204 protein-coding genes, 2 tRNA genes and 1 CRISPR repeat array (2 of these 207 only partly in view) are annotated in these 230,686 nt (G+C 33.6%); of the genes, 86 read left to right on the forward strand and 120 right to left on the reverse strand.

Annotation, left to right across the window (positions count from 1 at the left end):
• The 5 genes from DXU93_RS06315 to DXU93_RS06335 all read right to left on the reverse strand — a co-directional run.
• On the reverse strand, nt 1–773 hold the 5' portion of the coding sequence (locus tag DXU93_RS06315) for a S41 family peptidase (protein ID WP_116880433.1). Its footprint begins 223 nt before the window's first position; 773 of the gene's 996 nt are visible here — the first part of the coding sequence; it begins with the start codon at nt 771–773; its stop codon lies off the left edge, out of view.
• 5 nt (nt 774–778) lie between these two features.
• A complete protein-coding gene (locus DXU93_RS06320; RefSeq protein WP_116880434.1) occupies nt 779–1,675 on the reverse strand; it encodes a hypothetical protein in 897 nt (298 codons plus the stop codon).
• Between the two features lie 127 nt (nt 1,676–1,802).
• On the reverse strand, nt 1,803–2,333 hold the full coding sequence (locus DXU93_RS06325) for a c-type cytochrome (protein WP_123776064.1): 531 nt from the start codon (nt 2,331–2,333) through the stop codon (nt 1,803–1,805).
• Between the two features lie 51 nt (nt 2,334–2,384).
• Complete coding sequence (locus DXU93_RS06330) at nt 2,385–3,149, reverse strand: hypothetical protein (RefSeq protein WP_116880436.1); 765 nt, start codon at nt 3,147–3,149, stop codon at nt 2,385–2,387.
• 534 nt (nt 3,150–3,683) lie between these two features.
• Nucleotides 3,684–3,914, reverse strand: a complete 231-nt coding sequence (locus tag DXU93_RS06335) for a FeoA family protein (RefSeq protein WP_116880437.1) — start codon at nt 3,912–3,914, stop codon at nt 3,684–3,686.
• A gap of 146 nt (nt 3,915–4,060) precedes the next feature.
• Between DXU93_RS06335 and DXU93_RS06340 the strand changes: the two genes are divergently transcribed.
• The 7 genes from DXU93_RS06340 (at nt 4,061) to DXU93_RS06370 (ending at nt 9,863) form a co-directional block, all read left to right on the forward strand.
• Nucleotides 4,061–4,411, forward strand: coding sequence for a hypothetical protein (locus tag DXU93_RS06340; protein ID WP_116880438.1), 351 nt, complete (start codon nt 4,061–4,063; stop codon nt 4,409–4,411).
• Nucleotides 4,412–4,609: 198 nt separating this feature from the next.
• Complete coding sequence (locus DXU93_RS06345) at nt 4,610–5,089, forward strand: hypothetical protein (protein WP_116880439.1); 480 nt, start codon at nt 4,610–4,612, stop codon at nt 5,087–5,089.
• 120 nt (nt 5,090–5,209) lie between these two features.
• Complete coding sequence (locus DXU93_RS06350) at nt 5,210–5,566, forward strand: hypothetical protein (RefSeq protein WP_116880440.1); 357 nt, start codon at nt 5,210–5,212, stop codon at nt 5,564–5,566.
• Between the two features lie 117 nt (nt 5,567–5,683).
• The gene (locus DXU93_RS06355; protein ID WP_205679237.1) at nt 5,684–6,307 is read left to right on the forward strand and encodes a 7-carboxy-7-deazaguanine synthase QueE; all 624 of its coding nucleotides are present in this window, start codon (nt 5,684–5,686) and stop codon (nt 6,305–6,307) included.
• Nucleotides 6,308–6,310: 3 nt separating this feature from the next.
• A complete protein-coding gene (locus tag DXU93_RS06360; RefSeq protein WP_116880441.1) occupies nt 6,311–8,332 on the forward strand; it encodes an OmpA family protein in 2,022 nt (673 codons plus the stop codon).
• Nucleotides 8,329–9,285: a geranylgeranylglycerol-phosphate geranylgeranyltransferase gene (locus DXU93_RS06365; RefSeq protein WP_116880442.1), complete on the forward strand. Its 957-nt coding sequence runs from the start codon at nt 8,329–8,331 to the stop codon at nt 9,283–9,285. Before DXU93_RS06360 ends, DXU93_RS06365 begins: the two co-directional genes overlap by 4 nt.
• 8 nt (nt 9,286–9,293) lie before the next feature.
• Nucleotides 9,294–9,863: a Maf family nucleotide pyrophosphatase gene (locus DXU93_RS06370; protein ID WP_116880443.1), complete on the forward strand. Its 570-nt coding sequence runs from the start codon at nt 9,294–9,296 to the stop codon at nt 9,861–9,863.
• Nucleotides 9,864–9,871: 8 nt separating this feature from the next.
• On the opposite strand, the gene DXU93_RS06375 is transcribed toward DXU93_RS06370, so the two are convergent.
• Together DXU93_RS06375 and DXU93_RS06380 are read right to left on the reverse strand one after the other, a co-directional pair.
• A complete protein-coding gene (locus tag DXU93_RS06375; protein ID WP_116880444.1) occupies nt 9,872–10,804 on the reverse strand; it encodes a J domain-containing protein in 933 nt (310 codons plus the stop codon).
• Nucleotides 10,801–11,793 (reverse strand): AMP-binding protein, encoded by a 993-nt coding sequence (locus tag DXU93_RS06380; protein ID WP_116880445.1) that lies wholly within the window; start codon nt 11,791–11,793, stop codon nt 10,801–10,803. The genes DXU93_RS06375 and DXU93_RS06380 overlap by 4 nt, the downstream gene beginning before the upstream one ends.
• 120 nt (nt 11,794–11,913) lie before the next feature.
• Here DXU93_RS06380 and DXU93_RS06385 point away from each other — a divergent pair, with 120 nt between their 5' ends.
• Entirely contained in the window at nt 11,914–12,342 is a 429-nt protein-coding gene (locus tag DXU93_RS06385; RefSeq protein ID WP_116880446.1) for a thioredoxin family protein, read from the forward strand.
• Nucleotides 12,343–12,393: 51 nt separating this feature from the next.
• Here the strand turns inward: DXU93_RS06385 and DXU93_RS06390 are convergent, their stop codons facing one another.
• Nucleotides 12,394–14,679, reverse strand: a complete 2,286-nt coding sequence (locus tag DXU93_RS06390) for a CotH kinase family protein (RefSeq protein WP_116880447.1) — start codon at nt 14,677–14,679, stop codon at nt 12,394–12,396.
• A gap of 143 nt (nt 14,680–14,822) precedes the next feature.
• Between DXU93_RS06390 and DXU93_RS06395 the strand changes: the two genes are divergently transcribed.
• Nucleotides 14,823–15,620, forward strand: coding sequence for a hypothetical protein (locus tag DXU93_RS06395; protein ID WP_116880448.1), 798 nt, complete (start codon nt 14,823–14,825; stop codon nt 15,618–15,620).
• Nucleotides 15,621–15,628: 8 nt separating this feature from the next.
• Here the strand turns inward: DXU93_RS06395 and DXU93_RS06400 are convergent, their stop codons facing one another.
• The 3 genes from DXU93_RS06400 to DXU93_RS06410 all read right to left on the reverse strand — a co-directional run bounded on the left by DXU93_RS06400 (nt 15,629) and on the right by DXU93_RS06410 (nt 20,424).
• Nucleotides 15,629–16,714 (reverse strand): CaiB/BaiF CoA transferase family protein, encoded by a 1,086-nt coding sequence (locus DXU93_RS06400; RefSeq protein ID WP_240623431.1) that lies wholly within the window; start codon nt 16,712–16,714, stop codon nt 15,629–15,631.
• Nucleotides 16,715–16,881: 167 nt separating this feature from the next.
• On the reverse strand, nt 16,882–18,963 hold the full coding sequence (locus DXU93_RS06405; RefSeq protein ID WP_116880449.1) for a TonB-dependent receptor: 2,082 nt from the start codon (nt 18,961–18,963) through the stop codon (nt 16,882–16,884).
• Nucleotides 18,964–19,170: 207 nt separating this feature from the next.
• Nucleotides 19,171–20,424 carry a PQQ-dependent sugar dehydrogenase gene (locus tag DXU93_RS06410; protein ID WP_116880450.1) on the reverse strand — a complete coding sequence of 418 codons (1,254 nt, stop codon included), beginning with the start codon at nt 20,422–20,424 and terminating at the stop codon, nt 19,171–19,173.
• Between the two features lie 173 nt (nt 20,425–20,597).
• Here DXU93_RS06410 and DXU93_RS06415 point away from each other — a divergent pair, with 173 nt between their 5' ends.
• From DXU93_RS06415 to DXU93_RS06435, 5 genes are all read left to right on the forward strand, one after another.
• Complete coding sequence (locus DXU93_RS06415) at nt 20,598–21,056, forward strand: hypothetical protein (RefSeq protein ID WP_116880451.1); 459 nt, start codon at nt 20,598–20,600, stop codon at nt 21,054–21,056.
• A 91-nt stretch (nt 21,057–21,147) separates the two neighbouring features.
• Nucleotides 21,148–21,645: a TrmH family RNA methyltransferase gene (locus tag DXU93_RS06420; RefSeq protein WP_116880452.1), complete on the forward strand. Its 498-nt coding sequence runs from the start codon at nt 21,148–21,150 to the stop codon at nt 21,643–21,645.
• A gap of 159 nt (nt 21,646–21,804) precedes the next feature.
• On the forward strand, nt 21,805–23,916 hold the full coding sequence (locus tag DXU93_RS06425) for a Tex family protein (RefSeq protein WP_116880453.1): 2,112 nt from the start codon (nt 21,805–21,807) through the stop codon (nt 23,914–23,916).
• 106 nt (nt 23,917–24,022) lie between these two features.
• The gene (locus DXU93_RS06430) at nt 24,023–24,547 is read left to right on the forward strand and encodes a methyltransferase family protein (RefSeq protein WP_116880454.1); all 525 of its coding nucleotides are present in this window, start codon (nt 24,023–24,025) and stop codon (nt 24,545–24,547) included.
• Between the two features lie 85 nt (nt 24,548–24,632).
• Nucleotides 24,633–25,037: an MFS transporter gene (locus tag DXU93_RS06435; RefSeq protein WP_116880455.1), complete on the forward strand. Its 405-nt coding sequence runs from the start codon at nt 24,633–24,635 to the stop codon at nt 25,035–25,037.
• A gap of 61 nt (nt 25,038–25,098) precedes the next feature.
• Here the strand turns inward: DXU93_RS06435 and DXU93_RS06440 are convergent, their stop codons facing one another.
• Nucleotides 25,099–26,277, reverse strand: coding sequence for a proline dehydrogenase family protein (locus tag DXU93_RS06440; RefSeq protein ID WP_116880456.1), 1,179 nt, complete (start codon nt 26,275–26,277; stop codon nt 25,099–25,101).
• A gap of 131 nt (nt 26,278–26,408) precedes the next feature.
• On the opposite strand from DXU93_RS06440, the gene aroB reads away from it, so the two are divergent.
• The 5 genes from aroB (at nt 26,409) to DXU93_RS15015 (ending at nt 30,792) form a co-directional block, all read left to right on the forward strand.
• On the forward strand, nt 26,409–27,473 hold the full coding sequence (gene aroB, locus DXU93_RS06445) for a 3-dehydroquinate synthase (protein ID WP_165851349.1): 1,065 nt from the start codon (nt 26,409–26,411) through the stop codon (nt 27,471–27,473).
• A 10-nt stretch (nt 27,474–27,483) separates the two neighbouring features.
• On the forward strand, nt 27,484–28,464 hold the full coding sequence (locus DXU93_RS06450; RefSeq protein ID WP_116880458.1) for an acyl-CoA dehydrogenase family protein: 981 nt from the start codon (nt 27,484–27,486) through the stop codon (nt 28,462–28,464).
• A 133-nt stretch (nt 28,465–28,597) separates the two neighbouring features.
• Complete coding sequence (locus tag DXU93_RS06455; RefSeq protein ID WP_116880459.1) at nt 28,598–29,986, forward strand: MATE family efflux transporter; 1,389 nt, start codon at nt 28,598–28,600, stop codon at nt 29,984–29,986.
• Nucleotides 29,987–30,027: 41 nt separating this feature from the next.
• Nucleotides 30,028–30,615: a hypothetical protein gene (locus tag DXU93_RS06460; RefSeq protein ID WP_123776065.1), complete on the forward strand. Its 588-nt coding sequence runs from the start codon at nt 30,028–30,030 to the stop codon at nt 30,613–30,615.
• A 9-nt stretch (nt 30,616–30,624) separates the two neighbouring features.
• On the forward strand, nt 30,625–30,792 hold the full coding sequence (locus DXU93_RS15015) for a DUF5522 domain-containing protein (RefSeq protein ID WP_165851350.1): 168 nt from the start codon (nt 30,625–30,627) through the stop codon (nt 30,790–30,792).
• 5 nt (nt 30,793–30,797) lie between these two features.
• Here DXU93_RS15015 and DXU93_RS06465 read toward each other — a convergent pair whose 3' ends face one another.
• Both DXU93_RS06465 and DXU93_RS06470 read right to left on the reverse strand, forming a co-directional pair.
• On the reverse strand, nt 30,798–31,334 hold the full coding sequence (locus DXU93_RS06465) for a DUF1697 domain-containing protein (protein WP_116880461.1): 537 nt from the start codon (nt 31,332–31,334) through the stop codon (nt 30,798–30,800).
• A gap of 498 nt (nt 31,335–31,832) precedes the next feature.
• A complete protein-coding gene (locus tag DXU93_RS06470) occupies nt 31,833–32,276 on the reverse strand; it encodes a hypothetical protein (protein ID WP_116880462.1) in 444 nt (147 codons plus the stop codon).
• A gap of 345 nt (nt 32,277–32,621) precedes the next feature.
• Here DXU93_RS06470 and DXU93_RS06475 point away from each other — a divergent pair, with 345 nt between their 5' ends.
• Nucleotides 32,622–33,770, forward strand: a complete 1,149-nt coding sequence (locus DXU93_RS06475) for an MFS transporter (RefSeq protein ID WP_116880463.1) — start codon at nt 32,622–32,624, stop codon at nt 33,768–33,770.
• Nucleotides 33,771–33,812: 42 nt separating this feature from the next.
• Here DXU93_RS06475 and DXU93_RS06480 read toward each other — a convergent pair whose 3' ends face one another.
• The 12 genes from DXU93_RS06480 to cas12a all read right to left on the reverse strand — a co-directional run bounded on the left by DXU93_RS06480 (nt 33,813) and on the right by cas12a (nt 50,092).
• Nucleotides 33,813–34,421 (reverse strand): hypothetical protein, encoded by a 609-nt coding sequence (locus tag DXU93_RS06480; protein ID WP_123776066.1) that lies wholly within the window; start codon nt 34,419–34,421, stop codon nt 33,813–33,815.
• Nucleotides 34,422–35,418: 997 nt separating this feature from the next.
• The gene (locus tag DXU93_RS06485) at nt 35,419–36,030 is read right to left on the reverse strand and encodes a hypothetical protein (protein WP_116880465.1); all 612 of its coding nucleotides are present in this window, start codon (nt 36,028–36,030) and stop codon (nt 35,419–35,421) included.
• A 543-nt stretch (nt 36,031–36,573) separates the two neighbouring features.
• Entirely contained in the window at nt 36,574–37,098 is a 525-nt protein-coding gene (locus tag DXU93_RS06490) for a hypothetical protein (protein ID WP_116880466.1), read from the reverse strand.
• On the reverse strand, nt 37,095–38,591 hold the full coding sequence (gene hutH / locus DXU93_RS06495) for a histidine ammonia-lyase (RefSeq protein WP_116880467.1): 1,497 nt from the start codon (nt 38,589–38,591) through the stop codon (nt 37,095–37,097). Before hutH ends, DXU93_RS06490 begins: the two co-directional genes overlap by 4 nt.
• Nucleotides 38,592–39,962, reverse strand: coding sequence for a histidine--tRNA ligase (hisS, locus tag DXU93_RS06500; protein WP_116880468.1), 1,371 nt, complete (start codon nt 39,960–39,962; stop codon nt 38,592–38,594).
• Between the two features lie 416 nt (nt 39,963–40,378).
• Complete coding sequence (locus tag DXU93_RS06510) at nt 40,379–40,807, reverse strand: hypothetical protein (RefSeq protein ID WP_116880470.1); 429 nt, start codon at nt 40,805–40,807, stop codon at nt 40,379–40,381.
• A complete protein-coding gene (locus DXU93_RS06515; protein WP_116880471.1) occupies nt 40,804–41,301 on the reverse strand; it encodes a helix-turn-helix domain-containing protein in 498 nt (165 codons plus the stop codon). Before DXU93_RS06515 ends, DXU93_RS06510 begins: the two co-directional genes overlap by 4 nt.
• On the reverse strand, nt 41,288–41,869 hold the full coding sequence (locus DXU93_RS06520) for a hypothetical protein (RefSeq protein WP_123776067.1): 582 nt from the start codon (nt 41,867–41,869) through the stop codon (nt 41,288–41,290). The genes DXU93_RS06515 and DXU93_RS06520 overlap by 14 nt, the downstream gene beginning before the upstream one ends.
• Nucleotides 41,870–42,734: 865 nt before the next feature.
• Nucleotides 42,735–44,098: a CRISPR direct-repeat array (repeat unit 36 nt; unit sequence ATCTACAATAGTAGAAATTTAAAAACGTCATTAGAC).
• 185 nt (nt 44,099–44,283) lie between these two features.
• The gene (gene cas2, locus DXU93_RS06525; protein WP_116880473.1) at nt 44,284–44,562 is read right to left on the reverse strand and encodes a CRISPR-associated endonuclease Cas2; all 279 of its coding nucleotides are present in this window, start codon (nt 44,560–44,562) and stop codon (nt 44,284–44,286) included.
• Nucleotides 44,555–45,526, reverse strand: a complete 972-nt coding sequence (cas1, locus tag DXU93_RS06530) for a type V CRISPR-associated endonuclease Cas1 (protein WP_116880676.1) — start codon at nt 45,524–45,526, stop codon at nt 44,555–44,557. The genes cas2 and cas1 overlap by 8 nt, the downstream gene beginning before the upstream one ends.
• Nucleotides 45,513–46,079 (reverse strand): type V CRISPR-associated protein Cas4, encoded by a 567-nt coding sequence (gene cas4 / locus DXU93_RS06535; protein ID WP_116880474.1) that lies wholly within the window; start codon nt 46,077–46,079, stop codon nt 45,513–45,515. Before cas4 ends, cas1 begins: the two co-directional genes overlap by 14 nt.
• A gap of 122 nt (nt 46,080–46,201) precedes the next feature.
• Nucleotides 46,202–50,092 carry a type V CRISPR-associated protein Cas12a/Cpf1 gene (cas12a, locus tag DXU93_RS06540; protein ID WP_116880475.1) on the reverse strand — a complete coding sequence of 1,297 codons (3,891 nt, stop codon included), beginning with the start codon at nt 50,090–50,092 and terminating at the stop codon, nt 46,202–46,204.
• A 216-nt stretch (nt 50,093–50,308) separates the two neighbouring features.
• Between cas12a and DXU93_RS06545 the strand changes: the two genes are divergently transcribed.
• The 7 genes from DXU93_RS06545 to rfaD all read left to right on the forward strand — a co-directional run bounded on the left by DXU93_RS06545 (nt 50,309) and on the right by rfaD (nt 58,720).
• Nucleotides 50,309–51,367: a Fe(3+) ABC transporter substrate-binding protein gene (locus DXU93_RS06545; protein ID WP_116880476.1), complete on the forward strand. Its 1,059-nt coding sequence runs from the start codon at nt 50,309–50,311 to the stop codon at nt 51,365–51,367.
• Complete coding sequence (locus DXU93_RS06550) at nt 51,348–53,009, forward strand: ABC transporter permease (RefSeq protein ID WP_116880477.1); 1,662 nt, start codon at nt 51,348–51,350, stop codon at nt 53,007–53,009. The genes DXU93_RS06545 and DXU93_RS06550 overlap by 20 nt, the downstream gene beginning before the upstream one ends.
• Nucleotides 53,010–53,943: 934 nt before the next feature.
• Nucleotides 53,944–54,942 (forward strand): ABC transporter ATP-binding protein, encoded by a 999-nt coding sequence (locus tag DXU93_RS06555; RefSeq protein WP_116880478.1) that lies wholly within the window; start codon nt 53,944–53,946, stop codon nt 54,940–54,942.
• A gap of 469 nt (nt 54,943–55,411) precedes the next feature.
• Nucleotides 55,412–55,493 (forward strand) — tRNA-Leu (locus DXU93_RS06560).
• 92 nt (nt 55,494–55,585) lie between these two features.
• The gene (gene tig / locus DXU93_RS06565) at nt 55,586–56,947 is read left to right on the forward strand and encodes a trigger factor (RefSeq protein WP_116880479.1); all 1,362 of its coding nucleotides are present in this window, start codon (nt 55,586–55,588) and stop codon (nt 56,945–56,947) included.
• A 196-nt stretch (nt 56,948–57,143) separates the two neighbouring features.
• Nucleotides 57,144–57,563, forward strand: coding sequence for a hypothetical protein (locus DXU93_RS06570; protein WP_116880480.1), 420 nt, complete (start codon nt 57,144–57,146; stop codon nt 57,561–57,563).
• 191 nt (nt 57,564–57,754) lie between these two features.
• Complete coding sequence (gene rfaD / locus DXU93_RS06575) at nt 57,755–58,720, forward strand: ADP-glyceromanno-heptose 6-epimerase (RefSeq protein ID WP_116880481.1); 966 nt, start codon at nt 57,755–57,757, stop codon at nt 58,718–58,720.
• Between the two features lie 63 nt (nt 58,721–58,783).
• Here rfaD and DXU93_RS06580 read toward each other — a convergent pair whose 3' ends face one another.
• The 3 genes from DXU93_RS06580 to DXU93_RS06590 form a co-directional block, all read right to left on the reverse strand.
• Entirely contained in the window at nt 58,784–60,160 is a 1,377-nt protein-coding gene (locus DXU93_RS06580; protein ID WP_123776068.1) for an O-antigen ligase family protein, read from the reverse strand.
• Between the two features lie 75 nt (nt 60,161–60,235).
• On the reverse strand, nt 60,236–61,225 hold the full coding sequence (locus DXU93_RS06585) for a Wzz/FepE/Etk N-terminal domain-containing protein (protein ID WP_116880483.1): 990 nt from the start codon (nt 61,223–61,225) through the stop codon (nt 60,236–60,238).
• Between the two features lie 47 nt (nt 61,226–61,272).
• Entirely contained in the window at nt 61,273–63,396 is a 2,124-nt protein-coding gene (locus DXU93_RS06590; protein ID WP_165851351.1) for a S46 family peptidase, read from the reverse strand.
• Between the two features lie 94 nt (nt 63,397–63,490).
• Between DXU93_RS06590 and DXU93_RS06595 the strand changes: the two genes are divergently transcribed.
• Nucleotides 63,491–64,165 (forward strand): hypothetical protein, encoded by a 675-nt coding sequence (locus tag DXU93_RS06595; RefSeq protein ID WP_123776069.1) that lies wholly within the window; start codon nt 63,491–63,493, stop codon nt 64,163–64,165.
• A gap of 3 nt (nt 64,166–64,168) precedes the next feature.
• Here DXU93_RS06595 and coaE read toward each other — a convergent pair whose 3' ends face one another.
• The 3 genes from coaE to DXU93_RS06610 are packed head-to-tail and all read right to left on the reverse strand — an operon-like array spanning nt 64,169 to nt 65,699.
• Nucleotides 64,169–64,750 carry a dephospho-CoA kinase gene (gene coaE, locus DXU93_RS06600; protein WP_116880486.1) on the reverse strand — a complete coding sequence of 194 codons (582 nt, stop codon included), beginning with the start codon at nt 64,748–64,750 and terminating at the stop codon, nt 64,169–64,171.
• Entirely contained in the window at nt 64,750–65,133 is a 384-nt protein-coding gene (locus DXU93_RS06605; RefSeq protein WP_116880487.1) for a DUF1987 domain-containing protein, read from the reverse strand. The genes coaE and DXU93_RS06605 overlap by 1 nt, the downstream gene beginning before the upstream one ends.
• A 2-nt stretch (nt 65,134–65,135) precedes the next feature.
• The gene (locus DXU93_RS06610; protein WP_116880488.1) at nt 65,136–65,699 is read right to left on the reverse strand and encodes a SiaB family protein kinase; all 564 of its coding nucleotides are present in this window, start codon (nt 65,697–65,699) and stop codon (nt 65,136–65,138) included.
• A gap of 158 nt (nt 65,700–65,857) precedes the next feature.
• On the opposite strand from DXU93_RS06610, the gene DXU93_RS06615 reads away from it, so the two are divergent.
• Complete coding sequence (locus DXU93_RS06615) at nt 65,858–66,598, forward strand: SAM-dependent methyltransferase (protein WP_116880677.1); 741 nt, start codon at nt 65,858–65,860, stop codon at nt 66,596–66,598.
• A complete protein-coding gene (locus DXU93_RS06620) occupies nt 66,595–67,374 on the forward strand; it encodes a ZIP family metal transporter (protein WP_116880489.1) in 780 nt (259 codons plus the stop codon). Before DXU93_RS06615 ends, DXU93_RS06620 begins: the two co-directional genes overlap by 4 nt.
• 17 nt (nt 67,375–67,391) lie before the next feature.
• On the opposite strand, the gene DXU93_RS06625 is transcribed toward DXU93_RS06620, so the two are convergent.
• Both DXU93_RS06625 and DXU93_RS06630 read right to left on the reverse strand, forming a co-directional pair.
• The gene (locus DXU93_RS06625; RefSeq protein ID WP_116880490.1) at nt 67,392–68,498 is read right to left on the reverse strand and encodes a glycoside hydrolase family 3 N-terminal domain-containing protein; all 1,107 of its coding nucleotides are present in this window, start codon (nt 68,496–68,498) and stop codon (nt 67,392–67,394) included.
• Nucleotides 68,499–68,510: 12 nt separating this feature from the next.
• A complete protein-coding gene (locus tag DXU93_RS06630) occupies nt 68,511–68,915 on the reverse strand; it encodes an OsmC family protein (RefSeq protein ID WP_116880491.1) in 405 nt (134 codons plus the stop codon).
• A 124-nt stretch (nt 68,916–69,039) separates the two neighbouring features.
• Between DXU93_RS06630 and lipA the strand changes: the two genes are divergently transcribed.
• Both lipA and DXU93_RS06640 read left to right on the forward strand, forming a co-directional pair.
• Nucleotides 69,040–69,921: a lipoyl synthase gene (gene lipA, locus DXU93_RS06635; protein ID WP_116880492.1), complete on the forward strand. Its 882-nt coding sequence runs from the start codon at nt 69,040–69,042 to the stop codon at nt 69,919–69,921.
• 180 nt (nt 69,922–70,101) lie between these two features.
• Entirely contained in the window at nt 70,102–73,203 is a 3,102-nt protein-coding gene (locus tag DXU93_RS06640; RefSeq protein WP_205679238.1) for a T9SS type A sorting domain-containing protein, read from the forward strand.
• Between the two features lie 374 nt (nt 73,204–73,577).
• Here DXU93_RS06640 and frr read toward each other — a convergent pair whose 3' ends face one another.
• From frr to rplM, 6 genes are all read right to left on the reverse strand, one after another.
• Complete coding sequence (gene frr / locus DXU93_RS06645) at nt 73,578–74,141, reverse strand: ribosome recycling factor (protein WP_116880494.1); 564 nt, start codon at nt 74,139–74,141, stop codon at nt 73,578–73,580.
• A gap of 54 nt (nt 74,142–74,195) precedes the next feature.
• The gene (gene pyrH, locus DXU93_RS06650) at nt 74,196–74,900 is read right to left on the reverse strand and encodes a UMP kinase (RefSeq protein ID WP_116880495.1); all 705 of its coding nucleotides are present in this window, start codon (nt 74,898–74,900) and stop codon (nt 74,196–74,198) included.
• 95 nt (nt 74,901–74,995) lie between these two features.
• On the reverse strand, nt 74,996–75,820 hold the full coding sequence (gene tsf, locus DXU93_RS06655) for a translation elongation factor Ts (protein WP_116880496.1): 825 nt from the start codon (nt 75,818–75,820) through the stop codon (nt 74,996–74,998).
• 23 nt (nt 75,821–75,843) lie between these two features.
• On the reverse strand, nt 75,844–76,674 hold the full coding sequence (gene rpsB, locus DXU93_RS06660) for a 30S ribosomal protein S2 (RefSeq protein ID WP_116880497.1): 831 nt from the start codon (nt 76,672–76,674) through the stop codon (nt 75,844–75,846).
• Nucleotides 76,675–76,788: 114 nt separating this feature from the next.
• A complete protein-coding gene (gene rpsI, locus DXU93_RS06665) occupies nt 76,789–77,175 on the reverse strand; it encodes a 30S ribosomal protein S9 (RefSeq protein WP_116880498.1) in 387 nt (128 codons plus the stop codon).
• Between the two features lie 5 nt (nt 77,176–77,180).
• Nucleotides 77,181–77,636 carry a 50S ribosomal protein L13 gene (gene rplM / locus DXU93_RS06670; RefSeq protein WP_116880499.1) on the reverse strand — a complete coding sequence of 152 codons (456 nt, stop codon included), beginning with the start codon at nt 77,634–77,636 and terminating at the stop codon, nt 77,181–77,183.
• A 241-nt stretch (nt 77,637–77,877) separates the two neighbouring features.
• Here rplM and DXU93_RS06675 point away from each other — a divergent pair, with 241 nt between their 5' ends.
• Nucleotides 77,878–79,995, forward strand: coding sequence for a S9 family peptidase (locus tag DXU93_RS06675; RefSeq protein ID WP_116880500.1), 2,118 nt, complete (start codon nt 77,878–77,880; stop codon nt 79,993–79,995).
• Between the two features lie 78 nt (nt 79,996–80,073).
• Here DXU93_RS06675 and DXU93_RS06680 read toward each other — a convergent pair whose 3' ends face one another.
• Together DXU93_RS06680 and DXU93_RS06685 are read right to left on the reverse strand one after the other, a co-directional pair.
• Nucleotides 80,074–80,595 carry an NUDIX domain-containing protein gene (locus tag DXU93_RS06680; protein ID WP_116880501.1) on the reverse strand — a complete coding sequence of 174 codons (522 nt, stop codon included), beginning with the start codon at nt 80,593–80,595 and terminating at the stop codon, nt 80,074–80,076.
• Nucleotides 80,596–80,608: 13 nt separating this feature from the next.
• Nucleotides 80,609–81,808, reverse strand: coding sequence for a pyridoxal phosphate-dependent aminotransferase (locus DXU93_RS06685; RefSeq protein WP_116880502.1), 1,200 nt, complete (start codon nt 81,806–81,808; stop codon nt 80,609–80,611).
• A 403-nt stretch (nt 81,809–82,211) separates the two neighbouring features.
• On the opposite strand from DXU93_RS06685, the gene DXU93_RS06690 reads away from it, so the two are divergent.
• Entirely contained in the window at nt 82,212–82,814 is a 603-nt protein-coding gene (locus DXU93_RS06690; protein WP_116880503.1) for an RNA polymerase sigma factor, read from the forward strand.
• 65 nt (nt 82,815–82,879) lie between these two features.
• Here the strand turns inward: DXU93_RS06690 and DXU93_RS06695 are convergent, their stop codons facing one another.
• A complete protein-coding gene (locus tag DXU93_RS06695) occupies nt 82,880–83,926 on the reverse strand; it encodes an efflux RND transporter periplasmic adaptor subunit (protein ID WP_116880504.1) in 1,047 nt (348 codons plus the stop codon).
• A gap of 236 nt (nt 83,927–84,162) precedes the next feature.
• Between DXU93_RS06695 and DXU93_RS06700 the strand changes: the two genes are divergently transcribed.
• Nucleotides 84,163–84,705 carry a hypothetical protein gene (locus tag DXU93_RS06700; protein ID WP_116880505.1) on the forward strand — a complete coding sequence of 181 codons (543 nt, stop codon included), beginning with the start codon at nt 84,163–84,165 and terminating at the stop codon, nt 84,703–84,705.
• 418 nt (nt 84,706–85,123) lie between these two features.
• On the opposite strand, the gene DXU93_RS06705 is transcribed toward DXU93_RS06700, so the two are convergent.
• Nucleotides 85,124–85,759 (reverse strand): carboxypeptidase-like regulatory domain-containing protein, encoded by a 636-nt coding sequence (locus tag DXU93_RS06705; RefSeq protein ID WP_116880506.1) that lies wholly within the window; start codon nt 85,757–85,759, stop codon nt 85,124–85,126.
• A 55-nt stretch (nt 85,760–85,814) separates the two neighbouring features.
• Nucleotides 85,815–86,336, reverse strand: coding sequence for a DUF7935 family protein (locus DXU93_RS06710; protein WP_116880507.1), 522 nt, complete (start codon nt 86,334–86,336; stop codon nt 85,815–85,817).
• A 211-nt stretch (nt 86,337–86,547) separates the two neighbouring features.
• Here DXU93_RS06710 and DXU93_RS06715 point away from each other — a divergent pair, with 211 nt between their 5' ends.
• From DXU93_RS06715 to DXU93_RS06725, 3 genes are read left to right on the forward strand one after another with little or no spacing between them, the layout of a single operon-like run.
• A complete protein-coding gene (locus DXU93_RS06715) occupies nt 86,548–88,116 on the forward strand; it encodes a hypothetical protein (RefSeq protein ID WP_116880508.1) in 1,569 nt (522 codons plus the stop codon).
• Entirely contained in the window at nt 88,113–89,339 is a 1,227-nt protein-coding gene (locus DXU93_RS06720) for a hypothetical protein (RefSeq protein ID WP_116880509.1), read from the forward strand. Before DXU93_RS06715 ends, DXU93_RS06720 begins: the two co-directional genes overlap by 4 nt.
• Complete coding sequence (locus tag DXU93_RS06725; RefSeq protein ID WP_165851352.1) at nt 89,336–90,778, forward strand: T9SS type A sorting domain-containing protein; 1,443 nt, start codon at nt 89,336–89,338, stop codon at nt 90,776–90,778. Before DXU93_RS06720 ends, DXU93_RS06725 begins: the two co-directional genes overlap by 4 nt.
• 4 nt (nt 90,779–90,782) lie before the next feature.
• On the opposite strand, the gene DXU93_RS06730 is transcribed toward DXU93_RS06725, so the two are convergent.
• Together DXU93_RS06730 and DXU93_RS06735 are read right to left on the reverse strand one after the other, a co-directional pair.
• Nucleotides 90,783–91,298, reverse strand: a complete 516-nt coding sequence (locus DXU93_RS06730; protein WP_116880511.1) for a KdsC family phosphatase — start codon at nt 91,296–91,298, stop codon at nt 90,783–90,785.
• Nucleotides 91,299–91,307: 9 nt separating this feature from the next.
• On the reverse strand, nt 91,308–92,069 hold the full coding sequence (locus DXU93_RS06735) for a Rossmann-like and DUF2520 domain-containing protein (protein WP_116880512.1): 762 nt from the start codon (nt 92,067–92,069) through the stop codon (nt 91,308–91,310).
• A 101-nt stretch (nt 92,070–92,170) separates the two neighbouring features.
• On the opposite strand from DXU93_RS06735, the gene ccsA reads away from it, so the two are divergent.
• The 5 genes from ccsA (at nt 92,171) to DXU93_RS15020 (ending at nt 99,686) form a co-directional block, all read left to right on the forward strand.
• On the forward strand, nt 92,171–95,455 hold the full coding sequence (ccsA, locus tag DXU93_RS06740; RefSeq protein WP_116880513.1) for a cytochrome c biogenesis protein: 3,285 nt from the start codon (nt 92,171–92,173) through the stop codon (nt 95,453–95,455).
• Between the two features lie 12 nt (nt 95,456–95,467).
• Nucleotides 95,468–95,944, forward strand: a complete 477-nt coding sequence (locus tag DXU93_RS06745) for a glutathione peroxidase (RefSeq protein ID WP_116880514.1) — start codon at nt 95,468–95,470, stop codon at nt 95,942–95,944.
• The gene (bshB1, locus tag DXU93_RS06750; protein ID WP_116880515.1) at nt 95,937–96,662 is read left to right on the forward strand and encodes a bacillithiol biosynthesis deacetylase BshB1; all 726 of its coding nucleotides are present in this window, start codon (nt 95,937–95,939) and stop codon (nt 96,660–96,662) included. Before DXU93_RS06745 ends, bshB1 begins: the two co-directional genes overlap by 8 nt.
• A 56-nt stretch (nt 96,663–96,718) precedes the next feature.
• Nucleotides 96,719–97,870, forward strand: a complete 1,152-nt coding sequence (locus DXU93_RS06755; RefSeq protein ID WP_116880516.1) for a glycosyltransferase — start codon at nt 96,719–96,721, stop codon at nt 97,868–97,870.
• Nucleotides 97,871–97,946: 76 nt separating this feature from the next.
• The gene (locus DXU93_RS15020) at nt 97,947–99,686 is read left to right on the forward strand and encodes a T9SS type A sorting domain-containing protein (protein ID WP_165851353.1); all 1,740 of its coding nucleotides are present in this window, start codon (nt 97,947–97,949) and stop codon (nt 99,684–99,686) included.
• 77 nt (nt 99,687–99,763) lie between these two features.
• Here DXU93_RS15020 and DXU93_RS06765 read toward each other — a convergent pair whose 3' ends face one another.
• Complete coding sequence (locus DXU93_RS06765; protein ID WP_116880517.1) at nt 99,764–100,678, reverse strand: polymorphic toxin type 23 domain-containing protein; 915 nt, start codon at nt 100,676–100,678, stop codon at nt 99,764–99,766.
• Nucleotides 100,679–100,680: 2 nt separating this feature from the next.
• On the reverse strand, nt 100,681–102,075 hold the full coding sequence (locus tag DXU93_RS06770) for a hypothetical protein (RefSeq protein ID WP_123776070.1): 1,395 nt from the start codon (nt 102,073–102,075) through the stop codon (nt 100,681–100,683).
• Between the two features lie 314 nt (nt 102,076–102,389).
• On the opposite strand from DXU93_RS06770, the gene DXU93_RS06775 reads away from it, so the two are divergent.
• The 3 genes from DXU93_RS06775 to DXU93_RS06785 all read left to right on the forward strand — a co-directional run bounded on the left by DXU93_RS06775 (nt 102,390) and on the right by DXU93_RS06785 (nt 103,522).
• On the forward strand, nt 102,390–102,647 hold the full coding sequence (locus DXU93_RS06775) for a type B 50S ribosomal protein L31 (RefSeq protein ID WP_116880519.1): 258 nt from the start codon (nt 102,390–102,392) through the stop codon (nt 102,645–102,647).
• Between the two features lie 129 nt (nt 102,648–102,776).
• Nucleotides 102,777–103,121 carry a cupin domain-containing protein gene (locus tag DXU93_RS06780; RefSeq protein WP_116880520.1) on the forward strand — a complete coding sequence of 115 codons (345 nt, stop codon included), beginning with the start codon at nt 102,777–102,779 and terminating at the stop codon, nt 103,119–103,121.
• Nucleotides 103,122–103,123: 2 nt separating this feature from the next.
• A complete protein-coding gene (locus tag DXU93_RS06785; protein WP_116880521.1) occupies nt 103,124–103,522 on the forward strand; it encodes a group III truncated hemoglobin in 399 nt (132 codons plus the stop codon).
• A gap of 75 nt (nt 103,523–103,597) precedes the next feature.
• Here DXU93_RS06785 and DXU93_RS06790 read toward each other — a convergent pair whose 3' ends face one another.
• Nucleotides 103,598–105,673, reverse strand: coding sequence for an OmpA family protein (locus DXU93_RS06790; RefSeq protein ID WP_165851354.1), 2,076 nt, complete (start codon nt 105,671–105,673; stop codon nt 103,598–103,600).
• Nucleotides 105,674–105,684: 11 nt separating this feature from the next.
• On the reverse strand, nt 105,685–106,782 hold the full coding sequence (locus DXU93_RS06795; protein ID WP_116880523.1) for a tetratricopeptide repeat protein: 1,098 nt from the start codon (nt 106,780–106,782) through the stop codon (nt 105,685–105,687).
• 163 nt (nt 106,783–106,945) lie between these two features.
• On the opposite strand from DXU93_RS06795, the gene DXU93_RS06800 reads away from it, so the two are divergent.
• Nucleotides 106,946–108,157, forward strand: a complete 1,212-nt coding sequence (locus DXU93_RS06800; RefSeq protein ID WP_116880678.1) for an acetyl-CoA C-acyltransferase — start codon at nt 106,946–106,948, stop codon at nt 108,155–108,157.
• 66 nt (nt 108,158–108,223) lie between these two features.
• On the opposite strand, the gene DXU93_RS06805 is transcribed toward DXU93_RS06800, so the two are convergent.
• The 3 genes from DXU93_RS06805 to murB all read right to left on the reverse strand — a co-directional run bounded on the left by DXU93_RS06805 (nt 108,224) and on the right by murB (nt 111,289).
• The gene (locus tag DXU93_RS06805; protein ID WP_116880679.1) at nt 108,224–108,733 is read right to left on the reverse strand and encodes a GNAT family N-acetyltransferase; all 510 of its coding nucleotides are present in this window, start codon (nt 108,731–108,733) and stop codon (nt 108,224–108,226) included.
• 111 nt (nt 108,734–108,844) lie between these two features.
• Complete coding sequence (locus DXU93_RS06810) at nt 108,845–110,110, reverse strand: aminotransferase class I/II-fold pyridoxal phosphate-dependent enzyme (protein WP_116880524.1); 1,266 nt, start codon at nt 110,108–110,110, stop codon at nt 108,845–108,847.
• Nucleotides 110,111–110,278: 168 nt separating this feature from the next.
• Nucleotides 110,279–111,289: a UDP-N-acetylmuramate dehydrogenase gene (gene murB / locus DXU93_RS06815; RefSeq protein ID WP_116880525.1), complete on the reverse strand. Its 1,011-nt coding sequence runs from the start codon at nt 111,287–111,289 to the stop codon at nt 110,279–110,281.
• A 105-nt stretch (nt 111,290–111,394) separates the two neighbouring features.
• Between murB and DXU93_RS06820 the strand changes: the two genes are divergently transcribed.
• Together DXU93_RS06820 and DXU93_RS06825 are read left to right on the forward strand one after the other, a co-directional pair.
• Entirely contained in the window at nt 111,395–111,820 is a 426-nt protein-coding gene (locus DXU93_RS06820) for a PaaI family thioesterase (RefSeq protein ID WP_116880526.1), read from the forward strand.
• Nucleotides 111,821–112,798 (forward strand): chorismate-binding protein, encoded by a 978-nt coding sequence (locus DXU93_RS06825; protein ID WP_116880527.1) that lies wholly within the window; start codon nt 111,821–111,823, stop codon nt 112,796–112,798. It begins immediately after the preceding gene.
• Here DXU93_RS06825 and DXU93_RS06830 read toward each other — a convergent pair.
• The 5 genes from DXU93_RS06830 to DXU93_RS06855 all read right to left on the reverse strand — a co-directional run bounded on the left by DXU93_RS06830 (nt 112,785) and on the right by DXU93_RS06855 (nt 116,912).
• Nucleotides 112,785–113,510: a glycoside hydrolase family 25 protein gene (locus DXU93_RS06830; protein ID WP_116880528.1), complete on the reverse strand. Its 726-nt coding sequence runs from the start codon at nt 113,508–113,510 to the stop codon at nt 112,785–112,787. The two genes, DXU93_RS06825 and DXU93_RS06830, sit on opposite strands and share 14 nt — an antisense overlap.
• 74 nt (nt 113,511–113,584) lie before the next feature.
• Nucleotides 113,585–113,935 (reverse strand): 50S ribosomal protein L19, encoded by a 351-nt coding sequence (rplS, locus tag DXU93_RS06835; RefSeq protein ID WP_116880529.1) that lies wholly within the window; start codon nt 113,933–113,935, stop codon nt 113,585–113,587.
• Between the two features lie 173 nt (nt 113,936–114,108).
• Nucleotides 114,109–114,555, reverse strand: coding sequence for a hypothetical protein (locus DXU93_RS06840; RefSeq protein ID WP_123776071.1), 447 nt, complete (start codon nt 114,553–114,555; stop codon nt 114,109–114,111).
• A gap of 173 nt (nt 114,556–114,728) precedes the next feature.
• Nucleotides 114,729–115,844: a DNA polymerase III subunit gamma/tau gene (locus DXU93_RS06850; RefSeq protein WP_116880532.1), complete on the reverse strand. Its 1,116-nt coding sequence runs from the start codon at nt 115,842–115,844 to the stop codon at nt 114,729–114,731.
• Between the two features lie 198 nt (nt 115,845–116,042).
• Entirely contained in the window at nt 116,043–116,912 is an 870-nt protein-coding gene (locus DXU93_RS06855) for a sigma-70 family RNA polymerase sigma factor (protein ID WP_116880533.1), read from the reverse strand.
• Between the two features lie 242 nt (nt 116,913–117,154).
• Between DXU93_RS06855 and DXU93_RS06860 the strand changes: the two genes are divergently transcribed.
• Genes DXU93_RS06860 through DXU93_RS06870 form a run of 3 tightly spaced genes read left to right on the forward strand, consistent with a single transcriptional unit; the run spans nt 117,155 to nt 119,785 of the window.
• Nucleotides 117,155–117,961, forward strand: coding sequence for a 2,3,4,5-tetrahydropyridine-2,6-dicarboxylate N-succinyltransferase (locus DXU93_RS06860; protein ID WP_116880534.1), 807 nt, complete (start codon nt 117,155–117,157; stop codon nt 117,959–117,961).
• 14 nt (nt 117,962–117,975) lie between these two features.
• Complete coding sequence (gene meaB, locus DXU93_RS06865; protein WP_116880535.1) at nt 117,976–119,007, forward strand: methylmalonyl Co-A mutase-associated GTPase MeaB; 1,032 nt, start codon at nt 117,976–117,978, stop codon at nt 119,005–119,007.
• A complete protein-coding gene (locus DXU93_RS06870) occupies nt 119,000–119,785 on the forward strand; it encodes a DUF6503 family protein (protein ID WP_116880536.1) in 786 nt (261 codons plus the stop codon). Before meaB ends, DXU93_RS06870 begins: the two co-directional genes overlap by 8 nt.
• A 6-nt stretch (nt 119,786–119,791) precedes the next feature.
• On the opposite strand, the gene DXU93_RS06875 is transcribed toward DXU93_RS06870, so the two are convergent.
• Both DXU93_RS06875 and ffh read right to left on the reverse strand, forming a co-directional pair.
• Nucleotides 119,792–121,090 (reverse strand): hypothetical protein, encoded by a 1,299-nt coding sequence (locus DXU93_RS06875; RefSeq protein ID WP_116880537.1) that lies wholly within the window; start codon nt 121,088–121,090, stop codon nt 119,792–119,794.
• A 283-nt stretch (nt 121,091–121,373) separates the two neighbouring features.
• The gene (gene ffh / locus DXU93_RS06880) at nt 121,374–122,714 is read right to left on the reverse strand and encodes a signal recognition particle protein (protein WP_116880538.1); all 1,341 of its coding nucleotides are present in this window, start codon (nt 122,712–122,714) and stop codon (nt 121,374–121,376) included.
• Nucleotides 122,715–122,923: 209 nt separating this feature from the next.
• On the opposite strand from ffh, the gene DXU93_RS06885 reads away from it, so the two are divergent.
• The 8 genes from DXU93_RS06885 to DXU93_RS06920 all read left to right on the forward strand — a co-directional run bounded on the left by DXU93_RS06885 (nt 122,924) and on the right by DXU93_RS06920 (nt 131,288).
• The gene (locus tag DXU93_RS06885; RefSeq protein ID WP_116880539.1) at nt 122,924–124,057 is read left to right on the forward strand and encodes a DegT/DnrJ/EryC1/StrS family aminotransferase; all 1,134 of its coding nucleotides are present in this window, start codon (nt 122,924–122,926) and stop codon (nt 124,055–124,057) included.
• A complete protein-coding gene (locus tag DXU93_RS06890; protein WP_116880540.1) occupies nt 124,054–125,373 on the forward strand; it encodes a UDP-glucose dehydrogenase family protein in 1,320 nt (439 codons plus the stop codon). Before DXU93_RS06885 ends, DXU93_RS06890 begins: the two co-directional genes overlap by 4 nt.
• A gap of 4 nt (nt 125,374–125,377) precedes the next feature.
• A complete protein-coding gene (locus tag DXU93_RS06895) occupies nt 125,378–126,364 on the forward strand; it encodes a UDP-glucuronic acid decarboxylase family protein (RefSeq protein WP_116880541.1) in 987 nt (328 codons plus the stop codon).
• Nucleotide 126,365: 1 nt separating this feature from the next.
• Nucleotides 126,366–126,935 carry an acyltransferase gene (locus DXU93_RS06900; protein WP_116880542.1) on the forward strand — a complete coding sequence of 190 codons (570 nt, stop codon included), beginning with the start codon at nt 126,366–126,368 and terminating at the stop codon, nt 126,933–126,935.
• Between the two features lie 4 nt (nt 126,936–126,939).
• Nucleotides 126,940–127,986 (forward strand): Gfo/Idh/MocA family protein, encoded by a 1,047-nt coding sequence (locus DXU93_RS06905; protein ID WP_116880543.1) that lies wholly within the window; start codon nt 126,940–126,942, stop codon nt 127,984–127,986.
• The gene (locus tag DXU93_RS06910; RefSeq protein WP_205679239.1) at nt 127,952–129,256 is read left to right on the forward strand and encodes a nucleotide sugar dehydrogenase; all 1,305 of its coding nucleotides are present in this window, start codon (nt 127,952–127,954) and stop codon (nt 129,254–129,256) included. The genes DXU93_RS06905 and DXU93_RS06910 overlap by 35 nt, the downstream gene beginning before the upstream one ends.
• A 210-nt stretch (nt 129,257–129,466) precedes the next feature.
• Nucleotides 129,467–130,528 carry a dTDP-glucose 4,6-dehydratase gene (gene rfbB, locus DXU93_RS06915; protein ID WP_116880544.1) on the forward strand — a complete coding sequence of 354 codons (1,062 nt, stop codon included), beginning with the start codon at nt 129,467–129,469 and terminating at the stop codon, nt 130,526–130,528.
• 10 nt (nt 130,529–130,538) lie between these two features.
• Entirely contained in the window at nt 130,539–131,288 is a 750-nt protein-coding gene (locus DXU93_RS06920; protein ID WP_116880545.1) for a tyrosine-protein phosphatase, read from the forward strand.
• Between the two features lie 69 nt (nt 131,289–131,357).
• Here the strand turns inward: DXU93_RS06920 and fabD are convergent, their stop codons facing one another.
• From fabD to DXU93_RS06965, 9 genes are all read right to left on the reverse strand, one after another.
• Nucleotides 131,358–132,245 carry an ACP S-malonyltransferase gene (gene fabD / locus DXU93_RS06925; protein ID WP_116880546.1) on the reverse strand — a complete coding sequence of 296 codons (888 nt, stop codon included), beginning with the start codon at nt 132,243–132,245 and terminating at the stop codon, nt 131,358–131,360.
• 207 nt (nt 132,246–132,452) lie between these two features.
• The gene (locus DXU93_RS06930; protein WP_116880547.1) at nt 132,453–133,241 is read right to left on the reverse strand and encodes a hypothetical protein; all 789 of its coding nucleotides are present in this window, start codon (nt 133,239–133,241) and stop codon (nt 132,453–132,455) included.
• Entirely contained in the window at nt 133,234–134,154 is a 921-nt protein-coding gene (locus DXU93_RS06935) for an ABC transporter permease (RefSeq protein WP_123776072.1), read from the reverse strand. The genes DXU93_RS06930 and DXU93_RS06935 overlap by 8 nt, the downstream gene beginning before the upstream one ends.
• 225 nt (nt 134,155–134,379) lie before the next feature.
• Nucleotides 134,380–135,813 carry a toxin-antitoxin system YwqK family antitoxin gene (locus DXU93_RS06940; RefSeq protein ID WP_116880549.1) on the reverse strand — a complete coding sequence of 478 codons (1,434 nt, stop codon included), beginning with the start codon at nt 135,811–135,813 and terminating at the stop codon, nt 134,380–134,382.
• Between the two features lie 316 nt (nt 135,814–136,129).
• Nucleotides 136,130–136,768 (reverse strand): hypothetical protein, encoded by a 639-nt coding sequence (locus DXU93_RS06945; RefSeq protein ID WP_116880550.1) that lies wholly within the window; start codon nt 136,766–136,768, stop codon nt 136,130–136,132.
• A 290-nt stretch (nt 136,769–137,058) separates the two neighbouring features.
• On the reverse strand, nt 137,059–137,928 hold the full coding sequence (locus DXU93_RS06950) for a cation diffusion facilitator family transporter (RefSeq protein WP_116880551.1): 870 nt from the start codon (nt 137,926–137,928) through the stop codon (nt 137,059–137,061).
• A gap of 619 nt (nt 137,929–138,547) precedes the next feature.
• The gene (locus DXU93_RS06955) at nt 138,548–141,928 is read right to left on the reverse strand and encodes an SMEK domain-containing protein (protein WP_116880552.1); all 3,381 of its coding nucleotides are present in this window, start codon (nt 141,926–141,928) and stop codon (nt 138,548–138,550) included.
• 97 nt (nt 141,929–142,025) lie between these two features.
• Complete coding sequence (locus tag DXU93_RS06960) at nt 142,026–142,787, reverse strand: hypothetical protein (RefSeq protein ID WP_123776073.1); 762 nt, start codon at nt 142,785–142,787, stop codon at nt 142,026–142,028.
• Nucleotides 142,788–142,842: 55 nt separating this feature from the next.
• Entirely contained in the window at nt 142,843–143,037 is a 195-nt protein-coding gene (locus DXU93_RS06965; RefSeq protein ID WP_116880681.1) for a tyrosine-type recombinase/integrase, read from the reverse strand.
• A gap of 521 nt (nt 143,038–143,558) precedes the next feature.
• On the opposite strand from DXU93_RS06965, the gene DXU93_RS06975 reads away from it, so the two are divergent.
• From DXU93_RS06975 to DXU93_RS06990, 4 genes are all read left to right on the forward strand, one after another.
• Nucleotides 143,559–144,476, forward strand: coding sequence for a metal ABC transporter solute-binding protein, Zn/Mn family (locus DXU93_RS06975; RefSeq protein ID WP_116880555.1), 918 nt, complete (start codon nt 143,559–143,561; stop codon nt 144,474–144,476).
• The gene (locus DXU93_RS06980; RefSeq protein WP_116880556.1) at nt 144,476–145,210 is read left to right on the forward strand and encodes a metal ABC transporter ATP-binding protein; all 735 of its coding nucleotides are present in this window, start codon (nt 144,476–144,478) and stop codon (nt 145,208–145,210) included. Before DXU93_RS06975 ends, DXU93_RS06980 begins: the two co-directional genes overlap by 1 nt.
• Before the next feature lie 447 nt (nt 145,211–145,657).
• Nucleotides 145,658–146,782: a metal ABC transporter permease gene (locus tag DXU93_RS06985; RefSeq protein ID WP_116880557.1), complete on the forward strand. Its 1,125-nt coding sequence runs from the start codon at nt 145,658–145,660 to the stop codon at nt 146,780–146,782.
• Complete coding sequence (locus tag DXU93_RS06990; protein WP_116880558.1) at nt 146,775–147,935, forward strand: metal ABC transporter permease; 1,161 nt, start codon at nt 146,775–146,777, stop codon at nt 147,933–147,935. The genes DXU93_RS06985 and DXU93_RS06990 overlap by 8 nt, the downstream gene beginning before the upstream one ends.
• Before the next feature lie 585 nt (nt 147,936–148,520).
• On the opposite strand, the gene DXU93_RS06995 is transcribed toward DXU93_RS06990, so the two are convergent.
• The 7 genes from DXU93_RS06995 to DXU93_RS07025 form a co-directional block, all read right to left on the reverse strand.
• On the reverse strand, nt 148,521–153,656 hold the full coding sequence (locus DXU93_RS06995; protein WP_116880559.1) for a T9SS type A sorting domain-containing protein: 5,136 nt from the start codon (nt 153,654–153,656) through the stop codon (nt 148,521–148,523).
• A 219-nt stretch (nt 153,657–153,875) separates the two neighbouring features.
• Complete coding sequence (gene rlmF, locus DXU93_RS07000) at nt 153,876–154,775, reverse strand: 23S rRNA (adenine(1618)-N(6))-methyltransferase RlmF (protein WP_240623433.1); 900 nt, start codon at nt 154,773–154,775, stop codon at nt 153,876–153,878.
• 30 nt (nt 154,776–154,805) lie between these two features.
• Nucleotides 154,806–155,975 (reverse strand): hypothetical protein, encoded by a 1,170-nt coding sequence (locus DXU93_RS07005; protein WP_123776074.1) that lies wholly within the window; start codon nt 155,973–155,975, stop codon nt 154,806–154,808.
• A 169-nt stretch (nt 155,976–156,144) separates the two neighbouring features.
• Nucleotides 156,145–158,613, reverse strand: coding sequence for a T9SS type A sorting domain-containing protein (locus DXU93_RS07010; RefSeq protein ID WP_116880562.1), 2,469 nt, complete (start codon nt 158,611–158,613; stop codon nt 156,145–156,147).
• A 125-nt stretch (nt 158,614–158,738) separates the two neighbouring features.
• Nucleotides 158,739–159,437 (reverse strand): LytR/AlgR family response regulator transcription factor, encoded by a 699-nt coding sequence (locus DXU93_RS07015; RefSeq protein ID WP_116880563.1) that lies wholly within the window; start codon nt 159,435–159,437, stop codon nt 158,739–158,741.
• On the reverse strand, nt 159,427–160,659 hold the full coding sequence (locus tag DXU93_RS07020) for a sensor histidine kinase (RefSeq protein ID WP_116880564.1): 1,233 nt from the start codon (nt 160,657–160,659) through the stop codon (nt 159,427–159,429). Before DXU93_RS07020 ends, DXU93_RS07015 begins: the two co-directional genes overlap by 11 nt.
• Nucleotides 160,660–160,734: 75 nt before the next feature.
• Nucleotides 160,735–161,334, reverse strand: a complete 600-nt coding sequence (locus DXU93_RS07025) for a hypothetical protein (RefSeq protein WP_116880565.1) — start codon at nt 161,332–161,334, stop codon at nt 160,735–160,737.
• 36 nt (nt 161,335–161,370) lie between these two features.
• Here DXU93_RS07025 and DXU93_RS07030 point away from each other — a divergent pair, with 36 nt between their 5' ends.
• The 3 genes from DXU93_RS07030 to DXU93_RS07040 all read left to right on the forward strand — a co-directional run bounded on the left by DXU93_RS07030 (nt 161,371) and on the right by DXU93_RS07040 (nt 165,704).
• Nucleotides 161,371–163,488, forward strand: a complete 2,118-nt coding sequence (locus tag DXU93_RS07030; RefSeq protein ID WP_116880682.1) for an endonuclease MutS2 — start codon at nt 161,371–161,373, stop codon at nt 163,486–163,488.
• 400 nt (nt 163,489–163,888) lie between these two features.
• The gene (gene cmk, locus DXU93_RS07035; RefSeq protein ID WP_116880566.1) at nt 163,889–164,572 is read left to right on the forward strand and encodes a (d)CMP kinase; all 684 of its coding nucleotides are present in this window, start codon (nt 163,889–163,891) and stop codon (nt 164,570–164,572) included.
• A 178-nt stretch (nt 164,573–164,750) separates the two neighbouring features.
• Nucleotides 164,751–165,704 carry a transglycosylase SLT domain-containing protein gene (locus DXU93_RS07040; RefSeq protein WP_116880567.1) on the forward strand — a complete coding sequence of 318 codons (954 nt, stop codon included), beginning with the start codon at nt 164,751–164,753 and terminating at the stop codon, nt 165,702–165,704.
• 123 nt (nt 165,705–165,827) lie between these two features.
• Here DXU93_RS07040 and DXU93_RS07045 read toward each other — a convergent pair whose 3' ends face one another.
• From DXU93_RS07045 to DXU93_RS07075, 8 genes are all read right to left on the reverse strand, one after another.
• Complete coding sequence (locus DXU93_RS07045; protein WP_116880568.1) at nt 165,828–166,544, reverse strand: EI24 domain-containing protein; 717 nt, start codon at nt 166,542–166,544, stop codon at nt 165,828–165,830.
• Nucleotides 166,545–166,550: 6 nt separating this feature from the next.
• Entirely contained in the window at nt 166,551–166,712 is a 162-nt protein-coding gene (locus DXU93_RS15025; RefSeq protein WP_165851355.1) for a hypothetical protein, read from the reverse strand.
• 78 nt (nt 166,713–166,790) lie between these two features.
• Nucleotides 166,791–167,600: an alpha/beta hydrolase gene (locus DXU93_RS07050; RefSeq protein WP_116880683.1), complete on the reverse strand. Its 810-nt coding sequence runs from the start codon at nt 167,598–167,600 to the stop codon at nt 166,791–166,793.
• Between the two features lie 46 nt (nt 167,601–167,646).
• Complete coding sequence (locus DXU93_RS07055; RefSeq protein WP_116880569.1) at nt 167,647–168,324, reverse strand: hypothetical protein; 678 nt, start codon at nt 168,322–168,324, stop codon at nt 167,647–167,649.
• A 68-nt stretch (nt 168,325–168,392) separates the two neighbouring features.
• Nucleotides 168,393–170,264 carry a T9SS type A sorting domain-containing protein gene (locus DXU93_RS07060; RefSeq protein WP_116880570.1) on the reverse strand — a complete coding sequence of 624 codons (1,872 nt, stop codon included), beginning with the start codon at nt 170,262–170,264 and terminating at the stop codon, nt 168,393–168,395.
• A gap of 128 nt (nt 170,265–170,392) precedes the next feature.
• A complete protein-coding gene (locus tag DXU93_RS07065) occupies nt 170,393–170,812 on the reverse strand; it encodes a DoxX family protein (RefSeq protein WP_116880571.1) in 420 nt (139 codons plus the stop codon).
• Between the two features lie 192 nt (nt 170,813–171,004).
• A complete protein-coding gene (locus tag DXU93_RS07070) occupies nt 171,005–171,724 on the reverse strand; it encodes a 3-ketoacyl-ACP reductase (protein WP_116880572.1) in 720 nt (239 codons plus the stop codon).
• Between the two features lie 262 nt (nt 171,725–171,986).
• Nucleotides 171,987–172,898, reverse strand: coding sequence for a helix-turn-helix domain-containing protein (locus tag DXU93_RS07075; RefSeq protein WP_116880573.1), 912 nt, complete (start codon nt 172,896–172,898; stop codon nt 171,987–171,989).
• Nucleotides 172,899–173,065: 167 nt separating this feature from the next.
• Between DXU93_RS07075 and DXU93_RS07080 the strand changes: the two genes are divergently transcribed.
• Entirely contained in the window at nt 173,066–173,704 is a 639-nt protein-coding gene (locus DXU93_RS07080; protein ID WP_116880574.1) for a cysteine hydrolase, read from the forward strand.
• Between the two features lie 104 nt (nt 173,705–173,808).
• Complete coding sequence (locus DXU93_RS07085; RefSeq protein WP_116880575.1) at nt 173,809–176,754, forward strand: FAD-binding and (Fe-S)-binding domain-containing protein; 2,946 nt, start codon at nt 173,809–173,811, stop codon at nt 176,752–176,754.
• A gap of 44 nt (nt 176,755–176,798) precedes the next feature.
• Here DXU93_RS07085 and DXU93_RS07090 read toward each other — a convergent pair whose 3' ends face one another.
• From DXU93_RS07090 to DXU93_RS07105, 4 genes are read right to left on the reverse strand one after another with little or no spacing between them, the layout of a single operon-like run.
• Nucleotides 176,799–177,677: a T9SS type A sorting domain-containing protein gene (locus tag DXU93_RS07090; RefSeq protein WP_116880576.1), complete on the reverse strand. Its 879-nt coding sequence runs from the start codon at nt 177,675–177,677 to the stop codon at nt 176,799–176,801.
• A gap of 40 nt (nt 177,678–177,717) precedes the next feature.
• Nucleotides 177,718–178,053: a n-acetylglutamate synthase gene (locus tag DXU93_RS07095; protein ID WP_116880577.1), complete on the reverse strand. Its 336-nt coding sequence runs from the start codon at nt 178,051–178,053 to the stop codon at nt 177,718–177,720.
• 16 nt (nt 178,054–178,069) lie between these two features.
• On the reverse strand, nt 178,070–178,462 hold the full coding sequence (locus tag DXU93_RS07100) for a hypothetical protein (RefSeq protein ID WP_123776075.1): 393 nt from the start codon (nt 178,460–178,462) through the stop codon (nt 178,070–178,072).
• A gap of 28 nt (nt 178,463–178,490) precedes the next feature.
• Nucleotides 178,491–178,913, reverse strand: coding sequence for a hypothetical protein (locus DXU93_RS07105; protein ID WP_116880579.1), 423 nt, complete (start codon nt 178,911–178,913; stop codon nt 178,491–178,493).
• A gap of 271 nt (nt 178,914–179,184) precedes the next feature.
• On the opposite strand from DXU93_RS07105, the gene DXU93_RS07110 reads away from it, so the two are divergent.
• Both DXU93_RS07110 and DXU93_RS07115 read left to right on the forward strand, forming a co-directional pair.
• Entirely contained in the window at nt 179,185–179,757 is a 573-nt protein-coding gene (locus DXU93_RS07110; protein WP_116880580.1) for a DUF4293 family protein, read from the forward strand.
• Nucleotides 179,757–181,661, forward strand: a complete 1,905-nt coding sequence (locus DXU93_RS07115; RefSeq protein ID WP_116880581.1) for an ABC-F family ATP-binding cassette domain-containing protein — start codon at nt 179,757–179,759, stop codon at nt 181,659–181,661. The genes DXU93_RS07110 and DXU93_RS07115 overlap by 1 nt, the downstream gene beginning before the upstream one ends.
• Before the next feature lie 346 nt (nt 181,662–182,007).
• Here the strand turns inward: DXU93_RS07115 and DXU93_RS07120 are convergent, their stop codons facing one another.
• The gene (locus tag DXU93_RS07120; protein ID WP_116880582.1) at nt 182,008–182,379 is read right to left on the reverse strand and encodes a four helix bundle protein; all 372 of its coding nucleotides are present in this window, start codon (nt 182,377–182,379) and stop codon (nt 182,008–182,010) included.
• 333 nt (nt 182,380–182,712) lie between these two features.
• Here DXU93_RS07120 and DXU93_RS07125 point away from each other — a divergent pair, with 333 nt between their 5' ends.
• The 3 genes from DXU93_RS07125 to DXU93_RS07135 all read left to right on the forward strand — a co-directional run bounded on the left by DXU93_RS07125 (nt 182,713) and on the right by DXU93_RS07135 (nt 184,612).
• The gene (locus tag DXU93_RS07125) at nt 182,713–183,258 is read left to right on the forward strand and encodes a 30S ribosomal protein S16 (RefSeq protein WP_116880583.1); all 546 of its coding nucleotides are present in this window, start codon (nt 182,713–182,715) and stop codon (nt 183,256–183,258) included.
• Nucleotides 183,259–183,279: 21 nt separating this feature from the next.
• Nucleotides 183,280–183,816 carry a ribosome maturation factor RimM gene (gene rimM / locus DXU93_RS07130; RefSeq protein WP_116880584.1) on the forward strand — a complete coding sequence of 179 codons (537 nt, stop codon included), beginning with the start codon at nt 183,280–183,282 and terminating at the stop codon, nt 183,814–183,816.
• Nucleotides 183,817–183,904: 88 nt separating this feature from the next.
• Complete coding sequence (locus DXU93_RS07135; RefSeq protein ID WP_116880585.1) at nt 183,905–184,612, forward strand: tRNA1(Val) (adenine(37)-N6)-methyltransferase; 708 nt, start codon at nt 183,905–183,907, stop codon at nt 184,610–184,612.
• A gap of 38 nt (nt 184,613–184,650) precedes the next feature.
• Here DXU93_RS07135 and DXU93_RS07140 read toward each other — a convergent pair whose 3' ends face one another.
• From DXU93_RS07140 to DXU93_RS07160, 5 genes are all read right to left on the reverse strand, one after another.
• Nucleotides 184,651–185,478: a DUF2797 domain-containing protein gene (locus DXU93_RS07140; RefSeq protein ID WP_116880586.1), complete on the reverse strand. Its 828-nt coding sequence runs from the start codon at nt 185,476–185,478 to the stop codon at nt 184,651–184,653.
• Nucleotides 185,479–185,597: 119 nt separating this feature from the next.
• Nucleotides 185,598–187,229, reverse strand: a complete 1,632-nt coding sequence (locus tag DXU93_RS07145) for a NupC/NupG family nucleoside CNT transporter (RefSeq protein WP_116880587.1) — start codon at nt 187,227–187,229, stop codon at nt 185,598–185,600.
• Nucleotides 187,204–187,806 (reverse strand): bifunctional nuclease family protein, encoded by a 603-nt coding sequence (locus DXU93_RS07150; protein ID WP_116880588.1) that lies wholly within the window; start codon nt 187,804–187,806, stop codon nt 187,204–187,206. Before DXU93_RS07150 ends, DXU93_RS07145 begins: the two co-directional genes overlap by 26 nt.
• A 149-nt stretch (nt 187,807–187,955) precedes the next feature.
• Nucleotides 187,956–188,897 carry an electron transfer flavoprotein subunit alpha/FixB family protein gene (locus tag DXU93_RS07155; protein ID WP_116880589.1) on the reverse strand — a complete coding sequence of 314 codons (942 nt, stop codon included), beginning with the start codon at nt 188,895–188,897 and terminating at the stop codon, nt 187,956–187,958.
• A gap of 26 nt (nt 188,898–188,923) precedes the next feature.
• A complete protein-coding gene (locus DXU93_RS07160) occupies nt 188,924–189,664 on the reverse strand; it encodes an electron transfer flavoprotein subunit beta/FixA family protein (protein WP_116880590.1) in 741 nt (246 codons plus the stop codon).
• Nucleotides 189,665–189,972: 308 nt separating this feature from the next.
• Here DXU93_RS07160 and DXU93_RS07165 point away from each other — a divergent pair, with 308 nt between their 5' ends.
• Both DXU93_RS07165 and DXU93_RS07170 read left to right on the forward strand, forming a co-directional pair.
• The gene (locus DXU93_RS07165) at nt 189,973–190,368 is read left to right on the forward strand and encodes a Sec-independent protein translocase subunit TatA/TatB (protein ID WP_116880591.1); all 396 of its coding nucleotides are present in this window, start codon (nt 189,973–189,975) and stop codon (nt 190,366–190,368) included.
• On the forward strand, nt 190,368–191,312 hold the full coding sequence (locus tag DXU93_RS07170; RefSeq protein ID WP_116880592.1) for a calcium/sodium antiporter: 945 nt from the start codon (nt 190,368–190,370) through the stop codon (nt 191,310–191,312). Before DXU93_RS07165 ends, DXU93_RS07170 begins: the two co-directional genes overlap by 1 nt.
• A gap of 21 nt (nt 191,313–191,333) precedes the next feature.
• Here DXU93_RS07170 and DXU93_RS07175 read toward each other — a convergent pair whose 3' ends face one another.
• Genes DXU93_RS07175 through DXU93_RS07195 form a run of 5 tightly spaced genes read right to left on the reverse strand, consistent with a single transcriptional unit; the run spans nt 191,334 to nt 196,314 of the window.
• Nucleotides 191,334–192,434, reverse strand: coding sequence for an endonuclease/exonuclease/phosphatase family protein (locus DXU93_RS07175; RefSeq protein ID WP_116880593.1), 1,101 nt, complete (start codon nt 192,432–192,434; stop codon nt 191,334–191,336).
• A 15-nt stretch (nt 192,435–192,449) separates the two neighbouring features.
• Nucleotides 192,450–193,367: a rhomboid family protein gene (locus DXU93_RS07180; RefSeq protein WP_116880594.1), complete on the reverse strand. Its 918-nt coding sequence runs from the start codon at nt 193,365–193,367 to the stop codon at nt 192,450–192,452.
• Between the two features lie 3 nt (nt 193,368–193,370).
• Entirely contained in the window at nt 193,371–194,129 is a 759-nt protein-coding gene (locus DXU93_RS07185; protein WP_116880595.1) for a rhomboid family intramembrane serine protease, read from the reverse strand.
• Nucleotides 194,126–196,000 (reverse strand): DNA mismatch repair endonuclease MutL, encoded by a 1,875-nt coding sequence (mutL, locus tag DXU93_RS07190; protein WP_116880596.1) that lies wholly within the window; start codon nt 195,998–196,000, stop codon nt 194,126–194,128. Before mutL ends, DXU93_RS07185 begins: the two co-directional genes overlap by 4 nt.
• Nucleotides 196,001–196,014: 14 nt before the next feature.
• Entirely contained in the window at nt 196,015–196,314 is a 300-nt protein-coding gene (locus tag DXU93_RS07195) for a hypothetical protein (protein WP_123776076.1), read from the reverse strand.
• A 256-nt stretch (nt 196,315–196,570) separates the two neighbouring features.
• On the opposite strand from DXU93_RS07195, the gene DXU93_RS07200 reads away from it, so the two are divergent.
• Both DXU93_RS07200 and bshA read left to right on the forward strand, forming a co-directional pair.
• On the forward strand, nt 196,571–199,489 hold the full coding sequence (locus DXU93_RS07200) for a glycoside hydrolase family 3 N-terminal domain-containing protein (RefSeq protein ID WP_116880598.1): 2,919 nt from the start codon (nt 196,571–196,573) through the stop codon (nt 199,487–199,489).
• Nucleotides 199,490–199,589: 100 nt separating this feature from the next.
• Nucleotides 199,590–200,735, forward strand: a complete 1,146-nt coding sequence (bshA, locus tag DXU93_RS07205; protein WP_116880684.1) for an N-acetyl-alpha-D-glucosaminyl L-malate synthase BshA — start codon at nt 199,590–199,592, stop codon at nt 200,733–200,735.
• Here the strand turns inward: bshA and DXU93_RS07210 are convergent.
• Nucleotides 200,716–202,413: an adenylate/guanylate cyclase domain-containing protein gene (locus tag DXU93_RS07210; RefSeq protein WP_116880599.1), complete on the reverse strand. Its 1,698-nt coding sequence runs from the start codon at nt 202,411–202,413 to the stop codon at nt 200,716–200,718. The two genes, bshA and DXU93_RS07210, sit on opposite strands and share 20 nt — an antisense overlap.
• A gap of 202 nt (nt 202,414–202,615) precedes the next feature.
• Complete coding sequence (locus DXU93_RS07215) at nt 202,616–202,963, reverse strand: 4Fe-4S dicluster domain-containing protein (RefSeq protein WP_116880600.1); 348 nt, start codon at nt 202,961–202,963, stop codon at nt 202,616–202,618.
• Between the two features lie 99 nt (nt 202,964–203,062).
• On the opposite strand from DXU93_RS07215, the gene DXU93_RS07220 reads away from it, so the two are divergent.
• The 5 genes from DXU93_RS07220 to DXU93_RS07235 all read left to right on the forward strand — a co-directional run bounded on the left by DXU93_RS07220 (nt 203,063) and on the right by DXU93_RS07235 (nt 208,017).
• Nucleotides 203,063–204,103 carry an acyl-CoA reductase gene (locus DXU93_RS07220; protein WP_116880601.1) on the forward strand — a complete coding sequence of 347 codons (1,041 nt, stop codon included), beginning with the start codon at nt 203,063–203,065 and terminating at the stop codon, nt 204,101–204,103.
• Between the two features lie 145 nt (nt 204,104–204,248).
• Nucleotides 204,249–204,995, forward strand: coding sequence for a 3-oxoacyl-[acyl-carrier-protein] reductase (fabG, locus tag DXU93_RS07225; protein ID WP_116880602.1), 747 nt, complete (start codon nt 204,249–204,251; stop codon nt 204,993–204,995).
• A gap of 160 nt (nt 204,996–205,155) precedes the next feature.
• Nucleotides 205,156–205,305, forward strand: a complete 150-nt coding sequence (locus DXU93_RS15030; RefSeq protein WP_165851357.1) for a hypothetical protein — start codon at nt 205,156–205,158, stop codon at nt 205,303–205,305.
• Nucleotides 205,306–205,420: 115 nt separating this feature from the next.
• Nucleotides 205,421–206,842, forward strand: coding sequence for an MBOAT family O-acyltransferase (locus DXU93_RS07230; RefSeq protein ID WP_116880603.1), 1,422 nt, complete (start codon nt 205,421–205,423; stop codon nt 206,840–206,842).
• A gap of 11 nt (nt 206,843–206,853) precedes the next feature.
• Complete coding sequence (locus DXU93_RS07235; RefSeq protein WP_165851358.1) at nt 206,854–208,017, forward strand: alginate O-acetyltransferase AlgX-related protein; 1,164 nt, start codon at nt 206,854–206,856, stop codon at nt 208,015–208,017.
• A gap of 306 nt (nt 208,018–208,323) precedes the next feature.
• Here the strand turns inward: DXU93_RS07235 and DXU93_RS07240 are convergent.
• Both DXU93_RS07240 and DXU93_RS07245 read right to left on the reverse strand, forming a co-directional pair.
• A tRNA-Met gene (locus DXU93_RS07240) sits at nt 208,324–208,397 on the reverse strand.
• 116 nt (nt 208,398–208,513) lie between these two features.
• Complete coding sequence (locus DXU93_RS07245; RefSeq protein ID WP_116880605.1) at nt 208,514–209,263, reverse strand: methyltransferase family protein; 750 nt, start codon at nt 209,261–209,263, stop codon at nt 208,514–208,516.
• Between the two features lie 70 nt (nt 209,264–209,333).
• Between DXU93_RS07245 and DXU93_RS07250 the strand changes: the two genes are divergently transcribed.
• Nucleotides 209,334–209,723, forward strand: a complete 390-nt coding sequence (locus tag DXU93_RS07250) for an START-like domain-containing protein (protein ID WP_116880606.1) — start codon at nt 209,334–209,336, stop codon at nt 209,721–209,723.
• Nucleotides 209,724–209,816: 93 nt separating this feature from the next.
• Nucleotides 209,817–211,295 carry a sodium:solute symporter gene (locus tag DXU93_RS07255; RefSeq protein ID WP_116880607.1) on the forward strand — a complete coding sequence of 493 codons (1,479 nt, stop codon included), beginning with the start codon at nt 209,817–209,819 and terminating at the stop codon, nt 211,293–211,295.
• A 230-nt stretch (nt 211,296–211,525) separates the two neighbouring features.
• Here DXU93_RS07255 and DXU93_RS07260 read toward each other — a convergent pair whose 3' ends face one another.
• From DXU93_RS07260 to DXU93_RS07270, 3 genes are all read right to left on the reverse strand, one after another.
• Nucleotides 211,526–212,455, reverse strand: a complete 930-nt coding sequence (locus DXU93_RS07260) for a glycosyltransferase family 2 protein (protein ID WP_116880608.1) — start codon at nt 212,453–212,455, stop codon at nt 211,526–211,528.
• A gap of 33 nt (nt 212,456–212,488) precedes the next feature.
• Nucleotides 212,489–213,145, reverse strand: a complete 657-nt coding sequence (gene fsa, locus DXU93_RS07265) for a fructose-6-phosphate aldolase (RefSeq protein WP_116880609.1) — start codon at nt 213,143–213,145, stop codon at nt 212,489–212,491.
• 296 nt (nt 213,146–213,441) lie between these two features.
• Nucleotides 213,442–215,142, reverse strand: a complete 1,701-nt coding sequence (locus DXU93_RS07270) for an ABC transporter permease (protein WP_123776077.1) — start codon at nt 215,140–215,142, stop codon at nt 213,442–213,444.
• 21 nt (nt 215,143–215,163) lie between these two features.
• Between DXU93_RS07270 and DXU93_RS07275 the strand changes: the two genes are divergently transcribed.
• On the forward strand, nt 215,164–216,414 hold the full coding sequence (locus DXU93_RS07275; RefSeq protein WP_116880611.1) for an exo-beta-N-acetylmuramidase NamZ family protein: 1,251 nt from the start codon (nt 215,164–215,166) through the stop codon (nt 216,412–216,414).
• Nucleotides 216,415–216,899: 485 nt separating this feature from the next.
• Here DXU93_RS07275 and DXU93_RS07280 read toward each other — a convergent pair whose 3' ends face one another.
• The 13 genes from DXU93_RS07280 to DXU93_RS07340 all read right to left on the reverse strand — a co-directional run.
• On the reverse strand, nt 216,900–217,571 hold the full coding sequence (locus DXU93_RS07280) for a sugar transferase (protein ID WP_116880612.1): 672 nt from the start codon (nt 217,569–217,571) through the stop codon (nt 216,900–216,902).
• A gap of 134 nt (nt 217,572–217,705) precedes the next feature.
• Complete coding sequence (locus tag DXU93_RS07285; RefSeq protein ID WP_116880613.1) at nt 217,706–218,131, reverse strand: four helix bundle protein; 426 nt, start codon at nt 218,129–218,131, stop codon at nt 217,706–217,708.
• A gap of 168 nt (nt 218,132–218,299) precedes the next feature.
• Nucleotides 218,300–219,511, reverse strand: coding sequence for a polysaccharide biosynthesis protein (locus DXU93_RS07290; RefSeq protein ID WP_116880614.1), 1,212 nt, complete (start codon nt 219,509–219,511; stop codon nt 218,300–218,302).
• A gap of 795 nt (nt 219,512–220,306) precedes the next feature.
• Entirely contained in the window at nt 220,307–221,464 is a 1,158-nt protein-coding gene (locus DXU93_RS07295; RefSeq protein ID WP_116880615.1) for a LegC family aminotransferase, read from the reverse strand.
• Nucleotides 221,465–221,631: 167 nt separating this feature from the next.
• The gene (locus DXU93_RS07300) at nt 221,632–222,261 is read right to left on the reverse strand and encodes an acetyltransferase (protein ID WP_262510723.1); all 630 of its coding nucleotides are present in this window, start codon (nt 222,259–222,261) and stop codon (nt 221,632–221,634) included.
• Nucleotides 222,258–223,415: a glycosyltransferase family 4 protein gene (locus DXU93_RS07305; RefSeq protein ID WP_116880616.1), complete on the reverse strand. Its 1,158-nt coding sequence runs from the start codon at nt 223,413–223,415 to the stop codon at nt 222,258–222,260. The genes DXU93_RS07300 and DXU93_RS07305 overlap by 4 nt, the downstream gene beginning before the upstream one ends.
• Before the next feature lie 3 nt (nt 223,416–223,418).
• On the reverse strand, nt 223,419–224,471 hold the full coding sequence (locus tag DXU93_RS07310; RefSeq protein ID WP_116880617.1) for a hypothetical protein: 1,053 nt from the start codon (nt 224,469–224,471) through the stop codon (nt 223,419–223,421).
• Nucleotides 224,464–225,684, reverse strand: a complete 1,221-nt coding sequence (locus tag DXU93_RS07315) for a glycosyltransferase (RefSeq protein ID WP_116880618.1) — start codon at nt 225,682–225,684, stop codon at nt 224,464–224,466. Before DXU93_RS07315 ends, DXU93_RS07310 begins: the two co-directional genes overlap by 8 nt.
• 8 nt (nt 225,685–225,692) lie before the next feature.
• Entirely contained in the window at nt 225,693–226,832 is a 1,140-nt protein-coding gene (locus DXU93_RS07320; protein WP_116880619.1) for a glycosyltransferase family 4 protein, read from the reverse strand.
• A complete protein-coding gene (locus DXU93_RS15320) occupies nt 226,829–227,395 on the reverse strand; it encodes a serine O-acetyltransferase (protein WP_116880620.1) in 567 nt (188 codons plus the stop codon). The genes DXU93_RS07320 and DXU93_RS15320 overlap by 4 nt, the downstream gene beginning before the upstream one ends.
• A gap of 48 nt (nt 227,396–227,443) precedes the next feature.
• Entirely contained in the window at nt 227,444–228,610 is a 1,167-nt protein-coding gene (locus DXU93_RS07330) for an O-antigen ligase family protein (RefSeq protein WP_205679240.1), read from the reverse strand.
• A 100-nt stretch (nt 228,611–228,710) separates the two neighbouring features.
• Nucleotides 228,711–230,111: a lipopolysaccharide biosynthesis protein gene (locus DXU93_RS07335; protein WP_165851359.1), complete on the reverse strand. Its 1,401-nt coding sequence runs from the start codon at nt 230,109–230,111 to the stop codon at nt 228,711–228,713.
• A gap of 64 nt (nt 230,112–230,175) precedes the next feature.
• Nucleotides 230,176–230,686, reverse strand: the 3' portion of a protein-coding gene (locus DXU93_RS07340; protein WP_116880623.1) for an SDR family oxidoreductase. Its footprint extends 485 nt past the window's final position; only the last 511 of its 996 coding nucleotides appear in the window; its start codon lies off the right edge, out of view; its stop codon occupies nt 230,176–230,178.

Consider the following 230,686-nt stretch of genomic DNA (forward strand, 5'->3'; position numbering starts at 1 on the left):
TTAGAAAAAGCTTTAGTTGCTACAGCAAAGAAAGTCGTAGCACTATAAGATCCACGGTCTATTAAAACAATAACTGGCTTGGTGTATTTTACCCCAGAAGAAGGTGTTATCGTAAAGGGTTCCTGTTCTCTAAAATCGTTATGCTCAGGTCCGTCACGGGTAATACTGTAGCCAACAGTTTTTTCTGTATTTGTAAATCTACCAAGTAATAGAGGAACATTAAAAACACTACCACCACCATTTTCACGAAGATCTAAAATTATTCCTTTTGTATTTTCATATCGGGATAAAATTAAATCCATTTGAGCTCCGCCAATTCCAGACATAAAACTGCCATACCTGATGTAACCAATTTCGCCATTGTCAATAAAATCGTGTTTAAAAGCTCCCGTTAACCAAGGATCTTCCAAATAAAATTCATCAATTGTTCGAGAACGATAATTTTTTGGACCATTGAGTGCAGCGTCATATCGGGAAATATTAAATGGAGAAATTAAATTGGTATGATCGTCCCTGAGTTCGTTGAGCATATCTGCTAAAACGTCAAATAATTCAATTTCTGATGAATTCTCGTTTAACATTGGTCGGTAAGTGTCTCGCATTTCATCCCAATCAATATTTTTCAATTCAAAATAGCTGTATTTCTTGTCGAGTTCTTCCCACAAATAATCGAAGTTTTCTAAGGCATCACTTGAAGCCATGTCAGGTTTGAATAATGCTTTTTCACAGGAAGCGAAAAATAAAACTGCAAGAATAAGTAATATATTTTTCATGGCTTTTAGTTTTTACGGTTAAAGTAAATGGTGTATCTTAATTGGTGACTCGCCATTTGGAAATCTTCAAACTTTCCTGGTGCATGAGCAGCTTCCCAGACATAAGATATACTTCGTGCATTTCCGTTGGATAAAAATTTGATGAATTCTACTTCAGTGTTGAAACGATAACCATTTAATGACCATTGATAATTCGCAAAAGCCCATTCAACAGCTCCGGTTTCGGTTCCATTTATTTCACTGTCATAGGTATAAGCATAGCCTGGTCGGTAATTAAAATTAAGCACCCCAAAATTAAATGCCAGTCTTAACTGACGATAAGCAGGCTTAAAGTTCAGTTTAAATAATTTTAAATCAATTGTTTTTACTTCTCGACGAACAAAATCTTTTCTCCATTGTACTGCTCCCATTAAATTGGTAAAGTTTTCCATTCCCATGGCGTTGTTTTCTAGACTAGGATTTCCACGGACATTTTGTGTTGATCGAATGGCTCCTCCAATTTTAAAATTACTGCCTTGTTTTGACCATGCTTGTAATTTCCATAAACGTTGATATCTCATGCCGAAATTCGCAAAACCCGCCAATTGATTTGGTTGAATTAAACTACTTTGGGGTGTACTTGCAGTTTGAGCGCTTATGCCCATGCCCATTTCGAAAATACGTTCTTTTTCATCATGATTTCTGAGCCATGCAAGGTTTAAATGAAGTCCTAATCCACTATAGAATAATGGAGAGGTAGCAAAGTCTCGATAAATAGGATTGGTTAATCCAACGGAGTAGTTTGTATAGTGCTTCGGACTCGGTAGTAGTAAGATGGCAATGGTATCTTGTTTGTTCTGCGAATAGCTTTTAAAGCTTATCGTTGCAAAAAGAAAACAGAGGAAAAGGATTGTTTTATTCATATGTTTAGAAATATTCAATAAGCTAATTTAAGACAAAATATTGAAGTTAAAAGCACCAAAAGTAATAGCGCTTGAAAATGTGAATTTAAGAAAGTGAGTCATATTAAAATCGATTATCCTTTCTCTTTTAGTTCCTTACTTTTTTAAATGATTTTAAATACGCGATTAAAGAAATGCCTTCAGATTTTTTAAGGTCAAAATTTTCATCAGCGTTAATTTCAGAAAGAATTTTTGTGGATTGTTCATTTAAAATGGTCCAAGCAGTTTCTAATTCTATTTTTAGGTTGTTGGAGTTGATGATTGCATTAAGTTGGTCTTTTGTTAATTCATTTGAAAATAAATGATCGAAGCTAGGCATTCTCGTTCCTGGATTAACACTTTGTGGATCTTGAATTAATTGAGTGAGGTAAACTGAAGATCTTGCTTCACCAACTCCATCAATGCTTTTTTTAAAGAACTTTTCATCTTCTATATTCAACACGTGACAACGGTCGCATCGTTGAGTTTTGTAAATTTCTTTTCCGTATAAGGCTAAAACATTATCGCTGTTTTTTAAATTATCAAAAGAGGAAATATTTTCTTCAACTTTTAAATTTTGGATGGCATATAAACTAAGCCCCAATAAAAGAATTGATAAGTTGTAAACCGAATTTCTCATTAGTGTTAATTTGAATGCTGTCAAGATAAGAATGAAAAATGATTTCTTCAATTAAAATCCAGTTGTAAATAAATTTCGAGCCCCTTTAATACCACATTTTTGATATTGATTATACGATTGAGCTGCTCTTTCATCAATTTGAATTCCGGTTTCATTATTTACATATCCTTCAAGAGCACCATCTAATATATAAGCTTCAGGAGCCATCAAGTGCGTTGTCCAAAGGAGTGGATTTGCATTTGCATTGCGAACATGTGTTTTAAAATAGGACTTTGAGTAGCAACCTAAAATGATGACATCTTTTTGGGTTGTCGTTTTTGTGAATTTTGGCTGAACATTGAAATCCATTAACCCATTATGACCTATATAAACCAATAAATCTGATTTCCCTCCAACTTGAATTTTCTTATTGCTCACTGTTATAGTTTCTGGTAGTTGCCCATTTACACTGAGTAAAAAACTTTCTGTACAAGACTTGATATCACTACCACGATAAGCATCCGCCAATAAATAAACATCTTTCGTTTTATGTTTAAATAAAACACGGTCAAGTATCATCGGATTTTTCGAAGGAATTTCTTGAACAAGTTTCCAATCTTGAGCTCTTTTATCAAAAAAGCTTCTCATTCCATACATAGCACCCCAATATAAATTTGTTTCAGGTTTAGAACCGTCACCAATAGATTTCGGAACAGGAACGATGCCTTGAGAATCATTGTCACAAAGTGCGACAAAAACATGAATTACTTTTTCTTGAGCACCTAGATTGATAGATGTAAAAAGGAATAATATTGTAATTAATGTGTTGAATTTCATTGTTCTGATTTATAGTTGAGTACAATATAGTTGAAACGAAATTAATATGCAAGAAGTGAGTGTAGATGAATTTTGTACTCCCCAAAACAGTATTGAGCAAGAGTAGTGCGTCTTGAGGTGTTCAACTTCCATAGTTTAACCTTAAAAAAGAATGAAAATCTTCAGTTTCTCGGACGCGCATAAGAAAACCACGTTTGGGACCCACATGGCTTCATCCTTTCTGAAAAAATTATAGTGTTTGAGAACGACGGTTTGTACAAGTAATTACGAATTGTGTACTCCCCTAAATAGAGTTGACCGTTTTGTTTTTAATCCACCACAAAACAGTATTGAGCAAGAGTAGTGCGTCTTGAGGTGTTCAACTTCCATAGTTTAACCTTAAAAAGTAAACCAAAACGTAAGTCCTTAAAAGAAAAGTTTTTGTGATTTCACTTCTCCGTTAGCTGATGGAAATACAGCCAGAGGGAATTAATTTCCATCCCTAGGAAAAGGAGGGGAAGTTGAAACAAATAATTTTAATGAGCGTAAATACCGTTAATTTGAACGAACCATAATATTCATAGCATCAGCAAGTCTGAGGCTAATTGCGAAATCATTTAGTCGAATTGCAATAGGGTCGCCAAACGGTGAAATGGACCGAATTTCAAAAGGTGTACCAGGGGTTAATCCCATTTCAAGTAAACGTTGGGCTACATTACTGTGTTTAATTTCAGTGATGATTCCGCTAGCTCCTTTTTTTAAAGTGGTAATACTTCTTTCTTCCATGATGCAAAAATAGAACCATCCGGTTCAAGGGGCAATACCCTAATCTCGGTATTTTGAAACTGGTGAAAAGACATTCAATGTTAAGATTTTGATAATTAATTCAATTGAATTTGTTTCTCTTTTATTTTTGTAATGTGAAAACATTGATGAAAAATATCTTCTTATTGCTTATTGTGGCGGTGTACAGTTTATCTGTTTCGTCAGCTGTAAATACGCTTCAATTAGAAAATTCTTTTTCACTTCAAGGTACTGAAAAAGTTCATTTTTCAGATTTTTCTAAAATCATATTCCCACAAGTTGTAACTGCAGATGGTCATAATCTATCTGGGGGAAATCAATTTCAGTTTGATGATGATTTAGATCAGTCATTTTTTTCTATTCAATGTTTGAGTCAGCTTTATGGTGAATATAGTTTGAAGGCAATTAAACTATCACGTAATTTTGACTTACAATTTCCTTCAATCGACATCATTTTTCCTTTCCATTATTTTTGGTAAAAGTTTCATTTTATATTGAAGAGTCTTAGGTTATGACTCAAATTATACGCTTCGATTTCCCTTCAAATGCGGTAATCATTTGTGTTTATTATTAGACCAATTGTTTTTTCATTTCAGGAAATATCGTTAAGCAAATCAACAATTATTTTAAATAAAAACTTTTCCGATTTATTCGGAATAATAATAATCTATATAAAAATGGAAACTGGAAATATAATTATAGGAATCGTCTCATTTCTTGCGGTGATTTCACCTTTTATCATCATGTATCAAAAAAGTAAAAAGAAAGAAAAAGAATTATTAAAAAAACTAAAGGAGTATGCTGCAAACCATGATTTTCAAATTGATCAATGGGAAGCAACGGGAAACTTAATGTTAGGGCTGGATGAAGTCAATAAAGTTGGATTTTGTATTGAACTAATCGACGGAAAATTTGAAATTGACCATGTATTACTCAATGAATTGAGTTTTTGTAAGGTAGACAGAGAAAAAAGAACCGTTTCATACCATAATCATCCTGAAAAAGTCACACAAAGCTTGAAACTCTATTTTTATCCTAAACAAAAAAGCGATGAAACGAAATATTTTCGTCTATATGATGAAGAAGCTACTAAACAGTTGAATGGAGAAATAGAACTTTCTGAAGTTTGGGAAAGTAAATTTAGGGCTTTAATCTAGTGCTATATTTTTGTTGTTTCAGAAAATCCCTTTGAACTTTCAAAGGGATTTTTTTTTGCTTAAATGTAGGATAAACCAACCATCTAGGAATTTTAATCGTCTTTTAAGAAAGCAATCGTTATGGAAGCAAAAAATATCAAATCATTAAATTCGGCGGTTTATGTGATGCGTCATTTTGTAGAATTAAGTGCAAGATTGTTACCAATTTATGAAAAAATTACGCGAAATGAACCGCACAGTGTTCATTCAGAGGAAGATAAAAAGAAAATAGATATTGTTTATGAAACTTATAACGTAAATCCTCGCACAAGTGAGTTTCTGCTAGGTTCAAACATCGTAGCATTAATTAAAAAAACCTACGATGTTTTAAAGAATCGATCTCAGCAAAATGAAAAATTAGCCCAAGAACAATTAGAGGCTTTTCAAGAAGAATATGCCAAATTAAAACAAGATTGGTACATTACTTTGATGAACTAAATTAATTACGAATTGTATAATTACAAATTACGAATTCGTGAAAAAATGTACAGAATTCATAATTCCTAATTTAGTTTTCGTAATTAACTTTAAAAGGTTTTCATTACTTTTGATGTAATGGAAGAATCGAATAAATCAAAACGAACATCTTGGCCGGTGATGGAGTCCTTTTATACCATACAAGGAGAAGGTCACTATTCTGGTCGTGCCGCATATTTTATCCGTACAGGAGGCTGTGATGTCGGTTGTGTGTGGTGTGATGTGAAAGAAAGTTGGGAAGCCGAAAATCATCCTGATACCTCTTTAGAAACATTATTGTCAGAAGTTAATACAACTTCGACTGATTTTGTTGTTGTAACAGGAGGTGAGCCAGCAATGTATTCAATTGAAAATTTGGTGATTGCATTGCAAAATGAAGGTAAGGAAGTTGCGATTGAAACTTCAGGATGTTATCCACTAGACGCAAAGGTTGATTGGTATTGCTTTTCTCCAAAGAAATTTAAAAAACCTGTTCCAGAAGCTTACGAAAAAGCACATGAACTGAAAGTTGTTATTTTCAATAAGAGCGATTTTAAATGGGCAGAAGAACATGCTGAAAAAATCAATTCGGAATGTTTTTTGTATCTTCAACCAGAATGGTCAAAAGAGGAACAAATGTTGCCTTTGATTATTGAATATGTGAAGAATAATCCAAAATGGAAGATTTCTTTACAGACCCACAAATACATGAATATACCTTAGGTTATGATCAAAAATATTGCATTAATTTTTACAGTTGCTTTATTGCTTTTTAATAGTTGCGCAACTGCTCAGATGGGTTATGCAACCAAAAGTAAAAAAGCAATAAAACTATATGAGGAAGCAAGACTTGCTCCAGAGAAAAACTTCAACCTTGAGACAGGTCAACCGGATTATAAATCAGGAATAGAATTACTTCAAAAGGCGTTGGATAAAGATGAAAACTTCTTAGAGGCACATCAATTGATTGGTGAGTTTTACCGTGTGACTAATCAACCTAAAGAGTCTGTTTACCATTTCAAGCGTTCCTTAGAAATTAGACCTTCTGCAAATTTAAATGGACAATTGTATATTGATATTAGTGATCAACAATTGATGAATCAAGAATATGAAGATGCAATACGTTATGCTGAATTGGTCTTGCAATCAAATGGTCCATCTGTTCCTCAAAATTTTATCGAAATTGCCCGAAAATTGAGAGCAAATGCAGAGTTTTCAATGGAAGCAGTAAAAAATCCAGCGCGAATTAACCCTTTAAACATTGGTAAAGCAATTAATACAGAACATCCAGAGTATTTTCCGACCATAACAGTGGATGGAAAAACATTACTTTTTACGCGTGAAACTCCAAATAATGATGGTAGACCAAGGGGACAGGAGGATTTCTATTTTTCTACTTTATCAGAAGATAATGTTTGGTCTACAGCTGTTCCAATGCCGCCAAATATCAATACAGAACAAAATGAAGGAGCGCCAACAATTTCTGCCGATGGTAGAACATTGATTTTTGTGGGTTGTCCAGATATCACAGGAAGATATTATGGTAGAAATAGAGAAGGTAAAGGAAGTTGTGATTTGTTCATCACTGAAAGAATAGGAGGAGAATGGTCGAACCCTGAAAATCTTCCAGGTGAAGTCAATACATATAGTTGGGAGACGCAACCGTCATTGTCCGCAGATGGTCAAACGCTTTATTTTATAAGAAGATTCAGTAAACAGCAGCGTTTGAGAAGTGATATTTATCAAAGTCAAAAACAAGAAGATGGTACTTGGGGAAAAGCTGTTCCATTACCAAATAATATCAATACCGAAATGGCCGAGTCTTCTGTAATGATTCATCCTGATGGACAAACTTTGTACTTCGCTTCAAATGGTCATGTTGGAATGGGTGGGACTGATATTTATATGTCCAGAAAAGATCCTTTAGGAAATTGGGGGAATCCGATTAACCTAGGTTCACCGATTAATTCGGTAAACAATGAAAATTCATTATTAGTAGGTCCTGATGGTGAAATTGCTTTTTTTGCTTCTGATCGAGATGGTGGAGAAGGAAGATTAGATATTTACTTTTTTGAATTGCCTGAAAAATACCGTCCAATCAAAACAACATATTTTGAAGGTTTGGTGTATGATGCAACAACAAAAAAGCCATTAGAAGGAAAGTTTGAATTGATTGATTTGTCAACAGGGAAGCAAGTGATTTCTTCCGAAGCTGACGCGGTAACTGGAGAATTTCTTGTGGCATTGCCTACACAAAAAGAATATGCTTTAAATGTTTCTTATCCTGGTTATAACTTCTTTTCAAAAAACTTCGACATGCAATCGACCAAGGACGAAGCATTCCAAATGGAAGTCCCTTTAATTCCTTTGGAAAACGAGCGCCCTGTACTTTTAGCCAATGTGTTCTTTGATCTTGGAAAATCGACTTTAAGAGAAGAATCTTTTGTTGAGTTAAATAAACTGGCAGAACTACTCACTGAAAATGAGGATATCAAGATTGAAATTGGCGGACATACCGATACTAGAGGTGATGCTCAAGACAATCAAGAGCTATCAGAAGATAGAGCAGAATCTGTTTATGATTATTTAATTCATAAAGGAATCGAAGAAAGTCGATTGACTTACAAAGGTTACGGTGAAGCCCAACCGATTAACTCCGATGAAGAAATTGCTAAGTTGACCGATGAAGTAGCGAAAGAAGCGGCACATCAAGAAAATCGTAGAACTGAATATAGAATAGTAAAATGATTCATTTTTTAAGACTTATTCGTCCCGTTAATCTTTTGATTATTGCTGTAACAATGTACAGCTTTGGCGGATACTTGGATTATGTTTACCTCGATGAAAGTCAAGGAGAAATGTTGATTCAGACCTTTAACTTTTTCCTTCTTGTGCTCTCAACTGTGATGATAGCGGCTGCTGGAAATATCATTAACGATTATTTTGATGTTCGCGCTGACCGTATTAATCGACCAGAGCAAACCATCATAATGAAGCATATTAAACGCCGATGGGCAATAGTTTATCATTGGATTTTAAACTTCGTGGCTTTCGGAATTGCAATTCATTTAGGCTTGGCATCTGATACTTTTTGGTATGTGTTTATTCATCTTTTATCTATTAATTTACTTTGGATTTATTCGATGCAATTGAAAAGAACATTGGTGATCGGAAATGTAGTGATTGCACTATTAACAGCTTTAGTTCCAGTCCTTGTTGGAATCTATTATCAAGATATTTTTAGAACCGTAATTTTAGAAGAAGCCTATCCTTTTCATCTTAATAATTATCAATATTTCCCTGTTTATATTGGTTTAGGATTAGGCCTATTTGCTTTTATTTTAAATTGGACAAGAGAAATCATCAAAGACATGGAAGATGTGGAAGGAGACAAGGTGTTGAAAGCCCGTACAATTCCAATTGTGTATGGATTACAAAAAGCACGTAATATTTCTATTTTCTTTATTTTGATTACGATGACATTGACAGTGCCAGTGGTTTGGTTTTGGAAAACAGGATTTGTAGTTGGAATGGCATTGTTGCCTTTAATTTTAAGCGCATTTTCTGCAATTTTTTCAATGCTCATTTTGTTTAAACCATTGTCTCCAAAAAACATTAAAATTGCAGACCTCGGAATAAAACTTACCATAATTTTTGGAATGATTTTACCATTATTCTGGATCTTTCAAATCTTAAATTAATCTCATTTATGTTTTCAAAAAAAATCATTTTAGGCTCTTCTTCACCACGTAGGAAGCAGTTAGTAGAACAATTGGGTGTAAATTGCGAAATCCGTAAAAAGGAAGTTGAAGAAATATTTCCCGAAAATATGCCACATCATGAGGTTCCAGAATACCTTTCAAAGTTAAAGGCTGAACCATTAAAGTCTAGTATCATAGAAAATGAGGTTTTACTGACTTCGGATACCGTTGTCATTCTTAATGGTAAGATATTAGAAAAACCAGCCAATCGGGCGGAAGCTATAGAAATGTTAAGTCAATTGTCAGCAAACATAAATGAAGTTGTGACTGGTGTTTATCTATTTAGTAAGAAGAAAGAACACTCCTTTTCTGTGAGTACCAAAGTATATTTTAAGGAATTGTCTGAGGAAGAAATTATCTATTATGTGGATAGGTTTAAGCCTTTTGACAAAGCTGGAGCCTATGGAATTCAAGAGTGGATTGGAATGATAGGTGTCGAGAAAATCGAAGGTTGTTTTTATAATGTAATGGGCCTACCAATGCATGATTTGTGGAAGACACTAAATCAAAATTTTTAATCTAGCTTTTATAAAATCCCCAAAGTAATTATGTGTGCCCATCTGTCATTGGATAGCATCAGTAATAAAATAATGATTGGCCAAGCATACATTGTGGTGTGATAACATATACTGAAAATCATTGTGCGATCTTTAATAAAATAAGTAAACATTGGGAAGAGTAGGATGATAGGAATCCATGGAAAGGAACCTATTAGACTATAGTCAGGGACATAATAATTCCATTCATTATTTCTCCAATATTTGACATATTTAATGTCCTTCATTAGTAAGCTTCGTTCGAGATACATGAAGTGTCGATCTGCTTTTCCTATAAAATCTAAAGAAACCCATGCTTTTTGTCCGTTTTCGAACATCACAGGTGAAGTTTCAGAACCATTACTTCCTGCATAAGAAATATGAATATTCTTTTTCTGAATATTCGTATGTATTGTTCTTGTAGGAAGATACAATAGGTCAATCGTAATCAAAAAACAAAGTAGTGAACTCACAATGACTACAGACATAAATTGTTTCCACCTTTTACCAGTCGTTATATTTCGGAAATATTTTTCATTCTTTTCAGCTTCCTGACGTTTCATTCGCTCGTAACGTGCTCTTGCCGATTTTACTCTTTCTTCTTTATCGTTATCTTGTGTACCCGATTGACGACGGTAATTGGTGCTTCTTTGTTGGGTTCTTTGTCTCGATCTTGTTGTTCGAGTAGATCTATAACTTGTATTTTGTCTTCGTTGAGTAGATCTTGGATTGTTGGCTTGCTCTAAAGCCAGTAAAATATTATCATAAGCTTCCGTTATTTGAATAAACTTACTTTTCGCTTCAGGAGAAGGATTTCTGTCCGGATGATATTTCATTGCCTTTTTGCGATAGGCACGTTTAATGATCTTCTCATTTTTGGTTGGAGGAATTCCCAATAAATCGAAATAACGTTTGGTACTCATAAAATCTCAGTAGTTGTTTTGTTTCGGTCTATTTTACCTGAAGCCGTTTTGATTAATGAAGGAATGAAAAAGTAAGATTTTGGGCATTCATACCGATCTAAAACATTTTCAACTTTCACTTTCAAGTCATCCTCATTTAATTTCGTTGTGCCGATGAATATTACTTTACTTCCCAGTTTTTGGTCTGGAATCGAACTAATAATGAAATCTGTTGAGTGAATAGTTTTAGCTATTTTTTGCTCTACTTTTTCAGGATGTATTTTCACGCCACCAGAATTAATCACAAAATCTGCTCTTCCCAACCAATGAAATCTTTTTTCATCAATTAACTCTACGATATCAGTGGTTTTTAGATCCTTTATTCCGAGAGATTCATTGTTAATGACCAAACAATCCTCTTCTGTTGAAAGTCGAGTTTTACCAATTGCACAATAAGGTTCGTCTTTATTTTTTAAATTTTTTAGCGCAATATGAGAAACGGTCTCCGTCATGCCAAAAGTAGCATAGGCACTACATTTAAAGTTTTGAATTTTTTCAATTAACTCATCTGATACAGGAGCACCACCAATAATAAGGTGCTTGATTAAATTGAGTTTTTCTGGATTATGTTGTAGCGTTTCTTCCACTTGTAATGGAACCATTGCTACAAAATCTATGTTTTGGTTTATTGATTTTAATGGATTACTGCTTACTTCGGTCACCAATAGCTTTAGATTAAATTCTAATGCGCGAACAATCATCATTTTCCCTCCAATATATTGAGAAGACATGCAAAGTAGAGCGGTAGAACATTTATCTAATTTTAAAAACTCACCCGTCATTTTTGCTGAAGCACTCATTTTCCATTTTGGAATATCAATCTTTTTTGGAGGACCTGTTGATCCTGAGCTGAATTGGGTAATTGAAGTCTCTTCATTTTTCCATTGACTTATAAATTGCTTTACCTCCAAAATTGCATTTGAAGATGGATCTAAATTTTCGATTTGCATTTTATACAATTTTAGGCATGAAGTTTGACCTTGTTTTTAGAAATCTTAAGTTTATTTATAAATTCAAATATGCTGATTTTACATTTAAAAATGTAATTTTAGTTTAACAAAAATAACAATATGAAATATTTCAGTTTAGTAGCCATCATTTTCGCTTTAATCACCTCTTCTTTTATTTGGATGCCAAATGAAGAGAAAACAGAAGGTATTCAGTTTGAATCTCTCACCTTTGAAGAAGCTTTAAAAAAAGCAAAAAAAGAAGATAAATTGATTTTCCTTGATGCTTATGCTGTTTGGTGTGGACCATGTAAAATGTTGGATAGAACTACCTTTAAAAATAAAGAAGTTGGTGATGTATTTAACGAAAACTTTATCAATCTAAAAATTGATATGGAAAAAGGAGAAGGACCAGCAATAGCAAGAAAATATCAAGTTCGTGCTTATCCAACTATGTTTTTAATCAATGCAAATGGAAAAGTAGAAAAACGAATTTTAGGATTTGTAAAAGATGAACAGTTACTTTCTGAAGTAGAAAATTTTATTGATTAAAGGATTGGTAAAAAACGTTTAGTAAGGATAATCAAATTGGTTATCCTTTTTTTATTGAACAATAAATTTGAACTGCTGGACGTAAAACTGTGAATTCAGCATAATGATGTAAGTTCCACTTCTCAAAGAAGATAAATTAAATAACTTTTCGGTTTTGTATTCTATTTCAATATTTGATTCAGAATGAACAATCTGGCCTTGCAGATTTGCAATTTGTATTGTTGCGTTTTCAATATCTTGCCCATGATTGTAAAGTAGGAAATTTCCATTATTTGGGTTAGGTGCCAAACTCACCTGGTCTCCCGTATAAGCGATTCCATTACAATTGAAAGAAAAAGTTTCGAGGTTAAAAAACTCCATTAAGTTACTTTTGACAGAACAAGGTCTTTCTTGCAAAAATTCAAGAACATTTTTATCTGTTTCATCCAACCATACCTGCTTATTTGGAGGGAAATTCCACCTAGAGACATGATCATTAATTTCAGGAGCATACAACGATTTAATTTTTAAGTATTTTGCCTTCGTTTCAAGAGGGTCAAAACTTGTTTTTAACAATTCTACATATCGATTGATGAATTGAGCTTTAAATTTTTTGTTTTTGAGTAATTGACGAAATAAAAAAGTAGGTGATTTCCAATCAGGAGCACTCGAATTGGAATCAACTTTTGTGGCATATTCTAACATGTTGATGTCGCTATATCCAGCGTCAAGGTCATAAAATACCCAACGCCATTTCCCATCTGTTTTAGCTTTCCATAATTTCATGTTATTGGCAGGCCAATCATAGTTTGCAAAGAATAATTCTGCAATTGTATAATCGATATAATTATCCATATCAATTTTTGTTTCTACGTAGTCGTAATGAGTGTTGATGGATAAATCATTTTGGTCTATATAATTTAATAAATCTGTATAATCCGGATGACTAGATTCTTTGAATTCTACATCATCTTTATCAATGCCATGAAGATACTCAATGTATCTCTCATCAATTCGATCTCGCATGGTGTGAATTCCCCAATATTCTCCATTGAGGTAAACAATGACGGGTCTGTAATCTTGATAGTCGATGTTTAAATTTTTCGATATTTCATGAGCTAAAACATCTTTGATAATGGTAGGTGTGTGCCATCCGCCCATTGTTGTTCTTAAAATAAATCGCTTGTATTCACTATGTTCTCTTTGAGGGAATATTTGATAATCGAAATGTTTCTTTCCATATTCTTGTCTAGCGTATAAACGCAAAGATTTTTGTGATGCTTGTCGTGTCTTTCCTCCATGAATTCTTATGCCCGCATCCTGTGAAAAGGCGGTTAGTCCATTTTGATCAAAATACGCAATGTTAACAGACCTTTCCCAGTCATCACCACTATTGAAATAGTTCCCACTCCATTCTGGATTATTTTCATCGTAATATATTCCAGGAACATAAATTCCTGTATCGGAATTGAATAAATTGCCTTCATGAGTAATTAAGGAAACAATAGGCATGGTGTATTTTTGATGAATTTCCTGATCTACAAAAAAGCTTTTACTGTAAATATCACTCGATAGTACACCGTTTTTATAGGAAGCAAATCTAATGATGGTGGCTTTGTTAACTTCTTCTTGAGGTGATTCCCAAGCTTTATAACTTATTTCTTCTTGTAAGGGAGTTGTTGGAAATTCTGTATAATAGTTTGGGTCGCCATCTCGATAATTTAAGAAAATCGAATCATCGAAATAGTAATCGTTGTCAGTTGGAATTGAACCATCTAAAGTGTAAAAAATTGAATCTTGATTTGTTGTTTTCAATTTTAAATAAAATGGTTCAGTGTAAAAGCCTTGTTGGTGTGAAGAAAGAATTGTATTCGCATAATTATTGGAAGTCTTCGGCGAAGGATTGTCAATGATTTGGTGTTGTTGACTTCCATCTGGTACCTTTCCATAACTTTGATCTGTATTCAGTGATATTGGATTGATTTGGTCAATCAGATTATTCATGTTTGAATAAAGGAAAATTCCTTCACCAGCTGAAGATATTTTAAAATTGGTATGTAATTCTGGAAGATTGTGGATGTCCTTATCTGAAGCGAAAATCAATAAGAAGTCATTTGGTGGTATAACCACGTTTGGAAAAATCCACTGTTCTGGTTCGTTATGATCATCTGTTATGGAGTAATTCATTAAGTTGATTGGGACATTCGAATTATTGTATAGCTCTATCCAATCGCTATAATCTCCATCAATATCCTGGATTGTCGAATTATTTGAAGACATTATTTCATTGATTACAATGTCTTGACTATAACAACTTAGTGCAAATAGCAGGGCAATACATGAAAGTTTAAGCTTCATTATTTTGTTGGTAATGTGATGGATGAAAATGTTTTTACAAACTTAATCAATCTTTAATTATTGCTTTTTTCTTTTCACTCTAGATAACGATACATAAAGAAATTTATTTTTTATTCGTTATCTTTCTTGCCTGATTCGTTATTATGAAAACAAAATACTACTTATTTTTAGTTGCATTTTTAGGGACTTTGCTATTCGAAAGTTGCGCAATTGAAAAAAGAAAACATCTTAAAGGATGGCATATTGCCTTGAAATCGACGAAGAATAATCAAAGTCAAATTTCAAAGCATTCGATTGTTTCAGTAAAACCAATGCCTAAACTCAATAAGGATACATCAGATTTAAGAATTGAAAAGCTTCCGGATGTGTACCAAGCTTCTAATGAAGTTCTTCTTACTTCCGAAATAATTGATATTCCAATTGAACAAAAGTCAACACAAGAAAACGAAGTAAACAATTTAAATCGTTTAAAAATCGAGCATAAAAACTCAAATGTTAAAACCGAGATTACAAAGGTTAACAATGACATTCAATCGAACAATTCCAAGGAAAAACAAGAAGATAAAAGTGAGAAGAAAGGAAGATTTTTTGGTTCATTTCTTGGAGCTTTAGCTGGATTAATTGCCCTTCCTTTTTTATTTGTCTTTAGTTGGGTTTTCTTGAGTGGAGACTATGAAGATGATATTGAATGGATAGCAAGTTCAAAAGATTCAGTTTTTAAAAGTGCATTTAAAAGGAGTTTTAATGGTGTTGTAAAAGTTGGTTTTACTGTATTAACAATTGCCTTAATGCTTTTTGTTGCATCCTTGATTATTGCTTTTCTTTATGTAGAAGCTGGAATAATTGGTGTCATTTTAGGAATAGCAGCAATCGTTTTACTACTTGTATTACTCGCTTATTTATTTGATAAATTCCTGTCTTTTATTTTGCCGGGTTATTAAAACCTTACTTATTTTTTCTCGACTTTAAAAGCTATTCCACTCACACGTTTTGTTTCTATTCCATTGATGTTTTCCTTACGAATCATTTCTTGTGCTGCTGGTGTTTTGAAAACCGCTGCTAAATCTTTTACCTCACCACATGGAACATAGTTTTGATGCATATAATGAAGGATTTCATCAGCCTTGTATTGTTTAACCTTTTCATTAAGTATTTCAAAAAGATCTACTCTGTTTTTTACTCTTTCTTGTGTACTTGAAAATCGTTGGTCCTCCGCAATTTCTGAAATACCTAAAAATGTACAAAGTTGCATAAAGTGACGATGACTCCCAATGGCAAAAGTGATGGTTTTGTGATCTGATGTTTGAAATAATTCTCCGTAAGGTGCAATGTTTGGATGCAAAGATCCAATGCGTTGTGGGACGTGATTATTCATTAAATAGTTAGCGGCCTGATTTACCAATGAACTCACTGCTGCATCGTATAATGAAACACTAATACTTTTCCCTTTGTAAGCTGAATTTCCTTTGCGGTCAAACAATTCAATCAATATTCCTTCTTTTAAATGGTGTGCAGCCAAAACATCGATTAAGGCAATTGGCATTTTAACCGGACCACTTTCAGGAGTGCCATTCATCGACATGATTCCCGTTTCTGCTTGCAGTATCAAATCATAAGCTACACGGTCACTTTTTACACCAAACCCGTTAATTTTCCCGATGATTAACCTTGGATTTAATTCATGGAGTTTTGCATCATATATCTGCAACTTTTCTTGATCACCCAACTTAAAATTCATCAAAACCACGTCTGCCAATTTTACTAACTCAAATAATTGACTTCGATCTTCTGAATTTTTTAGATTCAATTGCTGATAGACTTTCTTGTAGTTGATACTCGAAAAATACGCTGAAATAGCACTGTTTTTATCTTCGTTGGGTAGTTTCCAAGAACGCGTAACATCAGGATGTTCGGGATGCTCAATTTTAATGACTTCGGCACCCAGTTCAGCAAAAAACGAACCGACAGATGGACCCGCCAAAACAGTTGAAAGATCTATGATTTTTAGGTTTTTGAAAATAGCAGAATGTGACATTGAGGATTTGATGATGATAAAAAGTAAAGATAATAAAATTTGTTTTTTTGAACGATACAAATTTTTGATGGCGATATGTTTGTATGGACGATTTGTGTTTTTGATGTATGGGCGATTTGCAAATCGCCCATACAACAAAACAAATCGTTCAAAAAAAATCACCTCTATTAAAACCCAACCTTCACACCTCCATAATAATTTCGTGTTGCAGCAGGATTGAAATAACGGTCTCCATAGGCGTTAATATCATTTCCTAAACTGTATTTTTCATTCAGGAAATTATCAATTCCAGCGAAGAATTCCAACTGTAAACTTTTTGATAATTCCCATTTCCACGTGGCTTTAAGTTGAACCAAATTGAATTCATCAGAAAAGACAGAATTCGCATCGTTAAGTGGCATTGCTGACATGTAATAATGTGAAACGTTTATTCCAATTTGGTGTGGAAACTCGAAGCTTAAAGTGTTGGACCAAGTATTGTCGGGCACTGCAGTTATCTTATTGTTTGAATAATCATTTTCGTCGACTTGATAATTCCCGAAACGGTAATGATTGTAAGTAAATGCTGTTTGGAACTTTAATTCACGTATAAATCCTTTGTCTTTAGGTGTAATTAAATAAGTCCAAACTAAAGCTTCAATTCCTTGTTGATTCATTTCTCCTGCATTCACAAAATACTCAGCTCCACCTTCGTCCAATTGTCTTACAATTCCATTATTCATGTCGTAAAAATAGTAGCCAAGGTCGGCAATAAATCGTCTGTTTGAAGACTCCCAACGTAAACCAATTTCATAATTAATTCCTGTTTCTGGATTTAATTCGGTGTTGATTGTTTGGTCAGAAGAACGCACTTCTGCAATGGTTGGTGGTGAATATCCTTTTGAAATGCTTCCACGAAAAGCAAAGTTTTTGGTAATGAGCAATGAAGTAGCCACACGTGGCATTAAAATATTTCCAAAATCAATTGTTCCTTCTGGATTCGCAACGATAGGATAAAGAGAATTATAATTTATTTTCATATGATTTAAGCCAATCGATCCCTCAATTGTCCAGCGATCAAATAAATTTGTCATTGCACGATAAAAGTAACTCCCTTGCGTATTGTCTAATTCATCTTTGGCTTGCGCGTCTCCTTTTACTCCGCCATTATTGTCGAAATTGTCTATGGCTGCCCATCCTTTCTGACCTTCAAAGCCGAGTTGCATTTCCCATCTAATCTTTGTGTTAACAGTATCTTTGTAAGAAAAGAATGTACGTAAACCTAAGTTTTGTTCCTTACGAAATTCGTAGTTGGTAATGAATGGATTTTCAAAATTGGTATGTGAACCAAAAACGCTTATGGTATGTGATAAATTCTTCGTGATTTTTGAATCGTGCGCAATTCCTCCGTAAAATGTTTCATTGTAAATCCCTGCATCTTGCTCTTCTGCAGAAGGATTTGGTCCAGCTGCAGGCCTAGCCATTGTGGGATGTTCTAAAAATTGAAATTCAGTTAGTCCACCTGGTGATTCGTAATGTAAATCGGAGAACAATGCCAAAACACGCAATTCATTTTTATCTGAATATTTCCATTTGTGTGCTGTTTGGAAGGTGAATTTATTCAAAGCTGATTGATCTCTATAGCCATCCGACTGTGTATACGACTGGTCTACAGAAAAAGAATATTGTTCATTAACTTTTCGCTGCACAGAAAGTTGTTCCTGAAATAAGCCGAATGAACCTCCATTCAATAAAAGAGAAGCTTGATTTTCCTTGACATCAAAACCTTTCGGTTGCAAACGAATAACGCCGCCAGAATTAGCTCCATAAAGTGATCCATCAGGTCCTTTGATTACATGAATGGACGACAAAGAGGCTGGATCGATTAAATTCAAATAGGTATTTCCTCCTGCATCAGTTAATGGAAATTCATCCATGTAAATCTTTGTATTTCGAATTCCGAACGGAGAACGAATCAAACTACCTCGCATTGCCAATCGATAACTACCTGGAGAACGTTGTTCCATCCTGATTCCAGAGACAGTATTTATTGCAGGGAGTAAAGTCGTTGTTCCTTGCGTTTCAATCAGCTCTTTGGAAATGTTTTGCGCCGAAGAAGTAAGCCCTAACAATGGTAATTTGTTGAAATAAGCGAGAATGTCTACTGTTTCAAAATTTGTTGCTTTTACCTTGGGAAGTGAGTCTGATTTCTGTCCAAAAAGAATTGAGAAGGAGAATATAGAGACTGTTAATAAATGGAATTTATACATTTAGAAGGGAGTTTTAAAAAATAGAATAACCGCAAAGCTCACAAAGAAGTCGCAAAGATCGAAAAGGTTTTATTCACCGTTGGTGAATATCAAAAAAGTGAAAGAAATCATATTAATATCGTTTTTTTTGTAGCCTCTCACGGCCGTGAGAGGCTACAAAAAAAACAAACGATGTTTTCCTTTTATAAATGTTGGATTGTAACTTTTCTAATTCGTAATTAAATAAAGTTTCCCGCCATCAGTTATCGTATACAACACACCGTTTTCTCCTTGGATAATATCTCTAAAACGTTCGCCCTCTTCGGTTAAAAGTCTTTCTTCACCAACTACCTTATTGTCTTCAATCACTAATCGGGTAATAAAATTGCTACTCAATCCTGCAAGGAATAAATTGTTTTCCCATTCAGGAATGTTGTTTCCTGCATAAAACGTCATTCCACTTGCTGAAATCACAGGATCCCAATAATAAACTGGCTGTTCCATTCCTTCTTTTTGTTGAATTACTGGATCACCTATTTTAGTTCCAATATATTCTATTCCGTATGTGATTACTGGCCATCCATAGTTGTTTCCTGGTTTAATTAAGTTCAATTCATCTCCACCACGCGGACCAAATTCATTACTCCATAATTCTCCAGTTACTGGGTGGAAAGCTAAACCTTGTGGATTTCTGTGACCATAACTGTAAATTTCGGGTAACGCTCCTTCTTGATCAGCAAACGGATTTCCTTCTACAGCTTTTCCATCTGTTGTGATGTGTACAATTTTCCCTAAGGTTGAACCTAGATCTTGCGCGTAATCGCGTGTTTCTTTGTCTGAACGTTCTCCAACACTTACAAATAAATTCCCTTCTTGGTTAAAAAGAATTCTACCACCGTAATGTAGTTTTCCATCATAAGTAGGAGAGGTGCGGAAAATCACTTGCGCATTTTCAATTGTTTTTTCATCATCGGCTAATTTTCCCTTGGCAACAGCAGTGTGATTTCCTTCTTCCATTTCTTCAGTGAAAGTCCAATACACCATTCTATCATTTTCAAAATCTGGTGAAATCGTTATGCCTAAAAGTCCTCCTTGTGCTCTGTCATCTACTTCTGGTAAACCAGTTATTTCCTCACTTAATTCACCTGTTTCTATGTTTACAATTTTTAAAACACCTTCTTTTTCGGTTACCAATAACCTACCATCTGGTAGTTCAACAGCACCCCAAGGTGAGTCTAGATCTTCAGTAATAACCTTGGCTTGGAAAGGAGTTGTTGTTTTTACACCCGAAATTCTTGTTTGCCCTTCAAAAGCAGGTTCGTAATCTGCATTTGCTTTGTTTGTTTCAACAGGAGGGATAGAATCTTTAATTTTTTGGTTTTCCGAAGTTAAATCTGCTGTATTTGTTTGGGATGTTGAGTTTTCTGAATTGCATGCCATTAATGTTGCTGCAAATAGTAAAGAGGTGTAAATGATTTTCATATTGTTTGATTTTCTATAAAATTAGTTCTTTGCTTAAATATAAGAATTAAAAGAAGATTTTAATGACATAAGCCATTCATTCATATTTATTAGTAATTGAGATATTTTTTTCAAAAAGTAAGTTTACTTTTTATTTTAGTGTATTTTTGCAAAAATCTAATAATTAATAAAATATGAAAAAAGTACTATTATTTTTACTTGTTGTTGTAGTAGCAATAAGCTGTAAAAAAGAAAATCGAATAGAAAGAAATCTTTGGAAAAAAGATGGTGAGTGGAATATAAAAAGCTGGACAGAAACATCAACCTCATCACAATATCCTGAAGATAATTATTCAGAGACTTATGTGAACTTTGGAACATTTAAGTTTAATAAAGATGGTTCAGGTTCCATGACATATAATGACGGGAATTCGGCTTATGCTGAACAGATTACTTATGAAAATACTGAAAATTCATTAACTATTTTTGACAGTGATGGTGATGGGACAATTTTTGATATGACATGGGAAAAGAATGAAATGACTTTGAGTTTAAAAGAGTCAGAAACTTATACAAGTTATGATCCTAATACTGGAGAACAGGTGGTTGTAAATTATACTTATGATGTATCAATTGACTGCGAAAAGAAATAAGTCATCAAGAAAATAATTTTAACGGGGGTCATATGGCTTCCGTTTTTTTTTGTTTTTTTAATTAGAATAAATTGAAACTAGGATTAACAAAATGCAACTCACTCATTACAATACTGAATTTAAAAAACGAAAGTTTCCTATTACATTAGTCTGTGATAAAGTCACCAATTCCCCAAATATTGGAAGTTTATTCAGAACAGCAGATGCATTTGGAATAAGTAAGTTGATTTTATGTGGTGAAGTAAATGTTGGACGTAAAGTGACCAAAACTTCTCGATCAACGGAGAAAACCGTTCCATACGAAATTCATGAGTCTGCAGCTACAGTCGTTGAAAATTTAAAACAACAAGGTGTTCAAATTATCGCCATAGAAATTACCAGTCAAAGTAAAGCTTTGCATACTTATACTTTTGACATTGAAAAACCAATTGCCTTTATTGTCGGCGATGAAAATTTTGGTGTGTCAGCAGAAATCCTCCAAATTGCTGATGAAACCTTGCATATTGAAATGTTTGGTGATAATAGCAGTATGAATGTCGCGCAAGCCACCAATATTGCCTTGTACGAAGTGACAAAACAGTTGGTGTAGATTGGAGTGTGGTGGAAAATAGATGACACGGGACATCGACAAACTCAGTCACCGATGTCAACATTGATTTTATACGGATTTTTTCTTCTAGCCTCATAAATTCAATCGCCCATTCACACATTTTACTATTTTTATCTTTTTCAGAATAGAATCAGATATATGCAAGAAGTAAAATACATCATCAACCAAACGCAACTTCAATCGAAGAACATTGAAGCAACTTTAAAACTCCTTGCTGAAGGGGCAACTATTCCATTTATTTCTCGCTATAGAAAAGAAGCTACTGGCGGACTCGATGAGGTAGAAATCGCTAACATTCGTGATGCAAGTTTACAATTCAATAAAATTACCGACCGACAAGCAACAATAAAAAAGGTCATTGAAGAGCAAGACGCATTAACAAAGGAATTAACTCAAAAAATTGATGCTTGTTTTGACTTGATTGAGCTCGAAGATATTTACTTGCCTTATAAAAAGAAGAGAAAAACAAGAGCTGAGTCTGCCCGTCAACTAGGTTTAGAAGGCTTAGCAAAAATAATCATGGCGCAAGGAAGTCAAGTGCCTAAAGATGCTGCAAATCGATTCGTTAAAGGTGAAGTGAAAGATACTGAAGCTGCTTTGGCAGGGGCAAGAGACATTATTGCGGAATGGATTAACGAAAATGGTGCTGTGCGAAGTCGATTGAGAAAATCCTATGCTAATTATAGTCAGCTCAATTCTAAGGTGATAAAATCGAAAAAAGAAGAGGCTGAAAAATACCGCGACTATTTTGATTATTCTTCCTCTTTAAAAAAGTGTCCATCTTACCGTTTTCTTGCAATATACAGAGCCAATAAAGAAGGTTTTTTACGCATGAAAGTTGTCGTAGATGAAGATCAGATTTTTGACTTTTTACACCGTTTTTATGTCAAGAAGCATTCCCCAATGACCGACCAGATTGAAATGGCGTATGAAGATGCATACAAAAGATTATTGCACCCAGCACTTGAAAATGAAGCTTTGTCGGAAAAGAAAGCCGAGGCAGATCGCAATGCGATTAAAGTTTTCTCTGATAATCTGAGACAATTGTTACTCGCTCCGCCTTTAGGAAAACGACGAATTTTAGCTATTGATCCAGGGTTTAGAACGGGATGTAAAGTGGTTTGCTTAGATGAAGCAGGAGAATTGTTGACCAATGTTACGATTTTTCCTCACGCACCACAACGTGAAACAGACAAAGCAAAAAGTAAAATTTGGCAATTGGTGGAAGCGCATAAAATTGATGCTATTGCCATTGGAAATGGAACCGCAAGTCGCGAAACAGAATTCATGGTAAAACGCATTAAATTTAAAACAGATGTGGATGTTTTTGTGGTTTCAGAAGATGGAGCTTCTGTATATAGTGCAAGTGCTATTGCACGTAAAGAATTTCCAGATTACGATGTGACGGTTCGTGGTTCTGTTTCAATTGGGAGAAGATTAATGGATCCGTTGGCTGAATTGGTGAAAATTGACCCAAAATCAATTGGAGTTGGACAGTACCAACACGAAGTAGATCAAAAATTGTTGAAGGAAAGTCTAGACGATGTGATTATTTCTTGTGTAAACGAAGTGGGCGTAAACTTAAATACTGCCTCACCTTATTTATTAAGTTACGTTTCAGGTTTAGGTCCACAATTGGCAGAAAACATCGTTGAATATCGCAGAGAAAACAATGGTTTTACTTCTCGAAAACAATTGAAGAAAGTGAAACGACTTGGAGAAAAAGCCTATGAACAGTGTGCTGGATTTTTGAGGATTTCTGATGCGAAAAATCCCTTGGATAACTCTGCTGTTCACCCGGAAAGTTATGCTTCCATTGAAAAAATGGCCAAACAATTGAAAATGACGGTTGAAGATTTGATTGGAAATTCGGAAGTGTTAGATCAACTTAAAAAGGAAGATTTTCCTTATATCGATGGTTTTACCTTTGAAGATGTGATTAAAGAATTGAAAAAACCAGGACGAGATCCACGTCAAAAGGTGAAGGTTTTAGAATTTGACAGTACAGTAAAATCGATTGATGATTTGTCAATTGGTAAAAAACTCAATGGAATCGTGACCAATGTTACTAATTTTGGTGCTTTTGTAAATATTGGAATCAAAGAAAATGGTTTAATACACAAATCGAACTTAGCCAATACTTTTGTTGAAAATCCTGCAGATTATATCAAACTACATGAACATGTCAGCGTTGAAGTCATTCAATTGGATGTTGATAGGAAAAGAATAGGATTAAAGCGAGCTGAATAAAATCAGATTTAGTTATGTATATTGTCGATTGAACTAATTTTATCGGGAGAGGTACGATTTGGAAGTTGACGTTACGAATGACTTTTTATTTTATTATATAAAGTATATGAATTCATTTAATAAATTATTTAAACCTACGAAGTCCAAAAATAAATTTTGGATTTTACTCAAAACCTATTTACAAACTTCAATTTTTTGGATCATTTTCTTAGGCATCGTGCCCTTTGGATTAATTCAATTTGAAAGTGAATTTTTTGGATTTATATTTTCGCCTCAAAAAATAATTGCTGTTTTTTTATTTATCAGTTTTAGCTCTCTTGCCTTGTATAGTGCATACATTATGAGCAGCAAAGGAGAAGGTACGCCCTTGCCAATGGATTGTGCGGTTAAACTTGTTAGTATTGGTCCTTATCGAATTTGGAGAAATCCGATGGCTGTGTCTGGAATAGGTCAAGGGATAGCAATTGGAGTGTATTATGGTTCCGTATTCGTGATTGTTTATGCTATTTGTGGAGCCCTTCTATGGCATTTTTTTGTGAGACCCGCAGAGGAGAAAGACCTGCTTAATAGGTTTGGAAAATCCTATGAGAGTTACCAAAAGGCAACTAAAAATTGGATTCCTAGGATTTAGAAAAGTTTATTAATTTCGAAACAAATACTATCTGACATCAAGAATGTTAAACAATCAATATTTATTTTCATTTTAAAAGCACCCAATGGATTACAAAAAAACAATAAAAGAAGCGCAAATTATACATTTAGTAATCACCGGTGTTTTGGTGTTAATTTATGTCTTTCTTGGTGATTTAACTGTTGAAATGTTTAAGATTCCAGAAATAACTTCTGATGATTATTTCTTTATTGCAATACCGATTGTTGCTTTCTTTTTAGGAAACTATCTTTATAGGAGGCAAGTACAGTCTACTGATGAAAAACTGTCTATTGAAAAGAAATGTGAGGTTTTTAAAACAGCCACGATCATGCGTTTAGCAATATTAGAAGGGGCTGCTTTGGTGATTTTGTTTTTAGCACCAAATCTGGTTTTCTTCGGAGCCTTAATCGTTCTAAATGTGGTAATGATGCGTCCAACCGAAGGTCAGTTTCAAAAGGATTTTGATTAAGTAAAATGAAGCCACTTAATATAAATGGCTTACTTCAATTTTTTATTTAATGTTGATGATTTTAAAACGCAGAAAAACCTTTTCTACGTTTCCATTCTCGTGAAATCAAATTTAATTCACGTCCTGTTTGTCCTGCAACAGAAGTGTTTTCATCAGCACGACGCAACAAATAGGGCATAACTTCTTTTACTGGACCATAAGGAACATATTTTGCAACTTGATATCCATGAAATGCTAGGTTAAATGAAATGTTGTCTGACATTCCTAGAAGTTGTGCGAAATAGACACGTTTATCGTTTTTCTCTATTCCATGTTCTTCTAAAAGTTTGACCAACAACTGTGAACTATCTTCGTTGTGTGTTCCACAACAAATTGCACAGGTGTCAATGTTCTCAACCATGTGTTTTATTGCGGTGTTAAAGTCAATGTCACACGCATTTTTGTCGGGCTGAATAGGGTCTAAATAGCCCATTTCAGCAGCTCTTTCACGCTCTTTTTCCATGTAGGCACCACGCACAATTTTACCACCAAATTTATAACCTTCTCGTCGTGCTTTTCTAATTCCTTCTTTAACAATATCTAATCTGTCGTGACGATACATTTGAAAGGTGTTGTAAACAATACATTCCTCCTTATTGTATTTGGCCATCATCGATTCTACCATTCGGTCTAAAGTATCTTGAATCCATGATTCTTCTGCATCAATAAAAATTGGAACTTTTGATTCATAGGCGTAACGACAAATTTCATCAACACGCTTCACCACTTTTCCAAATTCTTCTCTTTCCGCAGGTGTGGGTTCTGCGTCAACGTCATTCATTTTTTCTAATAAACCATGACGAGACAACCCCGTAACTTTAAACACAGCAAACGGTATTGCTTTATTACCTTTAGCTTTTGTAATTGTTGCTTTGATTTCATCTTTGGTTTCATCAAAACCATCTTCTTCTGTTTTTCCTTCAACAGAATAATCTAAAATTGTACCTACATTATTGTCATAAAGAATTTGAATTGACTCATCACAATCATCAATTGTTTCTCCACCACAAAACTGCTTAAAGATGGTCGCCTTAATCATACCTTGAATAGGTAGCCTTAGTTTAAAAGCAATCGGAACCATCATTTTACCTATTTGAACCAGCCAGGACTTTCCTACTAGTTTGAACATAGTGTAAGCGCGTTTAAGGTCTTTTGTAGACTTGTATTTAAACGCAATTTCAGTATTATCAAATGATATCATTTGGCAAATTTAATTTCTAAAAATTTATTAGCAAGCTTTTTTATGCTATGTTGTTGAATTTTTAACTAATGCGCTTTCAGAAGTTAAAAAGATTCAGTTGCTTTGTCTTCTATTCAATATTCAAAACAAAGATGGTAAAGAAACTCGCCTCTAAAAATAACAAAATAGAATTAGGATTGTTGGAAAATTCTAGTTTTAAAGCATTGCTTAATTCAAAATATCAATTCAGTAAGAAGATTGTTATCGTTGATGAAAATACACAGGAATTATGTTGGCCATTTTTATTGACCACTTTCGAAGAATTAAAAGAAGCAGAAGTCATTGTCTTGCCTACTGGCGAAGAAAATAAGGTGATGGAAGTGTGCTTTCAAGTGTGGGGAGCTTTTACCAACTATCAAGTACAACGCAATGATTTAATCATTAATCTCGGAGGTGGTGTAGTAACCGATATGGGAGGATTTATCGCTTCTGTCTTTAAGCGTGGCGTTGATTTTATCAATATTCCAACAACATTATTGGCTATGGTTGACGCTTCCGTTGGAGGGAAAACAGGTATAAACCTAGATGTACATAAAAATCAATTAGGTGTTTTTTCGAATCCAGAATTGACCATTTGTGATGCCTCTTTTTTAGCAACATTGCCAGAAAAAGAAATGATTTCAGGAAAGGCGGAAATCATAAAACATGCATTGATAAACTCGCGTTCATTTTTTGATGAATTAACTCAGTATTTGGAGGGGGTTCCCAATGACGAGATTCTCGCAAAAGCCATTCAAATCAAAGCGGATATTGTAGACCAGGATTTTAGAGAACAAGGTGAAAGGAAAAAGTTGAATTTTGGACATACCATCGGTCATAGTATCGAAGGTTTGTTGTTACATAATAAAATAGAAGTTACCCATGGAGAATGTGTAGCGTGGGGAATGTTGGTCGAAGCATACATTTCACATGAAGTTGCTACTTTGCCAAAAAATGAACTACAAGAAATTGAGCAATTGATTCGTGGTCAATATGAAACTTTAGCAATCAACGATACAATTTTTGATTCCTTGATTCAATTGATGAAACACGATAAGAAAAACAATAGTGATAAAATCAATTTTACGCTACTTCAAAAGATAGGCTTGGCGAAAATCAATTATCAATTAGAAGAAGATGTAATTCTTCGTGCATTAAATCATGTTTTTGGTCAATAATACATAATCAATGAAAGATTTTACTATTGAAGAGTACAAACAGTCTTTTCTCAATGAGGATAGATTAGCAACTTGTTACGCAAAGAAATGGTTTAAAATGTTTGTGCCAAAATCGTATGGTGGACTTCAGTTAAGCATGGAAAACGCTTGTCGGGAATTGATACAAATATCAACGCTTCAAGGAGGGTTAGGCTGGACTGTTAACCTGGGGGCTGGTGCAAATTGGTTTGCAGGATTCTTCGAAGATGAAATAGCTAAAAAGTTATTTGCCAACGAGAAAGTTGTCATCGCAGGAAGTGGATTTGCAAATGGTTCATGGCACAATACAGATTGGGGTTTTTCAATTTCAGGTCAATGGAGTAAATGTACTGGGGCAAATCATGCGACCTTGTTTAGTTTAATTGCTAAAAACGAAAACAAAGGTGATAAGGTTTTTGTGGTGCCTTCACATTTAGTTCAATTATCAGAAGAAAAATGGCCCATCATGGGGATGAGAAACTCTTCATCGTATGGCATCGTGCTAGAAGATGTATCAACTCCATTCGGTTATGATTTTGAAATCAATAAGATTAAAAATCATGAGGATTACGGTGTTTTTCATATTCCATTTCAATATTTTGCACGACTATGTATGAGTGCTTCTTACCTTGGTACAGTGCGTTGTTTGATAAATATCTGTCAAACTGAACTGGCTAAACCACAAGTGATTTCAATCATCAATGGAGACCTTTTGTCACGCATTGAAAAAGCCGAACAATTACTTTTTGAATACGCAAGGAAGGTGGAAAAATTAAGTAAGGAGAATATAAAATCTGAACTTGATGATTTGAAAATCAATTCAATTTTAAGTCAAAACAATTTGGCGATTTTTGATGGAGTTCAGCAATTATTTTTAGCGGGCGGACTTCCATTTATTGAAGAAGATAAACTGGTTCATTGGGCCTATCGTGATGTGTTAACAGCTGTACAACATCACATGGTGAAATCGTAAGGGGAACTGAACTTTTTTAGTCTATTATTGTTCGGTTTATTTATAAAAGAATAACCTATAAACTATTGATGGTTTAATATTATTAGCCGAATTTTGTCGGAAATTAAAAATCAATAGTAAATCAAAGCATAAATTGAGAAAAGCCAAAGAAAAAAATCTAACCGAAGGAAGTATATTGAGTTCGCTCATCAACCTTTCTGTACCTATTATTTTAGCCAATGCTTTGCAAAGTATGTATCAGTTAATTGATACTTTTTGGTTAGGTCGAATTGGTGCAAATGCTGTGGCCGCTGTTAGTTTAAGTTTTCCAATTTTGTTTCTAATTCTTTCTTTAGGTGCAGGTTTAACTTTGGCTGGATCTGTAATTGTAGCACAAGCTAAAGGAGCCAAAAATCAGCGAGATGTGAATTATAGTTCTTCGCAAACGGTCTTTGTGATTTTCTTTTTGTCAATTCTACTTTCCTTTATCACTTTTCATGCTTCAGAACCTTTGATGAAGCTGATTGGAGCTGGACCAGAAGTATTGGATGATTCCGTTATTTATTTTAAATATTCATCCTTTGGATTTGTTTTCCTTTTCATGTTTTTTGTATTTCAATCTTTAATGCGAGGAATTGGGAATGTGTGGTTACCAATGTACATCGTACTGGGAACTGTTTTACTGAATTTGGTTTTAGATCCCTTATTTATTTTTGGATATGGTTCATTTGAAGGGATGGGTGTTGCAGGTGCTGCAATTGCAAGTGTTATTACTCAAGGAGTTTCGGCAATTGTAGGAATTGGAATTTTATTTAAAGGAAAGAGAGGAATTAAAATAAAGTGGCCACAGATGAAATGGGACTTTGCATGGACCAAAAAAATGTTTGCTTTAGGGATTCCATCGAGTTTAGAACAATCGGCAAGGGCAGGAGCGATGACGATGTTAGTGGTGTTGGTAACAAGTTTCGGAAGTGAAGTTGTGGCAGCCTACGGAATTGGTGTGAGGGTATTGAGCTTAATTGTAATTCCAGCATTAGGATTTTCTATCGCAACAACAACTTTAGTTGGACAAAATGTTGGAGCAAATCAAATTGGAAGAGCAGAGAAAGTTGGAGATTTAAGTGCGAAGATTGCCTTTTTTGGTCTAACGGGAATTGGTGTACTGTTGTATATTTTTGCTGAGCCCATTACTGCCTTTTTTGTGCCTAATGACCCACAGGTAATTCAAGATAGTGCTTTGTTTATTCAAATTATGGGACCAAGTTTCGGTCTTTTGGGGTTACAGCAAGTTTTAAATGGTGTATTTAACGGTGCTGGATTTACAAAAGTTTCCTTGCTGATCTCCATTTTCTCATTGTGGATGATTCGCTTTCCTGTCGCTTACCTACTGTCAAACAACACATCTTTTGATGAGATCGGATTGTGGTGGTCGTTTCCGATTTCAAACTTTATGGCTGCAATTGTTGGATTTATTTATTACAAATCGGGTCATTGGAAAGGTTTGCTTGAAAAAGGAAAACAACTTAGACGAAATAAATTATGATTGACGTGAAAAACCATTATTTTCGTATAAAATATAGAGATATGATACGTTTTTACTGTGTAATTCTATTTGTTTTATCCTCGTTTGTTGGTCAGGCTCAAACTTTGTCTCATGAAATAGGAGTTGAAATTCAAGCTGCCACCGTTTCAACAAATGGAGGAACAATTGGTGGTGCCGTGAAATGGGCTTTGGTTGAAGATGAAACAGTTGCTTTTGGACCAAGTTTCAGGTACCAATATTTGTTTAGTCAAAATCAATATTTAGGTACAGAAAGTAGAGCACATCTTTATGGTGGTGGAGGATTCTTACATTATCGATTTTTAGATTGGTTTTTCTTAGGAACGGAAATAGAAGTATTGAAAAATCCATATAGAACAGTAAAACCACAAAAAGAATGGAAACTTACTGCTCTTTTAGGTGGTGGAGTTTCTCATGATTTTGGAGCTGTACGTTTAAATCTTGGAATATTATATGATGTTGCGGATGCTGTATCTGATCCATTAACTTCAAATCCTTCTCCCTTGAGTAGTGGTTATTTTATGCAGGTTAAAAACCCTAATAATCCAAATGTAGGAAAGTATATTCCCTTAATATACCGTGTTGCATTTTTCTTCCCATTAAGTAGATAAATAGAATATATGTTCAAAAAGAAAGTGCCACTCGAAGAGGGTGATTATTATAAAACTGAGGAAGGATACATTGTTTTTACAGCTCAATATTTATTGAAAAGAGGATACTGTTGCAAAAATGGATGTAAACACTGTCCTTATGGATATGATCCAAAAACCGATCGTTTAAAAAAGTAATTGTTTTAAGATTTACTTAACTCCAATAACTTTAATGTTGTTTTCCAGTTTCTTGTCGTAGCCCCAACTCCAAGTTTTTTCTCAAAGAAATTATTGGTCAATTTGGATTGATGATATTTCCCTTCAACAAACAAATAAACATTGTCTTCTACAATTGTAAATTGATCTGGTTTGACATCTATTTCTAGAATTGCTTTGATATTGTCTTTAGAAGGGACGTCTTTTAAAAATGTGAGGTGTAGGGTTTTTAAATCTATGGATTCATGGAAATAAGGATTGTTTTGAACTGCTTTTTCAATAGATTTCGCCTCTTTTACGATTACAGGTACATCATAGTCAAATTGTTCTTTGATGGCCTTCTCTATTTGCGTTTCAATGATTTTAGGGGGTAATTCTGAAGAGAAAACAATGTTTCCGCTTTGTATATATGTCAAAATATCCTTAAAACCGAGTTTATTCATCAACTCCTTTAAATCTGCCATGAGTAACTTACGTTTTCCTCCTACATTGATTCCTCTTAAAACGGCTATTTTTTTACTCATGATAGTAAATTAAGTGAATTATAGATTCGAGCAGCAAGTTAGTTATTATTCAGAAAAAACAATCTACAATTGTTCTAAAGAGTTCATCTGAGATTTAAAGTTGGTGTTTTTTCCTAAAGTATTTTACTGATTGTACAATTAGAAAGCTAAAATCTAATGAATATATTCAATTTACAAAAAGAGAAGCAGGAGTATAATCTCCTTTTTTCTCCTTAATAAGTTTAATGATTCCCCGCTATTATACCTGAAACTTTTTATTTGATTTCTACATCTGATTTCTATCGGATTGTAAAATCGAAGATTGTTATCAATTCGATGGAATCCTTTTCTAATGGGGTGAAGAGAAATCTTTATGTACCCACTTAAAATTAAATTCAAAATAGGTGAAAAATAGCAATAATTGCTTAAAAGTAGTTGTCATTATAACCTTAAGAGCAATTTTTGATAAGAAGACAGAGAAACAAATAGATTTACTTTAAAACTTAAAATCTATTATTCTTAATTAGAAATTTGTAAGTTCTCACAATTGTTGGCACTGATATTTAAAATTCCAGATTCAACCGTAAAACCTAAATTGTCTATGACTTTGTAAGTGAAGGTTTTACTTTTCGCGTTTCCTAAATCTTTGGTTACAGTGATTGATCCATTTGCCCCACAATCAGGTGCGCCAGTCCAATATACAGATGCATCAGTCGAACCAATTAAAACTTCATCAACGTAGTATTTTAATGTCGAAGATCCTCCTAATGTCAATGACTGCGACGTAGATTCATCATACCAAATAACGGCCTCTCCTTGGAAACTGCAAGATTCATCATCTTTTTTTGCACTCTCATCATAATTTATTGCTGCTGAATCAGTACACCCTTCTTTTTTACAACTTGTGAGTGATGTTGAAGCAATGAGTACTGAACCAATGGCTAAATATTTAATTATTTTCATACTGATAAGAAATAATGTTTATCCTACTCTTTTGGCTTTTCGGAATCGCCACTTTTTTTAAATGGTTAATGAGTTCCATTTTTTTTTAAACAATGATCTAGCATCAAAACTAATTCTATTTCTTACAATATACATATTCGTATTGAATTCTCATTTTAAATCAATAATTCTATTTTAAAATGTACGTTTTTTTATGTTCTAAATTTTTAGTCAATGTCTTTAAGAATATTGGTCTGTTAATGTTCCCTATATTTTCGTGTGTTTATCCGATTTTTATTGAAATCGAATGTTTACAGCGTAAAATTATGAATACCTTTGCGTCTTTAAAAAACGATTCAATTGACCATGAATAAAGGATTAACGGCGTTGGCATTCGGTGGTTTAGCCATAGGTATGACTGAATTTAGTATGATGGGACTGCTAATGGATATCGCCAAAGATGTAAACATAAGTATTCCTAAAGCAAGCAATTTAATTGGTTTGTATGCGCTTGGGGTTGTTGTTGGTGCTCCAACCTTGGTGATGGCTACGGCGAAAATGTCACCCAAAAAAGTACTCTTTTATTTTATGCTCTTGTTTTTCATTTTTAATGGAATATTTTCATTGGCTCCCAATGAATGGAGTCTATATATTTCTCGCTTTATTTCTGGATTACCTCATGGAGCGTTTTTTGGTGTAGGTTCTGTTGTTGCAGCAAAACTTGCAAAACCTGGTAAGGAAGCAAGTGCGATAGCCATTATGTTTACTGGTATGACCATCGCGAATATTATCGGAATCCCCTTAGGTACTTACATTGGACAAAATTTTTCTTGGCGTATTACCTATGGAATGATCAGCTTTTTGGGATTGGTCACTGCAACGAGTATATACTTTTGGTTACCCGAAATAGAGTCGCCTAAAATTGATGTGCGTAAACAACTGCGTTATTTCTCAAGGAAAGAGGCGTGGTTAATTATTTCTGTCATTTCAATCGGAACTGGAGGGCTATTTGCATGGATCAGTTACATTGGTCCTTTGGTTACCAAAGTTTCACATGTTGCTGAAGAACATGTTCCGATTATTATGCTATTGGTTGGACTGGGTATGTTCGTTGGAAATTTAATTGGAGGAAAGCTTGCAGATACTTTTATTCCTACGCGCGCAGCCATGTTTTCTTTTATGGCGATGTCACTATGTTTAATTGTGGGTTATTTTGTTTCAGAAGTTACTTGGCTGGCTTATCCTATGTCTTTCTTAACCGGAGCTATATCATTTAGTATAGGATCAAGTTTACAAATGATGCTGATCAATAGTGCTGAAGGAGCAGAAACCTTGGCTGCTGCTGCAGGACAAGGAGCTTTTAATATAGGGAATACGCTTGGAGCTTATTTTGGAGCAATTCCTATTGGTTTAGGATTTGCATACAATACACCGATGTTGGTAGGGGCAGGTTTGGCAATGATGGGATGTACCTTGGCTTTTGTTTACTTAATCAAATATAGAGTAGGGAAATAAAAAGTAGTAGTAAATTAGTATCGAAAAGCCTAAATCTATTTATTATTCTGAAAATGTAAGTAGCATTTGATCTCTTGTTTCAACTTCTTTCATTGCCATATTGTATAAAAATATCAATACAACACTTGGGATAATAACAAACAACAATGTTGAAAATAAGATTAAATCTTGTGGAGTGATGATGAATATTGAAGCTACAGATGCTAAGCTATATAGTATATAAGCGTAAAATCCAGCTTTTTGTTTTGAGAACATTAGTAAAATCGATAAAAATCCAAGTAACGATACTACAATCATTAAATTATATGTCAAATCAAATGAGTGATTATTTATATATGCTACATTGTCTTTGATTAATTGAATTGCTTGAATATTGTCCTGACTTAAACCTTGTGCGGTAAGTGTTTCTATAGAACCATATGCTAGTTCCATCTCTTCTTGTAGTTGGATTTCTGTCATCGGTCCCTCAGATAATTTTTGAACAGCAGTTCCTAATGTTGAGAAAACATAAATTGTACTCAAGAACAATAGGATGTTTAACAACTTGGGACGACTCTTTAATTGTAGTAGGTTATAAGTTTTTGAAACTGTAGTGCTTTCGGTATTCATAATTGCTGTATTAAATAATTTTAATGCCTCTAAATCGATCAAAATTTGAGCTTTGCATTGAGGATTTCTTAATCCTTTCTATTGTAAATATACAAACAATTTCACTTTAATTTTCATTAACAAATTGTAATGCGTTGGATTTCTATTCACTAATTTACTACGTTTTTCCTGCCTTTTGGAGCTTTAATAAATTTCTATCGGGACAATTTTGTCTTTTATCTTCTTAAATATGACAATCGTCTAAGCTTAATTTTATGTTAATAAATCTTCATCTTGGCTTAATACTTATGTTTTTTTAACTAAAATTTAACAAAAAAAATACTTTTTTTTGTCAATTTCAGTCAAAAAAATACGCTTTTCAATTTATTTCTGTTAAACAAAAATGTAAAAAACAGTAGTTTTCTGGTTTTATCAATTACGTAATAAAGCTAGAAGCAACATGTACAATATTTTTTATGTATTGCGTAATAAATAAAGCCAATAGTGTTTGTCAGATGACCTAACATGAGGTTGATGAACTGGTAAGTAAATCTTATTGAATATTTGTATTGAATGGTAATGCCAAATATATGCTAGAATAAAGGTTGGAACAAACTGATTTTGGCAACCGCTATTTCAGATGAGCGTTCATTTTTATGCATCGATTTTCTTGTTCTTTGTATGAACCTTCAAGGCCTTCGGCATGCATAGTATTAATTTAGGTAGTTTTCCATTTACAATAAATATTGAAACTCGACTCCTTTAACTCAAAATTCTGAATTATTCATTTTTATTTCGACGAATTTTAAAAATCAATATGAGTTCGCATAATTGGTTCATAAACGCCAAGTTTCGGGAGTGGGAATTTTCTTGATCTTCGGATACTTTGTTTCTTCAATTCCTTGGATGACTTTTAGGAGGAATTCCAATTAGTCTTGGATTTGCTTATTCCTATGCTCGTTGGTGCAGGTTAGGTAACCATAGGAAGCCTATTGGCTTCGGAAGACTTGGTCTGATATCGTGTGTCTCGTAAAGTGCAGTAAGTAGCAAATATGTTGCCTTAATGTGACAGGAGCGATTTCGATTTTTTGTTCAGCAGATTAACTTTTTCAGAGAATGATAAAATCATTTCTCTTTCTTCAACAGCGCTTCTCATTCCAATTTTATATAAGAAAACAAAGATTACACTTGGAACTGTTATTAGTAATACTGATGTAAATAGAATGAGTTCTTTAGGTGTAATGATGAATAATGATGAAAGTGAAGCGATACTGTATACTATGTAGAGATAAAACCCCGCCATTCTTTTGGTAAACATTAATAATATAGATGTAAACCCTATTAATGATATAATAATCATTAAGTTATGTGTTAAATTAAAAGAATGATTATTGATATAAGTAACGTTGTCTTTAATTAATTGAATGGCTTGAATGGTTTCTGGTGTTAATCCTTTTGACTCTAAAATTTCACTAGAACCATACGCCATTTCTATTTCTTGTTGAAGTTGAGTTTCTGTGAGAGGTCCAGCGTTTAATTTTTGAATTGCTGTTCCCATCATTGAGAATATATAAATTGTACTCAGAAACAATAGAATATTCAATAGTCGTGAACGACTTTTTAATTGAAATAAATTGATTCTTTTTGATATAATGAAGTTTCCTTCTGTCATCGCTTTTGTTTTTAAGTTTATTACTTCAAATCGATTAAAATTTGAGCTTTGTAAATCGTTTTTATCTTTCTTAACGGGTGCAAATATATAGACAAATTCAGTTCGAATTTCATTTCATAAACAGTTGTAATGTATTGATAAAGTGGTTTGTATAAGGTTGTGGACTATTGATTTTCGAGTTTTATGGAATCTATCGGGACAATTTTGTCTTTTACCTTTAAAAAAACAACAATCGTCTAATTTTATTTTTTGTTATCAATTCTTTATATAGGATTAACCTTAAAGGTATTTAACATAAAATTAACAAAATTATTTTTTGAATATTTACTTTTTAGCTCCAAAAATGACTTTTTAGTCACTTTTTTAATTTTAAATTAAAATGGTATTTGAATGTATTTTAGGTACTTATATTTTGTTTTATACAAGGCGAAATAAATTCATCAAAAATGTGAAGGGTGTTGAATTTTTATTCACAAAAAAAATGGAATAACTTTTTGAGCTATTCCATTTAAAAATGTGACTTATAAATTGATTAAACAAATACTAATTCAAATGCTTTATATGTCTACCATATAATAAGGAGAATAATGCACCAATCAATAACAAGGAAACAACCGACATCGTAAGTATGAATTCTTGTGGCATAGTTAAATACATCGCTATAACAGGGAATATACTATAAATGATATAGACATGGAATCCAATTCTTTTCAATTGAAACATTAAAACTATAGCGATCGCACCTATAAGCGATTCAATTAACCTCAGTGTGTAGTTCAAGTAAAAAACTTCGTTGTTGGTATAGATAGCACTATTAATCATTGTTTCGGCCATTTCTTTTAGGTCAGAACCAAAACCCTCATCTTCTAACTGCGCCAATCCTCCGTAAATATCCGCAGCTTGTTCTTCAATTTGAACTTCTGTTAATGGGCCACCTAAAAGTTGCTGTAATGCACCAATTAGTGTAAAGGCAATATATATACTACTTAAAATTAATAAAATCCGTAACCCTTTCGGAAATCCAGAATCATTCCCATTATCTTCTTTTAAAGTCTCTAATTCACTCATAGTGTCGATTGGTTATTTTTTTTGATAAATGCTTTACTGTCTCTTAAATAGGTAGACATGTATTCGTCTTCTTTGATAAAAGGAATGGCTGTTCTGAAATTTTTGTGTGCTTCTTGTAATACCACACTCGTTTTATCAACTCCTTTAAACTCTACACCTTGCGTTGCGGCCATCAATTCTATTCCTAATACTTGCCATACGTTTTCAACCACGCGGTGCAATTTCGTAGCGGCATTGGCTCCCATACTCACATGATCTTCTTGTCCATTCGATGAATCAATAGTATCTACTGAAGCTGGGGTACACAACTGTTTGTTCTGACTCACAATCGATGCAGCGGTGTATTGTGCAATCATAAATCCACTATTCAATCCTGGTTTGGCTACCAAAAATGCAGGTAAATCACGCATTCCTCCCATTAACTTGTAAATTCTTCGTTCTGAAATACTCGCTATTTCGGCCAATGCTATCGCCAAGTAATCTAATGTTAACGCCAATGGTTGACCATGGAAATTTCCTGCAGAAACCACCAAGTCTTCATCAGGGAAGATTGTTGGATTGTCTGTAACAGCATTAATTTCTCTTGTAACAATTTGTTCAGCATATTCAATCGTGTCCCAACTTGCTCCATGAACTTGTGGTACACATCTGAAACTGTACGGATCCTGAACATGTACTTTCTCTTGGGTAATGAACTGACTTCCTTCCAAATGTTTTGAAACTATTTCTGCCGTTCGAATTTGACCTTTCTGATTTCTAATCTTATTTACAGAAGCTGTAAATGGATCAATTCTTCCATCATAGGCTTCTATTGACATCGCAACATTGATGTTGGCTTGCTTCATGATTTGCTTTGCCTCATAAACACTGTGTGCCAAATACGAACTCATGAATTGTGTTCCATTCAATAAGGCCAATCCTTCTTTCGATTGCAATTGAATAGGAGAGAGGTCGTGTTGAGCAATTACATCTGCTGTATTTTGTTTTTCTCCATCAACATAAACTTCTCCTTCGCCAATCAAGGCCAAAGCAATATGTGCCAATGGTGATAAATCCCCAGAAGCACCTAAACTCCCTTGTTCGTAAACTACAGGAATAATGTTGTTATTGTAAAAGTAAAGTAAACGCTCTACCGTTTCTACTTGAACTCCGGAATGTCCATAATGTAAACCAATCGCTTTGAACAACATCATCGTTTTGACAATCGATTGTGGAACTTCTGGACCTGTTCCACATGCATGCGAACGCACCAAGTTAACTTGTAATTTGGCCAAATCTTCTGTTGAAATGGATTGATCATACAACGAACCAAATCCTGTATTGATACCATAAATATTTCCTTCCGTATTTTCCATTTTTTGGTCGAGGTAAGCACGACATTTTGCAATTGCTTCACGTCCGTTCTCTCCCAGTTCAACTTTATTTCCAGATTGTATAAAATCAAATAATGAATCAATTTTAAATTCCTGATGATCGAGTATCAATTTTTCCATTTACTTACAATGTTTTGCTATGAATGATTCCAGTGCCATAGTTTCTTGTTCACCAGATTTCATTTCTTTTACAGTAATTTCTTTATTTTCTAATTCGCTTTCTCCAATAATTACAGTGTATTCTGCATTTCTATCGTCAGCGTATTTAAATTGCTTTTTTAATTTGGCATTACTCGGGTAAATCTCCGCTGTTACACCATTGTTTCTTAAATCACGCAAAATAGGTAAAGCATATTCTACTTCCTGCTCTCCAAAATTGATGAATAAAAAACGCAATGTTTGATTGATGTCTGTCGGGAATAACTCTAATTCTGTCAATACATCATAAATACGGTCTGCGCCAAATGAAATTCCAACACCTGAAAGTCCTTTCATTCCAAAAAGTCCTGTCAAGTCATCGTAGCGACCTCCACCACAAATAGAACCCATTTTTACGCCATTGGCTTTTACCTCAAAGATTGCTCCTGTGTAATAATTCAATCCTCTGGCAAGGGTAACGTCAAATTCTAACTTGGCATTTTGTAAGCCCAACAATTCTGTTTTGGCAAATACATATTCCAATTCTTCAATTCCTTTTTTACCCACTTCACTTTCTGCCAAAAACTCTTGCATGAAGGCCAACATTTTTTGTGTGTCTCCATTAAGGTTAAACAAAGGACGAATCATGTCAATGGCCTGCTGACTCACTTCTTTTTCCGTCAATTCTTTAATTACACCCTCTTCACCAATCTTATCTAGCTTGTCAATGGCTACAGTAATGTCAATGATTTTGTCCTCTTCTCCTGTTACCTCCGCAATTCCAGAAAGAATCTTACGGTTGTTAATTTGAATTGTAAAATCTGGGACTTTAAGTGCCGACAATACTTCATCAAAAATCTGAATAAAGTCTACCTCAAATAATAAGGAGTCACTTCCCACCACATCAGCGTCACACTGATAAAATTCTTGGTAGCGTCCTTTTTGCGGACGATCAGCTCTCCAAACCGGTTGAATTTGGTAACGTTTAAAAGGAAAAGTAAGGTCATTCTGATGTTGAACCACAAAACGCGCAAAAGGAACAGTTAAGTCATAACGCAATGCTTTCTCCGAAAGAGAATTCGCAAAACGCGGTAAGTTTCCTTGTTCAAGTGCCGATAAATCAGCCTTTTTTACTTTATCTCCCGAATTGAGTATTCTAAAAATCAATCGGTCACCTTCTTCACCATATTTCCCCATCAAAGTCGAAGAAAGTTCAAACGAAGGTGTTTCAATAGGAGCAAAACCATACTTTTTAAATACAGTTCTAATCGTATCATAAATATAATTTCTTCGGTTCACTTGAAACGGAAGAAAGTCACGTGTTCCCTTTGGAATACTCGGTTTTTGAGCCATTTTTTCAGAATTTAAGGCAAAAATAGGAAATTTCTACGCTTCACACGGTTACAAGTAGTATATCTTTTCTTTGGGCGTGTCGCTCACCAAGTTTTGAAAATGACAGTACATCCTAGAAACAAGCATTTACTTTCAAAACTTTGCGAGCGTCGGGTCATCCACTATATCTTTTTTGTTTTGAAAATTTCTTGTCCTATATATAAGGTATATCCAAAACAAAAAAGGATGCCGTTACTACCCCTCACGCAAAAAAAAACTTTATTTTCATTTCTCACTCTCCTAATAAATAAAAACTATTCAGCTATAGGTGTGCGTTTTTTTGAGGGAATTATGATGAAATGGAAAGAGGCTTCATTTAATTATCAATTCCATTGATATCTTGAATTCAGCATGTTTTGATAACGCTTTTTAGTTTTCTATTTTTCTAAATCGAAAATTTCATCTTTCTTTATCATTTCCAAGACGTTTATTGTAGGTAAGTGAAACTTGTTGTAAAGTGTGTTTTCGGTTTTTGCGTGTAAAACACCTCTAGCTGTTCCAATTGTTATAACTGCTAAATGTTGCAAAAAAGCTTTTTTAAACTTTATTCTATTTTTTGAGGTTACAAAACTTTCCCAAGCACTTTCGTCAATTTCAAACTCACAATTAAGTTTTAAAATGATAAATGGCGATTCGTTTAACTCAAATTGTAAATGAAAATAACATGCAACGAGTTTGTTTTCTTCATTAATGCCAAAACCGTTGTTTATATTGAGTTGTATGTCATTCACATTAACAACTTCAGTATCGATGGTTGCAAATTCTTCAGTATTAATTTTTCTTAAAGCAAAACCTACTTCTTTCATGATTGTAATGCGTAATTTTTAATGAATGCTGAAGTTGTTATTTCATTTTGTAAATGAACTACTTTAGCTTCTTTTTTGCTTGTTCTTTTTTTATACTCAACATGACCTTTACTAGTGTAAAATACGTTTTCAATAAAAGATGTACTCTTTAAAATGTTTGTTTGTAATGTAGATGTTTCTATTAATTTTATAGAGAGTACTGCTTCTAACTTAGAGATTGTTTCTAAAGTGAAATTTTCTTTTCCTTTTACCCATTTACTAACTTGTTGTGCAGAGACATCTAACTGTTGAGCTAATTGAGCTTGATTAGAGGGGATAACTTGTTTTGTTTTATTCTCTCTTAATTTTCTTAATATTTTAAAAGCGATAGCTTGAGATTTTTTTAACCACTCTTGATTGTCAGCTCTATATTTAGCATCTTCTAACCATTGGCTTTTATTCCCTTTAGTTAAAGTATTTAATTTTGCTAAAATTTCTTTTTTATTCTTCTCCATAACTTCCTAATTCTAGATAACCTAAATCATCTTCATCAACGATAAAGTTTTCTTTTAGGTATTGGGTTGTTGTTCTTAACTTTTTTAGTTCTTTCTTAAGATGATCTGGTGTCATAGCTTTAGTTAATTTAATACCTCCACCAGAAACGAAATATACATTCTCTGTTAATCTTATTGCATAAACTCTAAGCCAAGATTTATGTTTTACGCCATAGGCTTTACTTTCTATGTAATTATTATTTAAAATATCTTTGTGTAAAGATTTAAATATCAAATGTTCTAAAGTGTTGTCTTCATCTGGATTGTAAATACTATTTTCTGCAGATTTCCTGATTGTTTGTTCAAACTTAGCTGCTTCTAGAGTTGTTCTTTCAATAGCTTCTTCAATTGAAAAGTGTTTGTAAATGCCATTTTCTAAATCCTTCTTGTTGTTTTCAAAAAAGTCTTCTAAATATTCTATGTCCTGCCATTGATCAAATAAGGTTTTAAACTCATCATATGGCTTTCCATCATATTGTACAGAATATAAACTGTTTTGCACTATTGCAAATATATCAACTATTTTCATAAAATCAACCTGTAGGTTTATGTTTTAACATCTCTATTCACTAATTTAACATTTATATTTCACAAACCTTTATTGTATTGCCTTCTCTTTTAAGCTTTTATTTTCTGTTATTATATTTACCACTTTATAACCAAGACTGATTTATTGAGTAATTGAAATAATTACTAATACGTATTCAAATTGTGTTTTTGTGAGAGGATTTTCAAGTAAGGTATAGCAGAGAAGATGAAGAAGATTGTTGTGAATTGATTTCACTTGAAACGGAAGAAAATCACGTGTTCCCTTTGGAATACTAGGTTTTTGAGCCATTTTTTCAGAATTTAAGGCAAGAATAGGAAATTTCTACGCTCTACGCGTTTACAAGAGGTATATCCTTTCTTTGGGCGTGTCGCTCCCCAAGTTTTGAAAATGACAGTACATCCTAGAAACAAGCATTTACCTTCAAAACTTTGCGAGCGTCGGGTCATCCACTATATCTTTTTTGTTTTGAAAATTTCTTGTCCTATATATAAGGTATATCCAAAACAAAAAAGGATGCCGCTGCTACCCCTCACGCAAAAAAAACTTCATTTACAATTCTCACTCTTATTCTTGAACTTTTACCATCTTATTCTCTCACTAAAATAAGCTTTTTTAACTACTACTTCATTCTATATTCACTTTTGACACCAGTTTCAACTCGAACTAAAAGCAATGAAAGTAGATGTTATTTTGGCGTGTATTTTAGAAAGAAAATCAGGACAAAATAGTCGATACGAAAAGTAGTCAATTAATTAACTATGCTGTTACTAATGTATCTTTTATATACTACTTTTCATAGCCTAATATTGAATCAAAGAGTCTTGCGCTTGTTGTGAATTGATTTATCTACAATAGTAGAAATTTAAAAACGTCATTAGACATTAGAATAATAGAAGCGGCCACAATATCTACAATAGTAGAAATTTAAAAACGTCATTAGACACCACGGAGAATCACATCGATCACTTATCTACAATAGTAGAAATTTAAAAACGTCATTAGACTAATCGTGTTATCTTGGTTTGCCATTGGAATCTACAATAGTAGAAATTTAAAAACGTCATTAGACACCACGGAGAATCACATCGATCACTTATCTACAATAGTAGAAATTTAAAATCGTCATTAGACACCTGTTAAGAAGGTCACTGTGAACGCATCTACAATAGTAGAAATTTAAAAACGTCATTAGACTTGGACATGGCAGAAATGGATATACGCATCTACAATAGTAGAAATTTAAAAACGTCATTAGACATGAATGTTAAAATAGTGGTGGAGTGATCTACAATAGTAGAAATTTAAAAACGTCATTAGACGGAAATAAAACACTTGTATCTCATGATATCTACAATAGTAGAAATTTAAAAACGTCATTAGACCCCTGAAGGTTCACATTAAGCCTATTTTATCTACAATAGTAGAAATTTAAAAACGTCATTAGACGATCATTGAAAGCAATTTATCAATAACTCATCTACAATAGTAGAAATTTAAAAACGTCATTAGACTTTTCTTCATAATAGGTGGCCGTATCAATCTACAATAGTAGAAATTTAAAAACGTCATTAGACTGGAAAACAGTCAACTCATTTGCGCCAATCTACAATAGTAGAAATTTAAAAACGTCATTAGACTTTTCTTCATAATAGGTGGCCGTATCAATCTACAATAGTAGAAATTTAAAAACGTCATTAGACTGGAAAACAGTCAACTCATTTGCGCCAATCTACAATAGTAGAAATTTAAAAACGTCATTAGACTAAGGGGTCATTTGGTTATATGCAGCATCTACAATAGTAGAAATTTAAAAACGTCATTAGACAATTTTAATTGTTAATAAGCCTACTGAAATCTACAATAGTAGAAATTTAAAAACGTCATTAGACTTTTTTGCAGGAGCTGGAGATCTTAACGATCTACAATAGTAGAAATTTAAAAACGTCATTAGACTTTGTAAATCATTGAGTAATTTCATATTAATCTACAATAGTAGAAATTTAAAAACGTCATTAGACGTGTTGAATGCGCCACCAGCTCAAGATATCTACAATAGTAGAAATTTAAAAACGTCATTAGACTTTACAGGAATTAAATAAGTAATCAAATCTACAATAGTAGAAATTTAAAAACGTCATTAGACTTAGTTGTAACCCACTCAATTGTATCTCCATCTACAATAGTAGAAATTTAAAAACGTCATTAGACGCTAATTAAAGGTAAAGTTAATTAATTCCCCCATAAATACAGGGTTGTTTGACTTTTAATTAATTACTTTCTTCCCCCCCTTGTTTTAATAAACTTCATTTATAATAGCGTGTAATACCTATGATTAGTAATGTTTAGGGTTTTTATATAGAATTTATGTTCTTAAATAGGAGTGAGGTTTGTAATTATATGAATATCATGTCGTTGTCTAGAAGGTTTGCGCTTCCATATCTAATGGTATTTTTGTGATTTGCACAAAAGATATAAATACTGTCAGATTTCTCGAATTTTTTACTAAATCTTTCTTCGATACCATTTTTAACTATATCCATGATTCTTTTCGAGTTTTTTATTTCAAAAACTGAAAATTGGACACGAACACCATACTTTTCTAGAAACTTTGAGAATTGTGTTCTTACTTTATTATTAGAAATGTCGTATGTTACAATAATTACATTATTCATAATCGAAAATAGGATAATTTGTTACACTCTTTCTACCCATAAAACAGCGATAGTACTGCTGCGTATATTTGTATATTATTGATTTTCTACTAATAATTGCTTCATAAAATGTTTTGGTATATACCTTACGTTTTTCTGATTTTAAGTAGTAAGCATTTTGATGGAGTTCAAAGTCTGTTGGTTTGAAGGTTCCATATTTCAACGATTTACGTATTTGATGATCAATTATACAACGGAACGGTTCCATTAAATCACAAACAAGACTTTTTCTTCTAAACCATAATTGATGATAAACACCAATATATGGATCGAAGCCAAAAAGCCTTAACATACTTTCTATATAGTTAAAAAGAAATGTGTAACCTATATCCATAGTTGCGTTTAGAGTGTCTTGTTTTACTCTAGGTAATCTGTTTTTCCAGTCAGTAAATTCAAAATATGCCTCAAAAAAATGCTTTGCAATTTTACCTTCTATCCCCATTAATTCACGATAATTTGAAACGTTATCCATTGTTGGTAATAAGGTGTCTATCATTTTTATTGATTGAGTCACTTTATCATTCTTTTCTCTAGTGCGTTTTAATAGATGTCTCTGGTTTTTTGTCTTATTCTTAATTAGTTCAATAGCTATACTTAAGTCTCCCTTGGGATATTCAAATTGTTTTTTTCTTAAAAGAAAATTAGCTTCAGCCATGTCTCCATAATAGAAAACTGGTTTGAAGTTTGGCTTCATGATGACTAATGGGATTCCATTTTTGTTGCATTTTTCAATTAATGCAGATGTTAACGTAGTGTGTCCAATAATAATTAAAGAAAGTATTTTTGGGAAAGGTAATTTTGTAATTGCTTTCTCTTTTTTTGTGTCAAATAGCATTAGTCTACCAGCAGATACTCTCAATGCTTGATGTTTAGTTCCGTTTATAACGAAGATGCTTCTATTCTCTATATCTTTATGCGTAAACATGGTCTTTATTAGTTTTGTCACATAATGATGCATATATACAATGTGTGCATTTTTGTGGGTTAATTTTTATTTCATTTTCAAAGTCAAATCGAGCAATTGTTTTTATATGTGTTCTTAACTCATTTAATTCTTCACTATTAGGCTTTTCTACCTCGACTCTTTCATTCTTTTTAATTGATTGAAAATAAAGACTGTCTACAGGATGTCCCATTTCTTCCAAGGCTAAGTATTGAGCCCAGATTTGATAGTAGTATCCACGAAATATTTTTTTTAGATTGTATTTCCTTTCAACTAATTTTCTCTCTTTAAGATAGTATTGATCGATTTTACCATAAACACCAAGTCTATTTGAAATTACATAAGCTCCTGATAAAATCCTTTTACTATTCTTCAAATGAGGTCTGTCAACTTTTGAATGAACTCGTTTTCCTTGTTCTTGTGGTTTGGCACTATAAGTGTCTGTAAAGTTATTGTCGTAAACTTGATGTAGGTAAATTGAATATGGGCAAAATACGAAATCGTTTAGATAAGAAATAGGTAGAAAAAATTCCATTTGTTAAAGTGTTATTTATTTTACCTTAACGTTTATTTTTGTAAAAGGTTACATTGGAATGTTTTTAAGTTGTTTTAAAACAGTGTTTTAAGGGTCGAGTGTTGTCTCGACCCTTTTTTTAGTTATTGATTTTCTTGAACAAATTTCAACCAACCTTTATTCGTTTTATCTAATTTTAATTTTTTCCATTCGTTACCTTCGAATGACTGAATTTCTTTAATCCACTGTAATCCTTTTTTTGCAATATGATATGCACCATTCGCATCTGCATCTTTTGGAAGATTCTTATCTGCATGTCGACTATCATAAAAGAATCCATTTTCATTTTTTACAGGGGAGATTAAATAATCGATTTCGCTATTTGTTTTACTATTTCTCATCTGTAATGTAAGTCTAAATAGATGGATTAACTCTGAGAAAAAGTCTTTTTCTTCTCTAGAAATCAATTGACTCTTTATGTCGGATCCGTTTCCATATGTAATATTATGTCTACCGAAGAAGTCTTCAAAAGCTGTGGTAATATTGATTTCTTTATTATCCCATTGATTTAGTTTTTCTGGATTTCTAAATGTTTTAATTCTATCACCATATGTGCAAACAGTCCAATTTGTTTTGGTGCCCTCAGCTCTCGTAGTGAATTCATTATAGTCAAAATCAAATTCAAAAATTGCTTCTTTTGGATTGTATTTGATACTATTAAATTTATTAAAGAATTCTTGTGACTTTCTAACACTTTCATATTTTACATGGAATAAATTGACAAATCCAGTCGTTGGATCTATTTTACTAGTGTTCCATGCAGGTACATAAAATAAGAAACCACTTTGTTTTCCTAACTTTTGAAAGCTTTCAAATTTATTTGTTAATTGTAAAGCATTGTATATTCCAGCTGGCTCGTTTGGTTGTCTATCTTTCAATACAAGGTAATTTAGTTTGTCTATCAACATTTTCTCCAATTTCTGATAAACTTGCTTCTCCACCTTGAAACGACCTCGTTTAAAGCCCATGTTTAAGTCTTCCATTACAACTATGGCATTATGTTCAATCATCATTTTGGATATCTTATGGACAACTTGTGAAATGTAACCTTCTTTGAGTTCTTTAATGGTTTCTACTGTTCCCCAGTTTTTTCTTGCTTTGTCTCTTTCAATTTCTTTTGTCTCTAAAAGATTGTGGTAAGAAGTCGTTATGTTATGTTTTTTGTTAACAATTTCATTAAGCGATATCTGTTCTAATATTTTTCCTTTCTGATCGATTAGTGTTAAGTAAATAAGGTGTCGTTCTCCACGATCTAATCCAATGATTTTAACATCAGGATTCTCCTTTAAATAATCTAAAACATCATAATTGATGTAATCTGTACCCTTTGCTTTGAAGTTTAATGTAATTGGAACGTGAAACTGAAATTTGTCAATTGTATATCTTTTGTCTTTTATAATGTTGTACTTAAATATGCTTTCTTTTTTCTCATTATTTGGATTTTTATTAATAATCGGTTGATTTCTTTTGTGAATTATTTGCCTATCGTGTTGAATTGACTTTTTACGATAGAATATTTCAGCCTCTCCATTAAGTTTATATGTTACATCTTTTAAGTTCTGTTCATCAAATAGTGCTTTCCAATATAGTGTGTGAAGGTTAGGTTTGCCATTACTGAATTTTGAAAAGTCTTTGTTGTAAATTTGAAAAAGATAAAGTTTTCCTTCATTAATTTGTTCCTCTATAAATGATGAATCGATATTGGTGTATGTTATAGAGTAAGCTTGTGGTTCTAATTCTCTATAAAATTGATCGATTGATTCATAGATTTGAGTGTCGGAAAACTTGAACTTAAACTTTGACCAATCAGGGTGTTTTTGTATTGAATCCTTAAAAAAATCTATAAGTTTATGACAATCATTTAAATTAAAATCTAACTTATCAAATCCACTTTGTGGTTTTCCTCCTTTAGTGTGTGTTCCATGATTTCGTATACGAAGAATATCTTTACTAGGTTTGTAGTAATCCAGGTTTTTCTTTCCAAAAAACACTTTAGGAAGCATTTTGCTAGCTCCAGGGAGTAATTTGTAATTTACTTTTTTATAAATATCAGTGTTTGTTGATTTTGGTGTGTTTCTGAATATTTTATTGTGGTTTTTATCCATTATTCCCAGATAGTAAAAACCATTCTTTATGAATAAAATAGACGTATTAGCTTCCTCTTTATTGACATCCCATCCGTTTAAAAGTGTACTGTTTTCAAAATTCAGTTTAAATTTCTCCGTACTATATGGTTTTTGAGTAGCATAATTTCTTACTTTGTTGTAGAGTGGAATGATTAACTCTAATTGATTGTATAATTCATCAAAATTGGTGTAGAATTGTTCGTCTTTCTCAAAAGCAAAACTTCCTGATAAAACTAGTGGTTTTGCAAAATGTAAATACTCCATTATACTATCTAAGAAATGTTTAATATTATCAATATTATTTTTCTCTTGATGCAGACGCTTATTATCTGGAAAAGGAGTGTTTAAGACTCCTTTAATGGTGTTGTATCTTGCTTTTATTTTTGAAATGAAATCAAATTCTTTGTTAGAACCTTCCTTGTTTTCGGCTATGAAAAAATCTTTAAAGTAATTAGCAATACAGTTAGGTTTGTAGGTGTTTTTGTATTGATTTCCATTTGAATTTTCGTTTATATAAAGATGAATTGCTTCTTCTATAAAGGAGATTGAAAGGTAGGTTTGTTTTGTGATTTTAGCCTTTTCCTTTTCTAGTTTTTCTCTTTTTTTATCGGTATTTGCATTATTAAAATTATGAGCAAAATTAGGGTCTATTTTATTTTCATAAAAATAATTAAGTGCTTCTCGTATAACACTATAATTTTTGAATATTTTCATTGAAATATTCGTAATACTGGTGTCATTTTTTATATAAACTTTATCTAATTCGAAGTTAATCAATTCAGCAAGTAGCAATTTTAAATTCTCAAGCACATTAATCGTGCTATTTTTATCATTTGGTAAATAGTCAATTAAGTTTTCTAGGTAAAAATTATTTATAGAATCTAATACTTTTTGACTTGCTGAACTTTCTTCATCATCCTCGAATGTATCAGGTAAAAAAGACGTTCTTGTTCTATCACTTAAAATTTGTTTATAAAGTACTTTTAGTTTAGGTACTCTGTTTTTTTTGTCTTGTTTTTGGTTATATAAATTTATATATTCATTTAAACCTTGTATTTTTTGTTTCCCTTCTTCAGCAGTTCTACCTCCAAGAATTAAATTGTAAATGTCTATTCCTTTTTGCGACAATGTTTCATTAAAATACTCTAATTCAAATGCCTCATTTATTGCATTTATCCCTAAATACTCCTCGATTTCTTGATAAAGTTTCTTTAAATTCTCCTCTAAATCAGGTACTTTATTAATTTTTTGAAATATGTTTATGTTATCGATGAATCTGGGTAGATTTTCATGTATTAATCGGTAAGCAATTGCTGTAGATTGTTCTTGATCAGTATACATGTTTTTTCTATTTTGATGAAAGCCTGAAAAGTAAGTTGTGAAATTCTTAAATTCGGGATCAAAATGAATGTCTTCTATTTTGTTTTCAATTATCCATTCTTCTAATAGTTTAGTGATTAGATCTTTTTTGTCGATTTTAGAAAAAATATCTTTTACTTCCTCTCCTTTAAAACCTTTGGCTATTTCTTTCCTTAAAATCTCTTGGATTTTACTTAGTTTGGTTTTGTATTTTTCATCTTTTTTATCAGCGTTTGAGGCATTGTAAATTTCTTCAAAATCTATCAGATTAGTTAGTTTTACATTTGACATTGCTAAATCAATAAAATCACGATGAAAAGCATCAATTGTAGCTTTCATTTTTTTATAACTATCAGCTCTCTTTTCGTCATTTTTAATAAAACCTTTTGAATTGATATGTTCAAGCGTTTTTCCTTGTGGCTTTAATTCGAATCGTAAAGTTTTAGATAATTGGAATTTGTTTGTAAATAAATTGATTTGATTTTTCATAAATAGTTTTTTTAGATAGAATGTATTTAAGGTAATACCTTCTTGATTTTTAGTTTGCTAATTCATTAGATTAATTCTAACTTACTAAGTTAAGAATATTCTAAAATTAATCTTTTGGTTTCTTAATAGAATTTATAGTCATATACATTCCACATCCCTCCTTATCCAAATCCATTCTAAATAACTATATTTGCGTAAATCAAATATTCAGAATCAATGAAGAAAACATTTGTAATAGCAGCAGCATTGTCAATCTTTGCATCGTGTGGAGGAAATGAAGAGCAGTCAACAGCAAAAGAAGAAAAAGCAGTTGAAGAAAAGCAACAAGTAGTGAATGTTTATACACATCGTCACTATGAACCAGATCAAGAGATTTTTCAACTGTTTGAAGACCAAACAGGTATTGAAGTGAAGGTAATTAACGCCAGTGCAGATGAGTTGATTCAAAAAATGAAAATGGAAGGTGCTCAGTCTCCTGCTGATGTTTTAATTACAGTTGATGCAGGGAGATTACATCGAGCAAAAGAACAAGGTTTGTTGCAAAGTATTGAATCTGATGTGTTAGAATCATCAATTCCTGCATACCTTCAAGATGTCGATAATCAATGGTTTGGTTTAACGAAGCGTGCGAGAATAATCGTTTATGCTAAAGATAGAGTGAAACCAGAAGAGCTTTCAACCTACGAACAATTGGTTTCAGAAAAATGGGATGACAAAATTTTGGTGCGTTCTTCTTCAAATATTTACAATCAATCGTTAATGGCTTCAATCATTGCCAATGATGGTGAAGAAACAGCTTTAGATTGGGCAAAAGGTTTAGTAGATAACATGGCAAGATCACCAAAAGGTTCGGATAGAGACCAGGTAAAAGCTGTAGTTGCTGGAGAAGGTGACTTAGCCATTGTAAATTCTTACTACATCGGGAAGTTATTGAATTCAGCAGATGAAGAAGAGGTAAATGTTGCAAAACAAGTAGGAATTTTCTTTCCAAATCAAGAAGGAAGAGGTGCACATATTAACGTGAGTGGAGCAGGAGTTGCAAAACATGCCCCAAACAAAGAGAATGCTATTCGTTTTATAGAGTTTTTAATTGGCGAAGAAGCACAACAAATCTTTACAGTTGCAAATTACGAATATCCTGTTTTGGAAAGCGTAGCGCCATCAGCAGATATTCAAGCTTGGGGAGAATTTAAAGAAGATACTTTGAACCTTACAAAATTAGGCGAAAACAATAAAAAAGCCGTTTTATTATTTGATGAAGCAGGCTGGAAATAAAAATATTTTTTCCTTAAAATCTAATCTCAAAAGGTTTTTAAGAGACAGCAATCAATGGTCAGTGTTTACACTGGCTATTGTTGTTTTAATTGCCTTGCCAATTATTGTCATTGGCGTTGAATTGTTTTTTGGTCCAGGAGAAACATGGAGTCATATAGTGGAGTATTTGTTACCCGATTATGTGTTGAATTCCCTTTTCCTCGTAGTGATGTGTAGCGTTTTGGTGTTGATTTTTGGCGTTTCATCTGCTTGGTTTGTGGCCCGCTTCAATTTCCCAATGCGTAAACAATTGGAATGGTTACTGATACTTCCTTTGGCAATTCCTTCTTACATTGTTGGCTATGCCTACGCTGGGATTTTCGATTATGGTGGAAGTTTAGCCTTAATTCTTCGTGCTTTAAATTTGGAGTTTGTCAGAATTGATGTGATGAACAGCTATGGATTGGCTTTTGTCCTCAGTATTTCCCTTTTTCCTTATGTATATGTAAGTGCGCGTGCATTTTTCTTGTATCAAGCCAATAGTTTGATGGAGGCTTCAAAAATGCTTGGAGTAGGGGAGCGTAAAACATTTTTCAAATTGATGTTGCCCTTGGCACGACCTGCAATTGTTGCTGGATTGGTTTTGGTATTGATGGAAGTGCTAAACGATTACGGTGCTGCAAAATATTACGGTGTCAATACTTTTACTACGGGGATTTTCCGTTCGTGGTTTTCATTAGAAGAACCGGAGACAGCTGTTTATTTATCCGCTTTATTGGTGCTCATAATTTTTGCCTTAATTGGAATAGAAAAATGGCAAATGCGTAAAGTTAAATTTTCATCAGCCAAGACGAATACCAAACAGATGCAAAGAAAGTCACCAAAGAAAAGATTGAAATGGTTGATCTTTGCTGTAGTTGCACTTCCTGTATTGTTGGGATTTGTTTTGCCCATTGCGCAATTGATTTATTGGGCCTTTCTTACCGCTTCTAAAGTTTTCGATGTGGCCTTTTTTAGTGTTGCCTTAGAAAGTTTTGGAATTGCTATCTCTTCAGCGTTAATTACCGTGTTTTTTGCATTAATGTTGATTTACTTCTCAAAATGGAACGCTTTAAGAATGGTGAAAAACGTTGCCAGAATTGGAGTTTTGGGTTATGCTGTTCCGGGAGCAGTAATCGCTATTGGAATTATGATTCCGACCTTGGCATTAGACAAGTGGTTGATCCGTGTTTTAGCAGATTTCGGAATTGAAACCGGCTTTTTGATCAATGGAACACTCATCGCATTGTTTTATGCTTATGCTGTTCGGTTCTTGGCGGTTGCGTATAATCCGATAGAATCCACATCATTAAAAATTGACGAATCGGTCGCGAATTCTTCTAGGGTTTTAGGCGTTGGAAATTTAAAAACCTTTTTTAAGATTGAATTCCCATTGATAAAGACGGGGATTTTTAGTGCGGTGATTTTGGTTTTTATTGATGTCATGAAAGAACTGCCATTAACCTTAATTCTAAAACCTTATGGCGTAGAAACTTTGGCCGTTAAAGCCTACGAATACGCAAGTGACGAAATGGTTATGGAAGCAGCAATTCCATCCCTTTTGATTATCTTAACGGCAACACTACCCGTTATTTTTCTAAATAAACTTTTGATAAAGAAATAAGATGCTTAAAATAAGCTCCTTGGATAATTTATTGTAGTGAATTATATTACAATAATAAGGTAAGATGATGTTAAAACGTGTTCTTTTGAACTTTTCCAGCGAAAGTGAATTTCATGCGGAATTGCGTTTTTTCTAAAAGAAAAAAATGAGCATGAAGCATAAGAAATTTCACGTTACGAAGTGTTCGCCTTAAAAGTTCAATGATTTTTTGTTTCGTTTTTTATCAAGAAAAAATGAAAAGACTAAACTTTTTTATATTTCACCTAATTCTTTTGTGATAATTTTACACACCAATTAAGATAAAGAAATAAGATGCTTAAAATAAACTCCTTGGATAATTTATTGTAGTGAATTATATACAATAATAAGGTAGGATGATTTTAAAACGTGTTCTTTTGAACTTTTCCAGCGAAAGTGAATTTCATGCGGAATTGCGTTTTTTCTAAAAGAAAAAAAAGAGCATGAAGCAATGGAAATTTCACGATACGAAGTATTCGCCTTAAAAGTTCAATGATTTTTTTGTTTCGTTTTTTATCAAGAAAAAATGAAAAGACTAAACTTTTTTATATTTCACCTAATTCTTTTGTGATAATTTTACACACCAATTAAGATAGAGAAATAAGATGCTTAAAATAAACTCCTTGGATAATTTATTGTAGTGAATTATATTACAATAATAAGGTAGGATGATGTTAAAACGTGTTCTTTTGAACTTTTCCAGCGAAAGTGAATTTCTTGCGGAATTGCGTTTTTTCTAAAAGAAAAAAAAGAGCATGAAGCATAAGAAATTTCACGTTACGAAGTATTCGCCTTAAAAGTTCAATGATTTTTTGTTTCGTTTTTTATCAAGAAAAAATGAAAAGACTAAACTTTTTTATATTTCACCTAATTCTTTTGTGATAATTTTACACACCAATTAAGATAGAGAAATAAAATGCTTAAAATAAAATCACTTTCTAAAAGCTTTGATAAAGGAAAAACATTCGCCTTAGACCACGTTTCTTTTGTAATAAAAAAAGGAAGTGTTTGCGCCATCGTTGGAGAGAGTGGAAGTGGTAAAACAACACTTGTTCGCTTGATTTCTGGTTTGGAAAGACCAGATGATGGAGAAATAGTTCTTTCCAATGAAAAAGTGGCTAGCCTCACCACGTTTATACCACCAGAAAGACGTAAAATTGGAATGGTGTTTCAAGAATACGCTTTGTTTCCGCATTTAACCATCATTGAAAATGTAATGTATGGAATTGCTAAACACAAAGATAAAAAGCAGATTGCCAAAGAAATGCTTGATTTGGTTGGACTTGAAGGAATGGAAAAGCGTTATCCTTATCAATTGTCAGGTGGTCAACAACAACGTGTAGCGTTGGCTCGAGCATTAGCGCCAAAACCAAGTTTATTGATTCTAGATGAGCCATTTAGTAATTTGGACACGATGTTGAAAACGCAATTACGGAATGAGATTTTTGAAATCATTAATTCAACAGGTGTTACAGTTCTATTTGTTACCCACGACACCCAAGATGCTTTAACAGTAGCAGATGAAATTCTTATCTTACATAAAGGGAAGTTGGTTCAAAAAGACATTGCATCGAATTTATATACACAACCAACAAATCAATATGTAGCTTCGCTTTTTGGCAAAGTTTTGTCTTTAACTTCAGAAATTCAGCAAGATTTCAATTGTAGTTTTGATAAAGGGAAATCATTTGCCATACGAAACGAACACATCATTGCAAGTGATCATCAACCAAATCGCGATTACTATGTCAAGTCAAAGGTGATTAAATCAATTGTTCTAGGGGATAAAATTCAATTAACCGTTAAACTTCCTTCTGGAGTTCCTTTTACTATAAGTATGAGTGCTCAACCAGTAACAGATGAGGTATATTTAGGTTTTAATAAAGGTGCTGTTTTGGAGTTTGGTAGACTTTAGTTTGAATAATTGTGTTGGTTCGAAGTGTCACCGCTCTGCGGCTTTTTAAAACGCTAAACGTTTTTTATTAACGTATAGCCCACTCTGTGGGCTAGTTATACTGGTATATAAGACAAGAATGGGAAAGATGAATCATAAGTTATGGATCACTACAAATTTATGAGTAAGTTGTTTTATCTCCACCACAGCGTGGTGGAGATGTTAATAAAAAACAATTAAAAAACATTTATAAAGCCTCAGAGTGGCGACCTGTTATGAGTAAACATATTACCATTTTTGTTCGCTTAAATTAGATTTCAAAAAATCAAAACACCCTAAAATAGAGAGGTGAAAATAATTCCAAAAAAATATTTTCAAATAAATTTATTAATTCCATTAATATTAAATAATAATTACTTAAATTTGCACTCGCTTTTGATTATAAAAGTAGATAGATACCAAATAACGTTTTGGTATATTTTTTTAAAATGCGGATGTGATGAAATTGGTAGACATGCTAGACTTAGGATCTAGTGCCGCGAGGCGTGTGGGTTCGACTCCCTCCATCCGCACACAATTAAAAGTGGTATGAGTTTTAACTTATACCATTTTTTGTTTGAGCCTTTTTGGTTTTAGTATTAAGTAAAAGTTTATTTCAATCAATATGAATATTACAAAAGAAAACGTTGATGATCTCAACGCACTATTGAAAGTTAAAGTAGAGAAAAGTGATTATCAAGAAAATGTTGATAAAGCTTTAACAAACTACAGAAAAAATGCAAACATTCCTGGTTTTAGAAAAGGAAAAGTACCAATGGGTATCATCAAGAAACAATACGGTAAAAACGTACTTGGCGATGAATTAAACCGAATTGTTAGCGAAGGACTTTTTAAATATGTTGATGAACAAGAATTTGAAATTCTTGGAAATCCATTACCAAAAAACGACATCGAAGTAAAAGGTGACTTTGATAACCCAGATACATTTGAGTTTACTTACGAAATCGGTATTTCTCCTGAAGTTGATGTGAAACTTTCTGGAAGAAACAAATACGAATACACTAAAGTAAAAGTTGACAAAACATTAGTTGACAAACAAATCGAAGATCTTACACGTCGTTACGGAAAATTAACTTCAGGTGAGAAAGTTGGTGAAAGAGACATGGTACTTGGTCAATTGGTAGAATTGAACGAAGACGGTGAAATCTTAGAAGGTGGAGTTATGAACGATTCTACAATTTCAATGGAGTTCGTTCAGGACGAGGAATTGAAAAAAGAATTGATCGGTAAGAAAGCTGGTGACACTGTAGTTGTAAACCCAATGAATATTTCTAGAGGTGGAAACGATACAGCATCTATGTTGGGAATCGAAGAAAGTCAATTGGATTCAATTTCTGATAAATTTAACTTGACAATCAACGAAGTGAAGGTAATGGAGCCTGCTGAATTGAACCAAGAGTTATTTGATAAATTGTTTGGTGAAGGAGAAGTGACTTCTGAAGAGCAGATGAGAGAGAAAGTTGAGGCAGATATGGCTCAAATGTTCGAAAAAGACAGTGAGAAAATTTTAACTCGTCGTATCTCAAATGACTTAATCAAAAAGACAGATATTCAACTTCCAGAAGCTTTCTTGAAAAGATGGATATTAGCATCTCAAAAAGAGGCTATCACAATGGAAGATGTTGAGAATGACTTCGAAAACTATGCACGTAGTTTGAGATGGCAATTGATTCAAAACAGTATCTTCAAAAACAACGACATGAAAGTTGAAAAAGAAGAAGCTGTAAATTACACAAAAAGTCTATTGGTTAACCAATACGCGCAATATGGAATGCCAGCACCAGAAGATGCTGAATTAACGCAATCTGCAGAGCAAGTATTGTCAAACCAAAAAGAAGCACAACAAATTTATGATATGTTGGCTGAAGAAAAAATGACGAAATACTTCAAAGAGACAGTTAAGTTGGACGTTAAAGAGGTAGATTATGACGAGTACGTTAAAATCGCTCAAGACAGTAACGCTTAAGATTAGTCTCAAATATTAGATAAAAACCTCATGCTTTTGCATGGGGTTTTTTTGTGCATTTTTTTTTAATTAAAATGATCAGTTTTTATAGTCCTCTCCTCCACAGAAATTGTAGTGATATATTATGTTAATTTCTTCAGCTATTCCTTATAATTCTCTTAACTTGGTGATTTAACTACAAAAAACAAACAATAGTATGTTATTACAAACAATTAAAAAAACACCATTATTATTATGTGCAGGAGCCATTCTATCCTTTAGTTCTTGTGGTGGAGATGACACCAATAATGCTGATTCAAAAGAAACAACAGAATCTTATGATAATACTCCAAGAAGTAGATCAAACGATAATACTGTAAAACCTTCAATGGATGCAAATGCAGATAAAAATGATGCTCCACAGAATAACCAGATAAATACAAATTCACAAAATAATAACGGAGTAAAATTGAATCCTCCACATGGTGAACCAGGACACGATTGTGCAATTGCTGTTGGACAACCATTAAATTCAACTTCTAGTACACCAATGAATAATAATGAGGTTAAATTAAATCCTCCACATGGAGAGCCTGGACATGATTGTGCTGTAGCTGTTGGTCAACCATTGCGTTAGACCGTTTTAAGTTTTTAGCCGCAATTGATCTCAATAATATCGATTTGGCTTAAAGAATAAATATACTTATTAGCTTTTTTTTGTCACTAAAGCCTATCTTTTTTCAAAGCTTGATTTTTTATGATGATTAATGTTAATAAAGTTGTCATTTTTGTATCTTTACTATAAATACATTAAAAAAAACAAAGAATATGATAGTTGTAACAGGAGCTGCTGGATTCATCGGTAGTGGTTTGGTCAGCAAACTAAATGATATAGGAATTAGTCGTATTATTATCGTAGATGATTTTTCTAATAATGAAAAAGAACACAATCTTGTAGGTAAGAAGTACTCAGAAAGAATAGATCGAGGTGAATTTCTTCCATGGTTGAAAGAGCATGGTGAAGATGTGAAGTTTATTTTCCATATCGGAGCAAGAACAGATACAACTGAATTTGACAAAACTGTTTTTGATGAATTAAACTTAAACTATTCTAAAGAGCTTTGGCGACATGCCACACAATACAGTATTCCTTTGGTTTATGCAAGTTCGGCGGCAACTTATGGATTGGGTGAATTTGGGTATGATGATGATCACGAACTAGTAGAGAAATTAAAGCCGTTAAATCCTTATGGTGATTCTAAACAAGAATTCGATAAGTGGGTATTGGAACAACCAATTAAACCTCCTTTTTGGGCTGGATTAAAGTTCTTCAATGTTTATGGACCAAATGAATACCATAAAGGAAGAATGGCCTCTGTAGTTTTACACGCTTTCCGTCAAATCATGAAAACAGGTGAGATGAAATTGTTCCGTTCTCATAACGAAAAGTATGAAGATGGAGAACAAAAAAGAGATTTCATTTACGTTAAAGATGTTCTGAATATTTGTGTTTTCTTGATGGAAAAACGCCCAGAAAGCGGATTGTATAATGTAGGTTCAGGAAAAGCAAGAACGTTCAAAACTTTGGCATCGAACACTTTTCATGCGATGAATCGCGATACGGAGATTTCTTATATTGATACTCCAGCGGACATTAGAGATAAATACCAGTATTATACTGAAGCAAAAATTAATAAGCTGATTTCTGCAGGATATACAAAAGGATTCCATACGCTAGAACAAGGAATAAACGATTATGTAGAAAATTACTTGATTGATAAAAAGTATCTATAATTCCTTAAAAGAATTAATTTTCAAATGCAATTACATTATGTGTAGTTGCATTTTTTTTGTGGCTTAGTTTGTCTTTAGTTTTTGCTTTAAACGCAAACTCTGTGCAATGATAATCGCAGAAACTCCGTATACTGGAATAGAGGCCTTGTCAGTATCAAGATAATTGTTCAATAATCCATGGAAGAAATAGGTTGACATTGCTAAGATTAAGCACAATATGATTATATACATTTCCTTATCCTCAGGAGTATAACGTTTCAAATGGATCAGTAACATTATTCCACAGTAGAATAGTGCTGCAACAAAAGCTAAAACTGATAAAGTTCCAATTAAACCCATTTCTGCTAGTGGGCCAAGGTATTCTGAATGAGCATTCCCTTGGTTTCCGAAATTCGTAGAAATAATAGTTAAGTTTTCTGGATCTTGGTAAGGTGCATATTCGAAGGCGTAAGTCGCTGGACCGAAACCAAAAACTGGTCGTTCTAAAAACATATTCCAAGCAGCGCCCCATCTATTAAGTCGTTCCAGATTGGATGCATCAGAGGAAATGTTAGCTGCTGATTGTAATCTTTCATCGAAATTAGTAGTGGTATGTTCATGCTTGTTTTTGGCCAATGCAATCTCTATTTGAGTCCATGAAACCAACACAATTAAAAGTAGACTTATACCTACTCCTAACAAGTATTTAAACTTAATTTTGTATTTGATGAAAGCCCAAACAGCAAGCGCAAACACCACACTCAACCATGCTCCTCTAGTATAACTAAAATAGAGTCCAAGTAACGTAATTATAAAAAGAATAATCAGTAAAACCTGTGCTTGAATGGAGTGTTTTTTATAGAAATATAATCCAATATTAAAAATGAGACTAATTGCGATAGAAGCACCATAAATTGTGTGATCTTTAAAAAATGGAGACATTACCCAGTGTCCTTCTTTTTCTCCAAAACTATATCCCCAGTGACGAATTAAGGTGTAACTAATCACAATTGCCATAGCAATAGTATAGCACCACAGAAATCGAACAATGTTTTTCTTCTCTTCGAATATCTTGAATCCAATCATTAAAATAGGAATGATATACCACAGTTTCATCAATAAGAATTTGAACGAAACCAAAGGATTAGAACTGGTGATAGAAGTCATAAAAACCCACATTAAGTAGAAGCCAATAGAAAGCGTAATTGGATGCATCCAAAATGCTTTTCCTATTGAAGGTTTTTTTAATTCCTTCATGATTACCAGTAACATCAATCCGAAAAGAATAGGTTCTGTAGGGAGGAATAATCCGATTTTTCCATCCGTGAACTCTTCAAGATTAACGGATAAAGGTGTGCAAAAAGCAACCAAGAGAAAAGCAGTACTCGTATGGAAAAATCCAAGATAAGCAATGATTAAAACGAGTGGTAAAGCATTAAAGAAATAATTGTCATTGAACATGAAATAGGTATTTACTCCTAAAAAAAGGAATAAAAAACCTATAAGCAAATTATTGTTTTTAATGAAATCCACTGCTTAAACCGCTTGTTTAACTGTTTTAAATCTGTCTCTTATCAATAAAGCGATAAACATTAAAATCACTGCAGCAAAAGTAAAGACCAAAACGATGATCATTCTTTTTGGCTTGGCTTTTTTATCAGAAGCTACAGCAGATTCAACAACGAATTTATGATTGAAATTTTCTAATGCATCAGACTCCGCTTGTTCGTATGATACCTCGTGGTCTGTTAGTTTTTCAGTTCGGTATTCACGAAGATCAGAAAGGGCATCGTATCTAGAACCATATTTCAAGTTCACTTCGATTTGCTTTTTGAAAAATGCCTTGTCTTCCGTTGTTTTTGATTCGTTTAATGCAGCGAATAATCCAGACCTAGATTCCGAGTCAACAACTCCAAGCTTTGAAAGACTATCCATTTCTTTATTCAACCTTTCTTGTGACGCTTTTAGTTGTTCTAACTTTCTTTTGTTGATCTCAAAAGCTGGAATTGTACGTTCTTTAATCAAATCGTTTTTAACCGTATCTATTAATTGTACAATCTTGTTTGCAATATCTGCGGCCAGTTGTGGAGATTTATCTAAAACTGAAATGTTGATAGAACCATAACGAGTACGCTCAAAGTGGATGTGACTTTCGTATGCTTTTCCTAATTTATGGTGATAACTTTCTTCCTCAGGATCAATTTCGTAAACTTTTGCCAAGTCAAATTTCTCGATGATACGATTTCTTAGAGGCGAGGATTGAAGAATCTGGATAAGTTGTTCTGCTTGCTCTTCCTCACCGAAGTCCATTGAACTCGCTTTGGCGTTACTTTGTGCGTTAAAAGAAACTGTACTTGTCGCTGTTGGAAACACAATTGCATTCGATTCATATAACACCGGAAGCATTAGTGAAATAATGATTGAAATCACCCCTGCAATTAGTCCAGTGAATATTAATATCTTTCGGTTTTTGTAAGAAAACACCAATAATTCATTGGCGCCTTGATCAGATTTCTTTTTTTCCATCCTAAATTATTTTACCTACTAACTTGATTGTTTACAATTTATTGTGATTAACGTACAATTGTCATTTCATCAACGATATGTGGTGCTTCACCATAGATGTCAATCATCCAAAGTACATAGCGTATATCCACAGAAATGTTTCTACATCTTGAGGCGTCAAACATATAGTCACTCATTGTACTTTCCCAACTTCTGTCAAAGTTTACTCCAATTAAATGACCCTCTCCATTAATTACTGGCGAACCAGAGTTTCCTCCTGTGGTATGGTTTGAACCTGTGAAACAAACCCATAATTCACCATCTTGAGCGTAATCACCATAGTTTTTTTCTTCGTATAGCTCCAACATTCTTGGCAATAAATCGAAATCGTCTTTCCCTGTATTGTATTTCTCAATTACTCCGTCCAAAGTTGTGTGTGGAGTATATTTCATTCCGTCTCTAGGAGTAGAACCTTCCAATTTTCCGTATGTTACACGTAAAGTGCTGTTTGCATTTGCCCAATGTTTCGCTTCAGGATACATTTCATACTTTCCTTTTACATAAGGCTTCATCAGTTGATTCTTTGTTCCATAATAAACTCTTAAATCAGCCAATAACTTGTTTCTGAAAATATCATTCAATTCAGTGAAAAGTTGAATTCCTGCATCTTTGTTAATCTTCTTTTTAGCATATTTATCGAAGTTGTTTAATACATTCATGTATTCTTCTTGGTCAACCAAAAATGATTCTTCAAAAATTTCTTCTTGTAAATCTTTTAAATCTTCATTCAAACTTGCAGGAATAAATGCAGTATCAATTGTGTTTTTATAATATTCACTTTGCATTAAGAAGATTTCTTTATCAATATTTACATCATACTTTTCAAAGAAAGATTTCATTGCTTCTTTTTCAGCCTCTACAGCTTTTGCAAGTTCTTCTGTTTTTTCTTCCTTATAAAGTGTTATTAAATCATTAATTGCTCTTGCTCTTTTGAACATTTCTGAACCAACATAAACGTATTCTATGTACATGTTGTATGTGAAATCACTGCTGTTGTATTTTGCCGATAATTCTCTTAAGCTTTTTACGACATCTTGAAATTCTTTGTATTCATCACTTTCTGCTGCTTTTGCAGCATAAGCATCTTCGTAATTTAATTTCTTTGCAACAGCGTTACCTCTTTTTAATCCGTCGATTTGACCAATCCATTTTTTCCATGCATTTGCTATTCTTGCTTGTTTTGGAGCGTACATAATTTGTGTTGCCTCTGATTTTTTCATTGCTGCATTAATAACAGATAATGAAAGGTCTCTCATTTTAATTTGAGCAGGACGCATTTCGTTGATGATGAAATCTAGTTCGTTACTAATGGTGTGCTGATTTGTTGTTCCTGGAAATCCAAAAACCATTGTGAACTCGTCAACTTGTCTGTCTTTTAAAGAAATTGGTAGGTGATGAATAGGAGTGTAAGGCTTGTTGTTCTCACTGTATTCAGCTGGTTTGTTGTTTTCATCAGCATAAATTCTAAATACTGAAAAATCTCCAGTGTGTCTTGGCCAAACCCAGTTGTCAGTGTCTCCACCAAATTTACCTACCGTGTTTGGAGGTGTTCCAACAAGTCTGATGTCCTTAAAAGTTTCCTTCACCAAAAGGAAGTAACTATTTCCGTAATCGAATGGTTTGATATTCGCCTCGTAGTGATTTCCATCTGTGGCTTCAGCTTTTAATAAGGCAATGTTGGCCATGATTTTTTGATTGATTTCAGCTCCGCTTAGCTCTTCAGTTCCTTCAAGAACTTTGGCTGTAACGTCTTCAATTTTTACCATTCTTGAAGCTGTCAATCCTGGGTTTTTCAATTCTTCTGCAAGATTTTTTGCCCAAAATCCATATTTTGCAATGTTGTTCTCTACAGTTGAGTGAGAATAAATTTGAGAAAACCCACAGTGATGATTCGTAAGTAAAAGTCCTTTGTCTGAAATGATTTCAGAAGTACATCCTCCACCAAAGTGAATGATGGCATCTTTAATACTTGCATTATTGGCGTCGTAAATATCCTCCGCACTAATTTTCATTCCCATAGCTTTCATGTCGGATTCAAAAGCACCGAGTAAAGTTGGGATTAACATGCCTTCCTCTGCACGAGCAAAAACATTCAGAAACATAAATAACAATAAGAAATTAACTTTTTTCATCATCTTTAATTTTATTAAGCGGTAAATATAAGAAGTGTAAAGAATTTTTGGTATTCTTATTTGAATAAAGATTTAATTTTTACAACTTTGAACCGTGGAAGTACTGAATTTTATATTTCGAATAGGGGTGATTTTAGCCGTTTACAATTTTTTGTGGTGGCTCATTATGATGCTTGTTAATATTTTACGAGGAGGAAAAGCGAAGCTACTTTTCGAAATTTACTTCATTAAAACCATAAGATATGTGTTCTTGGCAGATGTCGTTTTCCTTTTTAGTGTAAAACAGGCCGGTGGTTTTATTGAACTCAATGATATATTACTTTCTGGACTTATTCTTCTGATTTATTTTACGGGTAAAATTCAATCCAAACAAAAGAAACAGTCCATGTTTTCTGTAAGCGGAAGAGCAAATATTCCTGGATTAGGAGGGATGATGAATAGCTTAAAACCAGTTTTTGATATAAGATTCGAAATAGGTGTAGTTGTTTTGGCTTTACTGGTCTTTAGTGGATTTTATTTTGCACCTCATTTGGCTTCAAATGTGATTTCAAATTGGTTTTTAGATAGTATTTTGAATATTGAAGACACTCCTGTATTTGGATTCATCTTTAAGGTTATAGGATTCTTTTTCTTAATCTCTGTATTGTTGAAAATTACAAACGCAATTCTTTCCATTTTGATTGGAGGGAAGCGAGATGAAGTTATAGAAGATGACTACGACGATAAAAATGACGATGATCATTTTGACGATTACACGGAGGTGAAATAATTCCTACTTTAATTTTGATAACATTTCCAAAACTTGTGGAACAACAAGTGTCTTGTCATCATTGTTGATGATAAAATTGGCCAATTCCTTTTTCTTTTCATCAGACCATTGATTGTTCATACGTTGCTTTATTTCTTCTCTTGTTGAACGATCTCTTTGAAGAACTCTGTTTATTCGTATGGCTTCAGGTGCAGTGACCAATACCGTTGCATCAAAATTCTTATACGCACCTGTTTCGAATAATATAGCCGCCTCGTTAAACGCAAATCCAGAGGTTTGACTTTTACTCCATTCTTCATAGGCCTGTCGAACAGCAGGATGAATAATGTTATTTAATTTTGATTTTAAGCGCTGATCATTAAAAATTTTAGAGGCAAGATATGGTCTGTTTAACTCTCCTTCAATATAAGCCTTATCACCAAAAATATTGATTATTTGACCTTGAATGTGTTTGTTTTGAGACATTAAACACTTCGCTTCGTAATCTGAGTTGAAAACAGGAATATTCATGGTTTGAAGTACCTTACTGATGATTGATTTTCCCGAACCAATACCTCCTGTTAAACCAATTTTCTTTACTGTCATTAAATTTCGTCTACTTCAATCATTTTAAATGGCAATGGGACAATCGCTTGATAATCTTCTCCTGCTTCCTCGATGTCACCGTCGTCCTTTTCAAAATACCAGTGAATGTATACGGAAGTTTTGTCTTTTGGAATAGATTCCAATAACTTAAATAAATCGAGTAAACATTTAGAAGAAGAAGTATTAAAGTACTCTAGCTTTACTTCAAAAATGGTTTTGGGTTGTGGACAGGTGCTATATTCTTTTAGCCATTCATTGAGCGGTCTATAAAACTCAACAGAGTTTTCTGGAATAGATCTCCCTCTCAGTTCGATGGTTCCATTGTCATATTCAAAAGAAACACTAGGTGTTTTTGCTGTCCCTTCAAGATTAATATTTTCCATGGTTAATTGATTTTAACATTTAAACAGTAAAAACTATATTGGTCATTTATAGGTTTAAATTCATATTCTATTTTTTTGTTTGATTTTCGTGCGATATCTATCAATCCTAGTCCCGCCGTTCCTTTATTAGAATATTCACCGTCATTTAAAATGGAGACGTATAAATCGCGTAATCCTTCTTTGTCGAGATTATTGATGTGATTAATTTTCGACTTTAGTTTTTCTACCTTTTGATTTTCAATAAAGTTTCCTGTTTTAATTTCATAAAAATCTGCAGGCTTTGAAATGATTAAAATAGATGCTTTATCAGAAGAAATACTTTGTTTGGCATTTTTAGTAAATGTCCCTTTTCCTTCATTATGATGATACAAGTTTTGTAAACATTCTACCAGCACGTTGTAAACCTTTTTCCGAATCGAAACTGATTCTTCTATAATGGCTAGTTTATCCTCCATTATGTTGAGTACCGAAGTTAATAAGTCTGCCGAAACCACTCCCTTGTAAGAGATGATGGACTGTTCGGTTTCCATGTCCTGATATAATTTGTAAACACTTTTTAATGGCATCTGTCTTTGTTTGATTCAATGCACTCCATTACAAATATATTGTTTTGTTCCAAATGACCAAGTTATCCCTTTACTTTCTTTTATCTTTTGATGCAACAATATTGCAAACATCCTTTAAATTGAATACATTTGTCTTCTTTTTAATTAATATCGTGGAAATGAGTGAACAGAAGGGTGAATGGTTTGAAACATGGTTCGATACGTCGTATTATCATATTTTATATCAAAATAGAGATTTCACAGAAGCTGAAAAGTTCATTAGCAATTTATTGGCTTATTTAAATCTACCAAAAAGTTCCAATTGTCTTGATTTGGCTTGTGGAAAGGGTAGGCACTCTATATTCCTGAATAAACAAGGACTCCAAGTAACTGGGGTAGATCTTTCAGCAAACAGCATCGAAAATGCCAAACCTTTTGAGAATGACACCCTGTCTTTTGATACGCACGATATGCGTGAAGTTTACCTTGAAAATACTTACGATGTGGTTTTCAATCTCTTTACAAGTTTCGGATATTTTGAAGATTATGATGATAACCAAAAGGTGTTGGATTCAGTTCATCAAATGTTGGTTGAAGACGGATTGTTAGTCATTGACTTTATGAATGCTGATTATGCACTTGATAATTTAGTGGAAGAGGAGGTGAAAACTTTGAGTGGAATTGATTTTAATATCACGAAGTCCTATAATGGAAGTCACATTTTTAAAAATATTGATTTTGTAGATAAAGGGAAGCCATTTCATTTCCAAGAAAAAGTACAAGCCATCAAGAAAGAAGAGTTTGAAACATTGTTGGAAAATGCTGGTTTTGATGTTTTAGATGTTTTTGGTGATTTTTCTCTAGCTCCTTTTGACAGAAAAGAATCTGATCGATTAATTATTATAGCGAAGAAAAAATGAGTTTAATTTTAGGAGCGATTCTCCTTGTAATCTCTGTACTTGTCGGAGGTGGATTAGTCGTGTTTTTAGAAAACATGAATCGTGGAAAGTTGATTAAAATTTTACTTTCATTAAGTGGTGGTTTTTTACTCGCTATTGCATTTATCCATTTTATACCTGAAATCTATGCCCACGGTTCAAGTGGAGTAGGGTATTATATTTTACTTGGATTTCTTATTCAATTATTTTTGGAATACTTTTCTGGTGGAATAGAGCATGGACATATTCATGCTAAAGATGTTAAAGGAACCATTCCGTGGTCTTTATTTTTGGCTTTAAGTTTTCATTCTTTCTTTGAAGGAATGCCGTTAGAGGCCCAATTTATGGTTGAGTCTGGAGAGGCTGTGGCAGAAAGTGTGCATCATTTACATCATCACGCACATCACGATCATTCAAAAGGTGATGGAGTGCAAGGGCTGTTGTTGGGAATTATTCTCCATAAAATACCTGTTGCAATTGCTTTAATGACCTTGCTTTTGGCTTCTGGATTTAAAAAATCTAAAGCTTGGATGGTGTTGAGCGCTTTTGCTTTAATGGCGCCACTTGGAATGTTAGTTGGACATTACGGAGCTAAAAATGCTTGGCTAAATCTTGAAATTATCCTAGCTGTGGTTGTCGGTATGTTTTTACATATTTCAACAACCATTATTTTCGAATCAAGCGAAAACCATAAGTTTAACTTAATTAAACTTATTAGTTTACTGCTTGGTGTTGGATTGGCAATGATTGCCATTTAATCTTTTTGTCTTTTTTTCTATTGAGGGAATAATGCTCCTTCAGTACAAAGTTTGGCGCGAATAATTCGTTTGCAAGATTGGTCAACGGTCGCTTTAAAATTTTCATCAGCTCTATATTTTTCTAATATTTCTTGATGAGCTTTGGCAGCATTTAATGGCATCAGTAATATATCTACTCCAGCTTCAATTGCTTTAATATTTGAACCTTCGATTGTAGAAACACCCAACATGTTCATGGCATCAGTTACAATTAGTCCTCTGAAGTTTAAACTGTCACGTAATAAATCTGTAACAATTTCTCGAGAAATAGAAGCCGGCATTCCATTGGTGTTGAATTTCGTGTCGTTCTCAACAGCAATATGGGCTATCATAACACTCATTACTCCATTGGCAATTAATGGTGGATAGTTTTTTATTTCTTTCATTTCACCTTTGATGTAAACCAGTTTTTTATGCGTGTCGCCTTCAACGTATCCGTGTCCAGGGAAATGTTTTGCTGTTGCAATAATATTGTGTTTTTGTGTTTCTTGAATAAATGCATCAGACCATGGAATAACACTGTCTGGTTCATGGCCAAAACTTCTCCATCCCACTGTTTTGTTTGGGGACATGTCTACAACCGGCGCAAAATTATAGTTGATTCCAATTTCCTTTAAATCATTTGAAATAATATTGGCTACTTTTTTTACCTCTGCCTTTGTTTTTAGTGTGTTGGCTTTACTCACAGGGGTTGAGTTTTTAATTTTACGATTAACCAAACTAGCTTCGGCATCGGCACTATATAGAAATGGAAGAGATCCAGATGCTGTATTCCATTCGTTGTATTTTTTGACCCAATTAGTGAATTCAGTTTTTGTTCCATTCAGTAACAATAAGCCACCAATTTTATCAGTTTTTACCAATTGATCAATTGTAGCCTCGGTTTGTCCGTATGGGCCAATTGCCGGCATGATTAATTGAGCTACCTTTTGATGGTCGCTTAAAGCGTCAAAATGTTGATTCACTTTTTCATTAAGTTCAAGGTTGTATTTATAAAAGTCAGTTAAATTATAATTGACTTCTTGAGCATTTAAAGCAAAAGTAATACTGATGAAAAATAAACATGTAATTTGAAGAATGCGCATTGTAATATGGTTTTAATATTTAAATTCAATATTGATTTTGATTTCTGAAGAAACGCTTTTCGCGACTGGACAGTTCTTAGCTGCATTTTCAATTCTTCTTTTTTCTTGATCATTCCAATTGTTCATAGAAAGATCTAATACAAAATTGAGTCCACTAATTCGTCTTGGATTATCTGTCATGATTTTTTCAACATCTCCTTTACAATCTTGAAACTCTATTTCGTTTTTGTCACAATAAATACCAATGATCGTAATCATGCAATTTAAATAAGCTGTTGCAACAAGGTCTGTTGGAGAAAATCTTGTGCCTTTTCCGTTATTATCTACCGGGGCATCTGTTTCAATGATTGTTCCTGATTTTTCATGAAGAGAGGAAATTCTTAAATTCCCTAAATAGGATGAGCTTATTTTTTTCATAGTCCTTTTATATTACGTATTTTTGCCTTTGAAAGTATAAATACAAAAATAGTATTTTCTTGACTTCAAAGGCAGTTTTAAAGAATTCCTTGAATTGAAAAGAAATACTTAATTACAGATTGCTATGACAGTAGTTGAGAAAGCCCGACAAACGAAAATACAAAAACCAAAATGGTTACGTGTAAAGTTGCCTACAGGTGATGCTTATAGAAATGTAAGAAAACTTGTGGATGAACATAAGTTACATACAATTTGCGAAAGTGGGAGTTGTCCTAATATGGGAGAGTGTTGGGGCGAAGGTACTGCAACATTTATGATATTAGGAAACATCTGTACGCGTTCTTGTGGATTTTGTGCTGTTCAAACAGGTAGACCAGAGGAGGTAGATGTTTTTGAACCTGGACGTGTTGCAAACTCTGTAAAACTGATGGAAGTTAAGCATGCTGTTTTAACCTCAGTTGATCGAGATGATTTAAAGGACGGAGGTGCTAATATTTGGGCGCAAACTGTTCGTGCAATAAGAAAACAGTCTCCAGGAACAACATTAGAAACACTTTTACCTGATTTTGCTGGGAAATGGGAAAACTTACAAATTGTACTAGATGTTGCTCCAGAAATTGTTTCTCACAATGTCGAGACAGTAAGAAGGTTAACAAAAGAAGTTCGAATTCAAGCGAAATACGACAGAAGTTTAGAAGCCTTGTTTCGTATTAAAAAAGCAGGAATGAGAACCAAGTCAGGAATTATGCTTGGTTTGGGAGAAACACATGAGGAGGTTTTGGAGACCATGGAAGATTTAAGATCGGTTGGGACGGATATTATAACTTTGGGGCAATACTTACAACCAACACAGAAGCATATACCAGTAGCAGAATTTGTAACTCCAGAAAGATTTGAGGAGTATAAGAGGAAGGGAATTGAAATGGGCTTTAAGTATGTAGAGTCTGGTCCACTTGTTAGATCTTCTTATCATGCTGAACGTCATATTTTTGATATGACAGAATAATTTAATTTTAGATTTGTATATTTTTAGTGGAATCATGTGTTAAGCATGTTTTTAATAAATGTTAATTGATCTAATTTTATAGTTGAATAATTTTGGCGTTAAAAAGTTATAAAATATTTGAATATTTTATTTAAATTGGCGCTTTGGAATAGATGTGAAACCGAAAGTATTATTATGAATATGAAGCGAAATAAATTAATTCTAGGAGGATTAGGAGCAGTGGCAATAGCTACAGCAGCCTTTATCACCCCTAGTGTGATGAACAATGACGTAGGGAGTAGGTACTCTCAAGAAAGAGGAGCTCTGTCGGCTCAAACTGGATCAAATGGCTTTGAAGAATGGGTTAAAACAACAATGATTGATGTTGAGACTGGTGAAGTCATTGAAGATGGTAAATTGAACACTATACTTAAAAAGTATAGATCTTTACCTCAAACGAAAGCCTTAACAGTTGAGTGGAATGAATTAGGTCCTGATAATATTGGTGGACGTACAAGAGCAATTTTAATTGATCATACAGATAACAAGAATATTTGGGCAGGTGGTGTTTCTGGTGGATTATACAGATCAGTGAACCGCGCAAATAACTGGGAGAGAGTTCAAACTTTCCCTGGAGGTCAGTTTATCTCTTCTATGGCACAGGATGCTGATGGAAATATTTACGTTGCGACAGGTTCTATTGATGAGAGTTGGAATGGACAAGGTTTGTTTGTAACAACTGATAATGGAGCGACTTGGGAATTGGTGCCAACAACGGATAATTTTGGGAAAATCAATAGAGTTGCAGCAACACAATATGACTCTAAAATTTACTTTACAACAACTTCAGGTTTGAAATCATATACTTATGGTGGAACTGTTGAAGACGTGACTGCATTCGGAGGGAATGGAGCTAGAACTTTAGCTTACTCATCTGATGGTGAAGTGATCGTTGTTGCTTCAAATAATTCTGAAACTTGGGTCTCTACCAATTGGGGGCAAGATTTTTCTTTAGTTTCAGCATCAGGTTCTAATCCTGCGAATGGTGAGATTTCTCAATCTGGGTTTTCTAGAATCGAATATGCGGTTTCTAAAAAGAAATCAGATGGAACTTATAATATCTATGCAGCAACAACTTCTTCAAATAATCAAGGTCAATGGATTTCTCTAGATAGTGGTAACTCATGGACGAAACACACAGCTGCAACTGGTCCAAATATTAATAATGGTGTAATCGATTATCGTAATCAAGGTACATATAATACAGTTGTAAGTTTTGATCCAACTGATACTGATCGTGTAATTGTTGGTGGTATTGACTTACACGAATGGAAAAAACAAATCAATAACCCACCTGCTGGAGGTTGGAATACTATTTCAGTTTGGTTTGCTAGTCCAACTAGTCCTTTGTATGTACACGCAGATAACCATGAGTTGAAATGGGATTCAGACGATAGGTTATATATCGGAAATGATGGTGGTGTCGGTGTTTCCCTAGACCAAGGTGGAACTTTTTACCCAGCGAATAGAGGGTATAACATTACACAATTTTATGCATTCTCTCACGATAGAAATGGTGCAGTTTTAGGAGGTACTCAAGATAATGGTTCATTATATAATAATCTTAATAACGCAACTTACCAAGAATTTAAAGAAGTAACAGGTGGTGATGGTTTTACAGCTGAAATATCTTTCTTTAATCCAAATGTATTCATAACAAGTCTTTACTATAACTCTTTCCAAAGAACTGGTGATGGAGGTCAAACAATGACTGCATTTACACCTGCTTTGTTAGGTTCTGGTTATGACCCTACAGGAACAGATGGTGGTCAACACCCTTTCCATACACAATTCCATTTAGGTGAATATTATGATGAAAATTCTGAAGATTCAGTAATTTACATTCCAAATCAACAATACGATATCGGTGATACAGTAATGGTTCCTAGTATGGCATCTGGTGATACAATCGAATACATCACACCAATCGTTTTACAATTCGATGATACTTTGTATTATGATCCTGCCTTGACAGAAACTCAATATGAGGTTGTTGATACTTCAGGTGTAAGCTACGATTTAGGTGTTTATTCTTATACTCATTTGCCAGGTTCTTCAGGAAGTACTCCACCAGTTGTTGATGATACAATTGCAGTTGATGTTCCAAACGGACCTGATACAGTAATTGTAACAGAAGTTAATCCTTACAACTTTTATTATGGTTCAAATTCAAATGGTCCAGGTGTTGCTGCATTTGGTAGAGATACTGTAATGCTAAATGTTGCTTGGGATACTTTAACTGTTCAAGACCCTTACCAATCATGGTTTGTATTCGGAATTAACCGAAATGGTGGTGAAATTTGGGGTACACGTGATGCAATGAGACTATCTGCAACTTCTTCAAGCTGGGTTCGATTAATGGAAGGTGTTGGAAATGTTGCTCAATTAGATGTTGCATTTAGTAAAGATCTAAACCATATGTATACATGTGCAGGTTCATCAGTTTATAGATTGTCTGGTTTAGGTTCAGTTTATACTTCAGATGCTGACTTTAGATCAAAATTAAGTTTAGATGATGGAGCAACAGCAACAGAAATGGTAACTGTTGGTAATGGTAATTTCTATGGTATTGGAATTAATCCACATGACGAGAATGATTTAGTTGCTGTTCAAGGATTTAATGGTTCTGTTTACCGTTCTAGTAATGCCGCATCAGCAACTCCTTCATTGACAAGTGTTGGTTCTCAAAATGGAATTGCATTCTATGATGTAGTGATCGATAGAGAAGATAGTGATGTTTTATTTGCGTCAACTTTTACAGGTGTATCACTTTCTGAAGATGGTGGAGCAACTTGGTTAGACGTTTCTGATCCACGTTTCGCTGGTGTACCGACTTATGAAATTCGTCAAGCATGGAGAACATGGGATGAAGGAAATAAAGTACCAGGAAAAGTATTTATTGGTACATTTGGTCGCGGTATTTGGTCAACGGATGCAGTTTTAAATGTTGCTACAAATGATCCAATTGAAAAAGCTGAGGAAGACAGTCCATTCAAACTTGAAGTTTATCCTAATCCATCAAGTTACAACTCAACTCTAGTTGTTGATCTTGCTGAAAGTAAATTAGTCGATATACAATTCTTCAATATTTCAGGAAGAATGGTTAAACAAATCCAAAAAACAAATGCTCATGCAGGACGTAATGAAATTGGTTTCGGTGTTAGTGATTTAACACAAGGTACTTATATCATTAGAGTTCAAAGTGGACATCAAGTTGAAAATATCAAGTTCGTGAAAATGTAATCACAACTTTAATAATACTTTAAAAGCCCTGATACATTTTGTGTCAGGGCTTTTTTGTTGTGTGATAACAAATAGATGTATTTCTATTTATAATTGTTTTAAACCATTATTCTTTTTTATGTTAGATCTCAAGACCAATAGATTTGATTATGAATAAGTGTATTTAGTGAGTAGTTGATTTAGATCAAATCAAGCTGTATTAGGGGGCATATCAAGAGCATATTCTAAGCATTAAATAATTTATGATGGTAGATATAAATTAAGAATTAAATGTGTATGATTTACTCTTATTCTCATTCCTTATTGGAATATTTGAACAAAAAAAAAGCCCTCCAAAAAGGAAAGCTTAAAGTTTTTTAGAAATTATATACTGATTAAACAGTCATAATATCTTTTTCTTTCAATTCAATTATCGAATCAATTTTCTTAACAAACTGATCAGTGACTTCCTGAATAGATCCTTCTGCATTTTTCGCATCATCTTCTGATAACCCTTCGTTTTTTAATTCTTTTACGAAGTCCATTGCATCTTTTCTGTTGTTACGAATGCTCACCTTTGCATGTTCTCCTTCAGACTTAGCAATTTTCGCCAACTCTTTTCTTCGTTCTTCAGTGAGCATAGGAATGTTAATGATTAACATTTCTCCATTATCTTGTGGAGCTAAACCTAAATTTGCATTAATAATTGCTTTAGCACATTCTCCTAGAATGTTTTTCTCCCACGGTTGTACGGTCAAAGTACGTCCATCCAAAGTACCAATATTCGCTACTTTGCTAAGTTCCGTCATACTACCGTAGTATTCGACAAGTACACCATCTAACATGTCAGGAGTAGCTTTCCCAGTTCTAATTTTTCTTAATTCAGAATCTAAAAAAGTCAAACTTTTATTGTTTGATTCCTTAAACTCATTAATAATTTCATTAATTTCTTCAGTCATTTTTTCTAATTGTTATAACCATTGAATATAGTGGTAAATTTAAGAAGGATAAGATTAAGCAACAACAGTTCCTACAGAATCTCCTTCAATAATTTTTTTCAAATTACCTTCCTCATTAATATTAAATACAATTATAGGTAGATCATTTTCTTTACACAAAGTGAAAGCAGTCATATCCATTACATTTAAGCCGTTTGAGTAAACATCATCAAATGAAATTTTATCATATTTTTCTGCTGTTGGATCTTTTTCTGGATCTTTAGTATAAACTCCATCAACTCTAGTTCCTTTGATAATTACGTCTGCATTAATCTCAATAGCACGTAAAGATGCAGCAGAATCTGTTGTGAAATAAGGATTACCAGTACCTGCACCAAAAATAACTACTCTACCTTTTTCTAAATGTCGAACAGCTCTTCTTCTAACGTAAGGTTCAGCAATTTCTTTCATTTCAATAGCAGAAAGTAATCTTGAATCGATGTTTGCACTTTCAAGGGCAGATTGAAGAGCCATTGCATTGATCATAGTGGCCAACATTCCCATATAGTCACCATGAGTTCTATCCATTCCACCTTCTTCAGCTTGTACACCACGGAAAATATTCCCTCCTCCAATTACGATTCCTAGTTCAACACCTAGATCGGTGATCTCTTTAATTTGTTCTGCATATTTGGTTAATCTGGCGTTGTCAATTCCGAATTGTTTATCTCCCATAAGTGACTCTCCACTTAATTTCAACAGAACTCTTTTGTATTTCATGATTAAGAATCGTTATATATTTATAAATTTTCTGCAAAATAAGACAAAAAAAAGAGAGAAACAATGTTCTCTCTTTCTTTTACTTCAAATATTAATTAGCTTAATGAAAAGCGTTTAAAGTCTGTAACAGTCAATCCTGACTCAACTGAGTTTAAGAATTGCTCTACTGACAATTTATTGTCACGAACAAATGCTTGGCTCAACAATGTATTCTCTTTAAAGAATTTGTTTAATCTTCCTTGAGCAATTTTGTCAGCTAAATCTGCTGGCTTACCTTCTTCGATTGCTTGATCTTTACCAACCTGTAATTCGTTGTCAATAACATCCTGAGAAATACCTTCTTTGTTCAATGCAACTGGGTTCATTGCAGCAACCTGCATAGCAACTTGTCTACCAGCATCATTTACTTCTTCACCTTCTTTGTTCAATCCAATTAATGTAGCCAATTGGTTTCCTGGGTGGTTGTAAGCAACTACACATGTAGCAGAAACCTTAGCAAAATCAGATAAATCTAATTTCTCACCAATAACACCAATTTGCTCAACTAACTTTTCTTCAACAGTTAGTTTGTCATTGTACTTTAACTTTTTAAGTTCATCTACAGAATCAACACCATTCTCAATACCTACCGTAAGGATAGATTTTACGAAAGATTGGAAATCTGCATTTTTAGCAACAAAGTCAGTTTCACAGTTCAATTTGATGATGTAACCAACATCTCCTTTAGATTCAGCAAAGATAAGACCTTCGTTCGCTTCGTTGTCTCCACGTTTTGCAGCAACTTTCTGACCTTTTTTACGCAAAAAGTCAATTGCTTTTTCCATATCACCGTCTGCTTCAACTAAAGCTTTCTTGCAGTCCATCATTCCTGCACCTGTCTGCTTTCTTAATTCATTTACTTGACTAGCTGTAATTGCCATAATATCTTAAATTACAAAAATTATTATTCTGATTTATCTGCTGCTTTCGCTTCAGATTTATCCTCTGTCTTTGTTTCTTTTACTTCCTCTTTTTTAGCGGCTTTAGCTTCTTTTTTCTTTGCTTCAGCAGCTTTTTTGTCAGCATCTTGCTTAGATTTAGCAGCTTTACGCTCTTCTAAACCTTCTTGAATAGCTGCAGTAACATAATCCATAATGATTGCAACAGATTTTGAAGCATCATCATTTGCTGGAATTGGGAAGTCAACTAGTTTTGGGTTAGAGTTTGTATCAACCATTGCGAAAGTTGAAATACCTAAACGGTAAGCCTCCTTCAATGCAATGTTCTCTTTCATTACATCAACGATGAAAATAGCCGCTGGTTGACGAGTCATGTCAGCAATTGAACCAAAGTTCTTTTCTAATTTCTCACGTTGTCTAGTGATGAATAATTTCTCACGTTTTGATAATGTATCCCAAGTACCGTCAGATTGCATTTTGTCGATCGTCGCCATTTTACGGACAGACTTTCTAGTTGTTGCAAAGTTTGTTAACATACCACCTGTCCAACGCTCTGTAACGTAAGGCATATTGATTGCTTTAACGCGATCTGCAACAATTTGTTTTGCTTGTTTTTTAGTAGCAACAAATAAAATCTTCTTACCCGATTTTGCAATTTGTTTCATTGCTAAACAAGCTTGCTCTAAATGAGCGATTGTCTTATTTAAATCAATTACGTGAATACCCTTTTGCTCATCAAATATATATGGAGCCATTGCTGGGTTCCACTTTCTTTTGAGGTGTCCAAAGTGTACACCTGCATCTAAAAGTTCTTTAAAATCTGCTTTTTTTGACATTTTAATTTTTTGTTTCGTGTTTACGTTCCTTTAGTAATCAATAACAAAGGGTTCTTGCGAAAAGTACTTTGCCATTTGGATACTAAACAAGCGCCAAATAAAGTTATTGTAAGTCTAACGTTTCGAGAATTGAAACTTCTTACGTGCTTTTGGTTGACCTGGTTTCTTACGCTCAACCATTCTTGGGTCACGTGTCATTAAACCATGCTCTTTTAATAAAGGCTTGTTTTCTTCATTAACTTTTACCAAAGCTCTAGCTATTCCTAAACGAATCGCCTCTGCTTGACCATTAATCCCTCCACCGTTTACATTAACAACTACGTCATACTGACCTAATGTTTCTGTAACAGCAAATGATTGTTGAACTTTAGTTTGTAAAGTTGCAACTGGGAAAAATACTTTAAAGTCACGTTTGTTTACTGTAATGTTACCTGTTCCTGGCTTCATGTAAACACGTGCTACAGAAGTTTTTCTTCTTCCTAATGTGTTGATAATTTCCATACTCACTATTTGATTGATTCAAGATTAATCGTTTCTGGCTTTTGTGCAGCATAATTATGCTCAGATCCAACAACAACTTTTAAGTTCTTGTATAACTGACTACCTAATTTGTTTTTAGGTAACATACGCTTTACAGCCATTTCTACTAAACGCTCTGGACGTTTTTCTCTTAATTGCTCGGCAGTTAATGAACGCTGTCCTCCTGGAAAACCTGTGTGACGAATGTAAGTTTTCGTCGACCACTTGTCACCACTCATTTCAACTTTCTCTGCGTTGATTACAATGACATTGTCACCACAATCTACGTGAGGAGTGAAGTTTGGCTTGTGTTTCCCACGGATCAATTGCGCTACTTTACTCGCCATACGCCCTAGCGTTTCGCCTTCTGCGTCCACCAATAACCACTTCTTTTCAGCGTTTTCTTTATTGATAGAGACAGTCTTGTAACTTAATGTATCCACTTCTTTAATTTTAAAAATAAGACAATAATCCCAAAATTTGGGGATGCAAATATATAACTTAAAGATTTGAATAACAAATACACGTTGAAAAGATTTAGAAAAATGTTTGTTTTCTTTTTCTTTTTAATGCTCAGCGCCTAATTATAACGCTTTGCTTTGCCTGATTAAGCAGTTGGTTAATAATTTCGGTACATATATTGTTTATATTTGGGAATTCACAAATTAAAAATTTTTATTAAAAATGAAAAAATACTTTCTTTTTCTATTGTTCTCTACCTTTTTTGTAGGAATTATAGATGCTCAAAAAGACTTGACACTTAAAGATGCTGTTTCGGGACAATATCGACAGTTTTACCCACAACATGTTTTTGGTTTCGATTGGATAAAAAACACTCAGAAATACTCCTATTTAAAGCAATATCAAACATTAGTTGTTGGTGAAGTAGGTGGTGAGGAAAAAGAAGTGCTACATATTTCTGATGTTAATAGTGCTTTAGGTGTCCAATTTAATTATTTCGCAGGTATTCAATGGAAAGATGAAAATACCATTGTACTTAAATTAGGAAATCAAGTTGTAACTTATAATCTTGAAACTAAAGAAGGAACGAAAATTGAATTGCCAGAAGAAGCAGAGCGTGCTACTTTTGATCACCAATTTGAAAATATCGCCTATACCTTAGATAATAACCTTTATTATACTCCTGTTAGTGAATATCATCACCTTGCAGTGACTTCAAACGAGGATTTAAATATTGTATCAGGACGAGAAATTGCGAGAAGTGAAATGGGAATTACTCAAGGTATTTTCTGGTCTCCTAGTGGTGACAAATTAGCTTTTTATCAAAAGGATGAATCTAATGTTCATGATTATCCTCTTCTTGATATTAACGCTTTGCCTGGAGAGTTATCATCTATAAAATATCCAATGGCGGGGCAAGCAAGTGAACAAGCTAAACTTGGAATATTTTCTTTAGAGTCGGAACAAACCATTTTTATTTCAACGCAACATGGTAAAGAAAATTACATTACTAATGTGTCTTGGACTCCAGATGAGAAATATGTAATGTTAGCTGAAGTAGCGCGTTCACAAAAACACATGTGGCTACAAAAGTATAATGTAGATGGAACTTTAGCTAAAACCTTATTTGAAGAAAAAAGTACAACTTGGGTAGAGCCAGAACGTCCTGCTCATTTTCCAAATAAAAATAGTAACGATTTTGTTTGGGTAAGTGAAAGAGACGGTTTTGATAACCTTTATTATTATTCAGAGGATGGAACTTTGAAATCTCAATTGACCAATAATATATTTGTCCTTAAAGATATTGTTAAAGCCGATGATGGTGAAGTGTTTTTCACAGCTACTGGGGAATATCCTTTAAATACTTTATTATATAAGGTAGATTTAAAAGGAAAACAAAAGTTGTTGACCAAAGAAGAAGGAACGCATAGTTTAAAAATTAATGAGGATGCTTCTTACATTTTTGATCAATATTCAGCGCATAATGTTCCAAATATTGCACTAATTCGCAAATCCAATGGAAAAGAAGTAAAGGAGTTGATCAAAGCAGAAAATACGCTTGAAGGATATAAGGTTTCAGAAGCAGAAATTAAGCCTATCAAATCAAGAGATGGAGTTGATTTGTATACGCGTATGATTAAGCCACATGATTTTGATGCGACCAAAAAGTATCCCGTTTTAATTTATGTTTATGGTGGACCTCATGCTCAATTAATTACCAATAGCTGGTTAGACGGAGCAAGTTTATGGATGCAGTGGATGGCCAATCAAGGGTATATTGTGTTTACACTCGATAATAGAGGTTCTGGAAATAGAGGAGTAGCGTTTGAACATGTTATCCATAGAAATTTAGGAGTAATTGAACATAAAGATCAAATGGATGGAGTGAAGTATTTGAGCGGACTTGATTATATAGATACCAATAGAATTGCTGTACATGGTTGGAGTTTTGGTGGTTATATGACAGGAACAATGATGATGAAGTCTCCAGAGGTGTTTAAAGTTGGTGTAGCTGGAGGTCCGGTTACTGACTGGAAGTTTTATGAAGCGATGTATGGAGAGCGTTACATGGATACACCTGAAGAAAATAAGGAAGGGTATGAGAAAACAAGTTTATTGAATCAAGCGAAAAATTTAAAAGGTGATTTACTGTTGATTCATGGAACTTCAGACCCAGTTGTTGTGATGCAACACAATTTGGCTTTGGTAAAGAAATTTATCGATTTAGGAATTCAAGTTGATTTTTTCCCTTATCCAATGCACGAGCATAATGTAAGAGGTAAAGATCGTGTGCATTTGATGACTAAAGTGTTGGATTATATTATTGAGAACAATCAGTAAACATTAGAATAGAGGTTATAATAAAAACGGGCTAACCAAATTTGGTTAGCCCGTTTTTATTATATGAATTAATTGATTTTACCTCAATTTTACTTTACCAAGGAGTTTAGAAATTAATTTTACATCTTCTAATGTTGGTTCTTCTGCAATACAATCAATATTTAAAGAAGAGATACTTTTTTGCAACTGATTGAAAGCCATTTTTACCATTTCGTTGTGGTCGAAAGCTAATTCTGGGATTTCTTTTAGGTTAACCCATTGTGCAGACTTAGCGTCGTCATTACCTTGTGGTTGCGTGCCTTTTCTTTTCATTAAAATATAGTGAGCGATAGAGATAACCCTGAAACGAGGGTCTCTCTTTACTTCACCAAAAGTATGAAATTGTCGAATTTGCTTAGTTTTTATACCTGTTTCTTCTTTTAGCTCACGAATGGCAGCTTGTTCAGGAGTTTCTTTGTCCTCGATAAATCCACCAGGAACAGCCCAATCTTTTCCTTTTTCTGCTTTTTTACGTTCGATCAAAAGAAGGTAAAGACCTTTTTCGTCATAACTAAAAACAACGGCGTCAGCGGCAATTTTAATGTGTTGTTGTATGCTCAAAACTTTCTAGAAATTAATATGTTGTGTTTGGATACTTTTTAAGTGCTTTTTCTATGCAGGTTAATGCATTTTCAAGTTGTGATTTTTCCAAAACGTAGGCAATTCTGACTTCTTTCTTTCCTAATCCCTTTGTAGCGTAAAATCCACTTAGAGGAGCCATCATTACAGTATTTCCTTCATATTCGAAATCTTCCAATAACCATTGGCAGAAGTGTTCAGTATCTTCTACAGGGAATTCTGCTACGGCATAAAAAGCTCCTTTTGGTTTTGGACAATTAACTCCTTTGATTTTATTTAAACCATCAACCATGATGTCACGACGAGCAACATATTCATTCGTTACGTCATCAAAATATGATTGCGGAGTGTCAAGAGCACCTTCAGCGGCAATTTGTGCATAAGTTGGTGGAGATAATCTTGCTTGAGCAAATTTCATTGCAGAATCCATAAATTCTTTATTGCGTGAAATTAATGCTCCAATACGTGCTCCACACATAGAATATCTTTTAGAAACTGAATCTATCAAGATTACATTTTCGTCTACACCTTGAAGGTTCATAACAGAAAAAGGTTTTGCTCCATCATAACAAAACTCTCTGTAAACTTCGTCAGCGAATAAGAATAAGTCTTTTTCTTTGATCAGCTCACTTAATTTTTCTAACTCCTCTTGTGTATATAAGTATCCTGTCGGGTTGGCAGGATTACAAATTAGAATAGCTTTTGTTTTATCTGTAATTTTCTTTTCGAATTCTTCAATTGCTGGTAATGCAAATCCATCTTCAATTTTTGAAGTAACAGGAACGATATTGATCCCTGTTGTATTGGCAAAACCATTGTAGTTGGCATAAAAAGGCTCTGGTATTATAACTTCATCTCCAGGATTTAACGCAACTGAGAATCCAAAAAGTAAGGCTTCAGAACCACCTGTTGTAACGATAATTTCGTCTTTGCTTACTTTTACATCATTCTTTGCGTAGTAATTAGATAATCCTGAACGGTATGATTCGAACCCTGCAGAATGTGAATATTCTAATACCTCGATTTGTGTATTCTTTATTGCATTTTTCGCTGATTCTGGAGTCTCAATATCAGGTTGTCCAATATTTAAATGAATCACGTTTTTACCTTGTGATTTAGCTGCCTCCGCAAAAGGAACCAATTTTCTAATTGGAGAAGCAGGCATGTTTGTCGCTTTGAATGATAATTTCGGCATATTTCTGTTCTTTTTAGTGGCCAAAAATAACTAAGACCATTTGATTTAAGATTGTTTTCAATAATTATTCTTGATTTTTATTTCTATCATTTATTGTTGATTGTATAATTGGTTAAATATTTTAAAAGAGTTGAGATGAAAATATTCATTAATACACATTTAAATCAATGAATATTACACTTAACATTGTTAGATTAAAAAAAAGTTAAGTTTCGGTCAACCTTTTCTACTTTCGAGACGTCATAGAACCGTAGAATTAAAATCCTTGGATTGATTTTTGCTATTTTAACAAATAAACTTATATTTGGTTTTAATATTTACTCATAAAAATAATTGCTTATAGAAACATTTTTACTCGAAAACAGAATTTTAATTTATTAGTTAATCTCAAAACTGAGTAATTATGAACTTATCTAAACAAGAAGACAAGCAGTTAGTAGCTTTATATATAAACGGAAACGAAAAGGCTTTTGAAGCGCTTTTGAATAGACATAAAAATAAAATATACAACTATATTTTTATGAAAATCCGTGATGAGGCGTTGTCACAAGATATCTTTCAAGAAACTTTTATTAAGGTGATTAAGACCCTTAAAAAAGGAGCATACAACGAAGAAGGTAAGTTTCTTCCTTGGGCAATGAGAATTGCACACAACCTTATGATTGATCATTTTAGGAAATCTAATAAGGTGCGTATGATTTCAGAATCAAGTTCTAGATCAGAAGATTATACCATCTTTGATTTGCTTGAATTGAAAGACAATAATGTTGAGGATGACATTGTACACAACGAATTGGTTACACAGATGATAGGTTTAATCGATTTCTTACCAGAATCTCAAAGAGAAATTTTAAATATGAGAATTTTTAAAGAAATGTCGTTTAAAGATATCGCCGAAAAAGAAGGTGTAAGTATCAATACTGCACTAGGGAGAATGAGATATGCACTAATCAATATTAGAAAATTGATAGAAAAACATGACTTGTTAACTCCGCTTTCGCAATAAGAAATTCAAAGATATTTTTTTAGTAGTGCACAAGAAAACTACAGTCTCCCACGGCTGTAGTTTTTTTATGGATTAACAATTATAAATGATTCTTTTGGCAATCCTTTTACTCTTGAAGAATCCTCTGATTTCGCAATTACATTTATACCTAATTTGAATAACTCGTTGTTTTTAAATATGGTCACTGAGTCATTGTGAATGGAAGAGTTAGGGATGGTAGGGTTTTCTGCATTAATTGTTGCGGTTAAGATTTGACCGTTTAAGTATTGATGATCTCCTTTTATTGCAAAAACAGCCTCTATATAAGTAGAGTCCATTGAAACAAATTCGGAATGTATTAAATCTGCATATACAGTTGAATTACTTTTTTGATGTGTAAATTGAATTGAGTCAATTTTACCCAAGCGTTCAAAATCTCTAATATTTATTTTTGATTTCAAGATATAACTTCCATTTTTAGCTATTCTCAAAATCACTTTGTTGCTACTGATAGTACTTCCTGGATGAATACTTCCTTCATAAACGAATCCCGAAAAAGGAGCAGAGTAGTAATGTTTTTGAAGATTGATCTTCAGGTTTTTTAGTTTATAGAATTGCTTTTCAATATTAAGACCGTCTACGATATTTTTTTCAATAGTAGATTTAGTGCTTGGCAGTGAAGGGATTGTTTGAGCAACATTGATTTGCTTATCGTAAGCATTCCATTTTTGAAATTGATCTGGTACTTTATGCATGATTATATCCAACAATTCTTTTAAGGAGGTTTTAAACTCATTTTGTTGGGCCAACAATTCATATAATTGCTCTACACGATCAAGTTTTATTAAAAGCTCATCTTTTGAAAATTGAGTCCCTTTGGTGATTATTTTGTTTTGACTATCGACTATTCCATTGACATGCATTATTACTTCTTCAATAATTGTTGGTTGAACAATGGCATGAATTTGAAGAGCTCTTTCTTCCTTTACTTCCAAAAGTTGATATTCAATAGCATCAGGTTTTTCAGAAGGAGATTTTATTTTTGAATTTGTTTGTTTAAGCAAGTAGAGTAAGGCGATGATTAAAATAATAATAATCGTAATGAATAATAGGCTGGATTTTTTTTGAGACATTTACTTTTATTAATGCGTTTAATGGTGTAAAAGCGCTAATTTACTAAGTGTTTTGTTTTTAACATAAGAAAAAATGTTTTAATCCTAATTTTAATATTTTAACTAAAACTTATTCCAAAATGAGTGTTTTCGGGCGGTATGTTAATAAAAATGTTGAAAAGCCAATTTTTTAATAGGTTATATTAATTTCATATCTACTTAACTTTGTAATTGGATTCTCAACAAAAATACGCGATATGCTAAATACACTCTTTAGAAAGAAAGTTTCAGATGAACAGCTTGCAAATGTTTTTGTCAATGGCGTTTTAGGTGTTATAGACAAAGGTTTTGAGGAGGTGAAATTTATTATGGAGGAAGATCCTGCATTTCAGAAAAAACCAAATTTGAGTAATGCTTCTGATGGGCACTTCGCAATGATTGTAATTGTTGGAAACTTAAAATCTTTAGGGGATTCCTTCTCTTCAAAGAAATTATCGACGCTTGAACCTTTGATTTATGAAAAGATTGCAGATGCTTTCGAAATGACTGTAAGTGAATTAGAGGAACATGTGAAAGATTATTCTTCATTTATGTCACGCGTGAATCATCCTTCTAAAGTTACTTTATATAGCATGTCAAAATCTATGTTTTATAAGTATAAACTGAATGATAGTCAAGATGATTATTTCAAAAGCATGGATTCTCCAAATCCTCTGTTCTTAAAACGAATGGATGAAATTATGAAGAACTTTTTGTGGAATTGGGAGGCTTTCTTTAAGCGTTATAAGATTCAAATGTAATTTGTTCCTTTTCGTATTCTTACATTAGATTTGCATTGATTTTATTGGCTTAAAGTTTTTAGAATCTATGAAATGGCAGGCCTAAAATATTTTCAGTAATACATTAAGTTTATTTCCTTAATCTTCCTTATCTGTTGATTTAGCGTAGATTTTTTTCTGATATAAAATGGTTGGTGCTATTCAATCAAGAAATCGAATAAAGTAACACGTGTCTAAATAGAACGCATTTCAAGTGTTATAAAACTAGTCAGTACTAATCTAATTATCCTTGAAGTAATAAAATTAATTGCCTTAATCTCTTTTTTAGGATGGCCAAGGAATTACACTATAAAAGAAGTGTAAATGAATTGAAAACCAAGGGAGTTTTAAGTTCGCCTTTTTTTTTAATATCGTTTAAATCATATGAACATCAAAGCGCTTACTCCCTTTGAAGTTCTCCATTCTTCCATGATTCAATGAATTGTCCCCAAGCTGCAGGATTTAATAAGTTGTTGATAGGCGTTTGACCTTGTGTGTAAATTTGCGTTTGTCTTTGTTCGGTTTGCCAGTTATATGAAAGTTTTCCGTCGGTTGGAACACGTGATGCAATAAAAGCTAAGCTTTCTCCAGAAAGTTGTTTTTGAGCTCTTCTTAATGCGTCGTCATAAGGATCCATTTCAACAAATGCTCTTGCGAACTCCTCTCTTGAAGGCCAAGGGTAAACATCAACTTCTGGCAATTGTAAGGTGTCTGGAGTCATAACATGAATGATAGAATATCTCGATTCTTTCAATGAATCTGGAACGATATATGAACTAGTTTTGAATCCAAAAGCGTTAAATAAAATTGTATCTCCAGGCTTTGTCACGAAACTGAAATATCCATAATAGTCAGACATTGTTCCTTTTCCAGTAGATTTATCGATAACTGAAGCGTAAGATACTTGGTTTAAGCTATCACTTGAGACCAAAACTCCAGAGAATTGTATTAATTGCTCTTCCTTTTTACCTTCTTGTGCTGAAGTTGTGAAAGAAAAACAAAGAATTAGTATTGTAATAAAAAATGAAAATCGCATAATTTTGTTTTAATCAATAGTACGAAAAAATAAGCTAAAAGTTGAACTGGAATTGTTAAAATAACCTTTGTAATTCTTCTTTTAAAACCTTAATTGTAATTTCTGTAGGTAGTTCATCTAGTTCACCAACGATTTCAAAAATTTTGTTACATAGTTCTATAGCACTCGCATCTTCTTTTAAAGATTGTGCAGCAACATTAATAATTTTAATGGTTTCTTCTTTACTTTTTTTGACCATTTCCCAACTAGAGGTCGAAATAAATATTTGTTGTGCTACATTATGATCGAATTCACTTCGAATGTTGCTGAGTAGCTCTGTTTGAAGTAGTACTGCAGATTTGTTTGTGTCGTGTAAACGCATAATCAAACTTTGTGGATTGATGCGTTCAAGGAGTAAAACAGCTCTTTGGTATGCTTCCATTCGAGGTTCTAAAAAGAATTTTTGACGTTCCTTCTTAAGGTCCATGTTCAAAGTTGTGACATCTCTTTCGTTTTGTTTTTTTAAAAAGGTAATGACAACAAAAGTTACAGATAATGCAGGGATTAATGCGACAATAATATATGCTAAGTATTCCATTTCTCTAAATATATGATTCCACCAAAATTAACACGCTTTCATAAATAATCATTTAAAAAAATGATTTTCTTTATAAATTATGACCTAACCTAAACAAATAAATGTTTTTCCTTAGTTTTGTTATCGTTTAACAACTTATTAGAAATTAAATTCGTTTTTTGCTTGAACTGCTGAATGAACAATCATTCTTGAATAATTAATTGACTATTTTATGAAATTTAACTTCACTTTTTTGTTGCTTGTTGTATTACTCTCAATAGGGTGTAGGAAGAATGAAACGAGTTGGAAATCTGATTGGGTTGTCCCTCTTATTAAAGATTCATTGGTCATTAAAGATTATGTGAACGATTCAACATTAGCCATTAATAATGATCAGTCAATTCAAATTATAGCAGAAAGAAGTTTAGTTAATCTTGATTTAACCTCACTTGTTGAAATTCCAGACACTTCAATTGAACAAACTTTTACTATTAATTTTCCTTCATTGACTTTAAACCCTGGGACAAGTTTTGTAGATGAAATTAAGGAGCATGAATTTGATCTTGGAGAAACAGCCTTAACAAATGTTAGGGTTGAAAATGGTAAGGCCAACATTCGCATCGAAAATCCTATTGCGAGTACGGGTGTTTTTCATGTGACTTTACCAGGAGTTGTGAAAAATGGGAGTGTATTTACACATACGGAAAATGTTCCTGGAGGAACAATGGCCAATCCAGGTATCGCAAATTTGGAGCTGGATTTAACAGGTTATTCTATTGATATGACAGGAGAAACTGGTCAGTTATATAACTTACTACAATCTAAAATGAGAATATCTACGGACCCAAATGGTTCTGCAATTACAGTAACAAACCAAGATGTTTTTAAAACGATTGTTAGTTTTGAAAATCTCACTTTTGATTATGCGAAAGGGTATTTTGGAAATATCATTTTTTCAGATACAAATACAGTTGATGTAGACTTTTTAAAAAATATTGTCGGTGGCGCAATTAATTTAGAAGATTTAAATTTAGAATTGATTATTCAAAATGGGATAAAGGTTAGAGCAAAGGGCGAAATTAGTCAGTTTGAAAGTGTGAATTATAATGGAACTTCAGTGTCACTAGATCATCCCTATTTTAATCAGGAGTTTATCATTAATCCTGCAACAGGTTCTTGGAGCTCAATTTCTCCATCAGAATTAAACTTTTTATTTGATCAATCAACAGGAAATTTGGAAGCATTTCTAGAAAATATAGGGAGTCAATACAATCTTGGGTATGCTATTGAGTTAAATCCTTTGGGAAATACTTCAAGTGGAAATGATGTGTTGTATCCAGAAAGTCGATTGGGAATTGAGTTAAAAGCAGATTTCCCTTTGAAACTTGGGGCGGATAGTTTGACATTGCGAGATACTTTTGATATTGATTTTAAAAATGATAGTAAATTATTAAGGGTAGAATCTGGTGATTTAATTCTTCAAACCACCAATACTTTCCCTTTTGGTGCAGAAGTAAAACTTGAATTAATAGATGAATATGGTGCTTTTTTGGCGAAGATTAATAGCACCGGAAGTGTTTTACCTGCTCAGACTAATGTGAGTAATGATGCTCACGAGCCTATTGAGAATGAATTGCGTTTTAATGTAGAAGAGTCAATCGTTAATGTTTTACCTGAAACAAAATCAATAGTGGTAACCGCAACTTTTTCAAGTACAACATTTAATAATAATAAAGTTTATGCAAATGCAGCTTTACATTTATTATTAATGAGTGAATTAAAGCTTAAATCTCAATTATGATACTTGATAAAATTAAATTATCATTCCTCTGTTCTCTTTTGACGCTTAATGGATATTTAAGTGCTCAAGAGCTTTTACCGGAATTATATGATTCGACCGTGTTTGAACAGCAGCTTATTATTAACGGTAGTGTTCTCCAACATGCTTCAAATTTACAGAATGAACTATCTCGAAAATTTCTATTTGGTGGTGAAGTTTCAGATGAATTGAGTCAGGAATCATATGATCAACATTTAAATTCGAATCGTGTAGGGGTTGGAGCGAGATTTAGAATTGAATACAGAGGTTCTCGTCAGATTTTTAAATCTAGACCTAATCTGAGTTGGATGGCAGATATTTCAAGTAACTATCATGGTTATGCTGAGTATTCAGATGATATTTTTGGTTTAGCCTTGTTAGGCAATAAATCCTTCTTAAATGAAACTGTAGGATTCAATAATAATGAATTGAAATATGTTCAGTTCTATAGTTTAGGAGGAGGAATTCATAACCGTAAGAATAAGAATTTTGTGTCATTGAATGTGATATTGCCAATGAGCTTTACGCAGCTTGTTGTCGATCGAGGAGCGATTTCATTTTTTAATGATGGAGCTGAAGTAGGGCTAAACCTTAGAGCCGAAATGCTTGAAGGAAACGCAAATTCTGATATAAAAGGAATAGGAGGAGCGGTAAACTTTGATTATCATATACCCTTCGGAAATGAAAATGAGTTTAATGGAGTAATGAAAATTTCAGCAAGGAATCTAGGTTTGTATCATTTGAATGATGCTCAAAAACAAAAGGTTACTAATGAAATAAGTTATAGTGGTTTTCAATTGGACAATTTTTTCGGAGATAGTATTTCAACAACATTAAAGGATACATTAGGGATTACTGAAAGTAAAAGCTCTTCTACTCATTTTTTACCGGGTTTTATTCAGGTAGGAAAAGTGGCTACTCATCATTCTAAAGATAAGTTACAATCAACTTTTGGTGTTCGTTTGTATACCAATCGTGTTTACCGACCAATGGTTTTTGCTGGAGTACATTACCAAGCGATGAAAAAGATTTCTTTCGGTTCTCAATTGACATATGGTGGGTATGGTAATTTTAGATTAGGACTTTATGCAAACTATCAATCAGAATCAATTGTGTTTGGAATAGGAACGGAAGATATTCTTGGTGCATTTTTAAACAGTCAATACGGACATTCAGGATTAATCAGATTAGCATGGAAATTATGAGATATATAATACTTTTTTCTTTGGTTGTATTTTCATTTAATAGTGAAGGTCAGATTTCTTTTTACAATAAATATTCTGGAGGACCCTTTGATCAAGGGAATGGAGTGACACAGTTGCCTGATTCAAGTTATGTTGTGACAGGGACTTCCGCTGGTTTTAATTCTGAGTCAGGGCAAGCGTTTTTAATGTTAACAGATAGTTTAGGAAATCAGCAATGGACAAAGGATTACGGAGGTTACGGAGACGATATCGGAGTTCGTGTAATTCATATACCCAATGATGGTTTTTTTATCGCTGGATATACGGGGTCTACTCCCAATGGTGATTTTGATTTTGTTTTGTATAAAACAGATGAAAATGGTGATTTACTTTGGGAGAAAACATATGGTGGAAGTGATTGGGAGAAGTTAAATGATGCAGCTTTACTTTCTGATGGGGGACTTATTTTGGTTGGTGAAACTGAAGGGCTGGAATCTCAAGGAAGAGATATGTATATGGTTAGAACTGATGCTTTGGGTGATACATTGTGGACAAAAACAGTACAAACACCTGAAGATGATTTCATCAATGTTGTAGATACCTTATCGGCGACTGAATTTTTGATTGGTGGAAATGTTGGAACAGTTGGTGTTTCAATGGGAGTTTTAACCGCTTACAATAATGATGGAACAGAAGTGTGGTCTGAATCTTTAAATCAAGGCGGTGTTTCCACGATTAACGATTTCTCTATTTATGATGATACAATTTACCTTGTTGGTTTTTTACAAAATTCAGTTGAAAATAAAACAGATCTTTGGGTGGCGAAATGTGATTTGACAGGAGACTTTATAAGTCAATATTATGAAGAATTTTATGATTTAAGTACTTACTTTAGTTCGATTTGTGTCAAAAATAGAGATACAATGTACATGGCTATGCATACGAGTACTCCTGAAGTAAATCCTTATCCTGGAGGATTGGATCTTCTTGTTCACAGGTATAAACCTTCAAATTTAACTTTTCAAGCGAGTCACCCTTTAACAGGATATAATGATGATCTTGCCCAAGAAATGATTTTAGCAAGCGATAATGGAGTTGTTGTTGTAGGTACAGTAAGCGATGATCCTTTAAGTTTATCATTAGGAACAGATGTTTTGTTGGCTAAAATTGGACCAAACGATGAAGCTCCGAATAATTCAATCGGAGATTTAGATTTGGTCAACCTTTTTGAAGAAACTACAGAAGTTGTACAGGTGTATCCTAATCCGACAAATGGTTTAATTTACTTGCCAAATGAGTTGATTGGAAATCAATATGAATTATTAAATATTCAAGGGAAGAAAGTCTTTTCTGGACAGCTTGAGGCTCGATTGAATTTAACAGACCTTGATGAAGGAATTTACTTTTTAAGTATTCAAGACCAGCAACAAATTTGGTCTGCTAAAATCATTAAGCGCTAAATTCCTACCATTCGTGAGCAGCATCAGAAAACCATTTTCCTTGAACACGTAAAGTTTGTTCGATTACATCCCTCACGCAATGACGACCACCATCAAATGGAGATTGATAATGTGAAATGTTTTTAATTTCGATCGCAGCATCTTGAGGACAAGCAGCAATACCAACTTGTTGCATTACATTGTAATCTGGGATATCATCGCCCATATACAATACTTCTTGGTCAGTTATGTTATGTTTTTCTTTTAACTCTGCATAAACTACCTGTTTGTTGGATGCTTTCAAAATAACTTCTTTGACTCCAGCGGAAAGTAATCTTTCTTTAACGGCTTCTGAGTTTCCGCCTGTTATAACAAAAATGTTATACCCCATTTTCGTGGCATATTGAAGAGCATAACCGTCTCTCGAATTTAATGATCTAACGACTTCATTGTTGAAAAGGTAGACGTTTCCATCTGTTAAAACACCATCAACATCAAATATAAAGGTGGTGATATTAGAAAGGCTTATTTTGTAACTCATATTTGTTTTTTATTTTTTTTGAATTAACTCACTCATCAAACGATATACTTTTTGCGTATCTTGATCTTGAATGGATTTTAAATGTTGTTCAATTATGTTTTTGTCTCCTCTTTTTGCAGGTCCCGTTTGAGCTTCAGCAGGAGATAATTCATCAAGTTTGTTTACTGTCTCTCTTATTAATGGCAGCAGTAAATCAAAATCTAATTGATGTTCCCTCATTTGTTTTTCTGACAAATAATATAGAAAGTTCGTGAAATTATTAACCATTACGGCAGCAATGTGGATGTTGTATCTTTCGTCTGAGTTCGCTTCAATTACTTTTGAACTTAACGTTTCTGCTAAAGCAATTAATTCATTCTTAAAATGCTCGTTTTCCGATTCTATTAAAAATGGAACATTTGAAATGTCAATATTTCTGTTCTTACTAAATGTTTGAAGTGGATAGAGAACACCGATTTTTTCACGTTGTGGTAAATCATTTAGTTTTACGCTTCCAGAAGTATAAGCAACAGCGGTTTCTATGTTAATTTGAGACAATACAGTAGCAATGGCGACATCAGAAACGCAAATGATGGCCAAATCATCTGACTGAATCTTATTTAAATCGGTTAAGCAGCTAGACTCAAGTTTTTGGGAGAGTTTTTTGGCTTTGGAGATGTCTCTTCCCCAAACTCCTTTTATCTCTTGGTTGCAACGCTTCAAATGAAGTCCAAGGTTGTGTGCAATATTCCCTGTACCAATGATGATTATTTGATTTTGTGCTCTTTCCATTTGATCTTTTTTCTAAAAGATTATTTGGGTCAAAATTAACATTTAAATGGGGCTAAATTACCAAAGCTTTAGTAGTTTTGCTGGTTAAAATTAGAAAGAAAATGTTAAATAAGATTTTAAGTGGTCTGTTCTCAATGAAAATGATGGCTGTCAGTATGGTTATCTTTGCCTTTTCAATTGCTTTAGCTACATTTATTGAATCAGATTACGGAACACCTGCATCTAAAATAGCAATCTATAACGCTGTTTGGTTCGAATTACTTTTACTTCACTTATGTATTACTTTATTGGTGAGTATCGTAAAGTTTAGAATGTTTCAACGCGATCGTCTGGCTACTTTTACTTTCCATTTATCATTTTTACTAATTATTGTTGGTGCTGCACTTACTAGATATGTTGGTTTTGAAGGTCAAATGAGAATTGGTGAAGGAGAAACAACAAATGTAATTTATAGTTCGAGTCCTTATTTAACATTTAGATCTAACGACCTTGTTAATCAATATGAGCGAAATGAACAACGATGGTTGTCAGAAGGTGTAGAAAACCCTTTTTCTTTTGATTTTCAGTTGCCAAATCAGCCGAAAATAAATGTTGATTACGTTTCTTACAAAGAAGGAATGATCGATACACTTATTGAGGATAAAGAGAATGGTAAAAGAGCCATTGAAATGGTGATCAAAGGAGAGACTGTTCATCTTTTTGAAGGAAACGAAAGATCAATCGGAGGATTAAATTTTTCTTTTGAAAATCATGGACATGATCATCCAGGAGTTGAAATTACTGAAGAAGGAGGAATGCTGTACATTCAATCAATTCAGGATTATAAACGTATTGACATGGCTTCTTTATCAAAAGAAGATAGAATGTCCAATAATATTGATCCAAGTGCTGTAACAGAAATTCCTGCAGATACTTTGGTTCCTTTCTTCCCAAGTCAATTGTACATGATTGGTACAGAAAGTGTAGTTTTTAGACGTTTTCATAAAAGTTTAGCCAAACGAAAAATAAAGTCTCCAGAAAAAGATGGCGGATTTAATTATTTAACCTTGAAACTTTCAACAGAAAATGAATCTAAAATTGTTGAAATAGAAGGAAGCGCTACACATATTTTAGAAAACCAATATATTCAATTTGCTGGTTTGAACTTTGAAATTGGATATGGTGCAAAACCGATTGAAATTCCTTTTTCAATTAAATGTAGAGACTTCCAGTTGCATAAATATCCTGGTTCAACAATGGCCAGCTCTTTTGCTTCAGAAGTTACGGTAATCGACTCGACAAGAGATGTTGTTCATGACCAAAGAATTTTCATGAATAGTGTGATGGATTACCAAGGTTATAGATTCTTTCAGTCTAGTTATTTTCCAGATGAATCCGGAACAGTATTAAGCGTTAATTATGACTGGTGGGGAACCAATGTAACTTATATCGCTTATTTGATTATGGCAATTGGAATGGTAATGTCTTTATTTAATCGTGATGGTAGAATGAAAGAACTGAATAATTTGATAAAAAAATCAAGAGCAAATCGTTCTAAAATGCTAAAAACTGTTGCACTTATCATTGGTGTTGGTTTAAGTGGAATGACAATGGCGCATGGTGATGATACAACACACACGCATGATCATGAACATCACGAACATCACGATCACGACCATCATGACCACGACCATGCTCACGATCATAGTCAACAGCAAGTAGAGACTGATGAAGCGAAATATAAAATCAAGTATATCTCTAAAGAGGATGCGGAAAAGCTAGATGATCTTTTGGTTCAAGATTATGATGGTAGAATTATTCCCTTCCATACGCTAGCAGATAAGCTTTTACGAAAAATCCATTACTCAGATAAGTACGGTGAATACAATGCTGTTCAAACACTTGTCGCGATGCATATTTATGGAGCTAAAGAATGGAAAGATGTTCCGTTTACTTATGTTTCAAGTAAAATTCGTGAAGATTTAAATTGTGGAAAGTATGTTTCGATTACAGAAATGGAGGACGCAAATGGAATCTTCAAATGGATGGATGAATATGAAATTGCTCACGGTAAATCAGATGGACAGAAAAATGAATTCGATAAAAAGCTGATTAAGCTTGGAGAGAGATATAGAATTTTAAAAGAAATATTTCAGTTTCACCACTTAAGAATTGTTCCTATTCCAGGAGATGTTAATGGTAAATGGGTTTGGCCTTTTGCATTGGAATTACGTGAATTAGGTGAGGAAAATCAAAAAGCGAATACGCTTGCGATGAATATGCTTACTCAGTTGTTCTACGTTTCCCAAGGTGAAGCAAAGTTTTCTGATGTTCAACAATACCTAGTTCCATTGAAGGAGATTCAGTGGGAAGAATTAAGGGTGTTTGAATCAAATAATCCTCACCTTAACAAATTGACAGATACTCATGTTGAAGTAGAGATCGCTTACAATAAATTTAAAGTATTTAATAAAATTCAATCTTTATATTTTACGTTAGGATTTTTGATGTTGATTTTATTCTTCATCAGAACTTTAATAACACCAACGATTAAGAGTGAAAAGATATTTTCTAAAATCAACTTCATATTCATCGTTGGGGTTGTATTAGTATTCCTAGGTCATGCAACTGGTTTGGGAATGCGATGGTATATTTCTGGTCATGCACCATGGAGTAATGGTTATGAAGCTGTGATTTTTATTGCGTGGTCAACAATTTTAGCGGGGCTGTTCTTCGTGAAAAAGAATCCGGCGGTATTGGCAGCAACTACCTTATTGGCTGCTTTGATGCTGTTTGTAACTGAAATGAATTTACTGGATCCAGAAATTACTCCACTTCAACCTGTGTTGAAATCTTATTGGTTAATGATTCACGTTGCAATCATTACTTCATCTTATGGATTCCTAGGGATATCTGGTATCTTAGGATTGGTGAATATGTTATTGTACTTGTTGAAGAACAAGAAAAACAAAAAACGTCTTCAAATGAATATCGTGGAGCTCACTTCAGTGTCCGAAATGGTATTAATTGTTGGATTGTTTATGCTTTCTATCGGTACCTTCCTTGGTGGTGTTTGGGCCAATGAATCTTGGGGAAGATATTGGGGTTGGGATCCTAAAGAAACTTGGGCCCTTGTGTCAATGTTAGTTTATGCGATTATCATACACCTTAGATTTATCCCTTTTTTAAGCAATAGATTTTTGTTTAATGTATTAAGTCTTTGGGGATATTCAGCTATTCTATTTACCTTCTTTGGCGTAAACTTTATTCTTGTTGGATTACATTCCTATGCACAAGGAGAAGGTGTTGCTGAATGGCCAACTTCTGTTTTCGTTGCTATTGGAGCATTTGGAACATTTACCTTATTGGCAACGATCAAGTATTTAGTTGATAATTCAAAAAAGTAAAAGTATATAATCATGAAGTTATACAATTTTGACGTAGAAGATATTACTGGAAAGGCTTTTGACTTAACAAGTTTAAAAGGAAAGAAGGTACTTATTGTAAATACGGCTTCAGAATGTGGATTAACGTCACAATATGAAGAATTACAAGCTTTGTATGAAAATACTCCACGAGAAGACTTTATGATTATTGGTTTTCCTTCAAATGATTTTGGGGCACAGGAACCAGGGACAAATGAGGAAGTAGCTGCGTTTTGTGACAAAAATTATGGTGTCTCTTTTCCCATGATGTCAAAAGTGGCTGTCAAAGGAGAAGAACAACACCCTTTGTTTTCGTGGATGCTTGAAGAAAGTAAGAAGAATGGTGGTGCAGAGGAAGTAGCATGGAATTTTCATAAGTTTTTAATTAATGAAAACGGTAATTTTGTAAAAGAGCTACATCCTAAAACATCTCCATTATCATCAGAAATTAAGAATTGGATCAATGAGTAAATATAAGGTAGATATTTTAGCAATCGGTGCTCATCCAGATGATGTTGAATTAGCCGCAGGTGGAACAATTATTAAAAGTGTTCAGCAAGGAAAGAAGGTGGCTATTGTTGATTTGACGCAAGGTGAGTTAGGATCGAGAGGTACAATAGACACACGTTATGCAGAAGCGGATAAGGCGGCTAAAATAATGGGCGTTGCGTACCGTGAAAACTTAAAGCTCGCAGATGGTTTTTTTGAAATAAATGAATCAAGTTTATTAAAATTAGTTGCTGCAATTCGAAAATATCAACCTGAAATTGTTTTGGCAAATGCTCCAACAGACAGACATCCTGACCATGGACGAGGAAGTGATTTTATCTCACGCGCTTGTTTCTTAGCAGGTTTGTTAAAAATAGAAACAACAAGTGAAGGAGAAGGTCAACAACATTGGAGACCAAAAAAAGTGTACCATTATATCCAAGATCGATATTTAAAACCAGATTTTATTGTTGATGTTTCAGCGTATAAGACTGAAAAATTTGATGCTATTTTAGCGTATGAAACTCAATTTTTTCAAGAGAACATGAAAGGCCCTAAAACTCCAATCTCAGGACAAGATTTTTTAGATGCTTTGGAAGCTAGACTAGTTCAATTTGGTCGAGATATAGGTGTGAAATACGGCGAAGGCTTCATTGTTGAAAGACCTGTCGGTATTAGTGACATCTCAAGTTTATTATAGGATTTAAAAGAATATCTCTTATCTTCACCTGATTAGAAAAAGGATTGTATATATAGATGGGAGAATTAAATCAAAAGAAAATATTATTTCTTGCCAGCTGGTATCCCAGTGATGAAAATCCTTCTTTGGGTAATTTTGTTCAAAAACATGCAGAGTTCGCAAATCAGGTGGCGGAAGTTCATGTATTGTATGCTGTTTCTTCAAGTAGAGTATCTCAAATAACTCTAAGTGATGAGGTTGTTAATAATGTAAGAACTATTATTGTTTACTATCCATCGGTTAGATATTCAATACCTATTATTTCTCAGCTTAGCAAGAAAAGGGCTTATCAAATTGCCATGAAAAAGGGGTATGAACACCTCAATTCAAAATATGATTTGGTTCATCTAAATGCTGTTTTTCCTGCCGGTGTTTTTGCTAGATGGTTGAAATCGAATTATAAAATTCCCTATGTTGCAACAGTTCATTGGACGGGTTTTCTTGATCATCAAAAAAGCTATGAGAAACTACCTTTTTACTTGAAAAATGTCTATGAAAAGATCTTTAAGGAAGCCAATGAAGTTTTTCCTGTTTCTGAGCATCTTGGGCAATCTTTAATCAATCATGGACTGATCAATGATTTTAGAGTGCTAAATAACGTTGTGAGTTCAAATTACTTTTATCCATCTAAGGAAATGAAAGACGAAAATGAACCCCAACAATTTATTCATATTTCTTCTTTCAAAAATGAGCATAAAAATGTCTCAGGGATGCTATCTGCTTTTTCTAACTTAACTAAAGATTATGTTCTGCATATTATCACAGAAGGAGATGAAAAGGAAGTTTGGGAGGCAATAAAAACGGCTAATGTTCCAATAGAAAATTGCATTGTAGAAAGTAAATTGTCATCAATAGAAGTGGGGGAGGCTTTAAGGAAAGCAGATTGTTTGGTTTTGTTCAGTAATTACGAAACTTTCTCTGTGATTTTGGCAGAAGCATGGATGTGTGGAACACCTGCCATTTATAGCAAATGTGGAGGTTTAACGGAAATCAATAATCCAGAAATTGGAATTCAGATTCAGCCTAAAAACACAGAACAATTGACAATTGCTCTTGAAAATTTTTCAACATCTCACTTTTCAGCAAAGGTGATTCATGACTTTTCTCTTCAATTTAGTGATGAACACCTATTAAAAACTTTAGCAAATATATATCTTAAGAATAGTTAAATTAAATTTTACTTTTAGATAAAAAAGAATTATTATTGTCTAACTAACAAAATATTAATCTTTAAAAGTTTAAAGTATGAAAAAACATTTACTATTAGGAGTAGCAATGCTATTTGCTATTTCGATGAACGCTCAAGTTGTTTTTCTAGGGTTGAGCCCAGCAAGCGTTGAGGGTGGTTATGATATGACCTATGGTACTCCATCGAGTGGGTGGGGTAGTGCAGATTTAATGGATCCAATGAATGCAGTCACTGGAGATTTAGTAGCTTATGAGACTGATTCTACAGCGTGTTCAGCGCCAACAAATGCAGCAGCAATTGCAGGAAATATTGCCGTAGTTTATAGAGCTGATTGTGAGTTTGGTACAAAAGCTCAAAACGCAGAGGCTGCAGGAGCAATTGCTGTGGTTATTATTAATAACGTTCCTGGTGCTCCAATTAGTATGGGGGCTGGTGCTGCAGGAGCAACTGTTACAATTCCTGTTGTAATGTTAACGGATGTTGACGGAGCATTTTTTGCAGGAGAAATGGATAACGGAACTGTAAACGTATTCTTAGGAAACAAAACAGGGTATTTTAACGATGATTTAGGAATTAAAGAGTCTCAAATTTTGAGACCTCAGTATTCTTCTATTCCATCTGCCATAGCAACTGATGCTTCTGAATACCAAATTAATTTAGCAGCTTACGCTTTTAACTATGGAGCAAATGACCAAACAGATGTTGCGTTAAATGCTGTTATTGAGTTTAATGGAACTGAAGTTTACAATGAAACTTCTGCTACTGCGTCAATCGCTTCAGGTGACAGTTTATTGTTTAACTTGCCAGATTTTACACCTACAGCAGCATGGGATGAAGGATATTATTCTTTAACTTATACAGTAGAAAGTAGTGCGACTGATGAATACGTAGTTGATGATGTATTAGAGTCTGATTTTGTAATTAGTCCATCTAAATTATCATACGCTAAGTTTGATGAAGCTACAATGATGCCAGGAGAAACAACAGGATTAAGACCTGTTGATGCAAATGGAGTTGCAATTCCGGATTATACTTCTTGTATCACTTTTATGGATGAAAATGCAAGTAGACTTGCACCAAAATCAATTTCTTTCTCTTCATCAAAAGCTTCAGATGCAATCGATCCTTCATTAGTAGGAGAAGAGGTACGTGTTGAAATCTATAAATACAACGATAACTTTGTTGATATTAATGACGCAGGATACCAAAATCCAATTTCTTTGTTTAGCTTAATTATGGATTCGGAGTACCAATACTCTAGTGATGTACCTAATGAAATGGTTACTGCTGAGTTTGAAAACAGTGAAATTGTTGCATTGGAAGACAATCAACGTTACTTGTTCTGTGTAAATACATTTAATGAAGAAGTGTACTTTGGACATGATAGCAACAGAGATTATATTTTCAACTTAGACTATTATTTACAACCAATGTTCCCAGTAGGAAGTAACGGTTCTTATAACCCGAATGGATTTGGAGCTGAAACTGTTGCTGCTGTAACTGTAGATTTTATCGATGCTGCTCAAGTTAACCTTGAAAACGAGAAGTCTGCAATCAAAATGAATGCATATCCTTCTCCAGCTTCGGATGTATTGAACATTGATTTCAATAAAAATGAAGTAAATAAAGTTGAAGTAATTAACATGATGGGACAAACTGTTGTAGCACAAGACGTTAAAGTTAACGCTGAAACTGCAAAAGTAAATGTTGCTAATGTTGAGAATGGTGTATATATTGTTAAAGTACACTTGACAAATAACTTAACTCATACAATGCAAGTAGTGGTTAATCACTAAGCATAAAGAACTATTTAGAAAGGCGATCCTAAGAAATTAGGGTCGCTTTTTTATTGAAATAAACTGTATATCTTCACTTAATAGGTGCTTGGTCTATTCATCCCGAATTGTATAAATAGCCTTGCTGGAGCAGCTTCCTCCTTTGTGTGTACAGGTTCTCCATCAACATTCAGCATTGGATAATTGACATTCGCTTTTCTCCATTTCTCAGGAATAAACTTTTTATCGTGCATGAACTTGTTTTGTAATCCATGTCTGATTCGTTCACTATCTATTCCAACAGCTGTAGAAATATGGTTTCCAAAAGGAAGTTGGTTATCAATACTTAAACTCAAAATTCCATTGCTGTATCTTCCAAAATGTGTTTCAGTTAAATCTTTATAACCTACTTGATATAAGCTGTCGCTGGTGTTGAGCCTTTTTGTACCCAATGTATTTCCTGTCCAAAGTTGTGTGTTCAAACTTAAATTGTAAAGCCCATCATGATAACTGATACTGGCAAAACTTGTTCTATATCGATCACGGCCAGAGGCTGCAAAAACATCATTTTCGATGGTAATCATGAATTGTTGAAGATGAAAACCAAACCCACCAGATTGTTGAGATGTTCCAATATTATCAAAATACCATAAATAGTTATAGGCTATAGCATAATCGTGATCACTTTGATGATTTAACCCGTCCAAAATAAGGATTGGATTACTGTTTCTTTTACCGCCCATTAAAGCGATTCCAGTATTGATACGTTGAGAAAGGTATTGTTTCCTACTTCCTAGATTTGTACTATTTAGTCTAAGATGATTCCCAACATTAAATTGGAAAAAATCATAGAAGTAATAGCCTTGGACTTTTAATCCAAATTGATTGATATGAGTTCCAATATCAGCTGTGATTCCTATTTGTAATCCCCAATGATCCCTTGTCCACTTTTGTCCGTAAACAGTCGATCCGAATAAAAGTAAACAAGCAATATAGAATCCTTTATTGAACATCTTTAGTCTAACTCATAAGCGCCAATGTCGGGATTAGCATCTCTCATTTTCCCTGTAATATCTTCCATTATCGTGAGCGGAAATTGTAAGTTTCCAGCATTTTTACATTGGGAACCATTTGTGATGATATAAGATTTTTCTTCTAAACTTTCAAAGCTTGGATATGTATTCCATGTGTTATTGTTAAAGTTAGCGTTTGTTGGAATATCTGCTTGTCGTATGAAATTGTTATTATAATCCATAGCGATTGAAACAGCTCCGTTATTGGTTAGCGTGTCATAAGCAATTTGAGTATCTCCACCACCATAAATGATAGAATTATAAAACGCACCTTCGTTAACATCTCCAATATAAGTAATATTGTCTTCCCTTGTGAAGTAGTTTTTAATGGCTACTGCAGGTTGACTTCCATCAGCACCATAACTTAGGAATTGAGAATGATTAAAATTATGACTTCCACCTTCCAGTAAGAAATAAGCATATAATCCATTGTTATGAACGTTTAGATTTTCTCCTTTTACTCTTCCTCCTGAATAATTAAATATCCCATAACTTGCATGATTTGAGATTTCAGAACTTCTTATGGTAACAGTATAATCTGAGTTATTTGGATTATCACCGAAAACATGTACTCCAGCAGTTCCGTTCTTTATAATTGCATGATCAATATTTGAAGAAAGGGCCTGATTTAAATATATTCCATAATATTGTCCCTTTATATCATCATAAAAAGCTTCTAAGCGATCTCCTTGTATTACTACCTTGTTATCAAATGTTCCCTCAATATTTAAACGGCCTTTATTGACAAAGAGAATGGCTTCTTTATGCATATAAATTTCTGTTCCCGCCTGAATCGTTAAAGTCTCGGAGGAATCAACCAGTGTATAATCATAAATAACATGAGGTTTATCATTTGGCCAAATACCTGAACTCAAGTCTTTATAATGAAAATAAGCATCTTGCCCCCAAGCCGCTAATTGAACAGTTTGAATTGTTCCGTTGGTTTCAAACTCCAATATATCTTCTATGATTAACGGATCAGTTAAGTTGTTTTCTCCTAAGGTCACTTCAACAAACATGAATAAACTATCCTTTGCAGGAATCGTAAAATCTGAAAAACTAGTTCCTGAAACTCCATCTAAATTGATTCTATATGGTGAGTTATCTCCACCAACTAGCGTTACATGATCAACTTGAACCGGTTGGTTAGCTTTGTTGTAAATTTTTAATTGTTGTGTTGTTGAGCCTACTGTTGTAAATACAGTATCAAATAAAACGGTATCGACTGAAAATGAAAGATTTTCAGACGAAAATAAGATGTCTTTTTTACAGCTTGAAAGGTATACAGACATCCAAACAAGAAGTAAAAAAGGTAAAATGTAATTTATTTTTTTCAATGTCAATTGATTTATCTCTGTTATAAAGAGAAAGTTGGTGCTAAAGTAACGATTTATTCTTGTATTTATTTTACAAAATATAGTTCAAATTGCTCGTGATTAGTCCTTGGATAAATTCAATGAAGGCGAATAGAAGTGTGGGGTTGTAGAAATTAGAAATATTTAAGTTCCTCTTCTTACAATTAATCAAGTAATTAAACTATATTTGTCCCACGTAAGTTTTAATGAAATAATTTCACTCGGATTGTGTGAAATTGAATTTTATTTATAAATTTGCAGTCCGATTTTAGATAGAACAAGAAATTTTAGTTGAAATGAAAAAAGATATACACCCAGAGAACTACCGTTTAGTAGTATTTAAAGATATGACAAATGAATATTCATTTGTTACACGTTCATGTGCTCCATCTACTGAGACAATTGAATGGGAAGATGGTGCAGAGTACCCACTAGTTAAGTTGGATATCTCTCACAAATCTCACCCTTTCTTCACTGGTAAAGAACAGTATGTTGATACTGCAGGTCGTATCGATAAGTTTAAGAACAGATATGCACGTCACATGAAAAAATAGTGATTCGCTAAAGATATTTTAAAAAGGAGTACGTTTTGTACTCCTTTTTTTGGTTTTACAAATAATAAAAGACAAAAAAGTCTTTTATTTAATTGGTGTTATTTATATTTGTGTAAATCAACAATTAAAATGAAAAAAACTACTTTTTTAGACGGCATTAACTTTACAAATGATAAAGTCAGTATTTCTGTAATCCTTGAAACTCCTTTTGCGAAAGAGATTCGAATTGTTTTTAAGGAAGGACAATTGATGAAGGAGCACAAAGCTGCATATCCTATCACGGTTCACCTTCTCGAAGGGGAGATTGAATTTGGTGTTCAAGGTGCCAAACACAATTTGGTCAAGGGTGATATTCTCACCTTAGAGGAGAATGTTCCGCATGACTTAAAAGCGCTAAAGAATAGCGTGGTACGTTTAAGCCTTTCAAAACATGATCGTATAGAACGCGTAAATAATATAGTTGAAAACAAATAGCTATGAAGGATATTCAAAATAGGGCAGACCTTCGTCAACTAGTGCACGCATTTTATGATAAAATTCGAGAGGATGATATGTTAGGTCCCATTTTTAATGGTCATATCAAAGAAGATCAATGGCCTTCTCACCTTGAGAAACTAACAGATTTTTGGGAGACGAATTTATTTGGAGTTCCAAAGTTTAAAGGAAGTCCACCACAGGCACATGTAGAAGTAGATCATAATATGAATTATGGGATAACTCAAGAGCATTTTGCCAGATGGATTCAATTATGGTTTGATACCATAAAGACACTTTTTGAAGGTAAAGTAGCGGATAGAGCGATGAACGCCGCACGAAAAATGTCAACAGGGTTGTTTCTTGCAATTTGGTCAAGAAGACCAGAAAATAGACAATAAAAATTCCCCTTGCATGAATTAAACAAGGGGAATAAATTGATTTTTTTTCAGGAATTTAACCTAAAAAATGACCTTTTAGTTTTCAATAATTTCAAATTCTGTTCTTCGGTTTTCTTGTCTACCTTTTGAAGTACTATTACTAGATATCGGCTGTCTTGAACCATAACCTTTTGATGTCAATCTTCCAGCATTAACTCCTTTCCCTTTGAGATAGGTCACAACAGCATCAGCTCTTTCTTGCGATAGTTGATCATTTATTGTAGCCGATCCAGTATTGTCGGTATGACCAGAAATTTCTACTTTAAGAGAAGGAACTTCTTTCAGTAATTTCACCAATCGGTCTAACTCTGAATTTGATTCACTTCGTAATGTCGCCTTTCCAACATCGAAAAAGATATTTCTTAATGCTATTTTACTTCCGACTTCAATGTTTTTTAACTCAATTACCTTATTGATTAGGTTGTATGCGCTTCCTTTAGGAACATCAAAATTCTCTGAGTGAAATAAATATCCATCTGCTTTCACCGCAATTCCATAATTAGTTCCAGCAGTTAAAGACAATAGAAATTTACCAGACGCGCTATTTGTTGTAAATCTTTCGATTAATTTACCGCTTTCATTGTCTGTGATTTCTATGTTTGCTTCCACAGCTTTTCCAGTCAACGCATCTATTGTTTTTCCTTTAAATACTGTTAGGGACACCTTATTTACACTTACAACTTCTTCAATTTGTGGATCTTTTATTGGTTCAGCAATAGAAGCCAATAAGTAATCCTCCATATCGATAATCGGCTTTTTTGGCTCCCCCCAGTAGGTTACTTTATAAATATCGAATCCACCTTTTCCATTTGGACGATTTGATGAAATGTAAGCATACTTTCCGTTAGCAGTTCCAGCGAAAAAGAAATCATCATATGGAGTGTTTATTGGATAACCTAGGTTTACAGGTTTTGTCCAACTTCCTTGTTTTCGTGTCGATACAAAAATGTCATATCCACCAATAGATTCATGGCCTTGAGAGGCTAAATACATTGTTTTACCATCGATATGCATATAAATTGGACCGTCATTGAATTTACTGTTCACTTGATTGATAGTTGTTGCAGCCTTGAAGTCTTTTTCTATCATACTCTGCATTCCAGAATACATGATGTTAGTTCCTTTACTTAAGTTTTCATTTCCTCTTGAGAAATAAATGTTATAACCATCATGGTTGTATGATGCGTACATGTCATTGGTTCTTTTTGTACTAATTTGAAAGTGCATCAATTCTGGTGTACTCCAATTTGCTCCGTTAAGTGTTGTTTCGTAGATATCAATTTGTCCTTCGTTATCTTTATGGAGCAACATTTTAGTACCATCATAAGAAAGATTATTTACGATATCATCTAAATTTGAATTTACGCTTCCTTTTATTGGATGAACTTTTTGCCATTTACCATTTGTATTTAATGAAGTGTATATATCATGATCGTATTCTCCAACCTCGTTTTGTTCGTGACCATTTGGACGATTTGAACTGAATGTGATTTCGGAACCATCTGTTGTTATAGTAGGTGCGATTTCATCATATTCTGTATTTAAGGTTCCTACATTGTCAACCCAGCATCTAACAGGATCAGCTTTAAAAGTCTTTGCGTATCCACATTCACGTTTTCTCATGGTTACAAATTTTCCAAAGTTGTCTGCCTTTCTATAGTTTTCTTCAAATTTTTGATAAGATGTTAAAGCGGCATCAAATTCTTCTTTAAGTTGAAGAGCATTTCCGTGGTAGTAATATAGAAAGGGATCACATTCTGGATTAAGTTGGTATGCTTTTTCAATGTAAGGAATAGCTTTATATGGTGAACTAGAGTGAATGTAGCACACTCCAATTCTAAAGTTATTCAATGCATTTTCTGAATTTAATTCTTGCGCAATTTGAAATTGTTGTAGCGCTTTTTTGAAATGTAAACCTGAATTTCTCACTTCAAAAATGGCTAAAGATCCTTTCTCAAAATGTTCAACTCCTTTGTCTATTGCATCTGTTGCAGTTTTGTAATCATCAATGTTGTCTTTGAAATTACTTCTTTTGAATTCGACATTTTGTGCGTTGATGATACCACTTACAAATAATGAGATTAAAATTATATAGTTTTTTATGTTTTTCATATTCATCATTTTTAGAATCCACAATTTTGTGATGCATACTGTTCTCCACTTTCAGAGCCTAATTCTTTGGCCTTTTGCCAATCTTCACAAGCAGCATTCATATCGCGTAGCATTTCGTTAATCATTCCTCTATTGACATAAGCTGAAGCATAATCCTTATCAAGCTTGATCGCTTTATCCGCCGCAACTTTAGCTCCTTTATAATCTTCCTTTTTGTATTTTACAGCTGCAATGTTTGTATAGGCTGGAGCATATTTATTGTTTACAGCGATACATTTTTCAAAGTCAGCAAGTGCTTCATCTAACTTTCCTCTATCCATTTGTGCAGCACCACGATTATTGTAGGCTAAATGAAAGTTTTTGTCAATGGAAATTGCATGATTGAATGCTGCCATAGCTCCATCAAAATTTTCCATTTTAAGTTTTGTCGTTCCAATATTATTGAGAACAAAGGCTAGATTAGGATTCTTTTTTTGTGCTTGTTCATAATCAGAAACAGCTTTGGCGTAATCACCTTTCATTCTGTGGCAACTTGCTCTATCATTATATGCGTATGCTAAATTACCTCCTTTTTCAATTGTTGTAGTAAAAGACTGAATAGCTTTGTCATAATCTTTTTGTAAAAATTGAAGTGTTCCATAATTGTAATATGCATTTGGATTTTCTGGATCAATTTCAATTGACTTTTTATAATCTAGTTCGGCCTTTGTGTATTCTCCTGAGCCTTGAAATGCTCTAGCTCTTTGAAAGTAAGCTTTTGAATAACTAGGGTCCTTTTCTAATAAAAGGCTTAACGTTTTTGCCGCTTGGTCGAAACGTCTCGCTTCGTTTTCTGAAATTCCTTTGTTATAATAAGCCGCAGTAAAATTAGGGTCCAACTTTATTGATTCTTCAAATGAATTAATGGCTTTTATATAGGACTTTTGTTCAAATAAGCTAATGCCTTTGTTGTAGGCTTCTTGGCTTGCTGCGGTAGTTTCATTTTGGGCATTTTCTGCATTGATGGAGTCCATGTATGCCTGTTCTTTTTCGGTGAGTTCTTGGGAGAAACCAAGTGTCGAAAAAGCAAAAATACACACTCCAACAAAGATTGTTTTGCGTTTTATCATAGTTTTTGTTTTTAGCGTTCTTAAATTTAAAATAAATAATTGGAATGAAATAAATCTTAACCTTTATTGGTCTTTTTTGTAATCGACTTCGTATAGTGAAGTATAAACTATGTATATATTCTCTAAAATTGTTCTTATTTTAGCATTCAAAATAATCAAGCAAATGAGTAAAGAAGTATATATTGTAGATGGAATTAGAACACCAATAGGTAGTTTTCGTGGATCACTTTCGACAATTCGTCCAGATGACATGGCAGCTTTGGTAATGAAAACTGTCGTAGAACGTAATTCTTCATTAGATCCTAATGCAATTGAAGATGTTATTTTTGGTTGTGCAAATCAAGCGGGTGAGGATAATAGAAATGTTGCGCGTATGTCGCTTTTATTGGCAGGATTACCGCATTCAATTGGAGGTGAAACGATCAACCGCCTATGTTCTTCAGGATTGTCTTCTGCAGTAACTGCTGCTCGTGCAATTAAAGATGGTGCAGGTGATGTTTATTTAGCTGGTGGAGTTGAGAATATGACACGTGGTCCATGGGTAATGAGTAAATCAGCTGCTCCTTTTGGAAGTGATGCAAAATTATACGATTCTTCATTTGGGTGGCGATTTATTAATCCTAAACTTCATGAAGTGTATGGAACTGATGGAATGGGACAAACCGCAGAAAATTTAGTTACTAAATATGGAATTTCACGTGAAGATCAGGATAAGTTTGCTGCATGGTCACAACAAAAAGCGGAAGAAGCTTGGGCTAATGGTAGATTGGCTGAAGAAGTTGTAGCTGTAGAGATTCCAAGAAGAAAGAAAGAATCATTGATTTTTGATAAAGATGAGTTCTTTAGACCAGGTACAACGGTTGAAACTTTAAGTAAATTAAGACCAGCATTTAAAAAGGATGGAGGTTCTGTAACAGCAGGTAACTCTTCAGGATTAAATGATGGAGCAGGAGCTTTGTTATTAGCCAGTGATCAAGGATTAAAGGACCATGATTTAAAACCAATGGCACGTTTTGTTGGAGCTGCCGTTGCAGGTGTTGAGCCAAGAATTATGGGAATTGGTCCTGTTTATGCTACAAACAAATTGTTGAAAAGAACTGGTTTGAAGATGGAAGATATGGACATCATTGAATTGAATGAAGCATTCGCTGCACAAGCGTTGTCTTGTACACGTGAGTGGGGATTGGCTGACAATGATCCTAGACTGAATAGAAATGGTGGTGCGATTGCATTAGGTCACCCACTTGGAATGACAGGTTCTAGAATTCTGCAAACTGCAGCTATTGAATTACAAAAAACACAAAAAAGATATGCTTTGGTTACTTTGTGTATCGGTGTTGGTCAAGGTTATGCAGCAATTATTGAGCGCGTATAATTGATTCAAAAATATAGATTAAAAGCAGGCAGTATTGTCTGCTTTTTTTTTGTTTCCATGAAGTGACTAAACTTCTAGAATCTTTTCAAAAGCTTTTCTAGGTGTACCTCTAAAGAAAACTTCACCACAATATTTGTATCCATTTTTCTTAAAAAGATTCAGCATAGCAGGATTGTCAAAGTTCGTGTCAGCTTTAACACTCATGATGTTGTTTTGGATGGCATATTCATCAATGTGTTTTAGCAATTCTTTCGCTAAACCTTTTCCGATATGTTCTTCTGCAATAGCAACTCTGTGATACACGACAAAACCTTCATTTGTAATCCATGCACCTTGTATATTGTTGTATTCAGGTTCATCATTGATGAGGATGGCAGAATAACCTACGACTTCATTTTCTAATAATAAGACATATCCCACTTCTTTTTGAATGTCTAATGAAATTACATCTTTATTTGGGTAGCCGTCTTGCCATTGATTACTACCGTCTTTTTTCCTTCTTTCAATAGCTTGCTTTAAGATTTTCCATATTACTGGACTGTCTTTTTGATTTGCTTTTCTAAATTCAGTTTTCATATAAGTAGTTGTTGTTTCAATAATAAAAAATGCCATCCGTAAAACGAATGGCACTTAATTATATTAACGAAGGTAACAAATGTAGACTCTTGATAGCGCCTATACTTTTAATTATTTGTCAACTTCTACGTTTGCAAGTTCTTCTGCTTTATACTCACCATTGTCTAACTTTTCTTTTACAATTTTGAAAGTTTCAATAGTATGATTTACATCATCAAGTGTGTGTGCAGCAGTTGGAATTAATCTCAACATGATTGTGTCTTTTGGTACAACTGGATAAATTACAATTGAACAGAAGATACTATAGTTCTCACGTAAGTCAAATGTCATGTTTGTTGCCTCAGCAAGGTTACCTTGCAAGAAAACTGGAGTTACAGCAGAGTTCGTTACTCCAATGTCGAATCCGTTTTCCTTCAATCCTTTTTGTAGTGCTGATGCAATTTTCCAAAGATTTTCTTTGTGTTCTGGTTGAGTTCTTAATAACTCTAAACGTTTACGTGCACCTACAACCAATGGCATTGGAAGAGATTTAGCAAACATTTGAGAACGCATATTGTAACGCATGTACTCAATGATTTGTTCTTTAGCACAAATGAAGGCACCAATAGAAGCCATTGATTTTGCAAAAGTTCCAAATAATACATCGATTTCTTCATGAACTCCTTGCTCTTCTCCGGCACCCATTCCAGTTTTTCCGATTGTTCCGAAACCATGAGCGTCATCTACGAAAAGTCTAAAGTCGTATTTACCAGACTTTCTGAATTCAACGATTCCTTTAAGGTCTCCTTGATCTCCTGCCATACCAAATACACCCTCAGTAATAACTAAGATTCCTCCATCAGTATTTTCTACTAATTTCGATGCACGTGCCATTTGCTTATCAAAGCTTTCCATGTCGTTGTGTTGGAATACGAAACGTTTTCCAGCGTGCAACCTCATTCCATCCATAATACATGCATGAGATTCACTATCGTATACGATTACGTCGTTACGGTCAACTAATGCATCAATTGCAGAAACCATTCCTTGGTAACCAAAGTTCAATAAAATTGTGTCTTCTACTTGCATGAAGTCAGAAATCTCGTTCTCTAACGCTTCGTGCTCGTTGGTTTGACCAGTCATCATTCTAGATCCCATTGGATAAGCCATTCCCCACTCAGCAGCTGCATCAGCATCGGCTTTTCTTACCTCTGGCTGATTTGCTAAACCTAAGTAGTTATTTACTGACCATACGAGGCATTCTTTGCCACGGAATAACATTTTATTTCCAATTTCTCCTTCTAACTTTGGGAAAGTAAAATAACCATGTACTCCTTTCGCAAACTGTCCAATTGGACCTCTATTTCCTTTTATTTTTTCAAATATGTCTTTAGCCATAAATATTTTTTTTCAACTAATAATAAGCAAAGCTGATATTAATATCCTGCAAAGATAGCTGATTTTTACAGATTAGGGCATTCTATTATAGGTTTTATTAAACGTTGGATTGTTTAAAAAGCTATTTTTTAATTAAATACTGAGATTATATTTCTTGAAGAAGCATGCCTATTCTATGATGTTTACCTCTCTTTCTAATGCTATTCCAAAACGAGTAGAAATATCTTCTATAATTTCTGATGAAAGCTTATAAATTTCTGAACCACTTGCTTCTCCATAATTAACTAAGACAAGGGCTTGTTTTTTGTGAACCCCGTAATCCCCAAATGTTTTGCCTTTCCAACCAGAATGATCAATTAACCATCCCGCAGGTACTTTTACATTTTCTTCATCTACCGCATAGCAAGGAATTGTAGGAAACTCTTCTTTTATTTTGTCATATTGCTTTTTCGAAATTACAGGATTCTTAAAAAAACTTCCTGCATTACCAATTTCATTTGGATCTGGTAATTTCGATTGTCGTATTGTAATTACAGCATTGCTAATATCTTTAATTGTCGGGTTCTGTATACCTTGAAGTTTTAATTCGGTTTCAATTGCTCCATAACTGGTGTTCAAAATATGGTTTTTGCTAAGTCTGTAGGTTACAGAAGTGATGATGTATTGATTTTTTAAAGCTTTTTTGAAAACACTTTCTCTATATCCAAATTGACATTCCTCATGAGTAAAGGTTTTTATTTTTCCTGTTTGAATTTCGACAGCCTCTAATGAATGAAAAACATCTTTTATTTCAACTCCATAAGCACCTATGTTTTGCATTGGACTTGCGCCTACACTTCCTGGAATTAACGATAGGTTTTCTATTCCTCCGTAATTATTATTGATCGCGTAGAGTACAAATTCATGCCAAGTTTCGCCTGCACCAACCTTTAAAAGTACATCATTATTAGATTCTTCAATTAGGTCAATTCCCAAGATCTCATTACGTAATATAATTCCTTCGAAATCTTTTTGAAATAGCACATTGCTTCCGCCTCCCAAAATCATTAAATTGTCTTTATCAATCTCATTAAGAAGTTGCTGTAATGAATTTACATCGGAAAATGTTGCGAAATTTTTAGCTTGAACAGAGATATTAAATGTATTGTACTCTTTTAGATTTACGTTTTCTTGAAGCATTTTGACAATTTTTATACGAATGTAATTACTTTTATGCTGTAATAAATAGAGAATTTGAGAGTTTTATCATTATTCAATATTTAAAAACTTTTTAAAATCAATTATATGCTTAAACAAGTTGACTTAGATTTTATTAATTCCTTTAGTAAAGACACCATGATGGAAACTTTAGGAATTGAATGTGTTGGATTAGGTGAAGATTACCTTGTCGCTACTATGCCCGTAAATGCGAATACACATCAACCAATGAAATTGTTGCATGGTGGAGCAAGTGCAGCTTTAATTGAAAGTATTGGTTCTATGGGATCTACTTTGCTTTTAGATTTAGATAAAGAGGTGCCTGTTGGAATTGAAATCAATGCGAATCATGTTGGAGGAATGTCATCTGGTTTAGTAAAAGCGCATGGAAAGATTGTTCATGCTGGGAAGAGAACACATGTTTGGCAGGTAGATTTGACTGATAATGATACTGGTGCTTTAGTTTGTACTGGGAGATTAACAGTAATGGTTGTACCACAAAAGAAAGCGTAAATGGGATTTTTAGCACACCAGTTTCCAAATGAAGAGATACAATATTTTGAAGGGTCTTGGATCGCATCTACCTTAGATCAAATTCCTGAATCTTGTTTTTTTATAACAGATTTTACAAAAGATAAAGTCTATTATTTTAAGGAGCATAATACTTTAGAAAACTTGAGTAATATCGATTTTTCATTTAGTCATGATGACGAAATTTTTGTAGCCAATGAGAAAGCATACCTAAATGGTCTACAGTATTTTATCGATGGTTTTGAAATGTTTGGAATTGAAAAAGCCATATTTTCTCGTATTAAATTGGTTGATAGGGAAGCAGATGTGGAATTAAATGATGTGTTTGTTCGTTTGTGTAAAGCTTATCAAAAACAAGCCTTGGTTTATTTTGTAAGTGATGAACAATTTGGTTCTTGGATGGGGGCTACACCTGAAACTCTTTTGTCGGGCAATGAGCAGAAAATGCAATCAATGGCTTTGGCTGGTACAAAATCTTCCGCAGAAAAGGAGTGGACTGAAAAAGAATTTGAAGAGCAGCAATACGTTGTTGACTACATTCAGCAAAAAATAGAAGAACAATCACCAGGTGATTTGAGTGTCACTAAAGCTCAAACAGTACAGAAAGGTGCTGTTTATCATTTGCAGTCAGATTTTGAGTTTTCTTTAGACAAAGAAAAATGGAATGCATTACTACAGTCACTTCATCCAACTCCGGCTGTATGTGGAACTCCAGGTGATTTGGCTAGAGATTACATCTTGAGAAATGAACCTCATGAAAGATCTTTTTATACTGGGATTATTGGGCAAAAGAAAAGTGATGCATTATCAGTTTATGTGAATTTGCGTTGTATGCAGGTAATGAAGAAACATTTTGCATTATATGTTGGTGGGGGAATTACTTTGTCCTCGAATATTGCTAATGAACTTCAAGAAACTGAAGATAAAAGTGAAACATTACTCTCAGTTATTTTTGATTAACTCCTGTATCGAAATTAATTCGACTTACGTTTAAATCAACTTTAACTCCTCGATGAAAAGGTAGGTCCGCTTGATCAGTAAATTGCCAATATAGAATGCGTTCATCTTTTGGTAAAACAAAAGGTGTTGAATAAGCAGCAATCCAGAATTTATAATTCAAAAAGCTATCCTGAAACTTTGTTCTATAAAAATGAAACGAAGTATAAATAATTGGTCTTTTCCCTGTTTGTTTTTCTATTGTTGATAAAAATAGAGCAACATCCTGGAGTAAAACATCATCAGTTTGTCCTTCTATTTCAACGTCCAGAACAGGGGTTAAATCTTTTTCCAGAGGTTTATAGTTACTTAAAAAATGTTTCGCTTGGGTCACCGGGTCGATATTCGGTCTGAAAAAATGATAAGCCCCATGTTTTATTCCTAGATCTAAAAGTTTATTTCGGTTATAATCCCATTCCCTGTCAACATGATTTATTCCTTCAGTAGCTTTCAGGTAAACAAATTGAATTTGCGGTGTAACTTTTCTTGATAATAATGTGTCCCAATTTATTTGACCTTGATGGTGTGAAACATCAATTCCAAAACCTTTATAATTTGTAGGGATTGGCTGATTAAACTGGTTATTGTTGTTGAATTGCATGGTATTCCATAATATTAAAAGGAATGCTCCAATTAAAATCAGAAGGGTGAATAGGGAAACAGACTTTCGCTTCATAAAAAGTTTATATAACGAAAAAAGGACTTACCAAATGAATGGAAGTCCTTAGATATATCTTTAGATAAAGAGGTTTAGAATCTTCTTTTCTCTTTAATTCTTGCAGCTTTTCCAGTTCTTTCACGGAAGTAGAAAATACGCGCTCTACGTACAGCACCATTTTTAAGAACTTTAATTTCTTCAATGAATGGTGATGTAACAGGGAAGATACGCTCTACACCGATTCCACCTGACATTTTACGAATAGTGAAAGTCTCTGTAGTACCAGATCCACGACGTTGTAAAACAACACCAGTAAACTGCTGAATACGTTCTTTTTCACCTTCCTTAATTTTATATGATACAGCAATTGTGTCTCCTGCTCCGAAAGCTGGTGTTTCTTGTGCTGTTGAAAATTCGTTTTGAACTTCTTTTATTAAATCCATGACTATTATTTTATTCTTCTCCGAAATTGGGGTGCAATATTACATATAATTTATGAATTAAACACGACGGATAATGAATATTTTTTATTTTTTTTAATCGTGTTTATTTCTTGGTATCTTTCGATGGTGCAAATATACTTATTTGATTAATAACTACAATGAAAAATGTTGTGCTAAAAATCAATGTCTAGCTTAAATTTTTGTCGAAGTGTTTTTAAATGAGGATTTCGCTCGGCCATATCGTTAAATTTATCTTTACTAGAGTATAATTTTCCTCCTTGAACAGATTCTTCAAATACTTCTAGTTTGATTGACCAATTGTTGAGTTCTTTTCTAAGGTAACCAACAAGCGTTGTCTCATTGTTTTTGATAAAACCAAGCTGAACATCGTTGTCAACACGGTGTCGAACAAGATAGTTTTTACCGATTTCAGGGTCATTTCCTACCATTGCAGTATACAATGTTCCCATTCCTTCTTCTTTAGCTTTAAACGCAAATTTTCTCCATGTCATTCTTAAATCATCAATGGAGAACGCATCTGTTGGACGATTGTCATTAACTTCTTTTTTGACTTCCTTCTTCTTTTGTTTGGCTTGGTTCATCATGTCGTTGATGCCCAAAAAAGAATTGTTAAGCCTCTTGGTTGGAGAACTTAGTTTCTTCGCTTCCTTGTTTAAAGTTATAGGAGTCCTTTTTACAGGTTTTGCTGATTGTGCAGGACTATTGGCTTTATTCTTTTTTGAAGCCTTTTTTTCATTTTGCCCTTTAAAAGGAATAATCTTAACAGGGTCAGTTAAGGCTTTTTTTTTTCCTGCTCACTTTTAATGGAACACAATTGCATTAGTGTTAACTCAACCAGAAGTCGTTGGTTTTTGGCAGATTTATAAGTTGTGTCTGCGTTGCTAATTACTCCTAAGGCCCTCATAATGTGTTTCGCATCAATGGTCCCTGCTTGCTCTTTGTATTTTTCCTTGATAGAATCACCAACTTCTAATAAATTTAGTGTTTTAGGATTCTTACCAACCAAAAGATTTCTATAATGCTCTGATAGACCAACAATGAACTGGTGACCATCAAAACCATGGTTTACAATCTCGTGATATAATAATAAACTATTGGTGATGTCTTCTTGTAATGCGTAGTCTACAAGTCTAAAGTAGTAATCGTAATCAAGAACATTTAAATTTTCAATTACTGATTGGTAAGTTAAAGTTTTTCCAGTGAAACTTACAATTTGATCAAAAATAGATAGTGCATCACGTAAGGCTCCATCTGCTTTTTGAGCGATTAGGTGTAAACCTTCACTTTCCGCATCAATTCCTTCGTTTACAGAGATCTTTTGAAGATGATCTGCAATATCAGAAATTTGAATTCTATTAAAATCAAAAATTTGACAACGAGATAAAATTGTGGGTATAATTTTATGTTTTTCAGTTGTTGCAAGAATGAAAATCGCATGTTTTGGAGGCTCTTCTAAAGTCTTTAAGAAAGCGTTGAAGGCAGCCGTAGATAACATGTGCACCTCATCAATGATGTATACTTTGTAGTCACCAAGTTGAGGAGCAACCCTTACTTGATCAATTAATGCTCTAATGTCGTCTACACTATTGTTAGAAGCGGCATCCAGTTCATATACATTTAAAGATTGACCTTCATCAAAGGATTTACAAGAATCACATTCTCCACAAGCTTCTAATTTGTCAGTTCTGTTCGAACAATTGATTGTTTTTGCTAAAATTCTAGCTGTAGATGTTTTACCAACACCACGTGATCCACAAAATAAAAACGCTTGCGCCAACTGATCGTTTTTGATTGCATTTTTTAAAGTTGTAGAAATATTGCTTTGGCCCACCAACGTATCGAAGGTTTGGGGTCTGTATTTTCTTGCTGAAACAATATAATCGCTCATGATACAAAAATAATAGAAATTAAAGTCTTTTGCTTCATAACTGAGTCTGAATTTTTGAAAAAGTTAAAGAGGTATTTGATTTATTGTGAATTAGGTTTAGGTCATTTATGTTAGGAAGAATATGTCACAAAAAAAAACGTCATTGATTACATATTGTATCAATGACGTTTACAAATAAATAAATAATAAAAGTTGGTTTTATCCTAGGTATGATTTTAGCATCTTGCTTCTTGAAGTATGTTTTAAACGACGAACAGCTTTTTCTTTGATTTGACGAACGCGTTCTCTTGTTAAGTCAAAACGAAAACCGATTTCATCTAAACTCATTTGTCTATGTCCGTCCAATCCAAAGTATAACTTTAATACGTCGGCCTCTCTTAATGTTAAAGTGCTCAATGAGCGGTTAATTTCTTTTTGTAATGATTGATGTAGAAGGTCTTGTTCTGGACCTTTCAAACTGTCATTTTCTAATAGGTCATACATGTTAGAGCTTGATTCGTCTCCCTCTTTTAAAGGAGCGTCCATTGATACATGTCTACCGTTGGATTTTAAAGCGTGCTTAATGTCTTTTAAAGGCATTTCCATGTGGTGAGCCAATTCTTGAGCTGAAGGAGGACGTTCTAATTTTTGTTCTAAATCGGAGTAAGCACGATTTACTTTTCCAATCGAACCAATTTTGTTTAAAGGGAGTCTTACAATTCTTGCTTGTTCAGCTAATGCTTGAAGGATAGATTGACGAATCCACCAAACTGCATAGGAAATAAATTTAAATCCTCGAGTTTCATCAAATCTTTTGGCGGCCTTAATTAATCCAACATTTCCTTCGTTTATTAAGTCTGGAAGTGTCAATCCTTGATTTTGATATTGTTTAGCTACAGAAACAACAAAACGTAAATTAGCACGCGTTAATCTGTCTAAAGCGCGCTGATCTCCGGCTTTAATGCGTTGGGCCAATTCAACCTCTTCTTGTGCTGTAATTAGTTCAAGTCGACCAATGTCAACTAGGTATTTGTCTAATGAAGCGGTTTCTCTATTGGTAACCTGTTTGCTAATCTTTAATTGTCTCATTTTTTTGTCCTATTTATTATTTATTATTGGAAATTTTATAATTCTCAAAACTCTTTTAAAATTCACCTCTATTAATATAACGTTTTATTCTTAAAAAAGTTGGTTATTAGATTTATTTTTATTAAAAGACCCCGTTTTTTAACACTTTTTAGGTTCAAATAGAATTTGAGCTGCCTTTTTGAATCAATGTTTATCGAAGTTCAGTTGAAGTCTCTTATATTTGTTAAAAAGAATATTTAATAATGAGAGATATAATTGAAAAAGCTTGGGAGGACCGTTCTTTATTGAAGGATGATGCAACAGTTAAGGCGATTGAAGCAGTAATTGAAGGTTTGGATAAAGGTGATTTAAGAGTGGCAGAACCTGTTGAAGATGGTTGGCAAGTGAACGAGTGGGTGAAAAAGGCCGTTGTGATGTACTTTCCTATTCGAAAAATGGAGACAATTGAGGTTGGTCCATTTGAGTTTCATGATAAAATGGCGTTAAAAAAGAATTATAAAGAACTAGGTGTTCGTGTAGTTCCGCATGCTGTTGCGCGTTATGGAGCTTATGTCTCAAAAGGCGTTATCATGATGCCTTCTTATGTAAATATCGGTGCTTTTGTAGATGAAGGAACGATGGTGGATACATGGGCTACTGTAGGTTCTTGCGCACAAATAGGAAAGAATGTTCACTTGAGTGGTGGAGTTGGTATCGGTGGAGTTTTAGAGCCTTTACAAGCATCACCAGTGATTATTGAAGATGGCGCTTTCATTGGTTCAAGATGTATCGTTGTTGAAGGGGTTCGTGTAAGAAAAGAAGCAGTTTTGGGAGCAAATGTTGTGTTAACAAAATCAACAAAAATTATTGATGTTACTGGTGATGAACCAATAGAAATAAAAGGAGAAGTTCCAGAAAGAAGTGTTGTGATTCCAGGTTCATATACAAAGGAGTTTAGTGCTGGGAATTTCCAAGTTCCATGTGCTTTAATTATTGGAAAAAGAAAAGCAAGTACAGATCTTAAAACATCGTTAAATGATGCGTTGAGAGAGCATGATGTTGCAGTATAAAAGAGCGTTGAAATATGAATGAAGAGCAATTGGCTAAATGGAAAGAGCAGCGTCGTAAAAGAAGAAATTCTTTAAATCATGACGATTTACTTTCTGGTATCATTAAAGGAGATTTACAAGCGTTGAGTAGTGGAATTACATTGCTTGAAAGTAATCGAAAAAGTGATCAGGAGGAAGCTCAGAAATTAGTCAATAGCTGCTTGAAACATTCTGGTAAATCTATTAGAGTTGGAGTTACGGGCGTTCCAGGAGTTGGTAAAAGTACTTTTATTGAAGCTTTTGGAAAGCTTGTTGTTGCTAAAGGGTATAAAATTGCTGTATTGGCGGTTGATCCATCATCAGAGAAGAGTGGAGGAAGTATATTAGGAGATAAAACTAGGATGAATGATCTGTCTGTTCTAGAAAATGCTTTTATACGTCCTTCAGCAGCTGGAAAATCCTTAGGTGGAGTAGCTAGAAAAACCAGGGAGTCAATAATACTGTGTGAAGCGGCAGGATTTGATTTTATTTTAATTGAAACTGTAGGAGTAGGACAGTCTGAAACGATGGTTAAATCTATGGTTGATTTCTTTATGCTCTTAATGTTAGCAGGTGCTGGAGATGAGCTTCAGGGAATTAAACGAGGAATCATGGAAATGGCTGATGCATTAATTGTGACAAAAGCTGACGGAGATAATCTGATTAAGGCTAGAAGAGCAAAAAAAGAATATGAAAATGCTATTCACCTTTTTCCAGCGAATGAAAACGGTTGGATTCCCAAAACGTTGGTTGCGTCTGCATTAGAGCAGTATAATATTGAAAAGACTTTTGATACAATTGAAAGTTTTGTGAATCATACTAGGATCAATGGTTCATTTGGTCGAAATAGAAAGCAACAAGACAAGTATTGGTTGCATGAAACGATAACTGATACCTTGATGTCGAACTTTTATTCATCTGAACGGTTGGTTAATGAAATAGCAGTTGTAGAAAAAGAGGTGATTGAAGGTAGGATTTCATCCTTTGAAGGAGCTGAAAAATTAATGAAAATTTATAATCATGAATAAGTTACTTTTAATATTTACAAGTCTTTTGTTGGTCGTATCATGTGCTGAAAAACCAGATGAAGTGAAGGAAGAGTCCGCAGATGAGTTTGTAGCAGTAAAACCTCAAAATGTTGAAGCTATTATCGATAGTGTGTATCGGAAAAGCGGTGTTGAGAAAATAAATCAAAGTGATATTTACTTCAAATTTCGAAAGTTTGATTTTGCATATGTTCAAGGTAGCGATGGGTTGGAAAGGTCAAGGTCATTTTTGAATGATGAAGGGGATAGAATTGTTGATCTTTGGCGTGGTGATTCTGTAATTCGAACTATAAATGATGAGAAAATAGATTTATCTAAGAAGAAAGAAAATGCCTATAAAAACTCTATCAATAGTGTGTTTTACTTTGGGTATTTGCCGAAAGCATTGAAAGATCCTGCAGTGAATAGTGACTTAATAGATACTGTTCAAATTAAAAATAAAGATTACTATAAGATTAAGGTGACATTTGATGAAGAAGGTGGAGGAGAAGATTATCATGATATTTTCTTGTACTGGATTGGTGTTGAAGATTATGCATTAGATTATTTGGCTTATCAATACTTTACAAATGATGGCGGAATTCGATTTAGAGCTGTAGATAAAATTACTGAAGTTGATGGGATAGAATTTCGTGATTACCTTAATTATGCGCCAAAAGAAAATTTAATGAATGATTATTTTAATGTTGATCAGGTTTTTGAAAATGATGGTTTAGAAGTTGTTTCGGAGATTAGATTAGAGGAGATTGTTGTTGAGTAATTATATTTAGTTTTTGACTGTTACGATTCGGTTGTATCTACTTTCTTCAAGTTTGGTGAAATAGACCTTGTCATTGATTACCTTAATATTTCTTGGTTGACGCATATTTGGCAATTTAGCAATTTTACTGCTCGTTCCATCTTCTACATTGATTTTTGAAATTAAGATTTCTCCTTTGACATTCGTATACATATAAATGTTGTCATAAAAGTAGTCTTTAAAATACGTTCCAGTGAATTCAAATTTTGCTTCTACTTCCTTTGTTGTAAAGTCGTGATTATCGATTTGAAATATACTGTCGCGAACAGCATCTAAAATAATTATTTTGTCTTGAAGTCCATGTGCCGAAACATCCAATGGTTTCGATGCTATTTTATCACTCCAAGAGGTCATCTCTAGCATTTTTGCAGCATAATTATTTAAAGTCATTAAGTCTCCATCCCAAATCCCCATCACAATTACATTGTCTTTTAAAGGTGTGAAAAGCATATAATAATCAATGACTCTTTGGTAATGATAGTCTGCGTTTTCATAACCTTCTTTGTCAAAAGATTCGTAGATATTGCTAATTTCCTTGTTTATGATGCGTGTTAATGAGTACATTTGATTGTGTTTACTAATACTTTGGTGAAATGCTCCTTCTGTTCCTAAGGTAACTAGATTCTTCAAATCAATATCAAAGTCTTTTTTAGTAATGGGATGCATAAGCTTTATTTCGTGTTGTTCTATGTAAATTTGATATGCAGAATCCTTTGTGATCAGGTGGAAATTTCCAATTGCGTCTAAGAATATTTCTTTAGGTTTAATGACTAGTTCTTTCATCAATATTTCATCTCCACTGGTATCAATGATTTTAATAAAATGATTTCTTCCGATACGAGAAACAACAAAGAAACGATTGAGAGGAAAAGGGTAATAGTCAATGATAAATTCATCTTCAATATTAAAAATGTCACGGTATTTAGAATTGGTAATAGTAAATTCATCAAGCGTTTGTAGTTTCATCTTACCTGACTTAATGGTTAATGGAATGATTTTGTTAATCGTATCACTGTTGCTTAAGTTTTTTTTGATTCTAAAACTATAGTCTTCATATAATTCATGTTTTATTGTAATAAAGTCGTTACTTTTTACTGGCATATTAAAAACATGACTTTTTGAATTGGTAGAGAAAAAGATATTGTTTTTTTCAATTGTAGCGTAGTATACCGATTTACCATTTTCTTGAATTGCTAGTCTTAAAGTTTGAGTAAATATAACTGTAGGACAGCAAAGAAAAATAATTAATGATTGTATTAGTTTCATGTCTGTAAAGTATTGATCGTGAGTGTTAAGTTAGTTTTAATACTTCAGTTTTTCAAAATAAATACTTTAAAGATGTGATTTGTTTATTGATTGGTATGATTCTTTTTGTGAGTTGTAATATGTTATTTATTAAACACTTAAGATTTATTTAAAGCTTTTAAAGGCTGTAAGAAAAAAATCCTGAAAGAATTAACTTTCAGGATTTTTTGGTATCTATATTTCTTATTGATTTCGCCTCTTCACTAGGCACTCAAACTCCACACTGTAAAATTTTGAAAAAATTTTACATCCCTGGCATTCCGCCTTTCATTTGTTTCATCATGTTGGCCATGTTTTTCTTATTACTCATCATTTTCATCATCTTCTTGGTGTCACCAAATTGTTTCAAGAGTTTGTTTACTTCTGTTAAGCTTTGACCACTTCCTTTGGCAATTCTTTTTTTACGACTTTGGTTAATGATTTCAGGATGTTCTCTCTCTTCTGGGCTCATAGAGTATATGATGGCCTCAATGTGTTTGAATGCATCATCTTCTATTTCTACATTTTTCATGGCTTTCCCCATTCCAGGAATCATTCCCATTAAGTCTTTAACGTTACCCATTTTTTTAACTTGTTGTAACTGACTTAAGAAATCATTGAAGTCGAATTGATTTTTCTTAATTTTCTTTTGTAATCTTCGCGCTTCTTTTTCGTCGTATTGTTCTTGCGCTCTTTCAACCAATGAAACAACATCTCCCATTCCGAGGATTCTGTCAGCCATACGTTTTGGATAAAACACATCCAAAGCGTCCATTTTCTCACCTGTACCAACAAATTTGATTGGCTTGTCAACAACTGCTTTAATTGAAATTGCAGCACCTCCACGAGTGTCACCATCTAATTTTGTAAGAATAACACCATCAAAGTTAATTCTTTCATTAAAGGCTTTTGCAGTATTTACCGCATCTTGACCTGTCATGGCATCAACCACAAATAATGTTTCAGATGGGTTAATTGCATTTTTTACATCAGAAATCTCTGACATCATTTGCTCGTCAATTGCTAAACGACCAGCGGTATCAATGATTACAACATTGTTTCCATTACTTTTCGCATGTTGGATTGCTGCGTTGGCAATGTTTACAGGATTTTTTTCTTCTTTATTTGAATAAACCTCAACTCCAATTTGATCTCCTAAAACATGCAGCTGATCGATTGCTGCAGGACGGTAAACATCACAAGCAACTAAAAGTGGGTTCTTTCCTTTTTTTGATTTTAAGAAATTCGCAAGTTTTCCAGAAAAAGTTGTTTTACCCGATCCTTGTAGACCAGACATTAAAATGATACCAGGATTACCTTGGTAGTTCACCTCAGTTTCATCACCACCCATAAGTTCGATCAACTCTTCGTGGCAAATTTTGACCATTAATTGACCAGGAGAAACAGCATTAAGTACATCTCTACCAAGTGCTTTTTCTTTTACGGTTTTTGTAAATTCTTTCGCAGTGTTGAAATTAACATCGGCATCAAGTAAGGCTCTACGCACTTCTTTAAGCGTTTCTGCGATATTGATTTCAGAGATTTGACCTTGTCCTTTGAGGACTTTAAATGCTTTTTCAAATTTGTCTGTTAAATTTTCGAACATGCTTGCAAAATATTGGTTTAAGGCGCAAATTTAATAAAATCGTAGTTAGTGACTAAATTGAAGTTGACAATTTTTTCATTTAATACAAGTTGAGAAGAATACAGAGTGATTTTAATGGAATGTGGCAAGGCTTTTTAGATGAACATTCTATCTAATTGTCAGTTTTTGTTATTTTTGCGAGTACTTATAAAAAGTGAAATACCGACTTTATGAAAAAAATACAAATGGTTGATTTAGTCAGCCAGTATGAGAAAATAAAACCACAAGTTCAATCATCAATCAATAATATTTTAGAGAAGGCTCAATTTATTAACGGTCCTGATGTACATAGTTTTAAAAGTGAGTTAGCAACATATCTTGGAGCAAAACATGTAGTGCCTTGTGCCAATGGAACAGATGCCTTGCAAATTGCAATGATGGCATTGGGGTTAAAGCCAGGGGATGAAGTGATAACTCCTTCATATACATATATCGCAACAACAGAAGTGATGGGGTTGTTGAGATTGAAGCCGGTATTCGTAGATTGTGAAAAAGATACATTTAATATTTCTCCTAAAGCAATTGAAGCTGCAATTACCGCGCGTACGAAAGCAATAGTTCCGGTGCACCTTTATGGGCAATCTTGTGATATGGAAGCCATCATGAAAATTGCTGAAAAATATGATTTGAAAGTGATAGAAGACAATGCTCAAGCGATTGGATCTGATTATACTTTCTCTGATGGAACAGTTAAAAAGACAGGGACAATTGGCGATGTTGGTTGTACAAGTTTCTTTCCATCTAAAAATCTAGGATGCTATGGAGATGGAGGAGCAATGTGTACTAATAACGATGCTGTTGCTGAAAAATTAGCTATGGTAGCGAATCATGGACAAAGTAAAAGATATTATCACGATATGGTAGGGTGTAATTCAAGATTAGACTCTATACAAGCTGCTGTTTTAAGAATTAAACTAAGGCTTTTGGATGAATATATCGATGCACGTAGAGCTGCAGCAGATTATTATGACAATGCCTTTGCCGATGTTGAAGGTTTAACAATTCCTCATCGTATAGAAAACTCTAAACATGTTTTTCATCAATACACACTTCAATTAGACGATCATATCGATCGTGATGCTTTGGTGGCTTATTTGGGTGAAAATGATATTCCAGCAATGATTTATTACCCTGTTCCTGCCCACCAACAAAAGATGTTTGCTTCATTGGAAACCTCAAGTGGAAGCCTAGAGAATACAGATTGGTTAACGACGCGTGTATTTTCACTTCCAATGCACACAGAATTAGAGAAGGAGCAATTAGATTTTATATGTTCAACAGTTAAAAAGTTTATTGAAGGATGAAAAATATTGCAGTAATAGGTACTGGATACGTAGGGTTAGTAACTGGAACATGTTTTGCAGAGACAGGAAATAATGTTACCTGTGTGGATATTGATGCAAACAAAGTTGAGCGAATGAAAGGTGGGGAGGTACCCATTTATGAACCGCATTTGGATGTTTTATTTGAAAGAAATATCAAGCAAGAAAGATTAAAGTTTACCACTGAATTAGCGCCCGCAATAGAGGATGCTGAAATTATATTTCTGGCATTACCAACACCTCCAGGAGAGGACGGTTCTGCGGATTTATCTTATGTGTTAGGAGTAGCCAAAGATTTAGGTAAAATCATAAAAGAATTTAAAGTTATTGTAGATAAATCTACCGTTCCTGTTGGAACAGCAGATCAGGTATCCGCAGCTATTCGAGAGGAAACCGATATTCCTTTTGCAGTAGTATCAAACCCTGAGTTCTTAAGAGAAGGATTTGCAGTTGATGACTTCATGAATCCTGATCGTGTGGTGATAGGGACGGAAGATGAAAAAGCCAAAACAATTATGAATGAGCTTTATCAACCTTTTATCAGAGATGGACATCCGTTAATTTTTATGGATGAAAAGTCAGCAGAACTTACAAAATATGCCGCTAATTCATTTTTAGCGACGAAAATCACTTTTATGAATGAAGTTGCAAATTTCTGTGAGATTGTAGGGGCTGATGTTGATCGTGTACGTGAAGGTATGGGAGCGGATACCAGAATAGGTCACCGTTTTTTATATCCAGGAATAGGGTTTGGTGGAAGCTGTTTCCCAAAAGATGTAAGTGCATTAATGAAAAGTGGTAACGATCATAATTTTAACTTTTCAATTATAGATGCAGTACTCAATGTGAATAATCAACAGCGGATTAAGCTTTTAGACAAAGTTCTAGATCATTTTGGAGATATTGAAGGGAAGAAGTTTGCTTTATGGGGATTGGCATTTAAACCAGATACAGATGATATTCGTGAGGCACCAGCCTTATATCTTGTTGATGAATTAACAAAACGTGGTGCTACAATTACAGCTTTTGATCCTGAAGCAATTGACAATGTTAAGAATGTAATTGGAGATAAGATCGAATATGCGAAAAATCAATATGAAGTTCTTGATGGAGCAGATGCTCTTTTAATTGCTACAGAATGGTCTGTTTTCAAAAATCCAGACTTTAATGAAATTAAATCAAGGCTAAAATCACCAATTATCTTTGATGGAAGGAATATCTTTAATTTGAATGATATTCGTGAAAAAGGTGTTTTTTATAGCTCCATAGGGAGACAAACAATAATTCCAAAAGTATAGCAAAATGAGCAAAAGGGTCTTAATAACTGGAGCAGCAGGATTTTTAGGTTCACATTTATGTGATCGATTCGTGAAAGATGGTTTTCATGTTATTGGAATGGATAATTTAATTACAGGCCGATTATCAAACATTGAACATCTTTTTCCAAAGGAAAATTTTGAGTTTTATCATCAAGATGTTTCAAAATTCATTCACGTACCTGGTGAACTAGATTATATACTTCATTTTGCTTCACCTGCAAGTCCAATCGATTATTTAAAAATACCAATTCAAACTTTAAAAGTAGGATCTTTAGGTATTCATAATTGTTTAGGATTGGCACGTGTAAAAAATGCAAGAGTATTGATCGCTTCTACTTCAGAAGTTTATGGAGACCCTGAAGTTCATCCTCAAACAGAAGATTATTGGGGAAATGTTAATCCAATCGGTCCTCGTGGAGTTTATGATGAAGCCAAAAGGTTTCAAGAAGCGATGACCATGGCATATCATACCTATCATGGATTAGAAACACGCATTGTTCGAATATTTAACACCTACGGACCAAGGATGCGACTCAATGATGGTCGTGTTTTACCTGCCTTTATTGGTCAGGCACTTAGAGGTGAAGATTTAACCGTTTTTGGTGATGGGAGTCAAACAAGATCTTTTTGTTATGTTGATGATTTAGTGGAAGGTATAGTACGACTACTTCATTCAGAATATACAGCGCCTATTAATATCGGTAATCCCGATGAAATTTCAATTGGAGATTTCGCAGAAGAAATAATTAAATTGACAGGAACAACACAAAAGGTGGTTTATAAAGATCTGCCAATAAATGATCCGAAACAACGTCAACCAGACATTTCAAAAGCTAAAGAGTTGCTGAATTGGACACCGAAATACCAAAGATCGGAAGGGTTAAAGATAACCTATGATTATTTTAAACAATTATCAGAAGAGGAATTATTCCACAAGGACCACAATAATTTTGAAAAATACATAAATTAAGATGGAGTATTTTGCACATGAAACAGCAGTAATAGATGAAGGTTGTTCAATAGGAAAGAACACTAAAGTTTGGCATTTTTCCCACATCATGCCGAATTGTACTTTAGGAGAGTCGTGTAATATTGGACAGAATGTAGTGATTTCACCAGATGTTATTTTGGGAAATAATGTAAAGGTTCAAAATAACGTTTCTATTTATACTGGAGTTGAATGTGAAGATGATGTTTTCTTAGGTCCTTCTATGGTGTTTACTAATGTAATAAACCCAAGAAGTGCTGTAAATAGAAGAGGACAATACAGCAAAACGATAGTAAAAAAGGGCGCCTCTATTGGAGCTAATGCAACTATTGTATGTGGTCATAATATAGGAGAATATGCTTTTATAGGGGCTGGAGCTGTAGTAACAAAAGAAGTTTTACCTTATGCCTTAGTGGTAGGAAATCCTGCAAAACAAATGGGCTGGATGAGCGAATTCGGTCACCGTTTGGAGTTTGATGAAAATAATATTGCTATTTGTGAAGAAAGTAAAGAGCAATATCAACTTGTGGACGGTAAAGTGAAGAAAATATAATCGAATGATGGAAGACAAGATAAAATTTGTAGTTATTGGTTCTGGGCATATCGGAAAGCGTCATGCCACAATGATTCGTGAGAACTCGGAGTCTGAACTAGTTGCTTTGATAGATATTAAACCAAAAGAAGAGCTTGATATCGATCATTTTAATGTCCCTTTTTATCAATCGATAGCAGATTTTCTTGCTTCAGAAATTCCATTTGATATTGCGAGTATTTGTACGCCTAATGGTTTACATGCTGAGCAAAGTATTCAAATATTAGAAGAAAATAAACATGTTGTTTGTGAAAAACCAATGGGTTTGACGAAGGACAATTGTGAGAAAATTATTTTTAAATCTCTTCAAATGTCAAAGCATGTTTTTTGTGTGATGCAAAATCGTTATTCTCCTCCATCGCAATGGATTAAATCAATTGTTGATGAAGGCGTTTTAGGAAAAACTTTTATGGTTCAACTGAATTGTTATTGGAACAGAGACGATCGTTACTATAAGAAGGGAGGTTGGAAAGGAACACAAGATTTAGATGGAGGAACCTTGTTTACTCAATTCTCTCATTTTGTTGATATTATGTATTGGCTTTTTGGGGATATCAAAAATATTCAGGGAAAATTTGCTGATTTTACACATCAAGATAATACAGATTTTGAAGATTCAGGTTTTGTAAGTTTTGATTTCATTCAAGGTGGAATGGGGGCAATTAATTACTCAACAGCGGTTGCCAATAAAAACTTGGAATCATCTATTACCATAATTGGCGAGAAAGGTTCTGTGAAAATTGGTGGTCAGTACATGAATGAGGTTGTAGAATGTAATATTGAAAATTATAAAATGCCAAAACTGCCGCCTACAAATCCAGGGAATGATTATGGAGCTTACAAAGGTTCGGCTGCAAATCATCATTATGTGATACAGAACGTAGTGGATACATTAAAAGGAAGAAATACAGCAACCACTAATGCTTTAGAGGGATTAAAGGTTGTTGAAATTATAGAAAGAATTTATAAAGTAAGAGATGAACAATTTAATTCACACGAAATTAATAAATAGAGAAGCGAAATTAGCTGTTATTGGCTTAGGTTATGTAGGTTTACCTATAGCCTTAGAATTCGCTCGTAAGATGGATGTTATCGGTTTCGATATTAACAAAGACAGGGTTGAGTTAATGAAGAATAATATAGATCCAAGTAAAGAATTAGAATCTTCAGATTTTGAAGGTTGTACTATTGAGTTTTCAGCTAATTTGGAGGATCTAAGCGAAGCTACATTTTTTGTAATCGCAGTTCCTACTCCAATTGATGGTTCAAATAAACCAAACCTTGGTCCACTTTTAGGAGCTTCCTCTACAGTTGGAAAAGTGCTCAAAAAAGGAGATTATGTAGTCTTTGAATCTACTGTATATCCTGGATGTACAGAAGAAGATTGTATTCCTGTATTAGAGAAGGAATCAGGATTGAATTTTGAAACTGATTTTAGTGTAGGGTATTCTCCTGAAAGAATCAATCCAGGGGACAAGGTTCACACACTTCAAAATGTAGTGAAAGTAGTTTCAGGAGACTCAGCTGAATCATTAGAGGAGATAGCAAAAGTTTATGAAGAAGTTGTAGAAGCTGGTGTCCATAGAGCCTCTACTATTAAGGTGGCTGAAGCCGCAAAAATTATTGAAAATACACAGCGTGATGTGAATATTTCATTGATTAACGAATTGTCAAAGATTTTTGATAAGCTTGAAATCAATACATATGAAGTATTAGAAGCTGCTGGAACAAAATGGAACTTTTTGCCATTTCAACCAGGTTTGGTAGGTGGTCACTGTATAGGAGTCGATCCTTACTATTTAACTTATAAAGCAAAAAAAGTTGGCTATCATGCTGAAATAATCAATAGTGGTCGTTCAGTAAATGATTCAATGGGATTCTATATTGGAAAGCAGACTGTGAAAAAAATGATTGCTCAAGGAAAAAACATGAATGAGGCAAAAGTTTTAATCATGGGGGCAACGTTTAAAGAAAATGTGAGTGATATTCGAAACTCAAAGGTTATTGATGTGGTGAATGAACTTAAATCATTTTCTGTAGAAGTTGATCTAATCGATCCTTTTGCATCGTCAGATGAAATGATGCAAGAATATGGTGTAGCGCTTGCAGATAAGACGGGAGAAGAATATGACGCTGTAATTGTAGCAGTAAATCATGCAGAATATGCAAGATTAACGGAAGATGATTTTAAGAAATACCTAAAAGATGGAAAAGGTGTTTTTGTTGATATTAAAGGAGTCTTTAAAGGCCAAATCCAAGATTTAGAATATTGGAGTTTATAAGAAGTTTAAGAACGATAGTAATTGAAAGCCTCATGGAAATGGGGCTTTTTTTATGTAAGAGAAGTATTTCTTATTAATAATTTTTCGCATAATGGCAGTGCTGTATTTTTATATAAATTGAATATTGTTATATCTTTAGGTCAACGGAATCCATTATCATTTCTGTTTAACCGGATTTCACAGGTCAAGAATAGATAAACACATTATAAAATGAATAAAGAAAAATTTAAGAAGGTAGTTTTAATCACTGGTGGTGCAGGGTTCATTGGTTCTCACGTGGTGAAGATAATGGTGAGACGTTATCCTGAATATCATATTATTAACTATGACAAGTTAACCTATGCGGGTAATTTAGAGACCTTAAAGGAGATTGAATCAGAAGAAAACTACACTTTTTTCAAAGGAGATATTTGCAGTGAATCAGATTTAAAAGAAGTGTTTTCAAAATATGATATTTCTGATGTTATTCATTTGGCAGCTGAATCTCATGTAGACCGTTCTATTTCTGGTCCGATGGAGTTTGTTCTCTCAAATGTTGTGGGTACTGTGAACCTAATGAATGTATGTCGAGAAAATTGGTCTGACTTAAACAATCATGTGTTCTATCATATTTCCACAGATGAGGTTTATGGTAGCCTAGGTGAAGAAGGGCTTTTTGAAGAAACAACACCATATGATCCAAGAAGTCCTTATTCAGCTTCAAAAGCAAGTTCTGACCATTTCGTTCGTGCTTATCATCATACTTATGGATTGAATATTCGAATTTCAAATTGTTCAAATAATTATGGTAGTTTTCAGTTTCCTGAGAAGCTAATTCCATTAATGATTCATAATGCCGTAGAAGGGAAAGACCTTCCAATTTATGGAGATGGTTTAAATATCCGAGATTGGCTTTGGGTTGAGGATCACGCCAATGCCATTGATTTAATTTTCCATAAAGGGAAAAATGGCGAGACTTATAATATTGGAGGATTGAATGAATGGACGAATATTGATTTGGTGAAACGATTGGCAGCAATAATCGATCAACGATTAGAGCGTCCAGAAGGAACAACAGCCAAACAAATTAAGTTTATCAAAGACAGAGCAGGTCACGATAGAAGATATGCAATTGATGCTTCTAAGTTGGAAAAAGAATTAGGTTGGAAACCGTCAATCACTTTTGAGGAAGGACTAGAAAATACAGTTGATTGGTACCTAACACAACAAAAGTGGGTTCAGGGTGTTATTTCAGGAGAATATCAAACTTATTACGAAAAACAGTATAATTAGATAGATTAGAATGGGATTAATTAATTCAGTATTTAATACAAACAAACCTATACGACCATATTATTTAGGTGCTTTAAGGGTTGATATGCACAGTCATTTAATTCCTGGAATTGATGACGGTTCTCAATCTATGGATCAAACCATTGGTATGTTATTGCGAATGGTAGATTTAGGATATCAAAAAATCATTACAACTCCTCATGTAATGTTTGATTATTACAGAAATAACCCGGAAACAATTCTTGGTGGCCTTAAAGCGGTTCGTGCTGAAGTAAAGCGATTAAATATTCCAATAGAGATAGAAGCAGCAGCTGAATATTTTTACGATGAATATTTCCTGAAAATTTTAGAAACAGAGAAGTTACTTACATTTGGAGATAGGGAATTACTTTTTGAGTTTTCATTTGGGGCCAAGCCTAACAATATTGACGAACTCATTTTTAAAATAAAAACAAATGGGTACAAGCCTGTTTTGGCACATTATGAAAGATATATTTTCTTCTTGGAGGAAGGAATAGAACCAGCAGTCAAAATGCGGGAAAAAGGTGTGAAAATTCAGATGAATTTGAACTCTTTGACTGGTCATTATGGACCGGCAATTAAAAAGCAAGCAGAATTGATGCTTGACAATGGAATTGTAGATTATTTAGGAACAGATTGTCACAGAATAGAACATCTTGATATTCTAGAGAAAAATTTAGACAAGAAATACTTTAGAAAATTAAGAGATTTAAGCTTTCAAAATAAGAACTTACTTTAAAAAAGAAATGGGGCGTGGTGTAAATAAGATTTCTAAAAATCAATTTACACCACACTCCTAAAATATTATTTACGCTTCAATAGTTGCGCTAGAAGTAGGGAATTTACGATCTACTTTCTTAAATAAACCTTGTAAAACCTTACCTGGTCCAACTTCAACAACTTCTTCACAACCGTCAGCAATCATTTGCTTCATTGTTTGCGTCCAACGTACTGGCGCTGTTAACTGTGCAATTAAATTTTCTTTGATTGCATTGATATCACTCACAGCATTTGCTGTTACGTTTTGGTAAACAGGACAAATACCTTCAGAAAATGGCGTTTCTTGAATCGCTTTTTCTAATTTCTCACGTGCTGGTTCCATTAAAGGAGAGTGGAATGCACCACCAACTTGAAGAGGTAAAGCTCTTTTTGCACCAGCTTCTTTAGCTTTCTCACATGCGATTTCAATTCCTTTGTTAGATCCAGAAATCACCAATTGACCTGGACAGTTGTAATTAGCAGCTACAACAACTTCATCAATATCAGCACAAATTGATTCAACTTTTTCGTCTTCTAATCCAAGAATAGCTGCCATTGTAGACGGTTCAGCTTCACACGCTTCTTGCATAGCTAAAGCACGTTGATATACCAATTTTAATCCGTCTTCGAATGACAAAACACCATTGGCAACCAATGCAGAAAATTCACCTAAAGAGTGACCTGCTACCATTGCTGGTTTAAAATCATCACCTAGAACTTTTGCTAAAACTACAGAGTGCAAGAAAATCGCAGGTTGGGTAACCTTCGTTTCTTTTAATTGAGCATCTGTACCATTAAACATGATTTCTGTGATGTCGAAGCCTAAAATTTCGTTAGCCTTTTCGAATAATTCTTTGGCAATTGGAGATGCATCATAAAGATCTTTCCCCATTCCTATAAATTGGGCACCTTGGCCTGGAAATACGTATGCTTTCATATTATCTGATTTTCTTGTTTTCTCGGGGCTAAAATAAAATTATTTAGATAAAGTAGCCTGCTTTTAAGCACTGAATTTGTTAACTGCATTGAATTACAGGTGATTAGTTGATTGGTGAGGGACACCCTTTTTCATCATTATTCAACTATTGTTTTCTATTGTTGATGTTTAAGTTTTATAGAAATTTAATTGTATTTTTCAAACTTATTACTCCATCGTTTGTGTTGATTTTTCGAGGGAAGTAGATTTAATATTGTAGTACAACTTATCTTGTTTAATGATGTTCCATCTTTTTAATAATTCGCTACTCAACTCTGAATCTTTTGGAGAATCAATGATTTTCCATGACAATAATTTGCAGTTATTTTGAATTTTAACTTCCTCATTATTTGAATTAGCAATAAGCTCAAGTGCTTTCCTGTCACAGCTATTTTTTATTGGTAGTTGATCTGAAAAAGTAAATATGAATAAGACTAAGGCAATTAATGGTAAGTATCTATATCTCTGTTGTTTTGAGAGTTTATAGATAATATAAAGAGTTGTTTGACCAAAAACGAAAATTAAACTTAGTGTTATAGGAAGAATCGTATCATGTCTTAAAACGTTTGGACGATAATCTCTATAGCCACCTAAAGGCAAAAGTAGAATATAGAATAATGAAAAGACCCCAATCCATTTGAATAGATTAATCATTTTCTGGCCTTCTTTTGAGGGAGCTCTGTATTTTATGATCAGTATGTTAATTAATAGCGTGATGATCAGTATCGGAAAAGCCAACTTCATTGTAATTAAGTTGAAAATTCCTTCAGGAAGTCTTGAGTATAATGTGAGCATTAAAATTTCATGACTTGAACTTATGGAGTTGTAGTTACCAACAATTAACGAATATGTTGAAAAAAGAAGAAGTGGCAGAAGGTAAAAGAAATAATCTTTTGGAATGTTTTTCAAGACTTCGTTATTACCGAATTTCTTATTTAAGTCCTTAATTTTAATCATTCAATATTGCTTTTAATCGGTTAATGGATTTTCTATAGAAATAGGGGATAACAATCAATAATAGTGGAGGTAAGAATAGACTTAACGCAATAATAATACCTTCAGGTAAGTTCATTTCATCCGGATATGCTGAATACTTTACAAAAATTATGGCCCACAAAAACAATAGCCCTATTAAGAAAAATAGGAATATCATCACAAGGTCAGTTAGATAGAAAATGAAAAGACTAAATAAAATTGGGGAAACTACGAGTGTTACAAATTTCGTAGCTATACTGATTTTATTTTTCAAAAATGATTTAGGCGTTTCTGCGTGTATCCAAACATAATATTCGTTTTCAGGTTTGGTGTAAAAACTCGATGAGGTTAAGAAAATCAACAACATTGAAAATATTCCCAGGTTCAGATTATCTACGATAATTGCAATAATTGTCAGCACATAGGAAATAGGGAAAATGAAGAATGTTTTCCTAAAACCGACCGGAAATTCAAAGGGTCTTTTTGAAAAAGGGGTGGGGATTGTGAAATTAAGATTGGTTTGCAAAGAAATTAATGCAAGAACAATCGACATCAAAAATAAAATACTTGTTTCATTAAAATTGGATTTATAAACGAGAATGAAGACAAATGGAATGCATACAATCAAGTTTTCTAAAACCCTTTTGATCTTTTTAGTTTTATCTCCAAAAGTTGTAATTAAAAAGTCTGTCCTGTTTTTCTCGGAAAGTCTAAGCTGTAAACTAAAGCAAATCAAAAGCACTAAGTATTTTGCAAAATCAGTTTTTTGATAAATATATGCTGAAAGCAAAATGAAAACTAATAAAACTAACAGGTAACCGAAAAACGGGTTTATGCCCGCCTCTTTTATCTTTCGGTTTGTCATTACCAATTGTAAACTAAAATAGTCTTTCATTTTTGTGTAGTCTGTCTTATTTATAGCTTGTGTTGTTAGAGGTTAAAAATACGTAAAAACGGTTAGGTGAGCTGATTCGTGATTTTTAGGACGTGTGAGTGGCATTTTTAAATTACCCTACAGTTAATGTTTTCTGTTATTATTTTAATTCCATCAAGATTTTCCTCCACGGTTTTAAATGCAAAAAAAAATGGAAGGAGACTAAACTTTCAGAAATCGAGGAACTTACTGTTCTTTATCTTTAATGTACATCCTTTCACTATATAAAGTACCGTCTTCCAACCAATTTTTATAGGCTCCATTCTTTAAACCCTCTACGTAATCAACTTGAAGTCTCAACTTTCCATTACCCCACCATTTTTTATAATAGCCATGTTTCTTACCGTTTAAAAGCTCATATTCTTCAGCTTTTGCACCATCTTTAAACCATGATTGATAAAGACCAGCTGTTCCTTTAGAGACTTGTGAATATTTTATCTCCTTCCATTTTTTTCCGCTTTGATAATATTCTGTTGAAGTACCTTGATTTACACCATTGGAAAAAGTTTCAGTTTTTGCTAATTGCCCATTTTTATACCAAGAATTGGAAGTTCCTGATTTCAATCCATTTTTATACTCAATAACATGCCATTTATCTCCAGAATCATACATCTTTTTTTCTGTACCGTGTTTCTTACCCTTCAAATAATTTACTTCTAGCGCTAATTCTCCGTTGAGATACCACTTTTTGTGAACACCATTTCTTATTCCGTTCTCATAAATTAATTCTTCCCATTTTTTTCCATTAGGGTAGAAAATTTCAACTTTTCCTTCCTTTTTGCCTTTAACGTAATTTACATGTGTCTCTTTTTCGTTGTCGATAAACTCATAATATCCATCAAGAATTAAACTATCCATTTGGTCTCCTTTTTTCTGATAAAAAAGCACCTCGTTAAAACTCCATTTATATTCTTCTTGTACCTTAAAATTTGAATATATTTTTTTGTTTTTTAAAACATTTGCTTTTCTGTAGTAATTTTTTTCTTCTACTAGCGAGTTGTTATTGTAAAGCTTTTCGTATTCAAGATTTCCATTTGGATACCATCCTTTACTTTTACCAGATAACTGTCCATTTTTAAAGTTTAAGACTTCTTTTTTGTCTCCGTTTCTATAGTAATTAATCGTTTCTCCATCCTTTTCATTGTTCTTGAAATTTTGGACTGTTTTTATGTAACGCTCATTAGAACCTAATATCCCTTCTCCATCGAATGCCCATTCTATTGTTTCGCCTTCTAGCTTTCCATCAATAGAAGATGTTTGATATCGAACTTCATTTCCACCTGAGTTTGTTTTGGTATAAAAACTCGTAGTACGACGGATTTTATCTTGAATCGGTTCTTGATTTATTTCAAGTACTAAACTATTTTCTTTAAAGCATTTGATCTTGTTACAAAAGCCATCATCTATTACGTAAATAATGGAATCGCCTGTTAATATAGTACCGATATCCCCAAAAAAACCTTTTTTACTCTTAGAATATAATTCTCCTGAAAACCGTTCACCATCTTTGAAGAATAGTTCATCTTTGATTTCTACCGAGTCAATATTAATAGGTCCAGAGCAACCGCTAAGCAATAAGTAAAACAGCAGAAATAGGGATGTTTTTAAAATAAGTTTCATCGTATTTTTTAATTATGTGCACTGTTCTGAAAAAAAAGATTTTAATGTTGTTTATTTTCTATTAAACGCTTCCTCCTTCGTTTAGAAGCTTCTATTACCCACTAAAATAGCAATAAACTATGTCTGAAGGTAAATTAAATCAAATATTTTGTTTAAAAAAGGTGTTCAAATGTTTTCTTTATACGCTAGGTCATCCTACTTATACTGGCTTAGCGAAACAATCTCACAACCGAAGGGCGTAATTCGTAGGTAAACGGAGACGCTCGGCACAAGTTTATTCGTTCACTGGTGGGAAGACTTAGTTATTAGTCATAGATTATTCTGTTTGTCCAGCATTTATTGAATTATTTACCGATTGATTAAATGCATAAGACTTTACTGTTACGTCATATCCATTTTTATCGATGTAAATCCATCCAAAATAATCTCCTTGATCTGTGTTTATTTTAAGGCCTAAATATACTGTGTCATCAAAATTTGTTTCAAATGGTGCTGATGCAGAAGATAACATTAGCCTCGCTGTATTTGACCAGAGTAGTGAATTATCAATCACATCATTTAAATCATGTTTTTTAACAATATTATAATTACCATTTATGGCTACTTTATTATTGTTAGATGTTCCAGAAAGCACAATACTTGTGTTGTAGTTTGCACAAGGTCCGCTAGCACTAACGAAATTGTACCAGGAATTGCATGAAAGAGTAAAGTCAACTACATTATCATTATCGATATCAAAAGAAACACTCGCCGTAGAGTCTGAAGGGGAAGGAACATATCCGCATCCTGAACCATGGTAAATTAGAGAATCGACTGAGGTTAAATGTATATTCGGATTGAGTTCACTATATGTTATATCGTCAGCTATAGGGCTTACAGGGTCTAGATCATTTTCTTTGGAACAGCCAATGATAGCTGATGATATCAATACCAAAATATAAGGATTAATTTTCATGTTATTTTTAATTTCTTGGCTAAGGTGTCGCAGCTTTTTACTCTCGACTCATTTAATTTCATTCCAAATTAATAATTTTCTCTTGATCTAAAATACTAAAAAAGAAATTCGTAGTTCACCGGACTGAAATGAGTTGGTTGAAATGGTTCCGTTTAGCTTGCTGAAATGGCCCCATTGAACTTGTCGAAAAGGTGCCAACTTAGCGAAGCGATCTCACAACCTTAGGGGGTAATCCATTGGTAAACGGAGACGCTCGGCACGCCGAAGACCTAGTTATTACCTGCTGGCTTTTATTCATTCGGTTCAATATGAATTAGTACGTGTCCCAAATTCGGTATTTCTTCTCGTAAATAGTCCTTTAATTTATGTGCAATATCGTGCCCTGATTTTACTGTTATTTCACTATTTACAATTGCGTGTAAATCAACGTGATATTTCATTCCTGATTTTCGGATAAAACATTTTTCCGTGTCCAAAACACCTTTAACTTCTATTGATTTTTCTCTAATTTCAAGTATTAGGTCGTCATAAAGTTGCTCGTCCATAACTTCTCCTAATGCAGGTCTTAATATTAAATAACTATTATATAAGATAAACGCTGAAGCAAATAAGGCTGCCCAATCATCAGCAGTTTCATAGCCATTACCGAATATTATTGCTATTGAAATTCCAATGAATGCCGTTACCGAAGTAATTGCATCACTTCTATGATGCCAAGCATCTGCTTTAAGTGAAGAACTATTGGTTTGTTTACTTTTTCTAATTACGATTTGAAAAGAGATTTCTTTCCAAACTATTATTAGTCCCAAAACAATCAAAGTCCAAGATTTCGGAATTTTATGAGGTGTTTGAATGTTTTGGATACTTTCATATGCAATTATTGTAGCAGAAACCACAAGAAAAGTAACGACTCCAAATGTAATTAAAGGTTCAATTTTTCCGTGTCCGTAAGGATGGTTTTCGTCCGCTGGTCGTTTGGCATATTTAAACCCCAATAAAACTAAAAGTGAAGCAAAAATGTCTGTTGTTGATTCAATCGCATCTGCAATTAACGCATAAGAATTCCCCAAAAATCCCGCAAGTCCTTTTATCAAGGCTAAAGTCGTATTTCCAATTATACTGAAATAAGTTGTTCGTATTGCAGTTTGTTCGTTATTCATTCGTTTTTTTTAGGTTGCACACAACGTCCAAGCTACGTATTGTCGCCGTTTATATTTAATTTTTAGTCTAAAGTAGTCATTTTATTTTAATCAAAATGTTCATTTTTAGAATGGAGTTTAGTTAGCTAGTAAAAGCTGGAAAAAGGTAAAGCTTCCCGAACTTCAAAAGTTATTGAATAAACAAAATACAGCGGAAATTATTAAAGAAAATCCAACTCATCATAGGCGATGTCCAATATGCAAAAAAGATAAACTCATTACTGTTCTTCTTTTTGATGGAAGAGGTCCCCCAAAAAACTGGAGAAAAACTTTAAGTATCAATAAATCAACAATATAAATAAAACGACATGTGCGTAATGGAGAAGTTATGGCTTATAAGTAATGAAATGAACATAAAAACAATGAAACATCTGGAAAATACTCCTTTTTAAGAACAAAGAATTGTATTCAATCAACTTAAATGCGAAATGCTCGCTCATAATCAAAGCGTAACACACTATAATAATTTTTCAAAAACAAGGTATCAAATCGCTTTCCCCATAAGGAAGTCCGGATCCGTCAACATGGTCTTCAGCGTTGGCCTATCGGCACGCCGAAGACTTAGTTATTAGCGGAAGTTTTATAGTATTTCGTATAACACCTGTTTAATCTCTTTTTTATTTTTTTCTGATTCTGCATCATTCATACTTTTAATAGTTGGAATGATATACTTTTCAAAATCTTCCTTTTCTCCGATGAGACTTAGAATGTATAGTTTATCATGTGTCTTAAGTTTTGAGGATTCTATTTTGGAAATAAATTCTGATTTATTGAAATTGTCAGAAAGTTTGAATCTTCTGTACCTTATTTCCGATTGTGTTTTTATCCAATTCAATATATTTTCATCATAATCTAATTTTTTATCAATTAACTTTTGAAGGCTGTAATGAATAATGTCAGTCATATCTAGTCTAGTGTGCCAGTGGATATGTTTTTGAAACTTAATGAATTTAAGTAAATCAGCACTTCTTGTAATTGACAGTATAGATTTTGAACTAATTATTGATGGAAGAATTAAATCGAGAAATTTTAAAAATGACTTTGTCTTACTATTAAAATAAATGGTCAAATCAGACTCCTTGAAGGGGTAGGTTAAAAATTTAACTTCTTCATTTTTTATAAAGGCAAATATTGAAGGTTCATCCTTTTTATTATAGATTTTAATATTGTCAAATTCTAATATTTCGTATTCATTTATGCCATAAGAATTAAACTTCTCTAATTCAAGAATGTGCTTCTTAATTTTGGGAAGTTTCAATTTTGGATACTCATTTTTTATTGATTTAACATATTCTTTTAGGCTCTCTAAATCATGCATTCCTATTGAAAATACAATAGAATTAATGTAATCATACTTAATTTTTTCGTTTTCAATTAGTCTTATTGAAAGTAAAAGTTCTTCTTTATACTTTTCATCAAACGATTCAGAAGAACTTTTTTCTATATATGAAGCGAGATCACCTTGCTTTATAGTTTTCTCAAAAGCACAATGATATTGAGTAGGTAAATGACCACTATAACTTTCTATATAATCTGTAGTATTAATAAAATCAACAATGGAATTGCGAAATTCCTCTGTGAAAACAATCTCTGCAACAGGCATCACCACATTATATTCAAAAAGCAGTTTTTTCAATTCAGTATTATCTGATTTGAGGATACTAATAAGTTCATTTTTTACAACTTGGATATTAGACTTATCAATTAATATTCGAACCAAATTGTACTTTAATAAGGAAGATGTTCGCTCATCTTTAACTTCATGGATTATTCTTTCGACTAGATAATTTTGATACGTTTTTGTTTCTAAGAGTGATGCAACAAAATATTTAAATGATGAAACTTCCCTGTTGAGTTCATATTTCGGGCCATGATGTTCATCTAGAGAAAGAATTTCTTTGAAAATTTGATCAATTAATTCGATGAAAAATGAAAATTCAACTTCAGTATCATCAATTAATGCTTGGAGCACTAATTTTAAAGGACGATACATTTCTTCAATAGGATCATTAACACTTAAGATATCTTTTAAGAAATTTGTAGAATATTGTCTTCCTAACCGACCTTGTTCAGTGAATTTGAAAGAGGAAGCGGACAACTTAATAACTTCAGTCCAATTAGGGTTGAAAACGTATTCATAAAGATTATCCGCATAATAATCTTCTTTCCACCTTGTTTTAAATTCAATGGAAGTAAAATATTCCTGAAAAGTTTGATGAACAAACCCGAATAATGATTCCCCATTTGTATCTAAACCTTTTTCAAATAAAAAACCTGCATCTTCACGTAAGAAGTTAATCAAGTCCTTTAGGTCTTGAGTTTCTTCTTTTTTACTTTGATAAGGATAAACATTTTTATATTCTTTTTTAAATAGCGATTTTAATTCGGTCTCAGTAATTAGACCTGTAGCATAATTCTGGTGAATATGATATGAAATAGGTGCTAGAATTGAAATTAAAGTTTCTTTATCAAAAGAAGAGTTTCTTTCTGTCTCTCTCTGTCTAACCCAATTTTCTAAAAAAGTTGAAGTTGCAATATCGTAAAGAGAAACTCGTTTTTCAGGTAATGCGCCACCTTGATGATGTATCAAGGCAATTATTGTCACTAAAAGAGGGTTGCTAGCCATCTTTAGTACAGAATCATTCTTTTTAATTGATTTGAATAATTCATTCGCACTTTTCTTCGCAGACTTTTTATCGTTATCAGAGTTTGAAGCAATAGATAAATACCAACTATTAACAAATAGTTCGATTTGTTCTTTTTTAAATTCAACTACTTGAAGATGATTGAAATAACCATTTAACCGGGTCTCTTTATATCCAACAATTCTTGATGATACAATTATTTTTATTTCTGGATATTGAGCAATAAAAGAATTAATGCGGTTAACAACAGAATGTCTTAAACTGATATTATTGATTTCGTCAATTCCATCAATTAAAACTAACAATTGATTACTTTCAAGTTTCTCCGTAAATAGAAACTCAAATTTTTTATCAATTTGATCAATTATATATTCGGATAACTTTTTTGAAGTTGTAGATACGTATTTCGAAAATTCACTCCCCTTAATAATTACTGGCACTAAGTCACTTAATATGCTCTCAGTGGGTCTTTTAGAGCATATTTTGTATGCTAAATATTTTAGAATGGTAGATTTACCAGAGCCAGGGTCTCCTAGAATTACTATTTTGTTAAAATCGATTAAAGCCTTTTCGATAGAATATAATATCTCAACCTCTTCTTTTTTCTCAGTCGATCCAATCTCACTTTCAATTTTTAAAGCTAATGGTACGTAAATTTTTTCAAGATTTATTTTAACTTGTGTATTGTTTATTTTAGGGGAAAAGCCTTTTATATCTAGAAAGTTGTAGTAGTTTTTTATGTATTTATCATATTCTTCTAACCCTTTACAATATAGATCCCACTTATCTAATTCAGGCTTGTTATCCGCAAACTGCTCTTCTAGTAAAATGCAGATTCGATTGATTTTTTTTAAATCGTTTTGTTTGTTTAATTCTAAATAAATATTTGTTCGGTCAATTATAGACTCAGTCTTAAATGTGAATTTCCCATTGGTAATTTCGTCTATTTTCGATTGATCATATTTAGATTGTTTTTCGGTGATTATGAAAATGAACAGTCTTTCAAAATCTTTATAAATTCCTTTCTCAATAAATTTTTCCAATGTGTGTTTAACCTTTTTGAGGTCTGCAGTTGATGTTACTTGTATTGCTATTTTATTCGATTTATCTCTTAAGTCAATACTTGGGTAAGTTTTGTTCTCGGAATAATTTACATTTTCAAGATCACATTGATATATCTCGTTTAAAACTTTAATAAGGATGTTTTCAGCATGAGTATTTATACTAAACTCTCCATTTGAATTTAATATTTTGATTTGCTCTCTGAATCTAGAAAGGAGTTGTGATATTCGATATAATATATGCTCTTGATTCATTGTGTTTTTAATTTCCGCTAACGTTTTGCAAATAGGCACATGCGGCTACCACGTATGAACGTTCGCCGCTTGTGATTATTTGCTGTTGTAGATAGTTTTACTTTATTCTAATTAATTCAATTATATCTTTTTCGTCTCCTCCGTTCAATTTCTTCACAAGCTCCAAAAGGTCTGCAGTTCCCTCTTCATATTTCTGACCCTGAAAATCTATTATACAGTAATGTTTGTCATCAGCTAAAGAAATTTTACTAACATAAGCTCTTGAAAGTGATGAAGACACTGTGTTTTGAATTGCCTCCAGTTCTTTTTCTGATGGTTCGTTTTTAAATTTAAACTCAACTGAAAGATCTGGATATGAGTTAAAGTCATATTCGACTTCAAATGCAATATTATATTTTTTCGTATCAAGTTTTTGTATAGAAGAGACGTGTTTTAAAAAAACTTTTGGATCAAAATCAGCACACCACCCAAATTCTATGCTACTTGAGTCTAATGATGTTAACTTGGTTGCTGATTCAATTCTTGTTGAATCTTCTAATCTCCAATATGCAGTTAGGTAGTTACTAAACATTCCTGAAGATAGAACTTCTACCAGTGCAAATCCAAAACCATCTTTATATGTTATCTTCATATCAGATTGTCCAACAAAAAGCATGAATTCTTTTTCGGAAACAACATTGTCGATCTTAAGAAACTTATTAAACCTCTTTTCAAGCTGTATAGACATCTGTTCCTTAAAACTTTCTGAAAATTCAGAAGCTTCATCATCATATATTGCCCAGCCGTATGTTTTTTCAGTCATCTGCGAAAAAGAAATTGTACTTAATAGTACTGAAATTATAAGAATATGGGTTTTCATTCAAATTATCTACAACAATTGGCTAATCGTATTACGTTTAGCCATACTGTATGTTTTAGTCCAAATTTAATAATTCAATCGGACTTTTAATATTTTTAAGATGATTTGTTGCTACTTGCGTATATATTTCTGTCGTTTTACTACTGCTGTGTCCCTTTAAAAATTGAATAAATCTTAAATCTGTTCCAAATACTAAATGATAAGTTGCAAAGCTATGTCTTAAAATGCGTGAACTCCCTTTATTCTTAATTTCTGCTTACTTTACTGGAAATTGTATTCTTAGGCATTGGTATTCCCCCGGCCCTGACGGAAACGGAAATCCTGTTGAACTGTTTTGCTCAGCTGTATTCACGAAAAGAGCGACCAACGGAATGCTCCTTTTTGGGGATTTTACAGCATGGCAAAAACAGGAGACAGATTGGAGGTGTAGGCAGAACAGGACGCCAAATCAGCAAGAGTTTTGAGCAAGAGCATACAGGTAAAAATCAGCATGAGTATTGGGCAAGAGTATAGATGTAACCAAACTATCCAACTTTAAAACTTGATAACTAACCAACTTGATAACTAACCAACTTGAAAACTTGAAAACTAAATAACTTGAAAACTACCTAACTTGAAAACTATCGAACTTGAAAAACTTGAAAACTAAATAACTTGAAAACTACCTAACTTGAAAACTATTGAACTAACGAACTAAAAAACTATTTAAATAACCCTAACATAAAACTTATCTCTGAAATTTTCGTAACTTCGCAATAAATATTTAGACGAATGAAAATAATTTTTGTTTTTGCCTTGTTAAGCGCTGTAATAATGGGGTGTGAGAATGGGCAAGATAAATCAGAAAATGACTTGTTGAATGTTGTTACGACAACCACAATGATTACAGATTTGGTTCAACAAATTGGAGCAGAAAAAGTTAATGTCGATGGCTTGATGGGAGCAGGGGTAGATCCTCATTTGTTTAAGGCGAGTGAAGGTGATGTTGCAAAATTGGCGGGGGCAGACTTGGTTTTCTATAATGGTTTGCATCTTGAAGGAAAGTTGGTGGATGTTTTTGAACGAATGAAAAGTCAAAACATAAAAACTGTTGCTATTGCAGATACACTTGAACATTCAAAATTGATTAAATCAGCTTTGTTTGAGTCGAATTATGATCCACATATCTGGTTTGATATTGCCAATTGGAAGAAAATATCCGTTTTTGTAGCTAATCGTTTGTCAGTAGAAGATTCTAAAAATGCGGATTATTATAAAGAAAATGCGACTGAATATTTAACTCAACTCAATGATTTGCAGAAAGAAATAGCGACTAATATAAGTAGTTTGACAAAAGATGAACGTAGATTGGTAACTGCCCATGATGCCTTCAATTATTTTGGACAAGCCTACGCTTTTGATGTGGTTGGGCTGCAAGGTTTATCAACGGCCACAGAAGCTGGAGTTCAAGATGTTCAAAAAACGGCAGCTTATATCATTGATCATAAAGTGAAAGCGATATTTATTGAAAGTTCTGTTCCACAACGTACTGTAGAAGCCCTAAAAGCAGCTGTAAACTCAAAAGGACATGAAGTTTCAATTGGTGGAACACTTTACTCTGATGCTTTGGGAGATCAAAATTCCGCCGAAGGTACATATATCGGAATGTTTAAGTATAATGTCAACACGATTGTAAATGCCTTGAAATAATGGAGAAAATTGCTGTGAAAATAGATGACCTTACTGTAGCTTATAATTACAAGCCAGTGTTGTGGGATATTGATTTGCAAATTCCTGAAGGTGTTTTAATGGCAATCGTTGGTCCGAATGGAGCAGGGAAATCTACTTTAATAAAATCTATTTTAGGGATTTTAAAACCTATAGCTGGAAGTGTTAGCATTTTTGGTAAACCTTATAAAAAACAACGTAAACATGTGGCGTATGTACCACAAAAAGGAAGTGTTGATTGGGATTTTCCAACGACAGCTTTGGATGTTGTGATGATGGGAACTTACGGAAAGTTGGGGTGGATCAAGCGTCCTGGTGTAAAGCAAAAGAAAAAAGCATTGGAAGCACTTGAGAAAGTAGGAATGCTTTCTTTTAAAGGTCGACAAATTAGTCAATTGTCAGGTGGTCAGCAACAACGCGTTTTCCTCGCAAGAGCTTTGGTGCAAGATGCTTCAATTTATTTTATGGACGAACCATTTCAAGGGGTTGATGCTACAACAGAAGTGGCGATAATCAATATTTTAAAAGAATTGAGAAAAGCAGGGAAAACTGTTGTGGTGGTGCACCATGATTTGCAAACTGTTCCCGAATATTTTGATTGGGTGACTTTCCTAAATGTAAAGAAAATTGCTACAGGACCCGTGAAAGTTATTTACCACGATGATAATTTGACAAAAACCTATGGAATTAATTATAAAGTGAGTATTCAGAAGTAATTTTAAATGAAGAATGTAAAATTAAAAATGAATAACTGGTGATTTCGTTTTTTGACTAGCTTAGGATTCTTAATCACCAGCGAGGCTAGGTGACTGCGTTGCTCTGAGCTTGTCGATGAGAGCTTGTCGAAGTCGCCGAAGTCACCGAAATAAAATGAAGTTGTTGATATAGTTTAAAATAAAGAAAAAAGTTAGTTTTTAGGACGCCCATTGAAAAACCACGTTTGGGTCCCGCTTGTTTTCATTCTTCTGTAAAAATTTAAAGTGTTTGAAGTTGAGGAACGAGACAAGTTTTTAAATTTTCAGAAGTGAAGACTTAGTGGGTAAAAGGTCTTTCAAGGGCTAGACTTTTTTGTTTACTTTTTACGGCGATGGTAAAAAGTAAAAGCTCAATATTGGATGGATGACATTTTAACTAAAAGATAGTATTTAGGAAGAATAGAGATAATGGATTTAACAGAATACATACAACTTGTTTTCAGCGATTACACACTGCGTACCATCACATTGGGAACCGCGATTTTAGGCGCTGTAACGGGGATGTTGGGGAGTTTTGCTGTATTGAGAAAACAAAGTCTTTTGGGAGATGCGATATCTCATGCTGCTCTTCCTGGAATAGCTTTAGCCTTTTTATTTACTGGAACTAAAGACACAAATATCTTGCTTATTGGAGCTTTGATTAGCGGTTTAATCGGAACTTTTTGGATTCGGGGGATTACAGCTAAAACACATTTGAAATCGGATACAGCCCTCGGCTTAATTCTGTCTGTCTTTTTTGGATTTGGTATGCTATTATTGACCTATATTCAGAAGCAACCCAACGCAAATAAAGCTGGACTGGATAAATACCTATTTGGTCAAGCTGCCACTTTGGTAGAAAGCGATGTATGGTTAATGGCAATTGTAATGGGTGCTTGTTTAATCGTTTTATTCTTATTCTGGAAAGAGTTTAAAATCTTACTTTTTGATAAAGATTACGCTCATACTTTAGGCTTTAATACGAAAATCATAGACGTTTTAATCACGAGTTTTATTGTCATGGCGATAGTTCTAGGACTTCAAACGGTAGGCGTTGTACTGATGAGTGCCATGTTACTTGCTCCGGCTGCAGCAGCCAGACAATGGACCAACAGTTTGGGGATAATGGTGTTTTTAGCCGCTGTTTTTGGAGCTTTCGCTGGTGTAATTGGAACGGGAATTAGTGCAACACAAAACAACCTTTCAACGGGACCTGTTATTGTTTTAGTGGCATCCGTTTTCGTGCTTTTTTCCTTTATATTTTCTCCAAAACGTGGTTTACTTTTCAAACGCATTCGCTTAATTCAAAACCGAAACGATTTAGAATTACAAAAAACCTTGACTTTTATGTATCATATTGTGGAAAGTCACCAAAATATCTCGCATCCACATAAAATTAGGATCTTGAACAATTTTAGAGGATACAGTAAGAAAAGTTTAAACAAATTGGTGGCTCAAGATTTAGTAAGTGTAGAAGGTGACTTGTGGAGCATGACACCCAAAGGATTTGAAGTGGCAAAGAATTTATATAATCAAAACAAGGACAATGACTAATGCACAATTCGAAATACATTTGATTGCAAGTTTAGTAGCAATTGCTTGTGCGATTCCAGGAACGTTTTTGGTCTTGCGAAAAATGGCCATGATCAGTGATGCTATTAGCCACTCCATCTTGCCAGGATTGGTGGTCGGATTTTTTATCACGCAAGATTTAAATTCACCTTGGTTAATTCTATTTGCAGCAATTACTGGAGTTTTAACTGTTGTTTTGGTGGAGAAAATTCAACAAACAAAACTCGTAAAAGAAGACACCGCCATTGGGTTGGTATTTCCTGTTTTGTTCAGTATTGGTGTGATTTTAATTGCACAATACGCCAACGATATTCACCTTGATGTTGATGCCGTTTTGCTGGGTGAATTGGCCTTTACACCATTTGATCGAGTGTATTATAGTGAAGTCGATTTAGGACCAAAATCTTTGTGGGTAATCGGCTCTATTTTATTGTTGACACTGGTGTTATTATTTGCCTTTTTCAAGGAATTAAAGCTGAGTACCTTCGATGCGGGACTAGCGACTTCTTTAGGTTTTTCACCTTTGGTCATACACTATGGATTGATGAGCGTTGCCTCTGTAACCACAGTCGGTGCTTTTGATGCTGTCGGTGCAATTTTAGTCGTTGCTTTGATGATCGCACCAGCCGCTTCAGCCTATTTATTGACCACCAATTTGAAGAAAATGCTTGTTTTGTCTAGTTTTTTCGGTGTTTTTAGTGCGATAGCAGGATATTGGATGGCCCATGCACTCGATGCATCTATTGCCGGAAGCATGACCACAATGTTAGGTTTAGTATTTCTTATCGTCTATTTATTTGCCCCAGCCAAAGGTTTGTTTGCTGTGATTTACAGAGAAAAACAACAACGTTCAGAGGTTTCCTTAATTACTTTTTTGCTCCATTTACAAAATCACAGTGAACCCGAAGAGCGTCATGTAAAACACCTCAATGAACATATCAATTGGGCGAAAGTACGAAGTAAGACCGTTTTAAATTTAGCATTGAAAAACAACATGATAACGATTGATCATGAATTGGTTTCCTTAACCCCAAAAGGGGAGGAGTTCACTGCTAAAGCCATTGAATACATCCTCACCAACGAAGAAGGCCTAATCGAAGACATGAAAAAAGATTTCTTCCTGTTTAGAGGGTAAACTTACGCAGAGCTCAAGATAGGAAGAAAGATTCCGACCTAAAGGCACGGAGAAGAAGTGGTTCGATTGAAATCTACAAGGAGAGGAAGCTAGGGATTGATGCCTTCATCATCATTAACTGCCATTACCAAAATCCTCAATCCACCTTTCAAAAAAGATTTCTCCAGATGATCGAAATGACGATTCGGAGGAGAGAATACTTGAAAAAGAGGAAGGAAAGCGTAGCTTCCCTTCCTCTTTTTCACCCTTATACACAAGCGATAGCCGTCATCCTATGTTTGCAAAAGGGATGAGTTTAATTGATAATTTATAAATTTAACTCCTCTTAATTAAGAGGAGAAAAAGCAAGTCAAAAGTCCGTCATTTGTCATTAAGACAGCTCGAAATTCTAGTTCCCTTCTCCTAGTACTTAAATTTTGAACAGTTCATTAGTTTTAAAACCTGTATTTAGTTTCGATAAATTAAAGCATTCTGTAAATCTGTATACTGGACAGGTTTATTGGAATGAACATTTCGAAAATGAATGAATAGAGCAATATCTTTTATTGATTGCAGTTAGTTTTACGTTTACATTTAAATATGATTTTAAGTTTTAATAAACTTAAGCATCTCAATTCCCTTTGCATGAATAATACGTACAAAATACTCGCCTTTAGATAAGTCTCGAACAATTATATCATGGCTTTTACCGTTTAGTTCCTTTACTAGTTTACCAGTTATTGAAATAACTTGAACACTTATTATCCCAGGTATTTCATTTAATCCAGTAATAAATATTTTCTCATCCGCTGGATTTGGAGTCAAACTAAGTTTATTTTTATAATAGTTAGGTATATCAACAAATTCAATAGAAATACATTCTGAAGTATCAATACATCCATCAAGATTTATTTCAGCAGCATAACTTCCACCATTTGGAGGTACAAAAAATCTGTTTGTTGCACCAAGAACAGGATTGTAATTATTATCACAGTTCAGCCATTGATAAGTTGTAGCTTGATAAAAGACATTAAGTAGCGAATCATTTTGATAAATATCTGTATCTGGGTTTGGTTTAATAATTAAATCAAGCGTTACTATTGAATCACAGCCTCCAATGCTAGTTAACGTATCGGTTGGAGTATCTGTACTCTCGGTATATGTTATTCCATCTATCCATGTATATTCTACGCAAGCTTCCTTAAAATCGGTTGTATTGATTGGCGGTTTAATTGTTAAATTAAGTGTTACAATAGAATCACAACCTGTTATAACGCTAGAATAGGTGTAAGTAGGAGAATTGGTGCTCTGAAAATAAGTATTCCCATCTACCCATGTGAATTGTTTACAAATTTCTACAAACTCTGTTTCATGAACTGTATTCAAAACATTAACATTTGAAGTAACAATGCTATCACATCCATCCTGATTTGTAAATGTAGAATTATGTGAAAAAGCAGATGTGACATTTGTAAAGTATGTTCCATCAGGTGCAGTAAAGTTTTCGCCTTCACAAATGGTGATATTATGGCTTGACGAGTTAGAGTTATTATTTACAATCTCAAACCATGAAGAAAGACCACATGAATCAACCCATGTGTAAATACCGGATTGAGTAGCATCACAATAGATCCCACTATTGATAAGGTTTCCATTGTAATACCAATCAACATCTAGGTTCAGATCAACTGTAATACTATTTTCGTCACAATAATGATTTGTGTTTTCTGCTTGAATAGGAAGACTTCCATTATTAGCTTCTAATGTATATGAATCAGGGCTAAATAATTCAAAATATATATTATTTGAAAAATCACAGCCTAAGTAAGAAAGTTGGGATGTGATCCATAATCCTGTTTCAGTTGGATCGACGGGAATAACTATTGCTGTTGTTGTATCATCAAAATCAGTTTGAGGACCATGCATGTAATCAACATGAAATATAATGGAGTCATAGTTACTATTTAATATCACTGTATCATCTAAACAAATTGGATTGTAACCTGGGTAAACAAGGGAGTTATCTATGGAATGAAAAGAAGAAGGTTCCGAAATTACATCGACTAAAATTTCCTTTTCACCTAAACATCCATTGGTTTCAACAGAAGCTCTTATTACACTTGTTGAATTTGGGTAAGTGCTAAAACTGCTTGAGGAGCTAGACTGAATAGAACCATTGACTTGCCACATAGCATTTTGATTCGAAGTCATATATAATTGTTGGCCTTGACAAGCATTTGTATCGCCAATTGAAATTGTTACCAAAGGAATTGGTTTTACATCCATGAAAATTGAAGTGTCAGAAGAACATCCAAATCCAAAAATTTTCATCGAAAAACTTTGGAATCCAGCAGTATCAAAAGGAATTACACTGCTATCTTTAGTGTAATCGGTATACGAACCAATACTCCATTCATAATCAAATGGTAAACCATAGTCGTTATTTGAAACGCTTATTGTGTCAACATAGCAGAAACTATTACTTTGATTAGTAGGGTTAACGAAATCAAGGCAGTTAACACGATAGAATTTATGGACATTTGTAACGATTGGAGGATTTTGATCAAAATATATTAGTGCGTGATTTTTAACAGGTTCAAAGGTTGGAGAGGTTGGGTCATAATCTACTTTAAATTTTATATATCCCATACTTCCCAAAAAGTTGACATTACTGTCTGGTAAATGGATATTTTTAAACTTTACATTTACAATTCCATTTGTATCAACAGTAAAATTATATGAGTGACTTGCAGATATTGGTTTAGCAGTAGACCAATCAAATAGATTGGATAACTGATCATGAATCAAAATATCAACGGCTGTGTCATTTCCTGTATTTTGAAATCGAATCATATATTCTGTTTCATCTTTGAAAGAATAAACCGAGTCACCTTCATATATAAATTCAGTCATCGTAATGTTCTTGTCATTCGGATCGTATGCGCATGTAACTATTTGACTAAGTGTATCTCTTAGTACTCGAGTGTTTGAGCTTCCTGTGAATTTTGCAGATGAATAAAAGTTCATTGTGTCCATCATAAAAGCTGTTCCAGGTAGGTTGAAATCTGCATAGAACTGACTTATTTCAAAAGGAGTTACTCCTGTCAATTGCCAAATTACTGTATCTCCTATTTGAGTTGAAGGTTGATTTGAACTTGAAAAACTTGTGTTTGCAGGAATGGTTACTTTAATCTCTAAATCGACAACCTCAGGGGAGATATTTTGTGTCTGTAAAAACATCCTTCCTTGCTCATTACATCTACTGCCTGATAAATTCGTATCAAATAGATCATCTAAACTATTGTTATTCGTATTTGTTACGCCAATTGAGATGCTGTCTATTGGAGAATTTAAATTAACATTCACTTCACTTGGATAAGGAGTCGTGGTAGCAGTAAAATAGTTTGTGAAGGCAGATGCTATTGAAAAAACATAACTACTATCAGCACCTAAAGAAGCATTAAAATTACCTGAATTATCGGTGTAGGTTGTTAACCAATTATTGTTAAGCTCTAAAGGGAATGAAGGAAACATTAAATCCGTTCCTTGATCAAAATCTCCATTTGTATTCATATCAAAATAAACAGATCCTTTTGTCGAAAAAATATTATTATTCGTGTTTTCATACCAAGTATCTCCAGCAACAAAATCATCATCTCCATCTTCATCCAAATCTTCAATGCGAGTGATAATATTGCTTGCTGTTTCTGTATGTATAAGCTGAAGACCAATACCTGTACTTTTTAATTGCCATTGCCTAGTATCTGACTGAATAATTAGATCTGTTAAATAATCATTATTAAAATCTGTAGAGAAACCTTTTGCCCCTGAAAATGAACCCGAAGGTAGCGTGTAGTATGTTTGTTGTGATCCAAAAGTTCCTGCATTGTTAATATGTCTATAAATTTTATTGTTCGAATCAAGCCAATGAATCTCTGGAAATTGATCGCCGTTACTATCAAAAACACCAACTAATTCTTTACAATCCATGGATAATACTTGCCCCCAAGAAAAGTTATTAGAACCATCATTATGAGCCATTCTTATTTTATTGTATCCAGGAGCTTCATGTTGAATAATTACATCTTTTAAACCATCAAGATCATAATCTGCCAATTTTACTATCACATCACTTACATTAAATTGCGACCATTGAAGTACGGTAGAGGCTAAAACAGGAACACCTGAGTTTAATTCATACATTAAAATTTTATCACTAGATCCAGAACCTCCCGAATTTCTGTTGTGATAAAATAATTCATCTTTTCCATCACCATCAATATCAGCGACAAGTTTAAGATCCATTTTAATGTTTGAAAAAGTCCCATTTGAACCACCGTTGATTAAGTAACCATGTTGGGCGGTGAAGTTGTCTTCACTACTCCATAAAAAATCAGGTAAAGAATCTTGATTAATATCAACTGTATTAAGATCGTATGTAAAGTAAGGAAGTGATCCACCTAATTCTATTGGGAAAAGTGAATCATTAATATTTTCCCATAAAACTATTTTCCCAGTTGTATATGAAACATTGTCTATATCTCCATCGTTCTCGTAATCAACTGTTACGTTGACAGAGAATGCGTCATTCCAAAAATTCCATACTGTAGATTTAGTGTCAAGCGATTGTGATGTTGTGTTTTCTCTGTGAAAAAAACCTATTTCTGAATATGAATTACCAGCAGTGGCAACATAGCATACGTCAGTATAACCATTATTATCTATATCATGACATCTATGTGTTCCTTCGTATATTTGATTTGATGTATTAATAGCTACATTGTTAAACGAAAAACTCCCATTGTTGAAGAAAATGGAGTTACCAATTATAATATCAGAAAATCCATTTTGGTCAACATCATAAAATTCATTGAATTCTAGAGCTTGTGGATTTCCAGCCCCCGTTTGTGATTGATAATCAATATTCCCTGAATAAACGAAGTTATAGTCGTATCCAGAAGTCCATTGTAAAACATGTAGTATCGTTCCTTTTTTAATAACAATCTCCTCATTGCCGTCGTTATTAAGGTCTTGAAAATGCATGGATTCACGTTCTGTAGGTCCTATTGAATTTGAAACAATAGAATCTTGTAAAGTATAATCCATGGATCCAGTTTGAGTATAGATATAAATTTTATTGCTTTTAGCTTTTACAAACATTTCTTGTAATCCATCATTTTCAATGTCATTAAATTTAATGTCGACATCAGAGACATTTATATTGTATGGAACTGTAACTGAGAAGTTGGATGTTGAATTTGTTCCTGATTGATTAATGAAGAAATTAATAGTATTATTTATATAGGAATAAAGGTCAATGTATGAGTCAGTGTTTATATCAGCTGACTTAATCCAAAATAGCGGAGAAGAAGATAATACTTCAGGAGCATCAAATACAAAGTTGCCCATATTTTCGACCCATTGTATTGAGCTGTTGTGAAATACTATGTCTAGAAGACCATCATTATTCCAATCTGTTAGAATTCGATTATTTCCGACTTGAAATTCTGTGAAACCTAAACTGTCAATGCCATTTATGCTTGCATTATAAATACGTGCATTACCATTTCCTATGTAATTAAAAAGCTCTTTATAACCGTCGTTATCAAAATCAGCAAACTCTATTTCCTCTCCCATATTTGGAGTTGCAATTCTTGGATACTGATGATGAAGAAAAGAAGATTGACCTATAACTGAAAATCCAAATAGTAATAGGTAAGACAGGGTAATTAATGATTTCATATTGAAGTAGTTTTGCCGAAATATACGTGTATAAAATCTTTTTTACCAAATTTTTTTCTATAAAATTTAGCTACTCTTCCATATGCCCTTTTATACAAAAGTAGGGCATCATTTCGAAAAAGCTTGAATTGAGAAATATTATATCCATGCGCAACGTTTTTTTTTGGTACTGTTAATCTCTTTAATTCGTAATTGAAAACGAGTAATTAACTCCTGAAATTAAAACCTCCACGCTACAACTCTAGTGATTTTATTTCCTGTTCCCATTGGAATTTCTTTCACTTCTTTAGCGCCAATTTTTTCAAGGGCATTCAATATTCCTTTCATGTTGGATTGTTTCGAAACTAAAGTGGTGAACCAATTAACATTTTTAGCGAAGGCTTTACTTTCCTTGATCATCGTGTGAATAAAAACATATTCTCCTCCTTTAAAAATCAATTCATTTTGATTTCCCGCGAAATTTAGTTTGGGAGATTTTGCGTTTTTACCTGTTAAGTTTTTGACTTTTCTTCTTGTTCCTTTTAAAGCTTCTTCTTTAGAGGAGTGGAATGGAGGATTACAAATCGTAACATCAATTTGATCATCCGGTTTGATTACTCCAAGGAAAATTTGTTTTGGACTTTTTTGTAATCTCAATTCAATTTTCCCAGTTAAACTAGGATTATTATTGACAATGTTTTCCGATGAAGTAATCGATTTAGGATCCACATCAGACCCAATAAAATTCCAACCATATTCAGTGGCACCAAGAATAGGATAAATACAACTGGCCCCAACTCCGATGTCTAAACATTTAATAGCATTGCCTTTTGGAATCTTGCCTTTGTTGTCTTTCGCCAATAAATCAGCAACATAATGAATGTAATCTGCTCTTCCTGGAATTGGAGGAGTTAAATTGTTGTCTGGAAATTCCCAATAATCAATTTTATAGTAATATTCTAAAAGTGTTTGATTTAAAATTTTTACCGATCTTGGATCTGAAAAATCGATGGAGTCTTCACCGTATTTATTGGGTTGAATAATCCCTTTTAAATCTCTATTGATTTTTGCAAGTGCATTAAGGTCGTATTTCCCTTTGTTTTTATTTCTTGGATGAAGTCTTGATTTATCTTTTGTCATTGTCATTTTATATAAAGCGCAAAGCTACAACTATATCTTCGTATTTGATTGTAGCTCGTGTACTTTTCCATCTTTTATCTTAAATGACTTTCCAGCAAATTCAAATGTTTCCCCTTCAGATTTTTTGATTAAGTTGAATAAATCTTCATTTAAAGTGTGAATTGAACCTCCTGTAGCAAATGCCAAGTTTAAATAATGCACATTTAGTCGATATTTTGTACCACAAAGAATAATGCGCACAGGTTTTTCGATGTCTGAGATTAATTGATGGTCACGCATCTCACTGAAATTGTCAGCAATGAGAATTATTTCTTTTGCGTTAGGGTTGTCATTTTGCGCTTTTAAAATTGCTTCCACATCATTTTCTGGTGAATCGCCGCTACAACCGAAAGAAACCGCTTGAAGTAATGTGTCTCTAAATTCAACATATTTTTTTGTTCTTACGGAATGAATTCCTTTTGTTGAACCAATCTTTTTCTGATTATTTGGAATTCCATCCCCATCATTGTACAAGGCAATATATGCCTCCTCCTTTTTATTTAACTTTAATAAAAACCAAAAGACAACTTGTTCAATATAAGGAAACATACTGCAAGTGACATCCGCTACAACTACCGGCTTTTTCCAATTGTTTCTTTCAAAAGCATTGATAATCACTGGATCATTTTTGAATTTTTTTTTGACCTCTTCTTCAGAAATGTCTTTAGTGTCATCTTTAGGAAGAGATTCATAATTTTGTTTCTCTGTAGAACTCAAAATTTGACTTTGTTCGGGTTGATAATAAATTATTGCTCCATGAAACATTATTTTGGCTTGTGATTCATTCTTACAATACATTTGTCGAACAACACTCCAAGTAATTCCTTCGTTTTTAACAAGATCAGAACGAATACTCAACATATTGCGAATACGTTGTTTGTTTAATGCTGAAATGTCTTGGCCTTTTGGGAAGTTCGTGTAAACTAAATCAATTTGGATAATATTTGCTTTTTGCAATATACTTTTGTCCATTACGGATAATATCTTGGAACTTCCATAATTCATATTCACAACAGCAGTATTTAAATGAGTTCCTGAAATTCGGTAAATTCCAGCTTTTTTTTCTTTTTGATTGATGATGTCATCAATGGTTCTTGCATTGTTTTGGGCAAAAATGATAAACGAGAGACTAGAGAAAAATAGAAAGGTGATCAGTTTCATAGGCATCGTTTTTAAATTTTGGGGTTCAAATGTATAACGTTGACTATGTGGTTTGTTACAGGTTGATGTGAACTCTTGAAATTTTAAATAAAAACAATAAGACACCAATCGCAGAGATTGATGCCTTAAAGATAATACAAATTGAAATCAATTTATAGCACAAAAAAATCTATTTCTTAACCAATTTGTGTGTGGAGTAACTTCCGTTTTGATTTTTAATCTTGACAAAATATACCCCTGTATTAAGATGATTTACATTGATTTTTATAACGGTGGATGTAGGTAATATGTTCACTACTGAAGCACCCAAAGTGTTCAATATTTCGACTTCATGAATTTGATTATCACTTGAAATTGTAATGTTTTGTTGAGTTGGATTAGGATAAATAGAAGTCTGAACTTTAGTTGAAGTTGATAAATTTAAAGTTGATGGATTTTCAAAAGCACCAAGGTCAATAGTTGCTGTTCCATTACCATCTCCGTCTTCGATTCTATTGTTTCCGGCTAAATCAACAGGGTGAGCACTTGAGTTATTGTCTCCAGCATCAACTAGTGTAGAAAATTTCCCGATTCTAAAATCTCCTGAAGAATTTGGTGTACTACTTGGAGTTATCGCTTGAAGGAATAGTGGATCATTTGCAGTTGTCCCGTCAAGGTTACCATTTCCACTTATTCCACTTTCGTTTTTAACGATTGAATAATTAAGTGATGCGTTTGAAATAGCAGTTTCTGGGTTACCATTTGCCGCATCATTTCCCCAAATTATAGTGTTGTTTGCTGTGAAACTGTCCATAATTCCACCAAATTGATTGGCTGCATAATTTCCTGTTATTGTAACATTGTTTAATTCTATTTGAGAAGGGGAGGGTGAGTAAATTCCACCACCATTATCATCGGTAACATTTCCTGTAATTATTGAATTATTGATTTCTAATGAACCATTATAAATTTGATAGATTGCTCCACCACTTCCTTTAGCATAATTTCCTGAAAAAATAGAATTGTCAATCGTCGTATTTGAGCTACCTAGGTAAAGAGCTCCTCCTAATGTATTGTCTCCAGTATAGCAACTTGTGATTTTTATATTTTCTAATGCAATTGTAGCATCATCTGCTGCAATTCCTGCACCGTTTGATCCACTGGTATATCCATTTTGAATTGCTAGTGCTTGAATTTTTACGTTTGATGAATTGTAGATATAAAATGCTCTAAAAGTGCTGTCTCCATCAATAATGGTGTTTTCAATTCCGTTCCCAATTATTGTAAGGTCTTCAGCAATAATGAAATGGCCCGTTGTTAAATTTATAGGTGTTCCATCAGTACTTGGATCAAAAATTATGGTGTCTCCCGAACAAGCATCGTCAATTACCTGTCGCAATGAACCTGCACCTGAATCATCAGAATTCATTACTGTATGTGTTGAGTTTCCGAGAATAGTAAGATCGATGGTGAGAATACTATCTGTTGAACAAGTAGATTGTAATGTATCTGTTACGATCATGTTACCCACTGTGTTGTAGGTTTCATCACCACTAGGAACAGTGTAAGTAAAACATTCTGAAATATTAATTTCTGTATTCGAAACACCTTCCGCAGCTCCAACATCTCTTTGTGTACCTTGGATAGAATAGTTTTGTGCATCTGATAAATCTGAAGGATCTCCCATGTCTATTGCAATACTTCCGCAGCCTGGAGCCATTGTAGAAATTGTTCCACCATTGTTTTGTAGTGGCCCTAAATCTACATCGTTTGCTGTAACTCCCATTTGGTCTGTTGCAATAGAACCTGTTATAGATGTATTATCTAATATATTGTATCCATGAGAAGTGATATTGTATCCTGGATATGAATAAATATTGCTCGTACCATTGGAGACCAATATACTACTTCTGATTTCTACATTTGAGTTTGTACCACTACTGTAAATCCCACCACCATCTGTTGAAGAAGTATTGTTAACAATTGTTGAGTTCTCAACGATAACATTTGATGTCCAACCAGAAGTGTTCGAATTGGATCGAATTGCTCCACCTGTTCCTCCGCTATTTCCTGTCATGGTTGAATTTTTTATATAGGTATAAACATTCTGATTTGGATTTGAAATATGTATTCCACCACCATCGGCAGTTGCTGTGTTATTTGCAAATGTACAGTTGTCGACGTAAAGTCGAATAGGAAATGCAAATGAAAAAGTGCTTATTGCACCTCCAGATTGAGCAGAAGAATTGTTTTCAAATAAAATGCTATTCAAATAGACCTTTTCTACATTCTCACATAATATTGCTCCTCCATCGGATGTTGCTGAACCATTTTGAATGGTGAGATTGTTGATGATGACACTGTCAATACCGCTAATGTTGAAAATTCTTGAGTTTTGTCCACCATCAAGAATCGTATTGTTAACTCCATTTCCTTGTATCATAATTCTTTTTGAAAAAGAAATCTCTCCACTTGTTAAGAGTATTGCTTGACCCTGAATTGAGTTGTCAAAAGCAATGGTATCACCAGTATTTGCAGCTGCAATTTGTGCCCGCAATGAACCGGAACCTGAGTCGTTGTTATTTGTTACTGTGAGCACATTAGCATAGTATGCATTTGTCGCAATCAACAGTAAAATAGTAAGTAATGATCTTTTCATAATATTGTTTTTTTGACAAAACTATATCACGAAAATAGAATGATGAAAATTGTGGGGTGAACGACAAAATTACTGTGATGAAATACGATTTAAACTTTAGAAGACCATAAAATCTCCAATTGGAATTAACGAAGAATTTGTTCCATTTTATCTTTAAATTGCTTTTTATAATTCCTCCCAACAGGTAATTCTTGCTTATTTAATTTGACATGTGTACTTGTAAAATGTTGAACCTTATTTAAGTTGATGACATAAGATTTATGAATTTGAATAAAGTCTAACGGTAGTCTACCTAACAATTGTTTTAATGAAATTCGTTCGACACATTTTTGTCCATTTTCCAAGAAAAGATTGACATAGTTACTGTCTGTTTCTAGATAAAGTATATCATTAACATCGATTAAAATTTTTCGGTTATTTAAAGTAACTGTAAGTTTTTGCTTATCGATTTTCTTTAACGCAATGGAAATTGATGCTTGAATACTTTGTTGTGTGTATGGTTTTTCTAAGAATCCTTCTGGAAAAGTGGCAGAGGCTGATTTAATATTTCTTTCGTCAGCATTGGCTGTGATATAAATATGTGGAATCGGAGACTTTTCATGGATTTCTAACATCAATTCTGTTCCCATTTTTTGTCCTTCACCTAAATTAATATCAATCAGAAGTAAGTCAAAATCGACCTCGTTAATTAACGCTTCAGCTTTTTCGGTACTTGTCGCAATCCATATCTTACGTGCTCCGAGTTCTTCTAATATTCTGCGTAAGTTTTCGGCAATTAACTCTTGATCTTCTAATATTAATAGCTTGACATTTTTAAACTCCATCTAAATTGATTTTTAATACAGTTTTAACTCCATACTGACTAGAACGTTCTACTTCGGCGCCAATTTGTCTGCTTAACATTTTAATCATGTTGTGCCCTAATCCAGGACTTGTATTCTCATCAAAACCTGCTCCATTGTCTTGAAAAGAAATGATGAGTTCATCCTTATTTAAGCTCATTTTTAATTCAAAAATTCCATTTTGATCTTGAGGAACACCATATTTTACTGAGTTGGTAATGACTTCATTCATAATTAATCCAATCGGTATAGCCTTTTCAAGCTTTAGGTGAAATGGAACCAATTCTGTCTTGAGTTGGATTTTGTTTTGGGAATCAGGATAAAGTGAAATTGTGTTTTTTGCTAATTCTTCAAGATATTCCGACATTTCAAGCTGGTCGACTTGTTCATCGTTTTTATACAGTTTTTTATGAATTGAAGCCATAGAGTTGATTCTTGAAATGCTCACTTTTAATGCTTTGGAGTCAGCACTTTCTTTAACCATGTTCATTTGCAATTCCAATAAACTAATAATCAATTGAAGATTGTTTTTCACACGATGGTGAGTTTCTGCAATTAGCATTTCTTTTTGTTCAACTGTTTTATCTACTTTCTTCTTTTGTTGCGTTATCGTATTTACCGCTATTTCGAGATCAGATTTATATTGAACCGCATAAGATTTTAAATAAACGGTATAAAATAAAGTTAAAGCAATAACAATAATTGAAGCAAGTCTAACAGTTTCTATTCTGTCTTCAGTGAAAATTACCGAAGGAGTGTAGAAATTATATTGATTGTTGGCTAAGCCAATGCAGGCGATACAAAAAGCGATGGCAGTAAATAATAAAACCCTTTTTTTAGATTCGATGATCAGTGTTAAAAAGCTAAACAAAGACAATATAAAAAGCATTAATGAATAATTATCGAGCTTGAAGACGAATACAACAGATATCAATCCCAGGAAAACTGATGTAACCAATAGCCAAATGGTGATGTTAAATTTCCCTTTGGAATTGAAGTAAAGCATCGCTACATTTAATAAAAGAGAGATGGTCGTTTGACCGAATTGCTCAGTACTAGCTTCTTCAAAAATGGAAACATAAATAAACCCTAATAATTTAATTAGAAAAGCGGCAATCACAATGATGTTGAGTAAGCGCCTTTGACGCCTGTCATATTGTGACAAGCCATGTGAAACTCCAAGATTGAATAGTGTTTTTATCATCTAGTTTAATCAGTTCAATGCTAAAATAAATTGACTTTGGTTAAATGTTAGTAGGGCTGAAATGTGATCTTGCTTTTATTTCCAATCAAAAATATAAACGGGTAAACGGTCTGGAATTTTTACATTGATTTCCTCATCATTGTATTTCCTCACCAAGCGATTATCCTCCCATTGGAAAATGTATTTTTCTTTTCCCTTTGTATGGATGAGTTCTTCAAAACCGTAAAATAAAAATTGATTGTCTCCAACGGCAACAGTCGCGGAACCACGAACCATTAATTTTACACCGTTGGTGAATTTTAATTTGATTTCATCTGTTAATTTATTGTAATTCCCCTCAATTAAAGTGATTTTGGTTTCCACTTCTCCAGCAGAAGCCATAAAAATCTTTCCAACTGGCTTGTCCAATTTTGAAATAAAATCGGCAGGGAGTACATAAATCAAGGCACGTTCGATGTAAGGATAGGATTCCAAATCAACTTTGATTGCGTTTTCGTCTTTTCCCATAACAATTCTATTGTATACAATAAAAGCGCACATAACACCAGTCATTGAAATCAATAAGTTGATAATTGCAACGGGTGTACTCGGAAAATGTGAATATAGGTACCAAGCAATTCCGATAAAAGGAAGGATAGTAAGTAGAGAAATTATTAATGCGGTGAACTTTTTCATTTAACAAATGTAATGATTTCTTAGCTTTGTATGCAAATGTTAAAATGCGACTCACAAACATATAAGGATTTAGAGCTTGAAAAGCTGCAAGATATTTTAAGAGATTATTGTATAGGTCCTTCTGCGCTTAAGATTGTAGATCAATTAAAGCCTGTCAGAAATAACGAGGAATTAATAAAATTTCTCAATCAAACCAGTGAATTGGTTGAAATTAGAAGAGAAGGGGAGGCTTTTCCAAGATTAGAGTTTGAAGAACTCAATAGTGAAATTAAAATGCTTCCTGTTCAAAACGCGAGTTTACCTCAAGAGAGTTTTGCACGAATTCGACTGGCTTCGACGATGGTAAATGCTTTACTTTACTTTTTCAATAAACGTGAAGCGGACTTTCCTCAGCTTTATGAATTACTCGAAAATGTTGAGTTTACTAAAGAAATTATTGAGAAAATCGATACTATTTTTGATAAACATGGTAAAGTTAAAGATGATGCTTCTCCTGGATTATTAGCAATTCGTCAGCAAATGCAAAGCTTGAAAAGGCATATACATTCGGCGTTTGATCGCAGCATGAGAAAACTGCTAAAAAAAGGTTATCTCAGCGATACCAAAGAAGGTTTTATGAATGATCGCCGTGTTTTGGCTGTATTGTCTTCATACAAAAGAGAGGTGAGTGGACAAGTGGTTGGAAGTTCTAAATCTGGAAATGTAACTTTTATTGAACCTGGTGAAACGGTTCCTTTAAACAAAGAATACGAGCAACTTCTCGATGATGAACGAAAAGAAATATTCATTATCCTTCAAGGCTTAACACGTGAAATGTTGGCTTATTTACCACTGATTAAAAATTATCAGCAGGTGCTAACAAAATTGGATTTTATCAATGCAAAAAGTCGTTTGGCTTTGCTTTTAGATGCGAATAAACCCTCAATAAATGACGATATGGTGATGGAAATGATAGATTGTTATCATCCATTATTAAAGTTGAACAACGAAGCACTAGGCAAAATGACGGTTCCACAGCGAATTTCAATGGATAAAGAATCTCGTATGTTGGTGATTTCTGGACCCAATGCAGGAGGGAAGAGTATTACTTTAAAAACAGTTGGGTTGCTTCAGTTGATGTTGCAATGTGGATTGTTGGTGCCTTTACATCCGAATAGTAAAATGTGTTTGTTCGATTCATTATTGACAGATATTGGAGATAATCAATCCATAGTTGATGAGTTAAGTACCTATTCCTATCGTTTAAAAAGAATGAAACACTTTTTGAATGTGGCCAATGAAAATTCCTTGCTTTTATTGGATGAATTTGGTACAGGTTCCGATCCCGACTTAGGAGGTGCTTTGGCTGAAGTATTTTTTGAAACACTTTATGACAAAAAATCTTTTGGTGTAATCACAACGCATTACAGTAATATTAAACTGAAAGCAGATAAATTACCTCAAGCAGTGAATGGCTGTATGTTATTTGATACCGAAACTTTAAATCCATTGTTTCGTTTTTCTACAGGTCAACCCGGAAGTTCCTTTACTTTCGAAGTCGCCCAAATCAACGGGATACCAAAAGGATTAATCAATAAAGCAAAATCCAAATTAGACCGTAAAAAGGTAAAGATGGATGAATTGTTACACGAATTACAAAAAGAGAAATCTTATTTGAATCGTTTAACCAAAGAACATATTTTAGCACAAGAAACCGCTGAAAAACATAGACTATATTACGAGGAAACTAAGGAGAAATACGAGCGCAAACTAAATAGTTTAAAAAATAAGGCTGAAGAAACAAGTAAGTTAGTCAGCTTAGGAAATAAGCTTCAATCTTACATCGATGAATATAAAGTGGGTGTAAAAAAGAAGAATGTGAATGCTCCTTTAATGCAAGATGTGAAGAAATACATCGCGAAGGAAAAATCAAAGATTGAAGAAGCAAAACAAGAAATTCGCTTAAAGAAACAAGCCAAAAAGAAGAAGAATAAGCCGAATAAAACAGTAAATGAATACCGTCAAGACAAAATAAAAGTGGGGAGTAAGGTGAAATTGATTGCTACAAAACAAACAGGTGAAGTCGAAGAAATTAAAGGCGATGATGTAACTGTTTTACTTGGATTCGCTCGAATGAAAGTAAAATTAAGACAATTGATTTATATTTCAAACTGATTGAAATTATTGATTTTTAATAAGGTTTTATTCTGTGTTTTTAAGGAACTATTTATTAAAGTAATTATAAGGAAATGCTAGTTGTTTCGGATGCGCCTTATCTTTTTTTGAAGATGGAGTGAATTAGAAGTCGTTAATAATGACGGAAGCTTCGGAGCTTGTGGAGAAGATCACCGGTATTATCGACTTTTAAGAGTGGAGTTAATAAAAAAGATTAAGCGCTAGACTTTTTTGCTTTACTTTTTTTGGCATTGAAAAAAAGTAAAAAATTAAGTTTGTTCATGACTTTTATTTTGAAACCTATTTTTAGTTCCTTAATAGAGGTATTCTTTTAATGATGTTGTAGTAAATTTGCAACTTACAAAGTTCCAAACACGCATTATTTTTTATATTTATCACCATGAAAAAAGAAATCACAATCGCCATTGATGGATGGTCATCTTGCGGAAAAAGCACATTAGCAAAAGCCTTGGCAAAATCTTTAAACTTCGTTTATGTTGACTCTGGAGCAATGTATCGAGGAGTGGCTTTGTATGCTTTAAGAAAAGATTTAGTTTCGCCATCTCATGCAAACGAAGAAGAAATCATCAAGGGCTTGTCTGATATCACATTGACTTTTTCAAACAATGATAAAGGTTCAGCAGATTTATATTTGAATGGTGAAAATGTTGAACAAGAAATCCGAACAATTACCGTTTCCAATGTTGTAAGTGCTGTTGCGAAAATCAAAGAAGTTCGTAGCTTTTTAGTCGCTCAACAACGAAAAATGGGCGAAGATGGAGGAGTAGTAATGGATGGCCGAGACATTGGTTCTGTTGTTTTTCCAAATGCTGAACTTAAATTATTTGTAACTGCAGATCCAGAAATCCGTGCACAAAGAAGATATGACGAATTACAAGCCAAAGGCGATAATGTTTCATTTGATGAGGTAAGAGAAAACCTTAAAATGCGTGATGAAATGGACAAGAACCGTGAAGAAAGTCCGTTGATTCAAACAGAAGACGCAGTGGTTTTGGATAATTCTAATTTAAGTCCAGCAGAGCAACTTCAAGAAAGCTTGAAGCTCGTTGAAGCACGAAAATAATAAGTATATTTACTGAGAAGCCTTTTTTTACGAAATCTCAATTGAAATCATTCTCGTTTTATTAACGTACAATTGTTATCAATTCCATTTACAAATTGTAACCAATGCATTAATTTTTAGTTATTATTGTGAGTGTTTGAAATACCTTTTGTGTTTTCATTTAAACCATAAAATAACTATGCTGAAAAATATATTATTCGCCATTTCATGTTCCTTCGTTAGTTTAGCTTTCTCCCACAAAAGTGACAGTTTAGTTAATGAGGAAAAAGAATCGACTTCAACTGTGAATTTTGTAGAATCAAGGTTTTTAAATGATTCAGTAGATTTACATTACGTGAATAATATTCAGCTTTTTGAAGAAGAATGGGATCGCTTAGCGCATCCTGTATTTTGGAAAACTTTGATGACCCTTCCAGAGGACTCTTGTGTTATTAATATTGGAGCAACAAGAGAGATTGTAGAGTACATGACACTTGAAGAATGGGACGAGCGAACAGATGATGAAAAAGATGTTTACCGTGATTCCATTCGTGCTTCAAGAAACTTGACCAGTGAGGATAAAGTTTATATGACCACTGGAAAAAGAGAGTTTTACACTTTTGATAAGGTACTTCCAACAATTTCAAAAGGGGTAGCAGTTTTTAAGCAACAAAATGTAGATCCTTGGTATGCACAAGCTATTTTAATGATTGAAAGTCCAGGAAGATTAGCGAAATCAAATGTTGGTGCTTATGGTTCATTCCAATTGATGGCCTCTGTGGCACGATCTCAAGGCTTAAAAGTAAACCGTTATGTTGATGAGCGAAAAGACTTTGTGAAATCTGCAATCGGAGCAAGTAGGCTCATTTCAAATGTATGTATTCCAGAGGCCAAAATTATTTTAGATAAAAAAGGGATTACTTATAACGAAAATGATTTATGGTTTAGACTTTTTGTGTTACACGTTTATCATGCCGGAGCATATAATGTGGCTGGAGTAGTCAATAAAATCAATCCGGATAAAGGAGGAATGGAGTTAATTCAAAGAATGTGGATCACGGAAAATGGTCGTTTTAGAAATGCATCACAAAATTATTCTCAATTGGCTCTGGCAGCAATGTTGATTTTTGAAGAAATGCTTTGGGACTGCTAAAAATTAATGACAGCAGTCATAAATTATAGGGAGAGAAAGCTTCGCTAAGGAAAGGTTTTAGGAAGAGATTAACTTAGCTTTCTCTTTAAAATATTAAAAGACCTTTCATGACTTAATCCTGAATTATTTTTCTGATTTCAATTTCAAATAATTTATTGTTCCTACGCTCGTTAATAAAACAGGAGCAATAACAACTCCAATGAAAGGAATAAACAATAAAGCCGTAAAAATTAATCCTGTGAGAATCATATGAAGTGGATGATGAAAGGCATAATTCCAACTGTCTTTCACTTTTACATTGTGTCTTTCAAGTGAATAGTCATAACTGTTAAATCCAGTAAAGAAAGCCACTAAAATCAATGAAACCAGTGGGGAAAGGAAATTTAAGCCTAAACTCCAAGCCAGTAAATACCAAGCCAGCATGATGATTAAATAAAGAAATCCACCGAAAATAACCACTCCTAATGTTCTGATTAAATCATTGAAGAATTTACTCCAATTCGATTTGAAATGAATACCCGTTTCATGGGTTTCTACAGCCTGACTTAACGCAGTATGAAATGGAGAGAGCAAGGTGATGATTGTAAATTGATAAAAATAAATGGAAAGACTATTCATCCAATTAAAAACAGAATCTACAGCGGTGCCTAAATAGCTTCCAATCCAAGGCGTATAACTAATCACACCTAATGCACTTCCAATGGATTCGAAAATAAACATGAACAAATAGAATAAGCACATGATGACGATTCCAGGAATAAAGTAGATTAAAAACTTCCTTTTAATAAGTAGGTTTGTGGCACGTTTAAATGCGTAGATATGGTTTTTAATTGCTTTCATTCAGGATTAAAACAATCTTAAAATTAACATAATCACTCCAAAAAAAGCGATTGTACCAAGGAAGAATAATTTCCCTCCACGGTATCCTTTTCTATACCAATACCAGCTATTTATTCCTCCAAGGATAAGTCCACCTATAAATGCGTTGATATAGAGTTCTGCTGCCATTTGAATCCAATTTAAATTTCTTTATCTGTTCATAAAACTATCATGATTTAACAATAAAGGAAATGGATTGTTTCAATTTTATGGATTTAATGACCAAATCAACGCCTCTTCTTTTGTTGCTCTAAATATAGTATGATGTTTTTCTTTAGGCTGATCAACATATTTCCAGTTTAAATTTTCTGGTGCTATCCTCTTCAGTTTCTCCTCTAATTGTTGTGTATATGTTGAGATATCGACAGCGTTAGAACCCGCAAACCAAAGGCGTTTTTCTTGCTCATCCAGGTTTTGAATTAATTGTTCAGCATTCCTAACCAAGTAGTGATTATTCCACCATAGTGAAGGGTCCATAGCAATATAAATGTCAAACTTCTCAGGACTTAGAAAAAAGGTTTCCATGACAAATAAGCCAGATAACGATTCGCCTATTATTCCTTTGGTGTCATTTACACGGTATCTTTTCTCTATTTCTTGAAATAATTCTTCTGTGATAAAATGTCTAAATTCACTTGCACCATCTGTTAATGGACAATAAATGGAGTCTTTTTTATTTGAAGAAGCTCCAGTAAGATCTCTTCTTCTATTGGTATTCTCAATTCCCACTAAAATAAATGGAGGAATACTTTCTTTTGTAATTAACTCATCTAAAGTGTTGGCAATATGAGGAAAATCCTCCATCACAATTCCTCCATCAGCCATGTACATCACAGGAAAATTTTTGTTTCCTTCTCCATAAGAAGGAGGAAGCCATACATTAATGGTCCTTTCTTCATCAATTTTAGTGGCGTGGATTTGAAATTGCTCGTGCACTGGAATCGGATCGTCATATTTGACACGTGTCCCGCAACTAAATAATAGCAATGCAATAACAAGATAAGTAATTGGTTTCATGGTGTTTTTTGTATTGAATTTAAACAAAAAAGAGAAAACAATCAATTTATTTTTGAACAACAAAACCATTCATTAAGTCAAGAATGACATTTTCATTGCGCTTCCAAATTTTATCGCTTGTCCAAGTTGTGAATTGAACAGATCCATTTTCATTAGAGTAATAATAAGAATCAAAAATAAATGTAATTCCAGAAAAACTTGCTCTTACCGTTGCTCTTATTATTGGTGTCCCATTAATTGTTCTATGTTCTGTTTTTAAAATTTCAACCTCAGAACCTGTGTTTTCTTCCATTGAGTTTTTGGCAATTCTAAACAAATCATCTGGGGCAATAGTCGTTTCTTCGGAAATGACAATACTCCAGATATCATGTTCTTTCGATTGAAAACCGAATTCAGCATCATCGTTCAACGTTGCTGGAGGAACCCTCTTCCAAAGATCATTGTTATAGTTAACGTCGAAGGAAATAAAATCGTTCGAAACTTTACTCTTAGCGCTTTTTGGGGTAGTGAAAGGAGTAGATAGCGTGTCAATGTCCAAATCTAAATACATAAATGAAAGATGATTGGGAATAGGACTTACTTCATCTTTATCAAAGCTCCATGTTCCGTTTTGATAAACATAAATAGTGTCTCCATCTTCTGTGACAGCTGTAGTTTGTGCATTTGAAGTTAGGCCAATTAAACAGAAAATTGAAGTTAGGCTCAGTAGGTTTTTAATGTTCATTATTTTAAATTTCAAAAGTGTATACTGTTATATAATTCAAAAATAGTAAAATATAAAACTTAACTCGTTTATTTCAAAATCCTTTCGGTAATAGAGCCCGTTTTTGTTGTGATTTTCAACAGGTAACTTCCATTCGGTAAATTCTCCAAATCGATAATTCGCTCATTTTGAACAGTTCCTTCCTGAATTATTTTTCCGTCGATATGCAGAATAGAATAATTTGACCCGTTTTCTATTCCTTCAATGTTTAATGTTGTGGAAAACGGATTGGGATAAATATTCAAACTTTCAGTATTGTCTTGGTTTTCTAGGGCTAAAGTTGAAGAGATTTTGGCTAAGTAATTCACTTCAAAAATAAAATTATTTTCAAACATACCACCAATGTATAAATCACCTGAATATTGATTGTGGACAATACTTTTTACCGGCTGGTCAAAGCCTGCCAGAGGTTCAATCTGATTTGTAATGAGGTTATAACTTGCAAGATGGCTGCCATACGTTCCCATTAATGGCTCTATATTGAAATCACCTCCAAAAATAAATTGAGTTGATTGGCTTGAATTATTCATAGAGATGGAATTGATATTAAATGATCCTATGGTACTATTGGTTATATAAAGTGGTTGTAATACGGAATTGTAATATCTACTTAAACAAATATTATTTTCTCCTCCTTGTCCACTACAATAACCACCAAATATAAGTGAATTACCTGTCCATAAGACTGTATTTACAGTGTCGCTCACCGCTGCACCTAATCCATAAGGTTTGTAATTACTTTTCTTAATAAATACATTATTGGCTGTAAAACTCGTGTCAATTGTTGCGTTGGAATTATAAATTGTCACAGTGTCGAAATGGCCAACATGTGTAAGACCGTATGTATTGTAATCAATAGCCTTAATAAAACCATTTACTTTGGCGCTTTTTGTCCATGAACCATTGCTGTTTTTTTGCCATAATTCCTCTTGGTTGGGAAGAGATGGGTGAGCAATAACTACATCAAATTGAAGTGATGTGTTACCCACATAAGCTGTTTTTGCGATAGCTCCTATTCTTTGTGGAATTTCAATGTAATTCCAGTCTGTTCCATTATAAATTGCAACAGGATATGTATTTCCATTATGGTTGATTTCACCAAACGCCACAAAACTTCCTCCAGAAAAATGAACTTCATTTATCTTTCCTTCAAGGCCATGACCGATACATGAAAGTTGGTTGTCACGATAATATCCAATGTTTAAACAAGGTAAATTGTCTAATTCGGTAAAGTTTCCTGCAAAAGTAAAATAGTCTGAATTATCTTTTGAGGTAATACTGTTGATTGGACCATTAGTGGCTCCAGAAATTTGTTCAACTGTTTGTTGAGGGGCATAATTTGGTTGAATCCATTTTAGTTCTTCAATCGTAAATCCAAATGCTATGGCCCATTCTTTTAATCCTTTTGTTTGAATATCTGAAAGATAATTGTAATTGTGTTCTTGACTGATCGCGAAGGCTAAATCTCCATTTCCTGATTCAGAAATCATTTGTCCAACAGCACAATGTGTACCCAGTTCATCTATGAAATAAGGTGTTCTTATTGAGTGATATTGATTGATTGGGAAAATCTTTCTATCTGCATAGATTTGAAGTTTGTCCAAGATTTGAAGTCTTTTTGAGACTTGTGTTGCATTTAAGTGTTTCGGAGTATTCTGTTTTAAATAATCAGTCACCAAATGGAGGTGTAATTGAATTCTATCTTCATCTGAATCAAATGAAACGATTCCTTCTGGAGCAAATTCTTTATGGAAATTCCACTCTTTATTGATTTCTACTAGATGATTGAAATACGTTTTTTTTTGATTAAAATCATTGGCGTATATGCTTAGTCCAATAAAAATAAAAAATGCTGTAAGAAGTTGATATAGTTTGGATTCGGGATATTTTTTGCATTTCATAATCGTGTTTTTCTCGGATGAAATTTAAAATTAGAGAAAAATATTGTTTCCACCAAAACTTAAATTATCCACCAAAGATTATCATTGTTAATGCTTCTCAGGTTAAACACTTCCAATTAAAAATACCACTATTTCTTTTCAATCAAATAATCAATGGAAAGTTTATCCCAAGTTCTTGGAATCATTAATAAAGCCACCAAAAGTATCGTTCTGTACATGACGTGAGATAAATCCCAAATGGGTTCGGCAAGCCCATGACCAAAAGTAACGATGATTAATACTGATGCTAAGGCATATAAAGCATAATTTGTTTTGAGTCCAAGCACGAGTAACGCACCACCAATTAATTCAATGTACGAGGTGTAATATGCTGTGATATTTATAAGGTAGGCTGGAAGAATGTCTTCAAAAGTTCCCTTAAAAAAAGGTGCATTGATCACGTTATCCATGCCCCATGAAAATATTTTTCCAAATCCTTGCATCAAGAAGATTAATCCCAATAGCATACGAAGGGTAAAAACACCTATTATTTTATTCAAATTAGACATATGAAGTATTTTATCGTTGAGTAATCATTCAATTCTGATTGAAGGTCTTTTATGGATTTACAGAAAATATGGAAACTTAAAGTATCAATTGCATAAGCAAAGTAAGAACTAAAACATAGCGCCTAACAAGAAATTATTTTCGTTCTCGTTACACACTATGTTTTTGTGTTTTCAAATATTGAGTTGTAATCACTAAGGATTAGTCGACCATAAAGCTGCACTTTTTAGCATTGCTCTTTTTGGTAATTTAAGTCCCGCAACAACCAATTCTGCAAAATCTTCTGGTTGTAATACACTGTCTTCTGTATCGTGATTCGCAATTCCTAAACCAACAGACATGTCAGAAACAATAGTACTTGGCGTTAAGGTACATACGCGAATGTTGTTTTTACGAACTTCTTTCATCAATGACTCAGACATTCCGATAACAGCAAATTTTGAAGCTGAATATGCAGAAGTCGTAGCATTTCCACTCAATCCTGCAGTTGAAGAAACATTAATGATTTCTCCATCATTTTGATCGATTAAATGAGGCAACACTTCTTTCGTTACGTAGTACATTCCCATGACATTGGTTTGAATAATTTGACTCCAATCTTCAACTTTCATGTCGTTTAATGTACCAAATGCAGCAATTCCAGCATTGTTCACCAAAATATCTACAGAACCTAATTCCTCAATAATACTTTTGATTCCGCCTTTGACCGCTTCATAATCACTAACATCAAAAGTGGCATAAATTGCGTTTACTCCTAATTCCTTTAATTCGTTAACCGTTTCCTGAAGTACAGTTTCATTTCTTCCTGTGATGGCAATATTAATTCCCTCTTTTGCAAATGCAATGGCCGTAGCCTTACCAAGTCCTCTTCCTCCTCCGGTAATGATTGCATTTTTATTTTTCAACTTTGTCATGATGTGATTTATATTTAAAATTAATGATCAAATGAAAAAAGGCATTTCGCTTCTCTTCGTGAGGGTAAAATTAGATATTGTTTATTAACTCCTGGTTAAGGTCTTGTCTCAATTTATTAAACTTTAGCATATTTTATGAGTGTGATGAACTTCTGTTAAAGGACAAATTTTTTTAATGTAATTGAGGTTCAGAACCAAAGACCGTAATCGGTATAAATAAAGGAGGTAATGTAAAAATTAGGATTTTAAAACTTCAATTGATTTAGTGATTGTTCAAGACGAACTGTTTTGGAGTCATTCCTTCATGTTTCTTAAATAAACGAATGAAATAATTGGCACTTGAAAAACCTGTAGAATAAGCTGTTTCTTTAATAGAAAGTTGCTCTTCAAGCAATAGTTTTTTGGCCGCTTTTAATCTTTCTTCTATAATGAGTTGGTAAGGTGATAAACCTAATTCTGCTCCAAAAGCGCGGTAAAATGCCGATTTACTCATGTCTGCTACTTGAAGTAAATCATCTATACTGATGTCTCGGTAAATGTTTTGACGAATAAAGTAAATGATAGCAGAGAAAGGGGAGTTGTTGGTGTTCTGTTGGGCTGACTCCTTTAAAACACTAACGTATTGCATCTTCATCACACAAAGAATCATTTCTTTCAAGAGCATTTTAATATGAATCTCTTTAAATGGATCTGTTGAATGGGCAATTCTAGATATCTTTTTATGAATGTTGACTAACTCTTCATTGTTATATAATAAGATCGAATTATCTAAGGTTTGCCAACCATTAATAAAAGCATTGTCATTTATAGCTTCATTAAATTCCTCGATTTGGCGATTGACAAAAGTATTGTCTAAAGTTAACGCTGAACATTGCGTCGGATCTTTAAAAGATGCTTCTGGAAAATCAATGTTTAAGATTTCAGATGAAGGAGCAATAATGGTATTCCCTGGATTGTAATCTCTTATTTTGTTGTCTTGAAACTTTACTTTTTTTGTACCTCTCAACATCGAAGTAATGGTAAAACCTTTAAAACTCAATGGAAAGTCCATCACTCTTTTGCGTGTTTCATAAATGTTTAATTCACACATGTCGAAATTATAACCACGAGATTGTTCCACCAAGCTATTGACTTGATGAACAGGTGTTAATTGTAATGGCTTGAGCTTGAACATGAACTAAAAGTACTGAATAATTTTAATGCTTACAAATCTTGGGAAGAATGTGCTATTCATATATAAGATTGTGACATCTTTTTCAAAAGTGAAAAGCTAAATTGCCATTGCATTTGTCTGCTTTTTAAGTGGGATTTGCATAATTTCTAACTAAAAAACATTATGATATGAATAAGAATGAAACAGCAATCGTATTAATTGAATTTCAAAATGATTTTACTTCAGAAGGTGGGATTTTCCATGAAGGAGTAAAAACGGTAATGGAAGAAACTAACATGCTTGCCAATACTGAAAAATTGGTAGCACAAGCCAGAAAAGAAGGTGTTCAAATTATCCATGTTCCAATTTCTTTCACAGAAAACTATAAAGAGTTAACGAATACACCTTATGGGATTTTAAAAGGTATTGTCGACAATAATGCTTTTCAAAAATCTACTTGGGGAGTAGAAATCGTTGATTCTTTAAAGCCACAAAAAAAAGATATCGTAATTGAAGGAAAACGTGGTCTTTGTGGATTCCACAGTACAAATTTAGATTTCATTTTAAGAAGCAAAGGCATTAAAAATGTTGCTATCGGAGGATTTTTAACGAACTGTTGTGTTGAGTCTACAATGCGTACAGCTTATGAAAACGGGTTTAATGTCGTTACCCTTAAAGATTGTTGTGCCGGATTAAGTATAGAGGAACATAATAATGCAATTGCAAAGGATTTCCCAATGTTTAGTGAACCAATGAGTAGTACAGATTTTATTTCAGCAGTAACAAGTGAAGAAGACTTAGTTTTGACTGGAAAAGCGTATGAATAGTGTTCAAACACGAATTATATCAGGAGAGGAAATTTAAGTTTTCTCTCTTTTTTTTATAAGATGATAATTGGAATTGTTTAATTTGATACTTTTTAGCTGTATTCATGGTGGATTTAGAAATAAGTAATAAAAGTTTAGCTGCTTTTGCTCAGACTTTAGAAGGAGAATTTTATTATACTGATTTAATGAAAGTGATTTATGCAACCGATGCTTCGGTGTATAGAGAACTACCATTGGCTGTGGCCTTACCAAAAAATGATGAGGATTTAAAAAAACTGATCGAGTTTGCAAACACACATAAAACTTCTTTAATTCCACGAGCAGCTGGAACATCTCTTGCTGGTCAATTGGTCGGGAAAGGAATAGTTGTAGATATTTCAAAACACTTTACTAAAATAATCGAATTCAATGAAAAGGAGAAGTGGGTGAGGGTTCAACCAGGTGTTGTGAGAGATGAACTCAACGCTTTTCTAAAGCCTTTTGGTTTGTTTTTTAGTCCGATTACTTCTACTGCAAATCGTGCCATGATCGGTGGAATGGTGGGGAATAATTCGAGTGGAACAACTTCTATTGTGTACGGAACAACACGAGAACATGTTTTGGAATTGAAAACACTTTTATCTGACGGTTCTGAAGCTGTTTTTAATTCCTTAAGTAAATCTGAATTTAAGGCAAAAACGAAATTACCCACGTTGGAAGGAGAAATCTATAGACAAATTCAATTAGAATTAGATCTACCCAAAAATCAAAAAAACATCAGAAAGCATTTCCCTAAAAAAAGTATTCACAGAAGGAATACAGGTTATGCCTTGGATTTTCTCCTTGAAACAGAAATGTTTTCAAAGGAAGAAAAAGCCTTTGACTTTTGTAAGTTGTTGTGTGGATCTGAAGGAACACTTGCGTTTACAACTGAAATTAAATTGCATTTAGATGAGGTTCAAAAACCTGTGGATGTCATTGCTGCACTTCATTTTTCTAATGTTGATGAAAGTTTACGGGCCACGCAATTGGCGATGAAACACAATCCTACACAATGTGAACTGATTGATAAAATTATATTAGATTGTACTAAAGAAAATATCAATCAAAGGAAAAATCGTTGGTTTATTGAAGGCGATCCAGCAGCCTTATTGATGGTTGAATTTAGAGAAGATACCCTTGCAGAAGCGATGTTCAAAGCTGAAACAATGATTACAGATTTGAAAAACCATCAAATGGGTTATGCTTTTCCTGTTATTTCTCCCGAAAACACAGATAAACTTAGGGAATTACGCAAGGCCGGCTTGGGATTATTGGCAAACATTCCTGGAGATAAAAAAGCAGTGGCTTGTATTGAAGACACTGCTGTGGCTTTGGAAGATTTAGCGGATTATATTCAAGATGTTGGAGGAATTATGGATGACTTCGGACAAAAGCAAGTCGTGTATGCCCATGCTGGTGCAGGGGAATTGCATTTGAGACCCATCTTAAACTTGAAAGAAACGCATGATGTAAATCAATTTTATGAAATCAGTAAAGCTTCTGCAGAACTGGTGAAGAAATATGATGGTTCGTTAAGTGGTGAACATGGTGATGGCCGATTAAGAGGAGCTTTTATTCCAATCATGGTTGGAGAGGAAAATTATGAATTATTCAAAAGAGTAAAATCAACTTGGGATCCGAATTATATTTTTAATCCCAATAAAATTGTGGATACTCCGCCAATGAATACTTCTTTGAGATATGAGCCCGACGTTAAAGAAAAGAAAATAGATACGGTATTTGATTTTTCAGATAAAGGAGGAATTTTAAGGGCTGCCGAAAAATGCAATGGATCTGGAGATTGTAGAAAATTACCTTTGTCAGGCGGAACAATGTGTCCGAGTTATCAGGCTACGCGAAATGAAAAAGATACAACCAGAGCAAGAGCCAACACTTTAAGGGAGTTTCTTACCAAAAGTGAAAAGGCAAATCCATTTGATCACGAGGAAATCAAAACGGTAATGGACTTATGTTTGTCATGTAAAGGTTGTACTTCTGAATGTCCTTCAAATGTGGATATGTCAACTTTAAAAGCAGAGTTTTTACATCAATACTATAAAGAAAATGGAGTGCCGTTCCGTGCTAAAGCCTTTGCATATATTAATGAGTTTAATAAGTTAGGTGGAGCTGTTCCTTCACTTTATAATTTCTTTTTAACTAATCCTTTATTCTCAAAACCTGCGAAGAAAATGTTGGGTGTGGCGGAAAAAAGATCACTGCCAACCATTCATAAAGTGAGTTTACGTAAATGGTATAAGAAAAATTATAAGGCAAGCAATGGAGACAATGGTACCGTCGTTTTATTTTGTGATGAATTCACCAATTGGAATGATACCGAAATTGGAATTAAGAGTATTGAACTTTTACAAGCATTAAAGTATCATGTAAAATTGGTAGAACATCCAGAAAGTGGAAGGGCTGCTATTTCGAAAGGATTATTGCCACGAGCTAAAAAGATGGCCAATAAAAATGTTAGTATTTTTAAAGATTTGATCAATTCTGACACTCCATTATTGGGAATAGAACCTTCTGCAATTTTGAGTTTTAGAGATGAATATCCACGATTGGTAGATAAGGAACTTGTAGCTGAAGCAAAAAAAATAAGCAGAAATGTGTTGATGATAGATGAGTTCTTGGCGAGAGAGGTCAAAAAAGGCAAAATTACTTCAGCTGACTTTACAACGAAGAAAGAGGAAATTCTTTTGCATGGTCATTGTCACCAAAAGTCATTAGGGAATATCCATGAATGTGTAAGACTACTATCCGTTCCAGAAAACTATAGCGTTAAATTGATTCCATCAGGATGTTGTGGAATGGCCGGTTCATTTGGCTATGAAAAAGAACATTATGAATTGAGTCAGAAAGTAGGTGGGATGGTTTTATTTCCTGCGGTAAAAAGTGCAGTTAGTGAAACCAAGATTGTGGCTGCAGGAACGAGTTGTAGACATCAAATAAAAGATGCGACTGAACGAAAAGCGATTCATCCTGTGGAGGTGTTGTGGGAGGCTTTGATAAGTTACAAGAAATAAATGTTTATGTGATAAAATCATTTATTATTAATCTTTTTCCGTGCTTATTTTTTTACAATTTTCTTCCGAATGACCCTTTCTTGAAAATACAGATTTAAGAAATAACTCCCTTTGGAAAGGCCGGATAAATCAATTTGATTTTTAGATTTAAAGTTGACTTTCATTTTTTTACCATCAGTGTCGTAAAGCTCTATTTTTTGAATTGATTCTCCATTTTTAATGTTTACGATATCAGTTGTTGGATTGGGATACAATTCAACCAAGTCTAAATTGTTTTCTGATAATCCGACAGTATTCACATTAATGAAGTAATAGGCTCCACCTGTTTGCGAGCAGCCTTCAGAATCGGTAACAGTAACAGCGTATGCTGTAGAGGTAGCAGGACTCGCCCAAAAACCTGAAGCAATAGTTGTATCACTTAATCCATAAGAAGGATTCCAATCGTAAGTAGAAGGTTGAAAACTAGCCATAACATTTGTGCCATCATCGAGGTAAATAGAGTCTCCAGCATTTATTGTAAAACTGAGTTGACCAAGATGTATGAAAAATTGTGATGTGGTTACCAATAAAGTGTCAAAACTCTGACAACCTTGATTGTCTGTAACTTTGAGGTAGAAGAGGATAGAGTCTTCAACGAATGAATTTCCACTAAAAGTGGGATTAGCAATGGTTGTGTCATTTAAAAGGTGAGAAGTATGAACATAGGGAACAACTTGAGATAAGGTTGGGATTGGGTCAATACTCCATTCATAAGTATAAGGTGGTGTACCACCTAAAGCTGCTGGGCTTCCTCCGAGCTGTATTGTTGAGTCTACAGAGCACCTGTGAATGTGTTTTCCAGAAATGGCTTGACATTGCGAAAGTGAGTTTGTACTGAAAATAAGTAGAAGTACAGTAAGTATTGTTGTAAAAATTGCTTTCATAGCTTTGTGTTTTTCCTAAGGTAAATTTAGTCAAATTAATTTAAATCTCCTCCAAAAGAGACTTCCCACTTGTGCAATCCCCAGAAGTCCATTTCCAATCTTCATGTAGTCGTATTTTTCCATTTTCCATTATTTCAGGGACAGATCTGCATACGCCAGTCATTAATTCTCCTTTATGATTCACTTGATGATAACGCATATCGATATTACCTTCTTCATCAACCAATCCGATGAGGTGACCAATTTTAATTTGGCTTCCTTGATATTCTGAAGTTAAAATATTTCCATTTTGTTTGTACTCAAATACAGTCTCAGATGAGGTTTCTCCGTTTTCAGAGTTTTGTAGAGGTCTAAACTTTTTGTTGTTGTAATTCATTGGGCTTAGGGATAGTTTAATCAACGATTAAGCGAATGTTACTATGTTTTTCCTTTCCGAAATTACGGTCCTTATTATATTCAACTCCTCGTAATCGAATTTGAGATTGCTTAAATTCAAAGCTAGGAGGAATTTCAGTATGGTGACCAATCACAGCCTGAATATGATCGTTAATTTCTATTCTTACGGCAACTTGACCGGCCCAAATACAGTATGCTTCTGGTGGACATCGAGATTCTTCGGTAAGTTCAGTGTATTTGACTGTCCATTTTTCTTCACCAACATTTACAATGGCGGTTTCGTTAAAATCTAATTCAAATTCAGTATTTAGACCGTAAGTTTCTTTTTTACAACTTAAAATGGTCATTAATCCGAAGAGTATAATGGTTATTTTTGTGATTAAATTCATACATCTATTGATTTGTAATAATTATAGATTAATTCTCCTTTTTCATTAATCTTTCAAGCTCCTTATTAAATCGTTTGAAATTTCTTTTGTTCTTTCCCCAATCGTAAACTTGGGTAGGTAAAGCACAAATTGACTTAAAACTAATAACTGTAGATTCACCTTTTTGTTGATATTTCAATTCAATGTTTTCTGAAAAGGACGACATAGAATAGCGGGTTTGTGCATAAAAACGATGGTCAAATTCATCTAGCATCACTTTTCTAAATCTAGCATTTTGTAATGCTTCATTGATGATTTTTAAGTTGAGACTTAAATCACCAGAAATAGAAAGTATATCTTGGTATTTACTTGTTAAGGCCAATTCCTTTTTTGTCCAAACTTTATATGCTAACATTGCGAGTATCACAATTATCGGAATAATCCATCCAAATTTTGCTAAGGCTGCCATCATAATAGTGTTTTTTTAAGTTGTGTGTTTCAATATATCTTCGAAAATAAGAAAAATAAAATAAATGACCTTTTTCTAGATTCCACTCATCACATCTCCATTTTTCACTTTTAATTTTTCATTCTTCATTTTTCACTTTTAATTTTCCATTTATAATTCTTCATTTATCACTTTTCACTTTTCATTTATAATTTTTCATTCTTCATTTATCATTCCATTCATCATTCACCCTCCAACATTCAACAAAAAAACTATCTTTGCACAAAAAAAAACTATGATTCAACGCGTTCAATCCATTTATTTATTGTTATCGTTAATTGCTTTGGTTTTCCTAAGTATTGGAACAGATGTTTTTGTTACTGAAGTGAGTCAGGAAGGGCAGTTTGATATGACAAACTATGGAAATGTTTATGGTGTTCAAACTGATATTAATCTTCAAGGAGAACTTTCAGATGAGAATTTAGAATTGTTGAAACAAGCAACTGGAAAGGTTGAAATAACGGAAGAAATGAAAGGAATCCCAAGCTATTATTTCCCGTTTTATTCGATTACAATTTTACTTTCAATGTTAACAGTAGTTGTACTTTTAGGATATAAAAACTTAAAAAGACAATTGAAATTAGGACGTTTACTTTTCGTTTTGAATTTTTTACTTTTTGGAGCAGCAATAGCTCTTTATTATTTAATGAAAGGGAGCACTGTTCCAGAGTCAGCTGAATATGTAACAAGTGCACAATTGAGTTTTGGTTTTTACTGTATTGCTATAGCATTGGCTTTTTCATTCTTAGCAAATATTGGAATCCGTCGTGATATCAAACTCATCAAATCAATAGATCGTATCCGTTAATGAATTATTTATCAGTTGAACAACTAACGAAAACGTATGGTGACCGTACGATTTTTGAAAATTTAAGCTTTGGAATTGACCAAGGTCAAAAAGTAGCGCTTGTCGCGAAAAACGGTAGCGGAAAATCAACTTTGTTGCGCTGTTTGATAGGCGAAGAGCATTATGACGATGGTCGAGTGGTTTTTAGAAATGACATCAACATTGCGTATTTAGAGCAATCTGATAAATTAAATCCTGAAAACACGATTTACGAAGAGGTATTTGATCACGATTTACCAAAACTCAATGTTTTTAAGAAATATTCTAAAGCAGTAAGAGATAACGACGAGGAAGGAATGGCCAGTTTATTTGAGGCTGTTTCTGAATTGAATGCATGGGATTTGGATAGTTTGGTAGAACAAATTTTATCTAAACTTAAATTGCATAATTACGATGCGAAAGTAAGTACACTTTCTGGAGGTCAGCGAAAACGTGTAGCCTTAGCAAAAGTATTGATCGCAGAACCTGATTTCTTGTTTTTAGATGAGCCAACCAATCACCTCGATTTAGATATGATTGAATGGTTGGAAGAGTATTTATCGAAATCAAATGCCACAATTTTCATGGTAACGCACGACCGATATTTCTTGGAAGTGATTACAGATGAAATTTATGAGCTTGAAGATGAGCAATTGTACCGTTACAAAGGAAACTTCTCCTACTATTTAGAAAAGAAAGCAGAACGAGAAGAGAATTTAGCCGTTGAAGTGGGGAAAGCAAGAAGTCAATTCAAAAAAGAATTGCAATGGATTCGTAGACAACCGAAGGCAAGAGGAACAAAGCAAAAAGCGAGAATTGATGCTTTTGGAGACATTAAGAAAAAAGCACATACAAATATAGACAAGGAAGAACTCGAAATTCCAGTAAAAATGGAACGTTTGGGAACGAAGATTTTGGAATTACATAATATTTCAAAAAGCTATCCCAATTTGAGAATTCTTGACAAGTTAAGTTACACATTTAAACGTAAGGAACGACTTGGGATTGTTGGTCCAAATGGTGTTGGGAAATCAACATTGTTACGTATTATAACTGGAGAAGAAGAACCGGATGCTGGAAAAGTGGTAATTGGTGATACTGTGGTTTTTGGTTACTATTCACAAGCCAATATTGAAGTCGATGAAAATAAAAAAGTCATTGATGTAATTCGTGAAGTTGCTGAATTTATTCCTTTGGAAAAAGGTCGAGAAATGTCGGCAGCACAATTCTTGGAGAAATTTCTTTTCCCGCGCAGTATGCACTATAATTATGTATACAAGTTGAGTGGGGGAGAACGTCGTCGATTAAAATTGATGAAAGTTTTGATGAGCAATCCTAACTTTTTGATTCTCGATGAGCCAACCAATGATTTGGATATTTACATCCTAAGTGTACTTGAAGATTACTTAAAGCACTTCCAAGGTTGTTTGATTATCGTTTCTCACGACCGTTATTTCATGGATAAGATGGTCGACCATATTTTTGTTTTTGAGGGCGATGCTCAAATCAAAGATATTACTGGAAACTATACTGCTTTCCGTGAACAATCGAAAAAAGATTTACTCGAAGAACAAGCCGAAAAGCGTCAAGAAAAAGCGGATGCTGCAAAAGAATCGGCCAAAAAAGCAGAAGAAAAACCTAAAGTAAAAGCAACTAAAAAACCAGCCGAAAAGAAGAAATTAAGTTTTAAAGAAAAGCAAGAGTTTGAGGCCTTAGATGCGGAAGTAGAAGCTTTGGAAACAGAGAAAGAAAACCTAACAGCTATTTTATCAAGTGGCGAGGCGACTTCAGATGAATTGAATGAATCAAGTAAAAGATTAGGAGAGCTAATGCAAGAATTAGAAGCCAAGACAGAGCGTTGGATGGAGTTGGCTGAATTTGCTTAGTGAATGAAAAATGGAAAATTAGATACAGTCTACGTGATTGACACAATTAATCCGAAAGTTCTCTGATGAAAGTGTATTTATAATTCTTCATTTCTCACTTTCCATTTTCTATTCTTCATTTTTCATTCTTCACTTTTAATTTATAATTCTTCATTCTTCATTCTTCATTTTTCACTTTACGTTTTTAATTTATAATTCTTCATTCTTCATTTTTCATTCTTCACTTTTAATTTATAATTCTCCATTTTTCATTCTTCATTTTTCACTTTACGTTTTTCATTTATAATCTTTTATTCTTCATTTAAAATTAATCTTCCCTCACTTTTCATTTATAATTTCTCATTCTTCATTTTTTATATAAGCTCTTCTTCACTGTTTTTATAGAACTCACTAACATTGAAATCAATTCCTTACATTGTTCTTGTAATTTTGTAAAATCATCATTGCATAAGTAACCAGTGTCTTTTAACAACATTAACCAATAATCAGTTTCGTTTGCTTCTTTAAGGGATACAGTATATTTGTTAATGAAATCGGCTTTGCTAGCAGCGAATTCCCCTTCTCTTATCAAAGCTCCAATGGCTGTCCCAGAACGTAGTATTTGTTTACTTAGAACGTATTCTTTTTTCTTAGAAACTAAATCTTGACTAAGCCTCACAATTTTTATTGCAAATGTGAAACTCTTCTCTTTAAGTGGGTTAGGTCTTTTTTTAATCATATTCTAATATAAGAATTTTAATTGTCTTTTGAAAGCTCCTTATAATTTTTCACTTTTCACTTTTCATTTATAATTTTTAATTCTTCATTTTTCATTCTTCATTCTTCACTTTTCATTTATAATTTTTCATTTTTAATTCTTCATTTTCCATTTTTCATTCATAATTTTTAATTCTTCACTTTTAATTTATAATTCTTCATTTTTCACTGTTCATTTATAATTCTTCATTTTTCACTTTTAAATTTTTCATTAATCAAATAAATACCACTATATTTGCACCCTTATAAATAAATATTATTAATCGGAGTTTCGAACTCCAACCAATAAAACATTATGGCAACAAAAATTAGATTGCAAAGACACGGTAAGAAAGGATATGCTTTTTACCACGTAGTAGCGGCAGATTCACGTGCACCACGTGATGGACGTTTTATCGAAAAATTGGGTACTTACAACCCAAACACAAATCCAGCAACAATTGACCTTGATTTTGATAAAACATTATCATGGGTTTCTAAAGGAGCTGAGATGTCTGATACAGCACGTGCGATTCTTTCGTATAGAGGTGTATTGTACAAAAATCACTTACTTAGAGGTGTAGCAAAAGGAGCTTTAACTGAAGCTGATGTTGAGAAAAAATTCGAAGCATGGTTGAATGATAAAGACGCTAAAATTTCTAAGAAATCTGAAGGTTTATCTGATTCAATGAAGAAAGCAGAAGCAGATCGTTTAGCTGCAGAGCGTAAAGTAAACGAAGAAAGAGCTGCTGCAATTGCTGCAAAGAATGCACCTGAGGAAGTAGAAGAAGAAACTCCAGCTGAAGAAGGTGGTGAAGAAGCTCCTGCTGAAGAAAAAACAGACGAAACAGAAGAAAAATAATTCTTACAATCGTTAAAGAAAATGAATAAAGCAGATTGCTTTAATTTAGGTTACGTAGCGAAACTTCACAGTTATAAAGGTGAAGTTTCGCTTTTTTTTGATGCGACAGATCCAGAAAAGTACGCTAACCTTGACGCCGTATTTATTGACGTAGACGGAATTCTAACACCTTTCTTTGTAGAGAAAATCACAATGAAGGACAAAGGATTTGCGAAAGTCAAATTTGAAGGTGTCGACTCTGAAAAGGATGCACGAATCATTCTTAAAAAGGAACTTTTCCTTCCCCTACAAGTACTACCTGAGTTAACAGGTAAACATTTCTATGATCACGAAATTATTGGTTTTGCAGTAATCGATGAAGTATATGGCGAAGTAGGCGAGGTTGTTCAAGTTTTAGATTATAAAATCAACCCTTTATTGCAGGTGCAAAATACACAACTTGACAAAGAAGTGTTATTGCCTTTAGGAAATGATTTAGTGCAAAAAGTGGATCGTGAAAAGAAAGAATTGCACGTCAAAGCCACTGCAGGATTGATCGAAATGTATTTGGAATCGTAGGGACGATTTTCAATTTGTCCATACCAATTCCAAATGGCCCCAAACCAATATCAATTTCCATTTTTGAATATCAAAAACCTCCCTTTTTATGAGCATATTCAAATTCAAAAAATTTAATGTTCACCAGGATAATGTCCCGCAAAAAGTAGGAACGGATGCAATGGTTTTAGGGGCTATGATAGATCCATCAAATCAGCCTAAAAAAATACTAGATGTTGGAACGGGTTGTGGAGTAATCGCTTTAATGTTAGCGCAAAAATATCCAGGTTCGCAGGTTACAGGACTCGATATTGACGAAAAAGCAATTGCACAAGCAAAAATCAATTTTGAAGAAGCAAATAGAGGACAACTCAATGCCGATTTCTCAGCAATACATCAAGATTTTTTATCTTATTCTCCAGATTTACCACTAGATTTAATTGTTTCCAATCCACCGTATTTCAATACCAAAATGCCATCTGAAAATGAACAACGTAGTTTGGCCCGTCATGAAAACAGTATGTCACTCGAAGGTTTTATTGACCATTCTACTAATCTATTAAGTGACAATGGTGAATTATGGATGATCATTCCTGCAGAAAGAACAGCATCCTTGGTTGAAAGTAGCAAAATACTAAAGCTAATTCGACAAATACGTATTTTCGGTAAGCCTGGAAGACATGTAAGAGATGTGGTCGTGTTTTCAAAAAGACAACCTAGGTTTATCGAGTCTTCTTTAACAATTAGAGATGATGAGAATAATTATACAGAGGAGTATAAAGAACTGACGATTGATTTCCATTTTAATCAACTATAAGTTCAATATTAAAATGAAGTATTTTTAATTGTGAATTATCAATTCTCAATTGAAAACTCCACTTCATAACTCGTATGTCTACGTATATTCATCACGCGGTCACCATCCAAAATAAAGTACTGTCCTTTAATTCCTTTTAATGTGCCAGATATTTCTGGAAGCTTGTCGAGATTAACGCTTTTGATTTTAACAGGATATTCTATAACCGGATAATTGATATCTGTTACTTCATCTTCATCTGTGATGTATTGTGCGAGATCCTCAGGTAAAGCTTCTTCGAGTTCCCATTTCGTTTCTTCAAGATCAATGTTTTCATCAACTTCATTACGCAACATTTTTCGCCAATTGGTTTTATCTGTAAACTGAGATTTTAAAGCAACTTCCAAAACTCCAGCTAAATATCGATTCGGTGTTTCAGCTAGTTGTATCGCTTCATTTGCACCTTGATCTATCCATCGAGTCGGAATTTGCGTTTCTCTTGTTACACCGACTTTAATTACGTCGCTAGCTGCAAGGTAGACAACATGTGGTTGATTGTGGTTCCTCTCTTCCCACTCAACATCTCTCCCTTCACCGAGGTGAGCTTTACACAATTCAGGTCGAATGATACATTCTGCAGATTCTGGAGCGTCTTTAAAACAAGTATAACAAAATCCTTGATTAAATGAAGTTTTGGTCTTTTTACCACATTTTTTGCAGAAAATATTTCCCTCAAATTGAAAGTTAACTCGTTTTCCTATTAATTCATTGGCAGAAATTAATTGCTCTTCACCAGTCTTTGTATTATGAAATTTAAGTTGATAATGTACGTTGTTTTCATCATCAAGTGAAACGTTCATTTTTCTCAATTCTCCTTTAATATTCATTTTGAAAGTGTTTTATTCTAATTAGATAAAAGCTATATCGCAATGGATTTTGCCAAAATATTTAAGATAACTTTAGTGTGCGATTGAAACTTTAATTATGTAGTTGACAGAATTAATTCTTAAAACAACATACCTACCATTGTAGCTGTTAACATACAAGCCAAAGTTCCTGCAATTAATGAGAGTACACCATAACGTGCCAAAATAGGCTTCTTGTCAGGTGCAATTGCTCCAATACCTCCAACTTGAATTCCAATTGAAGCAAAATTTGCAAAACCACACAAGACATAGGTTCCAATGATTACCGATTTAGCTGAAATCTCGTCTTGTAATTCCCCTAAATGTGGATAAGCAACAAATTCATTAATGATTGTTTTTTCACCAAGTAATTGTCCAATAATCATGGTGTCTTGCCAAGGAACTCCCATTAACCATGCGATTGGAGAGAGGGCGTTACCTACAATATATTGAAAAGATAATTCAGTATATAAAGTTGAACTATTGGCAATGATTTCATTTAATCCAGTATAGTGTCCTACTTTTCCTAACATGAAATTCGCAAGAGCGATCAATGAAATAAATACGATTAACATTGCAGCAACATTTACTGCCAATTTTAAACCATCTGTTGTACCATTTGCGATAGCTTCGAGTGCGTTTACACCCAATTTGTCTTTGGGTACAGTTAAATCCTTATTGATTTTTTCAGTTTCGGGTAATAATATTTTTGAAAAAACGATTGCTGCCGGAGCAGACATTAATGAAGCGGTCAATAAGTGTTTAGCAAAGAAAACTTTTTGTTCTGGATCGTCTCCTCCTAAAAATCCAATATATGCAGCCAATACACCACCTGCAATAGTTGCCATTCCTCCCGCCATTAGACAAAGGATTTCACTATTGGTCATTTTACTCAAATAAGGTTTTACGAGTAAAGGAGCTTCTGTTTGACCAAGAAATACATTTCCCGCTGCTGATACACTTTCAGCACCAGATAAACCCATTAACCTTTTCATAACCCAAGCCATTCCATATACTACACGTTGTAGGATTCCCCAATAGTATAGCAGACTTGTTAATGCAGAAAAGAAAATAACTGACGGTAAAACCCAAGTCACAAAGTTTTTAACGAGCGGAGACATTTCTCCGGTGATCACACTACTGAAAACAAACATTGCTCCTTCGTGGGCCATGTCTACTACTTTCACAAAAGCCTGAGAAATAAAGTCAAAACCTGTTTCAATTAGAGGAACTTTTAGAATAAGTAAAGCCAAGACAATTTGCAATAAAATTCCTTTTGCAACAAGTGGCCAATTGATTCTTTTTTTATTCTTACTTAGAAGAAATGCGATTAACAATAATGCAGCAACACCTAATATTCCACGGAAAATTCCTCCCCAAGAAAAGGATGCAGCTAAAGTTTTGTTTTCTTTTAAGTAGGTAATTCTTTCTTTTTCTTTTTCAAGGGCAAATTTTCCTTCTTCTTGCGTAAGTATAGGGAAAATCTCAGTAGTTGTCGAGGAGTCTTCAATGCTTGAAAGTATAAGCTTATTGTCCTCGAGAATATAGTCACCACTTTTTTGAGAAGTTAATATGGTGTCGTTGGTTTTAAAAGTCCCGTTTTCATTTAATTGAAGCGAGAACTTTCTTCTAAACCATTCTTGATCTTCTGCCTGAGCAAAGACACATGTAAATGTCGTGATCAAGAATATAAAAAGGAGTGTTGATCTACGAAGTGCGTTTATTGATTTCATCTCTTAATTTTGATGCGAGCTCATAGTTTTCTTCTTCAACAGCCTTATCCAATTGCGTTTCTAATTCTTTTACTGTTAAATTAGAAAGTTCACTTTTATCTTCAGAAGAAGGTGTGTTTTTCTTCGTTTTTTTAATTGGAGTAGGTGTTTGTTCTTCGATGTCATCTTGGTCTAATCGAATACCCGCAGAGCTAAGGATGTTTTCGTAGGTATAGACATCACATTCAAAACGAACTGCTATTGCTATGGCATCTGAAGTTCTGGCATCTATTTCGATCTCTTTTCCGTCTTGGTCACAAATTAATTTTGCGTAGAAAATCCCTTCTTTAAGATTGTAAATAATTACCTCCTTTACAGTAACATTAAAAGCCTCTGCAAAATTCTTAAACAAGTCATGTGTTAAAGGACGTGAAGGTGTCATATCTTCCAATTCGATGGCAATTGCTTGTGCCTCGAAACCACCTATAATAATCGGTAATCTTCTCAATCCATCAACCTCTGATAATACTAAGGCATAAGCTCCAGATTGTGTCTGACTGTAAGATAATCCAATAATTTCCAGTTTTACTTTTTCCATACTTGGCTAAAGTTCTTGATTTTGAATAGTAAATAAAAGTAATTCGCTTTTAATCATGAATAAACATTATTAAAAACAAATAACAAATTAGGGAAGCTTATGCCTCCCTAATCTGATATCATGTAAAAATAATATTTATTATCGAATGATTAGTTCGAAGCTTTGAATTTTTTTACTGCCTCAGTTAATTTAGGCAATACTTCGAAAGCATCTCCAACTACTCCATAATCTGCAGCTTTAAAGAATGGTGCTTCATCATCAGTGTTGATGACTACGATTGTTTTCGAACCATTTACTCCTGCCAAGTGTTGAATTGCACCTGAGATACCTGCAGCAATATACAAGTTTGGACGTATCGCAACACCTGTTTGACCAACGTGTTCGTGGTGTGGTCTCCAATCTGAATCAGCTACTGGACGAGAACAAGCTGTTGCTGCTCCTAATTCTGTTGCTAAATCTGTAATTAAATTCCAGTTTTCTGGTCCTTTTAAACCTCTACCACCTGAAACAACTAATTCCGCTTCTGGTAATGGTATGTCTCCTTCTGGAAGTTTTGTTTCTTTCACTGTAACACGAGAATCACCAGCATTTCCGTTAAATTCTTCTACTGCTGCGTCAGCTCCAGTTTCTTCTGGTTGGATTGAGTTAGGAAGCAACGCGATAATTTTCTTATCTGTGTTTACCTTAACAAAACCATGTGCTTTTCCAGAAAATACGTTAACTGGAATAGTTCCATCTTCTTGAGGTACTCCAGTTGCTCCTGCAACTAATCCAGCGCTCAATTTAACAGATAAACGTGGTGCAACAGCTTTACCAATTAAATCGTTAGAGAAAACAATTGTTTCTGCTCCTACGTTTTCAGCTGCTGTGGCTACTAATCTTGTGATTTGTTGCTCATCGATTCCTTCAAATGAACGATCAACTAAAACTTTGCTCGCACCGTATTTACCTAACTGTGCTAACATTGAATCATCGGCTTTACCGTTTGTTACAACAGTAACATCGCCTATTTTTTTTGAGTAAGTAACTGCTTCGAATGCATTTTTAGCAATCTTTTCACCGTTACTATTTATATATACTAATACTGACATATTTAAATTCTTTTTTTCGTGGGTGATTATATTACTTTCGCTTCGTTGTGTAGCAATTCTACCAACTCATCCATGTTGTTTGGATCAATTAATTTAACTGCAGATTTTGGAGCTGGTAAAGCATATTTTACAAAAGAAGTTTGTTTCGCTGCATTTGTTGGTTCAACAACATTCAACGGCTTCTTTCTCGCTGCCATAATTCCACGCATGTTTGGAATACGTTGTTCAGCCATTCCTTTAGCACAACTTACAACCAATGGTAATTCAGCTTCAACTGTTTGAACACCACCTGTAATTTCTTTATCAAGTGTTGCTGTTGTTCCGTCAACATCAAGTTTTTCAGCCAATGAAATAAATGGCATATCTAAATGCTCTGCAATCATTCCACCTACTTGTGATCCATTATAGTCAATTGTTTCTTTTCCTAAAAGAACTAAATCATAAGCACCTTCTTTAGCGTAAGCAGCGATTTCAGCAGCTACTTGACTTGCGTCTTCAGGCTTAACATTAATTCTTGTTGCGTCATCAGCACCAATTGCTAAAGCTTTACGGATCGTTGCGTCATCTTCTGCTGTTCCTACAGTAACTGTAGTTACGCTTCCTCCATGAGCTTCTTTTAATTCCAGTCCTCTCACAAGCGCATACCACTCATCATAAGGATTAACAATATATTTAACACCACTTTCGTCAAATTTCGTGTCACCATCAGTGAAAGAAATTTTTGTGGTTGTATCTGGGGCTTTACTAATACAAACGAGTATTTTCATATAATTAAGTTATTTATTTTTTGTCTTGTACAAAAATAGAAAAAGATTTTTCATTACAGCTAATTTTTACAATGTATGCATAGTAAATCTAAAATTATTCTGATTTTTCTACTGTTTTTTTTTCTGCATGAAAGATAAGAATTTATATGGGATTATGTGTTAGTCAACCAAAGTCTTTCTTAAACTTTTGTAAAAGAGAAGGGTTTAAATTTTCTAAATAATTCTGTTTGTCTTTTTTCGATGCAATTATATTCGTGAATTATCTAAGTTTAGTTTTTGCAATTCTCAATTTCTCGTATCTTTGCGACATGTTATTATTCATTAATAGTATTGCTGGTTCGGAAATCATTGTGATTCTTTTATTTGTACTGATATTCTTCGGTGCGAAAAGTATTCCAGGAATGGCCCGAGGTTTAGGAAAAGGAATTCGTCAAATTAAAGACGCAAGTCAGGATATTCAAGACGAAATTAGGAAGACAAGCACAGATATAAAACGCGATATGAATGTAAATCGTGCGCTACATGATGCGAAGAATAGTCTTGAAGCTCCAGTAAAAAACTTTACCAAGGATTTAAAAGATTCTGCCACTGAAGTGAATAATAATATCAATGGTAGTCAGAAATACACACCTTCTCAATCTACGACAGAAACTCCTGAAGACACCAAAATAGAACATAAACTAGACCAAGAAAATAATAAGTAATGCTATTTAATCTTCTTTTAATTATTATAGGACTAGTACTCCTTATTGCGGGTGGTGAATCTCTTGTAAAGGGAGCTGTTGGAATAGCTGCAAAAGCCAGATTGTCAAAATTAGTTATCGGGATGACCGTTGTTTCCTTTGGAACATCATCGCCAGAATTATTGGTCTCGTTGCAATCTGCGCATGAAGGATTGCCAGAAATTGCCATTGGAAATGTAATTGGTTCTAACATTGCTAATATTGCATTAGTGCTCGGGGTAACAGTTTTGATTTTCCCAATGCCTGTTGCGAGAAATACTATTCGTTATGATTGGCCAATGATGATGATTGCCTCTGTGTTGTTTTATCTTTTCGCTTTCGATTTAGAAATTCAAAGATGGGAGGGAATCCTAATGTTTGTATCATTAATCGCGTTCATCATATTTATCATTGTACAGTCTCGTAAAAGCAATAAAGTTGAAAGCCTAGATATGCCTGAGATTGAAGAAAAACCAAATAATATTTCTATTGCTAAGAATATTTTCTTTTTAGTGCTAGGATTAATCGGTTTATACTTCGGTTCATATTGGTTGATTAAAGGAGCTAAATCAATTGCTGTAGATTTAGGTGTTTCGCAACATGTTATAGGTATTACGATTATCGCTTTTGGGACTTCGGTTCCTGAATTAGCAACAAGTTGTGTAGCTGCATATCGTAAAGAAACAGATATTTCAGTTGGGAATCTAATTGGAAGTAATATCTTTAATATTCTTGCTGTACTTGGTTTAACTTCAATCGTTAGTCCAATTGCTGTAAAGGAATTTGTTCTTTCATGGGACTTACTTTGGATGATTGGAATCGCTATTCTAATGCTTCCTATGATGTTGGTGAAAAGAAAAGTTGGTCGTTTGAGTGGTGCTATTTTACTGGCTATCTACATTACTTATATCGTCACTTTATTCTAATCTGTTTTTTTTAGTAAAAACTTATTTCAATTTAAAACTTGCAGAGATAGGGTAATGGTCTGATAAAACCTCCTCCATATATGTGTTGAATTGTATAGGAGTCATCTCTTTAGAGTGGAATATATAATCAATTCTTCCTGCTGGTACTTTCCCTGCATAGGTTCTGGCCATGTGAATACTCCCTTTGTAAAAGGCATCATTGTAATGCTCATCTAGCATAGAATAGACGTAAGAAGTTGGTGGTTCGTTAAAATCACCACAAATGAAAACGGGATATGGAGATTGATTGGCGTGCTCAATTATTTTTTGCGCTTGACGTAATCTTAATGGATAAGCATTCTTTAATTTAGAAACCAATCCTTTTATACGTTCAGTATAACTTTTTTGACTAGCAACTTCTGTATCAAATAAAGAGTATTCATCTTGCTGAAAACGTATGCTTTCTAAGTGGCAGTTGTATACTCTAACGGTGTCTTTTTCTATTACAATATCAGCAAATAGACTTCGTATGGTTTGGGATGAATCATTGATGATTTCGGAATGTATGATTGGATATCTTGAAAAAATCGCTTGACCAGAAAACATATTTTTCAATTCTAATATCATTGTCGTGGTGTGATCTACGTAATTGCCTTGTCGTAAAATGTCATCCATGGAAATCAATCTTGAATTGGTCTCGTCTTCTGCATACTCCTGTAAACAAAGGATATCGGGCATTTCTGAGTTGAACACTTTCCCAAATGCTTCTTTTCCGTTGTTTAATTCTGGTTTTAAGTTTTTATAAGCATCAAAAAGCCTTACGTTAAAAGACATTACCTTAATTTCCTGTCCATGTTCCGTTTGACGAGGTTCCGAGTCGAATGAAATGCCGAAGTACTTCATATGCGTCGTGGTTCCAATAAGAATAACCAATAATGGAAAAATGAATTTTTTGCTGAACAAGAAGTTAAGGATCATCAAGACAATTGTTGCCAATAAAATAGCAGGATAAGCCAATCCAAATAATTGGAAAAACCATAGACTTTTAGGTGGGATAAAAGCACTGGTATAACTCAACAATAGTCCGATAGAAAAAATCAAGGTGGCAATACGGACGATAAATTTGATTAGGCCAAAAAGCATCGTGATGTTGTTAATTTATTTGCTTTGATCGAACAGAATTTGCTTCTCTTTCTTAGTTAGACTGTCATAGCCTGATTTGGAAATTTTATCAAGAATAGCATCCACCTGCTCTTGTTTTCTTTTCTTATTTAAATTGTATTCTTCGTCAGTTTGTTGTTTTGCATCTTGATTAGAATAGCTTTTTCCTCCGCGTGTTGCACGCATTTTTGGTTTTTTATTAAAGCTGGCTTTTAGGTTTTCCACCGTGGTAATTGTGAAATTGACAATATTGTTTTTAGAACCAATATTTCTAATGGAAAGAAACCCGAAAATGGCCCCTCCTAAATGTGCGAAATGTGCTACGTTATCGGAAGCGCCCATTTGTAGAAGGTCAGATAAAATGAAAAAAGCGGCCAAATAAATCATTTTTATTTTGATCACACCAAATAGATGAACCACAGCCATTGGACGGTAAAATGCCGTAGCAATAAATATTGCGTTTACAGCTCCTGAAGCACCTAAAACGTATGTTTGGTAGCCTTGTAAGGCAGGGAAGATAGAATATGCAATGATTTGAAGTAATCCACCAAAAATTCCTCCTATGATGTAGGTGTATAAAAGTCTCTGATTGGAAAAGTAGGAAAGAAAAAACTTGGAGATGAAAAACAAGAACACCATATTAAACAAGATGTGCATCAAGTCAAAATGCGCAAAAATACTTGTGAAAATTCCCCATGGATGAGTTAGAAAACCTGTAATGTCTCCCCTTAATGTGAAAACGTTGTATATGAAACTTGTTAAAGGATTTTGACTTCCATTAGTAACAGATAGCCCACCAAAAATAAGTAAAATGTTAATCAATAGGAATACAACAACATTAATCCCTATGAGTTTGATGTGCATTTCACCATTTCTCCATTGATATTTGATTTCATCACTTAATGTACGATTCATAGTTTAATAGAATTTTCTTTTGTCTTTTTGCCAAATTAATACAATGATAAATCCAACTATTGCCCCACCCAAATGAGCTAAATGAGCGATGTTGTCACCAGGATTGTTTTGGAACGAATTGTAAAATGCAATTCCAACCATGATCATAACCAACCATTTGGCTTTTATTGGAATTGGCGGGAAAAGCAGCATTAGTCTTGTGTTTGGGAATAAATATCCAAATCCAACGAGTACACCATAAACTGCACCAGAAGCACCTACAACTGGTACGGAGATTCCAGAAATGTAATCTTGTACTAAATTATTGGTGCCTGGAATAATATTGAAGGTGTTGATTGATCCGTCGCGTAATTGAGCAATGTTGTCTTGAAGATTATAAAGGTCATAACCAGCTGCGATAAGGTCGCTTTCGATTGCAGCTACTTCAATGTAACCTACAATTTGATGTAAAAAGAATGCTCCAATTGCAGTGGCAACATAAAAGATGAAAAAACGTTTTGGTCCCCAAACCTGTTCAAGGGCCGATCCAAAGACGACCAGTGCAAACATGTTAAAGAAAATATGAAAAATTCCTCCATGCATAAAGAAATGTGTTACCATTTGGTAAGGCTCAAAATATGGAGAGTTAAAAACATATCCTCCAAGAAGGTAGGTCATTGGAATTCCTTGCATTTCTCCAAGTTGCGTCACGATAAACATGATTACATTCAGCAGCAGTAAGTTCTTTACTACTGGAGGCATATTTCCTAATAGGTTGTTCATGATAGAAAATTATTCAGTTCTTCAATTGTTATTGTATTCAATATTTTTTTTCCGCTTGGAGAATATTGATGTTGCTCACTTTGAAACAAACGATCGATTAAGTAGTTCATTTCTTCTTCTGAAAGTGGTTTGTTCTTGGTTTTTGTGGCTGCGGCAGATAATGATAAAATTAATTCATGAACGAGTTCTCCTTTGTCGAGATCCTCATGTGTGATTTTATCAACAATTCCGTCTAAACATTGCGTTACATATTCTACTTCTAACATGGATGGAATGCTAGATAGAACCAATACATTTCCTTGCCAATCCCATGTAAATCCTAGTCTTTTTAAAGTACTTGTATTGTTTTCCCATTCTAGTTTTTGAGTACTTTGTAAGGTGTATTCATAAGGAAACATTAATTGCTGTTCTGAGATTGGCGAAAGCATAAAGTGCTCCATCAATTCATCGTAAAGTATACGTTCATTGGCCCTGTTAATATGAACCAGCATAGCTCCAGATTTCACCTGTATTAAAAGTAGGTTACTATGGAGTTGAATTTTGTTTGAACTCGATTTTAATGGGTCTTCAAATCCGATTTCTGTTTCCGAAGATTTGATTTCTTCTTCAGCTTCTTCTGTGATTTTATAAAAATCCTCCCATTCCTCTTTATTGGGTTTGAGGGAATTTGTAGAAGCCGATTTAAATCCACTCGATAGAGCGCTTTTAGTTGTTGTACTTCCAAAATTTGAACTTCCCATTGATGGAGAAGAACTCGATTCTGTTTTAAAAGGATTATAAGTTGGATCTACCTGAATTTCTGGTTGCTTGATTGGTTCCTTTTGTTTTTCGAGTGATAAATCAAATTGTGATTCATGTTCGAAATCGAGACTTGGTGCAATGTTGTATTTACCAAGTGCTAATTTAACTGTACTACGAATGATGCTGTAAATACTTCTTCCATCTTCAAACTTTACTTCTGTTTTTGTTGGGTGAACATTCACATCGAGTGTCGTTGAAGGGACTTCGAGGTAAATGAAGTAGGAAGGATGGTGTTTTTGTGCAAGCAAATTGTCATATCCACTCACGACAGCATGATTGAAGTAATTGTCTTTGAAAAATCGATCATTCACAAAAAAGTATTGCTCTCCTCTTGTTTTACGGGCGAATTCTGGTTTTACAATAAAACCTTTCACTTTTACAATGTCGGTTTCTTCCTCGATTGGAACTAATTTATTATTGAAATTTCTACCAAATAAATCAACAATTCTTTTTCTTAATCCTGCAATTTCAAGGTTGTGAATAATACTACCGTTGTGTGAAAATGTAAATCCAACTTCGGGATGTGTCAATGCAATTCTATTAAACTCTTCAACAATGTGTTTTGTTTCTACATTGTCTGATTTCAAGAAGTTTCTTCTCGCCGGTACGTTGAAAAACAGATTTTTCACACAAATTGAAGTTCCTTTCGTCCTAGAACATGGTTCTTGAGATTCAATTTTACTTCCTGCGATTTCAATTTTGGTACCGATTTGCTCACCAGCTTCAACCGTCTCCATATCAACATGGGCAATTGCTGCAATGGAGGCAAGTGCTTCACCACGAAATCCTTTAGTGCTTAAAGAAAATAAATCTGCAGCTGAAGAAATCTTACTTGTTGCATGACGTTCAAAAGACATTCTTGCATCCATTTCAGACATCCCTTTTCCATCATCAATGATTTGAATCGATGTTTTTCCAGCATCTTTAATGTGCAATTCTATTTGACTAGATCCTGCATCGACAGCATTTTCAATAAGTTCTTTTACAACTGATGCTGGTCTTTGAATAACTTCTCCGGCGGCAATTTGGTTGGCTATATTATCGGGGAGTAATCGAATTACTTCTGACATGCTATAATTCCTGTTTATGGGTTTTCAAGATCAATGATTTCTGCAGTAAAAATATCTACATAATCCAAAATGAAATATGTTGCCAAAAGTAAAATGGCAAGTATGATAATTAATCGGATATTGGCCGACCTTGATTGTTTGGTATATGAACTTTCAATGCTCCAGGCATTTTGCATTTTTTCTCTTAAACGCAATTGTTGTTCCGTAGGCGTTGCATTGGCTTCGGCATCATAGGCCTTTCGCATGTTTTGAATACGCTCTTTACGTGCGTCATAATAACGCGGCGTATAATCAAACTGCTTTGTTTTATTCACTTTCATGAATTTTATTCGCTCCAACATATTGTTTTCGTCTTAAGATTTAAAAGCATAAAGATAAGGTAAAAAATACAGTTTTTATGTTTTTTTAATCATGTATTCACTCATTTTATAATCTTTTGGGTGATCAGAATTTTCCTTTGATTATATTTGGTATTTGTTAGTTGACACGCATTTTATTCAGGCGTATAGACAACATTTTTGTCAATAACAGGTTTCAATTTTATGTAATCTCATTTAAGCGAATTTATTTATGAAAATACTTCCCGTTCTAGCTTTGTTTGTCATTCTATCAAGTGGATTAATCAGTTGGTCTTTTTATTCAACAGATGATGAGAACCCTGGTTCTTCAAATGGTTTACCTGCCTATATGCGTTTGTCGCCACAATGGGCACTCGAAAAACTAGAAAGTTTAACTTTGGAAGAGAAAATTGCTCAAAGCTTTATGGTGGAGGTGACTCCAAGAAAAGGAGAAAATCATTTAAAAATCATTGATTCGCTTGTTGATGTTCATAAAATTGGTGGAATTATTACTTTTCAAGGTACAACAGACGAAACAAAATCCACAATTAATCGATTACAAGAAAAAAGTACTATTCCTTTACTGGTTGGAATTGATGGTGAATGGGGAAGTAATATGCGTATCTCAGATCAACCACGATATCCTTTTCAATTGACAATGGGAGCAGCAAATCAATTGGAAAGTACACGAAAAATAGCGCAATCGATAGGAAGTGAGCTTAATGATTTGGGGATTCACTTGAATTTTTCTCCAGTGGTAGACCTCAATACCAATCCTAAAAATCCTGTTATCGGATTCCGTTCTTTTGGAGAAAATCCATCCAAAGTTGCAGGACTTACAAGAGAAATGATTCAAGGAATGCAAGATTTTAGTGTATTAACTTGTATGAAGCATTTTCCTGGTCACGGAGATACAGAGCTTGATTCGCACAAGGATTTACCAACAGTCAATAAGTCAAAACGAGAATTGAGTATGGTTGATTGGTTACCGTATCGACAAGGTAGACTGGTAGGTGCTTCTGCAGTGATGATGGGACATTTGAATGTTCCTGCATTAGATAGTAGTGGATTACCTTCAAGTTTATCAGCGACGACCATCAAAGATATTTTAAGAAAAGAACTGAAATTTGATGGACTTGTCATTAGTGATGCATTAAATATGCAGGCTTTGACAAAACATTATGGCGATGTTGAAATAGTAAAGAAAGCATATTTGGCCGGAAACGATATTTTGCTTTATCCTTCAAAGGTGAAAGAATCAATTGCGATCATTAAAAAAGCGGTTGAAAATGGAGAAATTTCTGAAGCGGAGATTAATGAGAAAACACTTCGTATTTTGAGGGCAAAGTTTTATGCTATTGTATATCAGAATGATCAAAAACCGACTTTAGATGCGGAGGAAATTGAATATGCGCAGACCAATATTTATGAAAAGGCCTTAACGGTGATTAAAAATGATAGCGCTATTCCGGTACGTGAAGTACTTGGAAGAAATTTGATTATTAACATTGGTGGTGATGGAAGTGCTTTCAATAAGGCAGCGTTTAGGTATACTGATGCTGATACCTTATATGCAGAAACAGCTAAAGATGCTTGGGCAATTCATAAATTTCAATTTAAAAATTATGATAATATTTACTTGAATTTAATTGCTCCTTCCGTTTTGCCACGCAACAATTTTAGTTATCCTGAAGGTTGGAAAGAGTTGTTGAGAGAAATGCCAGACAATTCAAATCTGTATGTTTCAATTTTTGGAAATCCTTATGGCATTGAAGATAGTTATGCCTTTGAAAAGGCTAAGGCAGTGGTTTTGGCTTATCAGAATACGAAAACAGGTCAAGATAGAGCGGCGCAATTGATTTTTGGTGCTTTTCAAGCGAAAACTGTTTTACCCATTACTTTGAGTGCAGAATATCAGGAAGGATTTGGCATTGAAACACCAGAAGCTTCTCGTTTGAAATTTACTGTTCCAATGGAGTTAGGTGTGTCACGAAGTCAATTGTCTGAAATCGATTCTATTGTTGACAAGGGGATTAAAGCTAAGGCATTTCCTGGATGTCAGGTCGTAGTAGCCAAAGACGGGAAAGTGGTTTACCAGAAAGCTTTTGGTCACCAAACCTATGATAATAAGCTTGCTGTAGATGACAATACGATTTACGATATTGCTTCGATTACAAAAATTGTAGCCTCAACGGCGAGTTTAATGTATTTGCAAGATCAACATGAATTTTCATTGGACAGTACACTCGGTGATTTTATAGGAGAGGTAACACGTTCAACGGCTTATGAAAATATCAATTTACGAGACATGATGACGCACCAAGCAGGATTGGTTCCATGGATTCCATTTTATACAAGTACACTTGTTAATGGTCGTCCAGACACTATGCTTTATTCAAATGCGCCATATGCAAATAAAACTTCAATTGTTGCAAATCATTTGTATATGCAAGATAATTATGAAGATGAAATTTTGAAGGTGATTTTGTCTAAGCCACTCCGAGCAAAAAGATATAAATACTCCGATTTAGGATATTACTTCGTGAAGAAAATTGTAGAAAAATCTTCGGGAGAAGATTTGAATGATTTTGTAAATAATACTTTTTATGCTCCAATGGGCTTGAAAACTTTGGGCTATCATCCTTTGGATAAATTTGAATTAAAACAAATTGCACCAACGGAACAAGACACCTATTATCGTCATCAATTGGTGCATGGCTACGTTCATGATATGGGAGCAGCGATGATTAATGGTGTTGGTGGACACGCTGGTGTTTTTTCAAGTGGTACAGATCTCGCTGGATTTATGCAGATGTTATTGAATGGAGGTGAATATGGTGGACGAACTTATTTGTCTAAATCAACGATTGATGAGTACACCGCTTGTCAATTTTGTCCAAAAAATAGGAGAGGAGCAGGTTTTGATAAACCCGTTTATACCGGTACTGGTGGTCCAGCAACAGAAGCCGCTTCAAAGTCTTCATTTGGCCATTCTGGATTTACGGGAACATTAACTTGGGCAGATCCAGAATACAATATCAATTATGTGTTTTTGTCGAATAGGGTTTATCCAAGTGCTGAGAATTGGAAGTTGGTAAAAATGGATATCCGTACAGAGATTCAGCGCGTTATCTACGAAGCGTTGAAATAAATGTTAAAAAATGAAAACACGAAGAACTTATGTCTCAAAATGGTGTTTTCTTTGTGTTTTTATAAACTGTATGTTGTTGTTTAGTTAATTGAATGAAGTAATGAAAATCGGAATAGTATTGTATCCAACTTTTGGAGGAAGTGGAGTTGTCGCAACGGAATTAGGAAAGGCTTTAGCAGAAAAAGGTCATCAAATTCATTTTATTACCTATTCGCAACCCGTACGATTAAGTTCATTCAGAGACAACATTTTTTATCATGAAGTAGTGGTGAGTAATTATCCACTTTTTGAATTTCAGCCCTACGAAACAGAATTGGCCAGTAAAATGGTGGATGTGGTAGAGAATGAAGGTTTGGATTTATTGCATGTTCATTATGCTATTCCCCATGCTTCTGCAGCCTTTATGGCCCAACAAATATTGAAAACAAGAGGACTAGAAATTCCATTCATTACTACACTTCACGGAACAGATATTACCCTTGTGGGGAAAGATAAATCATTTGAACCTGTAATTACATTCTGCATCAATCAATCAAATGCGGTTACTGCAGTGTCTGAAAGTTTGAAACAAGACACTTACGAACATTTTGATACACAACGAGACATTAAAGTGATTCCAAATTTCATCAATGATTTTATAGCAGATCCAGTAGCACAAGATATGGAACGTCGTAGAAAATATGCTCAGGATGATGAAAAAATCATTTGTCACGTTTCTAACTTTAGAAAAGTAAAAAGAGTAGAAGACGTTGTTCGTATTTTTCATAAAATCAATCAAACTGTAAAATCAAGATTGTTATTGATTGGTGACGGACCAGAAAGACACAATGTAGAATTGTTGTGCAGAGAATTAGGAACGTGTGACCGAGTAATGACTGTGGGGAAAATTAGAGATGCAGCTAATTTAATGAGTGTTGCAGATTTGTTTTTACTACCGTCAGAAACCGAAAGTTTTGGTTTGGCTGCACTTGAAGCAATGTCAGTTGGTGTTCCTGTGGTTTCTTCAAATACCGGTGGAATTCCAGAAGTCAATAAAGAAGGCTTCTCGGGTTATTTGTCTGATGTTGGAGATATTGACGACATGGCCAAAAACGGAGTCCGTATTCTTGAAGATGAAGCAACGCTAAATCAATTTAAAATGCAAGCCAAAGAGCAAGCGATGAAATTTAGTTTAGCTCGCATTTTACCGGAATACGAAAAGTTGTATCAAGAAGTAAAAGAGCGCTTTACGACGCCTCAGCTATAAGTTTTTGTCTACTGATTTTCAATTCTGAAATTCGGGCTTGTTTTCCTCTTTCTCTAATGTTTTTAGAGGTTTGGGTATGGAAAATATGAACGTTTTCAAGGTATTCCAATTGAAAGTCAATCCATTCCAATTCTGACATTTCTTTACCGAAATTAGCCAATTCATTACGCAAAGTTTTGGCCACATTATGATAATCTGCACGTCCTAAATAATCGTGATCAGCATCGCACATAATCATTTGTAATAAGGTTTTTGGTTGTGCTTCACGGCGTGTTGAAGAGATAATTTCGCTTACAATCTTGATTTGTTCTGGACTATATCCAAATTTGTTTAATTCAGTTTGCGCCATGTTGATTCCAAATTCTTCATTGTCAAAGTAGCGTAAAATGAATCCTGTATCGTGAAATAAAACAGCGGTTCTTAAAATAATTAAATCTTCACCTTTAACTCCTTCCAATTTTGCAATTCGCATTGCAGCTTTCTCAACATTTAAGGTGTGTTTGATGTTGTGATAGTCTAATTCATCTGGAAGTGATGACTTTAATTTGTTGATGATGAATCGTCTTGCAAATTCAAAATCCATTGGAGGTAAATCACATTTTCTTCGTAATGAACTATTAGGAAGTTTTCCTTCTTCAAATAAAGAATGTTCGATTTTCACCTGGTCTAAAAAATACATTTCTGAAGTGCTTTCGTATTTCAGTTGAATTTCGCCACGGTGAGTGACATCGAGATATTCAGCTACTTTTTCAACCACAGCTTCAGTAATTGTTATACTATTTTCTTCTGAATGTTGTTCTGCTCTTGCCGCTACATTTACGGTGTCTCCCCAAACATCAAAACTGATTTTCTTAGAACCAATTACTCCGGCTACTAAAGGACCAAGGTGGAGACCTATACGAATATCCCAATAGGGTTGATTGGTTGCAATTGCCAATTGTTTACGATTGATCACGTAATTTCGAATTTCTATCGCTGCCAGTGTAGCACGAATTGCAGGATTTGCATTTTTTTCTGTAACTCCAGCTAATGCCATATACGCATCTCCAATCGTTTTGATCTTTTCTAACTTATATCGGTCTGTTATTTCATCAAACTTATTGAAATAGCTTTCGAGTTCATGTAGTAGATTGAGTGGACTTTGGTGTTTTGCAGACTTTGTAAACGCGATAAAATCAGTAAACAGTACAACGCCTTCATCTATCTTTTTTGGTGAAAATTTCCAAACTGAACTCAGATCTTCTAAGATGGTTTGTGGGAAAATATTTTCAAGTAATTGGCTAATTCTAAGATCCTTAAAATGGAGGCTTTTAAAAACTTCGATTTTTGCTTTTACCAAGTTGGGGTTGAATGGACAAGATAAGTAATCTACAGCTCCTTCTCGAAATCCTTTTACCAATTTAGCACCGCTAGAGGTACTTTCACTAATTACAATTTTATAAGCGTCCTTAGAATTGGGGTTTAACTTTAAATTATGCAAGAGTTCAAGACCATTCACCATTTCACTCTGTATATTGATAAGGATAATTCCAATTTTTCGCTTTTCCAAAACAGGGAGTGCAGAGGCTTCATCATTACAAAATATGAGGTTATTACCACCTCCTAAAAGTATATTTTGTAATTGCCTTAAATTGTCTTGGTTATTATCAATAACAAGGATGTTGATGAATCTTTCCACGTAAGTTGAGTTTTCTTGGTTGTAACGAAAATACTAAAATTCATGGGTTTATGAAATCCCTTGTCCTTTAAATTTTTAATGTATGTTTTGAGTATTCGTTTTTATCTGTGAGAGCTGAATTACAGAATGCAAATGAAAAAGTCTAGACATAAAAAAAAGGAACCTTAAAAGATTCCTTTTCATTTTTTTGATATTGAGTACCTTAAAGGTGCATGAAGTCTTTTTTCTTCAACAACTCTTCTTCTGTTTCTGGGAAGTCAGGATCATCAACACAACAGTCAACAGGACAAACTGCTGCACATTGTGGTTCGTCATGAAAACCTTCACATTCTGTACATTTATCTGTAACAATGTAATAAAGGTCCATGTCTACAGGTTCTTTGTCTTCGTCTGCATCCACTTCTTCACCTTTCAGTGTTGTTATCATCCCTTTTAAGGTTGTACCATCGGCCCAATTCCATTCAGCACCACCTTCGTATATCGCGTTATTTGGACATTCGGGCTCACATGCACCACAATTGATGCATTCGTCCGTAATCATTATTGCCATTTCACTACTTTTTAAGCGTTTCTTCTTTACATTTGCAAATATAATAAACCTTTATCAAGGAGTTTTGTTTTAAAGAACTTAAATTATTTTGAATAGCAGATGGACAGACAAAAAACAATCAAAAGCTTTTCTATTTTAGGAGACAGTATGAAGAAATGGGGTGAACGTGCCGAAAAAGAAGCGTTTAATCCTTTCGTTGCAGGCGCATTTTATGAGCGTATGGAAACTGCAATATTAGGTGCAAAAGCCCACAATGGATGGTTCTCAGCATCTTCGGTTCAGGAAAGTTTTTACCGATTTGGTGAACAACTCACAGAAGAAAAGTTAACAGCATGGGTAGAAAAATATCCTTTGGTTAAATCACCAAAAAAAGTAGGTCTGATTTTGGCTGGAAATATTCCTTTGGTTGGATTCCATGATATTTTATCAACCATTTTCTCGGGAAATATTGCTCATATCAAATTGTCGAGTGATGATAAGATATTAATTCCCTTGCTTTTAGAGATTATTGTTGAACTACAACCAGAATTGAAGGAACAGATTAATATTGTAGAAAAACTAAGTGATGTAGAGGCTGTTATTGCAACAGGAAGCGATAATTCTGCGCGTTATTTTGAGAAGTACTTTGGACACTTGCCTTGTGTAATTCGTAAGAACAGAACTTCTGTTGCCGTACTGAATGGTGAAGAAACACCAGAAGAACTAAAAGAGTTAGGTAGAGATATTTTTACCTATTATGGATTAGGTTGCAGAAATGTTTCACATCTGTTGTTGCCAGAAGCTTATGATCTAGATCAATTGTTTGGGGCCATTATTGACTATGGTGATATCATTAATCACCATAAATACTGTAACAACTACGATTATTATAAAGCCATTTATTTAATGAATCAGGAAAAGATTATTGAAAATGGATTTGTTTTAACACGTGAGAATAAAGAGTTGTTTGCGCCTGTTGCGGTGGTGCATTATCATTATTATAGCGACATTGAAGAAGCAAATGCTTACATAAAAGAGCATGAAGAAAAGATTCAAGTGGTGGTTGGTAAAGATCATTTTCCATTTGGACAAGCTCAATCTCCAGCGCTAGATGATTACGCAGATGGAGTCAATACAATGGAGTTTTTAACTCAGCTTTAATTTGAAAGTAGAATATAGGAATAGAATTTCGCTTAATTAAAATGGATTAAGCATTTGAAAATGTACTTTCTAAATAAAAACCTGCTTTTAAAAGCAATACATTATTTAGGGAGTATTATATTTGTTAAAATTGAAAAACACAGCAATGAAATTATTAGAAGATAAAGTAGTTTTAATTACAGGAGCCTCAAGAGGAATTGGAAAAGCAATCGCAGAGAAATGTGTTGCAGAAGGAGCAAAAGTAGCTTTTACTTATTTGTCATCAGAGGAGAAAGCGAATGCATTAACAGCTGAATTGACGAAAGACGGAGGGGAAGTGAAAGGATTTAAATCAAACGCAGCAAACTTTGATGCGGCTCAAGCTCTAGTGGACGACGTTGTGAAAGAATTCGGTCAAATCGATGTCTTAGTGAACAACGCTGGAATTACTCGTGATAATTTATTGATGAGAATGACAGAAGAAATGTGGGATGAAGTAATCAATACAAATCTTAAATCTGCATTCAATCTTACAAAAGCAGTTCAACGTCCAATGTTGAAAGCAAGAAAAGGATCAATTATCAATATGTCTTCTGTGGTTGGAGTTTCAGGAAATGCTGGACAATCTAATTACGCAGCATCAAAAGCTGGAATGATTGGATTTACAAAATCAATTGCACAAGAATTAGGTTCTAGAAGTATCAGATGTAATGCAATTGCACCTGGATTTATTGAAACTGAAATGACTGACGTTTTAGATGAAAAAGTTGTTCAAGAATGGAGAAATAATATTCCATTGAAGAGAGGAGGTTCTACAGAAGATGTAGCAAACGCTGTTGTATTTTTAGGATCGGAAATGTCTGCTTACATAACTGGACAAACATTAAACGTTTGTGGAGGAATGTTAATGTAAAATTAATTTTCACTTCGAATAAGACTTAGAGACTTTATTGGTCCTCTTTTTCATCGAGTTAGAGAAAAAACTTAAATGGAAAAAAGTGAGTTTTTTTTGTTGCTTATGTAATAAATGGAAACTTAAAGCGTTTTAAGAGAGAACTAAATATTAAACGCGTATGGCAAATAGCTACTCTAAAACTGCTCCAAAGATGGTGGAGGATAAATCACAACCATCAAAAGAAACACTTCAATTTTTACTCAATTATTCAAAGAGTGTTGAAGGTAAAAAGTCAGAAAAAGAATCATTATTGATTCACTTAAACTAATAGGAAGAGCATCGCAAGGTGCTCTTTTTTTTGCTTTAAAAAGATAAGTTGCTTTTGTAGCAAGAAAGGTCTTTTGGAATAGAGGAGAATTTGATTTTTTAATTAAACTTGTACTATGGTTTTTAGTACTACCTTATTCTTACTGTATTTCTTACCCGTCTTCCTCATAGTATATAGTTTAACGACTAAGCAGTGGAAGAATCTTGTCATATTAGTTGCCAGCATCTTTTTTTACAGTTGGGGAGCTCCTAAATTTGTATTTGTAATCCTTGGTTCAACAATTCTTGATTTTTACATCGTCCGACAGTTATACATAAGCCCTAAAATAGGATTGAGAAAAGGCTTGTTAAGTATTTCAATTGTGATGAATTTGGGACTATTGGCTTATTTTAAATACGCTAACTTTTTTGTTGAAAACCTAAACTCTGCCTTATCATCAATTGGTGTTTCAGAAGTGTCTTGGACAGCAGTAGTTCTGCCAATAGGTATATCCTTCTATACGTTTCAAACCCTGACATATGCTATTGATGTTTACCGAAAGGTTCATCCTCCATTGCAAAAAGTGACGGATTATTTAATGTACATCATGTCATTTCCTCAAATGATCGCAGGTCCTATTGTTCGATTTAGTGCTATTGAAGATCAAATTACAGATCGAAAAGAATTAGTAGACGACAAGCTTATTGGGTTTTATCGATTTTGTATCGGTCTAGCGAAGAAAACACTAATCGCAAATGTAATGGCAGAGCAAGCAGACCTCATTTTTGAAAGTGAATTGAGTGAACTTTCAATGTCTAGTGCGTGGATAGGGATGATGGCCTATACTTTTCAGATTTATTTTGATTTTTCAGGTTATTCAGATATGGCTATTGGCTTAGGGAAAATGATGGGCTTCAAATTTCCAGAAAACTTCAATTCACCTTATACGTCTAAAAATATCAGTGAATTTTGGAGAAGATGGCATATTACCTTAGGTGCATTTATGAGGGATTATTTATACATTCCTTTAGGTGGGAATCGTGTGGCTTCTAAAGGTAGATTGTATTTTAATTTATGGATTGTTTTTCTCCTGTCAGGCCTGTGGCATGGTGCATCATGGAATTTTGTGATTTGGGGAGCTTATCATGGTTTGTTTTTGATTCTCGATCGTTTATTTCTTATTCAATTACTCAATAAACTGGGAAGTTTTCTCTCTATAATCATCACTTTTATTGTTGTAATGATCGGTTGGGTAATTTTTAGATTAGAGGATTTGTCATCTATTTTGATTTATATTCACAAACTATTTTCCTTTGATTTTCTCCCTGAGTTTACTACCATTTCATCCTTTTGGTTTGTCTTTATTCTTGCTGTATTCTTTTCCTTTTTTACCATTTTTGAACAAGGAAAGAAAGTTGAGCGATTTGTATTTTTTCAAAATCAATTAAATATTACAAATCATTTTATTTTTACTATAGTTGCTTTTCTTTTATTGATGTGCTCTTTGGTTTCAATAACATCTTCAGGCTTTAATCCTTTTATTTATTTTAGATTTTAATGATGAATAGAATGAAGTCAACAATTAAATACAAAAAGGGATTGTTTATTGGGATACTTGGTATTTTGGTATTCCCATTGTTTTTGGAATTTACCGAGATGATTCAATTAAAACCATTAAAAGGATCATATGAAATTCCAGAAAATCCAGAATTTACATTAGCGCAATGGTTTACGGGAGAGTATCAAGATGAAAAGGAAAACTTTATTAAGAAAAGTTTGTATGTGCGTCCTGTTTTTGTAAGGTTCTACAATCAATACCATTATTCATTCTTTAACATACCGAAAGCGAATTCTATAATTATTGGGAAATCCTCCTATTTGTTTGGGGATAATTACATTAAGGAATATTTTGGAACTAATTTTATTGGACATCAAAAAATAGAAGAAAAGGTAAATAAAATTCAACGTGTAGCAGATACCTTAAAAGCGAAAGGAATTGATTTAATTGTTGTACTGGCGCCAGGAAAAGCGAGTTTCTATCCTGAGTATTTACCTGAATCCTATGATTCAATGAGTGTAGGAACTACAAATTATGAAGTGTACAATCAGCAATTTTTAAGTTCGAATATTCATTATTTAGATTTTAAAAAGTGGTATTTGGACATAAAGGAAACTTCTAAATATCCATTATTCCCAAAAACTGGAATACATTGGAGTAAGTACGGTGAGTTGATAGCCGCAGATTCGATTATTCATTATATAAACTCCATTTCTCCTACTAAAAAAGCTCCTGAATTATTGCTTGGTAAGACTAAGGTAACATCAGATATGTGGGGTACAGATGATGATATTGAACAAGGGATGAATTTAATGTTTGATATTCCAGATTTAGAAATGGCTTATCCACATTATGAATACGATACGCTGAATAAACAAGAACAACCTAAAGTGTTAACTGTAGCAGATAGTTATTATTGGGGAATGTTTAATTTTAGTTTATCTAAAAAAGCATTTGATAATGGTGAGTTTTGGTTCTATAACATTGATATTTTCCCGAGTGAAGAAGGAAAACCTTCTTTTGTTAGTGAAATCGATATTGTTGAGTCTGTGGAGCAAAATGACATTGTGATGCTGGTTTCAACTGATGCTAATTTATTCAAGTTCCCTTTTGGATTTATAGATCGATTGTATGAAGCTTATTATTCTGATCAGTTAAAAGCTCCAAGTGAATAGTAAACACGCTTCTTAGGAGTCTACCATCGCATTGAATTTCCTTGCTGTAACTTTCTGAAGCGCTTTTTCGGAACTTTGTGAAATCTTAAATGTAGGATCCCTTAATTTTTATATCTTTTACCTTGTTAGTGGGGCGAACTGTGCTAACTCAACGCATTGAAACAATATTTTTTAGGTGACATCTGTCGATCAATATGCGTTGGGTAAACTCAGAAGAACTTAGTGTAAGGGAAAAGGGAATGTTTGAGAATAAAAAAACCAGAGTAGTCACTTCGCTTTCGCTTCAGTTTCTGACTCTGGTTTTTGTAGCGAGAGGGAGATTTGAACTCCCGACCTCAGGGTTATGAATCCTGCGCTCTAACCAACTGAGCTACCTCGCCAAATATCTTTTTAAACTTCTAAAAACAGTGTTGGTATTGCTGTTTCGTTTAAAACCTATAGCATTGTTTCAATCAATGCGGGTGCAAATATAATACTTTATTTTTAATTTCAAACCTTAAGAACGATCTTCCTCAAATAAAATTTTCGTGTGATGTTTTAAAGTTCTAAGGAACAATGAAATAAATAATGCAATAGCTAAAACAATTATGTAATAATTATAAAATACAAATGTTTCATCGATGATATAGTTACGTAAAATGTCTACAAAAAGGAAACCAATGATTGTTGCAGAAATACCAGAATACTCTCTTCTTAAAATCGTTTTCATAGAAAATGAGATTTTATTCTTCTCATAGTTTTTAAATGAAGGCCAAAATGCAGGAACTTTCAAGCTCCAATCAAGATAGTCTTGACCAAACTTACGTTCTAGGAACCTTTCTTCTGCAAACATGATTCTTTCATAGTAAAGCCAAAATGCTAAAGAAACCAAAAGAACAAACCAAATGTTTGCTGTAAATACCACAATACCAATCCACATGAAGTAGTTTCCTACATAAAGCGGGTGTCGCATTGTTGAATAAATCCCTGTTGTGTTTAAGGCTTCGGCAACTTGTTGTTTTGTATTTCTACCTGAAGTATGTTTACTTGCTGTTCCTATTGCAATGGCACGAATCACTTGGCCAAGGATGGACAGAACAACTGAAATAGCGAGTAAAACCCAATAATAATTGTCGTTTTCAGTTAGACACTTATAATCTGTAAAAAATATTACAGGGATAGCTAAAATAAAAAGTATAACCGGAATCTGACCTCTGTATTTAAAAAGAGTATTACCAGATTTTTCAAAAGAATGTATTAAAGCCATTTAAAAGTTTTACGTATATTGCGAATCAAAATATTCGGCGAAGATATAAAAAAAATAATATTACCATAAGATGCCAGAAAAAATTAAATTTGAACAAGAATATCTTTTTAAAACCTCTTTAAAAGTTTTAAACTCAATGATCACTACGCCAAGTGGTTTAAGTGAGTGGTTTGCAGACGACGTTAATATTAAGAATGATATTTATACCTTTTATTGGAATGGAAGTGAAGAGGTGGCACGATTGATCAGTAAAAAAACAAATGATCACCTTAAGTTTCAATGGCTAGAGGATGAAGAAGAAGGTTTAGATACCTATGTTGAAATTCGTTTTAAAGTTGACCCAATGACGAAAGCTGTTGTTTTACACTTAACGAGTTTTGCTGATGATGACGAACTAGAAGAAGTTCAATTGTATTGGGAAAATACAATTGAAGAACTGCGTAGAGTTATTGGAGCTTAAACCTACTTTTTAGCGTACTTCAGAAACTTTTATTCTCACGACTCAACGTCCTGTCTTTAAATTAAATTACTTTTATCCCCATAAAATTTATTTATGAGTGGACTATTTATTTTATCGATTATCCTGCTTTATTTCGTGGTTTTGTTAATCATCTCGAGATTGACATCCAAGGGAGCAAAAAACGATGCCTTTTTTACAGGGAATCGTAATTCCAAATGGTATTTAGTGAGTTTCGGAATGATTGGTGCTTCCTTGTCGGGAGTGACTTTTATTTCTATTCCAGGTCTTGTAGGAGGTTCAGGATTCAATTACATGCAAATTGTAATCGGTTATATGATCGGTTACGCAATTATTGCTTTCGTACTATTGCCGCTGTATTATAAATTAAATTTGACTTCCATTTATGCTTATTTGGGTGGAAGATATGGGCCTAACACACATAAAGTTGGAGCAGGTTTTTTCTTGGTTTCAAGAGTTTTAGGTGCCTCCGTACGCCTGTTTCTAGTTGCTGATATTCTTGATTATTTCGTACTAAACGCCTACGGTATTCCCTTTGAAATATCCGTTTTAGTCACCCTACTTTTGATTTATGTTTACACTTATCGCGGTGGAATAAAAACAATCGTTTGGACAGATACATTACAAACTTTATTTATGCTCATCGCATTAGTTGTGAGTGTTGTTCTTATCACCCAATCTATCGGTGGAATAGAGGAAGCTACTGTTGGATTGAAATCCCTAGGAATGACAGACTGGTTTTTAACAGATGATCCGAAAAGCAAAAACTTTATTTTAAAAGGAATTTTAGGTGGTTTGTTTATCACTGTTGGAATGACAGGGCTAGATCAAGACATGATGCAGAAAAACTTGACGTGTAGAAACGAAAAGGAAGCAAAGAAGAACATGATGTGGTTTTCAGTAATTCTGTTCGGAGTTAATTTTGTCTTTTTGATGCTCGGAGGTTTGTTGTTTTTATATGCAGAATCACATCCAGAAATTTTGTCTATAATTCAAGGAATGGAAGCCGATAAACAAACGGATAGATTATTCCCTTTAATTGCCTTGGAAGGTGGTTTAGGTGCTTTAATCGGTGTGACATTCTTACTTGGACTTGTTGCAGCGGCCTATTCTTCGGCAGATTCAGCATTGACTTCTTTAACGACATCTACAAGTGTTGATTTGGTTGGTGTAGACAAATGGAAGGATACCAAAAAAGCAGAGAAAGTCAGAAAATTGATTCATATTGGAATGACTGTACTATTGTTTATTGTCATTTTGCTGGCCAATGCTTTCAAAGAACAAGATGTAATCAACACTTTGTTTGTTCTAGCAGGCTACACTTATGGACCTTTGCTGGGCTTATTCTTCTTTGGAATTATAAGCAAGAGAATTGTCAATGACAAAAATACTTGGATTGTGTGTTTGATAGTACCTGTTCTCATTTTCATCTTCAAAACTTATGAAGCTGAATGGTTTAATGGTTATCAGTCAGGACATGAAATCTTAGGTGTAAATGGTCTATTGTGTTATCTCGGTTTATGGATGTTGTCTAAACCTAAGGAGCAGAAGTAAAAGTTATAAACTGAATTCAGTAGGCGAAAACAGATGTTTCACACGATGTGGCTTTTGATTGTAGTTTATTACAATTTTTAAATGAATACGCTCAGCTTCGCCCACGGAGTGGGTGAGGTGTTAATAAAAAAAAGCATTGCGTTTTTTGTTAAGCCACAGCGTGGCGACATGTTATGCCTACCAATTCCTCATCAAACAACAGAAAAAGTCAATGTATAATTGCTAAGGTATCAATCTTGCTTAGCTCCGTAATTTTTGTGGTTCTTTCGATAATAATCAGCCAAATAACTCAATCGGTAGAAGTCAAACAAACGAATCGATGGCGAAGAAGAAAACAATTGGTTTTTCATTAATTTTCCAAAAAGGCGATAGCAAAAGCTTAATGGGACAATCATTTTCAATTGTTTTATCTTTTCAAAAACCCTAAAAATCTTAATTTGTTGCACTGTTTCAGGTTTTCTAAATGTTGGATTATACACGTATTTTTCAACCGCTACCAAACTATTCTTCAAGAAGCCTTCATTGCTTTCTTGATAGTCATGGACCAATTGATTGTCAATGTGATAAACCGAAACTTGATTCGCTTCCAATTTTAAGCCCAATAAAGTGTCTTCATGTCCGTATCCACCTTTTTCAAGATCAATAGTGCCTTCATCAAATGGAAAAGCTTTAAAAGTGGAACGCTTAAACATAATGTTGAAACTAATCAATGAGCTATAAGGCGTCTTATTTCTTTCTTTGGCCTGTGAAAACTCCCTTTGAGAACCGTAATGCCAACGTAAGGCATTTTCCTTTGGTGCTTGATCGCTGTATTTCATTCCACCAATAATTACTTCCGCCTGATTACAATTATCAATGTAATTTTGTATGAAATCGGAACGGTCAACACGTGCATCCGAATCAATAAACAACAGATGTTCATATTGAGCGATTCTCCCTAATTCATTACGAATTTTAGCCCTTCCGAAATGAATTTCAGATTCAATATATGAGCATCCTTCCAAGGTGTTAATGACCCTATTCTCAGTTTTAAACAAGGTGGATGTATCGTCCAAAACAAGAATTTCAAATTCAATACCCGCTGAGAGGCACTGAATTTGAAGATCTTTAACCAGTTGTGAACAGTTAAAATTATAAACAGGAATTAAAATTGATAGCATGAATGGAGTTTCTATCCTTTTGAATCCAGTTGATTATTTATTTCCTTTTTCGTAATCCGCTAAAAACTGCGCCAAACCACTATCCGTTAAAGGATGTTTCGCCAATTGAAGGATTGCTTTTAAAGGTCCCGTCATCACATCAGCACCAATTTCTGCACAATCGATGATGTGCATCGTATGTCTAACGGATGCAGCTAAAATTTGAGTGTCAAAGCTGTAATTATCAAAAATTCGTCTGATTTGTGCAATTAAGCCAATTCCATCACCTGAAATATCATCAATTCTCCCAATGAAAGGCGATACATAAGTTGCACCTGCTTTCGCCGCTAACAAAGCTTGTCCAGCAGAAAAAATCAAGGTACAGTTCGTTTTAATTTTATTTTCCGAAAAATACTTGATGGCTTTAATTCCTTCCGTTGTCATTGGAACTTTTACCACAATGTTGTGATGTAAATCTGCCAATCTTTCCCCTTCTTTGATCATTCCTTTAAAGTCCGTCGCAATCACTTCGGCACTCACAGGACCATTCACAATTTGACAAATGCTTTTATAATGCTTTAAAATAGCATCTTCACCTGTTATTTTTTCTTTAGCCATCAAAGAAGGATTGGTGGTTACACCGTCCAAAATTCCTAAATCATTGGCTTCCTTAATTTCGTCTATATTTGCTGTGTCAATAAAAAATTTCATAATCTTACTTTTGACTAAAATACTTAGATTTTTTTGAATTTGAATGAATCTTTGATTAAATCAAGCTACTTTCATTTTAGAGATTGAATATTTCTAATTGAACATTTATATTGCTCTCAATTTGGGGCTTCCCTAAATTTCTTTCCGTAAACTCCAAGAAATTAGGTCGGGCCATACGTTATATCTTTTTTTTCAAAAAAGGATGCCACTGCTACCCCTAAGCCGAAAAAAATCCAAGAAATTCCGTCCCAGCTAAAAAGACGAATGCAATCACTTTGTTCCACAAGTATGTTGAACTAGTCAAACTTTAAGGCTTTAATTGGAGAAATTTTCGTTACCACATAACTTGGAATAATCAAAGCTGCTGTACACAATACAATTGTACCGATATTCAGGAATAAAATGTGGAGATAATTAAGTTCAATTGGCGCAGCATCCAAATAGTAAACTTCAGGGTTTAAAGGGATAATCGTGAAATGTTCCTGCAGTAAACATAAACCAATTCCTACGACGTTTCCTATCACAACTGCCCTGAAAATAATAAAGACCGCTTGGTATAAAAATAGCTTTCTGATTTCCCAATTGCTTGTTCCAAGGGCTTTCAATAATCCAATTAAATGCGTTTTGGTAATAATGAGTACCAATAATCCTGAGCCCATATTTATCGTTCCGATGAGCAACATCAACACCAAAATAATAACCACATTAATATTCAAAAAGTCCAACCAAATAAAAATTTCCTGTTGATCATTCGCAATCGTTCGCACGCGATAATCAGTGTGATTACCACTTTCAGGAAAGTAAATAGTACGTCTAATTTGTTCAGCGATTTGACTCAACTGAGCAAAGTCATTGACTTCCACTTCATAGCCTCCTACATAATTTTGATGACTCCCTTTTCCATCAATATATTCAAATGTAACACGTTTTCCTCCTTTTAGGTTTACCGCAAATTTAGTTCCCGATTCATTTAAAAATTCTTTCTTAAATTGTCCCAATTCAGTTTCCTTTGGATAACATGGATATCTTTTATTTCCTTCAACTGTGACTTTCAAATATGCAGTGTCAGGAATCGTATTCATTTCCCCAAAACCATCGATGAATGTAAAATAGTCAGAACTAATTAAACGAATGGTTGTGTCTTTTGTATCGCAATAGGTAAATCCTTGTGCATTTTCATAGCCTTTTCCCCAATCGTGACGGTAATTTCCATTTCCACCGCGCGTATCGGCATAAATGATGAATTGTCCATCTTTATTGACAGTATCTGCAACCCTAATTGAAGTTTGGATACCCCAATCATTGAGCTTCTGAACATTTCTAATGTCTCCTATTACTACCTGTTCATCAAATTCCTGTAATCCCGTTTTAAAAATTCCTGTGACCTTATATTTTAATTTAACAGGTGTAGCCTTAACAAAAAAGACGTTAACAAATTCTCCAATTTCAGTATTCAAATTCTTTGCAACTTGAGTAGAAATAATGATTTCATTATGAGGAATCGAATCTTGAACATTGGGTATTCCACCTTCAACAATATGTTTCTTAAAAAAGGACCAATCATATTCTGCATTTACACCTTTCATTACAATTCCATGAATTTCCTGCTGAACTTGAAATGTGTCAATGTCATTCACACGGTAAAAGTTGGTGTCAGGATCGGATTGTAGCAAAGCAGGTTTGTAGGCAAATGGTTGTATATTTTGAACACCATTAATTTTCTTGACAGCAGCCTCTAAGGAATCATCATAAATAACAGGAGCGGATTCAAAAGTGGAATTTTCACCAGCTTTAACAATTGTAGCGTGCGATCCAAAACCAATTACCTTATCTTTGACTTTGTTCTGAAATCCAGTGACCACAGCTAGCGTTATGATATTGATAACCATAGCCAGAATGATGCTCAACCGAGCAATTCGCGTGATGGGTTGCGAAACTTTTTTATCTTCGCCTTTCCCTTTATGGATTTTCTTTGCTATGTAATATATTTTATTCACAATATCTTAAAATGCTTGCTAATGTACTTAATGCGTCTCTTCCTAAAAAGTTTTTTCTTGTTTTTCCTCGTTTCATGTGAAAGTGAAATTCCGGCGCAGGAGAATCAAATGAATCAACAAAAAGAAAATGTTGCGGTAAAGTTAGAAAAACCTATCGTAGTTGGAGCAGAACAACTGGATTCCATTCAATTATTTTTACAATCTAAAAAAGTTGGGGTTGTAGGAAACCAAACGAGTAGAGTAGGAGAAACCCATTTGGTAGATACCCTCCTCTCAAGCGGAATAAATGTGGTGAAAGTCTACTCACCAGAACATGGATTTCGTGGTAAAGCCGACGCTGGAGAACACGTTGCTTCAGATAAAGATGCAAAAACGGGACTACCTATCGTTTCCCTGTATGGCAGCAATAAAAAGCCAAGTGCGAATCAATTGAGTGGAGTAGAGGTTTTGCTTTTTGACTTACAGGATGTTGGAGCTCGTTTTTACACCTACATTTCAACTTTACATTACATTATGGAAGCCGCTGCGGAAAATGGAATTGAAGTATTGGTGTTGGATAGACCAAATCCAAATGGACATTATGTTGATGGTCCAATCCGTAAAAAAGGTTATGAATCTTTTGTGGGAATGCACCCAATTCCAATTGTTCATGGAATGACGGTGGGCGAAATTGCACAAATGATCAACGGCGAAAAGTGGTTGAAAAACGGTGTGCAATGTAAATTGAAAGTAATTTCCTGCTTGAATTATGACAGACACATGCCTTACAGCTTGCCTGTTGCACCTTCACCAAATTTGAGAAGCGATGAAGCCATTCAATTGTACCCAGGATTATGCTTATTTGAAGGAACAAGCCTAAGTGTAGGACGAGGAACGGATAGGCCCTTTGAAGTGTATGGACATCCAGATTTAAAAGGAAAACCAGGTTTTGATTATAATTTTACGCCAGTTTCAAGTTTTGGCTCTAAAAACCCGAAACACAAAGATCAAGTTTGCTATGGAGAAAATTTACACGACTACGTTCGAAATAGTAAAGTAAACAAGTTAGAAATTCAATGGTTAATCAAAGCATACAATGCATTAGGATCAGAGGATTTCTTTATCACAAAAAACCGCTGGTTTGATATTCTTGCAGGAACAGATCAACTGAGGAAAGACATTATCTCAGGGAAATCAGAAGCGGAAATTAGAGCAGGTTGGAAGGCTGGTTTGGATGTGTTTAAAACGATGAGGAAGGAGTATTTGATTTATGGGGGAGGAAATTTAAAATGAAAAATGAAAAATGAACAATGAATAATGAAAAATGAAAAATTAAAAAATGAAGAATGAAAAATGTAAAATGAAAAATGAATAAATTGTTGAGTAGTTTTTTCGTTGGTTTGTGGATTCGTAAATTTGTGGATTCGTAAATTTGTGGAGTCGTGAATTGTTTTTTTGTTGTGAGTCTAATTTTTGTATCCCCACGTTCGTCAGTTCGAGTGAATGAAGAAATGTAATGGAGAATTTTGTATCCCCACGTTCGTCAGTTCGAGTGAATGACGGAATGTAATGGAGACATTTGTATCGAGAACAAGAACGTTTCCTAATGATAGCCCATCTAATTGGAATTTCCGTTACTCAGTAGATTGATGGTTTTAGCGTAATAAGCATATATTAAATTAAAAAAGAACGCATTTGCGTTCTTTTTAATTTAATATGTTTGAAAAGCCAGGAAAGTTTTTTTTGTTTCTCAAAGCTCTTCCAAAAGATCATTTAATTTAAAATGGTCTTTTCGGAAGTCCTTTAAACCATTTGTAAACAATTTCACTTTCAGGTTTTAAAATAACCCAAGCAGTAACGATGATGATTTTTACGTCAGTTATGAATCCTTGGTTTTCTTGGTACCATTTTTCAACTTCACCTTTAAAAGGATAGATTTTGTTCGAATAAAACTCCCAAGTGTCTTCTCCACGGTTTTTGACCTCGGTAATTAATTCTTCTTCATCTCTAAAAATGATAGAACCAATTCCTGTTAAACCTGGTTTTACGTTATAAATAACTTCTTGTACATGTTTTGGATAGGCATCAAAACTCACCTGCATTACTGGACGAGGTCCTACAACACTCATATCACCTTTAAAAATGTTAATCAATTGTGGTAGTTCATTTATTTTACTTTTACGTAAAAAACCACCCATTGGAGTTATTCTCGGGTCTTTTTTAGTTGTGATCACACCACCTTTCATATTGGGACTATCTTTTAACATGGTTGCGAACTTCCAAATCAAGAAAAGTTTATTTTTAAATCCAACACGCTCTTGTTTGTACCAAATATATCCTTCTCCTGTTAACTTTAGGCCTATCATTATTGGAATAAGCAATGGAGATAATATGAGTAAGGCCATTCCGGATGATAGAATGTCAAAAAGTCGTTTTATTAGTTTATACATTTTTTATATTTAATGATTTATTGATTCAAGAAATTAAAGATTCAAGGATTTAATTATTCAAGAATTCGGTTATTATTGTTTATTATTCAAGTATTGAAAAATTCTATGATTTAAGATTTGGATTTTTCGGATTCTTAATCTATCTCTTGACTTCCATAAGTTATAGAAGGTTCTTTAAATTTAGCCCCTTTGTAACTCGAGTTTTTCAAGTATTTAATAAATAAACTTAATTGTTTAGATATTTCAATTGTTTGACTCTGAAGACTGTTGAATTCATCCTTGTTTAGAACTTCTACATCAAGTGCTCTGTAAAACTGAGATCTCAATTCACCTGCACTACCTTTGGAGTAAGAAAGAAAGTTAATGAACTCCTTGTTCCCACCGCGTTCAAACCCTTCGGCAATATTATCCATGATACTACCACTCGTTTTAAAAAGATGATTAATCAAAAATCCATATTCCTTATCGTCCTTACGTGCAAGAATCCTAAACATCTCAATATTCAATTGACGACTCAGCTTCCATACATTAAGATCTTCGAAAGTGCTAATTTTTGGCATGTTTTTTAAATTAAGGATTCAATGATTTAATGATTCAAAGATTCAAGGATTCAAAGATTCAAGGATTTAAAGAGACTGTATTTAACTACGCAATCTTTGAATTTTTGAATAAAAAATCGCAGATTTTAATTGAATCTTTGAATGTAGAAAAAAATCCTCGATTTTTATCTACATCTTCTGATCCAAACTCTTCCCTGTTTCAATATGTTCAAAATCAGGTAAATGTTTTTTCAATAATTCAACAATTGAAGACTTATCATGATTACCTGAATTCATCAATTCTTGTAATTCTATAATTGTATTTGAAATATCCTCTTTTGGTAATTTTCTTGCGTTTTTAATAACTCCCAAGCTATCATAAGTTTCCTGGTCAACAACATCTGTATCTGTATAAAACTCTTCATATAGTTTTTCACCAGATGTATCCGTATCAAAGAAATAAACAGGATATGGATCACCGTCTTTTGTAGATAAAGCTTTTTCTTTAGCTTCTTGATCTGATTTACATTCCAAAATAGGTCGGTTTGAAGCTTTAAAAAAATCAATTGTGATATCTTTAAAGAAAACCATTTCCTCTTCTGCTAATTTAGGAAAAAAGATTTCACCTGAGTTTCCTAGCATACAGGCCAACATACAAATCTGTCCACTTTCTTCTGGCGATACAAAAAATCGTTTTACATCGGCAGGACAAGAGATTGGTTGATTTTGAAGTAAACGTTCAATGTAACCAGCCAATAAAGAGCCATTTGAAAATGCAACATTCGCAAATCGTGCAGTGGTAATTTGTAATTCGTTACTATAAGACATAATAACTTCTTCCATTAATTTCTTACTCGCTCCCATCACGTTTACTGGGTTAGCAGCTTTATCCGTAGAAACACAGAAGAAATGTTCTGGCTTATTCTCTGTCAATAAATCTAAAAACTCCTTTGCTTTAAAGACATTATTTTCAATCATAGCCTCGATAGAATATTTGTCTTTTTCACTTCTTACATGTTTGTGAGCAGCAAAATTAGCTACGATATGAAATGGACCTTCTGCCAAAAACATTTTGCGAAAGACAGGGTCACCAAAACTCATTGGATAGGTTTTATAGTCTTCTGGAACATACATGTTAACATCAGAACGCAATGTTCTCGTTAACTCAGTTAAACCATTTTCATTGGTATCCACAACATATAATTTTCCAGGTTTAAACTTTAGTATTGCTTTGATATATGAAGAACCTATTGTTCCTGCTCCACCAATTACCAAAACTGATTTTCCTTCAATCTTCTTTGATAATATTGCTGAATTACTTTCCATATCAGGTGCAAATAAACTTGTTGGTCTATTTGTTATGTGTATATTGATGAATTGTGGAATGTCTATTAAATTCATTTTTTTATAATGTTAATTTGTTTTATTGTTGATCCGTGTAGTTGTTGAGCTGATAAGTTGTTTTCCGATGATGCTAATCTAAACATTTCCGCCTTATCGTCTATTTAATGAAATTTAAAGGTTGTGATTAGATAAAAAAATCATCGTCGTACTTTTGAGAATATTACTCTTAATATGGCTTGAGAAAGAAAGAAAGATTCCTTGTCGTATTGCTATAACAAGTGGTATTTAGATTCATGATTAACTCTAAAAAAAGATTCCTCGTCGTATTGCTTTAACAAGTGGCATTTAGATTCATGACTAACTCTAAAAAAAGATTCCTCGTCGTATTGCTTTAACAAGTGGCATTTAGATTCATGATTAACTCTAAAAAAAGATTCCTCGTCGTATTGCTATAACAAGTGGCATTTAGATTCATGATTAACTCTAAAAAAAGATTCCTCATCGTATTGCTATAACAAGTGGCATTTAGATTCATGACTAACTCTAAAAAAAGATTCCTCGTCGTATTGCTATAACAAGTGGCATTTAGATTCATGACTAACTCTAAAAAAAGATTCCTCGTCGTTACACTCTGTCGGAATGACAGGCTACACGTATGGAGGGTGGTAAAAATTTGCTAAAGCTTCGCTTAAGCAAATTTTTACCAATAAAACGACCAACCAATTGTCATTCCGAACAGCTGTAAAAATCTTTGATTTTTGCCGATGGAGGAATCTCTTCTTTTCGATCAGTTTGTTATTAATAATCTAGGTCAAAATCGTTGAATATACATCGAAGATTTTTCTTGAATCTTTAATTTCCTACTTCCTCGTAAAAATCTTTTATCGTCTCAACAACAGTCAAAAGTTGCTCCTTCGTAATCCCAGCAGAACTTGGAATACTAATGCTGTTCTCATAAACAGATGCTGAAACATCATTTTCAGAGACGTAAATATCGTCTTTAAACATTGCTAATTGATTCATCGGCATCCAAAAAGGACGCGATTGAACTCCGTTTTTGTTTAAATAATCCAATAATTCACGCATGCGTGATGTACTAAATGTAAACAGCCAACAGTTTGGATCTGTTTTTTCTGGAATGGCTTGAAACTTGATATCTCCAACGCCTGCTAAATGTTCACGGTAAAAAGCATCCATTGTTTTCTTCGCCTTTAAAGTTTCAGGGAATGTTTCCATTTGAGCAACTCCAATAGCTGCCAAGACATTCACCAAACGGTAGTTATAACCAATTTCGTCGTGAATATAATCCATCGCACTTACTTTGGCTTGTGTCGTTAGATGTTTCGCTTGCTTGGCAATAGCTTCATCGTCGGTAACAATTACACCACCACCTCCAGTAGAGATGATTTTATTTCCATTGAAGCTAAAAACTCCAATTTTCCCGAATGTTCCGGCGTGTTTTCCATCATATGTACTTCCTAATGCTTCTGTACTGTCTTCTATAATTGCTAAATGATATTTCTCTGCAATTTGCAACATACGTTTTACATCGCCAATGTTACCTAGAACGTGAACCGGCATTATTGCTCGGACTCTTTTTCCAGTGGACTTATCAAAACTAAAAGTACCGTTATTGGAAGTTTTTAACTCTGTGTTTTCTTGAAGATATTTCTCCAATAAATCTAAATCCATTTGCCAATTGTCTGCATCGACATCAATCAGAATGGATTGTGCTCCTGTGTATTTTATCGCATTCAATGTTGCAATGAAAGTAATGTTTGGTGCGATAACGTGATCATCAGCTGTAACACCCAACAAGATTTGGGCAATATGCAATCCAACAGTTCCATTCATGCAGGCAACGCCATACTTGGCACCTGCATATTCAGCAACCATTTCTTCAAATTGCGTTACATAACTTCCTGCCGATGAAATCCAGCCAGTAGTTAGACAATCAAGGACGTACTTTGATTCGTTTCCTTCGATTTTTGGTATTGATAATGGGATCATTTTTTTATGTTGTTTTTTAATGTTCGTTAAATTAGTTGGCTGAGTATAATAAAATTTGGATTCTCGATAATTCAATGATTCAAGACGCTTCGCTATTCAATAATTCAATGATTGGAATAATTGTTAATCCTTGAATCCTTGAATCTTTTAATTTCGGAATCCTTGAATTAAACAAGTAGTTTCGCTGGATTTCCAACTACAGTTTGACCATCTGGAATATCTTTCACCACAACAGCACCAGCACCAACGATAACATCTTTTCCTATAGTCACTCCTTGTCTCACAACTGCTCCAGCTCCTACAAAACTTCTTTCTCCGACTGTAACGTTTCCTGCTAAAACAGCACCAGGAGCTATATGGGCAAAATCTTTTACTTTACATTCGTGTTCTATTATTGCGCCAGTATTGATAATACATCCAATTCCAATTTCAGTCAATGGATTTACTATTGCTCCTGCAGAAATTAAAGTGTTCACTCCAATTGTAGCTGTTTTGGAAACAATTGCAGTTGGATGCTGTAAAGTCGTAAATATGTTTTCTTTTACCGCAATTAGTTTATTATAGACTTTCTCACGAATGGTATTATCTCCTATACTTCCAAAAAGTAAAGCATCGTGTTGCTCAAACTTTTCTTCTATGTCTAAGAAGCTTAAATTATATGGATTATTAGACGCCTCAACAAATTCATGATATCCTAAAATATCTAAATTCATTGCTTGTGCTGTTTCTATGCAAACGAAAGCATGGCCGGAGTATCCTATGAAGGCGATTTTAGAATGTGGATTTATGTTAATCAATTAGTATTTTGATTTTTTAATAAGGTTTGATATTCATTTAATAGTGTTTGCCAAATTTTCTTTGAATCGAAATCTTTAATGACTCTCTTTCTACCATTTAAACCGTGTCGTATTTTTAAATCTGGTTTATGATAATAATTTTTTGTAGCCTCAAAGAGTTTTTCGATATTTTCAAATGGCACCAAAGTCCCAGTTTCTTGATTGACTATTGCATCTTTAAATCCTGGTATATCATATCCGACTACAGGAATTTCAAGTGAATTGGCTTCTGCGCCTACTAAACCAAAGCCTTCACGTTTAGTTGGTAATAATAATACGTCTAAATGTATCATTAAGTGTTCAGGTTTTTCAACTTCTCCAAAACAATAGATATCTTTATCAATTTCTAAATTATTTTTCGATAGACACTTTTTAAACTCACCTTCCGACTCATCTGGTCCAATTATAAATCCTGTAAAGGGTGTCTTTTCCTGTTTTAGTTTTGCAAGAACTTTAATATAATCAAATATTCCTTTTTCTTCAGACAGACGACCAACATAGCCAATAGTAAAGCGTCCATTAATTAAATTCTTTACGGATTCATCTTTGGTGATATTTTCAGGGTTAAACCTGTTTTGAAAATCTATGCCGTTGATTGTTCCATTCTCAATAACAGTTATCTTATCAGCTTTGCAGACTTTATTTTCAGTAGCAAAATTTTTCAAACTTTTTGATACAGCAAAAACTTGAGTCGCCAAACTACAAGTTAACTTTTCCATTCGATAAAGAATACCTTTCTGAACAGTATTACCTCTAGCTGAAACTAATCCATGCATTTGGTAAATGATGTTCTTTTTAAAAAGAAATTTTCCTGCAATAACTCCAAGTAATGAAGCTTTTGGCGTATGAAGATGAATGATGTCAGGTTTTTCATTTTTAAATAATTTAATAAGTTTAAATAGACAAGATAAATCAGTTTTAAAATTTATTTGCCTTTCAAAATTAATATGTAGAACCCTGACTTGAGGATGTTTTTGCTTAAATGCATCATTGAAATGTTGATCAGAAGGTATCACCACAATAACTTTAACTCCATTTTCTTGCATATACTCAAGCTGCCCATCTAAAAAGTAATAGGCAGATTGAGGAGCTGTAAAAACATGAATGAGTTTCATTTTTTAAATTTCTTTCTTAATCTCTTTTGCGTAGTTTAATGCGTTGTCAGTAGAGATTACTTTTAAGAAGTCAGCATTAGCAATCATTTCTTTTAATAGCTCTCTTTCTTTCGCATACGCATACTCAATATCAGTTTTTCTGTTGAAATACTCATAAGCGATGATTGTTGGTGCTCTCATATAATTAAACTCATACCTATCTAATGTATTAATTCTATCAAAAGCTTCCTCGGGTGATATATCCTCATTTTTTACATCTCCACGATCTAAAATATAAATACCTTTTATTTTTGCTTTCATTGTTATGTCCTTGACATAATCGGTAATAGGTTCTGTTTTACCAAAACTCAGTAGTTCTAATACAGAAATCTTTTCAGTCATATTGTTTAAAAACTTACTGAATTTGCTTGTATCTACAGTATCGTAATATCTGAAAGTACTCGTCCATGGTACAGCGTAAAAACTTTTTCCGTCTGTCAAAGCAAGATCTTCAGCTATAAACTTATACTTTGAATTATCTTCCATACATAAAGTCATTGCAGTTAGCGTTTTCCCTGTATTTGGTGGTGCAAAAATGGCATAACCATTTTCATCAACCGAAAAACCAGAACAGTGTAGTGGCGCTAAACCGTTATGCATTAACCTAAGATTAATAATATCTGTCAAAATATAACCGATAGAATGAATATTCATAAAACGATGTTTTACAAATCGCATGTAATCTTTGTTCACGGTTACTTTTATGGTATTTGTATCTATACCAGATATTTTAAATTGAAGTTTTCTTCCGTAAAGGAAGTTTCTTTCATAATATATTTCACCACCATTTGGGTATCCATTAAAATAATGAAATTTACCCATTTTCTCTTTTTCTTCTGCTTTGGGCTGGACTTTTCCTTTAACAACATTTAAACTGATTTTAATTTTTGCCCTTTCAAACATTTCTTTTTCAACGTGAGGCATAGCCATACCATAAGAAAAACTAAAATCCTTAATATTTGTTTTTACAGCTATGATCTCATCGATAGGACTGTAATAATATTTTTTATCACTCATTAGATTGTGTTGTTTGTAATATATTTTTTACTTTTTGATAATATTCAAATCGTTTTTTCTTTAATTTTTCTTCTGTAAAGTTTTGAACCGATTTGTGACTGTTTTTTATATTTAATTGATATGTTTCAGCGTTTGAAAGCACATCAATAATTTTATTTGATAATTCTAGAGTATCCCCACTTTGTACTAAAAACTCTTCAGAAACAAATTCAGGAATACCTCCCACATTACTTGAAATGACAGGACAAGCCCTTGCCATGGCTTCTAATAAAGAACGAGGAATCCCTTCTGTTTTTGAAAATTGAATATATAAATCAAGGCTATCTAAAAAATCAAAAACTTCTTTACCGCTTGCTAAACTTCCTAAACATTTTACTCGTTTTTGAATATTCAGTTCTTTTGCTTTTTGTTCGGTGGCACTTTTTAAATAACCATCTCCTGCAAAGTACAATTCCACATTAAAACCTTGTTTTAAAACACCATTAACTGCCTCAACTATTTCTAGAGGTGATTTTATAGGGTACAACATGCCTAACACACCAATTCTTATAGACTTTTGATGAATATCTTTAAATCGGGCTATGATCTCATCGGTATTTCTTAATCTGTTATGACACTCAATAATATCTGATTCTTTAATGATAACATTAGAAGCAGAAGCTGTTATTTTAGCATTCGTAGCTGGATATCTTTTTTGCAATGTTTTTTCTGTAACATAAAGTGCTGCTTCAGCTTTGCTTACAACTGCCTGCATTGATTTTAAACTGTATGATTTGAGAAAAAATTTTACGATTGGCGGCAATTTCAAAAATTTCGCAACCTCATAAGGATCTCCAACAACTTCAACGGCAAACTTAATCTTGTTTTTGTTTAAAATTTTTGCTGCTAAATTTCCAATCGGGCCTGGAATCCTTATCACATAAGCTGCGTTTTTATTAATGTTTTGTAGAATGATTTCTTTTATGATACTTCTTTTTTTATAAAAACCCAAGGCACCATTATAAAATGGAAGTGATAAAAAAGAAACTTTAGGTCCACTAACTAAGTTATAGTTTTTTGGTAGTTCATTAATATCTTGTACTCGGGCAATGACATTCACTTTTTCAAAATGATTCAGATATCGCTCCCAATAGGAGTCATACTTCATTCTGGGAGAATAAAAATCATTTTTATACCTGTAGTAAACGGCTTCTTGGATAAAGTAAAGGGTCATTGTAAAGCTTATCTTGTTAAAACTTTTTCGAATGCCTTAACTTGTTCTTCTTCTGAATATGTAGATTTCATGAGATTTAAAGCATTTTTAGACATAAATCGGTATTTCTCTTTGCCATTTATTAGGCTTTCTATTTTCATAACATAATCACTAACAGAATTGAAAGAAGTGAGAAATCCATTATAGTTATTAGATATAATATCATTCATGCCCCCAACAGCATTACCAATAACTGGCTTACCTAATGACATGGCTTCTAAAACAACTCTTGGTAAGCCTTCAGAGTAGCTAGGATGAATTAATATATCTGTTTTATGGTATAAATGGAGTACATCTGATTGATTTACAATAGTTTCAATGTTGCCTACTAAATTATGTTTTTCAATTATGTTTTTGACCTGATCAAAATATCTCTTGGATTGTGAGGAATTGCTTACAATTCCAACTAGCAAAAGCTTTACATTCAAGCCTCTTTCAATTAATTCTTTTAAAACTTCTATCGTAACATGTTGTCCTTTTGTTTTAATGAAACTCCCGCAATGCATCATTACAAACTCACGATTTGTGGATTTGTACCAAATGTTTGTATCATCACTTGAGTTTGTATTTTTTACATTTACGGTATTTGGTATAGTAAAAATGTTTTCAGCTTTTGAAATACCAAGAGCTTGAACCATTTGACTAGTGGCGTGAGAAACTGTTAGGATTTTGTCAGCTCTGGTTTTAATCAAATATTTATCAAAAAAACCAATCTGATTAGGTAAAAACCATCCTCTTGCAAAATATGTAATTTTGTAGTTTTGTGACTTTCTTAAAACACCTAATGTTTTAGTTGTATTGACACTTACTAAGTTTGGTTTAAATTCAGCTATAATATTATTAAAAGCTTTCCTATAACCTATTGTTTTAAAAAAATATTTAATGATTGATATAGGGTTTTTACCTAAAATAATTGGTTTTTCACGTTTGTCTAAAATCTTTATTGGTACATCCAAATTATGACAAGCATCGATATAATCTGATGAGCACCCCCAAAAATCAACAATTAAAACATCATGCCCATGATTTTGTAGCCTTTCGGCTAACTCTAAAGTGCTTTTACTTGATCCTGCGAAATTGTGAACTGATTCTAGGAAGATTATTTTCATTTAATTTTTGTTTTTAGCAAAGGATTTTCACCTTCCCTTACTTCTCTTAAAACTTTAGCAGGAATTCCTCCTGCTACACTATTTTCAGGTATGTCAGAAACTACAACTGCATTAGCTCCAATTATACAATTATCTCCAATCTTTATTGGACCTAATATTTTTGCACCCGCACCTATAAGCACATTATCACCAACAATTGGCTGTGTAGTATTGTATTTCGTTTTACCTAAATTTCCGCCGAAAGTAACACCTTGTCTTATCTCACAGTTCTTTCCTATTTTAGTTTTTCCTCCAATAACAATTCCCCCAATATGCCTTATAACAAATCCTGATGAAATATTCGCTCTTCGCCCAATCCATGTGATAGTTGTTATATGCATTGTTTTTTCAAATAGTATTGCCACAACCTTATTCTTTTTATCAAAATAGTGTGATAATCGATATAATATAACTGCTCGAAAAGCTGCACTAGCCATAAAAGTAAAAGAAATATTAAAAACTGATGGTTTTATTTCTTTTTTATAAGCTTTAAAATCAGCTTTTAAGAACTTTAGCATTTTCATTTAGAATTAATTTTATATATTATTTTGTTGGATCTTCATTTTAATAATTTATTGATTTTTCCATTTATTTGAATTCTGAAATTTTCTTTTTGTAATAAGAATAAAGTTTATTAATAAAAATTGTAATGATAAAGCAAGACGAGAATAATTTATTAGAAAGAAGAAACCATTAACTAATAATGCTATTGTCAAAGCGAAAACATATGTATAAACTATTTTTAAACTTTTATTTTCAGCATATTTAATAACAAAAATGTTTCTTTTAAGGAAAATAAAATAGAAAAGAAAATAACATAATGCATAAATTAAACCACCTGTAAACAAAATTTCCAAATATACAGAATGGGTATATACATAATATGAATAAAATTTAAATGTACCAAGACCATACCCCGTCAAAGGATTATGTAAAAATAAATCCCATACCATTTCATAAATCCCAAAACGACTCCCATCTTCATCTTCATTATTAATAAATCGATTTACAAGTGGAGCATTAGGGTAATATTCAATTGTTAAATCAATTAATAAATAAACCGCAATTAGCGCACCTGCAAGTTTTAAGTAACTTGAAAAGTTAAAGATTTTTAGCTTGAAAATCATTATGGTTGCATAGAAAGCAGCAAAAGCAACAAAGGTTTGTCTTGAGCCTATTATTAATAAGGATAATAATATTCCTAAAGCAATTAAACCCAAGATGAAATTCCATTTAGATTTATTAATTATTTTGATTAATAATAAAGTGCAGAGTAAATAAATTAGGGATGCATGTCCAAAACTATTTAAAGACAACATTATTTCTTCAGGAATATATCTCCCCCCTGTTTGCAATGCACCTATACCACCAGAGAGATTAATTGCAGTATTTATAATTCCACCAAGAACTATTGCAATAAGAGCATTTTTCAATTTATAAATGTCATTTATAAATAATGCAGGTAAGATAGCCGTAGTTGTGTCCTTTAACATTGAAATCCAGGCTCTAGCTGCAGTTTCTTGATGATCAATAAAAAATATGTTAAAAACTAAGATTAAAAATAGTAAGAGATAGTTAAGTATAAAGAAGGATTTTTTCTTAGAAAGAGTATTTATTTTTATGATGCAAAAAATTGAAAGTAAAATTGAAACCCCATTTAATACATAGTAATAGCTTGAGACCATTAAAAGTGAAAGTAGAAAATAATATACATATATAAATCTATAGAGTTGCTTCATTGATTTGTGATAAAATCTGCTCATGTGTTTTTAATGTAAAAAGTATGACAGTTCTTTTAATACGCTTAAACTATGTTTAATATTAAAATAATTGAAGTGTCTATTTCCAACCTAACAATCTAAAAAACTTTATTAAATCTTCAAAGACTAATAGTCTAAATAAAACAATAGATACTGTATACAGTAATAAGACGAATATTATTCTATACAAAAGTATAAAGTCTGAAAATAAAAAGTACGCAATACTAATCAATAGACTAATTAAAAACACTTTTAAATTGATTAATAACTCTCTTTTCCCTATAAATGAATAATTTTTACTAGCAACATAATAGTTAATTGAGTAACTCAGAATACTTGTAATTAAAAAACCATACATAAGTATGTTTAAATTGTGATTCAATAAACCAACAACAATTGTTATGGTTTGAATTATTTTTTTTATTAATTCTAAATATAGAACAAATTTTGTATCGTTAAATATCTTAAATAACATCCTATTAAAATTCTCTTGTATTTGAAAAAAACCAACAATTGACAATATTTGAAGAAAAAACGTAGCTGACACCCATTTTTCACCTAGAACAATTAATATGATGTCATACGCAAATAAAAGTATGATAAGAGCAATTAGACCAGAACCTATTGATATTATCTTTATCATATTATGATACATATACTTAAACTTATTTTTATCTTCTTGTAATTTTGAGAGTGCAGAATAAAAAACAGTTTGAGTTACTTTATTTTGAAGCCCAATAGGTACGTTTTGAAGTTTCTTTGCTTGGTAATATAATCCTGTTTGTGAAATTGAAAAATATTTAGCTAAGACTATTTGATATATGTTATCAAAAACCGCTATTACTAGCGATGCTAAAGATATATTAACTCCGAATTTATAATGATATTTAAATGAATCAATATTGAAAGCTAAAGTTCCGATACCACCCTCAAAAAGCCACATTAACAAAGTTGCTATGAGAGCATTAGATAAATGCATAAATACTAACGACCAAATGCCAAATTCATTGAAAGCTAATATGATACCAATAGCAGATGAAATTAGAATAGAGAAAAATTCATATTTGCTTTTTTGTTTAAAACGCATGTTTGAAACCAACCTAGTTCCATGAATAATTTGAAAAGCATTGATTATAAGTATAAAAGAAGATACAATTAGTAATCGTTGCAAAGCTTGATCATCATAAAAGTCTGATATTGCTCCGGAGGTAGCTATAAGCAGTATGCAAAATACAACAGAAATGATTAGATTAAAAATAAATATAGTGGAATAGTCTGTATTAGTAGCATTATTATTTCTCACAAGTGCAGCTCCAAGACCTGACTCTGTTAACACTCTTGCGATTACAATAAAAAACAGTACAACACCTAATTGACCAAACTCTTCAGGAGATAAAATTCTAGCAAGAATAATGTTTGCAATCAGCGTAACACCTAAATAACCAAATTGGCCAAGTAGCGTCCATAAAGTTCCAGACAATAAGCTTTTATTGAGATTAGAGGACATTAAGCTTTAAAATTTAAATAAATATCAAAGATCATGTCTACTTCAAATTACTCCAATACCACTCCACAGCCTCTTTCACTCCCTCTTCAATCCTATGACTAGGTTCATATCCCAGCAGCTCCTTTGCTTTTTCAATACTCGCTAAAGAATGGGGGATATCACCTTTTCTGTTGGGTCCATGTACAATTTCCACATTTTTAATTTGTTCATCGTGTTGACCCAGGTATTTTTTCATTATTTCGGTCAATTGGAGTAGGGTAGTGCGGTCACCCACGGCGGTGTTATAGACTTGATTTATTGCATTTTCATTTTCGGTAGTGATGGCCAACAAATTCATTTGGATGACATTATCGATATAGGTAAAGTCACGCGAGAAAGTTCCATCACCGTTAATGACAGGACTTTCGTGTTTCATAAATTGCTTAACAAATAAAGGAATCACCGCAGCGTAGGCCCCGTTGGGATCCTGTCTTCTTCCGAATACGTTGAAATAGCGGAGACCCACACAATTCATATCGTAAGTTTTCGCAAAAACATCGGCATATAAT

Source organism: Brumimicrobium aurantiacum (assembly GCF_003402975.1).
Classification (GTDB): Bacteria; Bacteroidota; Bacteroidia; order Flavobacteriales_D; family Crocinitomicaceae; genus Brumimicrobium; species Brumimicrobium aurantiacum.

Coding starts and splice junctions, on each gene's coding strand:
- DXU93_RS06585 (WP_116880483.1), bottom strand. CDS start 61,225: ATGGAAAAAAAGAAATCTGATCAAGGCGCCAATGAATTATTGGTGTTT.
- DXU93_RS07275 (WP_116880611.1), top strand. CDS start 215,164: ATGTACTTAATGCGTCTCTTCCTAAAAAGTTTTTTCTTGTTTTTCCTC.
- DXU93_RS06380 (WP_116880445.1), bottom strand. CDS start 11,793: ATGCAAATCGAAAATTTAGATCCATCTTCAAATGCAATTTTGGAGGTA.
- DXU93_RS07025 (WP_116880565.1), bottom strand. CDS start 161,334: ATGAAAAAGTTCACCGCATTAATAATTTCTCTACTTACTATCCTTCCT.
- DXU93_RS07050 (WP_116880683.1), bottom strand. CDS start 167,600: ATGAAACCAATTACTTATCTTGTTATTGCATTGCTATTATTTAGTTGC.
- meaB (WP_116880535.1), top strand. CDS start 117,976: ATGAATGAAGAGCAATTGGCTAAATGGAAAGAGCAGCGTCGTAAAAGA.
- DXU93_RS06700 (WP_116880505.1), top strand. CDS start 84,163: ATGCTAAATACACTCTTTAGAAAGAAAGTTTCAGATGAACAGCTTGCA.
- DXU93_RS07285 (WP_116880613.1), bottom strand. CDS start 218,131: ATGCCAAAAATTAGCACTTTCGAAGATCTTAATGTATGGAAGCTGAGT.
- DXU93_RS06875 (WP_116880537.1), bottom strand. CDS start 121,090: ATGAAACTAATACAATCATTAATTATTTTTCTTTGCTGTCCTACAGTT.
- lipA (WP_116880492.1), top strand. CDS start 69,040: ATGACAGTAGTTGAGAAAGCCCGACAAACGAAAATACAAAAACCAAAA.
- DXU93_RS06955 (WP_116880552.1), bottom strand. CDS start 141,928: ATGAATCAAGAGCATATATTATATCGAATATCACAACTCCTTTCTAGA.
- DXU93_RS06490 (WP_116880466.1), bottom strand. CDS start 37,098: ATGAGTGAATTAGAGACTTTAAAAGAAGATAATGGGAATGATTCTGGA.
- rplS (WP_116880529.1), bottom strand. CDS start 113,935: ATGGATTTAATAAAAGAAGTTCAAAACGAATTTTCAACAGCACAAGAA.
- DXU93_RS07085 (WP_116880575.1), top strand. CDS start 173,809: ATGGTGGATTTAGAAATAAGTAATAAAAGTTTAGCTGCTTTTGCTCAG.
- DXU93_RS06775 (WP_116880519.1), top strand. CDS start 102,390: ATGAAAAAAGATATACACCCAGAGAACTACCGTTTAGTAGTATTTAAA.
- bshA (WP_116880684.1), top strand. CDS start 199,590: ATGAAAATCGGAATAGTATTGTATCCAACTTTTGGAGGAAGTGGAGTT.
- DXU93_RS07065 (WP_116880571.1), bottom strand. CDS start 170,812: ATGTCTAATTTGAATAAAATAATAGGTGTTTTTACCCTTCGTATGCTA.
- DXU93_RS06520 (WP_123776067.1), bottom strand. CDS start 41,869: ATGAAAATAGTTGATATATTTGCAATAGTGCAAAACAGTTTATATTCT.
- DXU93_RS07235 (WP_165851358.1), top strand. CDS start 206,854: ATGAAGTCAACAATTAAATACAAAAAGGGATTGTTTATTGGGATACTT.
- DXU93_RS06545 (WP_116880476.1), top strand. CDS start 50,309: ATGAAGAAAACATTTGTAATAGCAGCAGCATTGTCAATCTTTGCATCG.
- cas4 (WP_116880474.1), bottom strand. CDS start 46,079: ATGGAATTTTTTCTACCTATTTCTTATCTAAACGATTTCGTATTTTGC.
- DXU93_RS06435 (WP_116880455.1), top strand. CDS start 24,633: ATGGATTACAAAAAAACAATAAAAGAAGCGCAAATTATACATTTAGTA.
- DXU93_RS07110 (WP_116880580.1), top strand. CDS start 179,185: ATGATTCAACGCGTTCAATCCATTTATTTATTGTTATCGTTAATTGCT.
- DXU93_RS06365 (WP_116880442.1), top strand. CDS start 8,329: ATGATTCATTTTTTAAGACTTATTCGTCCCGTTAATCTTTTGATTATT.
- DXU93_RS06465 (WP_116880461.1), bottom strand. CDS start 31,334: ATGAGTAAAAAAATAGCCGTTTTAAGAGGAATCAATGTAGGAGGAAAA.
- DXU93_RS15020 (WP_165851353.1), top strand. CDS start 97,947: ATGAAAAAACATTTACTATTAGGAGTAGCAATGCTATTTGCTATTTCG.
- hutH (WP_116880467.1), bottom strand. CDS start 38,591: ATGGAAAAATTGATACTCGATCATCAGGAATTTAAAATTGATTCATTA.
- DXU93_RS07060 (WP_116880570.1), bottom strand. CDS start 170,264: ATGAAATGCAAAAAATATCCCGAATCCAAACTATATCAACTTCTTACA.
- DXU93_RS06820 (WP_116880526.1), top strand. CDS start 111,395: ATGCTTAAACAAGTTGACTTAGATTTTATTAATTCCTTTAGTAAAGAC.
- DXU93_RS06440 (WP_116880456.1), bottom strand. CDS start 26,277: ATGATATCATTTGATAATACTGAAATTGCGTTTAAATACAAGTCTACA.
- DXU93_RS07295 (WP_116880615.1), bottom strand. CDS start 221,464: ATGATCCCATTATCAATACCAAAAATCGAAGGAAACGAATCAAAGTAC.
- DXU93_RS06850 (WP_116880532.1), bottom strand. CDS start 115,844: ATGAGCGATTATATTGTTTCAGCAAGAAAATACAGACCCCAAACCTTC.
- DXU93_RS06800 (WP_116880678.1), top strand. CDS start 106,946: ATGAGTAAAGAAGTATATATTGTAGATGGAATTAGAACACCAATAGGT.
- cas1 (WP_116880676.1), bottom strand. CDS start 45,526: ATGTTTACGCATAAAGATATAGAGAATAGAAGCATCTTCGTTATAAAC.
- DXU93_RS06610 (WP_116880488.1), bottom strand. CDS start 65,699: ATGCCATTAAAAAGTGTTTACAAATTATATCAGGACATGGAAACCGAA.
- DXU93_RS06905 (WP_116880543.1), top strand. CDS start 126,940: ATGATGGAAGACAAGATAAAATTTGTAGTTATTGGTTCTGGGCATATC.
- DXU93_RS06995 (WP_116880559.1), bottom strand. CDS start 153,656: ATGAAATCATTAATTACCCTGTCTTACCTATTACTATTTGGATTTTCA.
- DXU93_RS07100 (WP_123776075.1), bottom strand. CDS start 178,462: ATGAATTTAATCACAAAAATAACCATTATACTCTTCGGATTAATGACC.
- DXU93_RS07200 (WP_116880598.1), top strand. CDS start 196,571: ATGAAAATACTTCCCGTTCTAGCTTTGTTTGTCATTCTATCAAGTGGA.
- DXU93_RS06860 (WP_116880534.1), top strand. CDS start 117,155: ATGAGAGATATAATTGAAAAAGCTTGGGAGGACCGTTCTTTATTGAAG.
- DXU93_RS06355 (WP_205679237.1), top strand. CDS start 5,684: ATGGAAGAATCGAATAAATCAAAACGAACATCTTGGCCGGTGATGGAG.
- ffh (WP_116880538.1), bottom strand. CDS start 122,714: ATGTTCGAAAATTTAACAGACAAATTTGAAAAAGCATTTAAAGTCCTC.
- tig (WP_116880479.1), top strand. CDS start 55,586: ATGAATATTACAAAAGAAAACGTTGATGATCTCAACGCACTATTGAAA.
- DXU93_RS06990 (WP_116880558.1), top strand. CDS start 146,775: ATGACTAATGCACAATTCGAAATACATTTGATTGCAAGTTTAGTAGCA.
- DXU93_RS06625 (WP_116880490.1), bottom strand. CDS start 68,498: ATGCGCATTCTTCAAATTACATGTTTATTTTTCATCAGTATTACTTTT.
- DXU93_RS06615 (WP_116880677.1), top strand. CDS start 65,858: ATGAGTGAACAGAAGGGTGAATGGTTTGAAACATGGTTCGATACGTCG.
- DXU93_RS07005 (WP_123776074.1), bottom strand. CDS start 155,975: ATGAAACTGATCACCTTTCTATTTTTCTCTAGTCTCTCGTTTATCATT.
- murB (WP_116880525.1), bottom strand. CDS start 111,289: ATGCTTCAAGAAAACGTAAATCTAAAAGAGTACAATACATTTAATATC.
- DXU93_RS06890 (WP_116880540.1), top strand. CDS start 124,054: ATGAAAAATATTGCAGTAATAGGTACTGGATACGTAGGGTTAGTAACT.
- DXU93_RS06360 (WP_116880441.1), top strand. CDS start 6,311: ATGATCAAAAATATTGCATTAATTTTTACAGTTGCTTTATTGCTTTTT.
- DXU93_RS06550 (WP_116880477.1), top strand. CDS start 51,348: ATGAAGCAGGCTGGAAATAAAAATATTTTTTCCTTAAAATCTAATCTC.
- DXU93_RS06885 (WP_116880539.1), top strand. CDS start 122,924: ATGAAAAAAATACAAATGGTTGATTTAGTCAGCCAGTATGAGAAAATA.
- DXU93_RS07020 (WP_116880564.1), bottom strand. CDS start 160,659: ATGATAAAAACACTATTCAATCTTGGAGTTTCACATGGCTTGTCACAA.
- DXU93_RS07125 (WP_116880583.1), top strand. CDS start 182,713: ATGGCAACAAAAATTAGATTGCAAAGACACGGTAAGAAAGGATATGCT.
- DXU93_RS06375 (WP_116880444.1), bottom strand. CDS start 10,804: ATGAGTACCAAACGTTATTTCGATTTATTGGGAATTCCTCCAACCAAA.
- cas2 (WP_116880473.1), bottom strand. CDS start 44,562: ATGAATAATGTAATTATTGTAACATACGACATTTCTAATAATAAAGTA.
- DXU93_RS06510 (WP_116880470.1), bottom strand. CDS start 40,807: ATGAAAGAAGTAGGTTTTGCTTTAAGAAAAATTAATACTGAAGAATTT.
- DXU93_RS06945 (WP_116880550.1), bottom strand. CDS start 136,768: ATGAAAATTAATCCTTATATTTTGGTATTGATATCATCAGCTATCATT.
- mutL (WP_116880596.1), bottom strand. CDS start 196,000: ATGTCAGAAGTAATTCGATTACTCCCCGATAATATAGCCAACCAAATT.
- DXU93_RS15025 (WP_165851355.1), bottom strand. CDS start 166,712: ATGGCAGCAGAACTCTATATCAACGCATTTATAGGTGGACTTATCCTT.
- DXU93_RS06590 (WP_165851351.1), bottom strand. CDS start 63,396: ATGAAAAAAGTTAATTTCTTATTGTTATTTATGTTTCTGAATGTTTTT.
- DXU93_RS06940 (WP_116880549.1), bottom strand. CDS start 135,813: ATGAAACTTATTTTAAAAACATCCCTATTTCTGCTGTTTTACTTATTG.
- DXU93_RS06630 (WP_116880491.1), bottom strand. CDS start 68,915: ATGAAAAAAATAAGCTCATCCTATTTAGGGAATTTAAGAATTTCCTCT.
- aroB (WP_165851349.1), top strand. CDS start 26,409: ATGGTAAAGAAACTCGCCTCTAAAAATAACAAAATAGAATTAGGATTG.
- DXU93_RS06675 (WP_116880500.1), top strand. CDS start 77,878: ATGAAAAAATACTTTCTTTTTCTATTGTTCTCTACCTTTTTTGTAGGA.
- DXU93_RS06830 (WP_116880528.1), bottom strand. CDS start 113,510: ATGAAGCGAAAGTCTGTTTCCCTATTCACCCTTCTGATTTTAATTGGA.
- DXU93_RS07310 (WP_116880617.1), bottom strand. CDS start 224,471: ATGAGTGATAAAAAATATTATTACAGTCCTATCGATGAGATCATAGCT.
- DXU93_RS07040 (WP_116880567.1), top strand. CDS start 164,751: ATGCTGAAAAATATATTATTCGCCATTTCATGTTCCTTCGTTAGTTTA.
- cmk (WP_116880566.1), top strand. CDS start 163,889: ATGAAAAAAGAAATCACAATCGCCATTGATGGATGGTCATCTTGCGGA.
- hisS (WP_116880468.1), bottom strand. CDS start 39,962: ATGGCTCAAAAACCGAGTATTCCAAAGGGAACACGTGACTTTCTTCCG.
- DXU93_RS07015 (WP_116880563.1), bottom strand. CDS start 159,437: ATGGAGTTTAAAAATGTCAAGCTATTAATATTAGAAGATCAAGAGTTA.
- DXU93_RS06870 (WP_116880536.1), top strand. CDS start 119,000: ATGAATAAGTTACTTTTAATATTTACAAGTCTTTTGTTGGTCGTATCA.
- frr (WP_116880494.1), bottom strand. CDS start 74,141: ATGACTGAAGAAATTAATGAAATTATTAATGAGTTTAAGGAATCAAAC.
- DXU93_RS06515 (WP_116880471.1), bottom strand. CDS start 41,301: ATGGAGAAGAATAAAAAAGAAATTTTAGCAAAATTAAATACTTTAACT.
- DXU93_RS06570 (WP_116880480.1), top strand. CDS start 57,144: ATGTTATTACAAACAATTAAAAAAACACCATTATTATTATGTGCAGGA.
- ccsA (WP_116880513.1), top strand. CDS start 92,171: ATGTTAAATAAGATTTTAAGTGGTCTGTTCTCAATGAAAATGATGGCT.
- DXU93_RS06460 (WP_123776065.1), top strand. CDS start 30,028: ATGATACGTTTTTACTGTGTAATTCTATTTGTTTTATCCTCGTTTGTT.
- DXU93_RS06825 (WP_116880527.1), top strand. CDS start 111,821: ATGGGATTTTTAGCACACCAGTTTCCAAATGAAGAGATACAATATTTT.
- fsa (WP_116880609.1), bottom strand. CDS start 213,145: ATGAAATTTTTTATTGACACAGCAAATATAGACGAAATTAAGGAAGCC.
- DXU93_RS06485 (WP_116880465.1), bottom strand. CDS start 36,030: ATGACAGAAGGAAACTTCATTATATCAAAAAGAATCAATTTATTTCAA.
- DXU93_RS06400 (WP_240623431.1), bottom strand. CDS start 16,714: ATGTCACATTCTGCTATTTTCAAAAACCTAAAAATCATAGATCTTTCA.
- DXU93_RS07170 (WP_116880592.1), top strand. CDS start 190,368: ATGCTATTTAATCTTCTTTTAATTATTATAGGACTAGTACTCCTTATT.
- DXU93_RS07180 (WP_116880594.1), bottom strand. CDS start 193,367: ATGAATCGTACATTAAGTGATGAAATCAAATATCAATGGAGAAATGGT.
- DXU93_RS06975 (WP_116880555.1), top strand. CDS start 143,559: ATGAAAATAATTTTTGTTTTTGCCTTGTTAAGCGCTGTAATAATGGGG.
- DXU93_RS07030 (WP_116880682.1), top strand. CDS start 161,371: ATGTTAAAATGCGACTCACAAACATATAAGGATTTAGAGCTTGAAAAG.
- DXU93_RS06640 (WP_205679238.1), top strand. CDS start 70,102: ATGAAGCGAAATAAATTAATTCTAGGAGGATTAGGAGCAGTGGCAATA.
- DXU93_RS06715 (WP_116880508.1), top strand. CDS start 86,548: ATGAAATTTAACTTCACTTTTTTGTTGCTTGTTGTATTACTCTCAATA.
- DXU93_RS07215 (WP_116880600.1), bottom strand. CDS start 202,963: ATGGCAATAATGATTACGGACGAATGCATCAATTGTGGTGCATGTGAG.
- DXU93_RS07120 (WP_116880582.1), bottom strand. CDS start 182,379: ATGATTAAAAAAAGACCTAACCCACTTAAAGAGAAGAGTTTCACATTT.
- DXU93_RS07135 (WP_116880585.1), top strand. CDS start 183,905: ATGAGCATATTCAAATTCAAAAAATTTAATGTTCACCAGGATAATGTC.
- pyrH (WP_116880495.1), bottom strand. CDS start 74,900: ATGAAATACAAAAGAGTTCTGTTGAAATTAAGTGGAGAGTCACTTATG.
- DXU93_RS06725 (WP_165851352.1), top strand. CDS start 89,336: ATGAGATATATAATACTTTTTTCTTTGGTTGTATTTTCATTTAATAGT.
- DXU93_RS06780 (WP_116880520.1), top strand. CDS start 102,777: ATGAAAAAAACTACTTTTTTAGACGGCATTAACTTTACAAATGATAAA.
- DXU93_RS06930 (WP_116880547.1), bottom strand. CDS start 133,241: ATGATTAAAATTAAGGACTTAAATAAGAAATTCGGTAATAACGAAGTC.
- DXU93_RS06735 (WP_116880512.1), bottom strand. CDS start 92,069: ATGGAAAGAGCACAAAATCAAATAATCATCATTGGTACAGGGAATATT.
- DXU93_RS06900 (WP_116880542.1), top strand. CDS start 126,366: ATGGAGTATTTTGCACATGAAACAGCAGTAATAGATGAAGGTTGTTCA.
- DXU93_RS07185 (WP_116880595.1), bottom strand. CDS start 194,129: ATGAACAACCTATTAGGAAATATGCCTCCAGTAGTAAAGAACTTACTG.
- rlmF (WP_240623433.1), bottom strand. CDS start 154,775: ATGACAAAAGATAAATCAAGACTTCATCCAAGAAATAAAAACAAAGGG.
- DXU93_RS07320 (WP_116880619.1), bottom strand. CDS start 226,832: ATGAAAATAATCTTCCTAGAATCAGTTCACAATTTCGCAGGATCAAGT.
- DXU93_RS06705 (WP_116880506.1), bottom strand. CDS start 85,759: ATGCGATTTTCATTTTTTATTACAATACTAATTCTTTGTTTTTCTTTC.
- DXU93_RS06395 (WP_116880448.1), top strand. CDS start 14,823: ATGAAAACAAAATACTACTTATTTTTAGTTGCATTTTTAGGGACTTTG.
- DXU93_RS06390 (WP_116880447.1), bottom strand. CDS start 14,679: ATGAAGCTTAAACTTTCATGTATTGCCCTGCTATTTGCACTAAGTTGT.
- DXU93_RS06755 (WP_116880516.1), top strand. CDS start 96,719: ATGGGAGAATTAAATCAAAAGAAAATATTATTTCTTGCCAGCTGGTAT.
- DXU93_RS07280 (WP_116880612.1), bottom strand. CDS start 217,571: ATGTATAAACTAATAAAACGACTTTTTGACATTCTATCATCCGGAATG.
- DXU93_RS07160 (WP_116880590.1), bottom strand. CDS start 189,664: ATGAAAATACTCGTTTGTATTAGTAAAGCCCCAGATACAACCACAAAA.
- bshB1 (WP_116880515.1), top strand. CDS start 95,937: ATGAGTAAATATAAGGTAGATATTTTAGCAATCGGTGCTCATCCAGAT.
- DXU93_RS06980 (WP_116880556.1), top strand. CDS start 144,476: ATGGAGAAAATTGCTGTGAAAATAGATGACCTTACTGTAGCTTATAAT.
- DXU93_RS07105 (WP_116880579.1), bottom strand. CDS start 178,913: ATGATGGCAGCCTTAGCAAAATTTGGATGGATTATTCCGATAATTGTG.
- DXU93_RS06720 (WP_116880509.1), top strand. CDS start 88,113: ATGATACTTGATAAAATTAAATTATCATTCCTCTGTTCTCTTTTGACG.
- rfaD (WP_116880481.1), top strand. CDS start 57,755: ATGATAGTTGTAACAGGAGCTGCTGGATTCATCGGTAGTGGTTTGGTC.
- DXU93_RS06350 (WP_116880440.1), top strand. CDS start 5,210: ATGGAAGCAAAAAATATCAAATCATTAAATTCGGCGGTTTATGTGATG.
- DXU93_RS07145 (WP_116880587.1), bottom strand. CDS start 187,229: ATGAAATCAATAAACGCACTTCGTAGATCAACACTCCTTTTTATATTC.
- DXU93_RS06730 (WP_116880511.1), bottom strand. CDS start 91,298: ATGAGTTACAAAATAAGCCTTTCTAATATCACCACCTTTATATTTGAT.
- DXU93_RS06960 (WP_123776073.1), bottom strand. CDS start 142,787: ATGAAAACCCATATTCTTATAATTTCAGTACTATTAAGTACAATTTCT.
- DXU93_RS07075 (WP_116880573.1), bottom strand. CDS start 172,898: ATGTTCAAGCTCAAGCCATTACAATTAACACCTGTTCATCAAGTCAAT.
- DXU93_RS06745 (WP_116880514.1), top strand. CDS start 95,468: ATGAAGTTATACAATTTTGACGTAGAAGATATTACTGGAAAGGCTTTT.
- DXU93_RS07255 (WP_116880607.1), top strand. CDS start 209,817: ATGAGTGGACTATTTATTTTATCGATTATCCTGCTTTATTTCGTGGTT.
- DXU93_RS06985 (WP_116880557.1), top strand. CDS start 145,658: ATGGATTTAACAGAATACATACAACTTGTTTTCAGCGATTACACACTG.
- DXU93_RS06790 (WP_165851354.1), bottom strand. CDS start 105,673: ATGAAAAACATAAAAAACTATATAATTTTAATCTCATTATTTGTAAGT.
- DXU93_RS07330 (WP_205679240.1), bottom strand. CDS start 228,610: ATGAAGCAACTCTATAGATTTATATATGTATATTATTTTCTACTTTCA.
- DXU93_RS06340 (WP_116880438.1), top strand. CDS start 4,061: ATGAAAAATATCTTCTTATTGCTTATTGTGGCGGTGTACAGTTTATCT.
- DXU93_RS07175 (WP_116880593.1), bottom strand. CDS start 192,434: ATGCTTTTTGGCCTAATCAAATTTATCGTCCGTATTGCCACCTTGATT.
- DXU93_RS06420 (WP_116880452.1), top strand. CDS start 21,148: ATGCAACTCACTCATTACAATACTGAATTTAAAAAACGAAAGTTTCCT.
- DXU93_RS15015 (WP_165851350.1), top strand. CDS start 30,625: ATGTTCAAAAAGAAAGTGCCACTCGAAGAGGGTGATTATTATAAAACT.
- DXU93_RS07090 (WP_116880576.1), bottom strand. CDS start 177,677: ATGAAAGCAATTTTTACAACAATACTTACTGTACTTCTACTTATTTTC.
- DXU93_RS07115 (WP_116880581.1), top strand. CDS start 179,757: ATGAATTATTTATCAGTTGAACAACTAACGAAAACGTATGGTGACCGT.
- DXU93_RS06470 (WP_116880462.1), bottom strand. CDS start 32,276: ATGAAAATAATTAAATATTTAGCCATTGGTTCAGTACTCATTGCTTCA.
- DXU93_RS06765 (WP_116880517.1), bottom strand. CDS start 100,678: ATGTTCAATAAAGGATTCTATATTGCTTGTTTACTTTTATTCGGATCG.
- DXU93_RS06920 (WP_116880545.1), top strand. CDS start 130,539: ATGGGATTAATTAATTCAGTATTTAATACAAACAAACCTATACGACCA.
- rimM (WP_116880584.1), top strand. CDS start 183,280: ATGAATAAAGCAGATTGCTTTAATTTAGGTTACGTAGCGAAACTTCAC.
- DXU93_RS06320 (WP_116880434.1), bottom strand. CDS start 1,675: ATGAATAAAACAATCCTTTTCCTCTGTTTTCTTTTTGCAACGATAAGC.
- DXU93_RS07070 (WP_116880572.1), bottom strand. CDS start 171,724: ATGACAAAGTTGAAAAATAAAAATGCAATCATTACCGGAGGAGGAAGA.
- DXU93_RS07055 (WP_116880569.1), bottom strand. CDS start 168,324: ATGAACATTAAAAACCTACTGAGCCTAACTTCAATTTTCTGTTTAATT.
- DXU93_RS06325 (WP_123776064.1), bottom strand. CDS start 2,333: ATGAGAAATTCGGTTTACAACTTATCAATTCTTTTATTGGGGCTTAGT.
- DXU93_RS06685 (WP_116880502.1), bottom strand. CDS start 81,808: ATGCCGAAATTATCATTCAAAGCGACAAACATGCCTGCTTCTCCAATT.
- DXU93_RS06450 (WP_116880458.1), top strand. CDS start 27,484: ATGAAAGATTTTACTATTGAAGAGTACAAACAGTCTTTTCTCAATGAG.
- DXU93_RS06415 (WP_116880451.1), top strand. CDS start 20,598: ATGAAAAAAGTACTATTATTTTTACTTGTTGTTGTAGTAGCAATAAGC.
- DXU93_RS15320 (WP_116880620.1), bottom strand. CDS start 227,395: ATGAAAATGCTAAAGTTCTTAAAAGCTGATTTTAAAGCTTATAAAAAA.
- DXU93_RS07155 (WP_116880589.1), bottom strand. CDS start 188,897: ATGTCAGTATTAGTATATATAAATAGTAACGGTGAAAAGATTGCTAAA.
- cas12a (WP_116880475.1), bottom strand. CDS start 50,092: ATGAAAAATCAAATCAATTTATTTACAAACAAATTCCAATTATCTAAA.
- tsf (WP_116880496.1), bottom strand. CDS start 75,820: ATGGCAATTACAGCTAGTCAAGTAAATGAATTAAGAAAGCAGACAGGT.
- DXU93_RS06895 (WP_116880541.1), top strand. CDS start 125,378: ATGAGCAAAAGGGTCTTAATAACTGGAGCAGCAGGATTTTTAGGTTCA.
- DXU93_RS06370 (WP_116880443.1), top strand. CDS start 9,294: ATGTTTTCAAAAAAAATCATTTTAGGCTCTTCTTCACCACGTAGGAAG.
- DXU93_RS15030 (WP_165851357.1), top strand. CDS start 205,156: ATGGCAAATAGCTACTCTAAAACTGCTCCAAAGATGGTGGAGGATAAA.
- DXU93_RS07245 (WP_116880605.1), bottom strand. CDS start 209,263: ATGGCTTTAATACATTCTTTTGAAAAATCTGGTAATACTCTTTTTAAA.
- DXU93_RS07140 (WP_116880586.1), bottom strand. CDS start 185,478: ATGAATATTAAAGGAGAATTGAGAAAAATGAACGTTTCACTTGATGAT.
- DXU93_RS06345 (WP_116880439.1), top strand. CDS start 4,610: ATGGAAACTGGAAATATAATTATAGGAATCGTCTCATTTCTTGCGGTG.
- DXU93_RS06430 (WP_116880454.1), top strand. CDS start 24,023: ATGAATTCATTTAATAAATTATTTAAACCTACGAAGTCCAAAAATAAA.
- DXU93_RS06855 (WP_116880533.1), bottom strand. CDS start 116,912: ATGAGACAATTAAAGATTAGCAAACAGGTTACCAATAGAGAAACCGCT.
- DXU93_RS06950 (WP_116880551.1), bottom strand. CDS start 137,928: ATGAATAACGAACAAACTGCAATACGAACAACTTATTTCAGTATAATT.
- DXU93_RS06695 (WP_116880504.1), bottom strand. CDS start 83,926: ATGTCTCAAAAAAAATCCAGCCTATTATTCATTACGATTATTATTATT.
- DXU93_RS06425 (WP_116880453.1), top strand. CDS start 21,805: ATGCAAGAAGTAAAATACATCATCAACCAAACGCAACTTCAATCGAAG.
- DXU93_RS07095 (WP_116880577.1), bottom strand. CDS start 178,053: ATGAATTACAACAACAAAAAGTTTAGACCTCTACAAAACTCTGAAAAC.
- DXU93_RS06385 (WP_116880446.1), top strand. CDS start 11,914: ATGAAATATTTCAGTTTAGTAGCCATCATTTTCGCTTTAATCACCTCT.
- rpsI (WP_116880498.1), bottom strand. CDS start 77,175: ATGGAAATTATCAACACATTAGGAAGAAGAAAAACTTCTGTAGCACGT.
- DXU93_RS06810 (WP_116880524.1), bottom strand. CDS start 110,110: ATGGCTAAAGACATATTTGAAAAAATAAAAGGAAATAGAGGTCCAATT.
- DXU93_RS07165 (WP_116880591.1), top strand. CDS start 189,973: ATGTTATTATTCATTAATAGTATTGCTGGTTCGGAAATCATTGTGATT.
- coaE (WP_116880486.1), bottom strand. CDS start 64,750: ATGACAGTAAAGAAAATTGGTTTAACAGGAGGTATTGGTTCGGGAAAA.
- DXU93_RS07010 (WP_116880562.1), bottom strand. CDS start 158,613: ATGAAAAGATCATTACTTACTATTTTACTGTTGATTGCGACAAATGCA.
- DXU93_RS06910 (WP_205679239.1), top strand. CDS start 127,952: ATGAACAATTTAATTCACACGAAATTAATAAATAGAGAAGCGAAATTA.
- DXU93_RS07305 (WP_116880616.1), bottom strand. CDS start 223,415: ATGAAACTCATTCATGTTTTTACAGCTCCTCAATCTGCCTATTACTTT.
- DXU93_RS07250 (WP_116880606.1), top strand. CDS start 209,334: ATGCCAGAAAAAATTAAATTTGAACAAGAATATCTTTTTAAAACCTCT.
- DXU93_RS06335 (WP_116880437.1), bottom strand. CDS start 3,914: ATGGAAGAAAGAAGTATTACCACTTTAAAAAAAGGAGCTAGCGGAATC.
- DXU93_RS06555 (WP_116880478.1), top strand. CDS start 53,944: ATGCTTAAAATAAAATCACTTTCTAAAAGCTTTGATAAAGGAAAAACA.
- DXU93_RS07260 (WP_116880608.1), bottom strand. CDS start 212,455: ATGCTATCAATTTTAATTCCTGTTTATAATTTTAACTGTTCACAACTG.
- DXU93_RS06580 (WP_123776068.1), bottom strand. CDS start 60,160: ATGTTCAATGACAATTATTTCTTTAATGCTTTACCACTCGTTTTAATC.
- DXU93_RS07230 (WP_116880603.1), top strand. CDS start 205,421: ATGGTTTTTAGTACTACCTTATTCTTACTGTATTTCTTACCCGTCTTC.
- fabG (WP_116880602.1), top strand. CDS start 204,249: ATGAAATTATTAGAAGATAAAGTAGTTTTAATTACAGGAGCCTCAAGA.
- DXU93_RS06690 (WP_116880503.1), top strand. CDS start 82,212: ATGAACTTATCTAAACAAGAAGACAAGCAGTTAGTAGCTTTATATATA.
- rfbB (WP_116880544.1), top strand. CDS start 129,467: ATGAATAAAGAAAAATTTAAGAAGGTAGTTTTAATCACTGGTGGTGCA.
- DXU93_RS06330 (WP_116880436.1), bottom strand. CDS start 3,149: ATGAAATTCAACACATTAATTACAATATTATTCCTTTTTACATCTATC.
- fabD (WP_116880546.1), bottom strand. CDS start 132,245: ATGAAAGCATACGTATTTCCAGGCCAAGGTGCCCAATTTATAGGAATG.
- DXU93_RS07045 (WP_116880568.1), bottom strand. CDS start 166,544: ATGAAAGCAATTAAAAACCATATCTACGCATTTAAACGTGCCACAAAC.
- DXU93_RS06475 (WP_116880463.1), top strand. CDS start 32,622: ATGAATAAAGGATTAACGGCGTTGGCATTCGGTGGTTTAGCCATAGGT.
- DXU93_RS07150 (WP_116880588.1), bottom strand. CDS start 187,806: ATGGAAAAAGTAAAACTGGAAATTATTGGATTATCTTACAGTCAGACA.
- DXU93_RS06795 (WP_116880523.1), bottom strand. CDS start 106,782: ATGATAAAACGCAAAACAATCTTTGTTGGAGTGTGTATTTTTGCTTTT.
- DXU93_RS06410 (WP_116880450.1), bottom strand. CDS start 20,424: ATGAAAATCATTTACACCTCTTTACTATTTGCAGCAACATTAATGGCA.
- DXU93_RS07220 (WP_116880601.1), top strand. CDS start 203,063: ATGGACAGACAAAAAACAATCAAAAGCTTTTCTATTTTAGGAGACAGT.
- DXU93_RS06710 (WP_116880507.1), bottom strand. CDS start 86,336: ATGGAATACTTAGCATATATTATTGTCGCATTAATCCCTGCATTATCT.
- DXU93_RS06405 (WP_116880449.1), bottom strand. CDS start 18,963: ATGTATAAATTCCATTTATTAACAGTCTCTATATTCTCCTTCTCAATT.
- rpsB (WP_116880497.1), bottom strand. CDS start 76,674: ATGTCAAAAAAAGCAGATTTTAAAGAACTTTTAGATGCAGGTGTACAC.
- DXU93_RS06785 (WP_116880521.1), top strand. CDS start 103,124: ATGAAGGATATTCAAAATAGGGCAGACCTTCGTCAACTAGTGCACGCA.
- DXU93_RS06620 (WP_116880489.1), top strand. CDS start 66,595: ATGAGTTTAATTTTAGGAGCGATTCTCCTTGTAATCTCTGTACTTGTC.
- DXU93_RS06805 (WP_116880679.1), bottom strand. CDS start 108,733: ATGAAAACTGAATTTAGAAAAGCAAATCAAAAAGACAGTCCAGTAATA.
- DXU93_RS07290 (WP_116880614.1), bottom strand. CDS start 219,511: ATGAATTTAATAGACATTCCACAATTCATCAATATACACATAACAAAT.
- DXU93_RS06935 (WP_123776072.1), bottom strand. CDS start 134,154: ATGAAAGACTATTTTAGTTTACAATTGGTAATGACAAACCGAAAGATA.
- DXU93_RS06605 (WP_116880487.1), bottom strand. CDS start 65,133: ATGGAAAATATTAATCTTGAAGGGACAGCAAAAACACCTAGTGTTTCT.
- DXU93_RS07315 (WP_116880618.1), bottom strand. CDS start 225,684: ATGACCCTTTACTTTATCCAAGAAGCCGTTTACTACAGGTATAAAAAT.
- DXU93_RS07080 (WP_116880574.1), top strand. CDS start 173,066: ATGAATAAGAATGAAACAGCAATCGTATTAATTGAATTTCAAAATGAT.